At 59.7% G+C, this 224,978-nt stretch carries 228 protein-coding genes, 2 pseudogenes and 1 riboswitch (1 of these 231 running past the window's edge); of the genes and pseudogenes, 73 read left to right on the plus strand and 157 right to left on the minus strand.

The window, feature by feature from the left end:
• The first annotated feature begins 495 nt into the window (after positions 1-495).
• The gene (locus JS46_RS15940) at positions 496-1,047 is read left to right on the plus strand and encodes a gamma carbonic anhydrase family protein (RefSeq protein ID WP_033752909.1); all 552 of its coding nucleotides are present in this window, start codon (positions 496-498) and stop codon (positions 1,045-1,047) included.
• Here JS46_RS15940 and JS46_RS15945 read toward each other — a convergent pair.
• The 6 genes from JS46_RS15945 to dprA are packed head-to-tail and all read right to left on the minus strand — an operon-like array spanning position 1,014 to position 4,810.
• Positions 1,014-1,271 (minus strand): DUF1488 domain-containing protein, encoded by a 258-nt coding sequence (locus JS46_RS15945; RefSeq protein ID WP_033752911.1) that lies wholly within the window; start codon positions 1,269-1,271, stop codon positions 1,014-1,016. The two genes, JS46_RS15940 and JS46_RS15945, sit on opposite strands and share 34 nt — an antisense overlap.
• Positions 1,268-2,086 (minus strand): shikimate dehydrogenase, encoded by an 819-nt coding sequence (aroE, locus tag JS46_RS15950; protein ID WP_033752913.1) that lies wholly within the window; start codon positions 2,084-2,086, stop codon positions 1,268-1,270. Before aroE ends, JS46_RS15945 begins: the two co-directional genes overlap by 4 nt.
• Positions 2,087-2,089: 3 nt before the next feature.
• On the minus strand, positions 2,090-2,662 hold the full coding sequence (gene tsaC, locus JS46_RS15955; protein ID WP_033752915.1) for an L-threonylcarbamoyladenylate synthase type 1 TsaC: 573 nt from the start codon (positions 2,660-2,662) through the stop codon (positions 2,090-2,092).
• Between the two features lie 9 nt (positions 2,663-2,671).
• A complete protein-coding gene (locus JS46_RS15960; RefSeq protein WP_033752917.1) occupies positions 2,672-3,217 on the minus strand; it encodes a type I DNA topoisomerase in 546 nt (181 codons plus the stop codon).
• A 23-nt stretch (positions 3,218-3,240) separates the two neighbouring features.
• Positions 3,241-3,714, minus strand: a complete 474-nt coding sequence (gene smg / locus JS46_RS15965; RefSeq protein ID WP_033752918.1) for a DUF494 family protein Smg — start codon at positions 3,712-3,714, stop codon at positions 3,241-3,243.
• The gene (gene dprA, locus JS46_RS15970; protein ID WP_033752919.1) at positions 3,686-4,810 is read right to left on the minus strand and encodes a DNA-protecting protein DprA; all 1,125 of its coding nucleotides are present in this window, start codon (positions 4,808-4,810) and stop codon (positions 3,686-3,688) included. The genes smg and dprA overlap by 29 nt, the downstream gene beginning before the upstream one ends.
• 116 nt (positions 4,811-4,926) lie before the next feature.
• Here dprA and def point away from each other — a divergent pair, with 116 nt between their 5' ends.
• The 5 genes from def (at position 4,927) to mscL (ending at position 9,650) form a co-directional block, all read left to right on the plus strand.
• Positions 4,927-5,439, plus strand: coding sequence for a peptide deformylase (gene def, locus JS46_RS15975; RefSeq protein WP_033752920.1), 513 nt, complete (start codon positions 4,927-4,929; stop codon positions 5,437-5,439).
• A gap of 20 nt (positions 5,440-5,459) precedes the next feature.
• A complete protein-coding gene (fmt, locus tag JS46_RS15980) occupies positions 5,460-6,404 on the plus strand; it encodes a methionyl-tRNA formyltransferase (RefSeq protein ID WP_033753515.1) in 945 nt (314 codons plus the stop codon).
• 47 nt (positions 6,405-6,451) lie between these two features.
• On the plus strand, positions 6,452-7,744 hold the full coding sequence (rsmB, locus tag JS46_RS15985; RefSeq protein WP_033752922.1) for a 16S rRNA (cytosine(967)-C(5))-methyltransferase RsmB: 1,293 nt from the start codon (positions 6,452-6,454) through the stop codon (positions 7,742-7,744).
• Positions 7,745-7,763: 19 nt separating this feature from the next.
• Positions 7,764-9,140, plus strand: coding sequence for a Trk system potassium transporter TrkA (gene trkA / locus JS46_RS15990; protein WP_033752924.1), 1,377 nt, complete (start codon positions 7,764-7,766; stop codon positions 9,138-9,140).
• 99 nt (positions 9,141-9,239) lie between these two features.
• Entirely contained in the window at positions 9,240-9,650 is a 411-nt protein-coding gene (gene mscL, locus JS46_RS15995; protein WP_033752926.1) for a large-conductance mechanosensitive channel protein MscL, read from the plus strand.
• Between the two features lie 27 nt (positions 9,651-9,677).
• On the opposite strand, the gene JS46_RS16000 is transcribed toward mscL, so the two are convergent.
• The 43 genes from JS46_RS16000 to fkpA form a co-directional block, all read right to left on the minus strand.
• Entirely contained in the window at positions 9,678-9,884 is a 207-nt protein-coding gene (locus JS46_RS16000) for an alternative ribosome-rescue factor A (protein WP_033752928.1), read from the minus strand.
• A gap of 50 nt (positions 9,885-9,934) precedes the next feature.
• Positions 9,935-10,372 (minus strand): Zn(2+)-responsive transcriptional regulator, encoded by a 438-nt coding sequence (zntR, locus tag JS46_RS16005; RefSeq protein WP_033752929.1) that lies wholly within the window; start codon positions 10,370-10,372, stop codon positions 9,935-9,937.
• Entirely contained in the window at positions 10,372-10,743 is a 372-nt protein-coding gene (locus tag JS46_RS16010; protein WP_033752930.1) for a DUF1992 domain-containing protein, read from the minus strand. Before JS46_RS16010 ends, zntR begins: the two co-directional genes overlap by 1 nt.
• 99 nt (positions 10,744-10,842) lie before the next feature.
• On the minus strand, positions 10,843-11,229 hold the full coding sequence (gene rplQ / locus JS46_RS16015; protein WP_003850180.1) for a 50S ribosomal protein L17: 387 nt from the start codon (positions 11,227-11,229) through the stop codon (positions 10,843-10,845).
• Positions 11,230-11,269: 40 nt separating this feature from the next.
• Positions 11,270-12,259: a DNA-directed RNA polymerase subunit alpha gene (gene rpoA, locus JS46_RS16020; protein WP_003850179.1), complete on the minus strand. Its 990-nt coding sequence runs from the start codon at positions 12,257-12,259 to the stop codon at positions 11,270-11,272.
• A gap of 25 nt (positions 12,260-12,284) precedes the next feature.
• A complete protein-coding gene (gene rpsD, locus JS46_RS16025; RefSeq protein WP_033752932.1) occupies positions 12,285-12,905 on the minus strand; it encodes a 30S ribosomal protein S4 in 621 nt (206 codons plus the stop codon).
• Between the two features lie 32 nt (positions 12,906-12,937).
• Entirely contained in the window at positions 12,938-13,327 is a 390-nt protein-coding gene (gene rpsK / locus JS46_RS16030) for a 30S ribosomal protein S11 (protein WP_004160563.1), read from the minus strand.
• Positions 13,328-13,343: 16 nt separating this feature from the next.
• Complete coding sequence (gene rpsM, locus JS46_RS16035) at positions 13,344-13,700, minus strand: 30S ribosomal protein S13 (protein WP_033752934.1); 357 nt, start codon at positions 13,698-13,700, stop codon at positions 13,344-13,346.
• A gap of 146 nt (positions 13,701-13,846) precedes the next feature.
• On the minus strand, positions 13,847-13,963 hold the full coding sequence (gene rpmJ / locus JS46_RS23525) for a 50S ribosomal protein L36 (RefSeq protein WP_004160566.1): 117 nt from the start codon (positions 13,961-13,963) through the stop codon (positions 13,847-13,849).
• Between the two features lie 32 nt (positions 13,964-13,995).
• A complete protein-coding gene (gene secY, locus JS46_RS16040) occupies positions 13,996-15,327 on the minus strand; it encodes a preprotein translocase subunit SecY (RefSeq protein WP_033752936.1) in 1,332 nt (443 codons plus the stop codon).
• A gap of 7 nt (positions 15,328-15,334) precedes the next feature.
• Entirely contained in the window at positions 15,335-15,769 is a 435-nt protein-coding gene (gene rplO, locus JS46_RS16045) for a 50S ribosomal protein L15 (RefSeq protein WP_033752938.1), read from the minus strand.
• Positions 15,770-15,772: 3 nt separating this feature from the next.
• Complete coding sequence (gene rpmD, locus JS46_RS23885) at positions 15,773-15,952, minus strand: 50S ribosomal protein L30 (protein ID WP_021186404.1); 180 nt, start codon at positions 15,950-15,952, stop codon at positions 15,773-15,775.
• A 5-nt stretch (positions 15,953-15,957) separates the two neighbouring features.
• The gene (gene rpsE / locus JS46_RS16055; protein WP_033752940.1) at positions 15,958-16,458 is read right to left on the minus strand and encodes a 30S ribosomal protein S5; all 501 of its coding nucleotides are present in this window, start codon (positions 16,456-16,458) and stop codon (positions 15,958-15,960) included.
• A 14-nt stretch (positions 16,459-16,472) separates the two neighbouring features.
• On the minus strand, positions 16,473-16,826 hold the full coding sequence (gene rplR / locus JS46_RS23890) for a 50S ribosomal protein L18 (protein ID WP_033752941.1): 354 nt from the start codon (positions 16,824-16,826) through the stop codon (positions 16,473-16,475).
• Between the two features lie 9 nt (positions 16,827-16,835).
• On the minus strand, positions 16,836-17,369 hold the full coding sequence (gene rplF / locus JS46_RS23895; RefSeq protein WP_033752942.1) for a 50S ribosomal protein L6: 534 nt from the start codon (positions 17,367-17,369) through the stop codon (positions 16,836-16,838).
• 12 nt (positions 17,370-17,381) lie between these two features.
• Positions 17,382-17,774, minus strand: a complete 393-nt coding sequence (gene rpsH / locus JS46_RS23900) for a 30S ribosomal protein S8 (protein ID WP_033752943.1) — start codon at positions 17,772-17,774, stop codon at positions 17,382-17,384.
• 33 nt (positions 17,775-17,807) lie between these two features.
• Positions 17,808-18,113: a 30S ribosomal protein S14 gene (gene rpsN / locus JS46_RS23905; protein WP_033752945.1), complete on the minus strand. Its 306-nt coding sequence runs from the start codon at positions 18,111-18,113 to the stop codon at positions 17,808-17,810.
• Between the two features lie 14 nt (positions 18,114-18,127).
• Positions 18,128-18,667 (minus strand): 50S ribosomal protein L5, encoded by a 540-nt coding sequence (gene rplE, locus JS46_RS16080; RefSeq protein WP_033752947.1) that lies wholly within the window; start codon positions 18,665-18,667, stop codon positions 18,128-18,130.
• 14 nt (positions 18,668-18,681) lie between these two features.
• Positions 18,682-18,996: a 50S ribosomal protein L24 gene (gene rplX / locus JS46_RS16085; RefSeq protein WP_003850150.1), complete on the minus strand. Its 315-nt coding sequence runs from the start codon at positions 18,994-18,996 to the stop codon at positions 18,682-18,684.
• A 10-nt stretch (positions 18,997-19,006) separates the two neighbouring features.
• Complete coding sequence (gene rplN, locus JS46_RS16090) at positions 19,007-19,378, minus strand: 50S ribosomal protein L14 (RefSeq protein WP_006120590.1); 372 nt, start codon at positions 19,376-19,378, stop codon at positions 19,007-19,009.
• A 251-nt stretch (positions 19,379-19,629) separates the two neighbouring features.
• Entirely contained in the window at positions 19,630-20,982 is a 1,353-nt protein-coding gene (locus JS46_RS16095; RefSeq protein ID WP_033753520.1) for an 8-oxoguanine deaminase, read from the minus strand.
• A 317-nt stretch (positions 20,983-21,299) separates the two neighbouring features.
• On the minus strand, positions 21,300-21,554 hold the full coding sequence (rpsQ, locus tag JS46_RS16100) for a 30S ribosomal protein S17 (protein ID WP_033752951.1): 255 nt from the start codon (positions 21,552-21,554) through the stop codon (positions 21,300-21,302).
• Positions 21,554-21,745 carry a 50S ribosomal protein L29 gene (gene rpmC, locus JS46_RS16105; protein WP_025902044.1) on the minus strand — a complete coding sequence of 64 codons (192 nt, stop codon included), beginning with the start codon at positions 21,743-21,745 and terminating at the stop codon, positions 21,554-21,556. Before rpmC ends, rpsQ begins: the two co-directional genes overlap by 1 nt.
• Positions 21,745-22,155 carry a 50S ribosomal protein L16 gene (gene rplP / locus JS46_RS23910; protein ID WP_002438716.1) on the minus strand — a complete coding sequence of 137 codons (411 nt, stop codon included), beginning with the start codon at positions 22,153-22,155 and terminating at the stop codon, positions 21,745-21,747. The genes rpmC and rplP overlap by 1 nt, the downstream gene beginning before the upstream one ends.
• A 12-nt stretch (positions 22,156-22,167) precedes the next feature.
• A complete protein-coding gene (rpsC, locus tag JS46_RS23915; protein ID WP_009087585.1) occupies positions 22,168-22,866 on the minus strand; it encodes a 30S ribosomal protein S3 in 699 nt (232 codons plus the stop codon).
• A 17-nt stretch (positions 22,867-22,883) separates the two neighbouring features.
• Positions 22,884-23,216: a 50S ribosomal protein L22 gene (rplV, locus tag JS46_RS16120; protein WP_007891659.1), complete on the minus strand. Its 333-nt coding sequence runs from the start codon at positions 23,214-23,216 to the stop codon at positions 22,884-22,886.
• Between the two features lie 13 nt (positions 23,217-23,229).
• The gene (gene rpsS / locus JS46_RS16125) at positions 23,230-23,508 is read right to left on the minus strand and encodes a 30S ribosomal protein S19 (RefSeq protein ID WP_001138115.1); all 279 of its coding nucleotides are present in this window, start codon (positions 23,506-23,508) and stop codon (positions 23,230-23,232) included.
• Between the two features lie 16 nt (positions 23,509-23,524).
• Positions 23,525-24,346, minus strand: coding sequence for a 50S ribosomal protein L2 (rplB, locus tag JS46_RS16130; RefSeq protein ID WP_033752967.1), 822 nt, complete (start codon positions 24,344-24,346; stop codon positions 23,525-23,527).
• Positions 24,347-24,363: 17 nt separating this feature from the next.
• The gene (rplW, locus tag JS46_RS16135; RefSeq protein WP_033752969.1) at positions 24,364-24,666 is read right to left on the minus strand and encodes a 50S ribosomal protein L23; all 303 of its coding nucleotides are present in this window, start codon (positions 24,664-24,666) and stop codon (positions 24,364-24,366) included.
• Positions 24,663-25,268, minus strand: coding sequence for a 50S ribosomal protein L4 (gene rplD / locus JS46_RS16140; protein ID WP_033752971.1), 606 nt, complete (start codon positions 25,266-25,268; stop codon positions 24,663-24,665). The genes rplW and rplD overlap by 4 nt, the downstream gene beginning before the upstream one ends.
• 10 nt (positions 25,269-25,278) lie before the next feature.
• Positions 25,279-25,908, minus strand: a complete 630-nt coding sequence (rplC, locus tag JS46_RS16145; protein WP_033752973.1) for a 50S ribosomal protein L3 — start codon at positions 25,906-25,908, stop codon at positions 25,279-25,281.
• A gap of 32 nt (positions 25,909-25,940) precedes the next feature.
• Positions 25,941-26,252 (minus strand): 30S ribosomal protein S10, encoded by a 312-nt coding sequence (gene rpsJ, locus JS46_RS16150; protein WP_001181005.1) that lies wholly within the window; start codon positions 26,250-26,252, stop codon positions 25,941-25,943.
• Positions 26,253-26,629: 377 nt separating this feature from the next.
• Positions 26,630-27,112, minus strand: a complete 483-nt coding sequence (gene bfr, locus JS46_RS16155) for a bacterioferritin (RefSeq protein WP_033752977.1) — start codon at positions 27,110-27,112, stop codon at positions 26,630-26,632.
• Positions 27,113-27,217: 105 nt separating this feature from the next.
• Entirely contained in the window at positions 27,218-27,412 is a 195-nt protein-coding gene (gene bfd / locus JS46_RS16160) for a bacterioferritin-associated ferredoxin (protein ID WP_033752979.1), read from the minus strand.
• Between the two features lie 170 nt (positions 27,413-27,582).
• Positions 27,583-28,767 (minus strand): elongation factor Tu, encoded by a 1,185-nt coding sequence (gene tuf / locus JS46_RS16165; protein ID WP_033752981.1) that lies wholly within the window; start codon positions 28,765-28,767, stop codon positions 27,583-27,585.
• A gap of 70 nt (positions 28,768-28,837) precedes the next feature.
• Positions 28,838-30,952: an elongation factor G gene (gene fusA, locus JS46_RS16170; protein ID WP_033752983.1), complete on the minus strand. Its 2,115-nt coding sequence runs from the start codon at positions 30,950-30,952 to the stop codon at positions 28,838-28,840.
• 93 nt (positions 30,953-31,045) lie between these two features.
• Positions 31,046-31,516 (minus strand): 30S ribosomal protein S7, encoded by a 471-nt coding sequence (gene rpsG, locus JS46_RS16175; RefSeq protein WP_013510774.1) that lies wholly within the window; start codon positions 31,514-31,516, stop codon positions 31,046-31,048.
• 96 nt (positions 31,517-31,612) lie between these two features.
• Positions 31,613-31,987, minus strand: coding sequence for a 30S ribosomal protein S12 (gene rpsL, locus JS46_RS16180; RefSeq protein ID WP_003852912.1), 375 nt, complete (start codon positions 31,985-31,987; stop codon positions 31,613-31,615).
• A gap of 123 nt (positions 31,988-32,110) precedes the next feature.
• Positions 32,111-32,398: a sulfurtransferase complex subunit TusB gene (tusB, locus tag JS46_RS16185; protein ID WP_033752993.1), complete on the minus strand. Its 288-nt coding sequence runs from the start codon at positions 32,396-32,398 to the stop codon at positions 32,111-32,113.
• Between the two features lie 9 nt (positions 32,399-32,407).
• Positions 32,408-32,767: a sulfurtransferase complex subunit TusC gene (gene tusC, locus JS46_RS16190; RefSeq protein ID WP_033752995.1), complete on the minus strand. Its 360-nt coding sequence runs from the start codon at positions 32,765-32,767 to the stop codon at positions 32,408-32,410.
• Positions 32,767-33,153 (minus strand): sulfurtransferase complex subunit TusD, encoded by a 387-nt coding sequence (tusD, locus tag JS46_RS16195; protein ID WP_033752997.1) that lies wholly within the window; start codon positions 33,151-33,153, stop codon positions 32,767-32,769. Before tusD ends, tusC begins: the two co-directional genes overlap by 1 nt.
• Entirely contained in the window at positions 33,153-33,875 is a 723-nt protein-coding gene (locus JS46_RS16200; RefSeq protein ID WP_033752999.1) for a transcriptional regulator, read from the minus strand. Before JS46_RS16200 ends, tusD begins: the two co-directional genes overlap by 1 nt.
• 165 nt (positions 33,876-34,040) lie before the next feature.
• Positions 34,041-34,868 (minus strand): FKBP-type peptidyl-prolyl cis-trans isomerase, encoded by an 828-nt coding sequence (gene fkpA / locus JS46_RS16205; RefSeq protein ID WP_033753002.1) that lies wholly within the window; start codon positions 34,866-34,868, stop codon positions 34,041-34,043.
• Between the two features lie 280 nt (positions 34,869-35,148).
• On the opposite strand from fkpA, the gene JS46_RS16210 reads away from it, so the two are divergent.
• Positions 35,149-35,367: a SlyX family protein gene (locus tag JS46_RS16210; protein ID WP_033753004.1), complete on the plus strand. Its 219-nt coding sequence runs from the start codon at positions 35,149-35,151 to the stop codon at positions 35,365-35,367.
• A gap of 183 nt (positions 35,368-35,550) precedes the next feature.
• Here the strand turns inward: JS46_RS16210 and slyD are convergent, their stop codons facing one another.
• The 4 genes from slyD to kefG form a co-directional block, all read right to left on the minus strand.
• Positions 35,551-36,114, minus strand: coding sequence for a peptidylprolyl isomerase (gene slyD, locus JS46_RS16215; protein WP_033753006.1), 564 nt, complete (start codon positions 36,112-36,114; stop codon positions 35,551-35,553).
• A 192-nt stretch (positions 36,115-36,306) separates the two neighbouring features.
• Positions 36,307-36,501, minus strand: coding sequence for a YheV family putative zinc ribbon protein (locus tag JS46_RS16220; RefSeq protein WP_033753007.1), 195 nt, complete (start codon positions 36,499-36,501; stop codon positions 36,307-36,309).
• Positions 36,502-36,521: 20 nt separating this feature from the next.
• Positions 36,522-38,327: a glutathione-regulated potassium-efflux system protein KefB gene (gene kefB, locus JS46_RS16225; protein ID WP_033753009.1), complete on the minus strand. Its 1,806-nt coding sequence runs from the start codon at positions 38,325-38,327 to the stop codon at positions 36,522-36,524.
• Entirely contained in the window at positions 38,327-38,878 is a 552-nt protein-coding gene (gene kefG / locus JS46_RS16230) for a glutathione-regulated potassium-efflux system ancillary protein KefG (RefSeq protein WP_033753011.1), read from the minus strand. Before kefG ends, kefB begins: the two co-directional genes overlap by 1 nt.
• Before the next feature lie 113 nt (positions 38,879-38,991).
• Between kefG and JS46_RS16235 the strand changes: the two genes are divergently transcribed.
• On the plus strand, positions 38,992-40,896 hold the full coding sequence (locus tag JS46_RS16235; RefSeq protein WP_033753013.1) for an ABC transporter ATP-binding protein: 1,905 nt from the start codon (positions 38,992-38,994) through the stop codon (positions 40,894-40,896).
• A gap of 222 nt (positions 40,897-41,118) precedes the next feature.
• Here JS46_RS16235 and tauD read toward each other — a convergent pair whose 3' ends face one another.
• From tauD to tauA, 4 genes are read right to left on the minus strand one after another with little or no spacing between them, the layout of a single operon-like run.
• A complete protein-coding gene (gene tauD, locus JS46_RS16240) occupies positions 41,119-41,958 on the minus strand; it encodes a taurine dioxygenase (RefSeq protein WP_033753015.1) in 840 nt (279 codons plus the stop codon).
• A complete protein-coding gene (gene tauC / locus JS46_RS16245) occupies positions 41,955-42,782 on the minus strand; it encodes a taurine ABC transporter permease TauC (RefSeq protein WP_033753018.1) in 828 nt (275 codons plus the stop codon). Before tauC ends, tauD begins: the two co-directional genes overlap by 4 nt.
• Entirely contained in the window at positions 42,779-43,546 is a 768-nt protein-coding gene (tauB, locus tag JS46_RS16250) for a taurine ABC transporter ATP-binding subunit (RefSeq protein ID WP_033753020.1), read from the minus strand. The genes tauC and tauB overlap by 4 nt, the downstream gene beginning before the upstream one ends.
• Positions 43,547-43,559: 13 nt before the next feature.
• Positions 43,560-44,537 (minus strand): taurine ABC transporter substrate-binding protein, encoded by a 978-nt coding sequence (gene tauA, locus JS46_RS16255; protein WP_200879041.1) that lies wholly within the window; start codon positions 44,535-44,537, stop codon positions 43,560-43,562.
• 237 nt (positions 44,538-44,774) lie between these two features.
• Between tauA and JS46_RS16260 the strand changes: the two genes are divergently transcribed.
• Positions 44,775-45,755 carry a LacI family DNA-binding transcriptional regulator gene (locus tag JS46_RS16260; RefSeq protein ID WP_033753026.1) on the plus strand — a complete coding sequence of 327 codons (981 nt, stop codon included), beginning with the start codon at positions 44,775-44,777 and terminating at the stop codon, positions 45,753-45,755.
• A 1-nt stretch (position 45,756) separates the two neighbouring features.
• On the opposite strand, the gene JS46_RS16265 is transcribed toward JS46_RS16260, so the two are convergent.
• Entirely contained in the window at positions 45,757-46,359 is a 603-nt protein-coding gene (locus JS46_RS16265; RefSeq protein WP_033753029.1) for a LysE family translocator, read from the minus strand.
• Between the two features lie 58 nt (positions 46,360-46,417).
• Between JS46_RS16265 and JS46_RS16270 the strand changes: the two genes are divergently transcribed.
• The 3 genes from JS46_RS16270 (at position 46,418) to JS46_RS16280 (ending at position 48,580) form a co-directional block, all read left to right on the plus strand.
• Positions 46,418-47,434: a hydrolase gene (locus JS46_RS16270; protein ID WP_033753032.1), complete on the plus strand. Its 1,017-nt coding sequence runs from the start codon at positions 46,418-46,420 to the stop codon at positions 47,432-47,434.
• Positions 47,431-47,649 carry a YheU family protein gene (locus JS46_RS16275; RefSeq protein ID WP_033753035.1) on the plus strand — a complete coding sequence of 73 codons (219 nt, stop codon included), beginning with the start codon at positions 47,431-47,433 and terminating at the stop codon, positions 47,647-47,649. The genes JS46_RS16270 and JS46_RS16275 overlap by 4 nt, the downstream gene beginning before the upstream one ends.
• A gap of 61 nt (positions 47,650-47,710) precedes the next feature.
• Entirely contained in the window at positions 47,711-48,580 is an 870-nt protein-coding gene (locus tag JS46_RS16280) for a phosphoribulokinase (RefSeq protein ID WP_033753039.1), read from the plus strand.
• A 30-nt stretch (positions 48,581-48,610) separates the two neighbouring features.
• On the opposite strand, the gene JS46_RS16285 is transcribed toward JS46_RS16280, so the two are convergent.
• A complete protein-coding gene (locus JS46_RS16285) occupies positions 48,611-49,015 on the minus strand; it encodes an OsmC family protein (protein WP_033753042.1) in 405 nt (134 codons plus the stop codon).
• Positions 49,016-49,315: 300 nt separating this feature from the next.
• Between JS46_RS16285 and crp the strand changes: the two genes are divergently transcribed.
• On the plus strand, positions 49,316-49,948 hold the full coding sequence (gene crp / locus JS46_RS16290) for a cAMP-activated global transcriptional regulator CRP (RefSeq protein ID WP_000242758.1): 633 nt from the start codon (positions 49,316-49,318) through the stop codon (positions 49,946-49,948).
• Between the two features lie 58 nt (positions 49,949-50,006).
• Positions 50,007-52,082 carry a YccS/YhfK family putative transporter gene (locus JS46_RS16295; protein WP_033753048.1) on the plus strand — a complete coding sequence of 692 codons (2,076 nt, stop codon included), beginning with the start codon at positions 50,007-50,009 and terminating at the stop codon, positions 52,080-52,082.
• On the opposite strand, the gene JS46_RS16300 is transcribed toward JS46_RS16295, so the two are convergent.
• The 5 genes from JS46_RS16300 to ppiA form a co-directional block, all read right to left on the minus strand.
• On the minus strand, positions 52,083-53,303 hold the full coding sequence (locus tag JS46_RS16300; RefSeq protein ID WP_033753050.1) for an aspartate aminotransferase family protein: 1,221 nt from the start codon (positions 53,301-53,303) through the stop codon (positions 52,083-52,085).
• An 88-nt stretch (positions 53,304-53,391) separates the two neighbouring features.
• Positions 53,392-53,967, minus strand: a complete 576-nt coding sequence (locus tag JS46_RS16305; protein ID WP_033753053.1) for an aminodeoxychorismate synthase component II — start codon at positions 53,965-53,967, stop codon at positions 53,392-53,394.
• Between the two features lie 41 nt (positions 53,968-54,008).
• A complete protein-coding gene (locus JS46_RS16310; RefSeq protein ID WP_033753055.1) occupies positions 54,009-54,605 on the minus strand; it encodes a putative adenosine monophosphate-protein transferase Fic in 597 nt (198 codons plus the stop codon).
• Positions 54,592-54,774 (minus strand): YhfG family protein, encoded by a 183-nt coding sequence (locus JS46_RS16315; protein ID WP_033753059.1) that lies wholly within the window; start codon positions 54,772-54,774, stop codon positions 54,592-54,594. Before JS46_RS16315 ends, JS46_RS16310 begins: the two co-directional genes overlap by 14 nt.
• Positions 54,775-54,885: 111 nt before the next feature.
• Positions 54,886-55,458 (minus strand): peptidylprolyl isomerase A, encoded by a 573-nt coding sequence (gene ppiA / locus JS46_RS16320; RefSeq protein WP_033753062.1) that lies wholly within the window; start codon positions 55,456-55,458, stop codon positions 54,886-54,888.
• A 262-nt stretch (positions 55,459-55,720) separates the two neighbouring features.
• On the opposite strand from ppiA, the gene tsgA reads away from it, so the two are divergent.
• From tsgA to cysG, 4 genes are all read left to right on the plus strand, one after another.
• Positions 55,721-56,899 (plus strand): MFS transporter TsgA, encoded by a 1,179-nt coding sequence (tsgA, locus tag JS46_RS16325; protein ID WP_033753065.1) that lies wholly within the window; start codon positions 55,721-55,723, stop codon positions 56,897-56,899.
• 210 nt (positions 56,900-57,109) lie between these two features.
• Positions 57,110-59,650 (plus strand): nitrite reductase large subunit NirB, encoded by a 2,541-nt coding sequence (nirB, locus tag JS46_RS16330; RefSeq protein WP_033753068.1) that lies wholly within the window; start codon positions 57,110-57,112, stop codon positions 59,648-59,650.
• Positions 59,647-59,973 carry a nitrite reductase small subunit NirD gene (gene nirD / locus JS46_RS16335; RefSeq protein WP_033753071.1) on the plus strand — a complete coding sequence of 109 codons (327 nt, stop codon included), beginning with the start codon at positions 59,647-59,649 and terminating at the stop codon, positions 59,971-59,973. Before nirB ends, nirD begins: the two co-directional genes overlap by 4 nt.
• Positions 59,974-60,059: 86 nt before the next feature.
• The gene (gene cysG / locus JS46_RS16340; RefSeq protein WP_033753073.1) at positions 60,060-61,424 is read left to right on the plus strand and encodes a siroheme synthase CysG; all 1,365 of its coding nucleotides are present in this window, start codon (positions 60,060-60,062) and stop codon (positions 61,422-61,424) included.
• A gap of 227 nt (positions 61,425-61,651) precedes the next feature.
• Here cysG and trpS read toward each other — a convergent pair whose 3' ends face one another.
• From trpS to pilM, 12 genes and pseudogenes are all read right to left on the minus strand, one after another.
• On the minus strand, positions 61,652-62,656 hold the full coding sequence (trpS, locus tag JS46_RS16345) for a tryptophan--tRNA ligase (RefSeq protein WP_033753076.1): 1,005 nt from the start codon (positions 62,654-62,656) through the stop codon (positions 61,652-61,654).
• 13 nt (positions 62,657-62,669) lie between these two features.
• Positions 62,670-63,350: a phosphoglycolate phosphatase gene (locus JS46_RS16350; RefSeq protein ID WP_033753079.1), complete on the minus strand. Its 681-nt coding sequence runs from the start codon at positions 63,348-63,350 to the stop codon at positions 62,670-62,672.
• Positions 63,334-64,017: a ribulose-phosphate 3-epimerase gene (gene rpe, locus JS46_RS16355; RefSeq protein ID WP_033753082.1), complete on the minus strand. Its 684-nt coding sequence runs from the start codon at positions 64,015-64,017 to the stop codon at positions 63,334-63,336. Before rpe ends, JS46_RS16350 begins: the two co-directional genes overlap by 17 nt.
• Positions 64,018-64,083: 66 nt before the next feature.
• Entirely contained in the window at positions 64,084-64,896 is an 813-nt protein-coding gene (dam, locus tag JS46_RS16360; protein ID WP_033753524.1) for an adenine-specific DNA-methyltransferase, read from the minus strand.
• A 94-nt stretch (positions 64,897-64,990) separates the two neighbouring features.
• Positions 64,991-66,034 (minus strand): SPOR domain-containing protein, encoded by a 1,044-nt coding sequence (locus JS46_RS16365; RefSeq protein ID WP_033753086.1) that lies wholly within the window; start codon positions 66,032-66,034, stop codon positions 64,991-64,993.
• 72 nt (positions 66,035-66,106) lie between these two features.
• Positions 66,107-67,195 carry a 3-dehydroquinate synthase gene (gene aroB, locus JS46_RS16370; protein ID WP_033753088.1) on the minus strand — a complete coding sequence of 363 codons (1,089 nt, stop codon included), beginning with the start codon at positions 67,193-67,195 and terminating at the stop codon, positions 66,107-66,109.
• Positions 67,196-67,233: 38 nt separating this feature from the next.
• Entirely contained in the window at positions 67,234-67,755 is a 522-nt protein-coding gene (gene aroK, locus JS46_RS16375; protein WP_033753090.1) for a shikimate kinase AroK, read from the minus strand.
• Positions 67,756-68,116: 361 nt separating this feature from the next.
• Positions 68,117-69,310, minus strand: a pseudogene (hofQ, locus tag JS46_RS16380) (DNA uptake porin HofQ); the annotation flags it as partial.
• Positions 69,311-69,338: 28 nt separating this feature from the next.
• Positions 69,339-69,728, minus strand: a complete 390-nt coding sequence (locus tag JS46_RS16385; protein WP_081876071.1) for a HofP DNA utilization family protein — start codon at positions 69,726-69,728, stop codon at positions 69,339-69,341.
• Complete coding sequence (locus JS46_RS16390; RefSeq protein ID WP_033753093.1) at positions 69,715-70,209, minus strand: hypothetical protein; 495 nt, start codon at positions 70,207-70,209, stop codon at positions 69,715-69,717. Before JS46_RS16390 ends, JS46_RS16385 begins: the two co-directional genes overlap by 14 nt.
• On the minus strand, positions 70,202-70,744 hold the full coding sequence (locus JS46_RS16395) for a PilN domain-containing protein (protein ID WP_033753095.1): 543 nt from the start codon (positions 70,742-70,744) through the stop codon (positions 70,202-70,204). The genes JS46_RS16390 and JS46_RS16395 overlap by 8 nt, the downstream gene beginning before the upstream one ends.
• A complete protein-coding gene (pilM, locus tag JS46_RS16400) occupies positions 70,744-71,559 on the minus strand; it encodes a pilus assembly protein PilM (RefSeq protein WP_033753097.1) in 816 nt (271 codons plus the stop codon). The genes JS46_RS16395 and pilM overlap by 1 nt, the downstream gene beginning before the upstream one ends.
• Before the next feature lie 117 nt (positions 71,560-71,676).
• Here pilM and mrcA point away from each other — a divergent pair, with 117 nt between their 5' ends.
• Positions 71,677-74,226 carry a peptidoglycan glycosyltransferase/peptidoglycan DD-transpeptidase MrcA gene (gene mrcA, locus JS46_RS16405; RefSeq protein ID WP_033753100.1) on the plus strand — a complete coding sequence of 850 codons (2,550 nt, stop codon included), beginning with the start codon at positions 71,677-71,679 and terminating at the stop codon, positions 74,224-74,226.
• Between the two features lie 316 nt (positions 74,227-74,542).
• Here the strand turns inward: mrcA and nudE are convergent, their stop codons facing one another.
• Positions 74,543-75,109: an ADP compounds hydrolase NudE gene (nudE, locus tag JS46_RS16410; RefSeq protein WP_033753103.1), complete on the minus strand. Its 567-nt coding sequence runs from the start codon at positions 75,107-75,109 to the stop codon at positions 74,543-74,545.
• 392 nt (positions 75,110-75,501) lie between these two features.
• On the opposite strand from nudE, the gene JS46_RS16415 reads away from it, so the two are divergent.
• The 5 genes from JS46_RS16415 to pckA all read left to right on the plus strand — a co-directional run bounded on the left by JS46_RS16415 (position 75,502) and on the right by pckA (position 81,609).
• Positions 75,502-77,637 (plus strand): intracellular growth attenuator family protein, encoded by a 2,136-nt coding sequence (locus JS46_RS16415; RefSeq protein ID WP_033753105.1) that lies wholly within the window; start codon positions 75,502-75,504, stop codon positions 77,635-77,637.
• A gap of 98 nt (positions 77,638-77,735) precedes the next feature.
• Positions 77,736-78,398, plus strand: a complete 663-nt coding sequence (gene yrfG, locus JS46_RS16420; protein WP_033753108.1) for a GMP/IMP nucleotidase — start codon at positions 77,736-77,738, stop codon at positions 78,396-78,398.
• A gap of 12 nt (positions 78,399-78,410) precedes the next feature.
• Positions 78,411-78,818, plus strand: coding sequence for a ribosome-associated heat shock protein Hsp15 (gene hslR, locus JS46_RS16425; RefSeq protein WP_033753111.1), 408 nt, complete (start codon positions 78,411-78,413; stop codon positions 78,816-78,818).
• Positions 78,819-78,837: 19 nt separating this feature from the next.
• Positions 78,838-79,710, plus strand: coding sequence for an Hsp33 family molecular chaperone HslO (gene hslO, locus JS46_RS16430; protein ID WP_033753113.1), 873 nt, complete (start codon positions 78,838-78,840; stop codon positions 79,708-79,710).
• 279 nt (positions 79,711-79,989) lie between these two features.
• Positions 79,990-81,609 (plus strand): phosphoenolpyruvate carboxykinase (ATP), encoded by a 1,620-nt coding sequence (pckA, locus tag JS46_RS16435; protein WP_033753526.1) that lies wholly within the window; start codon positions 79,990-79,992, stop codon positions 81,607-81,609.
• A gap of 37 nt (positions 81,610-81,646) precedes the next feature.
• Here pckA and envZ read toward each other — a convergent pair whose 3' ends face one another.
• Together envZ and ompR are read right to left on the minus strand one after the other, a co-directional pair.
• On the minus strand, positions 81,647-83,005 hold the full coding sequence (gene envZ / locus JS46_RS16440) for a two-component system sensor histidine kinase EnvZ (RefSeq protein ID WP_033753116.1): 1,359 nt from the start codon (positions 83,003-83,005) through the stop codon (positions 81,647-81,649).
• A complete protein-coding gene (gene ompR / locus JS46_RS16445; protein ID WP_001157751.1) occupies positions 83,002-83,721 on the minus strand; it encodes a two-component system response regulator OmpR in 720 nt (239 codons plus the stop codon). The genes envZ and ompR overlap by 4 nt, the downstream gene beginning before the upstream one ends.
• A gap of 531 nt (positions 83,722-84,252) precedes the next feature.
• On the opposite strand from ompR, the gene yjbE reads away from it, so the two are divergent.
• The 4 genes from yjbE (at position 84,253) to JS46_RS16465 (ending at position 89,377) form a co-directional block, all read left to right on the plus strand.
• A complete protein-coding gene (gene yjbE, locus JS46_RS16450) occupies positions 84,253-84,492 on the plus strand; it encodes an exopolysaccharide production protein YjbE (RefSeq protein WP_033753126.1) in 240 nt (79 codons plus the stop codon).
• A 154-nt stretch (positions 84,493-84,646) separates the two neighbouring features.
• Positions 84,647-85,123 carry a transcription elongation factor GreB gene (gene greB, locus JS46_RS16455; protein WP_033753129.1) on the plus strand — a complete coding sequence of 159 codons (477 nt, stop codon included), beginning with the start codon at positions 84,647-84,649 and terminating at the stop codon, positions 85,121-85,123.
• 100 nt (positions 85,124-85,223) lie between these two features.
• Positions 85,224-87,551, plus strand: coding sequence for a Tex family protein (locus tag JS46_RS16460; protein ID WP_033753132.1), 2,328 nt, complete (start codon positions 85,224-85,226; stop codon positions 87,549-87,551).
• Positions 87,552-87,685: 134 nt separating this feature from the next.
• A complete protein-coding gene (locus JS46_RS16465) occupies positions 87,686-89,377 on the plus strand; it encodes an alpha-amylase family glycosyl hydrolase (RefSeq protein ID WP_033753136.1) in 1,692 nt (563 codons plus the stop codon).
• Here JS46_RS16465 and JS46_RS16470 read toward each other — a convergent pair whose 3' ends face one another.
• Both JS46_RS16470 and bioH read right to left on the minus strand, forming a co-directional pair.
• Positions 89,378-89,647 (minus strand): YdgH/BhsA/McbA-like domain containing protein, encoded by a 270-nt coding sequence (locus JS46_RS16470; protein WP_033753138.1) that lies wholly within the window; start codon positions 89,645-89,647, stop codon positions 89,378-89,380.
• A gap of 169 nt (positions 89,648-89,816) precedes the next feature.
• Positions 89,817-90,593 (minus strand): pimeloyl-ACP methyl ester esterase BioH, encoded by a 777-nt coding sequence (gene bioH, locus JS46_RS16475; protein WP_033753140.1) that lies wholly within the window; start codon positions 90,591-90,593, stop codon positions 89,817-89,819.
• A 36-nt stretch (positions 90,594-90,629) separates the two neighbouring features.
• On the opposite strand from bioH, the gene gntX reads away from it, so the two are divergent.
• Positions 90,630-91,310 carry a DNA utilization protein GntX gene (gntX, locus tag JS46_RS16480; RefSeq protein WP_033753143.1) on the plus strand — a complete coding sequence of 227 codons (681 nt, stop codon included), beginning with the start codon at positions 90,630-90,632 and terminating at the stop codon, positions 91,308-91,310.
• Between the two features lie 58 nt (positions 91,311-91,368).
• On the plus strand, positions 91,369-91,944 hold the full coding sequence (gene nfuA, locus JS46_RS16485) for a Fe-S biogenesis protein NfuA (RefSeq protein ID WP_033753146.1): 576 nt from the start codon (positions 91,369-91,371) through the stop codon (positions 91,942-91,944).
• Positions 91,945-91,988: 44 nt separating this feature from the next.
• Here nfuA and malQ read toward each other — a convergent pair whose 3' ends face one another.
• The 4 genes from malQ to glpE all read right to left on the minus strand — a co-directional run bounded on the left by malQ (position 91,989) and on the right by glpE (position 96,244).
• A complete protein-coding gene (malQ, locus tag JS46_RS16490) occupies positions 91,989-94,061 on the minus strand; it encodes a 4-alpha-glucanotransferase (RefSeq protein ID WP_033753147.1) in 2,073 nt (690 codons plus the stop codon).
• A gap of 207 nt (positions 94,062-94,268) precedes the next feature.
• The gene (locus JS46_RS16495; RefSeq protein WP_033753150.1) at positions 94,269-95,027 is read right to left on the minus strand and encodes a DeoR/GlpR family transcriptional regulator; all 759 of its coding nucleotides are present in this window, start codon (positions 95,025-95,027) and stop codon (positions 94,269-94,271) included.
• 32 nt (positions 95,028-95,059) lie between these two features.
• Entirely contained in the window at positions 95,060-95,884 is an 825-nt protein-coding gene (glpG, locus tag JS46_RS16500; protein WP_033753530.1) for a rhomboid family intramembrane serine protease GlpG, read from the minus strand.
• A gap of 33 nt (positions 95,885-95,917) precedes the next feature.
• Positions 95,918-96,244, minus strand: coding sequence for a thiosulfate sulfurtransferase GlpE (gene glpE / locus JS46_RS16505; RefSeq protein ID WP_033753152.1), 327 nt, complete (start codon positions 96,242-96,244; stop codon positions 95,918-95,920).
• Positions 96,245-96,471: 227 nt separating this feature from the next.
• Here glpE and glpD point away from each other — a divergent pair, with 227 nt between their 5' ends.
• Complete coding sequence (glpD, locus tag JS46_RS16510) at positions 96,472-97,980, plus strand: glycerol-3-phosphate dehydrogenase (RefSeq protein ID WP_033753155.1); 1,509 nt, start codon at positions 96,472-96,474, stop codon at positions 97,978-97,980.
• 827 nt (positions 97,981-98,807) lie between these two features.
• On the opposite strand, the gene glgP is transcribed toward glpD, so the two are convergent.
• The 6 genes and pseudogenes from glgP to asd all read right to left on the minus strand — a co-directional run bounded on the left by glgP (position 98,808) and on the right by asd (position 109,696).
• Positions 98,808-101,255 (minus strand): glycogen phosphorylase, encoded by a 2,448-nt coding sequence (glgP, locus tag JS46_RS16515; RefSeq protein WP_033753156.1) that lies wholly within the window; start codon positions 101,253-101,255, stop codon positions 98,808-98,810.
• A gap of 21 nt (positions 101,256-101,276) precedes the next feature.
• Entirely contained in the window at positions 101,277-102,710 is a 1,434-nt protein-coding gene (gene glgA, locus JS46_RS16520) for a glycogen synthase GlgA (protein WP_033753158.1), read from the minus strand.
• A 70-nt stretch (positions 102,711-102,780) separates the two neighbouring features.
• Positions 102,781-104,063, minus strand: a pseudogene (gene glgC / locus JS46_RS22935) (glucose-1-phosphate adenylyltransferase).
• 10 nt (positions 104,064-104,073) lie between these two features.
• Positions 104,074-106,050 (minus strand): glycogen debranching protein GlgX, encoded by a 1,977-nt coding sequence (gene glgX / locus JS46_RS16530; RefSeq protein WP_033753161.1) that lies wholly within the window; start codon positions 106,048-106,050, stop codon positions 104,074-104,076.
• Positions 106,047-108,230: a 1,4-alpha-glucan branching enzyme gene (gene glgB / locus JS46_RS16535; RefSeq protein WP_033753164.1), complete on the minus strand. Its 2,184-nt coding sequence runs from the start codon at positions 108,228-108,230 to the stop codon at positions 106,047-106,049. The genes glgX and glgB overlap by 4 nt, the downstream gene beginning before the upstream one ends.
• 356 nt (positions 108,231-108,586) lie before the next feature.
• Positions 108,587-109,696 (minus strand): aspartate-semialdehyde dehydrogenase, encoded by a 1,110-nt coding sequence (gene asd / locus JS46_RS16540; RefSeq protein WP_033753167.1) that lies wholly within the window; start codon positions 109,694-109,696, stop codon positions 108,587-108,589.
• 217 nt (positions 109,697-109,913) lie between these two features.
• Between asd and JS46_RS16545 the strand changes: the two genes are divergently transcribed.
• The gene (locus JS46_RS16545) at positions 109,914-110,507 is read left to right on the plus strand and encodes a YhgN family NAAT transporter (protein ID WP_033753533.1); all 594 of its coding nucleotides are present in this window, start codon (positions 109,914-109,916) and stop codon (positions 110,505-110,507) included.
• Positions 110,508-110,613: 106 nt separating this feature from the next.
• Positions 110,614-111,354: a carbonic anhydrase gene (locus JS46_RS16550; RefSeq protein WP_033753170.1), complete on the plus strand. Its 741-nt coding sequence runs from the start codon at positions 110,614-110,616 to the stop codon at positions 111,352-111,354.
• A 35-nt stretch (positions 111,355-111,389) separates the two neighbouring features.
• Here JS46_RS16550 and gntU read toward each other — a convergent pair whose 3' ends face one another.
• The 4 genes from gntU to JS46_RS16570 form a co-directional block, all read right to left on the minus strand.
• On the minus strand, positions 111,390-112,730 hold the full coding sequence (gene gntU, locus JS46_RS16555; RefSeq protein WP_033753173.1) for a gluconate transporter: 1,341 nt from the start codon (positions 112,728-112,730) through the stop codon (positions 111,390-111,392).
• 2 nt (positions 112,731-112,732) lie between these two features.
• Positions 112,733-113,269, minus strand: a complete 537-nt coding sequence (gene gntK / locus JS46_RS16560) for a gluconokinase (protein ID WP_033753176.1) — start codon at positions 113,267-113,269, stop codon at positions 112,733-112,735.
• A gap of 139 nt (positions 113,270-113,408) precedes the next feature.
• Positions 113,409-114,404: a gluconate operon transcriptional repressor GntR gene (gntR, locus tag JS46_RS16565; RefSeq protein WP_033753178.1), complete on the minus strand. Its 996-nt coding sequence runs from the start codon at positions 114,402-114,404 to the stop codon at positions 113,409-113,411.
• A gap of 92 nt (positions 114,405-114,496) precedes the next feature.
• Complete coding sequence (locus tag JS46_RS16570; protein ID WP_033753181.1) at positions 114,497-115,192, minus strand: pirin family protein; 696 nt, start codon at positions 115,190-115,192, stop codon at positions 114,497-114,499.
• 356 nt (positions 115,193-115,548) lie between these two features.
• On the opposite strand from JS46_RS16570, the gene JS46_RS16575 reads away from it, so the two are divergent.
• Positions 115,549-116,040 (plus strand): GNAT family N-acetyltransferase, encoded by a 492-nt coding sequence (locus JS46_RS16575; RefSeq protein WP_033753185.1) that lies wholly within the window; start codon positions 115,549-115,551, stop codon positions 116,038-116,040.
• Between the two features lie 28 nt (positions 116,041-116,068).
• Here JS46_RS16575 and ggt read toward each other — a convergent pair whose 3' ends face one another.
• Positions 116,069-117,823 carry a gamma-glutamyltransferase gene (ggt, locus tag JS46_RS16580; protein WP_033753188.1) on the minus strand — a complete coding sequence of 585 codons (1,755 nt, stop codon included), beginning with the start codon at positions 117,821-117,823 and terminating at the stop codon, positions 116,069-116,071.
• Between the two features lie 187 nt (positions 117,824-118,010).
• Between ggt and JS46_RS16585 the strand changes: the two genes are divergently transcribed.
• Positions 118,011-118,289 (plus strand): DUF2756 domain-containing protein, encoded by a 279-nt coding sequence (locus JS46_RS16585; protein ID WP_033753191.1) that lies wholly within the window; start codon positions 118,011-118,013, stop codon positions 118,287-118,289.
• Here JS46_RS16585 and ugpQ read toward each other — a convergent pair.
• From ugpQ to JS46_RS16635, 10 genes are all read right to left on the minus strand, one after another.
• Positions 118,286-119,029 (minus strand): glycerophosphodiester phosphodiesterase, encoded by a 744-nt coding sequence (ugpQ, locus tag JS46_RS16590; protein ID WP_033753194.1) that lies wholly within the window; start codon positions 119,027-119,029, stop codon positions 118,286-118,288. The genes JS46_RS16585 and ugpQ overlap by 4 nt on opposite strands.
• Positions 119,026-120,099 carry a sn-glycerol-3-phosphate import ATP-binding protein UgpC gene (locus tag JS46_RS16595; RefSeq protein ID WP_033753197.1) on the minus strand — a complete coding sequence of 358 codons (1,074 nt, stop codon included), beginning with the start codon at positions 120,097-120,099 and terminating at the stop codon, positions 119,026-119,028. The genes ugpQ and JS46_RS16595 overlap by 4 nt, the downstream gene beginning before the upstream one ends.
• 2 nt (positions 120,100-120,101) lie before the next feature.
• Entirely contained in the window at positions 120,102-120,947 is an 846-nt protein-coding gene (gene ugpE, locus JS46_RS16600; RefSeq protein WP_033753200.1) for a sn-glycerol-3-phosphate ABC transporter permease UgpE, read from the minus strand.
• The gene (ugpA, locus tag JS46_RS16605; protein WP_033753203.1) at positions 120,944-121,831 is read right to left on the minus strand and encodes a sn-glycerol-3-phosphate ABC transporter permease UgpA; all 888 of its coding nucleotides are present in this window, start codon (positions 121,829-121,831) and stop codon (positions 120,944-120,946) included. Before ugpA ends, ugpE begins: the two co-directional genes overlap by 4 nt.
• Before the next feature lie 62 nt (positions 121,832-121,893).
• On the minus strand, positions 121,894-123,210 hold the full coding sequence (ugpB, locus tag JS46_RS16610; RefSeq protein WP_033753205.1) for a sn-glycerol-3-phosphate ABC transporter substrate-binding protein UgpB: 1,317 nt from the start codon (positions 123,208-123,210) through the stop codon (positions 121,894-121,896).
• A gap of 311 nt (positions 123,211-123,521) precedes the next feature.
• Positions 123,522-124,235, minus strand: coding sequence for a high-affinity branched-chain amino acid ABC transporter ATP-binding protein LivF (gene livF, locus JS46_RS16615; protein ID WP_033753206.1), 714 nt, complete (start codon positions 124,233-124,235; stop codon positions 123,522-123,524).
• A gap of 1 nt (position 124,236) precedes the next feature.
• Positions 124,237-125,004, minus strand: coding sequence for a high-affinity branched-chain amino acid ABC transporter ATP-binding protein LivG (livG, locus tag JS46_RS16620; protein ID WP_033753208.1), 768 nt, complete (start codon positions 125,002-125,004; stop codon positions 124,237-124,239).
• Positions 125,001-126,269: a high-affinity branched-chain amino acid ABC transporter permease LivM gene (locus tag JS46_RS16625; RefSeq protein ID WP_033753210.1), complete on the minus strand. Its 1,269-nt coding sequence runs from the start codon at positions 126,267-126,269 to the stop codon at positions 125,001-125,003. Before JS46_RS16625 ends, livG begins: the two co-directional genes overlap by 4 nt.
• A complete protein-coding gene (gene livH, locus JS46_RS16630) occupies positions 126,266-127,192 on the minus strand; it encodes a high-affinity branched-chain amino acid ABC transporter permease LivH (RefSeq protein ID WP_033753535.1) in 927 nt (308 codons plus the stop codon). The genes JS46_RS16625 and livH overlap by 4 nt, the downstream gene beginning before the upstream one ends.
• Before the next feature lie 71 nt (positions 127,193-127,263).
• A complete protein-coding gene (locus tag JS46_RS16635) occupies positions 127,264-128,391 on the minus strand; it encodes a branched-chain amino acid ABC transporter substrate-binding protein (protein ID WP_033753212.1) in 1,128 nt (375 codons plus the stop codon).
• 400 nt (positions 128,392-128,791) lie between these two features.
• On the opposite strand from JS46_RS16635, the gene panM reads away from it, so the two are divergent.
• Positions 128,792-129,178, plus strand: a complete 387-nt coding sequence (gene panM / locus JS46_RS16640; RefSeq protein ID WP_033753214.1) for an aspartate 1-decarboxylase autocleavage activator PanM — start codon at positions 128,792-128,794, stop codon at positions 129,176-129,178.
• Positions 129,179-129,224: 46 nt separating this feature from the next.
• On the opposite strand, the gene rpoH is transcribed toward panM, so the two are convergent.
• The 4 genes from rpoH to ftsY form a co-directional block, all read right to left on the minus strand.
• Complete coding sequence (rpoH, locus tag JS46_RS16645) at positions 129,225-130,082, minus strand: RNA polymerase sigma factor RpoH (protein ID WP_033753215.1); 858 nt, start codon at positions 130,080-130,082, stop codon at positions 129,225-129,227.
• A gap of 243 nt (positions 130,083-130,325) precedes the next feature.
• On the minus strand, positions 130,326-131,309 hold the full coding sequence (gene ftsX / locus JS46_RS16650; RefSeq protein ID WP_033753217.1) for a permease-like cell division protein FtsX: 984 nt from the start codon (positions 131,307-131,309) through the stop codon (positions 130,326-130,328).
• The gene (ftsE, locus tag JS46_RS16655) at positions 131,299-131,967 is read right to left on the minus strand and encodes a cell division ATP-binding protein FtsE (protein ID WP_033753218.1); all 669 of its coding nucleotides are present in this window, start codon (positions 131,965-131,967) and stop codon (positions 131,299-131,301) included. Before ftsE ends, ftsX begins: the two co-directional genes overlap by 11 nt.
• A 5-nt stretch (positions 131,968-131,972) precedes the next feature.
• Positions 131,973-133,451 (minus strand): signal recognition particle-docking protein FtsY, encoded by a 1,479-nt coding sequence (gene ftsY, locus JS46_RS16660; RefSeq protein ID WP_033753221.1) that lies wholly within the window; start codon positions 133,449-133,451, stop codon positions 131,973-131,975.
• Positions 133,452-133,686: 235 nt separating this feature from the next.
• Between ftsY and rsmD the strand changes: the two genes are divergently transcribed.
• Positions 133,687-134,286: a 16S rRNA (guanine(966)-N(2))-methyltransferase gene (rsmD, locus tag JS46_RS16665; RefSeq protein WP_033753224.1), complete on the plus strand. Its 600-nt coding sequence runs from the start codon at positions 133,687-133,689 to the stop codon at positions 134,284-134,286.
• Positions 134,276-134,548: a DUF1145 family protein gene (locus JS46_RS16670; RefSeq protein ID WP_033753227.1), complete on the plus strand. Its 273-nt coding sequence runs from the start codon at positions 134,276-134,278 to the stop codon at positions 134,546-134,548. The genes rsmD and JS46_RS16670 overlap by 11 nt, the downstream gene beginning before the upstream one ends.
• 24 nt (positions 134,549-134,572) lie before the next feature.
• Here the strand turns inward: JS46_RS16670 and JS46_RS16675 are convergent, their stop codons facing one another.
• Positions 134,573-134,929: a DUF2500 domain-containing protein gene (locus JS46_RS16675; RefSeq protein ID WP_033753230.1), complete on the minus strand. Its 357-nt coding sequence runs from the start codon at positions 134,927-134,929 to the stop codon at positions 134,573-134,575.
• Between the two features lie 158 nt (positions 134,930-135,087).
• Between JS46_RS16675 and JS46_RS16680 the strand changes: the two genes are divergently transcribed.
• On the plus strand, positions 135,088-135,717 hold the full coding sequence (locus tag JS46_RS16680; RefSeq protein ID WP_033753233.1) for a lysoplasmalogenase: 630 nt from the start codon (positions 135,088-135,090) through the stop codon (positions 135,715-135,717).
• Between the two features lie 86 nt (positions 135,718-135,803).
• Complete coding sequence (locus JS46_RS16685; protein WP_033753235.1) at positions 135,804-138,101, plus strand: zinc/cadmium/mercury/lead-transporting ATPase; 2,298 nt, start codon at positions 135,804-135,806, stop codon at positions 138,099-138,101.
• Between the two features lie 12 nt (positions 138,102-138,113).
• Here JS46_RS16685 and tusA read toward each other — a convergent pair whose 3' ends face one another.
• Entirely contained in the window at positions 138,114-138,365 is a 252-nt protein-coding gene (tusA, locus tag JS46_RS16690; RefSeq protein ID WP_033753239.1) for a sulfurtransferase TusA, read from the minus strand.
• Positions 138,366-138,567: 202 nt separating this feature from the next.
• Between tusA and JS46_RS16695 the strand changes: the two genes are divergently transcribed.
• Entirely contained in the window at positions 138,568-139,233 is a 666-nt protein-coding gene (locus JS46_RS16695) for a 7-cyano-7-deazaguanine/7-aminomethyl-7-deazaguanine transporter (protein WP_033753242.1), read from the plus strand.
• 117 nt (positions 139,234-139,350) lie between these two features.
• A complete protein-coding gene (locus JS46_RS16700; RefSeq protein ID WP_033753537.1) occupies positions 139,351-139,905 on the plus strand; it encodes a DcrB family lipoprotein in 555 nt (184 codons plus the stop codon).
• 203 nt (positions 139,906-140,108) lie between these two features.
• On the opposite strand, the gene iolC is transcribed toward JS46_RS16700, so the two are convergent.
• Entirely contained in the window at positions 140,109-142,022 is a 1,914-nt protein-coding gene (iolC, locus tag JS46_RS16705; RefSeq protein WP_033753244.1) for a 5-dehydro-2-deoxygluconokinase, read from the minus strand.
• A gap of 534 nt (positions 142,023-142,556) precedes the next feature.
• Here iolC and iolD point away from each other — a divergent pair.
• The 4 genes from iolD (at position 142,557) to JS46_RS16725 (ending at position 147,596) form a co-directional block, all read left to right on the plus strand.
• Complete coding sequence (gene iolD / locus JS46_RS16710; protein WP_033753246.1) at positions 142,557-144,497, plus strand: 3D-(3,5/4)-trihydroxycyclohexane-1,2-dione acylhydrolase (decyclizing); 1,941 nt, start codon at positions 142,557-142,559, stop codon at positions 144,495-144,497.
• A gap of 58 nt (positions 144,498-144,555) precedes the next feature.
• Positions 144,556-145,572, plus strand: coding sequence for a Gfo/Idh/MocA family oxidoreductase (locus JS46_RS16715; protein ID WP_033753247.1), 1,017 nt, complete (start codon positions 144,556-144,558; stop codon positions 145,570-145,572).
• A 57-nt stretch (positions 145,573-145,629) separates the two neighbouring features.
• A complete protein-coding gene (gene iolE / locus JS46_RS16720) occupies positions 145,630-146,526 on the plus strand; it encodes a myo-inosose-2 dehydratase (protein ID WP_033753249.1) in 897 nt (298 codons plus the stop codon).
• Positions 146,527-146,756: 230 nt separating this feature from the next.
• Positions 146,757-147,596, plus strand: a complete 840-nt coding sequence (locus JS46_RS16725; protein WP_033753250.1) for a MurR/RpiR family transcriptional regulator — start codon at positions 146,757-146,759, stop codon at positions 147,594-147,596.
• 68 nt (positions 147,597-147,664) lie between these two features.
• On the opposite strand, the gene iolB is transcribed toward JS46_RS16725, so the two are convergent.
• Positions 147,665-148,480 (minus strand): 5-deoxy-glucuronate isomerase, encoded by an 816-nt coding sequence (gene iolB / locus JS46_RS16730; protein ID WP_033753253.1) that lies wholly within the window; start codon positions 148,478-148,480, stop codon positions 147,665-147,667.
• 83 nt (positions 148,481-148,563) lie between these two features.
• Positions 148,564-150,069 (minus strand): CoA-acylating methylmalonate-semialdehyde dehydrogenase, encoded by a 1,506-nt coding sequence (locus JS46_RS16735; protein WP_033753257.1) that lies wholly within the window; start codon positions 150,067-150,069, stop codon positions 148,564-148,566.
• 402 nt (positions 150,070-150,471) lie between these two features.
• Here JS46_RS16735 and JS46_RS16740 point away from each other — a divergent pair, with 402 nt between their 5' ends.
• Entirely contained in the window at positions 150,472-151,287 is an 816-nt protein-coding gene (locus JS46_RS16740; RefSeq protein ID WP_033753259.1) for a TIM barrel protein, read from the plus strand.
• Between the two features lie 91 nt (positions 151,288-151,378).
• Here the strand turns inward: JS46_RS16740 and JS46_RS16745 are convergent, their stop codons facing one another.
• A complete protein-coding gene (locus JS46_RS16745) occupies positions 151,379-152,596 on the minus strand; it encodes an MFS transporter (protein WP_033753261.1) in 1,218 nt (405 codons plus the stop codon).
• Between the two features lie 320 nt (positions 152,597-152,916).
• Between JS46_RS16745 and JS46_RS16750 the strand changes: the two genes are divergently transcribed.
• Positions 152,917-153,963, plus strand: a complete 1,047-nt coding sequence (locus JS46_RS16750; protein ID WP_033753264.1) for an AI-2E family transporter — start codon at positions 152,917-152,919, stop codon at positions 153,961-153,963.
• Here JS46_RS16750 and JS46_RS16755 read toward each other — a convergent pair.
• The gene (locus JS46_RS16755) at positions 153,960-154,643 is read right to left on the minus strand and encodes a FadR/GntR family transcriptional regulator (RefSeq protein ID WP_033753267.1); all 684 of its coding nucleotides are present in this window, start codon (positions 154,641-154,643) and stop codon (positions 153,960-153,962) included. The genes JS46_RS16750 and JS46_RS16755 overlap by 4 nt on opposite strands.
• A 167-nt stretch (positions 154,644-154,810) precedes the next feature.
• Between JS46_RS16755 and uxuA the strand changes: the two genes are divergently transcribed.
• Complete coding sequence (gene uxuA, locus JS46_RS16760; RefSeq protein ID WP_033753270.1) at positions 154,811-155,995, plus strand: mannonate dehydratase; 1,185 nt, start codon at positions 154,811-154,813, stop codon at positions 155,993-155,995.
• 48 nt (positions 155,996-156,043) lie between these two features.
• Here uxuA and JS46_RS16765 read toward each other — a convergent pair whose 3' ends face one another.
• Complete coding sequence (locus JS46_RS16765) at positions 156,044-156,991, minus strand: ABC transporter substrate-binding protein (protein ID WP_033753272.1); 948 nt, start codon at positions 156,989-156,991, stop codon at positions 156,044-156,046.
• A gap of 9 nt (positions 156,992-157,000) precedes the next feature.
• Positions 157,001-157,765, minus strand: coding sequence for a class II aldolase/adducin family protein (locus tag JS46_RS16770; protein WP_033753275.1), 765 nt, complete (start codon positions 157,763-157,765; stop codon positions 157,001-157,003).
• A 236-nt stretch (positions 157,766-158,001) separates the two neighbouring features.
• On the opposite strand from JS46_RS16770, the gene JS46_RS16775 reads away from it, so the two are divergent.
• The 4 genes from JS46_RS16775 (at position 158,002) to hemB (ending at position 163,510) form a co-directional block, all read left to right on the plus strand.
• Positions 158,002-159,606, plus strand: coding sequence for an EAL domain-containing protein (locus tag JS46_RS16775; protein WP_033753278.1), 1,605 nt, complete (start codon positions 158,002-158,004; stop codon positions 159,604-159,606).
• Positions 159,584-160,540, plus strand: coding sequence for a D-2-hydroxyacid dehydrogenase family protein (locus JS46_RS16780; protein WP_033753280.1), 957 nt, complete (start codon positions 159,584-159,586; stop codon positions 160,538-160,540). Before JS46_RS16775 ends, JS46_RS16780 begins: the two co-directional genes overlap by 23 nt.
• A gap of 372 nt (positions 160,541-160,912) precedes the next feature.
• Entirely contained in the window at positions 160,913-162,418 is a 1,506-nt protein-coding gene (gene proP, locus JS46_RS16785; protein ID WP_033753283.1) for a glycine betaine/L-proline transporter ProP, read from the plus strand.
• 114 nt (positions 162,419-162,532) lie between these two features.
• Positions 162,533-163,510 (plus strand): porphobilinogen synthase, encoded by a 978-nt coding sequence (gene hemB, locus JS46_RS16790; RefSeq protein ID WP_033753539.1) that lies wholly within the window; start codon positions 162,533-162,535, stop codon positions 163,508-163,510.
• A gap of 56 nt (positions 163,511-163,566) precedes the next feature.
• Here the strand turns inward: hemB and JS46_RS16795 are convergent, their stop codons facing one another.
• Complete coding sequence (locus JS46_RS16795) at positions 163,567-164,589, minus strand: alpha/beta fold hydrolase (protein WP_033753286.1); 1,023 nt, start codon at positions 164,587-164,589, stop codon at positions 163,567-163,569.
• A gap of 414 nt (positions 164,590-165,003) precedes the next feature.
• On the opposite strand from JS46_RS16795, the gene JS46_RS16800 reads away from it, so the two are divergent.
• A complete protein-coding gene (locus tag JS46_RS16800) occupies positions 165,004-165,495 on the plus strand; it encodes a helix-turn-helix domain-containing protein (protein ID WP_081876072.1) in 492 nt (163 codons plus the stop codon).
• A 52-nt stretch (positions 165,496-165,547) separates the two neighbouring features.
• On the opposite strand, the gene JS46_RS16805 is transcribed toward JS46_RS16800, so the two are convergent.
• The 5 genes from JS46_RS16805 to JS46_RS16825 form a co-directional block, all read right to left on the minus strand.
• Entirely contained in the window at positions 165,548-166,207 is a 660-nt protein-coding gene (locus JS46_RS16805; RefSeq protein ID WP_033753289.1) for an epoxyqueuosine reductase QueH, read from the minus strand.
• 80 nt (positions 166,208-166,287) lie between these two features.
• Positions 166,288-166,950, minus strand: coding sequence for an SDR family oxidoreductase (locus JS46_RS16810; RefSeq protein WP_033753291.1), 663 nt, complete (start codon positions 166,948-166,950; stop codon positions 166,288-166,290).
• Between the two features lie 129 nt (positions 166,951-167,079).
• Complete coding sequence (locus JS46_RS16815) at positions 167,080-168,390, minus strand: c-type cytochrome (RefSeq protein WP_033753294.1); 1,311 nt, start codon at positions 168,388-168,390, stop codon at positions 167,080-167,082.
• A 1-nt stretch (position 168,391) separates the two neighbouring features.
• The gene (locus tag JS46_RS16820) at positions 168,392-170,164 is read right to left on the minus strand and encodes a GMC family oxidoreductase (protein WP_033753297.1); all 1,773 of its coding nucleotides are present in this window, start codon (positions 170,162-170,164) and stop codon (positions 168,392-168,394) included.
• Between the two features lie 32 nt (positions 170,165-170,196).
• The gene (locus JS46_RS16825; protein ID WP_033753300.1) at positions 170,197-170,910 is read right to left on the minus strand and encodes a gluconate 2-dehydrogenase subunit 3 family protein; all 714 of its coding nucleotides are present in this window, start codon (positions 170,908-170,910) and stop codon (positions 170,197-170,199) included.
• 592 nt (positions 170,911-171,502) lie between these two features.
• On the opposite strand from JS46_RS16825, the gene JS46_RS16830 reads away from it, so the two are divergent.
• On the plus strand, positions 171,503-172,522 hold the full coding sequence (locus tag JS46_RS16830; RefSeq protein WP_033753303.1) for a LacI family DNA-binding transcriptional regulator: 1,020 nt from the start codon (positions 171,503-171,505) through the stop codon (positions 172,520-172,522).
• On the opposite strand, the gene JS46_RS16835 is transcribed toward JS46_RS16830, so the two are convergent.
• The 3 genes from JS46_RS16835 to JS46_RS16845 form a co-directional block, all read right to left on the minus strand.
• Complete coding sequence (locus JS46_RS16835) at positions 172,500-173,306, minus strand: hypothetical protein (RefSeq protein WP_033753305.1); 807 nt, start codon at positions 173,304-173,306, stop codon at positions 172,500-172,502. The genes JS46_RS16830 and JS46_RS16835 overlap by 23 nt on opposite strands.
• 1 nt (position 173,307) lies before the next feature.
• Complete coding sequence (locus tag JS46_RS16840; protein ID WP_033753308.1) at positions 173,308-173,505, minus strand: hypothetical protein; 198 nt, start codon at positions 173,503-173,505, stop codon at positions 173,308-173,310.
• 214 nt (positions 173,506-173,719) lie between these two features.
• Positions 173,720-174,904 carry an NAD(P)/FAD-dependent oxidoreductase gene (locus tag JS46_RS16845; protein ID WP_033753311.1) on the minus strand — a complete coding sequence of 395 codons (1,185 nt, stop codon included), beginning with the start codon at positions 174,902-174,904 and terminating at the stop codon, positions 173,720-173,722.
• 241 nt (positions 174,905-175,145) lie between these two features.
• Here JS46_RS16845 and pitA point away from each other — a divergent pair, with 241 nt between their 5' ends.
• On the plus strand, positions 175,146-176,648 hold the full coding sequence (pitA, locus tag JS46_RS16850; protein WP_033753313.1) for an inorganic phosphate transporter PitA: 1,503 nt from the start codon (positions 175,146-175,148) through the stop codon (positions 176,646-176,648).
• A 43-nt stretch (positions 176,649-176,691) separates the two neighbouring features.
• On the opposite strand, the gene uspB is transcribed toward pitA, so the two are convergent.
• Positions 176,692-177,027 (minus strand): universal stress protein UspB, encoded by a 336-nt coding sequence (gene uspB / locus JS46_RS16855; protein ID WP_033753315.1) that lies wholly within the window; start codon positions 177,025-177,027, stop codon positions 176,692-176,694.
• A gap of 425 nt (positions 177,028-177,452) precedes the next feature.
• Between uspB and uspA the strand changes: the two genes are divergently transcribed.
• Positions 177,453-177,890, plus strand: coding sequence for a universal stress protein UspA (gene uspA / locus JS46_RS16860; RefSeq protein WP_033753318.1), 438 nt, complete (start codon positions 177,453-177,455; stop codon positions 177,888-177,890).
• A gap of 440 nt (positions 177,891-178,330) precedes the next feature.
• Positions 178,331-178,573: a hypothetical protein gene (locus JS46_RS16865; protein WP_033753320.1), complete on the plus strand. Its 243-nt coding sequence runs from the start codon at positions 178,331-178,333 to the stop codon at positions 178,571-178,573.
• 115 nt (positions 178,574-178,688) lie between these two features.
• Here the strand turns inward: JS46_RS16865 and rsmJ are convergent, their stop codons facing one another.
• Both rsmJ and prlC read right to left on the minus strand, forming a co-directional pair.
• Entirely contained in the window at positions 178,689-179,447 is a 759-nt protein-coding gene (rsmJ, locus tag JS46_RS16870) for a 16S rRNA (guanine(1516)-N(2))-methyltransferase RsmJ (RefSeq protein WP_033753323.1), read from the minus strand.
• 8 nt (positions 179,448-179,455) lie between these two features.
• Positions 179,456-181,498: an oligopeptidase A gene (gene prlC, locus JS46_RS16875; RefSeq protein ID WP_033753325.1), complete on the minus strand. Its 2,043-nt coding sequence runs from the start codon at positions 181,496-181,498 to the stop codon at positions 179,456-179,458.
• Between the two features lie 224 nt (positions 181,499-181,722).
• Between prlC and JS46_RS16880 the strand changes: the two genes are divergently transcribed.
• Positions 181,723-182,565: a 23S rRNA (adenine(2030)-N(6))-methyltransferase RlmJ gene (locus tag JS46_RS16880; protein ID WP_033753328.1), complete on the plus strand. Its 843-nt coding sequence runs from the start codon at positions 181,723-181,725 to the stop codon at positions 182,563-182,565.
• A gap of 1 nt (position 182,566) precedes the next feature.
• Here JS46_RS16880 and rnz read toward each other — a convergent pair whose 3' ends face one another.
• Positions 182,567-183,478 carry a ribonuclease Z gene (gene rnz, locus JS46_RS16885; RefSeq protein ID WP_033753329.1) on the minus strand — a complete coding sequence of 304 codons (912 nt, stop codon included), beginning with the start codon at positions 183,476-183,478 and terminating at the stop codon, positions 182,567-182,569.
• A gap of 124 nt (positions 183,479-183,602) precedes the next feature.
• On the opposite strand from rnz, the gene gorA reads away from it, so the two are divergent.
• Positions 183,603-184,955, plus strand: coding sequence for a glutathione-disulfide reductase (gene gorA / locus JS46_RS16890; protein WP_033753332.1), 1,353 nt, complete (start codon positions 183,603-183,605; stop codon positions 184,953-184,955).
• Between the two features lie 117 nt (positions 184,956-185,072).
• Here the strand turns inward: gorA and JS46_RS16895 are convergent, their stop codons facing one another.
• A complete protein-coding gene (locus JS46_RS16895) occupies positions 185,073-185,714 on the minus strand; it encodes a hydrolase (RefSeq protein ID WP_033753334.1) in 642 nt (213 codons plus the stop codon).
• Between the two features lie 237 nt (positions 185,715-185,951).
• Here JS46_RS16895 and JS46_RS16900 point away from each other — a divergent pair, with 237 nt between their 5' ends.
• Positions 185,952-186,866 (plus strand): bestrophin family protein, encoded by a 915-nt coding sequence (locus tag JS46_RS16900; RefSeq protein ID WP_033753338.1) that lies wholly within the window; start codon positions 185,952-185,954, stop codon positions 186,864-186,866.
• On the opposite strand, the gene JS46_RS16905 is transcribed toward JS46_RS16900, so the two are convergent.
• From JS46_RS16905 to JS46_RS16920, 4 genes are all read right to left on the minus strand, one after another.
• Positions 186,867-187,763 (minus strand): alpha/beta hydrolase, encoded by an 897-nt coding sequence (locus tag JS46_RS16905; RefSeq protein WP_033753342.1) that lies wholly within the window; start codon positions 187,761-187,763, stop codon positions 186,867-186,869.
• Positions 187,764-187,929: 166 nt separating this feature from the next.
• Entirely contained in the window at positions 187,930-188,280 is a 351-nt protein-coding gene (locus tag JS46_RS16910; RefSeq protein WP_033753345.1) for a hypothetical protein, read from the minus strand.
• 29 nt (positions 188,281-188,309) lie between these two features.
• Complete coding sequence (locus JS46_RS16915; protein WP_033753348.1) at positions 188,310-189,659, minus strand: sodium:proton antiporter; 1,350 nt, start codon at positions 189,657-189,659, stop codon at positions 188,310-188,312.
• Between the two features lie 59 nt (positions 189,660-189,718).
• Positions 189,719-190,927, minus strand: a complete 1,209-nt coding sequence (locus JS46_RS16920) for an MFS transporter (protein ID WP_033753351.1) — start codon at positions 190,925-190,927, stop codon at positions 189,719-189,721.
• Between the two features lie 95 nt (positions 190,928-191,022).
• On the opposite strand from JS46_RS16920, the gene JS46_RS16925 reads away from it, so the two are divergent.
• Entirely contained in the window at positions 191,023-191,964 is a 942-nt protein-coding gene (locus tag JS46_RS16925) for a LysR family transcriptional regulator (protein ID WP_033753354.1), read from the plus strand.
• On the opposite strand, the gene JS46_RS16930 is transcribed toward JS46_RS16925, so the two are convergent.
• Genes JS46_RS16930 through kdpF form a run of 6 tightly spaced genes read right to left on the minus strand, consistent with a single transcriptional unit; the run spans position 191,961 to position 199,593 of the window.
• Positions 191,961-192,464 carry a TIGR00645 family protein gene (locus JS46_RS16930; protein ID WP_033753356.1) on the minus strand — a complete coding sequence of 168 codons (504 nt, stop codon included), beginning with the start codon at positions 192,462-192,464 and terminating at the stop codon, positions 191,961-191,963. The two genes, JS46_RS16925 and JS46_RS16930, sit on opposite strands and share 4 nt — an antisense overlap.
• A gap of 54 nt (positions 192,465-192,518) precedes the next feature.
• Entirely contained in the window at positions 192,519-195,191 is a 2,673-nt protein-coding gene (kdpD, locus tag JS46_RS16935) for a two-component system sensor histidine kinase KdpD (protein ID WP_033753359.1), read from the minus strand.
• Positions 195,192-195,199: 8 nt separating this feature from the next.
• The gene (gene kdpC / locus JS46_RS16940) at positions 195,200-195,763 is read right to left on the minus strand and encodes a potassium-transporting ATPase subunit KdpC (protein ID WP_033753362.1); all 564 of its coding nucleotides are present in this window, start codon (positions 195,761-195,763) and stop codon (positions 195,200-195,202) included.
• Between the two features lie 10 nt (positions 195,764-195,773).
• Complete coding sequence (gene kdpB / locus JS46_RS16945; protein WP_033753365.1) at positions 195,774-197,819, minus strand: potassium-transporting ATPase subunit KdpB; 2,046 nt, start codon at positions 197,817-197,819, stop codon at positions 195,774-195,776.
• Positions 197,816-199,504, minus strand: coding sequence for a potassium-transporting ATPase subunit KdpA (kdpA, locus tag JS46_RS16950; protein WP_033753368.1), 1,689 nt, complete (start codon positions 199,502-199,504; stop codon positions 197,816-197,818). The genes kdpB and kdpA overlap by 4 nt, the downstream gene beginning before the upstream one ends.
• Positions 199,504-199,593, minus strand: coding sequence for a K(+)-transporting ATPase subunit F (gene kdpF / locus JS46_RS16955; protein ID WP_033753373.1), 90 nt, complete (start codon positions 199,591-199,593; stop codon positions 199,504-199,506). The genes kdpA and kdpF overlap by 1 nt, the downstream gene beginning before the upstream one ends.
• A gap of 239 nt (positions 199,594-199,832) precedes the next feature.
• Between kdpF and JS46_RS16960 the strand changes: the two genes are divergently transcribed.
• Together JS46_RS16960 and JS46_RS16965 are read left to right on the plus strand one after the other, a co-directional pair.
• Positions 199,833-200,930, plus strand: coding sequence for an ABC transporter substrate-binding protein (locus tag JS46_RS16960; RefSeq protein ID WP_033753374.1), 1,098 nt, complete (start codon positions 199,833-199,835; stop codon positions 200,928-200,930).
• On the plus strand, positions 200,927-203,017 hold the full coding sequence (locus JS46_RS16965; RefSeq protein ID WP_081876074.1) for a TonB-dependent siderophore receptor: 2,091 nt from the start codon (positions 200,927-200,929) through the stop codon (positions 203,015-203,017). The genes JS46_RS16960 and JS46_RS16965 overlap by 4 nt, the downstream gene beginning before the upstream one ends.
• On the opposite strand, the gene JS46_RS16970 is transcribed toward JS46_RS16965, so the two are convergent.
• Both JS46_RS16970 and JS46_RS16975 read right to left on the minus strand, forming a co-directional pair.
• On the minus strand, positions 203,014-204,177 hold the full coding sequence (locus JS46_RS16970; RefSeq protein ID WP_033753378.1) for an HD-GYP domain-containing protein: 1,164 nt from the start codon (positions 204,175-204,177) through the stop codon (positions 203,014-203,016). The genes JS46_RS16965 and JS46_RS16970 overlap by 4 nt on opposite strands.
• A 114-nt stretch (positions 204,178-204,291) precedes the next feature.
• Positions 204,292-205,683, minus strand: a complete 1,392-nt coding sequence (locus tag JS46_RS16975; RefSeq protein ID WP_033753380.1) for an MFS transporter — start codon at positions 205,681-205,683, stop codon at positions 204,292-204,294.
• Positions 205,684-205,967: 284 nt separating this feature from the next.
• Between JS46_RS16975 and JS46_RS16980 the strand changes: the two genes are divergently transcribed.
• A complete protein-coding gene (locus tag JS46_RS16980; protein WP_227741502.1) occupies positions 205,968-206,213 on the plus strand; it encodes a GNAT family N-acetyltransferase in 246 nt (81 codons plus the stop codon).
• On the opposite strand, the gene JS46_RS16985 is transcribed toward JS46_RS16980, so the two are convergent.
• Positions 206,205-206,711, minus strand: a complete 507-nt coding sequence (locus tag JS46_RS16985; protein WP_033753384.1) for a GNAT family N-acetyltransferase — start codon at positions 206,709-206,711, stop codon at positions 206,205-206,207. The two genes, JS46_RS16980 and JS46_RS16985, sit on opposite strands and share 9 nt — an antisense overlap.
• A 63-nt stretch (positions 206,712-206,774) precedes the next feature.
• Between JS46_RS16985 and JS46_RS16990 the strand changes: the two genes are divergently transcribed.
• Positions 206,775-208,607 carry an ABC transporter ATP-binding protein gene (locus JS46_RS16990; RefSeq protein ID WP_033753387.1) on the plus strand — a complete coding sequence of 611 codons (1,833 nt, stop codon included), beginning with the start codon at positions 206,775-206,777 and terminating at the stop codon, positions 208,605-208,607.
• On the opposite strand, the gene JS46_RS16995 is transcribed toward JS46_RS16990, so the two are convergent.
• Both JS46_RS16995 and JS46_RS17000 read right to left on the minus strand, forming a co-directional pair.
• The gene (locus tag JS46_RS16995; protein ID WP_033753389.1) at positions 208,604-209,728 is read right to left on the minus strand and encodes a GNAT family N-acetyltransferase; all 1,125 of its coding nucleotides are present in this window, start codon (positions 209,726-209,728) and stop codon (positions 208,604-208,606) included. The two genes, JS46_RS16990 and JS46_RS16995, sit on opposite strands and share 4 nt — an antisense overlap.
• 73 nt (positions 209,729-209,801) lie before the next feature.
• The gene (locus JS46_RS17000) at positions 209,802-210,722 is read right to left on the minus strand and encodes an AraC family transcriptional regulator (protein WP_051905639.1); all 921 of its coding nucleotides are present in this window, start codon (positions 210,720-210,722) and stop codon (positions 209,802-209,804) included.
• 144 nt (positions 210,723-210,866) lie between these two features.
• On the opposite strand from JS46_RS17000, the gene JS46_RS17005 reads away from it, so the two are divergent.
• The 4 genes from JS46_RS17005 (at position 210,867) to JS46_RS17020 (ending at position 214,288) form a co-directional block, all read left to right on the plus strand.
• Positions 210,867-211,691 carry an oxidoreductase gene (locus tag JS46_RS17005; protein ID WP_033753393.1) on the plus strand — a complete coding sequence of 275 codons (825 nt, stop codon included), beginning with the start codon at positions 210,867-210,869 and terminating at the stop codon, positions 211,689-211,691.
• A gap of 39 nt (positions 211,692-211,730) precedes the next feature.
• A complete protein-coding gene (locus JS46_RS17010; RefSeq protein WP_033753396.1) occupies positions 211,731-212,654 on the plus strand; it encodes a LysR family transcriptional regulator in 924 nt (307 codons plus the stop codon).
• Between the two features lie 76 nt (positions 212,655-212,730).
• Entirely contained in the window at positions 212,731-213,672 is a 942-nt protein-coding gene (locus JS46_RS17015; RefSeq protein ID WP_033753399.1) for a glutathione S-transferase family protein, read from the plus strand.
• A gap of 10 nt (positions 213,673-213,682) precedes the next feature.
• Positions 213,683-214,288 (plus strand): alpha/beta hydrolase, encoded by a 606-nt coding sequence (locus tag JS46_RS17020; protein WP_033753402.1) that lies wholly within the window; start codon positions 213,683-213,685, stop codon positions 214,286-214,288.
• Here the strand turns inward: JS46_RS17020 and JS46_RS17025 are convergent.
• From JS46_RS17025 to JS46_RS17040, 4 genes are all read right to left on the minus strand, one after another.
• Entirely contained in the window at positions 214,285-215,088 is an 804-nt protein-coding gene (locus tag JS46_RS17025; RefSeq protein ID WP_033753405.1) for a sugar phosphate isomerase/epimerase, read from the minus strand. The genes JS46_RS17020 and JS46_RS17025 overlap by 4 nt on opposite strands.
• Positions 215,089-215,161: 73 nt before the next feature.
• Positions 215,162-215,539, minus strand: a complete 378-nt coding sequence (crcB, locus tag JS46_RS17030; protein WP_033753408.1) for a fluoride efflux transporter CrcB — start codon at positions 215,537-215,539, stop codon at positions 215,162-215,164.
• Positions 215,540-215,628: 89 nt separating this feature from the next.
• A riboswitch (Fluoride riboswitch) is annotated at positions 215,629-215,705 on the minus strand.
• A gap of 116 nt (positions 215,706-215,821) precedes the next feature.
• On the minus strand, positions 215,822-216,262 hold the full coding sequence (locus tag JS46_RS17035; protein ID WP_051905640.1) for a type II toxin-antitoxin system VapC family toxin: 441 nt from the start codon (positions 216,260-216,262) through the stop codon (positions 215,822-215,824).
• On the minus strand, positions 216,243-216,512 hold the full coding sequence (locus JS46_RS17040) for a type II toxin-antitoxin system Phd/YefM family antitoxin (protein ID WP_033753410.1): 270 nt from the start codon (positions 216,510-216,512) through the stop codon (positions 216,243-216,245). Before JS46_RS17040 ends, JS46_RS17035 begins: the two co-directional genes overlap by 20 nt.
• A 145-nt stretch (positions 216,513-216,657) precedes the next feature.
• Between JS46_RS17040 and JS46_RS17045 the strand changes: the two genes are divergently transcribed.
• Positions 216,658-217,575 (plus strand): nucleoside hydrolase, encoded by a 918-nt coding sequence (locus tag JS46_RS17045; protein ID WP_033753412.1) that lies wholly within the window; start codon positions 216,658-216,660, stop codon positions 217,573-217,575.
• On the opposite strand, the gene JS46_RS17050 is transcribed toward JS46_RS17045, so the two are convergent.
• Positions 217,565-218,593, minus strand: coding sequence for a zinc-binding alcohol dehydrogenase family protein (locus JS46_RS17050; protein WP_033753414.1), 1,029 nt, complete (start codon positions 218,591-218,593; stop codon positions 217,565-217,567). The genes JS46_RS17045 and JS46_RS17050 overlap by 11 nt on opposite strands.
• A gap of 137 nt (positions 218,594-218,730) precedes the next feature.
• Between JS46_RS17050 and JS46_RS17055 the strand changes: the two genes are divergently transcribed.
• Both JS46_RS17055 and JS46_RS17060 read left to right on the plus strand, forming a co-directional pair.
• Positions 218,731-219,633, plus strand: a complete 903-nt coding sequence (locus JS46_RS17055) for a GntR family transcriptional regulator (protein ID WP_033753416.1) — start codon at positions 218,731-218,733, stop codon at positions 219,631-219,633.
• A gap of 166 nt (positions 219,634-219,799) precedes the next feature.
• Positions 219,800-221,152 carry an MFS transporter gene (locus JS46_RS17060; protein ID WP_033753418.1) on the plus strand — a complete coding sequence of 451 codons (1,353 nt, stop codon included), beginning with the start codon at positions 219,800-219,802 and terminating at the stop codon, positions 221,150-221,152.
• 27 nt (positions 221,153-221,179) lie between these two features.
• Here the strand turns inward: JS46_RS17060 and JS46_RS17065 are convergent, their stop codons facing one another.
• The 4 genes from JS46_RS17065 to JS46_RS17080 all read right to left on the minus strand — a co-directional run.
• Positions 221,180-222,571 carry a hypothetical protein gene (locus JS46_RS17065; RefSeq protein WP_033753420.1) on the minus strand — a complete coding sequence of 464 codons (1,392 nt, stop codon included), beginning with the start codon at positions 222,569-222,571 and terminating at the stop codon, positions 221,180-221,182.
• Positions 222,564-223,484 carry an alpha/beta fold hydrolase gene (locus JS46_RS17070; RefSeq protein ID WP_033753422.1) on the minus strand — a complete coding sequence of 307 codons (921 nt, stop codon included), beginning with the start codon at positions 223,482-223,484 and terminating at the stop codon, positions 222,564-222,566. The genes JS46_RS17065 and JS46_RS17070 overlap by 8 nt, the downstream gene beginning before the upstream one ends.
• A gap of 82 nt (positions 223,485-223,566) precedes the next feature.
• A complete protein-coding gene (locus tag JS46_RS17075) occupies positions 223,567-224,475 on the minus strand; it encodes a LysR family transcriptional regulator (RefSeq protein ID WP_033753424.1) in 909 nt (302 codons plus the stop codon).
• 2 nt (positions 224,476-224,477) lie between these two features.
• Positions 224,478-224,978 carry the final stretch of a dipeptidase gene (locus tag JS46_RS17080; RefSeq protein WP_033753426.1) on the minus strand. The gene runs 588 nt beyond the window's last position, so 501 of the gene's 1,089 nt are visible here — the last part of the coding sequence; its start codon lies off the right edge, out of view — the gene reads right to left on this strand; its stop codon occupies positions 224,478-224,480.

Below are 224,978 nucleotides of genomic sequence, written 5' to 3' on the forward strand. Positions count from 1 at the left end.
CAATTTAAGTTTGATTTGCTTAAACAAGTTAAGCGGTGCTCATCTGTAAAACGTCATAATGAATGTCATTATGTGTCCACTCGTGAGGCTTGATATTTTTTAAGCCCGAAGGCTTTGATATCTGCTCCCGAGTGCCCACACAGATTGTCTGATAAATTGTTAAAGAGCGGTGCAGTCAGCGGCCGAGCCTGCTGCTGCGAGGTGGCGTATATTACGCTACTCTCCTTCGGAGTCAACCCCTTTTTTCAGGGATTTCATCCGGCGACTCAGCGAACCGAATCTCCTGAACACCGCATTCCGTAAGCCGTTGTGCCGTGTCAGTGGAGGCGCATTATAGGGATCCGATTTAATTGCACAACCCTTTTTTCGATCTTTTTTTCCGTATGGCGATAAAACAATCTTATTGCAGAGATCTTCAACGATCGCAGGCCTTTTACGCTTGTCTGGCCCCGCGATCCGCCCCAGTCTGTAGCCGAATCTATAAGGAGAAAGCAGATGTCAGCTCTACGACGTTATAAAGAGAGTTATCCGCAGTGTGGGCAGCGCGTCATGATTGATGCCTCTGCCGTCGTGATTGGCGATGTCGCGCTGGGCGACGATGTCAGCATCTGGCCACTAGTCGCGATACGCGGCGACGTGAATCAGGTACGCATCGGCGCGCGCACGAATATACAGGACGGCAGCGTGCTACACGTGACCCATAAATCCGCCAGCAACCCAGAAGGGTTCCCTCTAACCATCGGCGCTGACGTCACCGTCGGGCATAAAGCGATGCTGCACGCCTGCACTATCGGCGATCGCGTACTGGTAGGAATGGGATCAATCGTGCTGGACGGCGCCATTATTGAAGATGACGTAATGATAGGCGCGGGCAGCCTGGTTCCGCCGGGCAAGCGCCTGGAGAGCGGCTACCTCTATCTCGGCAGCCCGGTCCGACAGGTGCGTCCGCTGAGCGAACAGGAGATTGCGGGCTTGCTTTACTCCGCCAACAATTATGTTCGCTGGAAGGATGACTATCTCGCCGAGGCGAGCCAGACCCACTCCTGATCGTCGAACGCGTCATTAGCGATGGCCGCTTCCGCTTCGTCTTCTATATCCCAGCGATGCGCGGTAAACAGGGCCATCGCCTCTCCCTGGCCGAAACGTTGTTCAAGGGCTTCGGCAGAGATGGCGCAGGTCAGCATCATGCCGTTGACCAGCGCCGGAAAGCAGACGGCTTCTTTATCCGCGTCCCACTCTTCGCGCTCGGGAAACTGAATCGCCTGATTCATGGCTGCATCGCCTGTTTAAGCTGTGCGATAACGGGCGCTATCTCCGGCATGACGCCATGCCATAGCTGAAACGCGTGCGCCGCCTGCCCCACCAGCATCCCCAGACCATCCGCGCGCTGCTGTGCGCCCTGCTGTTCGCACCAGTGTAAAAAAGGCGTTGCGCCAGCCTGATAAAACATGTCGTAGCAGCGTACCTGCTCATCGATCAGGGAAACAGGCAGCGGCGGAACCTCGCCGCTGACGCCGCTGGAGGTGGCGTTGATAACAAGATCGAAAGCACGCCCGGTCAGCTGATCAAAATGGCAGGCATCGATCTCGCCGCTCTGACGGAAAAGCTGCGCCAGCTCCTCCGCGCGCGCCTGGGTTCGGTTGACGATCGTCACCGCGCAGCCGGCGGAAAGCAGCGGCAGGATGACGCCGCGCGCCGCGCCGCCGGCACCCACCAGCAAAATGCGATCGCCCGGGCGGATCAGCGCCAGACGTTCAAGATCGCTCAGCAGACCGATACCGTCGGTATTGTCGCCCAGGATGCGGCCGTCGCTGCACTTTTTCAGGGTATTGACGGCACCGGAAAGCGCCGCTCGCTCGCTCAGCTCGTCGGCAAACTCGCACGCCTGCTGTTTAAAAGGCAGCGTAACGTTCGCGCCGCGTCCGCCCTGCGCGAAAAACGCAGCGATCGCGTCAGGGAACGCCTCGAGTGGCGCGCAAACCCGGCCATAACGATGCGTAATGCCCGTCTGCTCGGCAAACGCCTGGTGAATCAAAGGCGATTTACTGTGGCTGATGGGATTGCCGAATACCGCAAACTGATCCATGAATTAGCCCTGACGAATAAGGTTGCCGCTTAACACATCGCGAATCTCTGACGGATTCTGCCGACCGCCGGTTTCGCCCGCCAGCACGGGAAAGGCCGCGCCGAACTGCGCCCTGACCGCCTCGACCGTGCGGCAAGGCGCTTCGCCCGACAGATTGGCGCTGGTCGATACCAGCGGCTTGCCGAAGGCGCGGCACAACGCCTGGACATCGGGATGATCGCTGACGCGGATGGCCAGCGAATCAAAACGTCCTGTGAGCCAGCGCGGCGTTTGCGGCGTAGCAGGTACGACAAAGGTCACCGGGCCCGGCCAGTGAGCGAACATGCGTTCGCGCTGCTCGACGGTGAGTTCGCGGTCGGAGATATAGGGTTCCAGCTGAGCATAATCGGCGGCGATGAGGATCAATCCTTTCTCAACGGGACGCTGTTTTAATGCCAGCAACGCTGTTACGGCGCTTTCGCTGTCCGGGTCGCAGCCCAGACCAAATACGGCTTCGGTTGGATAAGCAATAACGGCCTGCTGGCGCAGTTGCTCTAGGCAATCTTCCAGCGAACCGGAAAAAGTTTGGTTTTGCATGATGTTATCTTAATTCTCTGATGCGGCGGCCTTGCCGCAACTTTTACTGGCGCAAAAGCGTTTAACGCCCTGCGCGGTTTTCTTCTCTACCAGCAGCGGAAAAGCGCAGTGCGGACATACGCCTGCGACTGGCGTTGCATTGACGACGAACTGGCAGGCCGGATAGCGGTTACAAGAGTGGAAGGTCTTGCCGTAACGCGAACGACGCTGCACCAGTTTGCCCTCCAGGCACTGCGGGCATGCGATAAGGGTTTCATCGGGTTTATCTATCGCTTCGCTATAGTCGCATTCAGGATAGTGGCTACAGCCGATGAACATGCCGTAGCGTCCCTGACGCAACGCTTTATCCGCGCCGCACTGCGGACAGGCGTGCCCTTCGAGCACCTTGACGATGTGGCCGTCAGCCTGACTTTTTAGCGGCCGAATATAGTCGCAAGCTGGATAGTTTGTGCAGCCTAAAAAGGCGCCGTGTTTACCGCTGCGAATAACGAGATCTGCCCCGCATGCGGGGCAGGGATCCTGTTTACGCACGGTGAAGAGTGCTGATTTGCTCATAACGATGGCTGCATAACCAATAATTAATGCAGCATGCCTTCATTGACGTCGAATAACAGTTCTTCCATTTGCTGATAGGCGTTTTCGCATCCCGGAAGATTGAATAACACCATCAACACCACCCATTTGAGATCTTCCAGATCGAACTCGAGCGTATCGAGCGCCATGACTCGTTCGATGACCATTTCACGCGTTTCCATATTGAGCACCTGAATTTGCTCAAGGAACAGCAGGAAACCACGACATTCGGCATCTAAACGCTGGCCTTCTTCTTCCGTGTAGATGCGCATTGAAAGCGGATCGTTGGCTAACAGAATCGGGTCGACCAGGCCTTCCTGATAATCTGCGAGCTTTTCTAACCAGTTCAACGCATTGTAGATATCTTCACGATGAAAACCGGCATCGGTTAAGTCATCAGTCAATGTATCCTGATCAACCTGCATTTCTGCTTCGTTGTGGATATATGTCTCAAACAAGTACATTAGTACGTCGAACATGGCATGCCCTCCTCAATCGGACATAGCCGCCGGGTACAGCTGCGATCCATCCTGCTAACTCCAGCTCCAGCAGTTGGGCTGCAATCACTGGCACAGGTTGGCCGGCACGTTCAGCGACGACGTCAACAGGTGTAACCTCATCACCTACGTTAGCCAACACCTCAGCAAATGGCAATGCTGCATCACCGCTGTCCTCAGAATATATTCCTTCCGGCTGTGTAAAAGGCAGCCAGTTAAGCGCAGCGCGAAGATCTTCGACGATGTCGGTGGGATGAGCGACCAGCAACGCGCCTTGCTGAATCAGCCAGTGCGTCCCTTCGCTGCCGGGATTGCCCAGCGCGCCGGGCAAGGCGTAGACATTGCGATTTTGGTCCAGCGCATAGCGCGCGGTCACCAGCGAACCGCTTTTAAGGGTCGCCTCTACCACCAGCACGCCGCGGCTTAGTCCGCTAATAACGCGGTTGCGTCGCGGAAAATTAAGCGCATGCGGCGGCGTTGAGAGAGAGAACTCGGAAACCAGCGCGCCGCCTTGTTCCACAATCTCTTCCGCCAGCGCGACGTGATTTTTAGGATAGAGATGCTGCAATCCGCTGCCCAACACCGCCACGGTTTTTCCCTGCGCCTCCAGCGCCGCGTGATGCGCGATGCCGTCTATGCCGCGCGCCAGCCCGCTGGTAATAGTCAGGTCGCTCAGCGCCAGCTGCCGGGTAAACCATTCGCCCCACTGTCGGCCGTAGTGCGAACAGTTACGGCTGCCCACCACCGCCAGCTGCATAGAAGAGAGCAAGGCGGGCTCGCCTTTTATATAGAGCAGCGGCGGAAAACGATGGATCTCGCGTAAAGCGGCAGGATAGCGGTCATCTAAGGCCGTTATCAGATGGTGGTCGTCGCTTGCCGCGAGCCACGCCTCGGTCGCTGCAATCTGACGCGATGAAAGATGCGTAAACTGATGAAGTTGCTGCTGATTCAGACCGGCCGATATCAGCACCTGCGGCGTATCGTCTGTTTGGTTAAGCGCGCTGGCAATGTCCAGCCAGCGTTTTCCGGTCAGTCCGGCTACGGCTGAAAGCCGCAAATAGCGCTCGATATTTTCCATATTCGCTCCCTGCTTTACGCGCCGCTTCCTGCGGGTGAATGCTGTCAATCAGGTCTCGAAAAGTCTACAATATGAAGCAATAATCTTTTTTTAATCGCATACAGATCTGGATATTTATGTCAGTTTTGCAGGTATTACATTTCCCTGACGATCGTCTCCGCAAAATCGCGGCGCCAGTGAAAGAAGTTAACGCTGAAGTTCAGCGCATCGTCGACGATATGTTTGAAACCATGTACGCCGAAGAGGGTATTGGCCTGGCGGCAACGCAGGTGGATATCCACCAGCGCATCATCGTTATCGACGTGTCGGAAAATCGCGACGAACGTCTGGTTCTGATCAACCCGGAGCTGCTGGATAAAAGCGGGGAAACCGGTATTGAAGAAGGCTGCCTCTCTATTCCCGAGCAGCGCGCTTTCGTTCCGCGCGCCGAACGCGTAAAAGTACGCGCGCTGGATCGCGAGGGCAAGAGTTTCGAACTGGAAACCGACGGCCTGCTCGCTATCTGCATTCAGCATGAGATCGATCACCTCGACGGCAAACTGTTTATTGATTATCTGTCGCCGCTCAAGCGTCAGCGCATTAAGCAAAAGCTGGAAAAACTGGCGCGCCAGAACGCGCGTCCTTCCTGACATTGAAAGAAGAGATAACCGTGTCTGCTCCGCTGAAAATTATCTTCGCCGGCACACCTGATTTTGCAGCGCGTCATCTCGACGCGCTGCTCGCTTCTGAGCATCAGGTCGTCGGCGTCTTTACCCAACCCGATCGCCCCGCCGGCCGCGGCAATAAGCTGACGCCCAGCCCGGTAAAAACGCTGGCGCAATCTCGCGACATCCCGGTGTTTCAGCCCAAGTCTTTGCGTCCCGTCGAGAACCAGCAGCTGGTCGCCGATTTAGCGGCGGATGTGATGGTGGTGGTCGCCTACGGACTTATTCTGCCGCAGGCGGTGCTGACGATGCCGCGTCTCGGCTGCATCAACGTGCACGGCTCGCTGCTGCCGCGCTGGCGCGGCGCGGCGCCTATTCAGCGCGCGCTCTGGGCTGGTGACAGCGAAACCGGCGTAACGATCATGCAGATGGATGTCGGCCTGGATACGGGCGATATGCTGCATAAGCTGCACTGCCCGATTACCGCGCAGGACACCAGCGCCACGCTGTACGACAAGCTGGCGCAGCTCGGCCCGCAGGGCCTGCTGGAAACGCTGTCGCAGCTGGCGGATGGTCGCGCGCAGCCTGAGAAGCAGGATGACGCGCAGGCGAACTACGCCGAGAAGCTCAGTAAAGAGGAGGCCCGCCTCAACTGGCAGCTCCCCGCCGCTCAGCTTGAGCGCTGTATTCGCGCCTTTAATCCCTGGCCAGTCAGCTATTTCCTGATTGAGGATCAGCCGGTGAAGGTGTGGCAGGCCAGCGTGCTGCCGCACGTCGCGAAACAGCCGGGCGAAATCCTCGCAGCCGACAAGCACGGCATTCAGGTCGCTACCGCTGAAGGCGTATTGAATCTTCAGCTGCTGCAGCCAGCGGGTAAAAAAGCGATGTCGGCGCAGGATCTGCTGAACTCGCGTCGCGAGTGGTTCACGTCAGGCCGCGTTTTAGCCTGACTCCAGCCCGGCACTGTCCGGGCTTTTTGTTTAATGACGTAACGCGAATGACTAAATCAACCAATCTGCGAAGCCTTGCCGCTCAACTTATTGAGCGTGTAATTGATAAGGGCGAATCGCTCAGCGCGGTGCTGCCTGCCGCGCAGAAAAAAGTAGGCGATAAAGATGGCGCGCTGTTGCAGGAGCTCTGCTTCGGCGTGCTGCGCACGCTGCCGCAGCTCGAAGCCCTCATCGGTAAACTGATGGCGCGCCCGCTCAGCGGCAAACAGCGCGTTCTGCACTATCTCATCATGGTCGGCATCTATCAGCTGCTCTATACGCGCGTGCCTGCTCACGCTGCGCTGGCGGAAACCGTCGCCGGCGCTGAGGTACTTAAGCGCGCCAATCTTAAAGGCCTGATTAATGGCGTGCTGCGTCAGTTCCAGCGTCAGCAGGTAGAGCTGATCGCCGAAGTTGACCATGCGCCGCAGCGCTATCTGCATCCCGGCTGGCTGCTGCAGCGGCTGCAAAAGGCCTGGCCGGACAACTGGCAGCGGATAGTGGACGCCAATAACCAGCGTCCGCCGATGTGGCTGCGCGTTAATCGCCAGCACCACAGCCGCGATAGCTGGCTGGCGCTGCTGACCGAGAGCGGAAAAGCGGCCGTGGCCGACGAGACGGCGTTTGACGCGCTGCGGCTTGAAGCTCCCGCGCCGGTGGGCCAGCTGCCGGGCTTCGCAGACGGCTGGGTCACGGTTCAGGATCTTTCCGCCCAGCGCTGCGCCCTGCTGCTGGCGCCTGAAGATGGCGAGCAGATCCTCGATCTTTGCGCCGCGCCGGGCGGCAAAACCACGCATATCCTGGAAATAGCCCCTAAGGCGCAGGTCATGGCGGTCGATGTCGACGCTCAGCGGCTGACGCGCGTTAAAGAGAACCTGCAGCGTCTTAATATGCAGGCAGAGGTGAAACAGGGCGACGGACGTACCCCGGCGGCATGGTGTGGCGAGCGTCAGTTCGATCGTATTTTGCTGGACGCGCCCTGCTCCGCCACCGGCGTTATTCGCCGTCATCCCGACATCAAGTGGCTGCGTCGCGATCGGGATATCGCCGAGCTGGCTTCGCTGCAGCGCGAAATTCTTGACGCCATCTGGCCGCATCTGAAACCAGGCGGCATCCTGCTCTATGCGACCTGCTCTGTGCTGCCGGACGAGAACGAAGCGCAGATCGACGCCTTTCTGTCGCGCCACGCCGACGCGCGCGCCGAAGCCTTGCCGGACGGCAAAATCAGCGGGCTGCAGGTCTTTCCGACCATCGACGGCGGAGACGGATTTTTCTACGCTAAGCTGATAAAAGCGCACTAACTAAAGAGCACGAGACGCAATGAAAATTATCATTCTGGGCGCCGGTCAGGTTGGCGGCACGCTGGCGGAAAACCTGGTCGGCGAGAACAACGACATAACGGTGGTTGATACCGATCCTGACCGCTTACGTCAGCTGCAGGATAAATTCGATTTGCGCGTCGTTCAGGGCCACGGGTCGCATCCGCGTATTTTGCGCGAAGCGGGCGCGGAAGATGCCGATATGTTAGTCGCGGTCACCAGCTCCGATGAAACCAATATGGTGGCGTGTCAGATAGCCTATTCGCTGTTTAATACGCCTAACCGTATCGCCCGTATTCGCGCGGCGGATTATCTGCGCGACGCTGAGAAGCTATTTATTCCCGAAGCGGTGCCGATTGATCATCTTATTTCGCCCGAACAGCTGGTGATCGAAAATATCTATCGGCTGATCCAGTACCCCGGCGCGCTGCAGGTGGTGAATTTCGCAGAGGGCCTCGTCAGCCTTGCGGTAGTAAAAGCCTATTACGGCGGGCCACTGGTGGGCAATCCGCTCTCTATTCTGCGCGAGCATATGCCGCATATCGATACCCGCGTCGCCGCCATTTTCCGTCAGGATCGCCCTATCCGCCCGCAGGGCTCAACGATTGTGGAAGCAGGCGACGAGGTCTTCTTTATCGCCGCCAGCCAGAATATCCGCGCGGTAATGAGTGAGATGCAGCGTCTGGAAAGGCCCTATAAGCGCATCATGCTGGTGGGCGGCGGCAACATCGGTTTCGGCCTCGCGCAGCGGCTGGAAAAAAATTACAGCGTGAAGCTGATCGAGCGTAATCCGCGCCGCGCCGCCGAACTGGCCGAGCAGCTGCAGGACACCATCGTCTTTTACGGAGATGCGTCGGATCAAGAGCTGCTGGCGGAAGAGCATGTCGATCAGGTCGATCTTTTTATTGCGGTCACCAACGACGATGAAGCGAATATCATGTCGGCGATGCTGGCGAAAAAGATGGGCGCCAAAAAAGTGATGGTGCTGATCCAGCGTCGCGCCTATGTCGATCTGGTACAGGGCAGCGTGATCGATATCGCCATCTCGCCGCAGCAGGCGACGATCTCCGCGCTGCTGGGTCACGTGCGCAAAGCGGATATCGTGGGCGTCTCCTCTTTACGACGCGGCATCGCTGAAGCGATCGAAGCGATCGCCCACGGCGACGAAACCACCTCGCGCGTGGTCGGCCGCATGATCAACGACATTAAACTGCCGCCAGGTACGCTTATCGGCGCGGTAGTGCGCGGCGAGGATGTGCTTATCGCAAAAGATAATCTGCGTATCGAGCAGGGCGACCACGTCATTATGTTCCTGACCGATAAAAAGTTCGTGCCGGACGTTGAGCGTTTGTTCCAGCCGAGTCCTTTCTTCCTTTAAGCGCGGCGGCGGAGCAAGCCCAACAAATGCCGCCGCTTAGATGGCAATTGCCGTAAGGTTTGTTAGACTTTAGCCACTGGCAAGGGAAAGGAGATAAGTATGAGTTTTTTCAAAGAGTTTCGTGATTTTGCAATGCGCGGCAACGTGGTCGATCTCGCCGTCGGTGTGATTATCGGCGCTGCCTTTGGCAAAATCGTCTCTTCACTGGTGGCAAACATCATTATGCCGCCGCTGGGACTGCTAATCGGCGGAGTCGACTTTAAACAGTTCAAGTGGGTGCTGAAACCTGCAGAAGGCGCTACGCCACCCGTCATCATGGAATATGGCGTATTTATTCAGTCTGTATTCGACTTTATTATTGTGGCGTTCGCTATCTTCATCGCCATCAAGCTGATGAATAAACTGCACAAGAAAAAAGAAGTCGAGAAACCAGTGGCAAAACCGTCTAACGAAGAGGTGCTGCTGAGCGAGATTCGAGATTTGCTGAAGCAGCAGAACGGCAAAATCTAAAGCAGAGCCGCCCGCGAGGCGGCTTTTTTATGCCCATAAACCAGAAGGCCAGTGATAAGCGCTTTGCTTATCACTGGCCTCCCAGCCGCCACGTTTGCCATGTTTGTCTTTACGCCGATAGCTGCCTTTGCCTTTGTGCTTCTGTTCGATGCGCTGGCGGAACAGCGGGTCGTGTAATAAGGCCTGGATTGCATTGTCGCGAATCTCGCCTTTGGTATGCTGATACTTACTCATCATCGTCTCCTCATTTCGACCGCCTAAATATAGGCTCTTTTGCGCTAAATTCAATCCCGTCGGTGCGCATGTTCTGGTCTGGGATCCGTTCCTTTCTCAAGCGCTTCCAGTATCGAACAGCAGTCGCTGCTGTGCGCAGCGCCGCAGCATGCGTCCGATAAGCGCTGCAGCGAACGCTGCACATTTTGCAACTCGCCGATCAGGGTATTTACCTCTTTCAGACGCGCCTGAACAATCGCCTTCGACTCTTCGCAGGTATGGTGCGAGGGATCGACGCGGATCGAGAGCAGATCGCGAATCGCATCCAGCCCAAAACCCATCTGCCGGCCAACACGAATAAACTTCAGGCGTTGCAGGTCGTTGTCGCTGTAGAGGCGAAAGCCGCCTTCTGTGCGGATCTCATGCCCCATCATCTGCTGTTTCTCATAGAAACGAATGGTATCGACGCTGACGTTGGCCAGCTTTGCCAGTTGCCCGATACGGTACACTACTCCTCCTTTAACAAGCGTCCACGGATCGCTTCGCCGTAGGCACCCTGCAAAAACTCAGTGCTCATACCTGCCTGACGCAGCTGAAGCTCCAGCACAAGCAGGCGTTTGCTCTGCTCGCGATAACGATGATCTTCCGGATCGAGATTGCGCAGCAGATCGCTTATCTCCAGCGCTTCGCGCCGCATCTCCAGCTCCGGCGGCAGAAAGCCGGCATTTTTTAGCAGTCGGTAGCCGCTGCGTAATTCGGCCGGGACATTGCTGTCGTCATCCAGCTCAAGCGGCGCGCCTTCGCCCGGGAGATTGCTGAGTTCGCCCTTTTCCTGCGCCGCTCGAATATGCTGTTCAGCCAGCTGGTCAATTAACCACATGAACGCCTCCTGAGTTAGTCAGAATAGTGAGCTTAACGGACGGGGTAAATTTCAGGCAATAAAAAACCCGCCGAAGCGGGTTTTTTACGATGCTACAGATTACTCTGCGGCAGCTTCTGCTTGAGCTTCTGGACGATCAACCAGCTCGATGTATGCCATCGGAGCGTTGTCACCAGCACGGAAGCCACACTTCAGAATGCGAGTGTAACCACCGGCACGGCTCGCGAAACGCGGGCCCAGCTCGTTAAACAGTTTTGCCACGATCTCGTTATCACGAGTACGGGCGAATGCCAGACGACGATTAGCTACGCTGTCGGTCTTGGCAAGAGTAATCAGCGGCTCAACTACGCGGCGCAGCTCTTTGGCTTTCGGCAGAGTCGTTTTGATGATCTCATGACGAACCAGAGAACCGGCCATGTTGCGGAACATAGCCTGACGATGGCTGCTGTTGCGGTTCAGTTGACGACCACTCTTACGATGGCGCATGACCTTATCCTTCTCAGTGAAACCTTAACCTGTGATCCGGTTATTCATCAGCAATGCTTGCCGGCGGCCAGTTCTCGAGGCGCATGCCCAGAGAAAGACCACGTGAGGCGAGCACATCTTTAATCTCAGTAAGAGATTTTTTACCCAGGTTAGGCGTTTTGAGCAGCTCAACCTCGGTACGCTGTACCAGATCACCGATGTAGTGGATAGCTTCTGCCTTAAGGCAGTTAGCAGAGCGGACAGTCAATTCCAGATCGTCAACAGGGCGCAGCAGGATCGGATCGAATTCTGGTTTCTCTTCTTTCACTTCCGGCTGACGTACATCACGTAAGTCAACGAAAGCTTCCAGTTGTTCTGCCAGGATGGTCGCCGCACGACGAATCGCCTCTTCAGGATCGATTGTGCCGTTGGTTTCCATTTCGATGACCAGCTTGTCCAGGTCGGTGCGCTGTTCTACACGCGCTGCTTCAACATTGTAGGCGATACGGTCTACAGGGCTGTAGCAAGCGTCGACCAACAGGCGGCCGATTGGGCGCTCATCTTCTTCCGAATGAATTCGGGCAGAAGCCGGCACATAACCACGACCACGCTGAACTTTGATACGCATGCTGATAGCGGCGTTCTCATCGGTCAGGTGACAGATCACGTGCTGCGGCTTGACGATTTCGACATCACCGTCATGGGTAATGTCGGCTGCAGTCACAGGGCCAATGCCAGATTTATTCAGGGTCAGAATGACTTCATCTTTACCCTGAACTCTTACCGCCAGCCCTTTCAGGTTGAGCAGGATTTCCAGGATATCTTCCTGTACGCCCTCTTTGGTGCTGTACTCATGCAGTACACCATCAATTTCAACCTCGGTCACCGCGCAACCCGGCATGGAAGAAAGCAGAATACGGCGCAGTGCGTTACCAAGAGTATGGCCAAAGCCACGCTCTAAAGGCTCAAGGGTCACCTTGGCGTGCGTCGAACTCACTTGCTCGATATCTACCAGGCGCGGTTTTAGAAACTCTGTCACAGAACCCTGCATTGTGTCCTCTCTTTGGTACTAAGCTTTACTTGGAGTAAAGCTCGACGATCAGGTGTTCGTTAATGTCCGCAGACAGATCGGTACGCTCAGGAATACGCTTGAACACACCTTCCATCTTAGTCGCATCAACTTCCAGCCAGGTTGGCTTTTCACGCTGCTCAGCCAGCTCCAGAGCGGCCTTCACGCGAGATTGCTTTTTGGCTTTCTCGCGGATGCTTACGACATCATTCGGAGATACCTGATAAGAAGCGATGTTAACAACGCGGCCGTTAACCATTACAGACTTGTGGCTGACCAGCTGGCGTGCTTCTGCACGAGTGGCGCCGAAGCCCATACGGTAAACTACGTTATCCAGACGACCTTCCAGCAGAGCTAACAGGTTTGCACCGGTGTTGCCTTTCAGACGTGCTGCTTCTTTATAGTAGTTGCGGAACTGACGTTCCAGCACGCCGTAGATACGACGAACTTTTTGTTTTTCACGCAACTGGCCGCCGTAATCAGACAGACGCGGTTTACGCGCACCATGCTGACCAGGGGCTTGTTCAATTTTACACTTGGAATCAATCGCGCGAACGCCAGACTTCAGGAAAAGGTCTGTGCCCTCACGACGGCTCAGCTTGAGCTTAGGACCCAAATATCTTGCCATTTTCTTTCTCCAACTATCCTAAAAACGCGGCGTTATACGCGACGTTTTTTCGGCGGACGACAACCGTTGTGAGGGATCGGAGTCACATCAGTAATATTAGTGATGCGGAAACCTGCGGCGTTCAGAGCACGAATCGTTGATTCGCGACCCGGACCCGGACCCTTAACCATAACTTCCAGGTTCTTAATACCGTAATCTTTCACGGCTTCTGCACAGCGCTCTGCAGCGACCTGAGCAGCAAACGGAGTAGATTTACGTGAACCGCGGAAACCGGAACCACCGGCGGTTGCCCAACCCAGCGCGTTACCCTGACGATCAGTAATGGTAACGATGGTGTTGTTAAAAGAAGCATGGACATGAGCCACGCCATCTGAGACTTGCTTTCTTACACGCTTACGTGCACGAACTGGTGCCTTTGCCATTATTTACTCACCCCGATTATTTCTTGATCGGTTTGCGCGGACCCTTACGGGTACGTGCATTGGTCTTAGTACGCTGACCGCGTACTGGCAGACCACGACGATGGCGCAAACCACGGTAGCAACCAAGGTCCATCAGACGCTTGATGCTCAGGGTGATTTCACGGCGCAGATCACCTTCAACAACGAATTTACCAACCGCATCACGCAGCTGATCAATTTGTTCTTCAGACAGCTCACTGATCTTAACATCTTCAGCGATACCCGTTGCAGCGCAAATGGCTTTAGAACGGGTCTTGCCGATACCGAAAATCGAAGTTAATGCGATAACGGTGTGTTTATGATCAGGAATGTTAATGCCTGCTATACGGGCCACTATGCACTCCTATAATTAAATAAATGCGCCCCATGCTGAAAAGCCCGTTTTCAGGATACTCAAATGGAAACGCATTGACATACAAAAGATTGGCTGGCTAATCTAGCCAGCTCAACCCGACTTTGCAAGAAAAATATGTGAAAAAATCAGCCCTGGCGCTGTTTATGCTTAGGCTCGGCGCTGCAAATCACACGTACGACACCGTCGCGACGGATGATTTTGCAGTTACGACATAATTTCTTGACGGAAGCACGAACTTTCATTTTTACTCTCCGTAACTTCTCAAGCGCCTGAATTAACGGCCGTAGCCTTTCAGGTTTGCTTTCTTCAATGCAGACTCGTACTGACTAGACATCATCAGAGTTTGCACTTGAGCCATAAAGTCCATGATGACGACCACTACGATGAGCAGTGATGTACCGCCAAAGTAGAAGGGAACTTTCATCGCATCACGCATGAACTCCGGGATCAGGCAAATAAAAGTAATGTACAGTGCGCCGATTAAGGTCAGACGCGTCATTACTTTATCGATATACTTCGCCGTTTGCTCTCCCGGACGAATTCCCGGTACGAATGCACCAGACTTCTTCAGGTTATCTGCCGTTTCGCGCGGGTTGAAAACCAACGCCGTGTAGAAAAAGCAGAAGAAGATGATTGCAGTCGCATAGAGTAGCACATATAGCGGCTGTCCTGGCTGCAAATACAGCGAAATTGTTGTCAGCCAGTTCCAACCGGTACCGCCCCCGAACCAGGATGCTATCGTCGCGGGGAACAGAATAATGCTGGAAGCAAAAATAGCCGGAATAACGCCCGCCATGTTCACTTTCAACGGTAAATGTGTGCTCTGTGCAGCGTATACACGACGACCTTGCTGACGTTTCGCATAGTTCACCACAATGCGGCGCTGGCCACGCTCAACGAAAACAACGAAGAAGGTCACTGCAAATACGAGAACTGCAACCAACAGCAACAGGAGGAAGTGCAGGTCGCCTTGCCGCGCTTGCTCGATGGTATGGCCAATGGCCGGCGGAAGTCCCGCAACAATACCCGCGAAGATAATGATCGAAATACCGTTGCCGATACCTCGTTCAGTAATCTGTTCGCCCAGCCACATCAGGAACATTGTCCCGGTAACCAGACTAACAACAGCGGTAAAGTAGAAGGCAAAGCCTGGATTCAACACCAGGCCCTGCATTCCAGGCATATTCGGTAAACCGGTAGCAATACCGATTGACTGAAATATCGCCAATACCAACGTACCGTAGCGGGTGTACTGGCTAATCTTACGACGGCCAGCCTCCCCTTCTTTCTTAATCTCCGCTAACGCTGGGTGAACCACCGTCAGCAGCTGGATAATAATAGAGGCCGAAATATACGGCATAATACCCAGCGCGAAGATTGAAGCACGGCTGAGAGCACCACCAGAGAACATGTTGAACATTTCAATGATGGTGCCACGCTGTTGCTCAAGCAGTTTGGCAAGTACAGCGGCATCAATACCAGGGATCGGAATAAAAGAGCCAATTCGGAAGACAATCAGTGCACCGATTACAAACAGCAGTCTGCGTTTCAGTTCACCAAATCCGCCTTTGGCACTTTGAAAATCTAATCCCGGTTGTTTAGCCATCTGCTACTTATTCCTCGATTTTACCGCCAGCAGCTTCGATTGCAGCACGAGCACCTTTGGTGACACGCAGACCGCGAACCGTTACCGGTGCAGAAACTTCACCAGACAGAATCACTTTCGCGAATTCAATCTGAACACCGATAATGTTGGCTGCTTTCAGCGTGCTCAGGTCAACGATACCGCCTTCCACTTTCGCCAGATCAGACAGACGCACTTCTGCAGTCACGAATGATTTACGCGAGGTGAAGCCGAATTTCGGCAGACGACGGTACAGAGGCATCTGACCACCCTCGAAACCGCGACGTACGCCACCGCCAGAACGAGAGTTCTGACCTTTGTGACCACGACCACCGGTTTTGCCGAGGCCAGAACCGATACCACGACCCAGACGCTTAGAAGCGTGCTTGGAGCCTTCGGCCGGAGACAGAGTATTTAAACGCATCTGTTACTCCTCTACTTTCAGCATGTAAGAGATCGCGTTGACCATACCGCGTACTGCCGGCGTGTCTTCACGCTCAACGGTGTGGCCAATACGACGCAGACCCAGACCAACCAGAGTGGCTTTGTGCTTAGGCAGGCGGCCGATTGAGCTACGGGTTTGAGTGATTTTAATAGTCTTAGCCATCGTGATTACCCCAGAATTTCTTCAACGGATTTACCACGCTTGGCAGCGACCATTTCTGGAGAATTCATATTTTCCAGGCCGTCGATAGTTGCACGAACCACGTTGATCGGGTTGGTGGAACCATAGGCTTTAGCCAGAACGTTATGAACTCCAGCGACTTCCAGAACGGCGCGCATTGCACCACCGGCGATGATACCGGTACCTTCTGAAGCCGGCTGCATGAACACGCGAGAACCCGTGTGCGCACCTTTAACCGGGTGCTGCAGGGTGCCGTTGTTCAGCGCGACATTAATCATGTTGCGACGGGCTTTTTCCATCGCTTTCTGGATCGCTGCCGGAACTTCACGCGCTTTACCGTAACCAAAACCAACGCGGCCGTTACCATCACCCACTACAGTCAGTGCGGTGAAGGAAAAGATACGACCACCTTTCACAGTTTTAGAAACACGGTTTACCGCGATCAGTTTTTCCTGCAGTTCGCCAGCTTGTTTCTCGATGTGTGACATCCTAGACCTCTACCTTAGAACTGAAGGCCAGCTTCACGAGCAGCATCTGCCAGTGCCTGGACACGACCATGATATTGGAAACCGGAACGGTCGAAAGAAACATCTTTGATGCCTTTTTCGATAGCGCGCTCTGCAATAGCTTTACCTACTGCGGCAGCTGCATCTTTGTTGCCGGTGTACTTCAGTTGTTCAGAGATAGCTTTTTCTACAGTAGAAGCAGCAACCAGAACTTCGGAACCGTTCGGGGCGATCACCTGTGCGTAAATGTGACGCGGGGTACGATGTACCACCAGGCGAGTAGCACCCAGCTCTTTGAGCTTGCGACGTGCACGGGTCGCACGACGGATACGAGCAGATTTCTTATCCATAGTGTTACCTTACTTCTTCTTAGCCTCTTTGATACGCACGACTTCGTCGGCGTAACGGACACCCTTGCCTTTGTAAGGCTCAGGACGACGGTAGGCGCGCAAGTCAGCTGCAACCTGGCCGATCAGTTGTTTATCAGCGCCTTTCAGCACGATTTCAGTCTGAGTCGGACATTCTGCAGAGATACCCGCGGGCAGCTGATGATCAACCGGGTGAGAAAAACCCAGTGACAGGTTAACCACGTTGCCTTTGACGGCAGCACGATAACCAACACCAACCAGCTGCAGCTTCTTAGTGAAGCCTTCGGTAACACCGATAACCATGCCGTTCAGCAGCGCACGAGCGGTACCCGCCTGCGCCCAGCCGTTTGCAAAACCGTCGCGCGGAGCGAAGGTCAGTGCATTGTCAGCATGCTTAACTTCTACGGCATTATTGATAGTACGAGTCAGCTCGCCGTTTTTACCTTTAATCGAAATTACCTGACCGTCGAGTTTTACCTCTACGCCGGCAGGAACAACGACAGGTGCTTTAGCAACACGAGACATAGTTTCCTCCGATTACGCTACGTAGCAGATAATTTCGCCGCCAAGACCAGCCTGGCGTGCTGCACGATCAGTCATGACACCTTTAGAGGTAGAAATAACAGCAATACCTAATCCCGCCATAACTTTCGGCAGCTCATCTTTTTTCTTATAGATGCGCAGACCTGGGCGGCTGACACGCTGAATGCTTTCTACAACAGCTTTACCCTGGAAATACTTAAGAGTCAGTTCCAGTTCCGGCTTGATGTCGCCTTCGATTTTGAAATCTTCAATATAACCTTCTTCCTTCAGCACGTTGGCAATTGCCACTTTCAGCTTGGAGGAAGGCATGGTGACCGCAGCTTTGTTCGCGGCCTGACCGTTACGGATACGGGTCAGCATATCCGCGATCGGATCTTGCATGCTCATCTGTCTTTACTCCCGTGATTCAATTGGTGACAATTACCAGCTAGCCTTTTTCAGACCCGGGATTTCACCGCGCATAGCGGCTTCACGGACCTTGATACGGCTCAACCCGAACTTCCGCAGGAAACCGTGCGGACGACCTGTTTGACGGCAGCGGTTACGCTGACGAGACGGGCTGGAATCACGCGGCAGAGTCTGCAGCTTGAGAACAGCGTTCCAACGATCTTCGTCGGTTGCGTTCACATCAGAAATGATCGCTTTCAGTTCAGCGCGTTTTGCGAAGAATTTGTCTGCTAATTTCACACGCTTAACTTCGCGTGCTTTCATTGATTGCTTAGCCATTAAGTAACCCTACCTTACTTGCGGAACGGGAAGTCAAAGGCAGTCAGCAGAGCACGGCCTTCATCATCAGATTTCGCAGTAGTGGTAATGGTGATATCCAAACCACGAACGCGATCGACTTTGTCGTAGTCGATTTCTGGGAAGATGATCTGCTCACGAACGCCCATGCTGTAGTTGCCACGACCGTCGAAAGACTTCGCGGACAAACCACGGAAGTCGCGGATACGCGGTACAGCAATGGTGATCAGACGCTCAAAGAACTCCCACATGCGCTCGCCGCGCAGAGTTACTTTACAGCCGATCGGATAGCCCTGACGGATTTTGAAGCCTGCAACTGATTTGCGTGCTTTGGTGACCAGCGGTTTTTGACCGGAGATTGCTGCCAGGTCAGCTGCTGCGTTTTCCAGCAGTTTCTTGTCAGCGATCGCTTCACCAACACCCATGTTCAGGGTGATCTTCTCGACCCGAGGGACTTGCATGACAGAAGTGTAGCCAAACTCTGTCATGAGTTTCTGGACTACTTCGTCTTTGTAGTAATCATGCAGTTTCGCCATCGTACTACTCCAAATTACTTGATAGTTTCGCTGTTAGACTTGAAGAAACGGACTTTTTTGCCGTCTTCGAATCTAAAGCCTACACGGTCAGCCTTGCCGGTTGCCGCATTGAAAAGCGCAACGTTAGAAACCTGAATAGCGGCTTCTTTTTCAACGATGCCACCTGGTTGGTTCAGAGCCGGAACCGGCTTCTGGTGTTTCTTAACCAGGTTGATGCCTTCAACGATGACCTTGCCAGAAGACAGGACATTCTTAACTTTACCGCGCTTACCTTTATCTTTGCCGGTCAGCACGATAACTTCGTCGTTACGACGGATTTTCGCTGCCATTGTTCGCTCCTTAGAGTACTTCTGGTGCCAGAGAGATAATTTTCATGAACTTTTCAGTACGAAGTTCACGAGTTACCGGCCCAAAAATACGTGTTCCGATTGGCTGCTCGCTGTTATTGTTCAAAATAACGCATGCGTTACCATCGAAGCGAATGACAGAACCGTCCGGGCGACGAACACCCTTCCTGGTGCGCACCACTACCGCCTTCAGGACATCACCTTTTTTCACCTTACCACGCGGAATTGCTTCCTTGATGGTAACTTTGATGATATCGCCGACGCCTGCGTAGCGACGGTGCGAGCCACCCAGAACCTTGATACACATTACGCGACGTGCACCGGAGTTGTCGGCGACGTTCAGCATAGTCTGTTCTTGGATCATTTTAGTGCTCCGCTAATGTCAACTACTACTTCGGGACCCAAAATTCAGGTCGTTAGAAAGCCCCATATTTGAGGGCGCGGCATTATAACACCGGTTCTCACAGATGGGTAGAAAAAATGAACGGCTCAGCAATGGAGCCGCTTATTTTCCCTGATAACAGGGAGGGCGTATTCTAGGGAATAGTCTCAGCAGTAGCAAATGTAATCTGCCTTATTTTTCGACACTCGCCATTGTCTCCCTGTTTAGCGTCTTTAGGCCATCAGCTGCGCGGCCAGCTGATTATGACGATGCAGCACGTTCGGCAGGTCGATAACCGTCAATTCCCCGTTGCGCACCACCACTTTTCCATTAATAACGCTATAGGCCACCTGCCCCGGATTGCAGAAGACCAGCGCCGCAACCGGATCGTGCCCTGCCCCGGCCAGCCCCAGCCGGTTAAGATCGAAGACCGCCAGATCCGCCTGCATGCCGGGCGCAATGACGCCGATGTCATCGCGGTTCAGCACCTTTGCGCCGCCTCGCGTCGCCAGTTCCAGCGCCTGCCGCGCGCTCATCGCATCGGGGCCGAAGCCGACCCGCTGCAGCAGCATCGCCTGACGCGCTTCGCCGATCATGTCGGAACTGTCGTTAGAGGCGGAGCCGTCGACCCCGAGTCCGACGTTCACGCCCGCGTCGCACATATGCCGTATCGGCGCGATACCGGAGGCGAGACGCATATTGGAGCAGGGACAGTGCGCCACGCCGGTGCCGGTACGCGCAAACAGCGCGATACCGTGATCGTCAAGCTTCACGCAGTGCGCGTGCCAGACGTCGTGCCCTACCCAGCCGAGATCCTCGACATACTGCGCCGGCGTCATATTGAATTTCTCGCGGCTGTAGTGGATATCGCTGTCGTTCTCCGCAAGATGGGTATGCATAGAGACATTGTAGCGGCGAGCCAGTGACGCGGACTCCTTCATTAGCTCGCGGCTAACCGAGAAAGGCGAACAGGGCGCGACGACGATACGCAGCATGGCGCCGCTACGGCTGTCGTGATAGCGCTCGATAACGCGCTGGGTATCCTCGAGGATAGCGGCCTCTTTCTCTACCAGGCTATCCGGCGGCAGGCCGCCCTGCTTCTGACCGACGCTCATGCTGCCGCGGCTGGCGTGAAAGCGCATGCCCATCTCCGCTGCCGCCGCGATGCTGTCGTCGAGCCGGCAGCCGTTGGGATAGACGTAAAGATGATCGCTGGTTGTGGTGCAGCCGGAGAGCATCAGCTCGGCCATCGCCGTCTGCGTGGAGACATGTATCATTTCCGGCGTCAGCTTCTGCCAGATGGGATAGAGGTGCGTCAGCCAGTTGAACAGCTCGCCGTTTTGCACCGATGGCACGACGCGGGTGAGGCTTTGATACATATGATGATGCGTATTGATCAGGCCCGGCACCACGATGTGCCCGCGCAGGTCGATAATCTCGTCCGCGCTTTGCGGCAGCTCGTCCGCTGAACCGACCGCCTCAATTTTGTCGCCTTTTATGTAGATGCTGCCATTGCGAATCTCGCGGCGCGCATCATCCATACAGACGACCCTCTCAGCATTTCTTAATAACAGAGTCCGTTGCATCCCATTACCCTTCTGCTGCGGTGAGTGAAGGGTCGATAGTATCGCCTCTTTTTTCGCCAGGCCAACAGAAGGGATCGCCGCCAGCAGCGGCACGCTAAGCAGAGACCGACGAAGCCGGTCGGGGGATTCCTTTTTCACGCTACGCTTCCTTGTCCAAATGAGAAACAGAGTGCGGCGCCCTCGCCGCAGCACAAGCGTTAGCCATTATGAACAGGTCGGCAGGCGATAATTTAGCCATTATTGGGAATGGGGTGAATAACAGGCAAAAAAAAACCCTCTGCCGAGGCAGAGGGTTTCTTCAGAAAAAACAGTTCCTGTTACAGAACGGCTTTCTCGATGACGCGAACCAGAGTCCAGGATTTGGTCTTGGACAGCGGACGGGTTTCGCGGATTTCAACCACGTCACCAATACCGCATTCGTTGTTCTCGTCATGGATGTGCAGCTTAGTCGTACGCTTAATGAATTTACCGTAGATCGGGTGTTTCACGAAACGCTCGATAGCGACAACTGCAGATTTCTGCATTTTGTCACTAACAACACGACCTTGCAGAGTACGGATTTTATCGGTCATTACGCACCCGCCTTCTCAGTCAGTAAAGTCTTAACGCGTGCAACATCACGGCGAACCTGTTTCAGCAGATGGGTCTGCTGCAGTTGGCCAGATGCTGCCTGCATGCGCAGGTTAAATTGCTCACGCAGCAGATTAAGCAGCTCAGTGTTCAGCTCTTCAACGCTTTTTTCACGCAGCTCTGTTGCTTTCATTACATCACCGTCTTAGTAACAAAGGTGGTTTTGATAGGCAGTTTTGCTGCTGCCAGCTTGAAGGCTTCACGGGCCAGCTCTTCTGGTACGCCGTCCATTTCATACAGGACTTTACCAGGCTGAATCAGGGCAACCCAATACTCCACGTTACCCTTACCTTTACCCATACGCACTTCCAGCGGCTTCTCGGTGATCGGTTTGTCCGGGAATACACGGATCCAGATCTTACCTTGACGCTTAACTGCACGGGTCATAGCACGACGTGCTGCTTCGATCTGACGAGCAGTCAGACGACCACGGCCAACAGCTTTCAGACCGAAAGTACCGAAGCTAACATCCGTACCCTGCGCCAGACCGCGGTTGCGGCCTTTGTGCACTTTACGGAATTTTGTACGCTTTGGTTGTAACATCAGCGACTCTCCTTACTTACGGCCTTTACGCTGCTGCTTTTTAGGTTGAGCAGCCGGTTCCGGTTGTTCAACAGCAGCCATACCACCCAGGATCTCGCCTTTGAAGATCCATACCTTAACGCCGATTACACCATAAGTGGTGTGCGCTTCAGAGGTGTTGTAGTCAATGTCAGCACGCAGAGTGTGCAGCGGTACGCGACCTTCACGGTACCATTCGGTACGTGCGATCTCAGCGCCACCCAGACGGCCGCTAACTTCAACTTTGATACCTTTAGCGCCCAGACGCATGGCGTTCTGAACAGCACGCTTCATCGCACGACGGAACATCACGCGACGCTCCAGCTGTGAAGTGATGCTGTCAGCAACCAGTTTCGCGTCCAGTTCCGGCTTACGGACTTCGGCGATATTGATCTGTGCAGGTACGCCAGCGATGTTCGCGACGACCGTGCGCAGTTTCTCTACGTCTTCACCCTTTTTACCGATAACGATACCCGGGCGAGCGGTGTGAATGGTCACACGGATGCTCTTAGCCGGACGCTCGATAACGATGCGGGATACAGACGCTTTTGCCAGTTCTTTAGTCAGGAACTGACGAACTTTAAAATCGCTGTCCAGGTTGTCAGCGAATTCTTTGGTGTTCGCAAACCAGGTAGAGTTCCATGGTTTTACAATACCCAGGCGAATACCATTAGGATGTACTTTCTGACCCATTGCTAGTCTCCAGAGTCTCAGCGATCGGACACAACCACAGTAATGTGGCTGGTGCGCTTCAGGATGCGATCTGCACGACCTTTAGCACGCGGCATAATGCGCTTCATGCTCGGGCCTTCGTCTACGAAAATTTTCGCGACTTTCAGATCGTCGATATCAGCGCCATCGTTGTGTTCGGCGTTAGCAATGGCAGATTCCAGGACCTTCTTAACCAGTACAGCCGCTTTCTTGTTGGTGTAGGTCAGAATATCCAGAGCCTGCGACACTTTCTTACCGCGAATCAGGTCAGCAACAAGGCGAACCTTCTGAGCAGAAGAACGAGCATGGCGATGTTGAGCAATAGTTTCCATCTCTTCCTCCTACTTATTTCTTCTTGGCTTTCTTATCAGCAGCGTGGCCGCGATAAGTACGTGTCGGTGCAAATTCACCCAGCTTGTGGCCGACCATTTCGTCGGAAACAAAGACAGGAACGTGCTGACGACCATTATGGACAGCGATGGTCAAACCGATCATGTTAGGGAAGATCGTTGAACGACGGGACCAGGTGCGCAGGGGCTTCTTGTCTCCGCTTTCCACCGCTTTCTCTACCTTCTTCAGCAAGTGCAGGTCAATAAAAGGACCTTTCTTGAGAGAACGTGGCATGGCTTATCCTCTAAAATTATTTGCTACGGCGACGTACGATAAATTTATCAGTACGCTTGTTGCTACGGGTCTTCTTACCTTTGGTCTGAACGCCCCACGGAGTTACCGGGTGCTTACCAAAGTTACGACCTTCACCACCACCGTGCGGGTGATCTACTGGGTTCATCGCGGTACCGCGAACGGTCGGACGAACACCACGCCAACGAGTTGCACCAGCTTTACCCAGCACGCGCAGCATATGCTCAGCGTTGCCGACTTCGCCCAGGGTTGCGCGGCAATCAGCTTCGATTTTACGCATTTCGCCTGAACGCAGACGCAGGGTAACGTAGGAGCCTTCACGCGCAACGATCTGCACGTAAGCGCCAGCAGAGCGAGCGATCTGACCGCCTTTGCCCGGCTTCATTTCTACGTTGTGCACAGTAGAACCCACCGGGATGTTACGCATCGGCAGGGTGTTACCTGCTTTGATCGCAGCATCAACGCCAGACTGAATCTGGTCGCCGGCTTTCAGGCCTTTAGGGGCCAGGATATAACGGCGCTCGCCGTCTTTGTACAGAACCAGTGCGATGTTCGCAGAACGGTTCGGATCGTACTCAAGACGCTCAACAACTGCCGGGATACCGTCTTTGTTGCGTTTAAAGTCAACAATACGGTAAGCCTGCTTGTGACCACCACCGATATGACGGGTAGTGATACGACCATTGTTGTTACGACCACCGGATTTGCTGTTCTTTTCGATCAGCGGGGCAAAAGGTTTGCCCTTGTGCAGCTCAGGGTTTACCACTTTAACGACGTGGCGACGACCCGGAGATGTCGGTTTACATTTAACAACTGCCATTGTCTTTCTCCTCCGACTTACTCAGCGCCGCCGACGAAGTCCAGGTTCTGGCCTTCCTTCAGGGTGACGTAAGCTTTTTTCCAGTCGCTGCGACGACCGATACGCTGTCCGTGACGCTTAGTTTTCCCTTTAACAACCAGGGTATTCACGTCTTTAACTTCTACTTCGAACAGTTTTTCAACAGCAGCAACGATCTCTGCTTTGGTCGCGTCTTTAGCAACTTTGAGAACGATGGTGTTGGTTTTTTCCATCGCAGCAGACGCTTTTTCAGATACGTGCGGCGCGCGCAGTACTTTCAGCAGACGTTCTTCACGGATCATGCCAGCATCTCCTCAACTTGCTTAACTGCATCAGCAGTCATAACGACTTTGTCGAAGGCGATCAGGCTAACTGGGTCGATACCCGCTGCATCGCGCACGTCAACCTTGTACAGGTTGCGGGCAGCCAGGAACAGATTCTCATCCAGTTCACCGGTGATGATCAGCACGTCTTCCAGCGCCATGTCTTTCAGTTTCTGTACCAGCAGCTTGGTTTTCGGTGCTTCTACAGAGAACGTCTCGACAACGATCAGACGATCTTGACGTACCAGCTCGGACAGGATGCTTTTCAGCGCGCCGCGGTACATCTTTTTGTTAACTTTTTGACTGTGGTCCTGCGGACGCGCAGCGAAGGTCACGCCACCTGAACGCCAGATCGGGCTCTTTACAGAACCTGAACGCGCACGGCCGGTGCCTTTCTGGCGCCAGGGCTTTTTGCCCGAACCAGTTACTTCAGCACGCGTTTTCTGCGCGCGGGTACCCTGACGGGCGCCTGCAGCGTAAGCAACAACAACCTGGTGAACCAGCGCTTCGTTGAAATCACGACCGAAGGTAGTTTCGGAAACAGTCAGCGCGCTCTGCGCGTCTTTCAGTACTAATTCCATTGCTATCCCCTTACGCCTTCACAGCTGGTTTAACGATCAGGTCGCTGCCGGTCGCACCCGGGACAGCACCTTTCACCAGCAGCAGGTTGCGCTCAGCGTCAACACGTACCACATCCAGGCTCTGAACGGTTACGCGCTCATTACCCAGCTGACCTGCCATTTTCTTGCCCTTGAACACTTTGCCCGGAGTCTGGTTCTGACCGATAGAACCCGGAACGCGGTGAGAAAGGGAGTTACCGTGGGTAGCGTCCTGGGTACGGAAGTTCCAGCGCTTAACGGTACCTGCGAAACCTTTACCTTTAGAGGTACCGGTAACGTCTACTTTTTTAACGTCAGCGAAAATTTCAACACTGATGCTCTGGCCAACTGAGTACTCTTCACCTTCAACGGTGAGGAATTCCCACAGACCACGGCCGGCTTCAACGCCAGCTTTAGCAAAATGACCAGCTTCAGGTTTGGTCACACGGTTCGCTTTTTTCGCACCGGTGGTAACCTGGATTGCCTGGTAACCATCGTTCTCCAGGCCTTTGACCTGAGTAACGCGGTTTGCTTCAACTTCGATTACGGTTACTGGGATTGAAACGCCGTCTTCAGTGAAGACGCGGGTCATGCCCACTTTTTTACCGACTAAACCAATCATTGTATCAACCTCTCAATCGCTCGATGACCTGATTAACCCAGGCTGATCTGCACGTCTACACCGGCAGCCAGATCCAGACGCATCAGAGCATCAACGGTTTTTTCAGTTGGCTCAACGATGTCTACCAGACGCTTGTGAGTGCGGATTTCGTACTGATCGCGCGCATCTTTGTTAACGTGCGGAGAGATCAGAACGGTGAAGCGCTCTTTGCGAGTCGGCAGCGGGATCGGACCACGAACCTGCGCACCAGTGCGCTTGGCGGTCTCAACGATTTCCGCGGTTGATTGATCGATCAGACGATGATCAAACGCTTTAAGACGGATACGGATTCTTTGGTTCTGCATGAGACCAGAGCTCCAAACTTTTTATAGACGAAAAAAATTACTACTCGCACCCATTACGATTGATGGGAGAGTGTAATCGTTCAGCATATAACTCCACAATTGGGAGTATTGTCAGGCGACCTAACATGCTGCCGCCTGCGATTCTGCTCGAATCGCGCCTGCTAATATTGGCAAGCCCGCGCATTATACGTAAATCTGCTCAGGAAGCAACCCGTGTTCTGTTTTTAACCTTATTTTATAGCGGTATTATTGCGGCAGAACGTGGCGAAGCGGAGTAGAGACGGATGTGTGCATCAGAATTAAGTAAAAAGACACAAGCCCGCTCTCGCTATCTGGCGGCGAAAACGGGCTCTTTTAAGGTGTGCTTCACGGCTGCTCTACTCTTCGTCTCTTTCCCGGATTTGCGCCTGCAGGTAGTTCTGAATGCCCAGCTTGTTGATGAGATCGAGCTCGGTTTCAATCCAGTCGATATGGTGCTCTTCATCCGCGAGGATTTCGATCATCATGTCGCGGCTGACATAGTCATGCACCTTATCGGCGTAGGCAATAGCTTCGCGCAGGTCTTTCGCCCCTTCCAGCTCCAGCTGAAGATCCGAGCGCAGCATCTCCTCCACATCTTCGCCAATCCGCAGCCGGCCTAAATCCTGCAGGTTGGGAATCCCCTCCAGAAACAGAATGCGCTCGATATATTTATCAGCGTGCTTCATCTCGTCGATGGATTCATGGTACTCCGTGTCGTTGAGGCGCATCAGACCCCAGTTTTTAAACATCCGCGCATGAAGAAAGTACTGGTTGATGGCAACCAGTTCATTTCCCAGCAATTTATTGAGATGGCTTATGATTTTAATGTCGCCCTTCATTTTGCTTCCTCCGCTTCCAGTTAAATTAGAGCGTAGATGCGGATAAAAAGAAGTCAAAAAAACGCGACAAAATTTGTGGGTATTAAGGCCAGCGCGTAGGGAGGATTAGGCGATCTCTTTATAGAGCGGCACGTTTTGCAGTTCGTCTTCCATGATTTCTCGCGCTACGCGAATGCACTTGCCGCACTGCTTTCCGACCGGAACAAGCTGGCGCAGCTGCTGGATAGATTTAGGCTGATAGCGGCGAACCGCCTCGCGAAGGGTTTTGTCACTGACGGCGTTACACAAACAGACGTACATTTACTGCTCACCTCGATCGTTTTATGATCAAAGATTAAATGAGAATCGTTTTTATTTCAAACCTAAGATTAGTGTGGATAAGGTGGCCTGAGCAGGTTTCAGACATAAAAAAAGAGCACCGAAGTGCTCTTTTCTGCTCTGGTGGCCCGAAGGCCACCTGGCTAACGCAATTAAGCGATAACTTCAGCAACAACGCCCGCACCAACGGTACGGCCGCCTTCGCGGATTGCGAAGCGCAGACCCTGGTCCATCGCGATCGGATGGATCAGAGTAACGGTCATTTTGATGTTGTCGCCTGGCATTACCATCTCAACGCCTTCCGGCAGTTCGATGTTGCCAGTCACGTCAGTAGTACGGAAGTAGAACTGCGGACGGTAGCCTTTGAAGAACGGAGTGTGACGACCGCCTTCTTCTTTGGACAGAACGTAAACTTCTGACACGAAAGTGGTGTGCGGCTTGATTGAGCCCGGCTTAGCCAGAACCTGGCCACGCTCGATCTCTTCACGCTTGATACCACGCAGCAGAACGCCGACGTTCTCACCAGCCTGACCCTGATCCAGCAGTTTGCGGAACATTTCAACGCCGGTACAGGTTGATTTCGCGGTGTCTTTGATGCCCACGATTTCAACTTCGTCGCCGACTTTCACGATGCCGCGCTCAACACGACCGGTAACAACGGTACCACGGCCAGAGATTGAGAATACGTCTTCGATCGGCAGCAGGAACGGCAGATCGATTGCGCGAACCGGATCCGGGATGTAGGTATCCAGGTGGCCAGCCAGCTCAACGATCTTCGCTTCCCACTCAGCGTCGCCTTCCAGCGCTTTCAGCGCGGAACCGCGAACGATCGGGGTGTCGTCGCCCGGGAAGTCGTACTGTGACAGCAGGTCACGGACTTCCATCTCAACCAGTTCCAGCAGCTCTTCGTCATCAACCATGTCGCACTTGTTCAGGAACACGATGATGTACGGAACGCCAACCTGACGACCCAGCAGGATGTGCTCACGGGTCTGCGGCATCGGGCCGTCAGTCGCAGCAACAACCAGGATAGCGCCGTCCATCTGCGCCGCACCGGTGATCATGTTTTTCACATAGTCGGCGTGGCCCGGGCAGTCAACGTGCGCGTAGTGGCGAGACGGGGTTTCATACTCAACGTGAGAGGTGTTGATGGTGATACCACGTGCTTTCTCTTCCGGCGCGTTATCGATCTGGTCGAATGCGCGAGCCTGGCCGCCGTAGGTTTTAGCCAGAACGGTGGTGATTGCTGCAGTCAGAGTGGTTTTACCGTGGTCAACGTGACCGATGGTGCCCACGTTTACGTGCAGTTTGTTACGTTGAAATTGCTCTTTCGCCATGGCGATAATCCTTACTGTTATGCCTTCATCATTGATGAAGGCATCTGTTCACAATTTTTAAACCGTAGCCTTATTTGCTACGAGCTTCAATAACGGCCTGAGCGACGTTGTTCGGCGCATCATCGTACTTCAGGAACTCCATGGAGTAAGAAGCACGGCCTTTAGTCAGAGAACGCAACTGCGTCGCGTATCCGAACATTTCAGACAGCGGAACTTCAGCGTGAATCTGAACGCCGGTAGCGTTAGATTCCTGCCCTTTCAGCATACCACGACGACGGCTAAGGTCACCGATGACGTCACCGGTGTTCTCTTCCGGAGTCTCTACTTCAACCTTCATGATCGGCTCAAGCAGTACCGGCTGTGCTTTCTTAAAGCCATCTTTGAAGGCGATAGAAGCGGCCAGTTTAAACGCCAGCTCTGAGGAGTCCACGTCATGGTAAGAACCGAAGTGCAGACGCACGCCCAGATCAACAACCGGATAACCTGCCAGCGGGCCAGATTTCAGCTGTTCCTGGATGCCTTTGTCAACCGCAGGGATGTATTCGCCAGGAATCACACCACCTTTGATATCGTTGACAAATTCGTAGCCTTTCGGGTTTGAACCCGGCTCCAGCGGGTACATGTCGATAACAACATGACCATACTGACCGCGACCACCAGACTGCTTGGCGTGTTTACCTTCGATGTCGGTAACTTTAGAGCGAATCGCTTCGCGGTAAGCAACCTGCGGTTTGCCCACGTTCGCTTCAACGTTGAATTCGCGCTTCATGCGGTCAACGATGATGTCGAGGTGCAGCTCACCCATACCGGCGATGATGGTCTGGTTAGACTCTTCGTCAGTCCATACGCGGAATGACGGGTCTTCTTTAGCCAGACGGCCCAGAGCCAGACCCATTTTTTCCTGGTCAGCTTTGGTTTTCGGCTCAACGGCGATAGAGATTACCGGCTCCGGGAACTCCATGCGTTCCAGGATAATCGGGTTGCTCGGGTCACACAGGGTGTCACCGGTGATCACGTCTTTCAGACCGATCGCAGCCGCGATGTCGCCCGCGCGAACTTCGCTGATCTCTTCACGTTTGTTGGCGTGCATCTGTACGATACGGCCGAAACGCTCACGTGCGGATTTCACGGAGTTCAGTACGGTGTCACCTGAGTTAACCACGCCAGAGTAGACGCGGAAGAAGGTCAGGTTGCCCACGAACGGGTCGTTGGCGATTTTGAACGCCAGCGCAGAGAACGGCTCGCTGTCGTCAGCGTGACGCTCAGCAGGCGTGTCTTTACCGTCGTCCAGCATACCGTTGATCGCAGGAACGTCAGTCGGTGCCGGCAGGTATTCAACCACGGCATCCAGCATTGCCTGAACACCTTTGTTCTTGAACGCAGAACCACAGGTAACCAGGATGATTTCGTTGCGCAGTACGCGCTGACGCAGAGCGGTTTTGATCTCTTCTTCGCTCAGCTCTTCGCCGCTGAAGAATTTCTCCATCAGCTCTTCAGAAGCTTCTGCTGCCGCTTCGATCAGCTTGCCGCGCCACTCTTCAGCCAGTTCCTGCATGTCGGCCGGGATATCTTCGTAAACGAAGGTAACGCCCTGGTCGGCATCGTTCCAGTTGATGGCTTTCATTTTGATCAGGTCAACAACGCCGGTGAAGTTCTCTTCAGCGCCGATAGCCAGCTGCAGCGGAACCGGAGTCGCGCCCAGACGGGATTCGATCTGACCAACAACTTTCAGGAAGTTCGCGCCCATACGGTCCATTTTGTTAACGAACGCAATACGCGGAACTTTGTATTTGTTTGCCTGACGCCATACGGTCTCAGACTGCGGCTGCACGCCACCTACAGCACAGTAAACCATTACTGCGCCATCGAGCACACGCATTGAACGTTCTACTTCGATGGTGAAGTCAACGTGTCCAGGGGTGTCGATGATGTTGATACGGTGCGGCTCAAACTGCTTAGCCATACCGGACCAGAATGCGGTGGTCGCTGCAGACGTGATGGTGATACCACGCTCCTGCTCCTGCGCCATCCAGTCCATGGTCGCTGCGCCATCGTGTACTTCACCGATTTTGTGGTTAACACCGGTGTAGAACAGGATGCGCTCGGTCGTCGTGGTTTTACCGGCGTCGATGTGTGCGCTGATACCAATGTTACGGTAGCGCGCAATGGGTGTTGTACGAGCCATTTGATTCCTCTGATTCTCGGACGTTCAAAATTAGTCGAACCCAGCGGGTTAGCATTTTGCACGCCCGCTGGTTTAACAACAACTACGTGGCGATTACCAGCGGTAGTGAGCGAACGCCTTGTTGGCTTCTGCCATGCGGTGAACGTCTTCACGTTTCTTAACTGCAGTACCTTTGTTTTCTGCAGCGTCAGAAAGTTCGTTCGCCAGGCGGAGAGCCATAGATTTATCACCGCGTTTACGAGCAGCTTCTACGATCCAACGCATTGCCAGGGCATTACGACGAACCGGACGGACTTCTACTGGTACCTGATAGGTAGAACCACCAACGCGACGTGACTTAACTTCGACAGTCGGACGTACGTTTTCGAGGGCTACTTCAAAGGCTTCCAGCTCGTTTTTACCAGAACGCTGAGCCAGGGTCTCAAGCGCAGTATAAACGATTGATTCAGCAGTAGATTTTTTACCATCTACCATCAGGATATTTACAAATTTGGCCAGCAGCTCTGATCCGAACTTAGGATCCGGCAGGATTTTACGCTGACCAATGACGCGACGACGTGGCATGGAAATACTCCGTTGTTAATTCAGGATTGTCCAAAACTCTACGAGTTTAGTTTGACATTTAAGTTAAAACGTTTGGCCTTACTTAACGGAGAACCATTAAGCCTTTGGCTTCTTCACGCCGTACTTGGAGCGAGCCTGCTTACGGTCTTTAACACCTGAGCAGTCCAGCGCGCCACGAACGGTGTGGTAACGCACACCTGGCAGGTCTTTAACACGACCGCCACGGATCAGGATCACGGAGTGTTCCTGCAGGTTATGACCTTCACCGCCGATATAGGAGGTAACTTCAAAACCGTTAGTCAGACGAACACGGCAAACTTTACGCAGTGCGGAGTTCGGTTTTTTCGGAGTGGTGGTGTACACACGGGTACAAACACCACGTTTTTGCGGGCAAGCTTCCAGCGCAGGCACGTTGCTCTTTGCAACTTTGCGTACGCGTGGTTTGCGAACCAGCTGGTTAACTGTTGCCATTAAATAGCTCCTGGATTTGCTTTTGCTTCGTAAACACGTAATAAATCGCCCCGTATAACTACGAGGACGCAGAATTTTAGGGCTGAGCCCATAGGGTGTCAAGAAATAACCAGGCTTTAGGCATTACCAGGTCATTTGCTGCCGATGTTTTTCAGTGAGCGCGACGAAACCAGTATAGTCTACCGGCCTTATTTTGGCTGAAATTTGACCAGCAAGGCCGCGCGCGATCACGTCTTCCGTCAGCACCCACAGCGTTGCGGGCGACGTCAGCAAGCGGCTCAACGCGCTGCTGCCTTCCAGCGCGCCCAGCACGCCATCCTGCAGCAGCAGCAAATCGTCCTCTGCCGTCAGCAAGAGCAGCAGCGTGTCGAGGTCGCTGTAATAAGGTGAATGCATTAAGGTGTGCAGCATAGCGCGCTCTTAAAAGGTGATGATGCGATCGTAGGTCGCCAGCTGCTGCCGCAGCGCCGCCGCATCCAGAATGCCGACATCCATTACGCGCGCGCCCTCTTCCGCCAGGCCGCGTTCGCGCAGCGCTTCGCGGCTGATATAGCACTGCTCGATATCATACAGCGCCAGCACGCCAAACGTGGCGGCATGATTGCGCGCGAGGATCTTCTCCGGCTGCTGGTCAGGCATAAGCTGCAGAACGCCGTCGCCGATAAAGAACAGCCCTATCGACTCGCTTAGCGCGCCGGTGGCCAGCGCGGCGTCGAGTCCCTCACGGCCAGCGCTGCTGCCGTGCGGCGCGCGGGTAAACACAAAAGCGACGCGGTTCATTAAAACTGCACCAGGCGATCGCAGCCGAGCGCGGCTTCCGCCAGCGCGCCCAGCCCGCTGAGTTCAAATCCCGGCTGCAGATTGCTGCCCGCCAGCTGCAGCCGCTCCGCCTCCTGCGCGTCGGTGACGCCGCGACGCAGCGCGGCAGCCACGCAGATATTCAGCGCCACGCCCTGTTCCTGATGCAGCTCCAGCCAGGCGCGCACGATATCCGCTTCATCGCTGGCCGGCGCGGTGAGCTCGTTGGCGTTCAGCACGCCCTCGCGATAGAAAAAAACGCTCTGCAGCTGATGACCTGCGGCCAGCAGCGCGCGGGCGAACAGCAAGGCGCTGCTCGCCTGCTGCGTGCCGTAGGCCGGACCGGTCACCAGCAGGGTGTAACGCATTAGCGCTCCTGCCCCTGGAAATCGCCGTTCTTGAACTGGCGAATATAGAGATAGACGGTGTGCTTAGAGATATTGAGGCGATCCGCGACCTGGTTGATAGCGTCTTTGATATCGAAGATGCCTTTCTCATAGAGATTCAGCACGATCTGACGATTCTTGGCGTTATTAGAAACATTGCGATCGGCACTCACCTCTTCGATGGTGAACTCCAGCGTCTGCGTCACCAGATCTTCCACCGAGCTGGCGAAATTCACGTTCGAATCGACCTGGTGCATCTCCGGCGGCATAAAGGTCGACATAATCTGCGAGAACGGCACATCGAGGTTCATGTTGATGCACAACAGCCCAATGACGCGCTGCTGCCGGTTGCGTATCGCGATGGTGACCGACTTCATCAGCACGCCGCTTTTGGCGCGGGTGAAATAGGCGCGAGAAACGTTGCTGTCTGCGCCGTGCATATCATGCAGCATGCGCAGCGCCAGATCGGTAATCGGCGAGCCCACTTTACGGCCGGTATGCTCGCCGTTGGCGATGCGTACCGCCGAACACTTCAGATCTTCCAGCGAATGCAGCACGATTTCGCAGTGCGAACCAATCAGCATCGCCAGGCCATCGACTACCGCCTCATAGGATCGGAGGATATCGTAGTCCGTCTGCTCGAAGGGACGCTGCTCCAGTAAATCGAAGTCGCTCAGTTCGCCGGGATTGAATGGATTTGACATCGAAGACATTACCCTAAATGGCTGGAGCCTGTCTCAGCGCAGCGGGCAGACTCTTTTTATTGGGAAAGTTATGCAGAGGATAGTCTGGCAAATGTCGCACGCTTATGCCAGAGCTTTGTCGCAGGCTGGAAATGAAACCGCCGCCCGAAGGCGGCGGCAGACAGATTATTGAGATTTCTTCGCGTCGGCGGCTGGCGCCTGCGCTTTCTCGTCTGCTTTAGGCGCCGGCTTGATGTCGAGCAGTTCAACATCGAACACCAGCGTCGAGTTGGCCGGAATGCCCGGCACGCCGTTTTTGCCGTAGGCGAGCTGCGGCGGGATTACCAGCTTGATTTTACCGCCTTTCTTCACGTGCTTCAGACCTTCGGTCCAGCCCGGAATCACGCCGTCGAGACGGAAAGAGAGCGGTTCACCACGCGTATAGGAGTTGTCGAACTCGGTGCCGTCGATCAGGGTGCCTTTGTAGTTCACGACAACGGTATCGCTGTCTTTCGGCGCGTCACCGCTGCCTTCTTTCTCTACTTTATACAGCAGGCCGGATTCGGTTTTCTTCACGCCGCTCTCTTTAGCGAACTTGTCGGCGAAAGCGGTGCCTTTATCGGCGTTCTCTTTCGCGTCTTTTTCCATCTTCGCCTGCGCGGCGCCTTTCACGCGGCCTTCAAAGGCCTGCAGGGTCTGCTCGATCTCTTGATCGGAGAGTTTGCTCTTGCCGCCGAACGCATCCTGAACGCCCGCGATCAGCTGATCTTTGTCCAGCTTGATGCCCAGTTTCTCCTGTTCCTTCAGGGAGTTGTCCATGTAGCGACCCAGTGAGGCGCCAAGAGCGTAAGCTGATTGCTGGTCTTCATTTTTGAAGGCCGCATTTTTCGGCGCCTGCGGTGCCGCATCGCTCGCAGCAGGCGCTGCGGTCGTTTCGGCTGCCATTGCCAGCGGCGCGTTCAGCGCGATGGCCATGGTGGTGGCTAACATTGTGACTTTAAACAGTGATTTCATCCTTTCTCCAAAACCGAAGCGTCTCACCTCGGGAATTATTGCGGACTAAAGCTCCACACTATAACTGTACGCGGCAGCGGCGAACACTCCCGCAGCGTAATTACCCGGTTCTCCTCCGACCTTTTTTGCATCAGGAAGTTTCATCAGAGATGATGCTGCAAAAGGCGTTATTCAACCCTTCACAGGCGAGGCGGCAAAGAAATCGGGTGATTCCTACAGGAGAAGCCGTAGAATCAGCGCCTGATGCGAGATTCGCAGCGTCATACTATAAGGAGAGGTCATGCAACAATCAGAGTGGGAACAACGGCTTGAAGCGCTGGAAAGCAAGCTGGCCTTCCAGGAGCTGACCATCGATCAGCTTAATCAGACGGTGGTGCAGCATGAGCTGGAAATGGCGAAAATGCGCGAGCAGCAGCGCCTGCTGCTGGATAAGCTGAAAGCGGCCGCGCCGTCGATGGTGGCGTCGCAGTCGGAAGAGACGCCGCCTCCGCATTATTGATCTGTCCAGAATGGCTGCGCAGCAGCGATGTCGCGTTGCTGCGTCAGCCGGAGATGCTCACATACCTCGGTATGCTCCGCTCTCCCGCTTCCTGGCGCCTTGCCTCGCCGCTTACTCGCGCATTTTTCGATCGCAAAGGCAAAAAAAAGCCACCTCGAAGGTGGCCTTTGAAATCTGGGTGGCTTAGTGGTTGCAGCCGCAACCGCCGTGGCTGCCGCAGCCGCCGTTGCCGTGATCGTGACCATGGTCATGATCGTGGTCATGGTCGTGGTCGTGACCGTGCTCGCCGTGAACGTGGCCGTGCGCCAGCTCTTCCGGGGTCGCTTCGCGGATCGCGACGACTTCCACGTTGAAGTTCAGGTTCTGACCCGCCAGCATGTGGTTGCCGTCAACCACAACGTGCTCGTCTTCCACTTCGGTGATTTCGACCGGAACCGGGCCCTGATCGGTTTCCGCCAGGAAGCGCATGCCAACCTGCAGTTCGTCAACGCCCATAAAGACGTCTTTAGGTACGCGCTGCACCAGGTTGTCGTCGTACTGGCCGTATGCATCGTTAGCCGGAATATGCACGTCAAACTTGTCGCCGACATCGTGATTTTCCAGCGCTTTTTCCAGACCAGAAATCAGGGAACCATGACCGTGCAGATAGTCTAACGGCGCACTTACCGGCGACTCGTCAACCAACACACCATCTTCTGTACGTACCTGATAGGCCAGGCTCACCACCAGGTCTTTTGCTACTTTCATGATATCTCCTAACCGTTGAGAACTAAGATCCCGTCTCATTGGTCTATTCTTACGTGCAATAACACCAACCAGAAAGGTTCGGGGCTGAGATCGCTCTTGCGCGATGCGATTAACCTCAGCGTTAGTGGCGCCGATTGTATCGGAATTCAATCCCGCTGTAAGTTTAAGCGTAAAAAAAGCTGCGCCATTTCGCTACTCGGGATGGAAAATACCGATCACTTGCTCCTGGCTGCGAACCTGATCGCGAACCTGCTTATCCGCCTCGCGCATCTGGTGTCCGCACTTTACGCACTCCACAACGTCAACGTTGTTTTCTCGCCACATCGCCAGCGTGTCTTTTTCCTGACAGTGCGGGCAAACCGCACCGGCAATAAATCTTTTACGCATAGTAGTTAACCTGTTTGCTGTTACTGATCTTCGTCCCAGTCATCTATCTGCCGTCTCTCATGCTGCATCTCGCGCTGGAAAATATCCTCCAGCTCGCGCCGCGCCTCGCGTACGCGGGAGATCTGGGCGTTGTCCGTGTGGTTCGGCATCAGCTCGCGCAGCATGCGCATATCGAGACGGCGGAAGTGCAGCTGCGCGCGCTGCGCCTGGTGTGGATGCATGCCGACCGAAATCAGCGCCTTGCGTCCCAGTTCCAGCGCGCTAGAGAAGGTTTCACGCGAGAACTGCGTGACGCCCGCCAGCAGCAGCTCGTGCGCCTCGACGCGTCCGCGCGCCCGCGCCACGATCTCCAGCTGCGGGAAATGCTGCTGACAGAGATGCACGATCGCCATGGTATCTTCCGGCTCGTTGCAGGTGATGACGATCGACTGCGCGCTGGCCGCGCCGGCGGCGCGCAGCAGCTCCAGCTCAGTGGCATCGCCATAGTAAACCTTGTAGCCGTACTTGCGCATCAGGCTGACCGCGCTGATGTCGCGCTCCAGTACCGTGATCCTTTTATTATTGGCCATCAGCAGACGGCCCACCACCTGCCCCATTCGGCCGAAGCCCACCACGATTACCTGCGGCTGGTCATCCTCCACGAACGGCTTTTCGCCATCTTCGTCCACTTCATTGAAGCGCCGCGCCAGCAGCTTATCGATCGCCTGCATCAGCAGCGGCGTGGTCATCATCGACAGCGTGACCGTCACCAGCAGCAGCGGCAGCTGATCGCCGGCGAACAGGCGCGCCGACGAGGCGGCGGAAAAGAGCACAAAGGCGAATTCGCCGCCCTGGCTCAGCACGCCGGCGAACTGCTGACGCTCGGAGCTGCGCAGACCGTAGACCCGCGCCAGCACATAGAGCACCAGCGTCTTCACCGTGACCAGAATCAGCACGCCGAGCAGGATCTCCAGAATATGGGTATAGAGCACGCCGAGGTTAAGCGCCATGCCGACAGAGATAAAGAACAGCCCGAGCAGCAGTCCCTTAAAGGGATCGATGGCGACTTCCAGTTCGTGGCGATACTCGCTTTCCGCCAGCAGAATGCCGGCGATAAAGGTGCCCAGCGCCATCGACAGCCCGAGGGCGTCCATAAACAGCGCCGAGCCCAGTACCAGCAGCAGCGCGGCGGCGGTAAAGACCTCGCGCACGCCGGAGGCGGCGATAAAGCGGAAAATCGGCCGCAGCAGGTAGCGTCCGCCCACCAGCATGCCGGCGAAGGCCAGCACCTTCATGCCGATCTTCATCCAGTCGATATTGCCGCTGTCGCTGCCCGCCAGCAGCGGCACCAGCGCCAGCGCCGGAATCACCGCCAGGTCCTGGAACAGCAGCACTGAAAAGCCGAGCTGCCCCGCCTCGCTGCGGTTCATGCCTTTGTCGCGCATCAGCTGCAGCGCCATCGCGGTCGAGGACATAGCGAGGCCGATGCCGCCAATCACCGCGGCCTGCCAGCTAAAGTCGCTCAGCCACAGCAGCGCGCCGAGGATGCCAGCGGAGATCAGCACCTGCGCCGCGCCGACGCCGAAAATCGAACGCCGCAGCGCCCAGAGCTTCGACGGATTCAGCTCCAGCCCGATGATAAACATCAGGAACACCACGCCCAGCTCCGAGAAATGCAGGATCTCCTCGACGTCGCTGATAAAGCCCAGCCCCCAGGGGCCAATAGCGATGCCGGCCACCAGGTAGCCCAGCACCGCGCCAATGCCGAGACGCGCGGCGATGGGCACGATCAGCACCGCCGCCACCAGATAGATCACGCCTGCAGTCAGCAGCGTTTGTCCTTCCATCAGAGACCTCCATTGGGCAGCGGCGCGGCCAGCCATTCGCCATAGGCGCGCGCGAAATGGCCCATCACCTCTTTTGGCTGGCGACGCGCCCAGTAAAGGATCATCGGCGTCATCCAGTGCATGCGGCACATCTGCGCGGTGAGTTCGAACGGGCGCATAATGTCCGACATGGAATAGCGGTTGAGGCCGCTCTGCTGATAGGCCGCCTCCGGCTCGCCGGTGGTGATCACGCTGCGCCAGTATTTGCCTTCCAGCGCGTTGCCGTCGACGCCGTTGGCGAAGCCGCGCGACAGCACGCGATCCAGCCACTCTTTCAGCAGCGCGGGGCAGCTATAGGTATAGAGCGGATGCTGGAAAACGATCACCTGATGTTCGCGCAGCAGCTGCTGTTCATAGTGAATATCGATAAAAAAATCAGGATAGTGCGCGTACAGATCGTGTACGGTGACGTTCTCCTGTTGCTGGGCCGACTGCAGCAGGACCCGATTCGCTATCGACTCCTGCGTTTCCGGATGGGCGTAAAGCAGCAAAACTTTTGCTGGCTGCGACATAGTTATCCTCTTCCAAAGCGTCGTCATAGCGGCGCTTTTCCGCTACCATGCACGACGCGACACCCTCTAATTATGTGGTGGGTAAATTAACATATTCTGACGATACGGCGCTTATGATTGTCTTTTCTTCTCTGCAAATCCGCCGCGGCGTCCGCGTGCTGCTCGATAACGCTTCCGCCACCATCAATCCCGGTCAGAAAGTCGGCCTGGTGGGTAAAAACGGCTGCGGCAAATCGACCCTGCTGTCGCTGTTAAAAGGCGAAATCGCCAGCGACGCGGGCGGCGTGACCTTTCCCGGCAACTGGGCGCTGGCCTGGGTTAACCAGGAAACCCCGGCGCTGAGCAAACCGGCGCTGGAATACGTTATCGACGGCGATCGCGAATATCGCGAGCTTGAGGCGCAGCTGGCGGACGCCAACCAGCGCAACGACGGCAACGCCATCGCGCTGCTGCACGGCAAGCTGGACGCGATTCAGGCGTGGAGCATTCACGCTCGCGCCTCAAGCCTGCTGCACGGCCTCGGCTTTAGCCAGGAGCAGCTGAACCGACCGGTGAGCGACTTCTCCGGCGGCTGGCGCATGCGCCTTAACCTTGCGCAGGCGCTGGTCTGCCGTTCAGATCTGCTGCTGCTTGACGAACCCACCAACCACCTCGATCTCGACGCGGTGATCTGGCTGGAGCGCTGGCTGAAAAGCTACGAAGGCACGCTGATCCTGATCTCGCACGACCGAGACTTCCTCGATCCGGTAGTGGATAAGATCATCCATATCGAGCAGGAAAGCCTCTACGAATACACCGGCAACTACAGCTCGTTCGAACGCCAGCGCGTCGCCAAACTGGCGCAGCAGCAGGCGCTGTTTGAAAGCCAGCAGGAGAAAGTGGCGCATCTGCAAAGCTATATCGACCGCTTCCGCGCCAAGGCTTCAAAAGCGAAGCAGGCGCAGAGCCGCATCAAGATGCTGGAGCGCATGGAGATGATCGCGCCGGCGCACGTCGACAACCCCTTCAGCTTCAGCTTCCGCGCGCCGGAAAGTTTGCCGAACCCGCTGCTGAAAATGGAGAAAGTCACCGCAGGCTACGGCGAGCGCATTATTCTCGACGCCATCAAGCTCAATCTGGTGCCGGGCTCGCGCATCGGCCTGCTGGGCCGCAACGGCGCGGGCAAATCGACGCTGATTAAGCTGCTGGCGGGTGAACTGACCCCGCTCGACGGCGAGGTCGGGCTGGCGAAAGGCATTAAGCTGGGCTACTTCGCGCAGCATCAGCTGGAGTATTTGCGCAGCGACGAGTCACCGCTGCAGCATCTGGCGCGCATTGCGCCGAAGGTGCTGGAGCAGCAGCTGCGCGACTATCTCGGCGGCTTCGGCTTCCAGGGCGACAAGGTCAGCGAAGTCACAGCGCGCTTCTCCGGCGGCGAAAAGGCGCGGCTGGTGCTGGCGCTGATCGTCTGGCAGCGCCCTAACCTGCTGCTGCTTGACGAACCGACCAACCACCTCGATCTCGACATGCGCCAGGCGCTGACCGAAGCGCTGATCGATTTCGAAGGCGCGCTGGTGGTGGTCTCGCACGATCGCCATCTGCTGCGCGCCACTACCGACGATCTTTATCTGGTGCATGACGGCAAGGTCGATGTCTTCCCGGGCGATCTGGAAGATTACCAGCAGTGGCTGAGCGATCTGCAGAAGCAGCAGGCGCAGGCGGACGCCGCGCCGAAGCAGGACAACGGCAACAGCGCGCAGGCGCGCAAAGATCAGAAGCGTCGTGAGGCTGAGCTGCGCACGCAGACGCAGCCGCTGCGCAAAGAGATCGAGAAGCTGGAGAAGCAGATGGCGAAATGGCAGAGCCAGCTCACCGACGCGGAAAACCAGCTGGCCGATGGCGACATCTACAATCCATCCCGCAAAGCGGATCTGACCGCGGCGCTGCAGCGGCAGGCAGAGAGCAAAGCGGCGCTGGAAGAGGTCGAGATGGCGTGGCTGGATGCTCAGGAGCAGCTGGAGGCGATGCTCGCCTCCTGACAGTTAGCTGTTAATTTTAGTTTTCAGTTTTCAGTTTTCAGTTTTCAGCGGACTTAAAACGATCGTACCGGAGCGAGACAAGGCGCCAGCCGCGCCATAAGCGGAGCATACTGACGTATGTGAGCATTATGGCGCGGCGCAGCAACGCCGTCGCAGCCCGGTACGGACGTTTTAATGTAAGAGCGCGGCGCAGCAACGCCGTCGCAGCCCGGTACGGATGTTTTAAAAGGGCTGATCCCCCAGCACCGTCGCCCGATGCATAATGCGCCTTGCCGGATAATAATCCGCATTCGCATAGTGCTGCGTCACGCGGTTATCCCAGATCGCCACGTCGTTCGGCTGCCAGCGCCAGCGCACCTGAAACTCCGGCTTAGTCGCATGCGCATAGAGCAGCTCCAGCACGGCATGGCTCTCTTTCTCGCTCAGCTCGACAATCCGCGTGGTAAATCCCTCATTAACGAACAGCGCCTTGCGCCCGCTCACCGGATGAGTGCGAACCACCGGATGCTGCACCGGCGGATGCTTTGCCACCGCCTCTTGCCAGCGCTGGTGCTCCTCTTCGGTTCGACGATATTTATACTCCTGGAACGACTTCTTGAAGTCGTGCTCGGCATGCAGCCCATCCAGCAACGTCTTAATCGGAGCGGAAAGGGTTTCATATGCCGCGATGCCGCTCGCCCACAGGGTATCGCCGCCTGACTCGGGCAGCAGCTTCGACGCCAGAATCGCCACCGCCGGCGGCGTATTGATAAAGGTCACGTCGGTGTGCCAGTTGTCATTGTCCGGCGGATTATCCTGATGGGTATCCAGCACGATAATCTCCTCTACGCCGTCGGCGTGCGGATAAACCGGATGGATATGCAGGTCGCCGAAGCGCGCCGCCAGCGCGCGCTGCTGGTGCGGCGTAACCGGCTGATCGCGCAGAAACAGCACCTGATGGCGCAGCAGCGCGTGATAGAGCTGTTCAAACTGGGCGTCGCTGAGCGGCCGGGTTAAATCGAGATTCGCCACCTGAGCGCCAATGTAAGGCCCGAGCGCGGTAATGTTTAGCTTTTCGTTCATGATTGTTCTCCATTCCAGGGCGTCAGACGACGCTGCAGGGCGCGCAGCCCGAGTTCTAAGGTAAAGGCAATCAGCGCGATAACCGCGATGCCCGCCAGCACGACGTCGGTCGCCAGAAATTCGCCGGCGGACTGCACCATAAAGCCGAGCCCGCGCGTCGCAGCGATCAGCTCCGCCGCCACCAGCGTCGACCAGCCGACGCCGAGGCCGATGCGCAGACCGGTCAGGATCTCCGGCAGCGCGCCAGGCAGGATCACCCAGCGCAGCAGCTGCCAGCGGCTGGCGCCCAGCGACTGCGCGGCGCGGATGCGCACCTGCTGCGTATTGCGCACGCCGGCCAGAGTCGAGAGCGTTACCGGCGCAAAAATAGCCAGATAAATCAACAGAATTTTGGAGGTCTCGCCGATGCCGAACCAGATCACCATCAGCGGCAGATAGGCGAGCGGCGGCACGGGACGGTAGAGCTCAATCAGCGGGTCGAGCAGGCCGCGCACCGCCGGGCTCAGCCCCATCGCGATGCCGACCGGAATACCGATGGCCGCCGCGGCGAACAGGGCGACCAGCATGCGCGTCAGGCTAGCAGCGAGATGCTGCCACAGCGTGGCGTCCATAAAACCCTGCGGACTGGCGATCAGCAGCAGCTTGCTCAACACCTGCTGCGGCGCCGGCAGAAACAGCGGACTGATCAGCTCAAGGGCCGTGACGCTCCACCAGATCAGCAGCAGCAGCGCCAGGCTCAGCAGGCTCAGGCTAAACGAGCGGGAAAAAGGCCAGCGCAGACGGCGACGCGCCGCCGTGGTTTTGTCGTTGATCACCGCGCTCATGCAAAGGCCTCCCGCTGCTCGAACACCCGGCTCAGCACATATTCGCGCTGCGCAATAAAAGCGGGATCGGATTTGATGGCGCGGCAGGGTTCGCCAGCGGCGAAGCGCTGACCGAAGTTAAGCCTCAGGCGTTCCACGATGCGGCCCGGCCCTGGCGAAAGCAGCAGCAGCTCGCTGGCGAGAAACACCGCCTCTTCAATATCGTGCGTGATAAGAAAAATTTGCTTGCCGCTGTCGCGCCACAGCGTCAGCAGCAGGGTCTGCATTTGCTCGCGGGTAAAGGCGTCCAGCGCGCCGAAAGGCTCGTCGAGCAGCAGCAGCTGCGGATCCGCCGCCAGCGCGCGGGCGATGCCGACGCGCTGGCGCTGACCGCCGGAGAGCTGCCAGATGGGACGGTTCTCCGCGCCTTCCAGTCCCACCTTCTTAATCAGCCGCCGTGCGATGGCGTTGCGCTCGCCGCGCGCCATTCCCGCAAGCTGCAAACCGAACGCGACATTGTCCAGCACGTTGCGCCACGGCAGCAGCCCTTCATGCTGAAACACCACGCCGCGCTCCGCGCCCGGCCCGCTGATGGTTTTCCCCTCCAGCGTGATGCTGCCGGACTCGACCGGCAGAAAGCCGGCGATCAGGTTCAGCAGCGTGGTTTTGCCGCAGCCTGACGGGCCGAGCGCCACCAGCAGTTCGCCTTTATCCAGCTGCAGGTTGATATCCTGCAGCGCGGGTCGTCCGTCATAACGCGCGTTAAGATGAGCAATGCGCAGCATGGGGTTCTCCTTACTATTTCGCCAGCGGCTCGACAAAGCGGGTGGTGACGAAGTCGCTGTAGTCGGCATTCGCCTGCGGCACTTTGCCCTGCTCTTTCAGGAAATGCGCCGTATCGACGATCGCTTTGTTTACCGGCTTGCCCAGCTGTTCCACCTGCTGCTGCGCCGTGAGATAGGTATTGCCTTTCACCAAATCAGGCACCTGCGCTTCCGGCACGCCGCTCAGGCGTGACAGCTTGCTGAGGTTATCCGGCTGCTTGAGCCACGCGTCGGGGTTATCGATATAGGGTTTCTGCGCTTCGAGGGCGCTGCGGGCGAAGGCGGTCACTACCTCAGGATGCGCCTTCGCGAAATCTTTGCGCACCACCCAGACGTCGAGCGTCGGCGATCCCCACTGCCCAACCTGGGAAGAGTCGGTCAGCACTTTGCCGTCTTTCTCCAGCTGGTTGACGGCGGGCGCCCAGACGTAGGCGCCGTCGATATCGCCGCGCTGCCAGGCGGCGATAATCGCGGGCGGCTGCAGGTTCACCAGCTGCACCTCGGTCGGCTTGATGCCCCAGTGCTTCAGCGCCGCCAGCAGGCTGTAGTGGGTGGTGGAAATAAAGGGCACGGCGATGCGCTTGCCGATCAGATCTTTCGGGCCGCTGATGCTTTTCTTCACTACCAGCGCCTCGGAGTTGCCGAGCTGGGACGCCAGTAAAAAGGCCTCGATCGGCAGCTGCTGGGTAGCGGCCACCGCCAATGGGCTGGAGCCGATATTGCCGATCTGCACGTCGCCCGACGCCAGCGCGCGCAGCACGCCCGCTCCGCTGTCGAACTTACGCCAGTCGACGGTCGCGCCGCTCTCTTTGGCGAAGGTGTTATCCGCCTGCGCGACTTTTGCCGGTTCGGCGGAGGTCTGGTACGCCACCGTCACGTTGACGGCCTGTGCCTGGAAGACCAGCAGCGAAAGCGCTGCGGCCAGAATCGTTAAGGGTCTTTTTACTGCCATGATGTCGCACTCCGCCAGGATCTGATGATGGGCGCAGTGTCGCCAGCGACGATGATTTCATAAAGGAATTAAAAATTATTCTTAATAAACAGATGTTCTTAGATCATGATCGGCAAAGCTGATGCAAAATCTGACAATAGATGCGCCATTATTCAGACAAAATGGCAGGCGCTCACATTGCCGCTGTGCTATTGATAAGGCTCTACGGTAAACCGACGAAAAAAGGGTTGCGGCAACATGTCCATCGAGAAGGTCGCGCTGCTGGCGGGCGTATCAAAAGCCACGGTATCCCGCGTGCTTAACGATCATCCAGGGGTGAAAGCGGATACGCGCGATCGGGTGCTGGCGGCGATCTCCGCCAGCGACTATCAGCCCAATTTGCTGGCGCGCCAGCTGCGCACCGCCCAGAGCCATATGCTGCTGGTGCTGATCTCCGATATCACGAATCCCTTCTGCTCGCGCGTGGTGCAGGGTATCGAAGCGGAAGCAGAGGCGCAGGGCTACCATATTCTGCTCTGCAACTCCGCCTCACAGCTGCGGCGTGAATCCGCCTATCTCGGCCTGCTGACCGGCAAAGTGGTGGATGGCGTCATCACCATGGACGCGGCGTCGGCGTTGCAGGATATCGCCGCCCTTATCGGCGACGCGCCCTGGGTGCAGTGCGCGGAATACGATCCCGCTATACCGGCCTCTTCCGTCGCTATCGACAACCGCGACGCGGCGCAGGAGACGGTGCGCTATCTGGCGGGCAAAGGCCGCCGCCGTATCGGGCTGGTGAACAGCGATATGCGCTACCTCTATTCACACCAGCGGGAGGCGGGCTATCGCGCAGGGCTGGATCAGCTGGCGCTGCCGTGGCGCGGCGTGGCTTATGCGAAGGAGATTTCATGCGAGGCGGGCAGCCAGGCGCTGCGCCAGCTTTTGCAGCAGCCCGAACCGCCGGACGCGGTGCTGGCGGTATCAGACGTACTGGCGGTAGGCGTGGTGCACGCCGCGCGAGAGGCGGGCCTGCGCGTGCCGGAAGATCTCGCCGTCGTCGGCTTTGACGGCATCCCCTTCACCAGCAGCCTGAACCCGCCGCTCACCACCGTGGAGCAGCCGATGTATCAATTGGGCGCGCGCAGCGTGCAGCTTTTGCTGCAGCGCATTCGCCGTCCGGCGTCGCCCGTCGTGCGCGAAGTGCTGCCGTGGAGGCGCGTCGAGCGCGCCTCTAGCTAGCTCAGCGCCAGATCAGCAGCACGCAGGCGGCGGTCAGCAGCCCCATCGTCAGGTTAAAAAGGGTCCAGGCGCGGCGGCTGCGCAGAATGCGGCCGATCATCGCGCCGAAGCCGATCCAGATAATGCCCGCCACCAGGTTAACCAGGAACATGCCGAAGCTGATGGCCGTCACCGAATGCATATAGGCGGAGCCGGCAAGGCTGAAGCTGGCGATCGCGCCCAGCGCCATCAGCCAGGCCTTCGGATTGATCAGCTGCAGCAGGCCGCCCTGCCAGAACGGCATCGGTTTCGGCGGCGCGTCGCCGGTTTCCAGCTCTTCATAGGCGGCGGTGGCGATTTTCCACGCCAGCCAGAGCAGATAGAGACTACCGGCAATCTTCAGAAAGAGGTGCAGCGCGGGATAGAGCAGGATCAGGCTGCCGACGCCGAACGCCACCATTAGCAGCATCAGCTGCATGCCGATCATAATGCCGATCATGAGCGGCACCGTGCGCCAGAAGCCGAAATTGGCGCCGGACGCGGTGAGTAACATATTATTAGGGCCTGGCGTGATAGCAGCGACCCAGAGAAAACCTAACATTGAGAAAAACAGGCTCAGTTCCATGAACGGGTGCTCCTTACCCCCAGATTCGCAACAAGCCTAACGAAGCTAACAGTGTGATATGGATCCGACAAGTGCTGGCGACATGAATTTTACTCCTGACGCAGCGGCGAGCTTTATGCCGCCGCGCGCCCTGCGCAATCCGCATTTGCAGACGGTGCTGCCACGTCTGGTGCGCCGTCGCCTGCTGCTGCGTCCGCACTGGCAGCGCCTCGACCTGCCGGACGGCGACTTCGTCGATCTCGCCTGGAGCGAAGACCCGCAGCAGGCGAGCCATAAGCCGCGCGTGGTGCTGTTTCACGGTCTGGAGGGCAACTTCCACAGCCCTTACGCTCACGGGCTGATGCATGCCTGCCAGCGTCAGGGCTGGCTTGGCGTGGTGATGCACTTTCGCGGCTGCGGCGGCGAGCCGAATCGCCTGCATCGCATCTATCACTCCGGCGAAACCGAAGACGCCGCCTTTTTTCTGCGCTGGCTGAAAACGCGCTGGGGCGATGTGCCGACCGCTGCGGTCGGCGTCTCGCTCGGCGGCAATATGCTGGGCTGCCTGCTCGGCAGGCTGGGCGACGCCGCGCCGCTCGACGCCGGCGTGATCGTTTCGGCGCCGCTGCTGCTGGAGCCGTGCAGCCTGAAGCTGGAACAGGGCTTTTCGCGCTTCTATCAGCGCTATCTGCTCGACCAGCTGAAAAAGAACGCCGAGCGCAAGCTCCGCGCCTGGCCGGGGACGCTGCCGGTGGATCTGCCGCAGCTCATGGCGCTGCGTCGCCTGCGCGACTTCGACGACGCCATTACCGCCCGCGCCCACGGCTTTCTTGATGCGGGCGACTACTACCGTCGCGCCAGCGCCATGCCGCTGCTGAAAAATGTGCGTAAGCCCTTGCTGATCATTCACGCGAAAGACGATCCTTTTATGACTGATGAGGTGATCCCGCAGCCGGATCGGCTCTCAGCCAGTACCACCTATCAACTCACGCCACATGGCGGACACGTTGGCTTTGTCGGCGGCACGCTGCGTCAACCGCAGATGTGGCTCGAGCAGCGTGTGCCGCAGTGGCTTACACAGTGGCTCTCATCATGATTATTCCCTGGCAACAGCTCGATCCCGATACCCTTACCAACCTGATCGAAGCCTTTGTGCTGCGTGAAGGCACCGACTATGGCGAGCAGGAGCGCAGCCTGGCGCAAAAGGTGGCCGACGTGCGCCGCCAGCTGGAGCGCGGCGACGTGGTGCTGGTCTGGTCGGAACTGCATGAAACCATCAATATCATGCCGCGCAGCGAATTCCGCGGCTGATGCGTCGAGGCGCTTTTCGTGTTAACAATGCTCATCGCCCGACTTCACAGGGAGCTTTTCCATGTCAGCACGACACCCGATTATTGCGGTAACCGGCTCCAGCGGCGCCGGCACCACCACCACCAGCCTGGCGTTTCGTAAAATTTTCCAGCAGCTCAATCTGCACGCCGCCGAGCTGGAGGGCGACAGCTTCCACCGCTATACGCGGCCGGAAATGGATATGGCTATCCGCAAGGCGCGCGATTTAGGGCGCCACGTTAGCTATTTCGGCCCGGAAGCCAACGACTTCGGCCTGCTGGAGCAGACCTTTATCGACTACGGCAATGCGGGCAAAGGCCAGTCGCGCAAATATCTGCACACCTACGACGAAGCGGTGCCCTGGAACCAGGTGCCGGGCACGTTTACGCCGTGGCAGCCGCTGCCGGAGAATACCGACGTGCTGTTTTACGAAGGGCTGCACGGCGGCGTCGTCACGCAGCAGCATAACGTGGCGGAAAAAGTCGATCTGCTGGTGGGCGTGGTGCCGATCGTCAACCTGGAGTGGATCCAGAAGCTGGTGCGCGACACCGGCGAGCGCGGCCACTCGCGCGAGGCGGTGATGGACTCGGTGGTGCGCTCAATGGAGGATTACATCAACTTCATTACGCCACAGTTTTCACGCACCCACATTAACTTCCAGCGCGTCCCGACCGTCGATACCTCGAACCCGTTCGCCGCGCGCGAAATTCCGTCGCTGGACGAGAGCTTCGTGGTCATTCACTTTCGCGGGCTGGAGCATATCGACTTTCCCTATCTGCTGGCGATGCTGCAGGGCTCATTTATTTCGCATATCAATACGCTGGTGGTGCCGGGCGGCAAGATGGGGCTGGCGATGGAGCTGATTATGGCGCCGCTGGTGCAGCGGCTGATGGAAGGCAAACAGATCGCCTGACCAGGACTGGTCAGGCGCGGGTGCGCTTTTTTACAGCGCGACCACTTCATAGCTGTGGGTCATCTCTACGCCTTTGCCCAGCATTAACGCCACCGAACAGTATTTCTCCGCCGAGAGATCCACCGCGCGCGCCACCGCTTTATCGCTCAGCGCCTTGCCGGTCACCACAAAATGCAGATTGATATGGGTAAACAGGCGCGGCGCCTCTTCGCGACGCTCCGAGGTCAGTTTCACCTCGCAGTCCACCACATCGTTGCGGCCTTTTTGCAAAATAGAGACCACATCGATGGCGCTACAGCCGCCCGCAGCCATCAGCACCATCTCCATTGGACTGGGCGCTTTATCGCCGGAGTTGCCGTCCATCAGGATCTGATGTCCCGACGCCGACTCGCCGAGAAAGGTTAATCCTTCGACCCACTTTACTCTTGCCTGCATGTTTCCACCTCGAGAATAGCCTGTTTGCCGCCAGAGTACGCGTTCACCTGGCAAACAGCAATCCAGAGTAATCCCCCCTTTGCTGAAGCGAGACAACAGAAGACAGTCGGCAAAAGCTGTGCTACAAACAGTGCTGAAAATAGTTCGTTCTGTTAGGGACGAAGACGGGACACATCAAGCGCCTGGCGCAAAATAAGGCCCGAATAATCTCCTTTAGGGGAAACGCTTGAAGCTTTCATCGCCTGGCAGGGATTAATCCCCCCGCGTTTTGGGCACGATTACAACAGAGGATAATAGCGAATGGTTCTCGGCAAACCGCAAACAGACCCTACACTCGAATGGTTCCTGTCCCATTGCCATATTCACAAATATCCATCCAAAAGTACGCTGATTCATCAGGGTGAGAAGGCTGAAACCCTCTACTACATCGTGAAAGGTTCCGTGGCGGTGCTGATCAAAGATGAAGAGGGCAAAGAGATGATCCTCTCTTACCTGAATCAGGGTGATTTTATCGGCGAGCTTGGCCTGTTTGAAGAAGGTCAGGAGCGCAGCGCCTGGGTACGTGCGAAAACCGCGTGCGAAGTAGCGGAAATTTCCTACAAGAAATTCCGTCAGCTTATCCAGGTGAATCCGGATATTTTAATGCGTCTCTCTTCGCAGATGGCGCGCCGTCTGCAGGTTACATCGGAAAAAGTGGGCAATTTAGCTTTCCTCGACGTGACCGGACGTATTGCACAAACCCTGCTTAACCTGGCGAAGCAGCCAGACGCCATGACGCATCCCGACGGCATGCAAATCAAAATTACTCGTCAGGAAATTGGCCAAATCGTTGGTTGCTCGCGCGAAACCGTGGGCCGCATTTTGAAAATGTTGGAAGACCAGAATCTGATTTCCGCACACGGCAAAACCATTGTCGTTTACGGCACCCGCTGATTTCCTCTCACTCACGGCGTGATGTCACCGTCACGCCGTTACTGCTTTTAGTGAAGTGATGTGGCGCCGAATCATCTATCACCCCGAAGTTAACTATGCCCTGCGGCAGACGCTGGTGCTCTGCATTCCGGTGGCGCTCGGCTGGCTGTTCGGCGATCTGCAAAAAGGCCTGCTCTTCTCTCTGGTTCCCGCCTGCTGCAACGTCGCGGGTCTGGATACGCCCCATAAGCGCTTCTTCAAACGTCTCATCGTCGGCGGCTCGCTGTTCGCGCTCGGCAGCTTTCTGATCCAGCTATTAACCCTGAAAGGGGTGCCGCTGCCTGCCGTGCTCTTCGCCCTGCCGCTGCTGCTGGGCGTCACCGGCGAAATCAGCCCGCTGCACGGCCGCCTGCTCTCCGGCACGCTGGTGGCGGCCATCTTTACCCTGAGCCTGATCGGCCGCATGCCGATCTATGTGCCGCCGCTGCTCTATATCGGCGGCACGCTCTGGTACGGACTCTTCAACTGGTTCTGGTTCTGGCTGTGGAAAGAGCAGCCGATGCGCGAAACCCTGAGCCTGATCTACCGCGAGCTGGCGGACTACTGCGACGCGAAATATACCCTGCTGACCCAGCTTACCGACCCGGAAAAGGCGCTGCCGCCGCTGCTGGCGCGTCAGCAGAAAGCGGTCGATCTGATCAACACCTGCTATCAGCAGATGCATATGCTCTCCGCCAGCCGCGACAACAGCCACAAGCGGCTGACGCGCGCGTTTCAGGTGGCGCTCGACCTGCAGGAGCATATCTCCGTCAGCCTGCATCAGCCGGAAGAGGTGCAGAAGCTGGTGGAGCGCAGCCATGCGGAAGCGGTGATCCGCTGGAACGCCAAAATCATCTCGGCGCGGCTGCGCGCGCTGGCCGACGCCATTCTTTACCATCAGTTGCCGAGTCGTTTCGATATGGAGAAGCCGCTCGGCGCGCTGGAGAAGATCGCCCGTCAGCATCCCGATAATCCGGTGGGCCACTTCTGCTACTACCACTTCAGCCGCATCGCGCGCGTGCTGCGCACGCAAAAACCGCTCTACCAGCGCGACCTGATGACCGATCGCCAGCGCCGCCTGCCGCTGCTGCCCGCGCTGCGCAGCTATCTGTCGCTAAAGTCCGCCGCGCTGCGCACCGCGGCGCGCTTCGCCGTGATGCTGATGTTCGGCAGCGCGCTGGCGATGCTGTTCGATATTCCCAAGCCCTACTGGATCCTGATGACCATTATGTTCGTCAGCCAGAACGGCTACAGCGCCACGCGGGTGCGCATCCAGCACCGGGCGTTGGGCACCTTCGTCGGCCTGGCGATCGCCGCCGCCTCGCTGCGCTTCGCGGTGCCGGAATCGCTGGTGCTGCTGTTTATGCTGGTGGTGACGCTGGTGAGCTATCTGGTGACGCGTAAATATTACGGCTGGTCGATGATCGGCTTTACCGTGACGGCGGTCTACTCGCTGCAGCTGCTGTCGCTGAACGGCGCGCAGTTTTTACTGCCGCGCCTGATGGACACGTTAATGGGCTGCCTGATCGCCTTCGGCGGCATGCTGTGGCTGTGGCCGCAGTGGCAGAGCGGGCTGCTGCGTCAAAACGCCCACGACGCGCTGGAAACCTATCAGGATGCGCTGCGGCTGCTGCTGGGGCCGGAGCAGGAGGCGAAGAAGCTGGCCTATCAGCGCATGCAGGTCAACCAGGCGCACAACGCGCTCTTCAACTCGCTCAATCAGGCGATGCAGGAGCCGGGCTTCAACGCCCAGTATCTGAAAGATATGCGCCTGTGGGTGACGCACAGCCAGTTTATCGTCGAGCATATCAACGCCATGACCATCCTCGCCCGCGAGCACACCATGCTGACGCCGGATCTGGCGCAGCGCTATCTGCAGTCGTGCGAAGTTGCGCTGCAGCGCTGCCAGCAGCGGCTGGAGTATGACGGGCCGGGCTCGCAAACTAACGTGATGGCGGGCGTAGAGAATCTGGATGAAGGGCCGACGACGATTCTGGAGCAGCATGTGAAGCGTATTCTGGAGCATCTTAACGTGATGCACACCATATCGTCGCTGGCGTGGAGCCAGCGGCCGCACCATGGCCGCTGGCTAATCAGGCATTTGCGGAAAGGATAGTCAGGCAGTCAGTGCGCGTTCTACCGCACGGGCGAAACGCGCCATGCCCTCTTCGATATCGGTGGGCTCAATCACCAGCGACGGCGCAAAACGGATCACGTCGGTGCCCGCCACTAACACCATCAGCCCTTCCGCCGCTGCGGCGTTAAGGATGTCGCGCGCCTTACCGGCATGCTGCGGCTTCAGCGCCGCGCCGATCAGCAGTCCTTTGCCGCGGATTTCCGAGAAGAGATCCCGCTTCGCGTCGAGCGCCTTCAGCGCCGCGACGAACTGCTCGCGACGCGACTGAACGCCTTCCAGCACCTCCGGCGTATTAATCACGTCCAGCGCCGCTTCCGCGACCGCGCAGGCGAGCGGATTGCCGCCATAGGTGGTGCCGTGTACGCCCGGCGACATAGTTGAAGCGATTTCATGAGTGGTCAGCATGGCGCTGACCGGGAAGCCGCCGCCCAGCGCTTTGGCGGTAGTGAGAATATCCGGCGTCACGCCGTAGTGCTCATAGGCGAACAGCTTGCCGCTGCGTCCCATGCCGCTCTGCACCTCGTCCAGCACCAGCAGCGCCTGATGCTTATCGCACAGCGCGCGCAGCCCCTGCATAAACTCTGGCGTCGCGGGCATCACGCCGCCCTCGCCCTGAATCGGCTCGACCACGATGGCGCAGGTATGGTCGTCGATAACCGCTTTTACCGCCTCGAGATCGTTAAAGGGAACGTGCACGATATCCGCCGGTTTCGGCCCGAAGCCGTCGGAGTATTTCGGCTGACCGCCGACGGAAACGGTAAACAGCGTGCGGCCGTGAAACGCGTTGTGGAAGGCGATGATTTTGCTTTTGAACGGGCTGTGGCGCTGGCAGGCGTAGTAGCGCGCCAGCTTGAAAGCGGCCTCGTTCGCTTCCGCGCCGGAGTTAGCGAAGAAGACGCGATCGGCGAAGGTAGCGGCGATGAGCTTGCTGGCAAGGCGCAGCGCTGGCTCGTTGGTAAAGACGTTGCTCAGATGCCACAGGGTTTCGCCCTGAGTTTTCAGCGCCTCGACCAGCGCCGGATGACAGTGGCCCAGCGCCGTGACGGCGATGCCGCCGGAGAAGTCGATATACTCTTTGCCCTGCTGATCCCAGACGCGGCTGCCCTTGCCTTTGACCGGCACGAACTGCGCAGGTGCATAAACAGGCAAAATGACGTTATCGAACGTTTCCCGCGTTACCGCAATTTTCTCCGCTGCCATCGACGACCACCTTTGATTATTTATTGAGCCACAGTGAAATAATAGTCATAAAATATGCATAATAAATCAACCGAAGGCAAACATAACTTCAGGTTTCAAGAAAATTACGCAGCAGCTGATGCCCCTGCTCGCTCAGAATGCTTTCCGGATGAAACTGCACCCCTTCCAGCGCTATTTCCCGGTGGCGAAAGCCCATGATCTCATCCGGCTCGCCCTCTTTCAGGCTCCAGGCGGTGATCTCGAACGCGTCGGGCAGTGAGTCCCACGCCACGATCAGAGAGTGGTAGCGCGTAACGGTCAGGGGATGATTGAGGTTGCGGAACACGCCGCGCTGGTTGTGGGCGATAGCGGAGGTTTTACCGTGCATCGCCTGGCGGGCGCGCACTATCTTCGCGCCGAAAGCCTGGGCGATCGCCTGGTGACCCAGGCAGACGCCGAGCACCGGAATGCGTCCGGCAAAGTGGCGGATCGCCGCCATCGAAATGCCTGACTCGTCGGGCGTACAGGGCCCCGGCGAAATCACCAGATGCGACAGCGGCAGCGCCGCCATCTCTTCCAGCGTGATGGCGTCGTTGCGTACTACGCGTACCTGCGCGCCAAGCTCGCAGAAGTACTGATAAAGATTCCAGGTAAAGGAGTCATAGTTGTCGATTAGCAGCAGCATAGTCCGTCCTGACTGAGAAAACCGCCGCTATTCTACGCGTTTTACAGGCTGGCGCGACTCACGACGCGGGCAAACACCGCCTCCAGCGGCGCCAGATCGCCATCCGCCCCCGCCTGAGTAGCGTCGCGCCACTGCGCGGGCTCGACCTTTTGCCAGTCGAGAAAATAGCCGGCATGCAGCGCCAGCTGCTCGAAGAAGATGCGCTGGGCGCGCCCGTTGCCTGCGCGGAACGGATGCAGCATCGCGATTTCGCAGTAGTAGTGCGCGATGCGCGCCGCGAAATCCGCCTCTTCCAGATTGCGCAGTCCCTCTTCCTCTTCCAGCGCGTCCATCAGCGTATTGCCCTCTTTTTCGATGTACTCGAAGTGGCAAAACGGCGTGTCGTCGCGCCAGATATCAATGGTGCGCAGCTCGCCCGCCCAGGCGTAGACATCCTGGAACAGCGTGCGGTGAATATGGCGCAGGAAAGGCAGACCGATGGTGGCTGGCCCCAGCTCCAGGGTGGCGAGGCGCGCGGCGCTGAACGCCAGTTCCGCCTTGCGCAGCTGGGCGGCGTCGTGGATATCCAGACGGTTTTTCAGCACATCGTCGTTCTGCCACAGATAGGGATCGCGGGCAACGCTGCTATTCGGCACCATACTGCCTCCTCAACGAATCGAGTCGCGCTTCGGCCGCGTCAGCCTGTTCGTAAGCGCTGGCAGGCTCCGCCAGGGTTAAGCCGTCCAGCCGACAGCTGGCCTGATAGCTGGCGACGCGTCGCTGCTGCCAGAGCGTATTTTTCTGTTTCTCGGTGAGTTTGTTTGCCATGCCGCCTCCTGCTCAGGGTTGTCCACACTCTCGAAGCTGAGTATAGGAGCAATTTTTTCCTTTGCCGGAAGCGGACAAGGCGAGGCCGCCAGAGAATGGCGGCGCTATAGGTCAGGGCAGGACTTTGGCGGAAAGGATAACTACCGGTTTTACCGGCACATTTTGATAAGGGCCGACATCTTTAGTCGGGACCTGGGCGATTTTATCGGCCACGTTCATTCCTTTCACAATTTTACCAAAAACCGCATAGCCGAAGTCGCGCTGGCCGTGGTCAAGGAAGGCGTTATCGGCGACATTAAGAAAGAACTGGCTGGTGGCGCTGTCTTTATCGGCGGTGCGCGCCATAGAGATGGTGCCGCGCAGGTTGCGCAGACCGTTGTCCGCCTCGTTCTTGATCGGCGCGTTGGTCTGTTTCTGCTGCATGTCAGCGGTAAAGCCGCCGCCCTGCACCATAAAGCCCGGGATCACGCGATGAAAAATCGTGTTGTTGTAAAAACCGCTGTTAACGTAGTCGACGAAGTTTTTCACCGAAACCGGCGCTTTTTGATTATTCAGTTCGAGTTCGATATTACCGGCGGACGTGGTGAACAGGACGTGCGTATCGCCTTTGGCAGCCAGCGCCGAGGCGGAAACGGAGGAGAGCGCAAACAGGGCGACCGCCGCTGTAAGAGTACGTTTAAGCATGAATGAGTCCTTACCTTGGAGAGCAGCTTTTAACGACACTGATTGTAAAGAGCATAAAATACAAGAGCCAGCGTTTTACCGTTATTTACGCACGGGTTGCTCAAGCCAGCAGAATCGCCTGCGCAAACGTTTTCGTGATATAAATCACATTATGAATGAAATATGAAAACTGATTTTCAGTCTTTATTTATTAAGATCACAGTTCCGTTTACACTTTCTGACAGTTTTACGCCGCCCTCTCTGTTTTCCACAGGTTCAAAACATGACAAATCGTAATCGTATCGGGCTTACCTGGATAAGCTTTTTCTCGTACGCGCTGACCGGCGCGCTGGTGATCGTCACCGGCATGGTCATGGGCGACATCGCGAAGGATTTCCAGCTGCCGATTGAGAGCATGGGAAATACCTTTACCTTCCTGAACGCCGGCATTCTGGTCTCGGTGTTCCTGAACGCCTGGCTGATGGTTATCGTGCCGCTGAAGCGCCAGCTGATTTTCGGCTTTATTCTGATGGGGCTGGCAGTGCTGGGCCTGATGACCAGCCGCGATCTCTCTGTCTTCTCGCTCTGCATGTTTGTGCTGGGCGTCGTCAGCGGCATCACTATGTCGATCGGCACATTCCTGATTACCCATCTGTATGAAGGCCGTCAGCGCGGTTCGCGCCTGCTGTTCACCGACTCCTTCTTCAGCATGGCCGGCACGCTATTTCCCGTGCTGGCCGGTATCCTGCTGGCGCGCGCGCTGCCGTGGTACTGGGTCTACGTCTGTATCGGGATTATCTACGTCGCCATTTTCGTTCTGACGCTGTGCGTCGAGTTTCCGGTGCTGCGCAAGCCGGAAAACAGCCCGACGGTGGAGAAAGAGAAATGGGGCGTCGGCGTGCTGTTTCTCGCCGTGGCCGCACTCTGCTACATCCTCGGCCAGCTCGGCTTTATCTCCTGGGTGCCGGAGTACGCCACCAAAACCATGGGCATGGATATCGCCAGCGCAGGTCAGCTGGTCGGCAACTTCTGGACCGCCTATATGGTCGGCATGTGGGTCTTTAGCTTCCTGCTGCGCTTCTTCGATCTGCAACGCATCCTGATGGTGCTGGCCGGTCTGGCGACGCTGCTGATGTACTGGTTCGTCAGCACCACAGACGCCAGCATGCTGCGCTGGGTGATTATGATTCTGGGCTTCAGCTCGAGCGCCATCTACACCACCATCATTACGCTCGGCTCGCTGCAGACCAAAGTCTCCTCGCCGAAGCTGGTGAACTTTATTCTCACCTGCGGCACGGTCGGCACCATGCTGACCTTCGTCGTGACCAGCCCTATCGTGAAGCAAGGCGGCGTCCATGCCGCGCTGCTGACGGCGAACGGCCTCTACGCCGTGGTGTTCGTGATGTGTGTGCTGCTGGGCTTTGTCACCCGACATCGCCAGCACGGCCACGTGATGCACTGATGAAACAGGGCGGCGCAGGCCGCCCTCTTCTTTCCCCGCCCTGAAATGTGATCCAGCTCTTTTTTCAGTAAATCGAATAACTTACAAAAAGTGCTTCAGAAACAGCTATATACCTCAAAATAGGTATACAGAAAGGCGCTTGATGTATATCAATATGAGCTAAAAACGGCGCGCTATTGTAGCCTCAATTCCCGCAATTTTGAGGCAAGCATGAGCAAGCACAATGTCGTCGTTATCGGTAACGGCATGGTTGGGCATCGCTTTATTGAGGAGCTGATCGACAAAGCCGAACCCGGCCAGTTTGCATTAACCGTCTTCTGTGAAGAGCCCCGCGTCGCCTATGACCGCGTTCACCTTTCCGCCTACTTCTCTCACCATACCGCCGAAGAACTCTCTCTGGTTCGCGAAGGCTACTATGAAAAACATCAGGTCAATCTGCTGCTGGGCGAGCGCGCCATCACCATCAACCGCGAAGAGAAGCTGATCCACTCCAATACCGGCCGCGCGGTGAGCTACGACACGCTGATTTTCGCCACTGGCTCTTACCCCTGGATTCCGCCGATCAAAGGCGCGGAAGGCGCCGACTGCTTCGTCTATCGCACCATCGAAGATCTCAACGCTATTGAAGCCTGTGCGCGCCGCAGCAAACGCGGCGCGGTAATCGGCGGCGGCCTGCTCGGCCTGGAAGCCGCTGGCGCGCTGAAAAACCTGGGGGTGGAAACCCACGTAATCGAGTTCGCGCCGGTGCTGATGGCGGAGCAGCTCGACGTCCAGGGCGGCGAGCAGCTGCGTCGTAAAATCGAAGAGATGGGCGTGCTGGTGCACACCAGCAAAAATACCCGCCAGATCGTGCACCACGCCGCGGGCGGCAAAACGCTTGAGTTCGCCGACGGCAGCGCGCTCGATGTGGACTTTATTGTCTTCTCCACCGGCATTCGTCCGCAGGACAAGCTGGCGAAACAGTGCGGTCTGGCGCTCGGCCAGCGTGGCGGCATCGCCGTGGACGACCGCTGCCGCACCAGCGATCCGGCGATCTACGCCATCGGCGAGTGCGCCGCCTGGCAGGACCGCGTCTTCGGCCTGGTGGCGCCCGGCTATAAAATGGCGCAGGTGGCGAGCGACGCCTTAACCGGCCGCGACAGCGCCTTCCAGGGCGCCGACATGAGCGCCAAACTCAAGCTGCTCGGCGTGGACGTCGGCGGCATCGGCGACGCGCGCGGCCGTACGCCGGGCGCGCGCAGCTACGTCTGGCTGGATGAGAGCCGTTCGGTCTACAAACGCCTGATCGTCAGCGAAGATGGCAAAACCCTGCTCGGCGCGGTGCTGGTCGGTGATACCAGCGACTACGGCAATCTGCTGCAGCTGGTGCTCAACGCCATTCCGCTGCCCGAAAATCCAGAAGGGCTGATCCTGCCTGCGGGCAGCGGCGAAAAGCCGGTAATGGGGGTCGATTCGCTGCCGGATAGCGCGCAGATCTGCTCCTGCTTCGACGTCAGCAAAGGCGACATCATCAAAGCGGTCCAGGGCGGCTGCCATACCGTCGCCGCGCTGAAGAGCGAAACCCGCGCCGGCACCGGCTGCGGCGGCTGCATTCCACTGGTGACGCAGGTGCTGAACGCCGAGCTGAGCCGTCAGGGCATCGAGGTCAACAATCATCTCTGCGCCCACTTCCCCTACTCGCGTCAGGAGCTTTATCACCTGATCCGCGTCGAGGAAATTAAAACCTTCGACGCGCTGCTGGCGAAATACGGCACCGGCTACGGCTGCGAAGTCTGCAAACCCACGGTGGCGTCGCTGCTGGCGTCGTGCTGGAACGACTTCGTGCTGGCGCCGCAGCATACGCCGCTGCAGGACAGCAACGATCTCTTCCTCGGCAATATCCAGAAAGACGGCACTTACTCCGTGATCCCGCGCTCGCCCGGCGGCGAAATCACGCCGCAGGGTCTGAAGGTAATTGGCGAGGTCGCCGAACGCTACAATCTCTACACCAAAATCACCGGCTCGCAGCGCATCGGCCTGTTCGGCGCGCAGAAAGACGATCTGCCCGCTATCTGGTCGCAGCTTATCGCCGCGGGCTTTGAAACCGGCCAGGCCTATGCCAAAGCGCTGCGCATGGCGAAAACCTGCGTCGGCAGCGCCTGGTGCCGCTACGGCGTCGGCGACAGCCTCGGCTTCGGCATCGCGCTGGAGAATCGCTACAAAGGCATCCGCACGCCGCACAAAATGAAGTTCGGCGTCTCGGGCTGCACGCGCGAATGCGCCGAGGCACAGGGCAAAGACGTCGGCATCATCGCCACGGAAAAAGGCTGGAACCTCTACGTCTGCGGCAACGGCGGCATGAAGCCGCGCCACGCCGATCTGCTGGCGGCCGACCTCGATAGCGATACGCTGATCGCCTACCTTGACCGCTTTATGATGTTCTACATCCGCACCGGCGATCGGCTGCAGCGCACCTCGCTGTGGCTGGAGAGTCTGGAAGGCGGCATCGACTACCTGCGCAGCGTGATCGTCGACGACAAGCTGGGCATCAACAGTAAGCTGGAGGCGGAGCTAAGCGAACTGAGCGCCCGCGTGCGCTGCGAGTGGAAAGAGGCGGTGGACGATCCCACGCAGCAGGCGCGCTTCGCCCACTTCATCAACGCGCCGCTGCGCGACCCCAACGTGCAGATGGTGGCTGAACGCAGTCAGCATCGTCCGGCGCGGCCGGAAGAGCGCATCGCCGTCACCCTGATTGAGGAGAGCGAAGTATGAGCCAGTGGACGCCCGTCTGCGATCTGCAGCAAATCCTGCCCGCTACCGGCGTATGCGCGCTGGTGAATAACCAGCAGATCGCCATTTTCCGGCCGCGCGACGATAGCGAGCTGTTCGCCATCAGCAATATCGATCCTTTCGCCCAGGCCAGCGTGCTGTCGCGCGGCATTATCGCCGAGCATGAAGGCTGCCTCTGGGTGGCCAGCCCGCTAAAGAAACAGCGTTTTCGCCTCAGCGACGGCTGCTGTATGGAGGATGCGTCGCGCTCTGTCGCCGCTTATCCCGTTCGCGTCAACGCGGGCAAGGTCGAGGTTTGCGCCTGATCTCCTCCTCGCCCTGATGCTATGCTACGCCGCCGACGCCCCGCGCGTCGGCGGTCTGCCCCCTCTTCTCGCTTTCAGGATGCGCCATGGACTACTTTCCCCTTTTTTGTCGCCTGCAGGGCAAACGCTGTTTGCTGGTGGGCGGCGGCGACGTCGCCGAGCGCAAAGCGCGCCTGCTGCTGGCCGCCGGCGCCGATCTGCATGTCGGCGCGCTGCACTTTTCCCCTGCGTTCCAGCAGTGGGCCGACCGCGGCGAGCTGGCGCTGATTTCGGGCGCGTTCGACGACGCCTGGCTGGATAAGTGCTGGCTGGTGGTCGCCGCCACCGATGACGATGCGGTGAATCAGCAGGTGGCGCAGGCCGCCGAAGCGCGCCGTATCTTCTGTAATCTGGTGGACGCGCCGGAGCAGGCCAGCGCCATTATGCCGTCGATTATCGATCGTTCGCCGCTGATGGTCGCGGTCTCTTCCGGCGGCCGCGCGCCGGTGCTGGCCCGCCTGCTGCGCGAAAAAATCGAGGCGATGCTGCCACAGCATCTCGGCCAGCTGGCGTCGCTGGCAGGCACGCTACGCGCGCGCGTTAAACAGCGTTTCGCCTCGATGGCGCAGCGACGCTTTTTCTGGGAGCGCTTTTTCACCAGCGATCGGCTGGCGCAGACGTTGGCCAACGGCGACGGCGCGCGCGCGGAGCAGCTGGTCGACGAGCTGTTCAGCGACGCGCGGCCCGCTCAGGGCGAGGTGACGCTGGTAGGCGCCGGGCCGGGCGACGCCGGGCTGCTGACGCTGAAAGGGCTGCAGCAGATCCAGCAGGCGGACGTCATTGTCTATGACCGGCTGGTCTCCGAGGAGATCCTTAATCTGGTGCGCCGCGACGCGGAGCGCATTTTCGTCGGCAAGCGCGCCGGACACCACTGCGTGCCGCAGGAGCAGATTAATCAGCTGCTGCTGGAGCAGGCGCAGCGCGGCAGGCGCGTCGTGCGACTAAAAGGCGGCGATCCCTTTATTTTTGGCCGCGGCGGCGAGGAGCTGGAGGCGCTGGCAGAGCATCATATTCCGTTCAGCGTGGTGCCGGGTGTCACGGCAGCGTCGGGCTGCTCGGCCTACAGCGGCATTCCACTGACGCATCGCGATCATGCCCAGAGCGTGCGGCTGGTCACCGGCCATCTGCAGCAGAAGAATGCGCTGGAGTGGGAGAAGCTGGCCGCCGAACAGCAGACGCTGGTGTTCTATATGGGGTTGTCGCAGGCGCCGCATATTCAGCAGCAGCTGATGCGTCACGGCATGCGCGGGGATATGCCGGCGGCGCTGATTGAGAACGGCACCAGCACGCGGCAGCGCGTGGTGACCGGCACGCTGGATCGGCTCAGCGAGCTGGCGCAGCAGGTAGAGAGCCCGTCGCTGATTATTATCGGCAGCGTGGTGTCGCTGCGCGATCGCCTGCGCTGGTTTTAGGCTGGCCTCGGAAACGAATTTAAAAAACGTTTGAGTTGACTGAAATAAGGTGCCAACGCGGATGAGGTGGTCCGATCGCAAAGACGCAAAAACGGCATCCTTGCCAGCTCGGCCTGCGCCATCCCTGGCGCAGGACGCTTTGCTCTTCGGCCCACCTCACCCGCTTGCTAACTTTACTGCTGCCTGAAAAAAGCGGGATGGCTTCCGCCTTTTACTTTTTAATCAAATTATGGCGCGGCGACAAAGCCGATCGCTTCATATACCTTCTTCAGCGTCTCCTGCGCGCGCTCACGCGCTTTCTGCGCGCCGTCGCGCATCACCTGCTCGAGGAAGGCTTCGTCGTTGCGATAGCGGTTATAGCGCTCCTGCAGTTCGGTGAGCATGCCCGATACCGCATCCGCCACCGCCCCTTTCAGGTGGCCATACATCTTGCCTTCGAACTCCGCTTCCAGCTCGGCGATGGTTTTGCCGGTAACGCCAGAGAGGATATCCAGCAGGTTCGAGACGCCCGCTTTCTCTTTGACGTCGTAACGCACTACCGGCGGCTCTTCGGAGTCGGTCACGGCGCGCTTGATCTTCTTCACCACCGATTTCGGATCTTCCAGCAGGCCGATAACGTTATTGCGGTTATCGTCCGATTTGGACATCTTGCGCGTCGGCTCCAGCAGCGACATCACGCGCGCGCCCGATTTCGGAATAAACGGCTCAGGCACGCGGAAAATATCGCCGTAGAGCGCGTTAAAGCGCTGCGCGATATCGCGGCTCAGCTCAAGGTGCTGCTTCTGATCTTCGCCTACCGGCACCTGATTGGTCTGGTAGAGCAGAATATCCGCCGCCATCAGCACCGGATAATCGAACAGGCCCGCGTTAATGTTCTCTTCATAGCGCGCCGACTTATCTTTGAACTGCGTCATGCGGCTCAGCTCGCCGAAATAGGCGTAACAGTTCAGCACCCAGCTCAGCTGAGCGTGTTCCGGCACGTGCGACTGCACAAAGATGGTGCTCTTGCTGGGATCGATGCCGCAGGCGAGATAGAGCGCCAGCGTATCCAGCGTCGCCTTGCGCAGCGCCGCCGGATCCTGACGAACGGTGATAGCGTGCAGATCGACGATGCAGTAAATGCAGTGGAAATCGTCCTGCATCTGCACCCACTGACGCAGCGCACCCATATAGTTGCCAATGGTAAGTTCGCCGGACGGCTGTGCGCCGCTGAAAACAATGGGTTTGCTCATACTTGTGTCCTGATTAGTGCAGCCCGAGAAGGGGCAAAAGTTCATCAAAAGAGTCGAGGGTCAGGTCAGGCTTGCTGTCGGCGATCGGCTCGCCGTAGTTGTAGCCATAGGTCATGGCGACGTTCGGCACGCCAGCGGCCTGCGCCGCCTGAATATCGTTGCGTGAATCGCCGACGAACAGCAGTTGATTCGGCAGCACGCCGAAGCGGCCCAGCACCAGAAAAATCGCGGCCGGATGCGGTTTTTTTACGATGACGTCATCGCCGCCGATGATCAGCGTAAACGCCCCGGCGATGCCGAGCGACTCCAGCAGCGGTGCGACGAACGGCGTCGGCTTATTGGTGACGATCGCCAGCGGCAGCCCTTTGGCATGCAGCGCCAGCAGCGTCTCTTTCACCTGCGGAAACAGCGTGCTGCCCGCGTCTACCGTCGCGGCGTAGTGTTTGTCGAACAGGGCGCGCGCGTCGCGCTGCTCGTCGGGCTGCGGCTCGCGGCCCAGCGCCCAGGTCAGCGCGCGCGACATCATTACGTCCGCGCCGTTGCCGATCCAGGTTGAGGCGCGCTCAACGCCCGCCGGCGGCAGCTGCAAGTCCGCCAGCGCCAGGTCGATCGCCTGCGACAGGCCGGGTGCGCTGTGCACCAGCGTTCCGTCGAGGTCGAACGCCAGCGCGCGAATATCAGTGAAATGAGCCATTAACCTTCTCCAGTTCGTGACGCATTTCATCAATCACTTTCTTGTAGTCGGGATGGCCGAAAATCGCCGAACCGGCGACGAACATATCGGCACCGGCGGCGGCGATCTGCGCGATGTTATCGATTTTGACGCCGCCGTCCACTTCCAGACGAATGTTGTAGCCGCCGTGATCGATGCGTCTGCGCGCTTCGCGCAGTTTATCCAGCGTGCCGGGAATAAAGGACTGGCCGCCGAAGCCTGGATTGACCGACATAATCAGGATCACGTCAAGCTTATCCATCACATAATCGAGATAGCTCAGCGGCGTCGCCGGATTAAACACCAGGCCCGCTTTGCAGCCGTGCTCTTTGATCAGCTGCAGCGTACGGTCGACGTGTTCGCTCGCTTCGGGATGAAAAGTGATATAGCTGGCGCCTGCTTTGGCGAAGTCCGGGATCAGCGCATCGACCGGCTTAACCATCAGATGCACGTCAATCGGCGCGGTAATGCCGTAGTCGCGCAGCGCTTTCAGCACCATCGGCCCCATCGTCAGATTGGGAACGTAGTGATTGTCCATCACGTCGAAATGCACCACGTCGCCGCCGGCGGCTAACGCTTTTGCGGTATCTTCACCCAGGCGGGCAAAGTCCGCCGAGAGGATTGAAGGGGCCAGCAAATATTGTTTCATCCGATTCTCCCAATGTTGTGCGCCAGCCTTGCGGCTGACGTAATGCCTGGTCGCGGACGAAACAGACTAGCAGTAAAGTGCCAGCAGTTCGTCGACCTGTGTGCGACCCGTTATGCTTCGGCTGATAGAACGCCGCGCTTTCACCACATGTAATACTGCATCCTGATACCAGAGACGCGTCAGAGCGGTGTCGTGATTAGAGATCAGAACCGGTATGCGGCTCTCGAGCGCCAGCCGCGACGCCAGCTCCGCCAGATGCTGCTGCTCGCGCATACTAAAGCTGTTGGTGTGGTAGGCCGTAAAATTGGCCGTCGCCGACAGCGGCGCGTAGGGCGGATCGCAATAGACCACTGAACCCGCCTGCGCATTGGTCAGGGTAACATCGTACGATTCACAGACAAAGGTCGCCTTTTGCGCGCGCTCAGCGAACCACAGCAGTTCCGCTTCTGGAAAGTAGGGTTTGCGGTAGCGGCCGAAGGGCACGTTGAACTCGCCGCGCAGATTGTAGCGGCACAAGCCGTTGTAGCCGTGACGGTTAAGATAGAGAAACAGCAGCGCGCGCTCGTAGGCGTCGCGGCTGGCGTTAAAGGCGATGCGGCGCTGGTAGTAGCATTCCGACGTATTGCCTTCCGGCGAGAAAAGTCGACGCGCATCCTCGATAAATGCCGCGCTGCGGTGCTTAACGATGTTGTAGAGATTGATCAGGTCGCTGTTGATATCCGCCAGATGGTAGCGCTCATAGTCGGTGTTGAGAAACACCGACCCCGCGCCGACAAAAGGCTCAATCAGGCAGTCGCCTTGCGGCAGATGGCGACGGATATCCTCCATCAGGGGATATTTGCCTCCTGCCCATTTCAGGAAAGCGCGATTTTTCTTCATGCTGTCGTGGTTATACATCTTATTGTGGAGCTGTGGCGGACCGACAGCAGAACGGCGCTTATCAACGGGGCCGGCTTAACCGGCCCCACATAGTTTACTGGCTGGCTTCTTTCTTAACCTGACTTACGGGCTTCACCCAGGGATTCTGCGCGCGAACTTCCGCGGGCAGCGAGGCCACGGCGCGTCGGGCATCCGCCGAGGTGGCGTAAGAGCCGCTCACCAGCACGTACCACGGCTGGCCGTTGCGGGTGGTTTTATAGACATGATAGCCGCTGAGATTCTGTTTCTTCGCCCAGGCGTTCAGGCTCTCTGCGCGCGAAGCGCCGCTCAGCTGCAGCGTGTAGTTGCCGCCTGGCACCGATTTCGCTGCCGCGCCGTTGCCGGTCGCGCTGCTGGCTGCCGTGCTGCTGCCGCCTGTCGCGCCGTTAAGAGCAGGACGCGCCGGCGTGGTATGGGTGCGGCTTTCGCTGGCTGCCGGACGGCTGGCGGTCGAAGATTTATGTGCCGGTTCGCGTGACGCATGCGTCTGCGCAGCGGGACGCTGCGTGGTCGGACGCGTCGCCGCAGGCGCGCTAATGCTGCCGTTGCCAGCGTTGCCGCTGACGGTTGCAGGCGCGGTCGGCAGCGAACTGCCGCCCTGTGCGGCGCTATCGACCTGCTGCTGCTGATTGCTCAGCGCGCTGTTGAGATCGCCAGGCAGGGTAACGCGCTGCTGGCTGGCGGGCGCTTCAACCGGCGCCGCCTGAGTCGGCGTAGAGGAGACCGGCGGCATAGAGACGTCGCGCGGCGTGGTGCCGTCGGCCGGCGCGCTGTTTGCGGCCGCGCCTTCCGTCGGCGCCGTCTGGCCGCCGCTCATCGGCGTCGAGCCGGAAAGATCGATGCTCTTTTCGCCGCCGCTGCCGCTGGATGCCGGCGCGTTAGCCGCGTCTTTGCCTGCCGCCGGTTTGCTCTCGTCCGGGCCTTTCAGCGCCGATCCAATGCCGAGCACCAACAGCAGCAGCACCAGAATGCCGATGCCCATCATCATATGCTGGCGCGAAACCGGCACTTTAGGGGCGGAAGCCGTCTTACGCGGGCGCGAGGGACGGCGGTCGCTGGCATCAGGTTTTAACTCGTCTTCCGGTTTAAACTCATCCATTTTGCCTCCTCCGTAAAGCGGCATTCGGCCATGCGCACCCCGCGCGCCGCGTCACCACTTAACTGCTTATATTCAGGGTTTTTGACAGTCGTTAATCGCAGCCAGCACCATATCATGCGCCACGCCGCCACGCACTTCGGAGCGGCCTAACGCCAGCGGCAGCACCAGCCGCAGCTCGCCTGCCAGCACCTTTTTGTCGCGCAGCATATGCGGCAGATAGGCTTCCGCCTTCATGCTTTCCGGGCCGTGCACGGGCAGACCCGCGCGCTGCAGCAGCGCGATAATCCGCTGCGTATCGGCCTCGCTGAACTGGCCGAGACGCTGCGCCGTGCGCGCCGCCATGACCATGCCCGCCGCGACGGCTTCGCCGTGCAGCCAGTTGCCGTAGCCCATATGCGCTTCAATAGCGTGGCCGAAGGTATGGCCCAGATTCAGCAGCGCGCGCTGGCCGTGTTCATGTTCGTCGGCCGCCACCACGTCCGCCTTAAGCTCGCAGCAGCGGCGAATGCACCAGGCGGTCGCCTGTTCATCCAGCGCCAGCAGCGCATCGAGATTTTGCTCCAGCCAGCTAAAGAACTCGCCGTCCAGAATAATGCCGTATTTGATCACTTCCGCCAGGCCTGAAGCGAGCTCGCGCGGCGGCAGCGTGCGCAGACAGTCGGTATCGATCACCACCGAGGCAGGCTGGTAAAAGGCGCCGATCATGTTTTTGCCTAACGGATGGTTAACGGCCGTTTTGCCGCCGACCGAAGAATCGACCTGCGACAGCAGCGTGGTGGGCACCTGAATAAAGCGCACGCCGCGCTGATAGCTGGCGGCCGCAAAGCCGGTAAGATCGCCGATCACGCCGCCGCCCAGCGCGATAAGCGTGGTGTCGCGGCCGTGCGGCTTTTGTAACAACGCGGTAAAGACGTCATCCATCACGGCCAGCGTTTTGTACTGCTCGCCGTCGGGTAGAATCACCTGGTCCACTTTGACGCCTGCGGCCGTCAGCAGCGCCGAGAGCTTATCAAGATAGAGCGGCTCCAGCGTCTGGTTGGTGACCAGCATTGCATTATCGCCCGCTTTCAGCGGCCAAAAAGAAGCCGGATCCTTGAACAGTCCGGCGGCAATGGTGATGGGATAGCTACGCTCTCCCAGTGAGACGGTGATCTTCTCCATGATGCTCGATACCTGTTACTGAGCCTTGCGGCGTTAGATCAGTTTTTTTCCAACATGTGGATAATCTGGTTGGCCACCACTTTCGCACTTTGATCGTCAGTACGAATGGTGACATCCGCGATCTCTTCATAGAGCGGGTTGCGCTCGCCCGCCAGCGCTTCAAGCACTTCACGCGGCGGCGAATCAACCTGCAGCAGCGGACGCTTTTTATCGCGTTGCGTGCGTGCCAGCTGTTTCTCGATGGTGGTTTCAAGATACACCACGACACCACGGGCGGAGAGACGATTGCGTGTTTCCCGAGATTTGACGGAACCGCCGCCGGTCGCCAGGACAATGCCCTGCTTTTCGGTCAGCTCGTTAATGATTTTTTCTTCGCGGTCACGAAATCCAGCTTCGCCCTCGACGTCAAATACCCAGCCCACATCCGCTCCGGTACGTCGCTCAATTTCCTGATCGGAATCGAAAAATTCCATATTGAGTTGCTGAGCTAACTGACGACCAATAGTGCTTTTGCCGGCACCCATCGGCCCAACCAGAAAGATATTGCGTTTCTCTGCCATTTTGTCGGTATTACTAAGAATTCGTTGATGATACCCCGCGTTCAGCGATATCGCTGGCGGGACAGGAACTGAGACCTCATGAGCGTTAGCAAGAGTCAGACGAAAAATTATCTCAACACTCAAGGGCGTTTGGCAACCGAATAAATCGCCCTCCGGCATTCCCCTTGCGGGGCCGGTGTGCGATATGCGAAACGATGCGCATTAGCGCTGCGCTTTTTACGCGCCGCCTACAGAAGAGATATCTGACCCTGACGGATACGCGCCGTCGGGACGGTTACAGCGTTCTAAAAATCGCTAAACCTTGTAAGCTAATTCCTGTCCTGCGTCAACGCAGTTGGCACTGGGGAGCGCATTTTCCGGTTTATCCGGCGGTAAGCGCTGCTTCCCTGACCAATCGCGGCGTAATGAAGATGACCAGCTCGCGTTTTTTATTTTCCGCGGTCTGATGGCGAAACAGCGATCCCAGCAGCGGAATATGGCCCAGCACCGGCACGCGACTTTCGCCCTGGCTGCGCTGCTGCTGAAAAATGCCGCCCAGCGCCAGCGTTTCGCCATCTTTCAGCGTGACCTGGGTTTCAATCTCCTGCTTATCAATGGAGAGGACGCTGCCGTCGCCGCTCTGCACCGCGCGGCCCGGCACGTTCTGGCTGATGCGGATTTTCAGCTGGATGCGTCCGTTGCCCAGCACGTTGGGCGTGACCTCCATGCCCAGCACCGCCTCTTTAAATTCGATAGTGGTCGCGCCGCTATTGCCCGCCGACACTTCGTAGGGTATCTCGCTGCCCTGCTTGATCATCGCCTTCTGCTGATGCGAGGTGAAGAGACGCGGGCTGGCGATAATCTCGACCTGGTTTTCCTGCTCCAGCGCGCTGAGCTCCAGATCGAGCAGCCGACCGCCGACCCGCGCCAGCGTCACGCCTGCGGTGATGCCCGGCGAACTCGCCGCCAGCGGAATCGCCAGCCGGGGGTTGCGCAGCGCATCGGTCACCGCCTCCGCGCCGGCCGGCAGGTTCCAGCTCACGCCGAGCTCTCGCAGCCTCTCCTCGCTGATGGTGACGATATGCGCCGCCAGCTCTACCTGTTCGAGCGGCACATCAAGCGCCCGCAGCCAGCGTTCGGCATCGCTGAGCGCCGTCGGCGTATCGCGCAGCAGCAGCGCGTTAGCGCGCGCGTCGAGGGTTACGCTGCCGCGCGGGGTCATCAGCGCCTGCCGCTCGCCCTGAAAGCTGCGGTAGACCTCTGTCGCGCTGGCGTAGCGCAGCGTGACGGCGCGCAGCGCCAGCGGCTCCTGCTGCGCGCTGACCGCCTGCGCCTGCTGCTCTTTTAGCTGGCGCCAGCTGTCGGGATAAACCAGCAGCACGTTCTCTTCTTCCACGACGGTAAGCTCAGCCAGCCGCGTCACCAGCGACAGCGCCTGCCGCCAGGGCACGTCGTCGAGACGCAGCGACAGCCTGCCCTCTACGCCTGGCGCGATTAACAGGTTCACGTGCTGATAATCCGCCAGCGCCTGCAGAATGCGCTCGACCGGCGCGTCGTCGAAGTTGAGGCTGAGCCGCTGGCCGTGTTCACCATCGCTGGGATCGTCAGTGGCCTAGACGGGCGCGAGCCAAAGACTCGTCAGCAGTAAAAGGGTCATCCTGAACATAGGCGCTTCCTTTGAGAGAAAGAGTGACGAATTGCGGCGCACAGCCGCTGCCTGCGGTGAGCGTCAGGCTGCGAGGCGTCATAGCGCCCAGTCGCCAGCCCGGCAGCGGAAGGCGATCCGCCGCTGCGATTTTAACGACGCCCCCCTGAGGCGACGTCAACCAGGCGCGCAGGCGCGGCGCACGTCCCAGCACGCCCTGCAGCCGCCAGCCGGTTAGCGCGGCTGGCGGCTCGCATCGGCTCTCCGGCGGCGGCTGAAACGGATCGCGCGGCGCGGCGTAAAGCGTGGCCGCCGTCAGCCAGACAAGCAGCCATTTAGCGCGCATCATCGCTCTCCAGCCAGAGTTTCGCCTGCACCTTCCCCTGCCGCGCCTCCAGCAGAAAGCGCGTCGGAAAGGGCGCGGTGGTGCGCGCCAGCTCGGCGAACAGCGGCAGAAACTGCTCCCACGCCAGCAGCAGCGTCAGGGCGCGCGGCTCTGTTTCGGGCTGCCACGCCTGCAGCTGACTGCCGCGCGCCGTCAGAACGGCGTCGAGCGGCGCGGCACGGGACGACGCCTCAGACTGGCGCGCGCTATCGGCCAGCTGCGCGTGCAGCAATGTCTCGTCAGGCAGCGCATTGAGCTGCGCCATCTGCTGCTGATACTTCTGCTCAAGCCGGGCGATATCAGCGCGCAGTGCCTTTTGCGCTAACTGCTGCGGCCGCAAAAGCAGCAGCCAGAGCGCCAGCGTCGCCGCAGCGAAACACGCGGCTACTATGCCGATCTGTCGGCGCAGCGGCAGATGCAGCCACCACTCCAGCGCGCTATTCATCCGCGCTCTCCTCAAGATGCGCGCGCAGCGTAAAGCGATAAACGCCGTCCGGCTGCCGCTCGACGTTGCCCTGCCGCACCGCGGCGAAGAGCGCTGCCTCGTCGAGACGGCGCCGCAGTTCGCCTATCGCCCGCATCTCCTGCGCGCGTCCCTCGATACGCAGCTGCGTCGGCATCTTCTCTACGCGCTCCAGCCAGACCCGCTGCGGCAAAAGCGCCGGCAGCGCCTGCCAGAATCGGTGCCAGCGCATTGGATCGTCGGCGTGACGCCGCGCGCGCCGCCACGATGCCTGCTGCGCCGCCAGCTGCTGCTGCAGTTCGCGCCGCTGGCTAATCCGCTGAGCGATCGCCGTCAGCGCGTGGCGCGCCTCGCTCTGGGCGCTGAGCAGATGCTGGCTGACGCGGTCAAGACGCCATAGCGCCAGGGCCGCCGTCAGCACCAGCGCCAGCAGCAGCGTCGCCGTCAGCCCGAGCACGGCGCGCTGCTGCTGGCGCAGACGCGCGTGCCGCCACGGCAGCATATTCACCGCGATCATCAGCTATCCTCAGGGCGCAGCGCCAGTCCGGCGGCGATGCAAAACGCCGCTTCCTGCTGGGGCAGCGGCGGCTGGCGATAAGCGAACAGGCTGAACGGCGAAAAAGAGAAGAAGGCGTCAGGCAGCAGATCGGGCGACGGCGCGCAGCCGAACAGCGCGCTGGCCTGCGGGAAACAGCGCTGCCTCACCTCCTCGGGCGCGGTCTCTATGCTGGCGCTGCCGACCACGCTCTCGCTGGCGCGGCTGTACCAGAGCCACTGCGCGTCGTAACCGATCAGCAGCGCGGCGTCGTCATCCAGCCCTGCGGCGCGCGCCGTGAGCGCCAGCGCATGGGTCGTGAGCTCGAAAACCGCCGGCCGCAGCGCGCTCTGCCGCAGCGGCGTCAGCCACTGGGCGATGACCTCTTGCCGGGCGGCGGTAACGTAAAGCTGGCGGCCCGCTTCGCTGGCGCGGTAGTCCAGCGTCAGCGCTTCCGGCTCGACCGGAAAGAGCCGCTGCGCTGCCGCCGTCACGTAACGCCCCAGCGCAGGCTCCTGCAGACGCTGGCTCGGCAGCGCCAGCGGCCGCTGCAGCACCAGCTGCGCAGGGAGTCCGACGCGCAGGGAATAGCGCTGCGGCAGCTGCTCTCGCAGCATGCGCAGCGCCGCCTGCAATTCAGGCGAAGATTGCAGCACGCCGTTTCTTAACGTATCTTGCGGCAGCCCTTGCTGCCACCAGCGGCACAGCTGCCAGCCGCCGCGCCGGCGCTGTATAGCGAGAGCGCAGAGCTGCGTATTCTGAATATCCAGTCCGACTTGCCATGTCTGAAAAGCCATGCGCGCGATCTCCTTATCTACAGGGGTAAAAGGACATATCAAAGCGTCTGGCTTGCCTTTATACTACCGCGCGGTTGTTTATAAACTGCTCAAACGACAACAGATGGGAAACTCCAGGTGAAGTTCGTAAAGTATTTATTAATCCTTGCAGTGTGTTGCATCTTGCTGGGAGCTGGCTCGATTTATGGTTTGTACAAATATATAGAGCCGCAGCTGCCCGACGTTAACACGCTGAAAGATGTGCGCCTGCAGACGCCCATGCAGGTGTACAGCGCGGATGGCGAACTGATCGCCCAGTACGGCGAGAAGCGCCGTATTCCGCTGACGCTGCAGCAGATGCCGCCAGAGCTGATCAAAGCTTTTATCGCCACGGAAGACAGCCGTTTCTACGAGCATCACGGCGTCGATCCGGTGGGCATTTTCCGCGCCGCCAGCATCGCGCTGATGTCCGGCCATGCTTCGCAGGGCGCGAGCACCATCACGCAGCAGCTGGCGCGTAACTTCTTCCTGAGCCCTGAGCGCACGCTGATGCGCAAAATCAAGGAGGCGTTCCTCGCCATTCGCATTGAGCAGCTGCTGAATAAAGATGAGATCCTTGAGCTCTATCTGAACAAGATCTATCTCGGCTATCGCGCCTACGGCGTCGGCGCCGCCGCGCAGGTTTACTTCGGCAAGCCGGTAGACCAGCTTTCGCTGAGCGAAATGGCGATGATTGCCGGCCTGCCCAAAGCGCCCTCTACCTTTAACCCGCTCTACTCCCACAGCCGCGCGCTGGCGCGTCGCAATGTGGTGCTGTCGCGCATGCTGGATCAGGGCTACATCACCCAGCAGCAGTATGACGAAGCGCGCAGCGCGCCGCTGGAAGCGAGCTACCACGGCCCGGAAATCGCCTTCTCGTCGCCCTATCTGAGCGAAATGGCGCGCCAGGAGATGGTGAAGCGCTACGGCGACGGCGCCTATAACGACGGCTACAAGGTCTATACCACCGTGACGCGTCGTCTCCAGCAGGCGGCGCAGGAGGCGGTGCGCAATAACGTGCTGGCCTACGACATGCGTCACGGCTACCGCGGACCGACCAGCGTGCTGTGGAAAGTGGGCGAGCCCGCCTGGAGCCAGGAGCAGATCCTGAAAGCGCTGAAGCCGCTGCCGGTTTACGGACCCCTGTTGCCTGCCGTTGTAACCCAGGCCAGCAGCGACGAGGCGACCGCGATGCTGAAAGATGGCACCAGCGTCTCGCTGGGCCTCGCCGGCGTGCGCTGGGCGCGCGCGTTCAAGTCGGATACCGTGCAAGGACCCACGCCGAGAAGCGTGACGCAGGTGGTGCAGACGGGCCAGCAGATTTGGGTGCGTAAAGTCGATAACAGCTGGTGGCTGGCGCAGGTGCCGGACGTCAACTCCGCGCTGGTGTCGCTCGATCCGCAAACCGGCGCGGTGCGCGCGCTGGTCGGCGGCTTCGACTTTAATCAGAGCATGTTCAACCGCGCCACCCAGGCGCTGCGTCAGGTCGGCTCCAATATTAAGCCGTTCCTCTATACCGCGGCGATGGATCGCGGCCTGACGCTCGCCTCTATCCTGAACGACGTGCCGATTTCGCGCTGGGATGCGGGCGCGGGCGCCGACTGGCGGCCGAAAAACTCGCCGCCTACCTATGACGGTCCTATTCGTCTGCGTCAGGGATTAGGTCAGTCGAAAAACGTGGTGATGGTGCGCGCCATGCGTGCCATGGGCGTCGATTACGCGGCGGAATATCTGCAGCGCTTCGGCTTCCCGGCGCAGAATATCGTGCATACCGAATCGCTGGCGCTCGGCGCAGCGTCGTTTACGCCGATGCAGGTAGCGCGCGGCTACTCGGTGATGGCGAACGGCGGCTTCCTGGTCGACCCGTACTTCATCAGCAAGATCGAGAACGAGCAAGGCGGCGTTATTTTCGAAGCGAAACCGCGCATCGCCTGCCCGCAGTGCAATCTGCCGGTGATCTATGGCGAAACCCGCAAGGCGCTGGCGCTGAACGAGGAGAGCGTAGAAAACGTCGCGACCTCCGATCAGAACCAGAACCAGCCGGCGCCGCAGCCGGCGCTGGAGCAGGTTCCCGCTCAGCCGCAGCCGGATGGTCAGCAGTATGCGCCGCATGTGATCAACACGCCGCTGTCGTTCCTGATCAAAAGCGCGCTCAACTCCAATATCTTTGGCGAACCGGGCTGGATGGGCACCGGCTGGCGCGCATCACGCGATCTGAAGCGCAACGATATCGGCGGTAAAACCGGCACCACCAACAGTTCGAAGGACGCCTGGTTCTCCGGTTACGGTCCTGGCGTAGTGACCTCGGTGTGGATCGGCTTTGACGACGCGCGCCGCGCGTTAGGCCGCAGCACGCTGTCGGGCGCGATTCCAGACCAGATTTCCGGTTATGAAGGCGGCGCGAAAAGCGCGCAGCCGGCGTGGGATGACTATATGAAGAGCGCGCTGGACGGCGTGCCGGAGCAGCCGCTGACGCCGCCGGACGGCATCGTCACGGTGACTATCGACCGCAGCACCGGCAAGCTGGCCAACGGCGGCGGCAATACGCGCCAGGAGTATTTCATCAACGGCACGCAGCCGACGGAATACTCGGTGCATGACGTCGGCACCACCATTATGGATAACGGCGAGAGCCACGAGCTGTTTTAAGCCCTGCCGTAAGTAGCAAAAAAGGCCGACATCGCTGTCGGCCTTTTTATTTTGGAATGTGCTAACGCGGGTGAGATGGCCCAATCGCAAAGACGCAAGAAGCGGCATCCCTGCCAGCTCGGCCCGCGCATATACGCCCCTCATCCCTGAGGGGCGCCCTTAAACGGGCCAACGCGTTGCGTTGTTCAAAAACGCTCCCGGCGTTTTTGTCCCTGTCGCGGGACGCTTTGCTCTTCGGTCCATCTCACCCGCTTGCGAGCTTTAGAGCTGTCTGTAAAAGTCAAAGCCCTGCCAGTTTCAGGCAATGTCGTACCCGTTAGTAACTCAGTCGCCCCTGCTGCACCAGCCACTCGCGCACCAGGAAGAGCGCGCTGACGTTGCGCGCCTCGCGAAAATCGGGCTCCTGCAGCAGCGCCAGCAGATCTTCCAGCGGCCAGCGATGCTCGATGAGCGGCTCCGGCTCGTCGCCCTCCAGCCGTTCAGGATAAAGCCCTTCCGCCACCACGATATTCATCTTGCTGGAGAAGTAGGAAGGCGCCATGGTCAGCTTGCTGAGAAACTCCAGCTTCTCTGCGCCGAAGCCGACCTCTTCTTTCAGTTCGCGGTTCGCCGCCTCGAAGACGGTCTCGCCGGGATCGATCAATCCCTTCGGGAAGCCCAGCTCATAGCTCTCCAGCCCAACCGCGTACTCCTGAATCAGCACGACCTGATTGTCGATAATCGGGACAATCATCACCGCTTCGCGCTCGGAAGGCTTCATACGCTCGTAAACGCGGCGCGCGCCGTTGCTAAAAGCGAGATCGACTGATTCAACGGTGAACAGCCGCGAGCGCGCCACGGTTTCCACTTTGAGGATGTCAGGTTTCTTTAACGGGTTCTTCATATCAACCTCAGACGTTCAACGCCGCGCGGCGCGGTAAAAAAATTAGCTTACCTGACCACAGGCGTTTGTGCGACAGCGAGTTTAGCGTCGGCTCCAGACGCCGCGCCCGGTCGGGCGTTCCCGGATGCGGCCGCGTTAGTTAACGCTTTTGCAATAAGTCAACGTCGCGCGGTAAAATTCAGAAAAGACCGATGTTTAATTCAGATTCTGCCGGTTAACATTCGGACAAGGCATGCTGCATTAACTTCTAATTTAATGATTTTGCGCGTTATTTCATCTGGCATTTAGCTTGTCAGGGTCGTTTATTCCCGCCAAAATTGTCTTAAATAACAGTTCTATCTGGGAGCATTGGTCCAAAGTGAAGGCAGGATTTTGGCTGCAGTGAACAACGCATGAGCACAATCCTTATTGTATTGGTCATAGTGCTGGTCTGCTCAGGACTGGCAGGTATCGGCTTTTGGTACGCTATGCGGCATCGTCCGCCATTGGCGAAACCGCTGCCCTTTATCAGCCCGCCCTGTCGCAAACTCACCGACGACGAACGTCGCGCGGTGGAAAAATACGTCGCCTCGCTTGCGAAGCAGTCGCGTCCCGCCGTACCCGGTGAAAAACATCCTGTTTTCGACAATCTGACGCTCACCGCGCAGAGCAACAACGTCTACCCCGTCACGCGCGCTATTACGCGCTATGGCCTGTCGACCGACGATGCCCACAAGTGGCGCTACTACCTTGACGAAGTGGAAGTGCATCTGCCGCCGCACTGGGAACAGTATATAACCGATGAGAACTACGTTGAGCTGATCCGTACCCAGACGATTCCGCTGGTGATCTCGCTTAACGGCCACTCGCTGGTCAACTACGGCACCGATCAGCCATCGCTGCCGGCGCTGGTGCGTCCCGGCTCGACTAATGCCTCGATACGCAAAGAAGAGAGCGAAAACGTCGAGCTGCTGCAGGTGCGCAAAGAGACGCTGGAAGAGTATCAGCTGACGCGGCCGGACGGCACGCGCGAGGCGGTGACCATCACCTTCGCCTTTCTGCTCTTTTTTATCAGCCTGCTGGTGCCCGCCGCGCTGATGGGCTGGCTGGCGCTGCTGGGCTGCGCCATGATCGGTGCCAGCGTCTGGTCGCTGTTTCACATTCCCGCGCAAAAGCGCATGCGCGACATACACTGCCTGCGCGGCGCGCCCAAGCGCTGGGGCCTGTTCGGCGAGTCGAATCAGGAGCAGAGCAATATTACGCTGGGCATTATCGATCTCGCCTACCCGCCGCACTGGCTGCCCTATGTGGCGCACGATCTCGGCCAGACCACCGATATCGAGATCTACCTGAACCGTCAGGTGGTGCGTCAGGGCCGCTTTTTATCGCTGCAGGACGAAGTGCGCAACTTTCCTATCCAGCGCTGGCGCAAAAACGTCGTCCTGGCCTGCGGCTCGCTGCTGGTGACGGCGCTGCTGATTAGCTGGATCCCGCTCAGTATGCCGATCAAACTCAGCCTGGCCTGGATCAAGGGCACCGAGAGCCTTGAAGTGAACGAGGTAGACAAGCTGTCGGCGCAGTCGCTGCACGTCGGCGACATTTTAAAAGTTAACGGCACCGGCATGTGCTCCGTTCCCGATAACTATCAGAGCAACCGCAGCTACGCCTATATGCCGTTCGACTGTTCCGCCGTCTACTGGAACAACGCCTCGCCGCTGCCCCAGCCGCAGTCCGATATCATCGATAAAGCCTCGGCGCTGTTGGAGGCGACCACGCGCCAGCTGCATCCGGAAACCAACACCGATCCCAAACTCAACCCGCAGCTCGCCTCGGCGATTCAGAAATCGGGCATGATCCTGCTGGACGATTTCGCCGACCTGGTGCTGAAAACGCAGGATCTCTGTAGCCAGCAGCAGGACTGCGTGCGGCTGAAGAACGCGCTGGTGAATCTCGGCAACGCCAAAGACTGGGATACGCTGGTGCGCCGCGCCGACTCCGGGCAGCTGAACGGTATGAACGTGCTGCTGCGGCCGGTAAGCGCCGAAGCGCTGGAAAACCTGGTCAATACCGCCACCTCCAGCTTCTTCTTCCGCGAGACGCGCCGCGCCGCCGAAAACCTTAACAGCCCGCCGCCGGGCGGATTCCTTATCGTCAGCGACGAAGGCCGCCAGCTGGTGAATCAGCCGCAGCCGACGGTCTCGCTGTTCGATCTCGATGCGCCGTCGCAGTGGCGCGAGCTGCAGCGCCTCTCCGGCATGCTGCTGCATACGCCGTTCAGCGCCAGCGGCATTATCACCAGCCTGTCGGTGGACGCCAACGGCACGCGCCATATCGCGCTGCACAACGAGCCGGACGCGATGGCAATGTGGCGCTACCTCGGCACCACGCTGCTGCTGGCGGTTTTGCTGGCCTGCGCGCTGGTTAACGCCCTGCTGGCGCTGCGCCGTATCCATCGCAACCGTCAGCGCATGGCGAATATCCAGCAGTACTACGACAAGTGCTTCAACCATAATCTCAGCACCATGCAGAGCGTGCGCTCGATGTTCTGACGCCGCGGCGCCGCCTGGCCAGTGCCGCCGGCGCCCTGCCCTCCCCCGCCTCTTTCTGTGCTACCCTGTCGCCCGCTTTTTATCGGAGAACCTGCCTGATGACGCTGAACTGGGCGCAAATCGATACCGTGCTGCTCGATATGGACGGCACGCTGCTGGACCTGGCGTTCGACCGCCATTTTTGGCTGGAGCATGTGCCGCTAACGCTGAGCGAAACGCGCGGCATTACACTGGCGGAAGCCGAGGCGCTGATCGCCGGAAAGTACCAGGCAGTGGCGCATACGCTAAACTGGTATTGTCTGGACTACTGGGCGGCAGAGCTGGCGCTGGATATTCGCGCCATGACCTATGCGAAGCGTAGCCTGGCAGCGATGCGCGAAGATACAGTGCCCTTTTTGCAGGCGCTGCGTCGGGCGGAAAAACGCACCATTCTGCTGACCAACGCCCATCCTTATAACCTGGATATCAAACTGGCGCAGACCGGCCTTGCGCCGCACCTTGATTTATTACTTTCCACCCATACCTTTGGGTATCCGAAAGAGGACCCGCGCTTGTGGCAGGCGGTGGAGCAGCATACCGGATTTGATCGTCCGCGAACGCTGTTTATTGATGACAACGAGACCATTCTCGACGCGGCGAAAAGCTGGGGCATCGGCTGGTGTTTAGGCGTCAGCAACCCCGACTCCGGGCGTCCCGATCAGGTCTTCCAGCGTCACGCGGCGGTCCGCGACTATCGCACCCTGTGCAGCGCGCTGGCGTAAACGGGAGCAGCAATGAAAGAGAAAAGCAGCGAAGGCGTGCGCCTCGACAAATGGCTCTGGGCGGCACGCTTCTACAAAACGCGCTCGCTGGCGCGCGACATGATTGAAGGCGGCAAAGTGCACTACAACGGCCAGCGCAGCAAGCCGAGCAAGCTGGTCGAGCTGGAGGCGGAGCTGACGCTGCGCCAGGGCAACGACGAGCGTACCGTGATCGTCACCGCGCTGAGCGACAAGCGCGGTCCGGCCGACGTAGCGCAGCAGCTCTACAGCGAAACCGCCGCCAGTATTGAAAAACGGGAAAAGGTGGCGCTGGCGCGTAAAATGAACGCGCTCACCATGCCGCATCCCGATCGCCGCCCCGATAAAAAAGAGCGCCGCGATTTGATGAAATTTAAATTAACGGGCGACGACCAGGCCTAGCCCCAACGAGAGAAAATTTATGTCTGTACAAGATCAACTGCATCGTTACCTGTTTGAGAATGTGGCCGTGCGCGGCGAGCTGGTGAATGTCAGCCACACCTGGCAGGAAATCATCAAAAACCATGACTATCCGGCCCCGGTGCAGACGCTGCTCGGCGAGCTGCTGGTCGCGACCAGCCTGCTGACCGCCACGCTGAAATTCGACGGCGACATCACGGTGCAGCTGCAGGGCGACGGCCCGCTCTCGCTGGCGGTCATCAACGGCAATAACCGCCAGGAGCTGCGCGGCGTAGCGCGCGTGAAGGGCGAGATCCCGGCGGACGCCACCCTGAAAAGCATGGTGGGCACCGGCTATCTGGCGATCACCATTTCGCCGGAGAAAGGCGAGCGCTATCAGGGCGTGGTAGGCCTGGAAGGCGAGACGCTGGCCGCCTGCCTGGAAGACTATTTTATGCGTTCCGAGCAGCTGCCAACCCGCCTGTTTATTCGCACCAATGAAAAAGGCGCCGCAGGCATTCTGCTGCAGGTGCTGCCGGCGCAGGATACCCAGACCGAAGACTTCAACCACCTGGCGACGCTGACGGAAACCGTGAAGAGCGAAGAGCTGATCGATCTGCCGGCGACCGACGTCCTGTGGCGCCTCTATCATCAGGAAGAGGCGACGGTATTCGATCCGCAGCCGGTGAGCTTTAAGTGCACCTGCTCGCGCGAACGCTGCGGCGAAGTGCTGAAAACGCTGCCTCAGCACGAGGTCGACGAGATCATCGAAGAGGATGGCCAGGTCGATATGCACTGTGACTACTGCGGCACGCACTACGTCTACGACGCGGTCGACATTGCGGCGATCCGCAAAGGCGGCGCGGAAGGCGAAAACAGCGACAGCATCCACTGATTTATCCCCGGGCGGCCTCGCCGCCCTTTTCCCTCGCCGCGATATCCCCTTAATTTACAAAGTAAAATAACCCACTCACGCTAACTTTAGTTTCAAAAGCGGTTCTTTTTGCTGCTTAACGCGCCCTGGTTCGCATTTCTGACGGACAACGCTTTTCCCACAGGCTCAGAAGAGTACACTGCGCGCGATCGTGCATCCGCCCAGCAGCACGCGGACGGCTTGCGCGGCACCTATAACTATTCGCCTGTGCAGTACCAAAACGATTTAAGGAGCAGTCACATGCGCGTTACCGGCCTGACCTCGCAAGATCTTGCCGCTTTGGGCATCGAGGGCACCACCGAAGTGGTCCACAACCCCGATTTCGATACGCTGTTTACCGAAGAACTCCGTCCCGAGCTGGAAGGTTATGCGCGCGGCACCCTGACGCAAAGCGGCGCAGTCGCGGTCGATACCGGCATTTTTACCGGTCGCTCGCCGAAGGATAAATATATCGTCCGCGACGACACCACCCGCGACACGCTGTGGTGGAACGATCAAGGAACAGGCAAAAACGACAACCAGCCGCTGTCGCAGGAGACCTGGCAGCAGCTGAAAGCCTGCGTGACCGAGCAGCTTTCCGGCAAGCGTCTGTTTGTGGTCGACGCGTTCTGCGGCGCCAATGCCGATTCGCGCCTTAGCGTGCGCTTCGTCACCGAAGTGGCCTGGCAGGCGCATTTCGTCAAAAACATGTTTATTCAGCCGAGCGAAAGCGAGCTGGCCGCCTTTAAACCTGACTTTGTGGTGCTGAACGGGGCGAAATGCACCAACCCCAACTGGCAGGCGCAGGGGCTGCACTCGGAAAACTTCGTGGCGTTCAACCTGACCGAAGGGATGCAGCTGATCGGCGGCACCTGGTACGGCGGCGAAATGAAGAAAGGGCTGTTCGCGGTGATGAACTACCTGCTGCCGCTGCGCGGCATCGCCTCGATGCACTGCTCGGCCAACGTCGGCAAAGCGGGCGACGTCGCGGTTTTCTTCGGTCTGTCCGGCACCGGCAAAACCACCCTCTCCACCGATCCGGAACGCCAGCTGATTGGCGACGACGAGCACGGCTGGGACGACGACGGCGTCTTCAACTTCGAAGGCGGCTGCTACGCCAAGACCATCAAGCTCTCTGAGCAGGCCGAGCCAGAAATCTATCGCGCTATCCGCCGCAACGCGCTGCTGGAAAACGTCGTGGTGCGCGAAGACGGCAGCGTCGATTATGACGACGACAGCAAGACCGAGAACACCCGCGTCTCCTACCCGATCGATCATATCGACAATATCGTGCGTCCGGTATCGAAAGCGGGCCACGCGAAGAAAGTGATTTTCCTCACCGCCGACGCCTTCGGCGTGCTGCCGCCGGTGTCGCGCCTGACGCCTGAGCAGACGCAGTATCACTTCCTTTCCGGCTTTACCGCCAAGCTGGCGGGCACCGAGCGCGGCGTGACCGCGCCGACGCCCACCTTCTCCGCCTGTTTCGGCGCCGCGTTCCTGACGCTGCACCCGACGCAGTACGCCGAGGTGCTGGTGAAGCGCATGCAGGCCGCGGGCGCGCAGGCGTACCTGGTTAATACCGGCTGGAACGGCAGCGGCAAACGCATTTCGCTGAAGGATACGCGCGCCATTATCAACGCGATTCTGGCTGGCGAACTGGACGACGCCGAAACCGAGACGCTGCCGGTGTTCAACCTGCAGGTGCCGAAAGCGCTGGGCCAGCTCGACGCCGCCACGCTCGATCCGCGCAGCAGCTGGGAAAGCGAGGAGAAGTGGCTGGAAGCGGCGCGCGATCTGGCGCAGCGCTTTATCACCAACTTTGAGAAGTATACCGACAACGCGGCGGGCGCCGCGCTGGTTAAAGCAGGTCCGGTACTGTAAGCCTTCGGGCGCGGCGATCGTCGCGCCCGCTTGCTACTCAGCTCTGCGCCGCGCCGTTGCTGCTCGGCGCACTCTGTTCCGTTAGCGGCAGCCAGGCGCGAATGCGCAACCCGCCGCGCTCGCTCTCGCCAATCTCCAGCGATCCCTGATGCGCATCGATAATGCGCTGCACAATCGCCAGCCCAAGGCCGGTGCCGCTGGTGCTGCGCGCGCTGTCACCGCGTACAAAGGGCTGTAGCAGGTGCGTCAGCTGTTCCGGCTTGATGCCAGGGCCGTCATCCTCGACCTGAAACCAGGCGCGATGCAGTTCGCGACCGCTGCTCACCTTGATCCAGCCGTTGCCGTAGCGTGCTGCGTTCACCACCAGGTTCGCCACCGCGCGCTTGATCGACAGCGGGTTGATATCCAGCATCAGCTCTTCCGGCATCACGGCGTTTTCAATCTCGCGCTCGTAGCCGCTTTCCGCCGCCACCACTTCGCCCAGCACGCTGTTGAGATCGGCGCGCTCGGTCTGAATCTCCTGGCCGGTGCGCAGATAGTCGATGAACTGCTCGATAATGGCGTTGCACTCTTCGATATCTTTATTGATCGACTCGGCGAGATAGCCATCCTCCTCGCCCATCATCTCGGTAGCGAGGCGAATGCGCGTCAGCGGCGTGCGCAGATCGTGGCTAACGCCCGCCATCAGCAGCGTGCGGTCGTCCGCCAGCTGCTTAACGCCGGAGGCCATCTGGTTAAAGGCGCGCGTCACCGAACGCACCTCCGAGGCGCCGTACTCGCGCAGCGGCGGCGGAATAATGCCCTTGCCGACCTGCAGCGCCGCGTGCTCCAGATCCACCAGCGGCCGGTTCTGGATGCGGATAAACAGCCAGGCGCCGCCAATCGCCAGCAGCATAATCGCCAGTGTGTAGCGGAACAGCGGCGAGAAGTCGCCCTGATGAATTTCGGTCAGCGGTACGCGCACCCAGATGTCAGGCGACAGCCAGGTTTTCAGCCACACCACCGGCGAGTTTTTATTGACCTCGACGCGCACGTCGGTCGGCCCGCCAAGCTGCTGGCCCATCTGCTCGCTCAAAAATTCATAGTGCTGCGCCCAGCGCAACCCGCTCTCTTCGGCTGCCGCGTTGGTATACAGCGAAATCCCCAGCTCGCGGTAGATCTCGCGGCGAAACGCGGGCGGCACTTCCAGCTGCGTGCCGTCTTCCAGCTGCAGCCGGTCGGTCATCAACATGCGCACTTCATACGCCAGCACCTTGTTGAACTGCTGCAGGCTGGGAAGAATGGCGAAGTTGAGCACCACCAGATAGGTCGTCACCAGGCTGACGAACAGCAGGGTCACGATCAACAGCAGGGTGCGGGCAAACGAGCTGCGAGGCGAGAAGCGCAGTCGCCTCATGCTTTAGAACCGTCCGGCACGAATACGTAGCCCAAGCCCCAGACCGTCTGGATATAGCGCGGATGCGCCGGATCTTCTTCCACCATGCGGCGCAGGCGCGAGATCTGCACGTCGATGGAGCGCTCCATCGCGCTGTATTCGCGTCCGCGCGCCAGGTTCATCAGCTTGTCGCGCGACAGCGGTTCACGCGGATGGCTGACCAGCGCCTTCAGCACCGCGAACTCGCCGCTGGTGAGCGGCATCGGCTCATCTTCGCGGAACATTTCGCGCGTGCCGAGGTTCAGCTTGAACTTGCCGAACGCGATCACCGCCTCTTCCTGCGAAGGGGCGCCCGGCAGCTCGTTGGCCTGACGACGCAGCACGGCGCGAATGCGCGCCAGCAGCTCGCGCGGGTTGAACGGCTTAGGAATATAGTCATCGGCGCCGATCTCCAGCCCAACGATACGATCGACCTCTTCGCCTTTCGCCGTCACCATAATGATCGGCATCGGATTGCTCTGGCTGCGCAGACGACGGCAAATCGACAGGCCGTCTTCGCCCGGCAGCATCAGATCCAGCACCATCAGGTGAAAGGATTCACGGGTCAGCAGACGATCCATCTGCTCGGCGTTGGCGACGCTGCGCACCTGAAAGCCCTGCTCGGTGAGATAGCGTTCCAGCAGCGCACGCAAACGCATATCGTCATCAACGACCAGAATTTTGTAGTTCTCTTGCATTTTCTACTCCCAAAGGCGCCATTGCCTGAGCCGATATTGTTAAAAAAAGTTGTCTGTCTGTGACAGTCATTAATGGTTTATATTCTAGCCGAAATTGTTACAAAGCATATTAAACAGGAGCTTATCTTTAATTTTATCGCTCTCTTCAGGGCAAAATCACATTCTTAAGCGGCGTTTGTCACCGTTACGGCAAATCTGAAAGTCGGGCGTTTTTTCTCGCCATCGGCGGCCGCAAAATCGCGCCCTGGATTAATCAAACTTGCAGATCAACCAGTTAACGCGCAATTTGACTTTAGCGCCATTCGTCGCCTGACCTAGCGGTCGCGATTTCAGCCAACTCAGCTGGCCGGCAGCATAAAATATCAGCCTTTACGCGCCGCGCCGCAGGCTTCTCTCGGATTTGCGCCATTTTTGCCGCGATTCAGACCATTCAAAAATAAAGCCCGCTAAATCAATCAGTAAAGCTATCTTTCCGCCTTATGTGAATTGCACCACACTGCTTCCACTCGCTTCACTACAGGGAAAGCAATAATGAAAAAAACGTTGTTAGTGCTGGGTGCGCTGGCCACCCTCGTTCTGAATCCGGCTTTAGCGGCGACCGCAACCGGCGAGGCCGCCGGCGCGCAGGCTTCGACCACCGCGCAGGGCAATTCTAACGCTATCGGCGTCGGCGCCGTAGCTGCGCTGCTCGGCGTGGCGCTGGCGACCGCTGGCGGCGGCGACAAAGGCACCTCATCTTCAACCACCACCTCAACCGTGGCGGGAAAATAACGATTTAAGCCGTTTTCTCTTTTTGTACCTGCCCCTTTCGCCACCGGGGAACGACACAAAGGGTTTTCACCGTTGAAAACCTGTTCCCCGACTCTTTTTTGCCGCGCCTGCTTTGCTTTACACTGCCTGCTTTTCCGCTTCCGAGTCGCTACGCATGAAAACCCGACTGATCACCCGTGAAGGCTTTGACAAGCTGAAGGCCGAGCTCGACTATCTCTGGCGCGAAGAGCGTCCCGAAGTGACGAAGAAAGTGACCTGGGCCGCCAGCCTCGGCGATCGCAGCGAAAACGCCGACTACCAGTACAACAAAAAACGCCTGCGCGAAATCGATCGCCGCGTACGTTATCTGACAAAAAGCCTCGAGTCGCTGCGCATCGTCGACTATTCGCCGCAGCAGGACGGCAAAGTCTTCTTCGGCGCCTGGGTAGAGGTTGAGAATGACGAGGGCGAGGTCAAACGCTTTCGCATCGTCGGCTACGACGAGATTTTCGGCCGCAAAGACTACATCTCCATCGACTCGCCGATGGCGCGCGCGCTGCTGAAAAAAGAGCCGGGCGACGCCGTGACGGTAGAGACGCCGCTGGGTCCCGCGCTCTGGTACGTCAACGCCATTTCCTATCCGGACGCCTGATTCAGAATATCGCTGAAAGCCGGCCCCATCGCTGGCAATTTCACTTTTCAGTCCGTATAACTGTCCCCTGTTTTTTAACCCTGTAAGCAAGACAGAATCGATGATGAAAGATCTCAGCCACATTATTGCCAGTGAGCTGCAGGCGCGTGCGGAGCAAGTTGAAGCCGCCGTGCGTCTGCTGGACGAAGGGAACACCGTGCCGTTTATCGCACGCTATCGTAAAGAGGTGACCGGCGGTCTGGACGACACCCAACTGCGCCAGCTGGAGACGCGTCTCGGCTACCTGCGCGAACTGGAAGATCGCCGCCAGTCGATTCTGAAGTCCATTAACGATCAGGGCAAACTCACCGACGAACTCGCCAGCGCCATTAACGCCACGCTGAATAAAACCGAACTCGAAGACCTCTACCTGCCCTATAAAGTCAAGCGCCGCACCCGCGGCCAGATCGCCATTGAAGCCGGTCTGGAGCCGCTGGCCGAGAGCCTGTGGCAGGACGCCTCGCAGGATCCCGAACAGCTGGCCGCGCAGTATGTCGATGCCGATAAAGGCGTCGCCGACGTGCGCGCCGCGCTGGACGGCGCGCGCTATATCCTGATGGAGCGCTTCGCCGAAGACGCCGCGCTGCTGGCGAAAGTGCGCGACTACCTGTGGAAAAACGCGCATCTGGTGTCGCGCGTGGTGGAAGGCAAAGAGCAGGAAGGGGCTAAATTCCGCGACTACTTCGATCATCACGAAGCGCTGCACAGCGTGCCGTCGCACCGCGCGCTGGCGATGCTGCGCGGCCGTAACGAAGGCGTGCTGCAGCTCTCCCTGAACGCCGATCCGCAGTTCGACGAGCCGCCGCGCGAAAGCTACGGCGAAACGCTGATCGCCGAGCATCTTAACCTGCGCCTCAACGGCGCGCCCGCTGACGCCTGGCGCAAGGCGGTAGTGAGCTGGACCTGGCGCATCAAGGTAATGCTGCATCTGGAGACGGAGCTGATGGGCACGGTGCGCGAGCGCGCCGAAGACGAAGCGATCAACGTGTTCGCCCGCAACCTGCACGATCTGCTGATGGCGGCGCCGGCGGGCATGCGCGCCACGATGGGCCTCGATCCCGGCCTGCGCACCGGCGTGAAGGTCGCGGTGGTGGACGCCACCGGCAAGCTGGTCGCGACCGATACCATTTATCCGCATACCGGCCAGGCGGCCAAAGCCGCTACCGTGGTCGCCGCGCTCTGCGCGAAACATCAGGTCGAGCTGGTGGCGATCGGCAACGGCACCGCCTCGCGCGAGACAGAGCGCTTCTTCCTCGACGTGCAGAAACAGTATCCGCACGTTACCGCGCAGAAAGTGATCGTCAGCGAAGCGGGTGCCTCGGTCTATTCCGCCTCGGAGCTGGCGGCGCTGGAGTTCCCGAACCTCGACGTCTCGCTGCGCGGCGCGGTCTCTATCGCGCGTCGCCTGCAGGATCCGCTGGCGGAGCTGGTGAAAATCGATCCGAAATCGATCGGCGTCGGCCAGTATCAGCATGACGTCAGTCAGAGCCAGCTGGCGAAGAAGCTGGACGCGGTGGTGGAAGACTGCGTCAACGCCGTCGGCGTCGATCTCAACACCGCCTCCGTGCCGCTGCTGACGCGCGTCGCCGGTCTGACGCGCATGATGGCGCAGAATATCGTGAGCTGGCGTGACGAAAACGGCCGCTTCCAGAATCGCCAGCAGCTGCTCAAGGTGAGCCGTCTCGGCCCCAAAGCCTTTGAACAGTGCGCGGGCTTCCTGCGCATCAACCACGGCGACAACCCGCTCGACGCCTCGACGGTGCACCCGGAAGCCTACCCGGTGGTGGAGCGCATCCTGGCGGCGACCGAGCAGGCGTTACAGGATCTGATGGGCAACCCCACCAGCCTGCGCAACGTTAAGACGGTCGACTTTACCGACGAGCGCTTCGGTCTGCCGACCGTCACCGACATTATCAAAGAGCTGGAAAAACCGGGCCGCGACCCGCGCCCTGAGTTTAAAACCGCGCAGTTCGCCGAAGGGGTCGAAACCCTTAACGATCTGCTGCCGGGCATGGTGCTGGAAGGCGCGGTGACCAACGTCACCAACTTCGGCGCCTTTGTCGATATCGGCGTGCATCAGGATGGCCTGGTGCATATCTCCTCGCTGTCGGACAAATTTGTCGAGGATCCGCATCAGGTGGTGAAAGCGGGCGATATCGTGAAGGTGAAAGTGCTGGAGGTCGATCTGCCGCGCAAACGTATCGCGCTCACCATGCGTCTGGATGAGCAGCCAGGCGACAGCAACGCGCGCAGCAGCGCCCGCAGCGCGCCGCGCGACGGTGCGCGTCCGGCCGGCGGCGCGAAGCCGCGCGCGCGTCAGAACAGCCAGCCCGCAGGCAACAGCGCGATGGGCGATGCGCTGGCGGCGGCGTTCGGCAAAAAACGCTAAACCCTGCACGCGCCCGACTTATTCTGGGTCGGGCGCGCGTAACCTCCTCTGTAAAGTTGAAAATCCCTCTCTTAACGCTACGCTGAAAACACGCCTGCATAAAAAACAACCCGGGACGTGGCACCCAATTCGCGATGGAAACGATCACAGCGCTGCTCGATAAAATCTATGCCGATACCTTTCCTCAGGCGGCGCGTGAGCGCCTGCTGAGCCATATCGCCGCCGCGCGCGACGCGACTAAGCTGCCGCGCAAGGCGCACTGGGACGAACAGGACGTGGTGCTGATCACCTACGCCGATCAGTTCCGCGAAGCGGAGGTGCCGACGCTGCAAAGCTTCTCCCGCTTTTACCAGCAGCATCTGCAGTCCACCTTTCCGCTGGTGCATCTGCTGCCCTTTTTCCCCTACTCCTCAGACGACGGTTTTTCCGTCATCGATTACCATCAGGTCAACCCGCTGTGCGGCGACTGGCCGGATGTCGCCAGGCTGCATCAGGAAACGCGCCTGATGTTCGACTTCGTCTGCAACCACATGTCGGCGCACAGCGCCTGGTTTAAACACTATCTGGCGCTCGATCCCGGCTGGGACGACTTCTTTATCAGCATGCCGCCCGCCACCGATCTCAGCGGCGTAACGCGGCCGCGCACCTCGCCGCTGCTGACGCCGTTCGAGATGGCGAACGGCGAAATGCGCTTTATCTGGACCACCTTCAGCGCCGATCAGATCGATCTTAACTTCGGCAATCCCGAGGTGCTGATCCGCATGGTGGAGGTGCTGCTCGACTACCTGCAAAAAGGGGCGGACTATGTGCGCCTTGACGCCGTCGGCTATATGTGGAAAACGCCCGGCACGCGCTGCATCCATCTGGAAAAAACCCATTTGCTGGTGAAGCTATTCCGCGCCATTGCCGACCTGGTCGCGCCCGGCACGGTGATCATCACGGAAACCAACGTGCCGCATAAAGACAACGTCAGCTACTTCGGCGACGGGCATGACGAAGCGCAGATGGTCTATCAGTTTTCCCTGCCGCCGCTGGTGCTGCACGCCATCCATTCCGGCTCCGGACGTGCGCTGCGCCAGTGGGCGGGCGCGCTGGAGCCTGGCAAAGGCGGCACCACCTTCTTTAACTTTCTCGCGTCGCACGACGGCATCGGGCTTAATCCGGCGCGCGGCATTCTTTCCGAGGTGGAGATTGTGGCGCTGGTGCGCGACCTGGCGCTGGAGGGCGCGCTGGTCTCCTATAAAAACAATCCCGACGGCACCACCAGCCCCTATGAGATCAACGTCACCTATCTCGACGCCCTGAATCATCAGAACGACGACGACGATACGCGCCTGCGCCGTTTCCTGCTGGCGCACGCGATTCTGCTGGCCTTCCCCGGCGTGCCCGCTATCTATATTCAGAGCATCCTCGGCTCGCGCAACGACTACGAGGGCGTAAAAGCCGCAGGTCACAATCGCGCCATCAACCGCCAGAAGTTTGACCTGAAGATGATTGAAGCGGCGCTGGCGGACGGCGACAGCCTGCGCCACGCCATCTATACCCGCCTCAGTCGGCTCATCCAGCTGCGCACGCGCCAGCCCGCTTTTCATCCCGATAATCCGATGAGGCTCTACGACAGCGACAACGCGCTACTGGTGCTGAGGCGTCACGATCCGCAGCAGGAAGATGGCGGCCTGCTGTGCGTGTTTAATCTGAGCGCAAAAACGGTGGAGGCGAAGCTGCCGGAGGCGCGGCTTTTTCAGGATGTGATCACAGAGAGGAAAATTGATGGCACCCAGCCACTTACGCTGGATGCCTGGCAGTTTGTCTGGCTGCGTAGCTGATTACTTGTAGACTTCTGCGGTGGCGCTGAATTTGCCGTGTTCACGGCCCGCGATCACCAGGAAATATTTGCCTCCTTTTTCATCAGCCTGTTTAGAAAGTTCGCGTTTGGCGTCCATTGGCGAGGTGGTTTCCGCCGTGGTGTTCACCGTACCGATCTTCTGAAGATTCATTTTTTTCACTTCTTCTTTGGTCACTTCCTTGGCCGCAACCGCCGAAAACGACACTGCGCCCATTACCATTGAAGCTACAACCCATTTCATCACCTTCATTACAGTACCCCTCATTCATTTCCGTTATGTGAGATGTAAGCAGACGCCGGATGCGTCAGGCGAGATGGAACGGCATCATCCTCTCCCTGGATAATTCACATCATTAAGCGGCCATGCCTACCCGAAAAGTATTGTCGCTGATGAGAAAATTGCCAGCTTAGCGTCCGGTTTAACGGCAAAACTCCTGTCTGAAATCAAGAATATGCTGGCAGAAGGCGTCCGGGTGCGAAATAAAGGGCGCGTGCGCGGCTTTTTCCATCACGATGGAAGGCGAAGCGGGCAGCGCGGCGTCGAGCAATGAGGCGACACGACGCGGCACCAGACCGTCCAGCGCGCCATAGAGACGTAAAAACGGCATTTCAATGCGCGGCAGCTGATCGCGCAGATCGACCTCGCGCAGGATTGCCAGCCCACTATCCAGCACCGCCACCGGCGGTATCGGCTGCGCCAGCACCACCTCTTTTAAGCGGCGCGCATCCTGCCGGGCGCTGTCGGTGCCCAGCGTCTGCAGCGCCAGGAAGCGCTCGACGGTGCGCTGGAAATCGCTGTTAAGCTGCGCGCGAAAGGTCGCCAGGGTCTCCGGCTTGATGCCTGGCCACTCCTCGCCAGCGGTAAAACAGGGCGAAGAGGCGACGCTGATCACTCCCGCTATCTGCTGCGGCGCGCGCAGCGCCAGTTCGGTCGCCACCAGCCCGCCCAGCGACCAGCCCAGCAGCAGCGCGCGCGGCGGTAAATGCGGCAGCAGCCGCTGCGCCATCTCCGCCAGCGAAAGCGCGCCGAACGCCTGACTGCGGCCATAGCCCGGCAGATCGACCAGGTGCAGGCGAAAATGAGGGCTGAGTCGCGGCACGATGCTTTGCCACACCTCGGCGTTCAGGCCCCATCCGTGCAGCAGCACAAGATCCACATTCCCTTCTCCGCAGGTGCGCCAGTAAAGCGAGGTCATCAGTTACTATCCTGTAAAAAGGTTAAGGAGGCCGCTATGCTACCAATGCCCGCCCTCTGTTGGCTATGCCAGCTGCCGCTGCGCGTCGCGGCACATGGATTATGCAGCGTCTGCCTGCGCGCCCTGCCGCCGCTGCCGATCCTCTGTCCACGCTGCGGCCTGCCGGCCGGATCTTCCCGCGTCGCCTGCGGCCGCTGTCTGCGCTCTCCGCCCGCCTGGCAGGCGCTGGTCTGCGTCAGCGGCTATCAGCCGCCGCTGCGCCGCTGGGTGCATCAGCTGAAGTTTTCCCGCATAACCGCACTCAGGGTGATGCTGGCGCGTCTGCTTTTGCTAAGCTGGCTAAACGCTCACCGCACGCGCGGGCTGATGCGCCCGGATTTGCTGCTGTGCGTGCCGCTGCATAAAAGCCGCGCCTGCCGACGCGGCTACAACCAGGAGGCGCTGCTGGCGCAGCCGCTGGCGCGCTGGCTGGGCTGCGAATTCCGCGACGGCGTCCGCCGCAGGCGACGCGGCGCGCTGCAGCACCGACTGCGCGCCTCACAGCGTCGCGGCAACGTGCGCGGCGCCTTCCGCCTTGAAATCGCCGTGCGCGGGCGCCATATCGCGCTAATAGACGATGTGGTGACAACGGGTCATACCGTGGGAGAGATCAGCCGCATTTTGCTGGCGCACGGCGCGGCCAGCGTGCAAATCTGGTGCCTGTGCCGTACCTTGTAGAGCGTCGGTGATGGGCGTATTATAACCAACTAAATTAGTCAACTATTGAGCAATTGCCATGATCCGAATTACAGACTCTGCCCAGGAGCACTTCTCGAAACTGCTGTCAAAACAGGAAGATGGCACCCAGATTCGCGTATTCGTCATTAACCCGGGTACGCCAACCGCCGAGTGCGGCGTCTCTTACTGCCCGCCGGACGCGGTAGAAGCGACCGACACGGAGCTGAAGTTCGAGAAGCTTTCAGCCTACGTTGACGAACTGAGCGCGCCTTACCTCGAAGACGCCGAAATCGACTTCGTCACCGACAATCTCGGTTCGCAGCTGACGCTGAAAGCGCCGAACGCCAAAATGCGCAAAGTCTCCGACGACGCGCCGCTGGCGGAGCGCGTCGAGTATCTGCTGCAAGCGCAGATCAACCCGCAGCTCGCCGGTCACGGCGGTCGCGTGTCGCTGATGGAGATTACCGACGACGGTTTCGCCATTTTGCAGTTCGGCGGCGGCTGTAATGGCTGCTCCATGATCGACGTCACCCTGAAAGACGGCATCGAGAAAGAGCTGCTGGCCGCTTTCCCCGATCTGAAAGGCGTGCGCGATCTCACCGAGCACCAGCGCGGCGAGCACTCCTATTACTAATCGCCTCCACGCGCGACAGTCAGGCGACTGTCGCGCGCCGTCCGCTACTCCCCTTTGCGCGTCTGACTCACCGCCTTCAATAGCTTCGTCACCGCTTTATCCGTAAAGATCGCCTCCAGCGGCTGCGCCAGCTTGCGTCGCCAGTTGGGATATTGATCGACGGTGCCGGGCACGTTTACCGGCGTGGTCATTCCTATCCAGTCTTCTGGCTGCAGGCCCAATAGCGCGCTGCCGGTCGCCGCGAGAAACTTATGCATCGCCAGATTAAGCGCGGGCGTCATCGCCAGCTTGTCTGCCTGACGCGCGCTGCGCGCCGGTATCGCGCCCGCCTGATGCAGCGCATCCAGCAGCGCCTGTTTCTGCTTCGCTCGCTGTTCATGCAGCGACTGCAGCACCTCTTTGCCGGGATAGAGCTTGAGCTTTTCTCCCAGCGCGAAGTCGCCCGCGTTCCAGAAGCCGGTCAGCGTCGGCAGATCGTGCGTGCTGGCGCTGGCGATCGACTGACGCGGATAGTCGCTGGGCAGGCGATAGCTGCCGTCGCGCTGCTGCTCGAACCACATCACTTTCCATGAGAAAACGCCGCTGGCGCGCAGCAGGCCGACGATTTCCGGCGGCACCGTGCCGAGATCTTCGCCGATAACCATGCAGCGATGGCGCTGGCTCTCCAGCGCCAGAATGCCCAGCAGATCCTGCACCGGATAGCTGACGTAGGCGCCTTTATCGGCGGTTTCTCCTTTCGGCACCCACCACAGCCGCAGCAGCGCCATCACGTGATCGATGCGCAGCGCGCCGCAGTCGCGCATATTGGCGCGCAGCATGTCGATAAAAGGCTGATAGCCGCGCGCGCGCATCACGTGCGGATCCATCGGCGGCAGGCCCCAGTTCTGTCCCAGCGGTCCGAGGCGATCCGGCGGCGCGCCGACCGACGCCTCCAGCCGATAGAGCTCAGGATCGTGCCAGGTCTCCGCGCTGCCTTCCGCCACGCCTACCGCCAGATCGCGATAGAGCCCCACCGTCATCTTCAGCGCCTGGCTGCGCGCCCAGCACTCGGCGAACTGGTTTTGCGCCAGCCACTGCAGCCACTGCCAGAAGGCGATCTCCTCTTCGTGGCTTTCGCACCAGCGCTGCACCTCAGGCGACTGGCTGTTGCGCCAGCTTTCCGGCCAGGCTGGCCATCCCCAGGCGTCCGCATCTTCGGCGCGGCGTTCCGCCTGCAGGCCATCGTAGGCCGCCTGATAGCGCAGGCTGTCGCCGCCGTCGCGCACAAACGCGGCGAACGCCTGCCGCTGCGCGTCATCTTCCGCACGCAGGCTGAACTGCGCCCACGCGTGACGTAGCGCAGCGAGCTTCAGCGCCATTACCGATGCATAATCGACAAACTCGCTCTCGCGCGCTTTCGCCAGCGCACGCTGGGTTTTCGCCGCTTTCCACCATTTCTGCGCCGCCGCGCTCTGCTGGAAATCCTCCAGCTGCGCCACGCTGATATAGATAATGTTCAGCCAGCGGCGCGACGAGGGGCTGTAAGGGCTGGCGAAATCGGGCGTCGCGGGATAGAGCGCGTGCAGCGGATTGAGCCCGACGAAGTCGCCGCCCTGCTGCGCCACCTGCTCCAGAAGCTGCTGCAGATCGCCGAAATCGCCGATGCCCCAGTTATCGGCGGAGCGCACGGTATAGAGCTGCACCAGCGCCCCCCAGCGTTTCTCGCCGTTGCGCAGCGGCGCCGGCAGCCAGCAGCGGCGCGGCGTCAGGATAATGCGCGTCTGCCACTCTTTTTTGCCCTTGCTCAGCGTCAGCTGGTGATAGCCGTGCCCGAGCGGCGACGGCAGCATAAAGGGCTGGCCTGCCTCAAGTTCGCCGCTAAACTCGCGGCCCTTTTCGCTGTGCAGCCGCCACTGATAGCGGCCACGCCCTTCCGGGTTGAGCTGGCGCGCCGCGCCGCCGCTAAAAACCTGCACCGGCGGCAGCGGCGCGCCCTTCTCTTTTTGAGCATCGCCCATTACCGCGAGCAGCGCCGTTTTGGTTTCGTCGCCGATCGCTTCCGGTTCGCCTTTGGCGTTGGTATAGGTCAGGGATATTCCGGCGGCGACTGCCGCGCGATCCAGTGCGCTCTCTTTCATGCTCTCCCCTTAGCGTCTTGATCCAAAGCCGTTGAGTTGCGGTGTGATGAACGTCTGCGCACAGGCAAACTGAGCATTAAGTAAAGACGGCAGTGGGGAAAAAATCGACAGGAAACAAAGAAAAAGGCGGGATTTGAAATCAGCGAGCGATATAGCCCGGGTTAAGGCGATACCGCTCGCGACAGCTCAGAGACTAAAGATGCTTAATCAGCAGAGTTCGAGTTGAACCTCATGCTGCTCGATCACCTTCATAATGCTGGCGGGCGGCTGCTTGTCAGTATAAAGCTGGTCGATCAACCCCATATTGCCGAGATTCACCATCGCGTTGCGGCCGAACTTCGAATGGTCGACCACCAGCATCACGCAGCGTGAGTTTTCGATAATGGCGCGCTTGGTGCGCACCTCGTGGTAGTCGAACTCCAGCAGCGACCCGTCCATATCGATGCCGCTGATGCCGAGAATGCCGTAATCGAGGCGGAACTGGGAGATAAAGTCGAGCGTCGCTTCGCCCATAATGCCGCCGTCGCGCGTGCGCACCTCGCCGCCTGCAATAATCAGCCGGAAATCGGGCTTGCACATCAGCAGCGTCGCCACGTTGATATTGTTGGTCACCACGCGCAGATTTTTATGATTCAGCAGCGCATAGGCCACCGCTTCTGGCGTGGTGCCGATATCGATAAATAAGGTCGCGCCGTCTGGAATTTCGCTGGCGACGCGTTCGGCGATGCGCGCTTTCTCCGCCGACCACATCATCTTACGTTCCTGCCAGGCGGTATTTTCAGAGCTGGAAGGCAGCGCCGCGCCGCCGTGATGACGCTGAATTTTATTCTGATCGGCGAGGTCGTTGAGATCGCGGCGGATGGTTTGCGGGCTTACCTCAAAATGTTCTACCAGCTCTTCGGTACTGACATATCCCTGACGCCGGACCAGATCGATAATGGCGTCATGACGTTGCGTCTGCTTCACATTACTCTCCTGTTTTCTTTTCTTATCCGGCGCTAACGGCGCCGCACTGCACGGGTATCGACAAACGCCATCGCCAGCCCGACCAGCAGACCGGCGACGTGAGCGCCGTTGGCGATAGCGAGCCCGAACGCGCCATACCAGCCGATTACCAGCCACACGATAGCAAAACCAATCAGTCCGCGTTCCAGATAGACGCCGCTTTCAGGGTCGCGCTCGCCGCGCAGCCAGCAGTAGCCCATCAGCGCATAAACCACGCCCGACAAACCGCCGAACCAGATGCCGCTAAATTTCGCCTGTACGAAGCCGCTGAGCAGCGCCGAGATCAGCATAATCACAAACAGCTTGCCGCTGCCGAGCCGCTTCTCTACCGCGCCGCCGAGATACCACCACCACATCAGGTTAAACAGGATATGCAGCAGCGAAAAGTGCAGCAGCGCATGGCTGAACCAGCGCCATACCTGGAGATACTGGCCTGGGCCGTCTGGCCAGCTCAGCCACAGCAGCACCCTTTGATCGCCAAAAATCTGCATCAGGATAAACACCGCGATACAGGCAAAAAGCACGGTCATGGTGAGCGGACCGGCGCGATCGCGAATATTGCCCCACAGGTTGCTACGCTCGTAGCGCAGGCCGCTTTTGGTGCCGCCGGTATGCCAGCTGGCGGCCTGATAGCGAGGATGGTCCGGCTGGCGCACGAACTGCTGAAGTTCGTTTTCGACCATTTCAAGCCGGCTTTCGTCATCGAGCAGGATAACGTAATGGCCATCCTGTTCGATGCGCAGCGCGACGCCGCGCGTCGCCATATAGTCGACGAACGCCTGCGCCATGCGCGGGTTATTAAACTGGGTAATGCGCACCATTAATCACTCTCCTTGTTCATCGCGCGCGGCTCACTCGCCGCCGGCGACAACCTGAGTCGGAAACGCGGCGCGCCAGGCGTCGAAGCCGCCGTCGATGCTGTAGGCGGCGCTAAAGCCCTGGCTCAGCAGATATTGCGCGGCGCCTTTGCTGCTGTTGCCGTGGTAGCACATCACCAGCACCGGCAGCTCGCGGCTGGCGCTGGCCAGAAAGGCGTTAAGGTTGCCGTTGCTCAGGTGCAGGGCGTTTTCCGCATGACCAAGCGCGAAGCTCTGCGGATCGCGAATATCGACCAGCTGCGCGCCTTGCGCCAGATGCTCGCTGGCCTGCTGAACGTTAATGCATTCGAAGGTTTCCATGATTCTCTCGTTAAGACGACACAATTACCGCCTAGTGTAACCCGATAAGCAGCCCCAATAACCTGACAAAGCGTCCGGGTTTGTATTTATTTCTCAACAAGAATGTTAGCTATATCACGCAAAAATGTTTTTACCGCGTTAAACACTGGCATCAATGTTGGTTTGCGATTATGATTATGCTCGAAAACGAACATTAATGAACTATTCCGAACATCGGAGGAGATGACGTGGAAACCAAAGACCTGATCGTGATCGGCGGCGGCATCAACGGTGCCGGCATTGCAGCAGACGCTGCAGGACGCGGCCTGTCAGTGCTAATGCTGGAGGCGCGGGACCTGGCTTGCGCGACCTCTTCCGCCAGTTCAAAGCTGATTCACGGCGGCCTGCGCTACCTCGAACACTATGAATTCCGTCTGGTCAGCGAAGCGCTGGCCGAGCGCGAAGTGCTGCTGAAGATGGCGCCGCATATCGCTTTCCCGATGCGCTTCCGTCTGCCGCATCGCCCGCATCTGCGTCCGGCATGGATGATTCGCGCCGGCCTGTTTTTATACGATCACCTGGGCAAGCGCACCAGCCTGCCGGGCAGTAAAAGCCTGCGTTTTGGCGCGGATTCGGCCCTCAAGCCGGAAATCACGCGCGGATTCGAATATTCCGACTGCTGGGTGGACGACGCCCGTCTGGTGGTGCTGAACGCGCAGGAAGTGGTGAAGCGCGGCGGCGAAGTGCGCACCCGTACCCGCGTGACGCGCGCCTGGCGTGAGAACAACCTGTGGATGGTGGAAGCGGAAGATGTCGACAGCGGCAAAACCTATACCTGGCGCGCCAAAGCGCTGGTGAACGCGGCGGGCCCGTGGGTGAAACAGCTGTTTGACGACGGCCTGAAGCTGAAGTCACCGTACGGCATTCGCCTGATTAAAGGCAGCCATATCGTGGTGCCGCGCGTGCACAACGAGAAGCAGTCCTACATCCTGCAGAACGAAGACAACCGTATCGTGTTCGTTATTCCCTGGATGGATGACTTCTCGATTATCGGCACCACCGACGTCGAGTACAAAGGCGATCCGAAGAACGTCAAAATCGACGACAGCGAGATCGACTATCTGCTTAAAATTTACAACAGCCACTTTAAAAAGCAGCTGGTGCATGACGATGTAGTCTGGAGCTACTCCGGCGTGCGTCCGCTGTGCGATGACGAGTCCGATTCGCCGCAGGCGATTACCCGCGACTATACGCTGGATGTGCGCGACGACAACGGCCAGGCGCCGCTGCTGTCGGTGTTCGGCGGCAAGCTGACCACCTACCGTAAGCTGGCGGAACATGCGCTGGAGAAGCTGACGAAATATTTCCCCAATGCCGGTCCGGCATGGACGAAAAACTGCGTGCTGCCGGGCGGCGATATCGCCGGTACGCGTGAAGATTACGCCGCCAGCCTGCGTCGTCGTTATCCGTTTATTACCGAAGGTATGGCGCGTCACTTCGCCCGCACCTACGGCAGCAGCACCGAGACGCTGCTCGACGGCGCGACGCGCCTTGAGGATCTGGGCGAGAACTTCGGTCACGACTTTTATGAAGCCGAACTGCGCTATCTGGTGCAGAACGAGTGGGTGCGCGAGCTGGATGACGCTATCTGGCGCCGCACCAAGCAAGGGATGTGGCTGAACGAGGCGCAGCAGGCGCGCGTAGCGGAGTGGCTGGCGACGCACAGCCAGAAGCCCAGCCTGTCGCTGGCGAGTTAAATAAGATCAACGGGGCTTCGGCCCCATTTTTTTGCCTGCTGCGCAGGCGAGCTTGTGTTCGCTGCGCGAACTCGCTATGAGCGGGTTCCGCCCGCCAAACGTCAGGGAGTTTCAGCCGCTCCGCTGCTGGCGTGCGTGTTAAGGGGCTCGCCAGCCCCTTAACAATCCCGGCTTCCGGCAGCCTCCACGCCGCGCTCCGCGCGGTACCTTCGTTGCTTACGTCGGCCGCACGGACCCGTCGGGACAGGCCGTCCTGGCCTGGCCCTCCCTCTCGCCGACGTCCTGTCGGCTCGTCCTGGCCGCCGTGCGCGCCTCAGCGTATCGGATGCCTCTACCAACCCCTCGCCTGTAATTTCCTTATTTTTTATTAACAACGGCGTCGTCTGAACGCATGGTTTGAGCTTTCAGCAACGAAGTTGCGCCTTCAGAAATTGGGACGTACAGCGGGGGTGTAGGGGCCATCGCAGCCGCTGAGCGGAGGAAGGATTTCAGGATGAGGCGACAGGACGTCGCCGAAAGCGCGGGCCAGGCCAGGACGGCCTGTCCTGCGCGGTCCGTCAGAAATCCTGACGAAGCGAAGGGACCCGCGCAGCGGGCGGGTGAGCTGGCCCGGGGCGCGGGTGCAGGGCTGGCGCCTACCGGCCCTGCTCGGTCGCCCGCAGCGGGCAAAATGAAACTGCCCAGTTATCGGGCGAACGAAACCTGCACTGATGCCAGGCGAGCGAATCCTGCGCCGCCAGCGGGCGAAACGCCGCTCTGAGCCGGTTCGCGCAGCGAACCTAAGCCCGCCTGCGCAGCAGGCAACCCCGCCAGCGGGCGGGAACCCGCTAAAGCCTCACTGGCTTAATATGCCAAATCTCATCCGCATACTCCTGGATGGTCCGGTCCGAAGAGAAATACCCCATATTGGCAATATTCAACGCCGCGCGGCGCTGCCACTCTTCCGGCTTGCGATAAAGCTCATCCACCTTATCCTGGGTATCCACATAGCTGCGGTAATCCGCCAGCAGCTGATAGTGGTCGCCGAAGTTCACCAGCGAATCGAACAGATTGCGGTAGCGGCCTGGCTCCTGCGGACTGAACACGCCGGAGGCGATCTGCGTCAGTACCTGATGCAGCTCGGCATCCTCTTCGTAATATTTACGCGGGTTGTAGCCGCTGCTGCGCAGGGCTTCAACCTGCGGCGTGGTGTTACCGAAAATAAAGATATTCTCCTCGCCGACGTGCTCCAGCATCTCGACGTTGGCGCCGTCCAGCGTGCCGATGGTCAGCGCGCCGTTGAGCGCGAACTTCATATTGCTGGTGCCCGATGCCTCGGTGCCCGCTGTGGAAATCTGTTCGGAAAGATCCGCCGCCGGAATAATGATCTGCGCCAGACTGACGCTGTAGTTCGGGATAAACACCACCTTCAGCTTGTTCTTCACCTGCGGATCGTTGTTGATCACGCTCGCCACGTCGTTGATCAGGTGAATAATGTGCTTGGCGGTATAGTAGGCCGAAGCCGCCTTGCCGGCGAAGATATTGACGCGCGGCACCCAGTCGGCGCCCGGATCGGCTTTGATGCGGTTATAACGGGTAATCACGTGCAGCACGTTCAGCAGCTGACGTTTATATTCATGGATACGCTTGATCTGCACGTCGAACAGGGCATTGGGATCCAGCACCACATCCATATTCTTCGCCACCCAGTCCGCCAGGCGACGCTTGTTATCGAACTTGACGTCAGCCACCTTCTCAATAAACGCCGGATAGTCGATCTGCTGGTTAAGTTCGGCAAGCTGGCTAAGATCGGTGCGCCAGGTACGGCCAATCTCTTCATCCAGCAGCTCCGACAGCGCCGGGTTGGCCAGCGCCAGCCAGCGACGCGGCGTTACGCCGTTGGTCTTGTTGCAGAAACGGCCCGGGAAGAGACGCGCGAAATCCGCGAACAGCGACTGCACCATCAGGTTGGAGTGCAGTTCGGAGACGCCGTTGACTTTGTGGCTCACCACCACCGCCAGCCACGCCATGCGAATGCGACGGCCGTTGTTCTCATCGATAATCGAGATGCGCGACAGCAGATCCCAGTCGTCCGGGTAGTACTCCTGAATGGTCTTCAGGAAGTAGTCGTTGATTTCGAAAATAATGCCAAGATGGCGCGGCAGGATCTTGCCGATCATCTCCACCGGCCAGGTTTCCAGCGCCTCGCTCATCAGCGTATGGTTGGTGTAAGAGAAAACCTGGCAGGTCACTTCGAACGCATCGTCCCAGGTGAATTTGTGCTCGTCGATTAACAGACGCATCAGCTCCGGGATCGCCAGCACCGGATGGGTATCGTTCAGGTGGATGGCGATCTTGTCCGCGAGGTTGGACCAGGTTTTGTGCATCTGCCAGTGGCGGTTGAGGATATCCTGCACCGTAGCGGAAACCAGAAAATACTCCTGGCGCAGACGCAGCTCGCGTCCCGAATAGGTGGAATCGTCGGGATAGAGCACGCGGGAGACGTTTTCCGAGTGGTTTTTATCTTCTACCGCCGCAAAGTAATCGCCCTGGTTGAATTTGCCAAGGTTGATTTCGTTGCTCGCCTGCGCGCCCCACAGGCGCAGCGTATTGGTGGCGTCGGTGTCGAAGCCGGGGATGATTTGATCGTACGCCATTGCGACGATCTCTTCAGTTTCCAGCCAGCGCACCTTCGCCCCTTCATGCTGAATGCGGCCGCCGAAACGTATTTTGTAGCGCGTGTTGTAACGCTGGAACTCCCAGGGATTGCCGTACTCCAGCCAGTAGTCGGGCGACTCTTTCTGCTCGCCGTCGATAATATTCTGCCGAAACATGCCGTAATCGTAACGGATGCCATAGCCGCGTCCCGGCAGACCCAGCGTGGCGAGCGAATCGAGAAAACAGGCGGCCAGGCGCCCGAGGCCGCCGTTGCCGAGGCCGGGATCGTTCTCTTCTTCCATCAGATCGGCCAGGTTTAATCCCATCTCGTCCAGCGCCTGATTGAGATCGTCATAAATGCCCATCGCCATCAACGCGTTGCCTAACGTCCGGCCCAGCAGAAACTCCATCGACAGGTAGTAGACCTGACGGACATCCTGCGACAGCTGCGCGCGGCTGGAGCGCAGCCAGCGCTCCACCATGCGGTCGCGCACCGCCAGCAGCGAGGCGTTGAGCCAGTCATGCTGGTTCGCCACGGAGGGATCCTTGCCGATGGTAAACATCAGCTTATAGGCAATCGAGTGTTTCAGCGCTTCGACCGTGAGTGTCGGCGACGTATAGGTGAAAGGAGCATTCATATCAGTTATCCCAGTCTCTGATTACAGCAAACGTTGGTAAAGATCGCGGTAGGCCTGCGCGGCCACTTGCCAACTGAAATCCATCCCCATCGCCTGTCGCTGAACGTAACGCCAGAGAGAAGGCCGCGACCACAATACAAAAGCACGTCTAATCGCCCGCAGCAGCGACCAGGCGTTGCTGTCTTCAAAGCTGAATCCGCTGGCGATGCCGTCAGCCAGGTTTTCCAGCGAGCTGTCGTTAACCGTATCGGCCAGGCCGCCCGTGCGCCGCACCAGCGGCAGCGTGCCATACTTCAGGCCGTAGAGCTGCGTCAGGCCGCAGGGTTCAAAGCGGCTCGGCACCATGATAACGTCCGCGCCGCCGACGATGCGGTGCGAGAAGGCTTCGTGATAGCCGATCTGCACGCCGACGCTGCCGGGATGCTCCGCCGCCGCCGCGAGAAAGCCCTGCTGCAGCTCCGCATCGCCCTGTCCGAGCAGCACCAGTTGTCCGCCCTGCGCCAGCAGGCCAGGCAGCGCTTCCAGCACCAGATCCAGCCCTTTTTGCCGCGTCAGGCGACTGATCACCGCGAACACCGGCACGCTGTCGTCGACCTTCAGGCCCATGGCGATTTGCAGCTGCCGTTTGTTCTCGGCCTTCGCCTCCAGCGTGTCGCGGTTATAGCGCGCGCTCAGCAGCAGATCGTGCGCCGGATCCCAGATGCCGGGATCGACGCCGTTAAGAATGCCGCTCAGACGCCCTTCGCGCAGCCGCTGCTCCAGCAGCGATTCCATGCCGTAGCCGAACTCCGGGCGCGTGATTTCATGCGCATAGGTCGGGCTGACGGCGGTGATGTGATCGGCGAAGAAGAGACCCGCCTTCAGATAGGAGATCTGCCCGTAGAACTCCAGCCCGTGCATGTCGAAGAAGGATCTCGGCAGCTGGATCTCTTCCAGATGGCGCGCGTCGAACAGCCCCTGATAGGCCAGGTTGTGGACGGTAAATACCGACTTTGCCGGACGTCCGCGCGCCTCCAGATAGGCGCAGGTCAGCCCCGCATGCCAGTCGTGCGCATGAACGATATCGGGCCGCCAGTAAGTGTCCAGCCCGCTGGCGATTTCGCACCCCATCCAGCCAAGCAGCGCGAAGCGCAAATAGTTATCCACATAGGCGAACTGCGACGTATCGTGATACGGGCTGCCGGGTCGATCGTAGAGCGCCGGCACGTCGATCAGATAGATGCCGACGCCGTTGAAATGGCCAAACAGCAGCCGCGTTGGACCGGCGAAAGTCTGCAACTCGGCCACCACCTCCGTTTCGGGGATCCCTTTAAGCAGATCTGGAAAAGCGGGCAGCAGCACCCGCGTATCCGTACCATCCGCAATCTGCGCCTGCGGCAATGCCCCAACAACATCAGCCAACCCGCCGGTTTTTAGCAGCGGAAAAAGTTCTGAACAGACATGTAAAACCTGCATCCTCGGCCTCTTAATAAGTGATCGGGCGCGATCCTCGCGTCGATTATATGGTGCTTTTTATCGTTGCCGTCTACGCGCTGGCCAGCCTGGCAAGCATGGCGCGTGTGACCAGAACGATACCCTCTTCTGAACGGTAAAACCGACGACTATCCTCGTCAGGATTCTCTCCTATCACCATGCCTTCCGGCAGCACGCAGGCGCGATCGATCACGCAGCGACGCAGGCGGCAGGAGCGTCCTACCACCACGTCCGGCAGCAGTACGGCGGAATCGATATTGCAAAACGAGTTAATGCGCACGCGTGGAAACAGTACCGAATTCACCACGACCGAGCCGGAGATGATGGTGCCGCCGGAGATCAGCGAATTCATCGTCATGCCATGGCTACCCGAACGGTCCTGCACGAACTTGGCGGGCGGCAACGGCTCCATATGGGTTCGGATCGGCCAGGTATGGTCATACATATCCAGCTCCGGCGTCACCGATGCCAGATCGAGGTTGGCGCGCCAGTAGGCTTCCAGCGTCCCTACATCACGCCAGTAGGGCGGCGAACTTTCATCCTGCTGCACACAGGAGAGCGTAAACGAATGGGCGTACCCTTCGCCGCTCGCTACCACTTTCGGTAGAATATCTTTGCCGAAGTCGTGGTTAGAATTAGGCTCCTGTAGATCTTCCTCCAGCAGCTGATAGAGATAATCGGCGTTAAACACATAGATCCCCATACTGGCCAGCGCCTGCGTATCGTCGCCGGGCATGGCGGGCGGCTGCGACGGCTTCTCTACAAAGTCGATCACTTTATTATTTTCATCCACCGCCATCACGCCAAAGGCGGTCGCTTCGTGCAGCGGCACGGGCAGGCGATGGTGCACTTCGCGTTGGCGTCGACGTGGTCGAGCAGCATGCGCGAATAGTCCATTTTATAAATATGATCCCCGGCCAGAATCACGATGTACTGCGCCTGATAGCGCCGAATAATGTCGAGGTTCTGGGTCACGGCGTCTGCGGTGCCGCGATACCAGTGTTCGGTTAAGGTGCGCTGCTGCGCCGGCAGCAAATCCACAAACTCGTTCATCTCTTCGTTGAAGATAGACCAGCCACGCTGAACGTGCTGCGTTAGCGTGTGCGACTGGTACTGCGTTATCACGCCGATCCGGCGGATACCGGAGTTAATGCAGTTGGAAAGCGCAAAGTCGATGATGCGAAACTTGCCGCCAAAATGCACCGCTGGCTTGGCGCGTTTGGCGGTCAGGTCTTTCAGGCGCGTACCTCTTCCCCCGGCGAGGATCAGCGCAACCGTCTGTGTAGGGAGCTGGCGGGCCAGCATCAGGTGATCGGTTCTGTCTAACTTAACCATGTCTGACTCCTTATGATTGCTTTTGGAACACGCACACGCCGTGTGCGGGACCATGCCAGACAGTCGACAAAATGGGGTTGTCATCCCCGGCGAAAGGAGGAACGGCACGCCATTCTCCGTCTGGTAAGGCGATGTCACTCACCGAATCCGTGGCGTTTATTGTTATTAACCAGCGGCCGGAGAGCAGGATCTGCATTCTGTGCGCCTTCTGCTCCCACTCCTCTCGCTGCAGTGGTCTGCCGCTGGCATTGAACCACTGCACATTGCCGTCGCCCTCTTGCCACCAGCGATCGGCGGTTAACGCCGGGATCTGTTGACGCAAACGAATCAGGGCGGCGGTAAAATCCACCAGACTGCTCTCTTCTTCCTGCCAGTCGAGCCAGGCCAGGATATTATCCTGACAGTAGGCGTTGTTGTTGCCGTGCTGACTGTGGCCGCGCTCGTCGCCGGCGAGCAGCATCGGCGTGCCCTGCGCCAGCAGCAGCGACGTCAGCAGCGCATGCGTGCTCAGGCGACGGCGTTCGATCACGTCGAAGCTGGCGCGCAGCCCTTCTACGCCGTGGTTGTAGCTGAAATTGCCGTTGCTGCCGTCGCGGTTATCCTCGCCGTTAGCCTGGTTATGCTTATGGTTAAAGCTCACCACGTCGCGCAGCGTAAAGCCGTCGTGCGCGGTGATCAGATTAACCGCGGCGTGCGGCAGTCGGCCATCGCGCTGGAACAGATCGCTAGAGGCGGCGAAGCGGCGCGCGAACGCGCCGTTACTGACGTCGCGATGCAGCCAGAAGCGCCGCATATCGTCGCGGAAATGGTCGTTCCACTCGGCGAACAGCGGCGGAAAGTTGCCGACCTGATAGCCGCCTGGCCCGATATCCCAGGGTTCGGCGATCAGCTTGACCTGCGAGAGCAGCGGGCAGGCTTTGATCGCCTCGAACAGCGGCGCGTGCGCTGAGAAATCGGGCGTGCGCCCCAGCACCGGTGCCAGATCGAAACGAAAGCCGTCGACATGGCAGACGCGCACCCAGTAGCGCAGCGCCTCCAGCGCCCAGTTCATCACCTCGGGATCGCTGAGATTCAGAGTATTGCCGCAGCCGGTCCAGTTTTCATATTCGCCCTGCGGGCTCAGCCAGTAGTAGCTGGCGTTATCGACGCCGCGCTGCGACAGCGTCGGGCCGATCTCCTCCAGCTCGGCGGTGTGGTTGAACACCACGTCCAGCAGCACTTCGATGCCCGCCGCGTGCAGATCCTTCACCGCCTGCTGAAACTCCTGCAGAGGCGACGCGCTCTCCTGCGAGGCGTAGCGCGGATCGACGGCCCAGAGCGCAAAAGGGTTGTAGCCCCAGTAGTTGCTTAATCCGAGGCGCTGCAGGCGCGGCTCGCTGGCGAAATGGGCCACCGGCAGCAGCTCCAGCGCGGTGACGCCGAGATGGCGCAGGTAATTCACCATAACAGGATGGCCGAGGGCGGCGTAAGTCCCGCGCAGCGATTCCGGAATTTCCGGATGTCGCTGCGTTAACCCGCGGACGTGCGCCTCATAAATAACTGTGTTGCCCCAGGGCGTGCGCGGGGCGACGTCGCCTTCCCAGTCGAAGTCCTCCGCCACCACCAGCGATTTAGGCGCCACGGCGGCGCTGTCCTGCTCGTCAGGCTGCTCAATGCCGCCGTAGAGACGCGGGTCGTCTGTGACCTCGCCCTCAACCGCGCGGGCGCAGGGATCGACCAGCAGCTTGGCGGGATTAAAGCGGTGTCCGCGTTCCGGCGCCCAGGAGCCGTGAACGCGGAAGCCGTAGCGCTGACCCGGTTTTAGCGCGGCCGCATAGCCGTGCCAGATATCACCGGTACGCGCCGGAAGATCGAAGCGTCGCTCTTTGCCCTGGTCGAACAGGCAAAGCTCGACGCGCGCGGCATGCCGGGAGAAGAGCGTAAAGTTAACGCCCTTGCCGTCGTAACTGGCGCCTGGCGGCTCAGCACGTCCCGGAAGCAGCGTCATTCCGCCTCCTTCACCAGCCAGATTGTCGCCAGCGGCGGCAGCGTCAGCGACAGCGACTGCGGTCGGTTGTGGCTGGCGATCTCGTCGGTATGCACCACCGGGTTGCGCGTATCGCTGCCGTGATAGCTGTGCTGATCGGTGTTGATCACCTCACGCCAGTTCCCCGCCTGATTAACGCCGAAGCGGTAGTTGTGGCGCGGCACCGGCGTAAAGTTGCTGGCGACGATAATCTCGTTGCCGTCGCGGTCGCGGCGCACAAAGACGAAGACCGAGTTTTCGCGATCGTCGACCACCAGCCACTCAAAGCCGGCCGGGTCAAAATCGAGCTGATGCATCGGCGCGTAATGCTGATAGGTGTGGTTAAGGTCGCGCACCAGCCGCTGCACGCCGTGGTGCCAGTTATCGGCGCCCTCCAGCAGATGCCAGTCAAGGCTGACGTCGTGGTTCCACTCTTTGCCCTGCGCGAACTCGCCGCCCATAAACATCAGTTTTTTGCCGGGGAAGGCCCACATCCAGCCGTAGTAGGCGCGCAGGTTAGCGAACTTCTGCCAGGGATCGCCCGGCATGCGGTCCAGCAGCGACTTTTTGCCGTGCACTACCTCGTCATGAGAGAGCGGCAGCACGAAGTTTTCGGTGTAGTTGTACATCATGCCGAAGCTCATCAGGTCGTGATGATGGCAGCGATAGATCGGGTCGAGCTTCATGTAGTCGAGGGTGTCGTGCATCCAGCCCAGGTTCCACTTGTACCAGAAGCCGAGGCCGCCCGATTCCGGCGGACGCGACACGCCGTCGAAGTCGGTGGACTCTTCGGCGATGGTGACGGTACCTGGCGCGGCGCGTCCCAGCGTGCGGTTGGTGTAACGCAGGAAGGCGATAGCTTCGAGATTTTCCCGACCGCCGTAGTGGTTCGGCACCCATTCGCCTTCGGCACGGCTGTAGTCGCGGTAGATCATCGAGGCCACGGCGTCGACGCGCAAACCATCGATGCCGTAGCGTTCCAGCCAGTAGAGCGCGTTGCCCGCCAGATAGTTGCTCACTTCGCGGCGGCCAAAGTTATAAATCAGGGTGTTCCAGTCCTGATGATAGCCTTCGCGCGGGTCGCTGTGCTCATAAAGCTCGGTGCCGTCGAACTTCGCCAGGCCGAAATCGTCGCTGGGGAAGTGGCCCGGCACCCAGTCGAGCAGCACGTTCAGGCCCGCTTCGTGCGCGGCGTTGATGAAATAGAGGAATTCGTCGCGCGTGCCGAAGCGGCGCGTCGGCGCATACATGCCGAGCGGCTGATAGCCCCAGCTGCCGTCGAAGGGATGTTCGTTGATCGGCAGCAGTTCGATATGGGTGAAGCCCATCTCTTTGACGTAGGGCACCAGCTGCTCCGCCAGCTCTTTGTAGCTGAGCCAGAAGTTATTCTCGGTGTGGCGACGCCACGAGCCGAGGTGCACCTCGTAGATGGAGATCGGCGCGTCGAACTCGTTACGCGCTTTACGCTCTTCGGCCATCTCGACCTTCGGCGGCAGGCCGCAGATCATCGAGGCGGTTTGCGGGCGCATCTGCGCCTCGAAGGCGTAAGGGTCCGCTTTAATACGCAGCTGGCCGCTGTTATCGACGATTTCGAATTTATAGAGCTGGCCATTGTACGCGCCGGGCACAAACAGCTCCCAGATGCCCATTTCGCGGCGGAAGCGCATCGGATGACGGCGGCCGTCCCAGAAGTTGAAATCGCCTACCACCGAGACGCGCTGCGCGTTAGGCGCCCAGACGCTAAAGCGCGTGCCGTGCACGTCGTCAATTACCGCGCCGTGCGCGCCCAGGGTTTCGTAGGGGCGCAAATGGGTGCCTTCCGCCAGCAGCCAGGCGTCCATCTCCTGCAGCAGCGGCCCGAAGCGATAGGCGTCGTCGATCAGATTCTGCTGTCCGTGCCAGTTCACCGCCAGCTGGTAGCGAAACATGTTCTTACGGCGCGGCACCACCGCGCTGAAAAAGCCGCGCGAATCGAGACATTTCAGCTTGGCGACTTTGCGCCCGGTGTTGGTTTCTATTACCCATACTTCCGAAGCGTCGGGCAGCAGCGCCCTGACTTCCAGCCCGTTGGCTGTCTGGTGCATCCCCAGCAAGGCGAAGGGATCGGCGTAATTACCCGCAAACAGGGCATTGATCGCCAGGCGATCGGGAAGCTCTGACATGACTTTCTTCCTGTGATTATGTGGCAGGCGAAATGAGCGCGGCTTATGCCACGCATCAGGTGCGCTGCTCTTCATTGAGCCATGCGTACAACGGCAGAGAAAGGGAACCGCTCCGTGGTAAATAACTTTGCCGTGTACAACAACTATTCAGTGCGAAATGCAAAACAGTCAACAACCGGCACATCATTGTTAAATCATAGCTTGGGCTTGCAGGTTGCCAGCCCGGAAAGCGAAAAATTATTGGCGGGGACGTAAAAAAGGGAAGCCGATCACTTACGGACGCTAAGCGGTTTGACTTATTTCAGAATAATCAGGCAAAAGGCCGGGAACATCCCGGCCTCGCTTAGTGTTTTGTTTTAGTCGACCAACAGACGCAACATGCGGCGCAGCGGCTCGGCCGCGCCCCACAGCAGCTGATCGCCAACGGTAAAGGCGGAGAGATACTCCGGACCCATATTGAGCTTGCGCAGGCGGCCGACCGGCGTGGTCAGCGTGCCGGTTACCGCCGCAGGCGTCAGCTCGCGCATGGTCAGCTCGCGGTCGTTCGGCACCACTTTCACCCACTCGTTGTGGGATGCCAGCAGCTGTTCGATTTCCGCCAGCGGCACATCTTTTTTCAGCTTCAGGGTAAACGCCTGGCTATGGCAGCGCAGCGCGCCGACGCGCACGCAGAGGCCGTCGACAGGAATAGTGTGCGTGGTGCCGAGGATCTTGTTGGTTTCCGCCTGGCCTTTCCACTCTTCGCGGCTCTGCCCGTTGTCGAGCTGCTTGTCGATCCACGGGATCAGGCTGCCGGCCAGCGGCACGCCGAAGTTATCGGTTGGCAGCGTGCCGGAGCGGGTCAGCTCGGTGACGCTGCGCTCGATGTCGAGAATGGCCGACGCCGGATCCTGCAGCGAGGTGGCGACGTGGTTATGCAGCATGCCCATCTGGGTCAGCAGTTCGCGCATATGCCGCGCGCCGCCGCCGGACGCCGCCTGATAGGTGGCGACAGAGGCCCACTCCACCAGATCCTGGGCAAACAGGCCGCCCAGCGACATCAGCATCAGGCTCACGGTGCAGTTACCGCCGACGAAGGTGTTGACGCCTTTGTCGAGGCCCTGACGGATCACCTGATGGTTGACCGGATCGAGAATAATGATGGCGTCGTCTTTCATGCGCAGCGTCGAGGCCGCGTCAATCCAGTAGCCCTGCCAGCCGCTGGCGCGCAGCTTCGGGTAGACTTCACTGGTATAATCGCCGCCCTGGCAGGTGATAATGATATCCAGCGCCCTGAGCGCCTCGATATCAAACGCATCCTGCAGCGCACCGGTGGACTTGCCGCCAAACGTCGGCGCCGCCTGTCCCAGTTGCGAAGTGGAGAAGAAGACCGGATTGATAACGTCAAAATCACGCTCTTCGCTCATGCGCGACATCAGCACGGAGCCGACCATACCGCGCCAACCAATAAAACCTACATTCTTCATTTTCTGTCCGTCTCAGTCAGCGATAAGGGCCGACCTGCTTACCGAAGGGAAGAACGGAATGGGTTTTCACTCCGCTCTGCGTCATAAATGGATTTACCTGTGACCAACAACTCTACAAAATGCAGCTTTTCTGGCAAGTGAATTAATTCGATTGCGCCAACTTTTTCAGCAGCGCAGCTAATAACCCCGCGTCGGGATGAAAGGAAAAACCAAAAAAATGACTGAAATGATTTCTGCGACCATCTTATTGCTGCTGATTATGGATCCGCTGGGCAACCTGCCGATTTTTATGTCGGTGCTCAAGCATCTGGAGCCGAAGCGGCGGCGCGCGGTGCTGATCCGCGAACTGCTGATTGCGCTGGTACTGATGCTGCTGTTTCTGTTCGCGGGCGAACGTATTCTGACTTTCCTTAATCTGCGCACCGAGACCGTCTCTATTTCCGGCGGCGTGATCCTGTTTCTTATCGCCATCCGCATGATTTTCCCGTCGGACGAAAGCAGCAGCAGCGGCCTGCCTGCGGGCGAAGAGCCCTTTCTGGTGCCGCTGGCGATCCCGCTGGTCGCCGGCCCGTCGCTGCTCGCCACGCTGATGCTGCTGTCGCATCAGTATCCTAACCAGATGGGGCATCTCGTCGGCGCGCTGCTGATCGCCTGGGGCGTCACGGTGACGATTCTGCTGCTGTCGGGGCTGTTTTTACGGCTGCTGGGCGACAAGGGCGTCAACGCGCTGGAGCGCCTGATGGGACTGATTTTGATTATGCTGGCGACGCAGATGTTCCTGGACGGTATTCGCGTCTACCTCAAGCTGTAGCGCCTCGCCGCAAATAGCCTTTATCTTAGTGTGGTTTTGGGTTGATTAATGTTTCGCTGCGTATTATCGCGCCGTTTAACCGTTAATTTCATACCAGGACCACACCATGAAAACCGCTCAACCCACCCAGCCTGCCCGCCGATCCATACTGAAGAAAACGCTGGCGCTCTCCGCGCTCTCCGTAACCGGCGTCGGCGCGCTGGGCCTGCCGACCCTCTCTTTCGCCGCCTCGCTGAGCAAAGAGGAGCGCGACGCCATGACGCCGGACGCAGTCATCGCCCACTTCAAGCAGGGCAACCTGCGCTTTCGCGAAAACCGTCCGGTAAAACATGATTACCTGGCGCAGAAGCGCAACAGTAGTGCCGGTCAGTATCCGGCGGCGGTGATCCTGAGCTGCATCGACTCGCGCGCGCCCGCTGAGATTGTGCTGGACGCCGGTATCGGCGAAACCTTCAACGCGCGCGTCGCCGGCAATATCAGCAACCGCGATATGCTGGGCAGCATGGAGTTCGCCTGCGCCGTTGCCGGCGCGAAGGTGGTGCTGGTAATGGGACATACGCGCTGCGGCGCGGTGCGCGGCGCGATCGATAACGCGGAGCTGGGCAACCTGACCGGCCTGCTGGAGGAGATTAAGCCGGCCATCGAGAAAACCGTCTACAGCGGCGAGCGTAGCGGCAGCAACTACGATTTCGTCGACGCGGTGGCGCGGAAAAACGTCGAGCTGACCATCGAAAGCATTCGTAACAACAGCCCGGTGCTGAAGCAGCTGGAAGAGCAGAAAAAAATCAAAATCGTCGGCAGCATGTACCATCTGTCCGGCGGCAAAGTTGAGTTTTTCGAGGTTTAAGCGAGAAGCCGTCACGCAGGCGTGACGGCTTTGATTTACGACAGTAGCTGAAAGGCGATCATACCGACAATGGCGCCCACGGTGCCGAGGATGGTCTCCATCAGCGTCCAGGTCTTCAGGGTTTCTCCTTCGGTGGCGCCGGTAAAGCGGCCGAACAGCCAGAAGCCCGCATCGTTAACGTGGCTGATGATGATGGAGCCGCCGCCGATGCAGATAGAGAGCGCCGCCAGCTGCGCGCCGCTGTAGTGCAGCGGTTCAATCACCGGCATCACCAGTCCGACCGTAGTGAGGCAGGCGACCGTGGCCGACCCCTGAATCACGCGCACCGCGCCGGAAAGAATAAAGCAGGCCAGCGCGACGGGCAGCCCCGCGCCGGTCAGCGCATGGCCCAGCACCGGGCCGACGCCGGAATCGACCAGCACCTGCTTGAACACGCCGCCCGCGCCGATCACCAGCAGAATAATGCCCGCAGGCTGCAGCGCGCTGCCGCACACCTGCATCACCTTCTCTTTATCCATGCCCTGACGGTAGGCCAGCCCGTAAATCGCCACCAGGCAGGCGATGAGGATCGCCGTAAAGGGATGGCCGATAAACTCCAGCCACTCGTACAGCGAGGAGCCCTGCTCGGTAAAGCGCGCGCCGATGGTTTTCAGCCCCACCAGCATCAGCGGAAACAGGATCAGCGCCAGGCTGAAGCCGAACGACGGCAGCTTCGCCGCGTCGACGTCCGGCTGATGATCTTCCGGTGGCGCGCTAAAGGTCACGTGACGCGCAATCAGCGAACCGAACAGTGGACCGGCGATCAGCATACCGGGTATGGCGGCGCACAGGCCGAGCAGGATCATCCAGCCGAAGTCGGCATGCATCTGCGAGGCGAGCAGCATCGGCGCCGGGCCCGGCAGCAGAAAGGCCGCCGAGGCCGCCACGCCGGCGAACAGCGGGATCACCAGCTTCACCAGGTTATCGTGGGTGCGGCGCGCCACGGCGAACGCGATGCTGATCAACAGCACCACCGCCACCTCAAAAAAGAGCGGCAGCGCGCAGATCAGGCCGGCGATGCCCATAGCGTAGTGGGCGCGGCTTTCGCCGAAGGTTTTCAGCATGCGGATGGCGATCTGGTCGACCGCGCCCGTCTCATGCAGGATTTTGCCGAACATCGCGCCCAGCGCGACGACGATAGCCAGGAAGCCCAGCGTGCCGCCCATCCCTTTCTGCATGGTGTCCGCGATCTTGTCTAGCGGCATGCCAGAGCAGACACCTGCGCCAATCGAGACCAGCATCAGCGCGACAAACGCGTGCATCCGCGCTTTCATCACCAAAAAAAGCAGCAGCAGGACAGAGCCTGCTGCAGTTAACACCAGCGTTGCGGTACTCATGACTAACCCTTGTTGATGGCTTTCCCGATAGCCGCAACCGTAGCCGCAACAACTTCGTCAACTGAATGATTGATATCGACCGTCAGCACGTCCGGCTCGTCTGCACCCGGCTCTTCCAGCGTGGCGAACTGCGTCACCAGCATCTGCGGTTTAAAGAAGTGACCTTTGCGCGCCTTCAGGCGAGATTCGATGGTATCGAAATCGCCCTTGAGGTAGATAAAGCGCAGGTTGTCGTTGCCCTGACGCAGAATATCGCGGTAACGCTTTTTCAGCGCGGAACAGACGATAATGGAGATCGCCTGGGTACGCTGCATGGCAAACGCGGCGTCGTTGAGCGCCTGTAGCCACGGCTGACGATCGTTGTCGTCCAGCGGATGGCCATCAGCCATTTTTAAAATATTGGCGCGCGGATGAAGAAAATCGCCGTCAAGAAACGCGGTATTGAGCTGGTGGGAAACCTGGTTAGCGACAACGGACTTTCCGCTGCCTGAAACGCCCATCAGAATAAAGACGTGATGCGACGAAGATTGAGTAGTCATTTTTCTGCTCCGGCAGGTAAATTCGCCAATGTTACCGATAACAATGCTGGTTGCCATTGTGTTAAGCCCACTTCAGGCTGGCAACCCTGTTTAGCCGGAAAAGCACGAAAGTGTGAGCTGACTCATAAAAATGCCAGATTCAGATGCTGCCGCCTTCGCTGATGTCAAAGCCGATATCCAGCGGCGCGGAGACGCTGAAATCGCCGCTGATACGCGCCAGCAGCATGGCGGCCGCTTCGCGTCCCATGCGTTCGCGCGGCGTCAGGACGGTCGCCAGCTGCGGCGTCACAACCTGACTAATATCATGGCCGTGAAAGCCGGCGATCGCCATTTGCGACGGAACTTTTAATCCCTGGCGCTGGCATTCGAACATCGCGCCGACCGCAAGGTCGTCGTTGGTGCAGAACAGACTGTCGGTTTGCGGATAGCGACGCTGCGCCTCGCACAACAGCATGCCGCCCGCGCTGAAGGAAGAGGCCTCTTCCATCATCACGCTGCGCGGCTCCAGCCCCGCTTCGCGCATCGCTTTCTCGTAGCCCTGCTGCTTCTGCAGGGTGCGCTCATCAAGACGCGCGCCCAGATAAACCGTATGGCGATGCCCTTTGCGCAGGATAGCGTGCGTCATCTGGCGCGCCGCCTCGACGTTATCGAAGCCTACCGCCATATCGAGGCACGGCGAGACGCTGTCCATCATCTCAATCACCGGAATGCCCGCCACTTCCAGCATGCGCAGCGTGGCGGGCGTATGGGTGCGCTCGGTGAGAATGACGCCGTCGATGTTCCAGCCCAGCAGCGAACGCAGCTGCAGCTCCTCTTTTTGCGGGCTGTAGCCGAAGTGGGCGACCAGCGTCTGATAGCCCGCCTCGTCGGTTACCGCTTCGATGCCGCGCAGTACGTCGGCGAACACCTGGTTGGTCAGCGAGGGCAGCAGTACGCCGATGGCGCGGCTGGTGGCGTTGGAGAGCATATCCGGCGCGCGGTTGGGGATGTAGCCCAGCTCATCAAGCGCGACGGCAATCTTGTCGCGCAGCGGCGCGGAAACCTGCTCAGGATTGCGCAGGTAGCGGCTGACGGTCATTTTCGTTACGCCGACACGATCGGCAACATCCTGTAATACCGGTCTTTTTTTCTTCATCGTATGCGCCCAGGGTCACAATTACGATGAGTCTATCACTATTCAGCGGGAGAATTGTAAACCGGGCGCGACTGTGCGCGCCCCGTCACCGCTTAAACCGGCGGCAGATCGAACAGCAGTACTTCGGCGTCGCTGCTGGCTTCCAGGGTTACGCTCGCCTCATCCCAGACGGCAAACGCGTCGCTGGTACGGGCAGTATCGCCGTTGACGCGAATCTCGCCTTTAACCACCTGCACCCAGACGCGGCGGCCGGTTTCGATAGCGACCTCATCTTTTTCACCTGCGCTGAAGACCCAGCGCAACAGCGTCATATCCTGATAGACCTTCAGCGATCCCTCACGGGCGTCCGGCGTCAGCACAAACTGACGTCCTTTTACGTCCGGGAAGCGGCGCTGGGCGTAACGCGGTTCGATGCCGGTACGCTCTGGAATAATCCAGATCTGATAAAGATGCAGCGGATCGCTGCTGCTGGCATTGTACTCAGAGTGACGCACGCCGGTGCCCGCACTCATGATCTGAAATTCGCCCGCCGGGATCTGCTCTTTATTGCCCATGCTGTCCTGATGCTCGACGGTGCCGGAGAGCACGTAGGTCAGGATCTCCATATCTTTGTGCGGGTGCGTACCGAAACCCTGCCCGGCCGCAACGATGTCTTCGTTGATGACGCGCAGCGCTGAAAAGCCCATAAAACTGGCGTCGTGATAGCTGGCGAAAGAGAAGGTATGCCAGCTTTCCAGCCAGCCGTGATTCGCGTGGCCGCGTTCTTCTGCTTTGCGTAAGTAAATCATGTTCAGTTCTCCTCAATGTTTTAAAACAGTCTGAACCTGAGGCGAACCTATTGATAGCTGAAAAACTTCACGCCTCTGTTCAAAAAAGGTGAACAAGCGTTTTGCGGATGATGAGCTGGGTTGAATAATGCGGCGGGCAAAAAAAAAGCCAGCACCCGAGCTGGCTAAGTAATACTGGAAGCAATGTGAGCAATGTCGTGCTTTCCGGTTTGTCTGAGGACGCCCCGAGAACGCATCGCAATAATAATCATTATCATTCGCGTCTGTAAAGCCTTTTATGATCTTTTCTGTTGATTATTAATAAGATTTCCTTGATGTTTGAAAGGGTTTTCCCCGTCAACGCAAGGAGAAGGATGATGAGCGAGATTATGGTGCGACACGTGACGCCTGAAGATGCCGCCGCCTTAATGCATATCTACAGCCAGCCGGACACTATGGCGAATACGCTGCAGCTACCGCTGCCTTCGCTGCAAAAATGGCAGCAGCGGCTAAGCAACCTCTCTCCGACGGGACATTCGCTGGTTGCCTGCATTGAAGAAAAAGTGGTCGGGCAGCTGACGCTGGAGATTCTCGCACCTGCGCGCCGTCGCCACTGCGCCACGCTGGGCATGGGCGTCGATGAAGCGTATCGCAAGCGCGGCGTTGGCAAAGCGCTGCTCGGCGCGGCGGTCGATCTTTGCGACAACTGGCTGCAGGTCACGCGCATGGAGCTAACGGTATTCGCCGACAATCCCGCCGCCATTGCACTCTACCGCCATTTTGGCTTTGAAGTTGAAGGCACGGCGAAGGCTTTTGCTATGCGGCATGGCGAGATGATCGATACGCACTATATGGCGCGGCTGAAATAGCAAACGGGGCCAGACTGGCCCCGAAATTTTAATATCCCGCGCTCAGATCCCCTGGCGTACGCGGGTCCGATGCGCCGTAAAGCGTGCCGTCCGGCCCAATCATAATGCTCTGCGTGCTGCCCATCGCTGGCAGCACCTTCACATGCTGCCCTTTATTCTCCAGCAAACGCAGCGTGTCCGGGCTGAACCCCTTCTCGACGCGCAGCTGATCCGGCAGCCACTGATGATGGAAGCGCGGCGCATTGGTCGCCTCTGCAACGTTCATCCCGAAATCGACGCTGTTCACCACCATTTGCAGCACGGTGGTGATAATGCGGCTACCGCCCGGACTGCCGGTCACCAGCCAGGTTTTGCCCCCTTTCGCCACAATGGTCGGCGACATGGACGAGAGCGGGCGCTTGGCGGGCTGTACCGCATTCGCTTCGCCACCGACCAGACCGTAGACGTTCGGCGTGCCCGGCTTGGCGGAGAAGTCGTCCATCTCGTTGTTCAACAGGATGCCGCTGTTGCCCGCGACGATGCCGCTACCGAAATTGGTGTTCAGGGTATAGGTTACCGCGACCGCCGTGCCCTGTTTGTCTACGACCGAAAAGTGCGTGGTCTGGTTGCTCTCATAGGGTTCCAGCTTGCCGGGCTTAATCTCGCTCGACGGACGCGCTTTCGCCACGTCAATCTGCTGCGCGATCGACTTCGCATAGGCTTTGCTGGTGAGCGCCTGCCACGGCACTTTGACAAAATCGGGATCGCCAAGATACTCCGAGCGGTCGGCATAGGCGTATTTCTCCGCTTCGGCGACCACCTGCATCGCGTCGGCGCTGCCGAAGCCCATTTTCGCCAGATCGAAGTTTTCCAGGATATTCAGGATCTGCACGATATGGATCCCGCCGGATGAGGGCGGCGGCATAGAGAAGACCTCATAGCCGCGATAGGTGCCGCTGATCGGCTTACGCTCGACGGCGCGGTAGGCCGCCAGATCCGCTTTGCCGATCAGACCGCCGTGCTGCGCCATCTCGCTGGCGATCTCATCGGCGATTTCGCCCTTATAGAAGGCGTCCGGCCCCTGCTGCGCAATGAGCTGCAGGCTATGGGCGAGATTCTTCTGCACCAGACGATCGCCCTTCTGCCACGGCGTGCCGTCAGGCTTAAAGAAAATCGCCTTGCTGTTGGGATGCGCCAGCAGCACTTCCTTGCCGTAGGTTTTCAGATCGTCCGCCAGCGCGTCGTTGACCACGTAGCCTTCGCGCGCCAGTTTAATCGCCGGCGCCAGCAGCGTGCTGAGCGGCAGCGTGCCATATTTTTGCGCCGCCAGCGCAAAGCCCGCCACGCTGCCGGGCGTGCCCGAGGCGAGATGTGAGGTTAGCGATAGTTTGCTGTCGGCGTTGCCCTGCTTGTCGAGGAACATATCGCGCGAGGCGCGGCCCGGCGCCATTTCGCGGAAGTCGATAGAGGTGGCGCGACCGGACGCGGTGCGCAGCAGCATAAAGCCGCCGCCGCCCAGGTTGCCCGCCTGCGGATGCGTCACCGCCAGCGCGAAGCCGACGGCGACGGCGGCGTCCACCGCGTTGCCGCCCTGCCGCAGAATATCCACGCCAACCTGCGTCGCCAGCGCATCGACCGAAGCGACCATGCCGTTCTGCGCCCTGACGGGATGAAAGGTGTCATCCTCAACGCCATAAGAGACGGGCGGCGCGCTGGCAGGCGCGGCGGCATCAGCCACGCTGACCACCGTTAAACTCATCATCACAGCCCAGCCAAGCTGGCGTATATTTCCTCGCATCATCATCCCTCTACCCTTTTCAGTTGTTTACATTTGTTATCACGCAGGCAATTGTTTACAAATACAGCAAAAAAATAACATCTAAGTCAAATTCGGTGCGTTCCTGGGGGAGAAGTTTGTGAGGTTGCTAAACTTATAGCTGCGGCCACGGCGCATCACACGCCGGTGAGGCCGCGTTGACGGAGGAAGTCACATGAAAAAATGGTTAATCGTTTTTGCCGCACTGCTGCCGCTAAGCGGTATGGCTAATATGCTGAACAACACGAATCAACCTAATCAGCCGGGCTACAATCCAAGCCAGCAGCGTATGCAGACGCAGATGCAAATTCAGCAGCAGCAGCAGCAGAGCAAACTGCAGCAGGATCAGCAGCAGCAGACGCAGCAGATACAGCGCAAAATGCAGGAACAGCGCAGCAGCGCCCAGCAGCGCGTCATCAACACGCAGCCGGGACAGCAGCAGAACCGTAATTAACGGAAGTCGGGGCCGATAATGTCGATGCGATCGGTGCAGATGGCGTCGACGCCCCATTTCAGCAGGGCACGCGCCCGATCCGGGTCGTTCACCGTGTAGACCAGAATATGCAGGCCGGCGGCCTTCAGCGCCGCGACGCGGTCGGCGTCGAGCAGTTTATGGTTAAGGTGAATCGAGACGCACGCCAGCGCGGCGGTTTTGCTTTGCCACGCCTCATCCCATTCATCAAGCAGCAGGCCGCGCGGCAGATCCGGCTCCGCCTGCATCGCCGACTCCAGCGCCACATAAGAGAACGACGACAGCAGCGGCGAGGTCATGCCCTGCCACAGCATTTTCGCCGCGTGGGCGATGGCGCGTCCGGTTTCCGCCTCGCTGCCGGTAGTGGGTTTGATTTCGATATTCGCCATCATGCCGTACCGGCGACAGCGTGCCGCCACGTCGGGAAGCAGCGCCAGCGGTTCGCCGTCGAACGCCTTGCCGAACCAGCCGCCCGCATCCAGCTGCGCCAGTTTATCCCACGGCAGCTCGCCCGCTACGCCCCAGCCGTTGCTGGTGCGATCCAGCGTGTCATCGTGCAGCAGAAAAATCTGCTTATCCTGCGACAGCTTCGCGTCGAACTCGATCATGGTATGGCCCCACTCCGCGCCGACGTCGATCGCCGCCAGGGTATTTTCCGGGGCCAGTTTGCCGCCGCCGCGATGGGCGACGATATGAGGATAGGGCCAGCTGTATGTGCTCATTCCAGACGCTTTCCGGTAGTTGAATCGAAATAGTGTAACGCATCCGACGGCAGATGCAGCCACAGCGTGCTGCCCGCCTGCGGGCGTTCGCTGTGCGGCAGACGCACCACCAGCGGCGTCTCGCCGATGCGCCCATGCGCCAGGTTGTCTGCGCCGAGCAGCTCCAGCGTCTCTACGCGCAGCGGAATGCCCTCGCGATCGCGCGGGCTGATGCGCACATGTTCGGGGCGGATGCCGAGCGTCACGGCGCGATTCGCCCACTTCGCCTTGATGTCGCCGAGCGGCAGAGAGTATGAGTTGTCGATATTGAAGCGCGTGCCGTCGCTGCCGATCTGGCCGTCAATCAGGTTCATCGCCGGCGCGCCGATAAAGGAAGCGACGAACTGGCTGGCTGGACGCTCGTAAATCTCTACCGGCGTGCCGATCTGCTCGACAAAGCCCTTGTTCAATACCATCACGCGCTGCGCCAGCGTCATCGCTTCGACCTGATCGTGCGTGACGTAAAGGCTGGTGGTTTGCAGGCGACGGTGCAGCTGCTGCAGCTCCAGCCGCATCTGCACGCGCAGCCGCGCGTCCAGGTTGGAGAGCGGCTCGTCGAACAGGAATACCGAGGGCTCGCGCACGATAGCGCGGCCCATCGCCACGCGCTGGCGCTGCCCGCCGGAAAGCTCGCGCGGACGGCGGCTCAGCAGCTGATCCAGCTCCAGGCTGCGTGCCGCCTCCAGCACGCGCAGGCGGATATGTTCTTTGCTCATGCCGCGGATCTTCAGCCCGTAGGCCATATTCTCCTCGACCGTCATATGCGGGTAGAGCGCGTAGTTCTGGAACACCATAGCGATGCCGCGATCTTTCGGCTCCATCTGGGTGACGCGACGATCGTCGATATAGATGTCGCCGGAGGTGACGCGCTCCAGCCCCGCCACCATGCGCAGCAGCGTCGATTTTCCGCAGCCGGAGGGACCGACCATCACCATAAATTCGCCGTCGTTGACGGTGACGTTCAGCGGCTGAATGATTTGATTCTTGCCGTCGTAGGACTTGGTTACCGCCTGAAGGGTTACGCCTGCCATGCTTATTTCTCGCTCTCGACCAGGCCACGCACGAACGCGCGCTGCATGACCAGCACCACCACTACCGGTGGGATCAGGGTTAATAACATTGCCGCCATCACTTCGTTCCACTGCGTCGGCGATCCGCTGGTGGAGATCATGCTTTTGATCCCCGCCACTGCGGTGCTGAGCGAGGCGTCGTTGACGATCAGCAGCGGCCAGAGATACTGGTTCCAGCCGTAGATAAAGGTGATCACGAACAGCGCCGCGAGATTGGTTTTCGACAGCGGCAGCACGATGTCCCAGAAGAAGCGCAGCGCGCTGGCGCCATCGATGCGCGCCGCCTCGATCAGCTCGTCCGGCAGCGACATAAAGAACTGGCGGAACAGAAAGGTCGCCGTGGCCGATGCCATCAGCGGCAGCGTCAGGCCGCTGTAGCTGTCGAGCATATTGAGATCGGCGATTACCTGCACGGTAGGGAAAATACGCACTTCGACCGGCAGCATCAGCGTAATGAAGATCAGCCAGAAAAAGAGCGTGCGCAGCGGAAAGCGAAACCAGACCAGCGCAAAGGCGGAGAGCATCGACACCGTGATTTTGCCGACGGTAATGCCGAACGCCATAATCAGGCTGTTCAGCAGCATCAGGCTGAACGCCGGACCGCTGCCGTTAACCCCCTGGGTCCAGATGCGCGAAATGTTCTCCCACAGGTGGGTGCCGGGGATCAGAGTCATCGGCACCTGATAGACTGCCTCGTTATCCAGCGTGGCGGCGACGAAGGCGACATAGAGCGGAAAGAGAATAGTGAGCACGCCCAGCACCAGCAGCGTGTGGCTGAAGATATCCAGCCCGCGACGGTTTTCAATCATTGGTACTGCACCTTACGCTCAACGAAGCGGAACTGAATAACGGTCAGGCCGATCACCAGCAGCATCAGCACTACCGACTGCGCCGCCGAAGAAGAGAGATCCAGCCCGGTAAAGCCTTCGCGATAGATTTTGTAGATCAGCGTGGTGGTAGCCTGCACTGGCCCGCCGCCGGTCGCGGCGTCGATCACCGGGAAGGTGTCGAAGAAGGCGTAGATCAGGTTCACCACCAGCAGAAAGAAGCTCACCGGCGTAATCAGCGGCAGCGACAGATTGAAGAAGCGGCGCACCGGCCCGGCGCCGTCGATCGCCGCGGCTTCCACCAGCGATTTCGGGATCGACTGCAGCGCGGCGAAAAAGAAGAGAAAGTTGTAACTCATCTGCTGCCAGATCGAGGCGACGACAATCAGGAACATCGCCTGGCCGCTGTTCTGGGCATAGTTCCAGCTATAGCCAAGCTGGTTGAGAAAGTGGCTAATCAGGCCGAGGCCGGGATTGAACAGAAACATCCACATCACCGCCGCAACCACCGGCGCCACCGCGTAGGGCAGCAGCAGCAGCGTCTGATAGAGCTTGCGCAGCCGGATAACGTAATCCACCAGCGCCGCCAGCAGCAGCGACAGCACCATGCCGCACACCGTGACCAGCGTGCTGAACACGATGGTGGTCCAGAAAGCCTCGAGATAGTAGCTGTCCTGAAACAGGCGCCTGAAATTGTCCAGGCCGACAAAGGTGCTGGAGATGCCGAACGGATCAAGGTTTTGCAGCGAATACCACAGGGCTTCGCCCGCAGGCCAGAGGAAAAAGATGGCGGTAATCAGCAGCTGCGGCAGCACCAGCAAATAGGGCAGCAGGCTGGTGCGAAACACCGGACGAGATGAAGACATAGCGTACTCTGTCTGAGAAAGAGAACAGGGCCGGCACGCGCCGACCCTTTTAACGTCACAGGTTATTTCACCTGCTGTTCAAAGCGGCGCAGCAGTTCGTTGCCGCGTTTCACCGCGCTATCCAGCGCGGCCTGCGGCGACTGTTTGCCGGTCCAGACGCCTTCCAGCTCTTCGTCGACGATGGTGCGGATCTGCGGCATATTGCCCAGACGCATGCCTTTGGTGAACGGCAGCGGATCTTTATTCAGCATCTGACGCGTCGCGATATCCGCGCCGGGGTTCTTGTCGTAGAAGCCCTGCTTTTTGGTCAGCTCGTAGGCAGCGGTGGTGATCGGCAGGTAGCCGGTTTTCTGATGCCACTCGGCGGCGATTTCCGGCTGCGCCAGGAACTGCATAAACTCCGCGGCGCCCTTGTAGGTGTTGGCGTCTTTGCCTTTCATCACCCACAGGCTGGCGCCGCCGATAATGGCGTTCTGCGGCGCGTTCGGCACGGTCTCGTCATACGGCATCATGCCGACGCCGAAGTTGAATTTGGCGTAGTGTTTGATGTCGGCCAGCGAGCCCGAAGAGGCAGTGGTGATGCCGCAGTCGCCGTTATAGAACTTGGCGGTGGATTCGTCTTTACGGCCGAAGTAGGTGAAGTCGCCTTTCTTGTTCATCTCCTCCAGCATCTGGATATGGCGCACCTGCACCGGCTGGTTGAACTCCAGCACCGCGTCGGTACCGTCGAAGCCGTTGTTTTTGGTAGCGACCGGCAAGGCGTGCCAGGCGCTGAAGTTTTCGATCTGGATCCAGCCCTGCCAGCCGCTGGCGTAGCCGCAGCTCAGGCCCGCTTTACGCAGCGCGTCGGCGTCTTTCGCCAGCTCCTGCCAGGTTTTCGGCGGCTGATCGGGGTTCAGGCCCGCTTTTTTAAAGGCGTCTTTGTTGTAGTAAAGCACCGGCGTGGAGCTGTTGAACGGCTGAGAAATCAGATGGCCGCTGGCGTCGCTGTAGTAGCCCGCCACGGTCGGCACGAACTGTTTTTCATCGAAGGGAATGCCTGCGTCCTGGAAGACCTGATGCACCGGCACGATCGCCTTCGAAGCCATCATGGTGGCAGTGCCGACTTCATACACCTGCAAAATGGCCGGCGCTTTGCCGGTGCGCACCGCTGCGATGCCTGCCGCGAGGCTCTGTTCGTAGTTACCTTTGTAGGTCGGCACGATTTTATAGTCGGGATGCGCCTGGTTGAAACGTTGCGCCAGAGAGTCGACCTCTTTGCCTAACTCGCCCTCCATTGAGTGCCAGAAAGGAATTTCAGTGGCGGCCAGCGCGTTGCCGCTGATGGCCAGGCCCAGAACCACACTCATCAGTCTACTTTGTGTCTTCAACACGGACATAGAATTTTCCTGTGCAGGTAGGTACGCGCGATATCACGCATTTTTTGTTCGCGAAGTAACATGACACGGGAAAATGACGGATTAATAACAGCGAGATGACAGCCGCATGACGGCCAGATGAAGGGCAACCTAAAATATTTTATCGCACAACAGCCAGGGGCCGTCGGTGTCATAGCCAGACATTATCCAATGCCAAAGGCCGTCGGCGGCGCAGCCAGTTCGGCAACGGCCAGCGCGCAGCATCCGGAGCGTACTAAAGTACGTGAGGAATGCGAGCACTGCCCGCTGCCGAAATGGCAAGTAAGCCAGGCCTAGGCGCCTAAGTAAGCGCTGCGGACGGCTTCGTTGGAGAGTAAAGCTTCGCCTGTATCTTCCAGCACCACGTGCCCGTTCTCCAGCACATAGCCGCGATCCGCCAGCTTCAGCGCCTGGTTGGCGTTCTGCTCCACCAGGAAGATGGTCATTCCCTCTTTACGCAGCTGCTCGATGGTGTCGAAGATCTGCTGGATAATGATCGGCGCCAGTCCCAGGGAGGGTTCGTCCAGCAGCAGCAGACGCGGCTGGCTCATCAGCGCGCGGCCGATCGCCAGCATCTGCTGCTCGCCGCCGGACATGGTGCCCGCGCGCTGGATTTTACGCTCCGCCAGACGCGGAAAGAGCTCATAGACGCGCGCGATGCGCGTCTGATACTCCTGACGGCTGGCGAAAAAGCCGCCCATCGCCAGGTTCTCCTCTACCGTCATGCGCGAAAATACCCGGCGCCCTTCCGGCACGATAGCGATCGCCTCGCGCATGATACGCGCGGTTTGCCAGTCGGTAATGGTTTTGCCATCGAAGGTAATGCTGCCCTGGGTGGCGCGCGGCTCGCCGCACAGCGTGCCGAGCAGCGTGGTTTTCCCCGCGCCGTTGGCGCCGATCAGCGTGACGATTTCGCCCTGACTGATATGCAGGCTGACGTTGTGCAGCGCCTGGATCTTGCCGTAGTGCGCGCTGACGTTGTTAACGGATAACATCGGGTTTGCCATGTTACGCCTCTCCTAAATAGGCTCGGATCACATCCGGATTATTACGCACCTCTTCCGGCGTGCCGTTGGCCAGCGGCGTACCCTGGTTCACCACATAGATACGGTCGGAAATGCCCATCACCAGCTTCATATCGTGTTCAATCAGCAGCACGGAGACCTTGTGCTCACCGCGCAGTTCGGCGATAAGCTCATCCAGCTCGTGCGTCTCTTTCGGGTTGAGTCCGGCCGCCGGTTCGTCCAGCATCAGGATCTCCGGCCGCGTCACCATGCAACGCGCGATCTCCAGACGGCGCTGCTGGCCATAGGCCAGATTGCCCGCCTGGCGGTTGGCGAGATCGAGCAGCCCGATGCGCTCCAGCCAGGTGGCGGCGCGATCCAGCGCCTCGCTCTCGCCGCGACGAAAGGCGGGCGTTTTGAACAGGCCCGAAAAGAGGCCGCTTTTCAGATGCTGATGCTGCGCCACCAGCAAGTTCTCGATTACCGTCATCTCACGGAACAGGCGCACGTGCTGAAAGGTGCGCACCACGCCCATGCGGGCGATCTGCTGGCCGGGCAGCCCTTCCAGATGTTGCTCGCGCAGCTTAATGGTGCCGCCGGTCGGCTTGTAGAAGCCGGTCAGGCAGTTAAATACGGTGGTCTTTCCCGCGCCGTTGGGACCGATCAGCGAGACGATCTCCTGCGCGCGCAGCTCCAGCGCCACGTTATTGACCGCCAGCAGGCCGCCGAAGCGCATCATCAGGCCTTCAACGGCTAATAAGGGCTGACTCATGCCTGCTCTCCTTGTTTCTGCTTCAGTTTCAGGTGCGGACGCTTCATCGGCAGCAGCCCCTGCGGACGCCAGATCATCATCAGCACCATCAGGCCGCCCAGCACCAGCATGCTGTATTCGTTCAGGTCACGCATCAGCTCGCGCGACACCACCAGCAGGATAGCGGCGAGAATTACGGCGAACTGCGAGCCCATGCCGCCCAGTACCACGATCGCCAGCACGAAAGCGGATTCGACGAAGGTAAAGGACTCTGGGCTGACGAAGCCCTGGCGCGCGGCGAACAGCGTGCCGGCGAAGCCGGCGAAAGCGGCGCTGATGGTAAAGGCGGTCAGCTTGATGCGCGTCGGGCTGAGGCCGAGCGAGCGACAGGCGATCTCATCTTCGCGCAGCGCTTCCCACGCGCGGCCCAGCGGCATACGCAGCAGGCGGTTAATCACGAACAGCGTCAGCGCCACCAGCAGCAGCGCCACCAGATAGAGGAAAATCACGCGGTCGCTGGGGTCATATTTCAGGCCGAAGAACTCGTGGAAGGTGCTCCAGCCGCCTTCAGAGACTTTGCGGCCGAACTCCAGGCCGAACAGCGACGGCTTAGGGATCTGCGCGATGCCGTTGGGACCGCCGGTCAGCGCGGTGTTATTCAGCAGCAGAATGCGCACGATCTCGCCGAAGCCGAGCGTGACGATCGCCAGATAGTCGCCGCGCAGACGCAGCACCGGAAAGCCGAGCAGCAGCCCGAAGAGCGCCGAGACGATGCCCGCCAGCGGCAGACACTCCCAGAAGCCGAGGCCGAAGTAGTGATTCAGCAGCGCGAAGGTGTAGGCGCCGATAGCGTAGAAGCCGCCGTAGCCGAGCACCAGCAGACCCGAGAGGCCGACCACCACGTTGAGTCCGAGACCGAGCATCACGTAGATCAGCGTCAGCGTCGCGATATCCACCGCGCCGCGCGAGACGAAAAAGGGCCAGGCCACCGCCACGACGATCAGCGCCAGCATAAACAGCTTCTGCTTAGGCGTAGAGCCGTCGATGCCGGGCAGCACCAGCGCCGGACCAGAAATCTTTTTCAGGCCGCGCTGCCAGAACGGACGCAACAGCTGAAAGAGAAAGACCACGCCGCAGCCGACGAAAATCCAGTTCCAGCGCACCTCGCCGGCGCTCTGCACCACCAGACGGGTGCCGTCAAGGCCGAGGCGCATGCCCATAAAGAAGCTGGCCAGCACCAGCAGCATTACAGAGGAGAGCAGCGCATTGATAAAGGAGGATTTCATACTTTCTCGACCTCCGGACGGCCCAGGATGCCAGTCGGCATCACCAGCAGCACCACGATCAGCAGCGCAAAAGAGACCACGTCTTTATATTCGGTGCTGAGATAGGCCGAGGTCAGCGCTTCGGCGATGCCGAGCACCAGGCCGCCAATCATCGCGCCCGGAATGCTGCCGATGCCGCCCAGTACCGCGGCGGTAAAGGCCTTCATGCCGGCCATAAAGCCGATAAAGGGGTTAATCGAGCCGTAGAACTGGCCGAGCAGCACGCCCGCCACCGCCGCCATCGCCGCGCCGATCACGAAGGTCAGCGAAATGACGCGGTCGGTATTGATGCCGAGCAGGCTCGCCATTTTCAGGTCTTCGGCGCAGGCGCGGCAGGCGCGGCCCATGCGCGAATAGCGGATAAACAGCGTCAGCGCCAGCATCGCCAGGAAGGTCACCAGCCAGATCACGATCTGCATGGTAGAGACGGTGGCGGCGAAGCCGTTGCTCTGGCCCAGCGTCCACTGGCCGGTAATCAGGCTCGGCAGCGCGAGGTCGCGCGAGCCCTGCGTCAGGCTAACGTAGTTTTGCAGGAAGATCGACATGCCGATGGCGGAGATCAGCGCGATCAGGCGCTTCGACGATCGCACCGGCTTATAGGCGACGCGTTCGATGCTCCAGCCGTAGGCGCTGGAGATCAGGATCGCCATCACGAAGCCGGCGGCGATCATCAGCCAGCCGGTGTCGATGCCCATCATCATCAGGGCGGCGATCACAATAAAGGAGACATAGCTGCCGATCATATAGACCTCGCCGTGGGCGAAGTTGATCATGCCGATGATGCCGTAAACCATGGTGTAACCGATGGCGATCAGCGCGTAGGTGCTGCCGAGGGTGACCCCGTTAAGCATCTGCTGTGTGAAATAAAGAAACTGCTCGGACATAGTGAAGACCTGCATGAGAACGGGAAAATCCCCTGCCGACGCGGCAAGGGATTGGTCTGCCGATGGAACCATTACTTAACTGCGGTTGAAGAACCGTCTTTGTGCCATTTAAATACGCCGAACTCGAAGCCTTTCAGATCGCCTTTCTGATCCCAGCTCAGGTTGCCCATCACTGTCGGAACCGGCTCGCCGCCCTTCAGGTTTTTCGCAATCTCTTCCGGCTCGTCGCTCTTGCTGCGCTCGATGCCGGCCGCCAGCGACTGGATCGCCGCATAGGTGGTCCAGACGAACGGACCGGTCGGATCTTTGCGGTTCTGCGCGCTGTTGGTCTTGATGGCGTCGACGATCGCCTTGTTCTCCGGCAGCTGGTCGTAGCGCTTCGGCAGCGTCACATAGATGCCTTCCGAGGCGTCGCCCGCGATATTGGAGAGCGAGGCGTTGCCCACCCCTTCCGGCCCCATAAAGCCGGCGTTCAGGCCAGCCGCTTTCGCCTGGCGCAGGATCTGACCCATTTCCGGGTAGTAGCCGCCGTAGTAAACGAAGTCGACGTTCTCTTTCTTCAGGCGCGCAATCAGCGTAGAGAAATCTTTATCGCCTGCGGTGATGCCTTCAAACAGCACCACGTTGCCGCCTTTGGCCTTCAGGGTTTTCTGCACCGACTCCGCCAGGCCCTGGCCGTACTGCTGCTTGTCATGCACCACGGCGATACGTTTAGGCTTGATCTGATCGAGGATATAGCTTGCGGCGGTCGGGCCTTGGTCGGAGTCCAGGCCGGTGGTGCGCATAATGGTTTCGTAACCGCGTGCGGTCAGCTCCGGCGCGGTGGCCGCCGGGGTAATCATCAGCACGCCTTCGTCGTTATAGATGTCGGACGCAGGCTGAGTAGAAGAGGAGCAAAGATGGCCGATAACGTACTTGATGCCGTCGTTGACGACCTTGTTCGCCACCGCCACGGCCTGTTTCGGGTCGCAGGCGTCGTCATACTCTACGCCCACCAGCTTGTTGCCGTTTACGCCGCCTTTGGCGTTGATATCCTTAATCGCCTGCGCGGCGCCGGTGAACTGCATATCGCCATACTGCGCGACCGGGCCGGTTACGGCGCCGACGATGGCGATTTTGATGTCGGCAGCCAGGGCGGCGTGGCTCATCGCCAGCGCAACGCAACCCGCCAGTAATGCGCGGCCTTTACTCATTTTCATGCGGACTTCCCCATCTTGTTGTGTCTGTGATTTGTGGTTTGCTGTTGCTACCGGATAAAGCCGAAAAATGATGTTTATGAACGATTTAGCGTGCTTTTCCGATATTTTTTGGTAATAAGGCTTTATTTTTCAGGTTATTAAACAGGAAGTTTCTTCTGTAAATCAACTGACACATTGGGAAATAGCCGGCTGAAACAGCATAATCATCTGGTTGTTATGCAGGCTTTTACGCCATTTCTCTAGCGCGTTATGCTGGCTTTTACGCCGCTTATTGTTCTTTATCTCCTCTATCCTGGCATCCAGACCATCTTTTGACCTGTTTTCAACTTAAAAAAGTGACGGCGCTCTGACTGTCTAAATTCGCTACACTATGCCCTTTCGACTAGTACAGGTGTTTGTTATGAAACTCACTATTCTGCGCCTGACCACGCTGAGTGCGCAGGACCGCATTGACCTTGCGAAAATCTGGCCGGATGAGGATATCGCTGCGCTGGAAGCCAGCCTGAACGAAAACGTCCGCCTTTACGCCGCGCGTTTCAATGCGCGGCTGCTGGGAGCGTTAAAGCTGACGATTGCGGGGACGCAGGGAGACATTTCGCAGCTGGAAGTGCGCGAGGTGACGCGACGTCGCGGCGTAGGGCGTTATCTGGTGGAAGAGACCATCGCGCAGAACGGTTCGGTCTCAAGCTGGTGGGTGGCGGACGACGGCAGCGCGAATCAGGGCGAGCGCGCGGCGTTTATGCAGGCGTGCGGTTTTCGCGCGCAGGCGGATGGCTGGGTTAAATAGCGGGCAAAAAAAAGGGCGACTCGCGTCGCCCGTTTTTGCGGTTCCGTTATGCTTCGATCGCCATGCGAAGTTTTTTCATGGCGTTCTTTTCCAGCTGCCGCACGCGTTCGGCCGACACGCCGTAGCGATCCGCCAGTTCCTGCAGCGTGGTTTTATTATCTTCGTCCAGCCAGCGGGCGCGGATAATGTGCTGGCTGCGCTCGTCGAGGCCCTGCATCGCATCGCTCAGCTTGTCCGCCGCGTGCGATTCCCAGTTATCCTCTTCGATGCCGTCGGCGAAGTCTGAGGTTTTATCCTGCAGATAGAGCACCGGCGCCATCGCTTTGCCTTCGCCGCTCTCGTCGTCGGCGGACATATCGAAGGTCATATCCTGCGCAGCCATACGCGATTCCATTTCACGCACGTCTTTGCTGCTTACGCCCAGTTCACGCGCCACCATCTCGACTTCGTCCTGATTGAACCAGCCCAGACGCTGCTTGGTTTTACGCAGGTTAAAGAACAGCTTGCGCTGCGCTTTCGTGGTAGCGACCTTCACGATACGCCAGTTGCGCAGCACGTATTCGTGAATCTCGGCTTTAATCCAGTGCACGGCGAAAGAGACCAGACGCACGCCTACTTCAGGATTAAAGCGACGCACCGCCTTCATCAGGCCGATGTTCCCTTCCTGAATCAGGTCCGCCTGAGGCAGGCCGTAACCGGAGTAATTACGAGCGATATGAACTACAAAGCGCAGGTGAGACAGGATCAGCGTCTTAGCCGCATCCAGATCGCCCTGGTAATGCAGCCGTTCAGCCAGCGCTTTTTCCTCTTCTGCCGACAGCATCGGCCAGACGTTGGCGGCCCGAACGTAAGATTCCAGGTTGCCAAGAGGAGCAATAGCTAAAGTTTGCATTTCTTTGGTCATTCAAACCCTCACAATGGTTATTAAGTTGCTGCGTCTTCCCTTTGAGCAGACGTTACATTAAGTCAACGCCGGGGAAAATCCGAAAGCAATCTGTGCTACTTAGAGTAGCCAAGTTATCCACAAGTTCAATTATAGCAGTGAATATTTTACACACAGATGACGAGGCGGGAAGAGAGGGAGGTTCCTCTGCGCCCGGATCGTCGGCAACAGAGGAACATTATACCAAAAAAACGTTGCAGGCGGTTACTGGGGCGTAAAACGACGTAAATGTTGCACCGTCGCCAGCCAGGCGGCGATCCAGCCGATGATCGCGGCGATCAGCAGCAGCAGCAGTCCTTCATCCCACGAGAAACCTTCCAGCGAAAAAGTGGTGCCGAAGACCTGCGCCACCTGCGCCACGACCGACTGCAGACGCAGCACCAGCACCTCGGAAAGGATCAGCGACAGCACCGCGCCGCTTAAGCCGAGCAGCGCCCCGCCGTAGAGGAACGGCCGCAGAATAAAGCCGTCGGTTGCGCCGATCAGCTTCTGCACGTTAATGGTGTCGCGCCGCGCGAAGATGCTGAGCCGCACGCTGTTGCCGATCACCAGGAACACCGCGACAATCATCAGAATACCGATCATCGACGCGACCTGGCCCACCAGTCCGGTCAGCGCCGCCAGACGGGCGAACCAGCTGTCATCCATGCGCACCTCGTCAACGCCCTGCACTTTCGCGACGCTGTCGCGCAGGTTCTGCATGGTGTCGGAATTCTGGAAGTTAAGCTTCGGCGTAATAATCGCCACCGCCGGCAGCGGGTTCTGCTCCAGCATGTCCATCGCGCCGCCAAAGCCCGACCAGTTGCGGAACTCGTTCAGCGCCTCTTCTCGCGTCAGGTAGTTGACGTTATCCACGCCGTCGACCTGCTTGAGCTGCGCCACCACATTTTCCGCGGCGGTATCGTCCAGCGTTTTCGACAGATAAACCGTCAGCTGCGGCGCGGGATACCACTGCGTCGCGGCCTGGCTGACGTTTTTCCACACCATGTAGCAGACGCTGGGCAGCGTCAGCGAAATGGCGATCACCATCACCGTCAGCAGCGTCGCCAGCGGCTGGCGATACATATCCGACAGGGTGCCGCGCCACGCGTAGCGCCACTGTTCCTGCCAGCCGCCCTTCAGCGCTTTGCTTTTAGAGGGCGCTTTCGCTTTTGGCGCAGCGGGGCGCTTGTTGCGTTTATTGACCATCGTGGCCTCCATGCAGGCGTCCCTGATTGAGCGTCATGACGCGATAGCGTCGCCGCGCGATCAGCCCGCTGTCGTGCGTCGCCATCAGTACGGTGACGCCCACGCGGTTGAACTCTTCGAACAGACGCAGGATATCTTCCGACAGCGCGTCGTCCAGGTTGCCGGTCGGTTCGTCCGCCAGCAGCACGGCGGGCTTGTTCACCACGGCGCGCGCAATGCCAACGCGCTGCTGTTCGCCGCCGGAGAGCTGAATCGGAAAGCTTTTCGCTTTATCGAGCAGACCGACTTTATCCAGCGCCGCCGACACGCGGCGACGAATATCTTCGCCGCTGGCGCCGGAGATGATCAGGGGGATCGCCACGTTGTCGTAGACCGAACGATCCATCAGCAGGTGGTGATCCTGAAAGATCATGCCGATCTGGCGACGCAGGAACGGCACCTCGCTGTGGCGCAGTCGTGAAATATCGTGACCGCTGAACCAGATATGGCCCGCGCTCGGACGCTCAATGCCACAAATCAGCTTCAGCAGGGTACTCTTACCGGCGCCGGAATGGCCGGTCAGGAACGCCATTTCGCCCGGCCGCAGATGAAAATCTACGCCCTGCAGCGCCTGACGCCCGCCGAGATATGCCTTACTGACCTCTTCAAAGCGAATCATCCCAATTAGTCCTCTCGGGCAAACAGTGCCTCAATAAAATCCTCGGCCTTGAAGGGCCGTAAATCTTCTATGCCTTCCCCGACGCCGATATAGCGAATCGGGATGCCGAACTGATCGGCCACCGAGAAGATCACGCCGCCTTTCGCCGTACCGTCCAGCTTGGTCAGGGTAATACCGGTCAGGCCGACCGCTTCATGAAAAAGCTTCGCCTGGCTGATGGCGTTCTGGCCGGTGCTGGCGTCGAGGGTGAGCATCACTTCGTGCGGCGCCTCTTCGTCCAGTTTTTTCATCACGCGGGTGATTTTCTTCAGCTCTTCCATCAGGTGCGATTTGTTCTGCAGACGGCCGGCCGTATCGGCAATCAATACGTCGACGCCGCGCGCTTTCGCCGCCTGAATGGCGTCGAAAATCACCGAGGCGGAATCCGCGCCGGTATGCTGCGCCACAACGGGAATATTGTTGCGTTCGCCCCACACCTGCAGCTGCTCCACGGCTGCCGCACGGAAGGTATCGCCCGCCGCCAGCATCACCGATTTGCCCTGCGCCTGATACTGGCGCGCCAGCTTGCCGATGGTGGTGGTTTTGCCGACGCCGTTGACGCCGACCATGAGGATCACGAACGGCCCTTTGCCGCTGACGTCGAGCGGCGCGTCTACTTTCGCCAGAATGCCCGACATCTCCGCTTTCAGCAGACCGTAGAGCGCTTCCGCGTCGCGCAGCTGTTTGCGGTTCGCCTGCTGCGTCAGGTTAGTAATAATGCGGCGCGTGGTCTCAACGCCGACATCGGCGATCAGCAGCTGCTCTTCCAGCTCTTCGAACAGATCGTCGTCGATTTTTTTGCCGCGGAACAGGCTGATAAAGCCGGAGCCGAGGTTCTGGCGCGTTTTGACCAGGCTGCGCTTCAGGCGTGCGAAGAATCCCTCTTTAGTGGGACGTTCCTGCTCCTGGGAGATAATTGGCGCGGCGGCGAGCGGCAGATCGCTGACCGTATCCTGCGCGTCGCTCTCAACAGCGATCGCTTCCGCTTCCGCGGCGATCTCTTCCGCCGCCTCGTCCTGCGGCGCTTCCGCCAGCGCCAGCGCGGCCAGCTCTTCGTCATCCAGCGGCTGCTCTTCTTCCGGCAGCGTTTCCGGCAATATCTCGTCTGCGACAGGCGTCGGCGCCAGCTCCGGCTCTTCTTCCGGAACGATCTCCTCCAGCGGCGCGATAATTTCCGCGTCCTGCGCTTTCTGGACGATCGCTTCCGGCTCTGCTGCGACCTGTTCTTCCGCAACCACATGCTCTTCCGCGGCCTGCGCAGACGCTTCGCGCTGCGCCTCGGCGACCTGCTCGGTCAGCTCGACGGTATGCGCCGCTTCGGTTTCCGCCTGCGCTAGCGCAGCCTCATCTGGCTGCTGTTCAGGCGTTTCAGCAGGCTGTTGTGTCTCTTCTTCTTTGCCAAATCCCAGCCAGGAAAAAAAGCCACGTTTTTTCTCTTTTGCCATTGTGTGACGACACTCCTCGATGGCTTAATCCCGGTCGCTCGCTGTTCCCAGGGGATAAAAATTAGCTCTGGTTTTTACCGCCGAAAGGGCGAAAAACGGCAGAATTATGTATGACTTCAGCAACTCACTAGTCTAACACTTTCCAGCCAGCGCACCACAGCACCCTTTTTTACCGTTTCTTCTCACTCGTTCGCCCGTTAAACTACGCAACAAATTATGACGAGTTGTGAGCAAGATGAGTAAAACCCCTCGTGGCACAGGCGGTGCCGGACAAATCCGCATCATCGGCGGTCAGTGGCGCGGACGCAAACTGCCGGTGCCCGACAGCGCCGGACTGCGCCCCACCACCGATCGCGTTCGTGAAACCCTGTTTAACTGGCTGGCGCCGGTTCTGCAGCAGGCGCGCTGCCTGGACTGTTTTGCCGGCAGCGGCGCGCTCGGCCTGGAGGCGCTGTCGCGCTTCGCCGGTTCGGTGACGCTGCTGGAGCTGGAACGTGCGGTGGCGCAGCAGCTGGAAAAGAATTTACACACCCTGCGCGCCAGCGATGCGCAGGTGATCAACACCAATACCCTTAACTGGCTGGCCGGCTCCGGCAAGCCATACGATGTGGTGTTCGTCGACCCGCCGTTTCGCAAAGGACTGCTGGAGCAGACGCTGCAGCTGCTGGAGCAGAATGGCTGGCTGGCGGACGAGGCGATGATTTATGTAGAGAGCGAAGTCGAGCACGGCGCGCCGCCCGTGCCCGCTAGCTGGGCGCTGCATCGCGAGAAGATCGCCGGACAAGTGGCGTATCGTTTATATCACCGACAACAAGAGACATCCGATGTTGCTTAATTTAGGCCGCCTGTTAATGCTGTGCGTCTGGGCTTTTTTACTTTTTAACCTGGTCGATCCCTACCCTAAACCGCTGCGCTATTTTATCCACGTCGCGCTGTTCTTTATGATCCTGATGCACGGACTGCAGCTGACGCTGCTGCGCGCTACCCAGCCGAAAGACGCGCCGCCGATCGATCGCTGGACGCAGACCAAAATCTTTCTGTTCGGTGTATTTGAACTGCTGGCCTGGCAGAAGGCTAATTTTCCGAAGAAGAAGTAAAATAGCGGGCTGAACAGCCCGCTTTTACTGCGCCGGCGTAAAGCTGACGAAGCGCGATCCCTGCATCTTCAGCTCGCCCTTCGCGCCGGTATCCATCTGGTTGTAGTCACGCTCGCCCACAATCGCTTTGATATCGCTGGCGCCGTTCAGAGGATGGAACCAGGCTTCGTAGCGCATCTCTTCCCCCGCGATGACTTCGCGCTGGCGCGAACGCCGGTTGGGCGACGGATACTCCCGCTTGGTCTTGACCTTCACCATCAGCGTGCGCACCGGCGAGGCGTCGTTCACCGCCGTCTCGCGCCGCTGCTTGATAAACTGACGGGTCGCCAGCACGGCGATAACGGCCAGCACGATAAAAAAGAGTAGCGGTGGTTTGCTCATGGTTTTTTCTCGTCTCGTTAAGCTCTGGAAAGCAATGCGGGTGAAGCATACAACCAGAGTTGCCTGATTGTCACATTGCGAGGCCGTAACCTAAACTGAGATCGACTTATTGGGAATTTTCACCATCTGATGGACAGGTTGTCCTTAAGGGAGCAGCAATGCTTTGGTCATTTCTTGCCGTACTTTTCTCCGGTTGGCTCTATGTTGACGCATCCTATCGCGGCCCGCAGTGGCAGCGCTGGCTCTTTAAACCCGTCACGCTGTTGCTGATGGTGGGCTGGGCCTGGCAGGCGCCGGTGCTGAAACCGACCGATTACCTGATTATCGCCGGACTGATCGCGACGCTGGTCGGCGACGCGCTGCTGCTGCTGCCGCGCCAGCAAATGCTCTACGCGCTGGGCGCCTTCTTCCTCTCTCACCTGCTGTACACCATCTGCTTCGCCGCCAGTATGACGATGACCTTTTACTGGCCGATTCCGCTGACGCTGCTGATTATCGGCGCCATCACCATTGCGACCATCTGGAACCGCCTGGAGACGCTGCGCTGGCCGATTTGCACGCTGATCGGCATGACGCTGGTGATGACCTGGCTGGCCGCCGAGCAGTATCTCTTCCGTCCCACCGACGACAGCTTCACGCTGGTGGTGGGCGCAAGTCTGCTGCTGCTGGCGAATATCGTCTGGTTCGTCAGCCACTATCGCCGCCGCTTTCGTGCCGACAGCGCCATCGTCGCCGCCTGCTACTTTGCCGGACACTTTATGATTGTCCGCTCGCTGTGGCTCTTCTGATGTAAAACCAGCCTTGACTCTGGAGTCGACTCCAGAGTGTAGGATGCAGTAGCGGGCGGGATCGCCCGTCCGTTACTGGAGGTTTTATGCAGCAACATCATCACGAACACGCCTGCGGCTGCGGCCGCTCTCGCCATACCCATTCCGCCGCGAGACCGCTGTGCACCCTGCCTGGCGCCGCGCCCGCACGGCTGAACATCAGTGCCGCCTCGCCCATTCAGCCAGCCTGCGGTGGCGGTTGTTGCGAGGCCGACGACAGCCCAGGCGGCGACGGTCATGCCGGCGGCAACGACGAAGAGAGCGACAGGCAAGGCGGCTGGCGCTTTAGCTGGCGCGTCAGCGGCATGGACTGTCCGAGCTGCGCCCGCACCGTTGAAACCGCCGTTAGCCAGCTGCCTGAGGTGCTAAGCACCCGCGTCGTTTTCGCCAGCGAAAAGCTGCTGGTCGAGGCCAGCGCCGATGTCGCCGCAGCGGTTGAACAGGCGGTCGCGCGCGCCGGCTTCTCGCTGATCGACGACGCCCCAACGCCCCGACCCGCTTCCCGCTGGCGCGAAAACCGCGCCCTGCTGCTGCTTGCCGCTTTGCTGCTCGCCAGCGTGATGCTGAGCCAGTTTATGCCGCGCTGGGGCGACGGGCTGTTTATCCTTACGACGCTGATCGGCCTGTGGCCGGTGGCGCGTGGCGCATGGCAACGCGCGCGCAGCGGCTCGCCCTTTACTATCGAAACGCTGATGAGCGTCGCCGCCGCCGGCGCGCTGCTGATCGGCGCCCACGCCGAAGCGGCGATGGTGCTGTTGCTGTTTTTGCTGGGCGAACGGCTGGAAGCTTTTGCTGCAGCCCGCGCGCGCAGCGGCGTGACGCAGCTGATGGCGCTGCGCCCGGAAAACGCCACGCGGCTTAATGGCGACAGGCGGGAGACCGTGGCGCTGGCGGCGCTGCGCCCCGGCGACGTTATCGAAGTGGCAGCGGGCGGACGCCTGCCGGTAGACGGCCGCCTGCTGAGCAATGAGGCGAGCCTGGACGAAAGCGCGCTGACCGGCGAATCGCTGCCGGTCACGCGTGAAAAAGGGGATGCGCTGCTGGCGGGCGCCACCAGCGTCGATCGGCTGATTCAGCTTGAAGTGACCTCTGAACCCGGCGCCAGCGCCATCGACCGTATTCTCACCCTGATTGAAGAGGCCGAAAGCCACCGCGCGCCGGTCGAGCGCTTTATCGATCGCTTCAGCCGTCTCTATACGCCGCTGATTATGCTGCTGGCCGCGCTGGTGATGGTGGCGCCGCCGCTGCTTGGCTTCGGCGGTTGGCTGCCGTGGATCTATAAAGGGCTAACGCTGCTGCTGATCGGCTGCCCCTGCGCGCTGGTGATCGCGACGCCCGCCGCCATAACCTCCGGCCTCGCCGCCGCTGCGCGCCAGGGCGCGCTGATTAAAGGCGGCGCGGCGCTGGAGCGTCTCAGCCAGATACGCGCCGTCGCCTTCGACAAAACCGGCACCCTGACGCAGGGCAAACCGCAGGTTACCGCCGTGCTCTGCTTCGCCACAGCGTCGCAGGATGAGCTGCTGGCTCTGGCGGCGGCGGTGGAACAGGGATCGACCCATCCGCTGGCCGCCGCGATCGTCGCGGCTGCCAGCGAGCGGCAGTTGATTCTGCCCTCCGCCAGCCAGCAGATGACGCTGGCGGGCAGCGGCATCGCCGCGCAGGTCGAGGGCGCACAGGTCGAGCTGCTGTCGCCCGGCCGCGTCGACGCGTTGAGCGCCGAGCAGCGCGCGCAGATCCTGCAGCAGGAAGAACAGGGACAAACGCTGGTGGCGATCCTGCGCGACGGCGAACCGCTGGGCGCGCTGGCGCTGCGCGACAACCTGCGCGCCGACGCGCGCGACGCCCTGGCGGAGCTGAAGAGAATGGGCATTGAGAGCCTGATGCTCACCGGCGATAACCCGCGTGCGGCGGCGGCGATCGCCGGCGAACTCGGCATCGACTTTCGCGCCGGCCTGCTGCCTGGTGACAAGGTCGACGCCATTCGCGCGCTGGGCCAGCAGCGCCCGCTGGCGATGGTCGGCGACGGCATCAACGACGCGCCCGCGATGAAAGCGGCCACTATCGGCATCGCCATGGGAAGCGGCAGCGATATCGCGCTAGAGACCGCCGACGCCGCGCTGACGCGCGATGCGTTGCCGCTGCTGCCGTCGCTAGTGGCGCTGGCGCGACGCACGCGCGCCACGCTGCGGCAAAATATCGCCATTGCGCTGGGGCTGAAGGCGCTGTTTCTGGTCACCACGCTGCTGGGCCTGACCGGCCTGTGGCTGGCGGTGGTCGCCGACTCCGGCGCGACGGCGCTGGTGACCGCTAACGCGCTGCGGCTGCTGCGCGCGCGTCGCAGGTAGCAGGCGCGACGATCAGGCGCCGAGGCCCTTCTGGATCAGGTAGTGATAAGGCAGGGTGTCGGTCTGCTGCGCCAGCAGGCGATGTTCCATAAAGCGGCAGAAACCGGGAATATCGCGCGTGGTGGCCGGATCGTCGGCGATAATCAGCAGCGTTTCCCCATCCTGCATGGTGCGGACCGTTTTACGCACCATCATTACTGGCTCCGGGCAGCGCAGGCCCAGGGCATCCAGCTGATGGTCGGCATGGGAGAAGTTGTCGCTCATAAATCACTCGGTTCTAAACAGGGGGCGCTCATTTTAACGCGGCGCCCCGCAGACGCAAGACGAGAACGATTGCGTTAAAATTAACCATTGCGTAAATAGCACAACGCGGTAAGATGCCGCGGTTTTTAACATCGACACCGTCGCGCTGGCTCAGCTTTGCGCGGCAATGGGTTCCCTCACCCCAATATGAAAAAGGTCCACTATGATCGCATTTTCTCTGCGTCAGCGTCAGCATGCGCTGATCTGGCTTTCTCTGTTTCATCTGCTGGTGATTATCTCCAGTAACTATCTGGTGCAGCTGCCGGTCTCTATTTTCGGCTTCCATACCACCTGGGGCGCATTCAGCTTTCCGTTTATTTTTCTGGCGACCGACCTGACCGTGCGCATTTTCGGCGCGCCGCTGGCACGCCGCATTATCCTCGCGGTGATGATCCCGGCGCTGTTTGTCTCCTATCTGGTCTCCAGTCTGTTTTATCAGGGCCAGTGGCAGGGCCTGGCGGCGCTGCAAAACGTTAACCTGTTCGTCGCACGCATCGCCTGCGCCAGCTTTATGGCCTACGCGCTGGGGCAGATTCTCGACGTTCACGTCTTTAACCGCCTGCGCCAGCTGCCGCAGTGGTGGATCGCGCCGGGCTGCGCAATGTTCCTCGGCAATATCAGCGATACGCTCGCCTTCTTCTTTATCGCCTTCTATAAGAGCACGGACCCCTTTATGGCCGCGCACTGGGTCGAGATCGCGCTGGTGGACTACAGCTTTAAAGTCCTGATCTGCCTGGTCTTCTTCCTGCCCGCCTATGGCGTGCTGCTCAATGCGATGCTGAAGCGTCTGGCGGAGCGCTCGCAGCGCCCGCAGGTAAATTTCGGCTAACCGGCGATAGAGCCTTTCGCAATGACCCGCTAAGATCTTCTGACAATCGGGCGGTTGCTTTTGCCGCCTGATTCGAGTTGTATGAACGCCTTACTGGAATCAAATAAAGGGATTCAGATGCGAAACTTAGTGAAATATGCGGGTATTGGCTTACTGGTGCTGGGCCTGGCGGCCTGCGATCAGAAGAAAGATGACGCGACCGGCAGCAACGGCACCAGCGCCAGCCAGTCGGCGCAGAACGTAACGCTGATGGACGGCAAGCTGAGCTTCTCGCTGCCGGCAGGCATGTCGGACAAGAGCGGCAAGCTGGGCAACCAGACGACCAATATGCACGTTTACGCCGATGAAACCGGCGCGCGCGCCGTAATCGTTATCGCTGGCGAGGCCACTAACGAAGGGCTGGATGTGCTGGCGCAGCGTCTGGAACAGCAGCAGCGCAACCGCGACCCGCAGCTGCAGGTGGTGTCCGACAAAGCGATTACCCTGAAAGATCAGCCTGCGCAGCGTCTCGACAGCGTGGTCTCCGCCAATAACCAGACCTCATGGTCCTCGGTGATTCTGGCGAAGGTCGACGGCAAACTGCTGACGCTGCAGATTACCCTGCCGGGCGACAACCAGCAGCAGGCGCAGAGCGATGCGGACAGCATCGTTCAGAGCATCACGCTGAAATAAGCTATTGAAATGAAAACGACGGGATTGTTCCCGTCGTTGAGATGGCTGTGTTGTACAGACAGCTCAAAAGCTTAAAAAGCGGGAGGCATAAACCGAAGAGCAAAGCGTCCCGCGCCAGGGAAGGCGCGGGCCGAGCGAGCATGGATGCATAAGCGACTTTGCGATCGGTTTATGCCTCACGCGTCAGCACAACAAGCCCGCGACTAACCGCGCGCAGCGCGCCAGTAGCCGATCAGCCGCAGATAGTTGCCCTTCACCTTCTCCACCAGCGCCGTATCATCCAGCTCGCCCTGCAGCCACTGGCGCGACGGCTGGCCGAAAATAGTGCGTCCGACTGCAAAACCTTTCACCCAGGGCGCCTGCGCCGCCGCGGCGAAACCCGCCTTCAGCTTCTCTTCCGGCGCGTCGAGCCCCAGCAGCAAAATGCCGCGACAGTGGGGATCCTGCTGTTCGATCAGGCCGCCGATCGCCTGCCAGCTCTCCGCCGACAGCGGCGGCAGCTTCCACCAGTCAGGCTGAATGCCCAGCTGATAAAAGTGGCTGAGAATGGTGAGATAGTGGGCCTCATCACGATCGTGATTGCTCTCTGGCAGAATCACCTCAAGCAGCAGCTCATGACCGCTCTTGTTGCAGCCTTTCCAGACGTCGAGCACCAGCTCGTCCTGCTCTTTGCGCATCTCGGCGCTGTCATGCGGATGATAGAACACCAGACATTTCACCACGTGCTCGGCGGGCCAGTCGATCAGCTGCGAACCGATATTGCCGTGCTCCAGCCGCAGCGGTCGCGAGCCGGGCAGCTCGATGGGACGGCCAATCCACCAGCCCTTGCCGGTAATGGCGTTCAGCGCCTTCTGGCCATAAGTGGTATCGGCCAGAATGCCGCTCTTGGTCTCCAGGCCCGCCTCGCGCGCCGCCTCTTCAGCGGCCTTCAGCAACAGCACCTTCAGCGCCGGAATTTTGCTCTCGTCGACGCCCGCTTCGCGCGCCATATCGGCCAGCTGTTTGCGATGGTCGAAGGCGAAGACGTTCAGCTCCGGCCAGCGCTGTTTGCGCGTGGTGACGCGATGCAGATGATTAAGACGCGCGTCGAGATCGGGGCGTTTCACCTCGCGGTCGCGGCTGAGGAAATCATCCAGCTCCGCTTTGGTCGGCATCGCTGGCGCGCAGCCGTGACGCGATACCACCAGCGCGCCGCAGGCATTGGCGTAACGGCACGCCTGCTCCCAGCCCTCGTCGTTGAGCCAGCCGCGCAGCAGGCCGGACATAAAAGCGTCGCCCGCGCCCAGCACGTTGAGGACCTCAACCCGCACGCCGCTGTGCAGGCGCGTCAGCTCCCAGCTGTCGGGGATTTCGCCCTCGAACACCACGCAGCCCAGCGGACCGCGCTTGCACACCAGCGTCGCCTGCGTCGCCTGGCGCACGCTTTTTAGCGCCGCCAGCGTATCGGTGCTGCCGCCCGCGATATGGAACTCCTCTTCCGTGCCAACAATCAGGTCGAAATAGTGCAGCACTTCCTGCAGCTGGCGCGTCACCTGCTGCGACTCGATAAAACGCGTTTCGCCGTCGCCGAGCGACGTCAGCCCCCACAATACCGGGCGGTAATCAATATCGAGCGCGGTGCGCAGGCCGTTGCGCTTCGCGATATCGAGCGCTTTCAGCACCGCGGCGCGCGTCTGCGGATGCGACAGATGGGTGCCGGTCACCGCCACCGCGCGTGACGCATTGATAAAGTCTTCGTCGATATCTTCCGGCACCAGCCCCATGTCGGCGCAGTTATCGCGGTAGAAAATCAGCGGAAAACTCTCTTCATCTTTGATGCCGAGGATCACCAGCCCGGTCAGACGCTGCTTATCGGTAATCAGTCCGTCGGTATTACACCCCACGCGATTCAGCTCTTCGCGCAGAAAGCGGCCGTTGTGCTCATCGCCCACGCGCGCCAGCATCGCCGACTTCAGCCCCTGAATCGCGGTGCCGTAGGCAACGTTGCCGGAGGAGCCGCCGAGATATTTGGCAAAGGTGCTCATATCCTCCAGCCGCGCGCCAATTTGCTGTCCGTAAAGGTCGACGGCGATGCGTCCAATACAAATCACATCAAGCCGCTTCTGTTGTGTACTCATACCTGTGTTTTCCTTCTGTGATAAGCAGACACGCGGGCCAGAAAGCCGACATCCCGGCGTGCGTCTGGTTTTTGCCCTTGCCAGACTGACGATAAGGCGAGTATGAGGAATAAAAATTCCAAACACAATATGAAATGAAACATCCATCGCGATTTTGTGAACCAGGTAAAACTCTGCCTCGCTCGCGCATTATGTGCGCCATGTTTACGCTGTTTCGCCGCGTTTCAGGACTACGTGGCCTTTAGCGTCAGATACGCCGACCTGCATGGAACCAGCTGAAATAGAATGAAATTATCCATATCACCCGCTTTTCTCGCTTCTTGTTTCACCTGGCCTGCTCCAGCAGGCCCTGAATAACGCGTTTCGCGGTTAAATTTGATCTCAATCGCAAAATGAAATGTTTCTTCTGTAATCGTATTTTATGAAAAATATATTTGTTTATAATCGCTTCACGTTTCAGTTACCTGCGGTCGCTTTTGCGATACGCCACGTCGCTGACCTGCTACCAGGTTGCAGCATGTAAAGGAAAAGTATATGGCCACGATCAGAATGACTACCGCGCAGGCGCTGGTTAAGTTTCTTGATAATCAATACATTAATGTCGACGGCGTGGAAACGAAGTTCGTAAAAGGCCTCTTCGCCATCTTCGGTCACGGCAACGTGCTGGGGCTGGGGCAGGCGCTGGAGCAGGATAGCGGCGATCTGATCGTTTATCAGGGCCGCAATGAACAGGGCATGGCGCACGCCGCGATGGGCTTCGCTAAACAGTCTCTGCGCCGTCAGATCATCGCCTGCAGTTCGTCGGTCGGGCCAGGCGCCGCTAATATGATCACCGCAGCGGCCACCGCCACCGCCAACCGCATTCCTTTACTGCTGCTGCCGGGCGACGTCTTCGCGACGCGTCAGCCCGATCCGGTGCTGCAGCAGATTGAGCAGAGCCACGATCTTAGCATCAGCACCAACGACGCCTTCCGCGCCGTCAGCAAATACTGGGATCGCATCAGCCGTCCTGAACAGCTGATGACCGCCTGCATCAACGCGCTGCGCGTGCTGACCGATCCCGCCGAAACCGGCGCGGTGACCCTCGCGCTGCCGCAGGACGTGCAGAGCGAAGCCTGGGATTTCCCGGACTACTTCTTTCAGAAACGCGTACACCGCCTCGATCGTCGCCTGCCGACCGCCGCGCAGCTTAACGACGCGCTGGCGCTGATCGGCCGCAAGTGCAAGCCGATGATCGTGCTGGGCGGCGGCGTGAAATATTCCGAAGCGGGCGAGGCGCTGCGCCAGTTCGCCGAACGCTATCAGATCCCCTTCGCCGAAACCCAGGCGGGCAAAGGCACTATCGTCTCCGATCATCCGCTCAACGTCGGCGGCGTGGGCGAAACCGGCTGCCTGGCCGCCAACCTGCTGGCGAAAGAGGCGGACCTGGTGATTGGCGTCGGCACGCGCTACACCGACTTCACCACCGCATCAAAATGGATCTTCCAGCATCCTGAGGTCAGCTTCCTTAACGTCAACGTCAGCAACTTCGACAGCTACAAGCTCGACGGCGTGCAGCTGCTGGCGGACGCGCGCGAAGCGCTTGTCGCGCTGGAGGCGGGGCTGGCGGATAAAAACTACCGCAACGACTGGGGCGATCAGATCGCGCAGGCGCAGAGCAAACTGCTGAAAGAGACGCAGCGCGTCTATCAGGTGGAATACAGCGGCGACGGCTTTATTCCGGAAATTGCCGACCATCTCGATCGCGACGCGGTGTTCGCCGAATTCAATCGCCTGACCCAGTCGGTGCTCACCCAGAGCCGCGTGCTCGGCACGCTAAACGAGCAGCTCCCAAAGGATGCAGTGATTGTCGCGGCAGCGGGCAGTCTGCCGGGCGATCTGCAGCGCGTCTGGCGCACCCGCGACTACAACTCGTACCACGTTGAGTACGACTATTCCTGCATGGGGTATGAGGTCAACGCCGCGCTGGGCGCGAAGCTGGCGCAGCCGCATCGCGAGGTCTACGCGCTGCTGGGCGACGGCTCTTTTATGATGCTGCACTCCGAACTGGTCACCTCGATTCAGGAGCGCGCCAAGATCAACGTGGTGCTGTTCGACAATATGACCAACGGCTGCATCAACAACCTGCAGATGGAGCATGGCATGGACAGCTTCAGCACCGAGTTCCGCTTCCGCAACCCGGAAGGCGGCAAGCTGGACGGCGGCTTCGTGCCGGTGGACTTCGCCGCCATCGCGGCGGGCTACGGCTGCAAAACTTATTGCGTGACGACGCTGGAGCAGCTTGCTGAGGCGTTGGAAGATGCGCAGAAGCAGAGCGTTTCCACGCTTATCGACATCAAGGTGCTGCCGAAAACCATGGTGCACAAATATTTCAGCTGGTGGCACGTCGGCGTGGCGCAGGCTTCCACCTCCGAACGCACGCAGGCGGTGGCAGAGAAGCTTAATGCCCACCTCGACCAGGCGCGCAAATACTAATATTCCGGCCGGAACATCCGGCCCTTTATTCCTCGCTATGAACCCTACAGGTGTAATTATGACTTTGAAACTTGGCGTTATCGGTGCCGGCGCAATCGGCCAGGAACATATTCGTCGCTGCAATAATGTCCTGCAGGGGGCAAAAGTGGTGGCGGTATCGGATATCAACGTAGACGGCGCGCGCGCCGCGCTGCAGCGCCTGAATATTGAGGCGGAGGTCTACGCCGACGGCCATCAGGTCATCAAATCGCCGGAAGTCGACGCGATTCTGGTGACCTCCTGGGATCCGACCCATGAAGAATTTACGCTGGCAGCCATCGCCGCCGGTAAACCGGTGTTCTGCGAAAAGCCGCTGGCGCTGAGCGCGGAAGGCTGCCGTCGCGTAGTGGACGCAGAGATCCAGCACGGCAAGCGTCTGGTGCAGGTCGGCTTTATGCGTCCGTATGACGCAGGCTATCGCGCGCTGAAAAAAGTCATCGCCGACGGCGGCATCGGCGAGCCGCTGATGCTGCACTGCGCGCACCGCAACCCGTCGGTGCCGGAGAGCTATACCACCGATATGGCGATCACCAATACGCTGATCCACGAGCTGGACGTGCTGCGCTGGCTGACCAACGACGACTATAAAAGCGTGCAGGTGGTCTTCCCGCGCGTGACGTCGAAATCGCATGCGCGCCTGAAAGATCCGCAAATCGTGCTGTTCGAAACGCAAAAAGGGGTGCGCATCGACGTGGAGATCTTCGTTAACTGCGCCTACGGCTACGACATCCAGTGCGAAGTCGTCGGCGAAACCGGCATCGCGAAGCTGCCGGAGCCTGCCTCGGTGCAGCTGCGCAGCGAAGCCAAACTCTCCACCACCATCCTGACCGACTGGAAAGATCGTTTTATCGAGGCGTACGACGTTGAACTGCAGGCCTTTATCAACGACGTGAAGGCGGGCGAACTGACCGGCCCGTCCGCCTGGGACGGCTTCGCCGCCTCGGTGGCCGCCGACGCCTGCCTGAAAGCGCAGCAGAGCGGCGCCATCGAGCCGGTGGAAATGCCGCCGCGCCCCGCCTTCTACGATAAGAAATAAACGTTTCCCTTTCCTTGCGGGCGGCTGCGGCCGCCCTGACCCGTCAGGACTAAACAGATGAACAAAGAGAATGTAAAACTGGCCATTGCGCCGATTGGCTGGACCAACGACGATATGCCGGAGCTGGGCAAAGAGAACACTTTTCAGCAGACGGTGAGCGAGATGGCGCTGGCGGGCTTTACCGGCAGCGAAGTCGGCAGCAAATATCCGCGCGATCCGGCGGTTTTAAAGCCGATGCTCGACATTCGCGGCATCGAAATTTGCAACGCCTGGTTCAGCACCTTTTTCGCCAACGGCGAGAAAGCGAAAACCATCGACGAATTCGTTAACCACATGAATTTTTTGCACGCCATGGGTGCGCGCGTTATCGGCTGTTCCGAGCAGAGCAAAAGCATCCAGGGCACTACGCTGCCAGTGCTGGAGCAAAAGCCGATCTTCACTGACGAAGAGTGGCGCCTGACGGCCGAAGGCTATAACGAACTGGCGGAGATCGCCGCGGCGAAAGGGATGCGCGTGACGCTGCACCATCATATGGGCACCGGCATTCAGACCGTGGAAGAGATCGACCGCTTTATGGCGCTGACCAATGATAATGTCGGGCTGCTCTACGATACCGGGCATATCTACTATTCCGAAGGCTCGCAGCAGGCGATGCTCGACGTGCTGCAGAAATATCTGCCGCGTATTTTTCACGTTCATCTGAAAGATGTGCGCGACGAGATTGTCGCCGAAGTACGCGACAACCATCTCTGCTTCCTCGACGGCGTGAAGAAAGGCACCTTCACCGTGCCGGGCGACGGCGTTATCGACTTTAAGCCGGTGTTTAAGATGCTGGATGATTACGGCTATAAGGGCTGGATGGTGGTGGAAGCCGAGCAGGATCCGGCACTGGCCAATCCGTTTGAATATGCGGTGAAAGCGCGCAAATATATTCGCGAGCACGCCGGGCTGTAACGCCGTTCATCGGACCGCCCTGCGCGCTTCAGTGCTGCGCAGAGTGGTCCGTTCCGCTTTTTCGTCTGCTTTTCACCGCTATTCCCGCCACATTCCCTGCATTATGTGAGGTAATTCATAAACCGATGAAATAAACCCCGCTGTGGGCGCAAACAAATGAAATTTTCCATCCATCTGGTACTATAGCGCTCATTATCCAGCCATATTTCTTTTTTTGACGGGCCGAAGTAATGACCAATAACCCTACTCAACTCTCCCTGTTACAGGATGATATTCGTCGCCGCTACGAAACGCTGAGCAAGCGCCTGAAGCAGGTGGCTCGTTATATTCTCGATAACAGCAACAGTATCGCTTTCGATACCGTGGCCTCTATCGCCGCGCAGGCTGACGTGCCGCCGTCGACGCTGATTCGCTTCGCCAACGCGTTCGGCTTTAGCGGCTTTAACGAAATGAAACAGGTTTTTCGTCAACACCTGATGGAAGAGACGGTCAACTATACCGAGCGCGCGCGCCTGTTCCGTCAGACCGCCACCGACGACGCCGCCACCTCGCCGGAAAGCCCGGCGGAGATCCTGAATGTCTTCACTATGGTCAACAGCCAGGCGTTGCAGCAGCTGGCGATGCAGGTCAATCCTGACCAGCTGAATAAAGCGGTGCAGCTGCTGAACGAAGCGGAGAATATCTATGTCATCGGCCTGCGCCGCTCGTTTAGCGTCGCCTCCTATCTGGTCTATGCGCTGCGCCATCTTGAACGTCGCGCTTTCCTGATCGACGGTCTGGGCGGCATGTTCACCGAGCAGCTCAGCCTGGTAAACCCAAAAGATGTGGTTATCGCCATCAGCTACTCTCCGTACGCGCGCGAAGCGGTAGAGCTGGTGGAGATGGGCGCGAAGCGCGGCGCGCATCAAATCGCCATTACCGATAGCCAGGTCAGCCCGCTGGCGGCCTTCAGCGACGTCTGCTTTGTAGTGCGCGAAGCGCAGGTGGACGGGTTCCGTTCGCAGGTCGCCTCGCTCTGCCTGGCGCAGACGCTGGCGGTGTCGCTGGCGTTGAATAACGCCAGCGCGTAAATCCAGTTTGTAGCATTAAAAAGGGCAACTCCAGAGTTGCCCTTTTTTATTTCTGAATGCAGCCGCTGCTAGCCGCGCGGATAGCTATCGCTGTTTACCCAGGCGTGATCTTTCTCCCAGGTGAATTTCCACAGCCGCACCGGGCCGGCCATCACGTTCAGATAGTAGTTGTTGTAGCCGGCAATGGTCGCCACCGGATGGTAGCCGCGCGGCACGGTCACCACGTCGCGGTTATAGGGCGCCATACACTCATCGAGCGAGCGATCGTCGGTGTAGACGCGCTGCATGGCGAAACCCTGCTCGGGCTCGAAACGGTGATAGTAGGTCTCTTCCAGATAGGTTTCGTTTTCGCTGTTTTCTTCGTCGTGCTTATGGCTCGGATAAGAGCTGGTATCGCCTTCGTTGGTATAGACCTCCACCACCAGCAGGCTATCGGCCGGTTTGTCGTCCGGCAGAATATTGTGCACCAGACGCTGATTGCGTCCCTTGCCGCGCTGCTCGACGCCAACATCCGCTGGCGCGATCAGGCGCGCCGGCAAGTTGCCCCGGCCAGGGGCGTTGCAGACCGCCAGCTCCAGATCGCTGTCGGCGACGATTTCCACCTCGTCGTCGTGCGGCACATACACCGAATAAGGCGGCACGCGCTCGAAGGGCGACATGCGCTTGCCGATGCCGGGAAACTCAGCATGGCGCGTTTTCACCGAGGCAAGCCCCGCTACCAGCACCAGGCAAAGCTCTTTATCACCGCTGCTTAGCCGCAGCGTGTCGCCTTTTTTCAACAGATAGGCGTCAAAACCGACATAGCGCCATCCCGCGCTTTCCGGGGTGACGTGCTGGATGCGGCCGCTGGCGTCCGGCTGCTGCGCTTTTGCAAGAAAAGACATCCCACTCTCCTTTTTCAATCTGCAAACAAGCCGCTACAGGCGCGTCGCCGCAGGCCTGTAGCGGTAATAATGGCGTTATAGGTTTAGCTCAGGGTCGGCATGCTGAATTCCGAGACCGTCTGCTGGCCGCTCGGCCAGCGCGCCGTGGCGGTTTTCATGCGGGTATAGAAGCGCACGCCGTCCGGCCCGTGCACGTTGAGCGCGCCGAACACTGAACGCTTCCAGCCGCCGAAACTGTGGAACGCCATCGGCACCGGCACGGGAACGTTGACGCCGACCATGCCCGCTTCCACATCCTGCACGAACTCGCGCGCGGTATTGCCGTTGCTGGTGAAAATGGCGCTGCCGTTGCCGAATTCATGGCTGTTGACCAGCTGCAGCGCGCTGGCGTAGTCCGGCGCGCGCATAATGCTCAGCACCGGCCCGAAAATCTCTTCGCGCCAGATCGTCATCTCCGGCGTCACGTTGTCGAACAGCGTGCCGCCGACGTAATAACCTTCCGCATGGCCCGGCACCTGGAAGTTGCGGCCGTCGACCACCAGCTTCGCGCCCTCTTGCTCGCCCTTATCGATATAGCCCAGCACCTTTTTCTGATGCGCGGCGGAGACGACCGGCCCCATCTCATTCTCTTCCGCGCCCTGCTTTATGCCAGGCCCGACGCGCAGCGCGTTGATCAGCGGCGTCAGGCGCGCAATCAGTTTGTCGGCGGTGTCGTCGCCGACCGCGACCACGACCGGCAGCGCCATGCAGCGTTCGCCGGCCGAGCCGAACGCGCCGCCCATAATGGCGTTTACCGTCGCATCAAGATCGGCGTCCGGCATGACGATAGCGTGGTTTTTCGCCGCGCCGAACGCCTGCACGCGTTTACCATGGGCGCTCGCGGTTTTGTAGATATGCTCGGCGACGCCGGACGAGCCGACGAAGCTTACCGCCGCGATGCGCGGATCTTTATAAAGCTGCTCAGCGTCTTCGTTAGAGGAGTGCACCACGTTGAACACGCCGTCCGGCAGACCCGCCTCTTTCAGCAGTTCGGCCATACGCACCGCCGCCGAAGGATCGAGCGCGGGTGGCTTAAGCACGAAAGTGTTGCCGCAAGCCAGCGCGATGGGGAACATCCACAACGGCACCATCGCCGGGAAGTTAAACGGCGTAATGCCCGCCACCACGCCGACCGGCTGCATCAGCGAGTAGCTGTCGACGCCGGTGCCGACGTTGGCGGAATATTCGCCTTTGATCAGATGAGGAATGCCGCAGGCGAACTCCACCACTTCCAGCCCGCGCGTTAGCTCGCCCTGCGCGTCCGACCACACCTTGCCGTGTTCGGACACAATCAGTTCGGCCAGTTCGTCGCGATGCTGCTCCATCAGCGCCTTAAAGTTAAACAGGACGCGGGCGCGGCGCAGCGGCGAGGTTTTCGACCAGGCGGGAAAGGCCTCATGCGCGACTTTAATCGCCTCGGCGACTTCCGCGCCGGTGCTCTGGGTAAGCTCGCGCGCCACTTTTCCGGTCGCCGGGTCATAGACAGGGATGGTTTCGTTGCTGGCGCTGTAGGTAATCTGACCGCCAATGAAGTTTCCTGTAATGTTCATTTCATAGCCTCTTAAGATGTGTGAGTTCCCTGCAGAGCCTTAGCGTGACGCCACGCTGTCTGACCAGGCAAAACCGAAAGCATGCTATGAAGCTATTACAGTGAAATAAATTTTTCAAATAAAAGTTTTTGAAAAATTCCCTTTTAGCGGCGTGGATCGCATTTTTCCCGCTGGCGTTAAAAACCGCGCGCTGTAAGGGCGCAGAGTGCATGTTGCTATGCCGATCAAGCACGATTTACCGTTAATCCCCAGGGACGAAAGCGGCACGGCAGAGACGGAAAATGAAATTAATGCGAGGCAGATCTCAACCTTTAAATTTCATAATTCACTATTTATGAAATAAATGTTTTCTTTGCCCTCAGCTTATTCCCTTATCTCTTGCATCGCTACAGGAGCCGCAGCATGGCCATCGATCCGACCCGTTTCTGTATTAACCGTAAAATTGCGCCCAACCTCTCATTAGAAGCCTTTTTCCAGCTGGTTCAGCGCCTGGGCCTGAACAAGGTGGAGCTGCGTAACGACATGCCGAGCGGAAAGGTGTGCGACGACCTGAGCGCGGAGCAGACGCGCGCGCTGATAGCGAAATACAATATCGACGTAGTGACTATTAACGCGCTCTATCCCTTTAACCGCATCGATGAGACGCTGCTGGCCAAAGCCGACGCGCTGCTGCGCGACGCGCAGGCGATCGGCGCCAGAGCGCTGGTGATGTGCCCGCTGAACGAAGGCGTCGAAATTACGCCAGAGGAGACGCTGGCAGCGCTGCGCACGCTGGCGCCGCGCTTTGCGCAGCATGGCGTACAGGGGCTGGTCGAGCCGCTGGGCTTTCCGGTCAGCTCGCTGCGCTCGGCAGTGCAGGCACAGCAGCTGATCCGCGACGCGCAGGCACCGTTTAAACTGGTGATAGACACTTTCCACCACCATCTGTATGAGCATGCCGAGCAGGAGTTTCCGGCGGAGATCGACGTCGAGATGATTGGCCTGGTGCACCTTTCAGGCGTGGAAGACAGGCGCGCCACGGCCGAACTCACCGATGAAGAGCGCATTATGCTGAGCGACCGCGACGTGCTGAACAGCGTGGCGCAGGTGAAGCGGCTGGAGATGCTCGGCTATAAAGGCGTTTACGCCTTCGAGCCCTTCTCGTCCGAGCTTAACGGCTGGACCCCCGCTGAGATTGAGCGCCAGATCCGTCACAGCATCGCGCTGCTGCAGGCCTGACTCTCGCGCGGCGGGCTTCTCGTTCGCCGCGTCGCCCTACCCTTATCTGTGTCTTGCGACACTTTTTTGGCCTCGGTCGGAGGCCGCTTTTTTATCCTTCCTTCGCCTCTTCCGCCGCCATCGGCAGCCGACGCGCCAGCCGCAGCGTGCAGAACAGCCCCAGACAGACCAGCAGCGCCGTCAGCAGATAGACCAGCGGCACGCCCGCAAAGCTCATAATAAAGCCCGCGATCGGACCGGTGATCCCCAGCGCTAAATCCATAAAGGCGGTGTAGGTTGCCAGCGCGCTGCCCTGATTCGCCTGCGGCACCGCTTTCACCGCCACCACGCCAAGCGCCGGAAAGACCAGCGAAAAGCCGGCGCCGGTCAGCAGCGCGCCGGTTTTCGCCATCCAGGGCTCGAACGCGCCCGCCACCAGAAACAAACCAACCGCCTCTACCGCCAGACAGGCAGCCGCGACGCGCAGCCCGCCGAAGCGGTTAATCGCGTTGGGAAAAAGCAGCCGCGCGCCGACAAAGGCGGCGCTAAACAGCGTCAGCGCGAAGGCTGCGCCGTCCCAACCTTTCGCCTGATAGAAGAGCGTAATAAAGGTGGCGATGACGCCGAATCCCGCCGATCCCATCGCCAGAATCAGACCGAAGCCGTAAATCTTGCCGAGCACGTCGCGAAACGGCAGCGGCCGCGCGCGGCTGCCCTTTACCGCCGGACGCGGCAGCGCCAGCGCTATCGCCAGCGCGCAGATGGCGATAATCACCACAGAGAGCAGCAGCAGCCCGCCCTGCCGATAGATAATGACGCCGAGCGGCGCGCCCAGCGCCATCGCGCCATAGGTGCAGATGCCGTTCCACGAGATAACGCGGCCGATATGCAACGAGCCGACCCGCGCCACGCCCCATAGCGAGGTGCCGGTACCGGTAAAACTCTGACCAATCCCGAGAATTACGCGTCCTGTGCAGAGCAGCGCCAGGCTGGCGACAGGCGAAGCGGCAAGCCAGGTCGCCAGCAGATAGCAGAGGCCGCTGAGCAGCACGCCCGCCAGCCCCAGCACCACGATGCGCTTCGGTCCCCAGATATCGGCGTAGCGCCCGGCATGCGGACGGCTCAGCAGCGTCGCCACATATTGCAGGCTGATCACGACGCCCGCCCAGAAGGCGCTGTAGCCGAGCTGGTCATGCACCAGACCCGGCAGCACCGCCAGCTGCAGGCCGATGGTGAGGTAGCTGGCGAAGTTGTAGATCACGATAGAGATAATCAGCAGGGTTAAGCCGATACCCTTATGAGCCGGTTCCGCTGCAGGTTGATCAGGCATGAAAAAGTGCGCTCGTGGTTGACTGAATTTACTCTACAGCTTGCCACCATAAGCGAAATATTTCGAGCCGCCGCCGCATGCGGGAGGCAGTTTTAGTCATCGGCTGTCATTGATGCTCCTGAGTTTTCAGCTGCGCGTCACCGCTCTTGCGCGGAGATCATCAACATCGGCGGGCCTGCCGCCGCCAGCGAAGCGATCGGCAACGACATCCTGACCACGGTGAAAAAGTCTGATTATCGCTGCGCTTTCATAGAAGAATCAGGCGTTTAATTACTGTTCAGCTACACTACTCTCTGCGGTCTGGCTTTTCAGGAGAGGGAATGAGCGAACTACAGCAGGAAAAAATTGGGCAAAATATTCTGACTAAGCTGGCGATGCTGGTGATTATTCTCGCCGGGATCCGCGCCGCCTCCGATATTATGGTGCCCTTCTTACTGGCCGCCTTTTTCGCCATCGTGCTCAATCCTATCGTCACCTTCCTGATGCGGCGCGGCTGGCGGCGCGGGCTGGCGATCACGGTGGTGATTACGGTGATATTTATCGTGATTTTGCTACTGGTGGCGGTGCTGGCCAGTTCGGTGAGCGAATTCTCTGATATCTACCCGCAGCTGCGCGCCACGCTGGAACAGAAGATGAGCGTAGTGCAGCACCTGGCGTCAGGTATCGGCATTCACGTTTCCACTAATACGCTGGTGCAGCGCTTCGATCCCAATATGCTGATGTCGTTCGCCACCGTCGCGCTGACGCAGTTCTCCGGCATGATGAGCAATTTCGTGCTGCTGATCCTGACCGTGGTCTTTATGCTGTTCGAAGTGCACCACCTGCCCTACAAGATGCGTAATGCCCTGACCAACCCGCAGATCCGCATTGCCGGGCTGCACCGGGCGCTGAAAGGCGTGACGCACTATCTGGCGCTGAAGACGCTGATCAGCCTCATTACCGGCGTGTCGGTATGGGGCTGCCTGTTTCTGCTCGATATCAAATTCGCGCTGCTGTGGGGCGTGGTGGCGTTTATTCTTAACTACATTCCCAATATCGGCCCGATTATCGCCGGCGTGCCGCCGGTGCTGCAGGCGCTGCTGCTCAACAGCCCCTACGACGCGATGCTGGTGGCGGCGCTGTTTACCGCGATTCATATGGTGTTCGGCAATATGCTGGAGCCGCGCGTGATGGGGCGCGGCCTGGGGCTCTCAACGCTGGTGGTGTTTCTGTCGCTGATTTTCTGGGGCTGGCTGCTCGGCCCGGTCGGTATGCTGCTCTCGGTGCCGCTGACCAGCATTACTAAAATCCTGATGGAGACCACGCCTGGCGGCAGCCGACTGGCGATTATGCTCGGCGCCGGCCGCCCTAAACGGCATAAAATCTAGCCCAGCAGCCGCCGCTTCACCTGCGCCAGATGGCTCTCCATCGCGGCGCGCGCGGCGGCGGCGTCGCCTGCGTAGATAGCTGCGGCGATCTGCTGATGGTCGCGGTTCATCTCATCGGTAAAAGCGTTGTCGGCAAAATGGCGCTCCAGCCGCCGGAAGCGCGCGCTGTCGCGCTTGTTCCAGAGAAATTCCATCATTTCGCGCAGCACCTCGTTACCGCTCATTTCGCCAATCAGCAGATGAAAGCCTTTGTCCTGCTCGAGAAATTCCGCGTCGTTGGCGCGGTAGCGCAGCAGCGTATCGGCCAGCGCGCGCAGCTGTTCGCGCTGCGTCGGGCTGCCGTTGCGCGCCGCCATCTCCGCCAGCATGCCCTCGAAAGCGAGACGCGCCTGTAACAGATCTTCCAGGCTGTAGTCCGCCTCTGCCGCAGGCGTGCTGGCCGACGGCAGCGGCTGCGTCACGAAGACGCCGTTGCCGGTGCGAATATCCACCCAGCCGGTCATCTCCAGCGCAATCAGCGCCTCACGCACCGAGGAGCGGCTGACCCCCAGCTGCTTCGCCAGCTCGCGTTCCGGCGGCAGCGCCGCGCCTGGGGCAAACTCGCCGCGTTGAATGCTTTCCACGATCGCGTTGGCGATCTGACGATAAAGACGTTCCGTTTTTAGCACTGGCAGCGCCATATTTTTTCTCCTGTCAGCAGCGGTGCAGCGTAGCACAGGCCGCGCCCCCTTTCCGACAGACGCAATTTACTGCGCTGCGATCGCGATCACGGCCTTTCCCGTCAGGCTAGCATACTCTTGGCCCAGCGGCCTGACCACTGGGCCAAATTTGCGGCTAAGGAGTAAAAATGGAACATACATGGCGCTGGTATGGCCCCAACGATCCGGTTTCGTTAGACGATGCGCGCCAGGCGGGCGCGACCGGCATTGTGACCGCGTTGCACCATATCCCCAACGGCGATGTCTGGCCGGTGGAGGAGATTAAAGCGCGTCAGGCGCTGCTGGCGGAAAAAAATCTGGTCTGGTCGGTGGTAGAAAGCATTCCGGTGCACGAGGCGATCAAAACGCAGCGCGGAGACTATCAGCGCTATATCGCCAACTATCAGCAGTCGATACGCAATCTGGCGGCCTGCGGCGTCGAAACGGTGTGCTACAACTTTATGCCGGTGCTCGACTGGACGCGCACCGATCTCGCCTGGACGCTGCCGGACGGCGCTAAAGCGCTGCGCTTCGACGCTGACGCCTTCGCCGCCTTCGAGCTGCATATCCTGCAGCGCCCCGGCGCGCAGCAGGATTATTCAGCGGCAGAGCAAGAGACGGCCGCGCGCTGCTTCGCCGCCATGAGCGACGAGGATAAGGCGCTGTTGACGCGCAATATTATCGCCGGCCTGCCGGGCGCGGAAGAGGGTTATACGCTGGATCAGTTCCGCGCGCAGCTGGCGCAGTACGACGGCATCGACAAAGCGACGCTGCGCGAGCATATGGCGGTCTTTCTGCGCGCCATCGTGCCGGTCGCCGAAGAGGTCGGCATCAAGCTGGCGGTGCATCCGGACGATCCGCCGCGCCCGATCCTCGGCCTGCCGCGCATTATCTCCACGGAAGAGGATATGCAGTGGCTGAAAGAGACGGTAGACAGCCTGCACAACGGCTTCTGCTTCTGCACCGGCTCTTACGGCGTGCGCGCCGATAATAACCTGACGCAGATGGCGGCGCGGTTCGCGGATCGCATCAACTTTATCCACCTGCGCGCCACGCAGCGCGAAGCCAACCCCAACAGCTTCCACGAAGCCGCGCATCTGGCAGGCGATGTCGATATGGTGGGCGTGATCAGGGTCATTCTGGCGGAAGAGCAGCGCCGTCGGCGTGCGGGCGAGAAGCATGCGATCCCGATGCGTCCCGATCACGGTCATCAGATGCTCGACGACCTGCACAAGCGCACCAATCCGGGCTATTCGGCGATAGGTCGCCTGAAAGGACTGGCGGAGCTGCGCGGCGTCGAGCTGGCGCTGCGCCAGACGCTGTTTAACGATTAATACAGGGCAAAACAGGGCATGGGCGACATAGCGCAGCCTTTTGCCCTGTTACTGCGGAAACAGGCTCCGATCGGTGATCGCCGCCACATCCACCTTATTCGGCAGAATGTTCAGCTCGCTGAAGAGATCCGACACCTTCTGCACCTTTTCAATATCTTCAGGCGTGACGGCGCGAATTCCGTGAGAGATGCGTGCGGTGATCTTCTCCGCGTCGGCGGGCGGCAGGCGCGTCAGCTGCGCATATACCTGGTTGTACTCCTCTTTATGGGCCAGCGCCCAGGCGCGCGCTTTCGCCAGCCGCTGGGCGAAATCGGCGATAGCCGCGCGCTTGTCGGGATCGTCCAGCGACTGCTGGGTGGCGGTCACGAACGACAGCGCGGTGGTCAGCCCTTTGCCGTCGCGCAGCAGCCGCGCGCCGTGCTGCTCGGCGATGCCGAGATAGGGATCGAAGGTCGCCCAGGCACCAATCTGGCCGGAATTAAAGGCGGCGCTGGCGTCGGTCGGCAGCACAAAGCGCACCGGCACGCTGTCGCGCGGCACCTGTGCTTCGCCCAGCGCCTCATAGAGCAGATGCTGCGAGATGCTGCCGCGCGCCGAGGAGACCACGACCTCCTTGCCAGCCAGATCCTTTACGCTGCGCACCGGCGAATCAGCGGGCACGATCAGTCCGTTCGACCCGGCGTCGCCGACGTTGGTGGCGATGATTTTCAGCGGCACGCCGCCGGACGCCGCCATCAGCACCGGCAGATCGCCCGCGTAAGAGGTATCGACCGCGCCGGCGCGCTGCGCTTCGAACAGCGGCGCCGCGCCCTGAAAGTTAGCCCAGCGATAGCGCCAGGGCGCATCCTTCAGCACGCCGGAGGCCTCCACCAGCGAACGCAGATTGCGCGCCTGGTCGCCTAGCACCAGCGTGACCGCGCTGAGATCGGGCGCCGCCTGCGCCATGGTGCTGGCGCTCAGCAGCAGCGCCGCCGCAAATGCTTTAAGTCTGTTCATGGCGGCTCCTTACAGGGCGTTGCGGTTGAGCTGGCGAATATAGGCATCCCAGTGCAGCTGATACTTTTTGTTGCGGATGCTGTTATCAAACGCCTGCGCCGCCTTTTCCGACACCGCGTCCGGCAGAATAATCAGCTCCGCGCCGCCCGACTGCGCGGCCAGCTGCGCCTGGCAGGCGCGTTCGAGATAATAGAGGTTATAAAAGGCCTCTTCGATGCTGCCGCCAGCGGTCAGCAGACCGTGATTGCGCAGGATCAGTGCGTTCAGGCTGCCGAGATCCTCGACGATGCGCTGCTGCTCGTCGAGATCCAGCGCGATCCCTTCGTAGTCGTGGTAGGCGACGCGATGGTGAAAACGCGTGCTGTGCTGCGAAATCATTAGCAGCCCGCCCTTTTGCGCCGACACGCCGATGCCCGCCGCCGTATGGGTATGCAGCACCGCATGCGCATCCGGCCGGGCGCGATGAATGGCGCTGTGGATCACGAAGCCGGCCGGGTTGATCCCGAGCCCGGTAGGATCGTCGATGATATTGCCGTCGATATCGATCTTCACCAGGGTTTCCGGCTGGATTTCGTCAAACGTCTGGCCGTATGCGTTAATCAGGAAGTGCGGCCGATCGCCCGGCACGCGCAGCGAGAAATGGGTGTAGATATGGTCGGTCCAGCGCAGCTTCGCCGCCAGATGATAGGCCTGCGCCAGTCTGACGCGCGCCTGCCATTCCGCGTCGGAAATACGCTGTTGAAGAGAAGAAGATGCCAGGGTTGCCGTACTCATAGACGCCTCTTGTTATGCTGTTCAGTGTGGCGTCACTGTTACACAGCGTTTTCGCCGCAGGGAAATGCCAAAAGCGGCAAAACAATGTCAATAAATGCAAAGTGCGGTCGATACTTGATCTGTATCACCTGCCAGCCTGCGCAAAACGCTACCCTGCACGGCCTGAGGGCGTGCTATGCTGCGCTGATTAAATTCGCACCTCCTCACAGACGCTTTAACATTCAGAGGAATTAGCGGTGCCGCCGTTAAAACGAAAACGCGACTACGCAAGAATAATTATTATTTTGTCCGGGGTGCTTCCCTTGCTGCTTGGCATCCTGTTCACAGCTATCGACGCGCGGCACACCGTCCAGCAGCAGCAGATCAACGCTGCCAACACTCTGCTCTCGCAGGCGGAAAAAATGAGCGACAGCGCCTGGGATATGATCACCTGGCTACGTCGTTTTCACTACCAGCCCTGCAGCAAATTCGAAGACGAACTGCAGCGCGCCGGCAACCTCAACGCCTATTTCCGTGCTATCGGCAAGCTGGAAGGCGTGAAAATCACCTGCTCTTCGGCCTACGGCATGAACCCCGGATCGTTAAGCGACATGATGCTGCGTGCGCCGCCGGTGACCGGCAAGGCCTGGTGGAGCCTCTCTCTTGCCGGCACGGCTGGCGTCCCGCAGCGTCCGGCGGTAATTTTCGTGCGGCAGCTGGCGGATGATGAGGGCTTTTGGGCAATTATCGACGGCCAGTATCTGATGGACTTTATGAGCGCTATCGGCGAAACGCGCGGCTATCGGTTCAGCATGCGCTTTAACGACGGCGCGCCGATTTCCATCGGCAAGTCGACGCCGCCCCACGCCAGCCTGTTTAGCGCCCAGATTTATCAGGCGCAATCGCGCCGCTATCCCATCAGCGTAACCATTGAGACGCCCGGCGCGGAGATCATGCACGCCTGGCGCCAGGTGACCTTTATTTTCCTGCCGATGACGGCCATCCTCTCTATTCTGCTGATGGTGCTGACCGCCAACTGGCTGCAGCGTCGTATCTCCTGGCGCGATGAGATCCGCCGCGCCATTAATGCGCGCCGCTTTTCGGTCTGCTACCAGCCGGTTTATAACAATCACACGCAGACTTGTTCCGGTGCCGAAGCCTTGCTGCGCTGGACGCTGCCGAACGGCGACGCGGTTCGGCCCGATATCTTTATCACCGCCGCTGAAGCGGAGGGCATGATTGTGCCGCTGACGCGTCATCTGCTCGATTTGATCGCCGAAGATGTTCAGCAGTGGCAGGTCGAGCCAGGCTTTCATATTGGTATCAACGTCGCCGCAGATCATCTGCAACATCCGGACTTTGTGGAAGATATGCTTAACTTCGCCGATAAAATTAAGCGGACGTCGCTGCAAATTACCCTGGAACTGACCGAACGCAGCCTGATTAAAGACGGCGAAGATGTGGCGAGAAAACTCGATCGTCTGCGCGCCGACGGGATGAAGGTGGCGATCGATGATTTCGGCACCGGGCACTGCTCGCTCAGCTATCTGCAAACCTTCTCGCTGGACTACCTGAAAATCGATCGCGGCTTTATCAACGCCATCGAATCGCTGTCGGGCGAAACGCCGGTGCTGGATGCGATTATCGCCCTCAGCCATAAGCTGAAGCTGGAGGTCCTGGGCGAAGGCGTGGAGACCGAAATGCAGTATCTCTACCTGCGCCAGCGCGGCGTGACCTTTATTCAGGGCTACTATTATGCTTTGCCCCTGAACAACCGCGCGTTCATCGCCTGGCTCGCAGAGCATGCGCATCAGCCGATGCACACAGAGGACGCTGACGATGCTCAACTGCACCCTTCTTGACGACTACCAGAACGTCGCCCTGTCGCTGGCCGACTGGGCGTCGCTGCAGCCCGCCGTGCAAACCCGATCGCTCCATCAGCCTGTCGCCGACGACGACGCGCTGATCGCCGCGCTGGCCGACAGCGATATTATCGTGGCGATGCGCGAGCGTACTCCGCTCACCGCCGCCCGTCTGGCGCGCCTGCCGCGGCTGAAGCTTATTGTGACCTCGGGCATGCGCAATGCCGCCATCGATCTGGACGCCTGCCGCGCGCGCGGTATCGCGGTATGCGGCACCGAGAGCAGCAGCGCGCCGCCGCTGGAGTTGACCTGGGGTTTGCTGCTGGCGCTGGCGCGTCATATCGTGCCGGAGAATCAGGCGCTGCGCAGCGGCGGCCCCTGGCAGCAGCATCTCGGCATCGCACTGGAAGGCAAGACCCTGGGGCTGATCGGCCTGGGCAAAATCGGTGGCGGTATGGCGAAAGTGGCGCAGGCGTTCGGCATGCGGGTTTGTGCCTGGAGTCAGAACCTTACCGGCGAGCGCGCGGCAGCGTGCGGCGCGACGCTGATGCCGTCGCTTCCGGCGCTGCTGGCGGCGAGCGATGTCGTGTCGCTTCATCTGGTGTTAAGCGCGCGCACGCGTCATCTGCTGGACGCCGCCGCGCTGGCGCAGATGAAGCCAGGCGCGCTGCTGGTTAACACCGCGCGCGCGGGGCTGGTGGATCAGCAGGCGATGATCGCCGCGCTGCGCACTGGCCAGCTGGCGGGCGCCGCGCTGGACGTGTTCGACGTCGAACCGCTGCCTGCCGATCATCCGCTGCGGCAGTTGCCGAACGTACTGGCGACGCCCCATCTCGGCTATGTCGCCGACAGCAACTACCGGCGCTATTTCACCCAGGCGGTCGAGGATATCGCCGCCTGGCTGCAGCACCAGCCGCTGCGATCGCTGCTTTAGCCCTGCCTTCTGACGAAACACAGGCGCATTAACCGAAGCGCGGCCGCGACCTTTTCTTTTCTTTGCGCTAAGCGCCGCAAAATTTTGTAAAAATCAGCGGCGTTAAGCCGCTTTTTAACGCCTTTTCAGGCGGCATTTCAATCTGCTATCGTCGGCAATAAAGGCCGCTATCAGACCAAACATGACAAATATCAATGAAAAACGGTATACTCTGCCACTTGTCGCAATAATTTCAACACTAATTATTGCGCTTCGTAGCCAGTGGAAAATTCTGCCGAACGGCTATGCTTAAATTTTCTCAATGCCGCGGACTGCATCGTTCAACCGGTTCGCGACCTTGAGGACTTTCATGTGCTATTACAGGGTAAATCTATGAAATTACGTAGGAAGCGTGTCAAACCTATTGGGCTGGATGACGTCACGATTATCGATGACGCCCGCTTGCGCAAAGCCATTACGGCCGCGTCGCTGGGCAACGCGATGGAGTGGTTCGATTTCGGCGTGTACGGCTTTGTCGCCTATGCGCTGGGTAAAGTCTTTTTCCCCGACGCGTCGCCAGGCGTGCAGATGATCGCCGCGCTCGGTACCTTCTCTGTTCCTTTCCTTATTCGCCCGCTGGGCGGTCTCTTCTTCGGCATGCTGGGCGATAAGTACGGCCGCCAGAAAATTCTCTCTATCACCATTGTGATTATGTCGATCAGTACCTTCTGTATCGGCCTGATCCCTTCCTACGCCTCGATTGGCATCTGGGCGCCGATTCTGCTGCTGCTCGCCAAGATGGCGCAGGGCTTCTCGGTGGGCGGCGAGTATACCGGCGCCTCGATCTTCGTCGCCGAATATTCGCCCGACCGCAAGCGCGGCTTTATGGGCAGCTGGCTCGACTTCGGCTCTATCGCCGGCTTCGTGCTCGGCGCGGGCATCGTGGTGCTGATCTCGGCGATTATCGGCGAAGCGAAATTTATGGAATGGGGCTGGCGCCTGCCGTTCTTCCTCGCGCTGCCGCTCGGCATTATCGGTCTCTACCTGCGCCACGCGCTGGAAGAGACGCCGGCCTTCCAGCAGCACGTTGAAAAGCTGGAGCAAGGCGACCGCGAAGGTCTGCGCGACGGCCCGAAAGTGTCGTTTAAAGAGATCGCCACTAAGCACTGGAAAAGCCTGCTTGCCTGTATCGGTCTGGTGATCGCCACTAACGTCACCTACTACATGCTGCTGACCTATATGCCGAGCTATCTGTCGCATAACCTGCACTACTCGGAAGATCACGGTGTGCTGATCATCATCGCCATTATGCTCGGCATGCTGTTTGTACAGCCGGTAATGGGGATGCTCAGCGACCGCTTCGGCCGTCGTCCGTTCGTTATCATTGGCAGTATCGCCCTGCTGATCTTCGCCATTCCGGCCTTTATGCTGATCAACAGCGGCGTGCTGGGGCTGATTTTCGCCGGCTTGCTGCTGATGGCGGTGATCCTCAACGCCTTTACCGGCGTAATGGCGTCGTCGCTGCCGGCGATGTTCCCGACGCATATCCGCTACAGCGCGCTGGCGAGCGCCTTTAACATTTCGGTGCTGATTGCCGGTCTGACCCCAACCCTCGCCGCCTGGCTGGTGGAAACCACCAATAACCTTTATATGCCAGCCTACTACCTGATGGTGGTGGCGGTGATCGGTTTGATTACCGGCATCTATATGAAAGAGACGGCGAACAAACCGCTGCGCGGCGCGACGCCGGCCGCATCCGATCTCGACGAGGCGCGTGAAATCCTGCAGGAGCATCACGACAACATCGAGCAGAAGATCGAAGATATCGACGAGGAGATCGCTCGTCTTGAGGCGAAGCGTAAGAATCTGGTGCAGCAGCATCCCGACATCAACGAGTAATCCGTTTAAAGCCCGCCGCTCGGCGGGCTTTTTTTTACGCCGCACACAATCTTCATACTCGCGCGTTAAAAGGAGTAGACTAACGCTACTTTTTTCACCTGCGTAAGAATGAATATGTCTGACTTTTCTCTGATCCAGCGTCCAAGAAGGCTGCGTTCCAGCCCGGCGATGCGTGAACTCTTCCAGGAAACCTCCCTCACCCTGAACGATCTGGCGCTGCCGATTTTCGTTGAGGAAGGCGTTGACGACTACAAAGCGATTGAAGCGATGCCGGGCGTGATGCGCATTCCGGAAAAGCGTCTCGCCTATGAAATCGAGCGCATCGCCAAAGCGGGCATCCGCTCGGTGATGACCTTCGGCATCTCGCACCATACCGACGCCACCGGCAGCGATGCCTGGAATGAAAATGGCCTTGTGGCGCGCATGTCGCGCATCTGCAAAGAGACGGTGCCGGAAATGATTGTCATGTCCGATACCTGCTTCTGCGAATACACCAGCCACGGCCACTGCGGCGTGCTGTGCGATCACGGCGTCGACAACGATGCGACCCTGATCAATCTCGGCAAACAGGCGGTAGTGGCGGCGGCAGCGGGCGCGGACTTTATCGCGCCGTCGGCGGCGATGGATGGCCAGGTCAAGGCGATCCGCCAGGCGCTGGACGCGGCGGGCTTTACCCAGACCGCCATCATGTCCTACTCCACCAAGTTCGCCTCATCCTTCTACGGCCCGTTCCGCGAAGCGGCCGGCACCGCCCTGAAAGGCGATCGCAAAACCTATCAAATGAATCCGATGAACCGCCGCGAAGCGATTCGCGAGTCGCTGATCGACGCGGCCGAAGGCGCGGATTCGCTGATGGTGAAACCGGCCGGCGCCTACCTCGACGTGCTGCGCGAAATCCGCGATCGCACCGAGCTGCCGCTGGCGGCGTACCAGGTCAGCGGCGAGTACGCGATGATCAAATTCGCCGCTCAGGCAGGCGCGATCGACGAGCGTAACGTCGTGCTGGAAAGCCTGGGTGCGATTAAACGCGCTGGCGCCGATCTGATTTTCAGCTACTTCGCCCTCGATCTGGCAGAACAGAAAATCCTCTGATCGCCCAACATCCTGCCGCCGCAACGACGGCAGGATAGCTTTTCGCCTTTGCGCCGTTAGCGCTGCGCTAACGCCTCGATCAGCCTCTGATTGAATTTGGCCGGCGACTCCATCTGCGGCGCATGACCCATGCCCGGGAACTCAATCAAGCGCGCGCCGGGAATGCGCTTCGCCGCTTCTTTGCCCAGCACCTCATAGTGACCCAGCTTCGCTTTCACCTCCGGCGAGGCGATATCGCTGCCGATCGCGGTAGTATCGGCGGTGCCGATCATCAGCGTGGTCGGCACCTTCAGATCGCCGAACTCGTAAAACACCGGCTGGGTAAAAATCATGTCGTAGATCAGCGCCGAGTTCCACGCCACCTTCTTATGTCCGGGACCGGCGTTCAGGCCCGCCAGCATATCGACCCATTTGTCATACTCCGGCTTCCACTGGCCGCTGTAGTAGGTGTGCTGCTCATACTTTTTGATGCCTGCCGCGTCGAGCTTCAGCTCGCGCTGATACCACTGGTCCACGCTGCGCCAGGGCGCGCCTTTGGCTTTCCAGTCCTCCAGTCCGATCGGGTTCACCAGCACCAGCTGCTGCGTCTCGGCGGGATACATCAGCGCATAGCGCGTGGCGAGCATGCCGCCGGTAGAGTGGCCGACAATCACCGCTTTCTTTATACCGAGATGCGCCAGCAGCTGATGCGTGTTGTCCGCCAGCTGCTGGAAGCTGTACTGATAATTATCGGGTTTACTGGCGCTGCAAAAGCCGATCTGATCCGGCGCGACGACGCGATAGCCCGCCTGGCTCAGGGCGCGTATGCTCTCTTCCCAGGTCGCGCCGCAGAAATTCTTGCCGTGCAGCAGCACCACGGTCTGACCATTGGCGTTGTTTGTCGGTTTTACGTCCATATAGCCCATGCTGAGCGGCTGCTGCTGAGAGGAAAAGTCAAAGCGCTGAAGCGGGGAAGGATAGTGAAAGCCTTCCAGCTGCTCACCATAAGTGGTAGCGGCTAAAGCGGGCGCAGCGCTAAACAGGGTTATCGAGGCGAATAAGGCAAGGAGCGGTTTTTTCAGGCCAGAGGTCGGACGCATGCGGTGATCTCCATATAAGCAAAAGAGCGGCAGTGTGACACGCGCGCAGGAGGCTCGTATTGTTGCGCTGTGTCATGTAAATGATTTTTGTAAAAGAAGCGTAGCGGGCTCTGTATCATTTTGCCTGCCGACCAGCCGCGCAACAGACGCCTGCGCCGATCAATTCCCGCGATAAATATTGCAAAAACTCTAAATATTCCCGGCACGGCGAGGGAAACAAGTTACGTTTATTTATTGCTTTTATTTATTTTTTACAACTAAAAATCAACACCCAGCTCTTTTTGATAAATATTCCATATTTCGCTCCTCTTGCAAAAAAATAAACATGCATTTTCTGATACTTCTTTACCCAAGCCGGGCATAGCGAAAGATTAAAATCCCTACACTATGCGCAACTGTTTGATGAGGTGGATTATGCGTGAGAAAAAATATAATGAAGAAGTGATTGATAGCGTTACCGAGTGGATTAACAACCATCTCGATCAGCGGCTCAGCATTGATGATATCGCAGAGAAATCAGGCTATTCCAAATGGTATCTGCAGAAATTGTTCGCCCGCTGCCGCAACGAGACGCTGGCGCGCTATATCCGCAAGCGAAAGCTGGCGGCCTGCGTGCATACCCTGAAAAGCAGCAATACGCCGATTATTACGCTGGCGATGAAATACCATTTTGAAAGCCAGCAGTCGTTTACGCGCTCTTTTAAACAGGTGATGGGCTGTACGCCTTACGTCTGTCGTAAACGTCAGTTAGATCCAGAAACTCAGGCGCTGCTGGAAGGCAATATTAATCCCTGCGAGCTTTGCCGACAGGCGCAGCCCGCCGTCAATAACCACAACCGTTTTACGTCTGCGCGTCTGGATATTCGCAATATCGACACCGCCGAGGCCTGTAATGGCCTGCGCTAAACTCTGCCGTTACCGCAGGAAATAAAGGGCGACTGCCGCGCCCTTTATTTCTCTACTCTTCGTCCGGCGTATAATATTGCACGCCGATCTTAATGCGTTCACGCCCGCTGGCCACGCGATGACGATTGCTGTCGCGCAGCGAATAGATACAGCCGCAATACTCCTGCTGATAAAAACGCTCGCGCTTGCTGATTTCGATCATGCGCGCCGATCCGCCGCCTTTACGCCAGTTAAAATCCCAGTAGATCATATCGGGATAGCGATTTGCGGCGCGCGCGCCGCAGTCGTTGATCTGCTGCATATTCTTCCAGCGCGAGATGCCCAGCGAACTGGTGATCACCGGAAAGCCATGTTCATGGGCATAGAGCGCGGTGCGCTCGAAGCGCATGTCGAAACACATGGTGCAGCGCTCGCCGCGCTCCGGCTCCCACTCCATGCCTTTTGCGCGCTCGAACCAGTTATCGCGATCGTAGTCCGCGTCGACGAAAGGCACGCCGAACTGCTCAGCGAAGCGGATATTCTCCTCTTTGCGCAGCTCGTACTCTTTCAGCGGATGGATATTGGGGTTGTAGAAGAAAATGGTGTAATCGATGCCGGATGCCAGCATCGCCTCCATGACCTCGCCCGAACAGGGCGCGCAGCAGGAGTGCAACAGGACTTTATTGTGGCCGCCAGGCAGCGGCAGCGGCTTACGCTGAAGGGACTGAGACATACTAACTCCTTGTCAGACTATGCCGCGAGTGTAGTGTTTCGCCGATGCAGATGCAAAAAAGGCGCTGGCGCGCCCTGTTTTTACCACTGCAAAAGCTGCCCGGCATAGTCCACGTAGTGATGGCCGCCGCGTCCGCGATAAGCCTCCAGCTGCTGCACCAGTCCTTCGCCGCTCTGCTCGACCGTGACCGGCGCCGAGTCGCCGCCCATATCGGTTTTCACCCAGCCCGGATGCAGCGACAGCAGCGTCGCGTTATGCTGGTTAATCTGCGGCAGCAGCGCGCGGCTCAGCATATTCAGCGCCGACTTGCTGGCGGAGTAGATCGGCATCGCCGCCGTATCGTTCTCGTTCAGACTGCCGAGAATCGAAGTGGTGAAGCCGATGACGCCGTTCTGCTTCGCCAGCAGCGGCAGCAAGGCCTCCGCGCTGCGCACCGGCGCGATGGCGTTGGTCAAAAACAGCTGCGCCAGCTCTTCGTCGCTGCTCTGCAGCAGGTTCTGATGCGACGGGCCGGAAATGCCGGCGTTGATCAGGATCGCATCGAAGGTTTCGTCTTTAAGCCGCTCCGCCAGCTGACGCACCTCGTCCTGATGAGTCATATCCAGCGCGTGCCACTGCGCATCCGCCTCCGGCGCGCTGCTGCGGTAGGTCGCGGTGACCTGCCAGCCTTTTGCCGCCAGCGCCCTGACCACCGCCAGACCGATGCCGCGCGAGGCGCCGATAACTAATGCTTTGCCTGTCATATCCGTTCCTCTCTGATGAAGTGACTTAAACAGCTTATAACCTGACGAGCGGATCAGAAGGCGAGAGAAGAAATTAACCACAGTGAGAGCACGGGGCGTAAAAAAGGCGGCCTGCGCCGCCTTATCTGTTTAGTGCGCCGCCATCTGCTCCGGCAGCTTCAGCAGCTTGCGCTTGCCTGCGACCTCGTCGGCTTTCACCGGCGTCGCGGCGTTGCCCCAGCTGTTGCGGATATAGGTCGATACCGCCGCAACCTGCTCGTCAGAAAGCTTCCAGGCGAAACTCGGCATCGCGCCGCTGGTCGGATTACCCTGCGTGACCGCGCCGCGGCCGCCCTGCAGTACCGTGGTGATGATGGAAGAGGCGTCGTCAGCCAGCAGCCCCGGGTTGTTCGCCAGGCTGGCGGCCAGGTTCGGGATCCCTTTGCCGTCGCTGTTGTGGCAGGCGCTGCAGTTGGCGCTATAGACATTCTCGCCCGTTTTCATCTGCGCGCTGTCGCGGGCCTGCGGCGAAGGCAGCTGCGTTGCAGAGGCGGGCTGCGCTTTCAAATAGGTCGCGATGGCGCGCAGATCGGCGTTGCTCAGATGCTGCGTCGAGTTGGTGACCGCTTCCGCCATTGGGCCGGACGCCACCGCGACGTGATTGCTGCCCAGCTTCAGGTAGTCCACAATCTGCTCTTTGCTCCAGCTGCCGATGCCGACATCGCTGTTCGATGTCAGGTCCGGCGCGTGCCACTCGCTGAGGTTGCTGCCCTGCAAATAGTCGCCGGTGTCGCCGCCGAGCAGATTTTTCGGCGTATGGCAGGCGCCGCAGTGCTCCAGCCCCTCGACCAGATAGGCGCCGCGATTGAACTCGGCGGACTTGCCCGGATCGCTCTCAAAGCCGCTGTTGCGGAAGAACAGCAGGTTCCAGCCCATCATCGCCAGACGAATATTATACGGGAACCCCAGATTGGTCTCCGGCACCCTGTAGCGCACCGGTTTTACCGAACGCATGTACATCCACAGGTCGTGCATATCCTGGTCGCTGACTTTCACGTAGGCGTTGTACGGCATCGCCGGATAAAGATGTTCGCCCTCTTTGCCTTTGCCGTGCCGCACCGCGCGGTAGAAGTCGCGCTCGGTCCAGCTGCCGATGCCCGTCTCTTTATCCGGCGTAATGTTGCTGGCGAAAATGCCGCCGAACGGCGTACTAATGGAGTAGCCGCCCGCGAAGGCCTCTTTGCTGCCCGGCGCGGTATGGCACGCCACGCAGTCGCCCGCTATTGCTATGTATCTGCCGCGCGCCACCGCCGCGGCATCCGCCGCCGCTGGCGGCTGGCTGGTCAGCGTCTGGTTATCCGCCACGTCATCGGCAGAGGTATCGCCGTTTTGCCACAGCAAACCTGCGGCGATAATGCCTGCGATCACCGCCGCGCCGCCTGCAAGGGTTGTTTTTTTCATATCACACCTTTACCAGTGGGCCGGGATTTTTCAGGTAGCGATCGATAATCGCCTTCGCCGTCCAGAGGCTGAGCGCGCCAATGGTGCCGGTTGGGTTGTAGCCTGCATTGTTGGGAAAAGAGGAGGCGCCAAGCACAAACAGGTTGTGCATATCCCAGCTCTGCTGATAGCGGTTAAGCACGCTGGTTTTCGGATCGACGCCCATTACCGCGCCGCCGATGGTGTGGTCGCTGGCGAAGTTGTAGGGCGAATATTTGCCCGCCGCCGAGTTGGTGCCGATAACGGTTTTCGCCCCCATCGCCTTACCGATCTCGACGCTCTTCTCTTCAATAAACTTCGCCGAACGGCGGTCGTTTTCGTTGTAGTCGAAAGTGACGCGCAGCAGCGGATTGCCGTTGTCGTCTTTGTATTCCGGGTCGAAATCGAGGTAGTAATCTTCGTGCGAGAAGCTGGTGCCCTGGCCGAAAATAAAGGTGGCGTTCTGGAAAGCGTGGGTATACGCCTTTTTCCACGCTTTACCCCAGCGCGGCGTGCCCGGCGGCAGCGCATCGGCGTTGCCGATAGGACGCGCGCCGCGCGCCACCACCAGAATCCCGGCGCCGCCGATAAAATCTTTGTCGCTATGGTCGAAGTTATCGCCGTTCCAGTCATCTACCTGCTGGGAAAGCGCGCCAGCGCCGATGAACTGGTTGAGATATTCATCTTCGAAAAAGAGGCTGGCGCCGGAGACGGTCTGGAAGCTATAAGCGCGCCCTACCGTGCCGGTTTTGCTTTCCGGATCGTAAGGCTGACCGATTTTCGACAGCAGCAGCAGGCGCACGTTCTGCATCTGAAATGCCGACAGAATCACGATATCGGCAGGCTGTACCCACTCTTTCTTGTTCTTGTCGATATAGGTGACGCCAGTGGCGGTTTTGCCGTCTTCCGCCTTATTTACGCGCACCACGGCGGAATCGGTCAGCACGGTAAAGTTCTCACGCTGCATCAATGCCGGGATCACGCAGGCGTTCGGGCTGGATTTGGAGAAGTTGCCGCAGCCGTAATAGAGACAGTAGCCGCAATAGGTGCAAGGCCCCATGCGCACGCCGAGCGGGTTCACGTAGGCGCGCGAAGTTTGCCCGGCGGGCACCATAAAAGGATGCTGGCCAAGAGATTTCGCCGCGTCGCGAAACAGGTCGGTCAGCCGCGTGCTCTCCAGGGGCGGCAGCGGATAGTCGCTGCTGCGGTTGCCTTCGAAGGGGTTGCCGTCAGGCACGATTTCGCCGTTGAGTCTGCCCGCCTTGCCGGAGACGCCGGCGATCTTCTCGAAGCGATCGTAAAACGGCTCCAGCTCATCGTAGGTCACGCCCCAGTCCTGCAGGATCACGCCCTTAGCGATCTTCTCTTTGCCGTAGCGCGCGACCGTCTGGGTGTAAGGCTGAAAATCCCACGGCGTAAAGCGCCAGGCCATACCGGCCCAGTGCGTACCGGAGCCGCCGACGTTATAGCCCAGCTCGTTCAGGTTCCATTCACGCGTCGGCAGCGCGGTTTCTGAGCGATGGTTACGGAAGGTGGTGGTCTCCACCGCTGGCGGCAGAAGCATGCTGCGGCGGGTATCCCAGCGCAGCTCGTCGGTGTCGATAGAGGGCGGAAAATCGGTGGCGGTTTCAAACCACGGGCCGCGTTCAATGGCGACCACATTCAGGCCGGCGCGCGTCAGCTCTTCGGCAATTAACGAGCCGCACCAACCCAGGCCGACGATTACGGCGTCAGCTTTTGGACGAATATTTTGCATGTGTTAACTCACTGCTCAGTCAGACTGAAGAGTCAAAGGGTGTTGTCGATCAGGCTGGTCGGGATGATGTTGAGCTTCTTCCCTTTTTTACCAATCAGGTCGCGGAAGTCGTAGCGCGCGCCGGGAAAACCGATCATTTTCCAGCTCGCCATCTCTTTGTTGCCGCCGTAAACAGGATCGGACAAAAAGCCCTCGCGCACGTTTTGCAGCAGCAGTTCGAAGAAGACTTTGGTTTCGACGTCCGGTCCCAGATCGAGCTGGTTCGCCTCCATCTGGCGCAGCAGTTCATCCTGCTGGTCGCCGTTCAGCGCGACAAAGGGCTGCTGGAAGGTTTTTTGCGTGTAGACGTCGAGCGCGGCAAGCCCCTGACGATAGCGCTGCGCGGGGGTCAGCGGCGATTGGGGTCCCTGCTCCGGCGTGCCTTTGACGAAGCGCCCCAGCCGATAGATCGCCGCCGCGCTGCCGTAGTCGCCCGCCAGCTGGCGATCGATAAAAATAGCGCAGCCCGCCTCTTTGCCGCTGATGCTCAGTGCGTCAGCGGGAATAAAGCGTTCGGCGATAGCGCCGACGGTGTCAAACTCGTGCTGCGTCAGGTATTGCAGGCCGCCTTTGCGCGGCGCCGGCGGCGTATTGATTTTTCCGGGTTCCCAGGGTTGACCGCCCTGAACGGTTTCAGCTTTTGCGATGGGCAGCGACGACGCCACGCCCAGGGCAGCCACGGAGGTGAGAAACTCTCTGCGTTTCATATTTTCCCTGCCAACAAATTGATCACATTAACTGCATTCATTATTTAACGGAGAGAAAGCCATGCCAGATAGACTATTTCGGGCATAGTTATCTCCTGCGCGCCTTTTATCTGGCGACAGCGTTATTTTTTTATTATGAGTCCTGCTCAGCGGCGGAAAGCTCTGTTCCGCTCAGAGGTTGATTGTTAATAAGAAAAAGCGCTATCCATTAATTAACAACAAAATAATCATAAATTTTTAACCTACTTTCGGAAAGCGCAGCGTTGATGGAAAGCCATCATAAATGCCCCTAAAAACCTATTTTTCATTAGGTTAAAACCGATATTGCCAGCAACCTTATAAACAAGCATGGTGAATAGCTGCTGAAATAACGTTCGCGACGCGGGTCTTCACGCTTTATTCGCTGCATTTTTCGCCAGAAATAACGCACGTTTTACTGCGACATAAAATTTCATTAAATCAGGCTAGCGCAACGCCTGGCGCACTTATTAAAATGGCGGCCATATTTATCAGACGCCTGCCGGTAAAACGGTGCCCGTTTAAAGCACGCAGCGGTAACGGCATGACGAATAACGTTATGCCTGGAGCAATAATGAAAAAACTCACCCTTGAGATGGTGGCAAAAATAGCGGGCGTCGGCATCGCAACCGTCGATCGGGTATTAAACGAACGCGGCGGCGTATCTCCGGAGACGACGCGCAAGGTATTAAAAGCCGCGCGCGACCTCGGACTCAAGCGGCTGCTGCCGGAGGAGTATCGTCATCCATGGCAAATAGAGGTGTTTCTCAGCAATAACGGCTCGTCGTTTTTCCAGCAGCTGGTGCGCTACTTCAGCGAGGCGGCGGGCGAACTGGGTTATCGGCGTATTACGCTGCACAAAACGCTGGTCGCGGAGTCGCAGCCGGACAAGCTGGCGCAAAGCATTATCGCGCGCAGCAGCACGCGCGACGGCATCATCGTTTTCGGCCATGATTACCCGCCCATCTATCGTGCGCTGGCCCTGTGCCGCAGCCGCGGCGTGCCGGTTATCACTATTGTCACCGACCTGCCCGACGCGGATCGCCTCTGCCATGTCGGTATCGATCAGTATCAGGCGGGCCGCACCGCTGGCTTGCTGATGAGCAAGGTGGTGCATCAACCAGGCGATATTGTGATGGTGAGCGGCCGCTTCGATTACTGGGCACATCGTCAGCGTATCGCAGGATTTCGCGAAGTAATGATGCAGCGCGCGCCGCAGCGTCATCTACGCGAGGTGCTCTTCGGCCTCGATCAGCGCGACACCATCCGCACGCTGCTGGACCAGAGTCTGGCGCAGTCGCAGCACGTGGCGGGCCTGTATAACACTGGGATGGGCAACAGCGAAGTGAGCGAAACGCTGCGCGCCCATCAACTTCTTGGCCGGTGCGGCTATATCACTCACGAACTCTATTCGGTTACGCGTCAGCTGCTGCGTCATAATGAGCTGGACTTTGCGCTGGATCAGAACGCGCAGCAGCACGCGCGTCTGGCGATCGAACTGCTGCTGCGTCATCTGGAGAGCGGCTATCAGCCCGATATCTATCAGGATGGCAACGTCGCCCTACGGCTGTTTACGGCGGAGAATGTGGAGTAAAGGTGCCCTCTACCTCCATCGGCACGCCGTCATGGTGCGTCATCGCCAGCGAACTGGCGCTGGCCGGGTCAAATAGCGACAGGCTCTCAATCTGATCCACCATCAGCACTTTACGGAACGCCATGGCGTTTTTCGGCTCGGAAGTCAGCGTGATACCGTGCTCGGCGTACCAGCGGCTGTAGTTATGTTCAATCGACATGCTAAGCGTTTTGCTGTCGCGATAGCCGCTGAGCATAGGAATAATCACGATATTGGCGGTGTTCTCATACTCGAAAGTGGCGGCATGCACCATCCCGATATAGATACGGCGCGACTTAAGGGTAATCCACGCCAGCTCGCCCTCTTGCATGCACTGGTAAAGCAGTTGCTCAACGCCGTTGGATTTAGAGAGCTGCTGATAGAGATCCTGTCGGCCGCTGCTGTTAAGGCGCGCGCTTTCCGACCAGTTAGAGCGATACATGCAGAACAGCACCGCGAAGGCGAGCATTACCACCACCGGCGCCTGAATGCCGAGAAAGCTCCAGTTCATAAACTCCATCTGCCAGCGCAGATGCTCGCCGGGCACCATCTGTAGCGCATTAGCCGTGCTGGAAACGATCAGCAACAGCAGCCAGACGATAGCCGTCGCTAACATCCCTTGCAGCACGAAGATACAGCCGTAAAGCGCCACCAGAAAATAGACATCCCAGCCGATGCTGCGCCGGACCTTGAAACGACTGGAGAGATCGCGGCTGGTGTACCAGTAGCCGCAGACCATCAGCACCATGAATATCGCCGTACCCATCTTAAACTCCTTTTAGCGTTTCGACGTGGCGGGCGAAATCCTCATGCACTTCCTCACTCAGCACGTTTACCGAAGCGTTGCCGTCTTCATCGATAATGATGCGCTCGCCATCGGCGATGGATTCATTCAGATCCTGACGTGACATGCCTCTGATAAAGCTCTCGGGGCTGGAAAACAGGGAACGCATAAAGGTGAGCATTGGGGGCTAATCTCCTCTGTGGTAAATCAGAAGTATGAAATCGGGGCGGCAAACGCGCCAGGCGGATTAGTCTAAAAGTGTTGCGAGTCAGCTAATTAGCGAAGCGGCAGAAGGAGAACAAGCCGGTAAAGCGGCGTTAATGCGGGGCAAAATCGGATTTAAAAAAGGCGTCGACCAGGCCGCGAAACAGTCTGGAATCGACGCCCGACGCGCGTTACAGCGCCTGCGCGCACGCCCAGGCTGAACTCCACGCCCACTGGAAGTTATAGCCGCCCAGCCAGCCGGTCACGTCCACCACCTCGCCGATAAAATAGAGTCCCGGCACGTCGCGGGCTTCCATCGTCTTCGACGAGAGCAGCGTGGTATCGACGCCGCCCAGCGTCACCTCGGCGGTGCGATAGCCTTCCGTGCCGTTGGGCTGCACGCGCCACTGGTGCAGCGTCTGCGCCAGTTCGGCCTGCTGTTTGCCGTTGAGCTGCTTCAGCGTGACGTCCGGCACCTGCCCCATCTCCTGCAACACCTCTACCAGACGTTTCGGCAGCAGCTTCGCCAGGCTATTTTTCAGGCTCAGGTTCGGATGCGCCTCGCGCTGCGCGTTGATGAATTCTTCTATCGAGGTGGCGGGCGACAGGTTAACGGTAACGTGCTCGCCAGGCTGCCAGTAGCTGGAGATTTGCAGCACCGCCGGACCGGAGAGGCCTCGGTGGGTGAAGAGCATCGCCTCTTTGAATAGCGTGCCGTCCTGCGCTTCGATGGTGGTATCGATCGCGACGCCGGAGAGCGTCTGTAGCCGCTCGAGCAGCGGCTTATGCAGGGTAAAAGGCACCAGCGCGGCGCGGGTCGGATAGACCTTCAGGCCGAACTGCTCGGCAATCTTATAACCGAACGGCGTGGCGCCCAGGCCGGGCATAGAGAGTCCGCCGCTGGCGATCACCAGTTTTTCCGCCTGCACCGTCGCGCCGTTGAGTTGCAGCGTATAGCCAGACACTTCGCGCGTCACGCTTAGCACCTCGCTGCGCAGGCGCAGCGTCACCTGGCCTTTTTCGCACTCCGCCGTCAGCATATCGACAATCTGCGCCGCCGAGTCGTCGCAGAAGAGCTGCCCCAGCGTTTTTTCGTGGTAGGCAATCTTATGGCGGTTAACCAGATCGATAAAATCCCACTGGGTGTAGCGTGCCAGCGCGGATTTGCAGAAGTGGGGATTGTGCGACAGATAGGCGGCCGGATCGGTGTACATATTGGTGAAGTTGCAGCGCCCGCCGCCCGACATCAGGATCTTGCGCCCGGGCTTTTTGCCGTTATCCAGCAACAGCACGCGTCGGCCTCGCTGCCCGGCCTGCGCCGCGCAAAACAGTCCCGCCGCGCCGGCGCCGATAATAATAACGTCAAACTTTTCCACTGCCTTCGTCCCGCCTGTTTTAAGAGGCGCTGATTGTAGAGGTCTGCTCTGCATGACGCCAGCGTCAAAAATTTGTCGTAATTATGTCATAATGTAAACGGTTCATTTTACGGCACTTTTAGGAGAAACCAGGCAACTTTAGACATTCTTAAGTCAAAACAAGGCTATATTTTGCTTTCCCATACCCTGCGTTGTCGCAGATAATGCGCCGCGCTCATGTCCTCAAAATGGCGTAATGTGTATGCTACATTTGTTCGCTGGTCTTGACCTCAGTACCGGCCTGTTATTGGTTCTTGCCCTGCTGTTTGTATTGTTTTATGAAGCAATCAACGGCTTTCACGACACGGCCAACGCAGTTGCCACGGTTATCTATACCCGCGCGATGCGCGCACAGCTTGCCGTGGTGATGGCGGGCGTATTTAACTTCCTTGGCGTCCTGCTTGGTGGCTTAAGCGTTGCTTACGCTATCGTGCATATGCTTCCTACCGATCTGTTATTAAATGTTGGCTCCGCGCACGGGCTGGCGATGGTCTTTTCCATGCTGCTGGCGGCGATTATATGGAATCTCGGCACCTGGTATCTCGGTCTGCCGGCCTCCAGTTCGCACACGCTGATTGCCGCCATTATCGGCATCGGCCTGACCAACGCGCTGATGACCGGCACCTCGGTGATCGACGCGCTTAATATCCCCAAAGTCATCAATATCTTCCTGTCGCTGATTCTGTCGCCGATTGTCGGACTGATCATCGCAGGCAGCCTGATTTTCCTGCTGCGTCGCTACTGGAGCAGCACCAAAAAGCGCGCGCGCATCCATATGACGCCCGCTGACCGTGAAAAAATCGACGGCAAGAAAAAGCCGCCGTTTTGGACGCGTATCGCTCTGATCGTCTCGGCAATCGGCGTCAGCTACTCGCACGGCGCCAACGACGGCCAGAAAGGCATCGGCCTGATTATGCTGGTGCTGATTGGCGTCGCGCCGGCGGGTTTCGTGGTCAATATGAACGCCAGCGGCTACGACATCACGCGCACGCGCGACGCGGTCAATCACCTCGAACAGTATTATCAGCAGCACAGCGAGGCGCTGACGCACATCATTCAGATGGCGCCGCCTGCCCTGCCGACGCCGGAAGAGACGCCGTCCGGCCCGAAAGAGTTTCACTGCGATAGCGCTCGTGCGCTGCAGGCGGTGCAGCGCGCGCAGGGCCTGCTGAACACCAATCTGCAAAGCTACGAACAGCTTAGCGTCGAGCAGCGCAGCCAGATGCGTCGCCTGCTGCTGTGCATCGCCGATACCGCCGATAAGGCGGCCAAGCTGCCGGAAACCAGCGCCGATGATAAACGCTTCCTCGGCAAGCTGAAAACCGACCTGCTGGGCACTATCGAGTATGCGCCGGTGTGGATCATCATGGCGGTCGCGCTGGCGCTCGGCATCGGCACCATGATCGGCTGGCGTCGCGTCGCAACCACCATTGGCGAGAAGATTGGTAAAAAAGGCATGACCTACGCGCAGGGCATGTCGGCGCAGGTCACCGCAGCGGTTTCCATCGGCATCGCCAGCTATACGGGCATGCCGGTGTCGACCACGCACATTCTGTCGTCGTCGGTCGCGGGCACCATGCTGGTGGACGGCGGCGGGCTGCAGAGCCGCACCATCAAGAATATCGCCATGGCGTGGGTCTTTACGCTGCCGGTCTGTATTGTGCTGTCGGGCAGCCTTTACTGGCTGGCACTGAAGCTGGTGTAAGCCACGCAAAAATAAAGGGCGACGCAGGTCGCCCTTTTTATTTCTAGTGCCAGATCGCCAGACAAATCAGGCTGAGAATCACCAACCCGCACAAGGCGCTGGTTAAGATGAACTGTCCGCGCACCCGCTCGCAGCGACGAATAAACTCCTCGTCATGATGGTCGAGATAACGTTTTGCCCAGATATAACGCACCAGCCGCACCTGCTTGCTCGGCTGACCGTGCGAGGTAAAAAAGCCGGCCCCGTCGACATACTGATAGAGTAAGGGATCGCAGCCTCGCAGCACCGCCAGCAGCGCGCGCAAAGAAGAAAAGTAGCGCGCCATATTCACAATACACACCACACAAAGAGCCCAGAAAAGCGCGATAGTGCTGATCATATTTCCCTCCCAGCTGGAGCCGCGGAGACGGGATGGAGCGCGGCTGCGCTTCATGCTCCACGGGAAAAGCCGACCACTGAATGACCTGAACAGATCTCTGTTTTTTGACAAGCTTACGCGGCCGGCACCTGAGAAGTACCACCGTTAATTTGTAGTGTAGGAGAAGTTTTTAACTCTTTTCCAGCGATGATTTTCGTTCGCCGCGAGCGAAAAAGGCGCTAAGCCTTGATCTTATTCACAACCGAAGCCTGTACAGCAGCATTTGTTAACCGTCGCCGCTATACTAAAGGCATAACAACTATCTGTCGGGAACGCCGACAGGGCAACTGGTGACAAATATCGCCCGTTCGCGTAAAGGATTGCGCAGGCAATGACGCGAGAGGAAGACAGGTCGCCATCCTGAATCTTGTGAAAGGAGTTATATCATGGCTTATAAACATATCCTGATTGCGGTAGACCTTTCTCCCGAAAGCCAGCTGCTGGTGGATAAAGCCGTCTCGCTGGCGCGCCCCTATGACGCCAAAATTTCGCTGATTCACGTCGACGTGAACTACTCCGATCTCTATACCGGCCTGATTGACGTCAATCTGGGCGATATGCAGAAGCGTATCTCGGAAGAGACGCATACCGCGCTGCGCGGGCTATCGGATGCAGCAGGCTATCCTATCAGTGAGACCCTGAGCGGCAGCGGCGATCTCGGCCAGGTGCTGGTCGATGCGATTAAAAAATATGACGTGGATTTAGTGGTGTGCGGCCACCATCAGGATTTCTGGAGCAAGCTGATGTCGTCGGCGCGCCAGCTGATTAACACCGTGCATATTGATATGCTGATCGTTCCGCTGCGCGACGCAGAAGACGAATAACTGCAAAGAAAAAGCCGGCGCGAGTCGGCTTTTTTGGCCATTCAGGCGGCGCGCGTCATGTGTCGAATCCGCGCCCTCGGTTTTTATTGCTTCCTGGCCAGGTAAAATAAAACTATTTTTTATTATGCGTAATTCATTCAGCACGCCTGTTTTAGCTAATTAAAAAAATCAGACGATAATAGCTGGCTGTCGTACGACAGCCAGCTTGCACTATTTCTTGACAATATCTGCCCGCTCTGCACAAAGAAACCCACCTGTAATATCGGCAACGTATTAACAGCCGGCTATTTAGTTAATTATTTATACCAAAATCGTGATTTTAAATATTTTACTATATGCAAGATGGCTCACGCTCTTTATATTCAACCTGCTTTCGCTGCTGCATACGCAACGGATAAAGCGCTATTTAATGGCTTAAATACCCAATAAGGATATTAATTATGAGAGAAATTAATCAGACTGAAATTGCCGCCGTTAGCGGCGCTGGCCTGAGCACCTTTATCAACAACGTGAATGAGGCGCTGTCCCAGGTCTCTACGCTGCTCGACAGCACCGTTAAAACCCTGACCGAGACGACAGTTCTGGAAGAAGAGATCGGCCTGTCTTATAAAGCTTTCGGTCTGAGCATCGCCAAAGGTTTTCTGACCTCTTTTTCAAGCTTTCTGACTAAACTGGCTTCCTGATTTAATTTCATCTTTTCAGCACAGACGCTGAAATTAAATGAGCAGTTAAGCATGGCAGCTTTAAGCGTGCCTGACGTTACGCCAGGCACGCTTTTTATTTATTGCAGTTAGAGAATTATATTTCCCGCCCGAGCGGCGGATAAATATCAAAGCGATGGCTTTTGGTCACCACCGCCGACTGCGTCGCAACGCCCGCCAGCGGCGGCGCATAATCGGGGCGCTTCACCACGATGCGTTTTTTTGCCAGACGGCGCGCCGGCTCCAGCAGCGCATCGGCATCCTCGTCGGCACCGACCAGCGACTGAAACACCCGCATCTCTTTTTTCACCATCGCGCTCTTCTGCCGGTGGGGATACATCGGATCGAGATAGACCACGTCCGGCGCAGGCGTAATATCGCCGAGCGCCTGCGCGCTGGGCGCATGAATTAGCGTCAGCCGCTCGCGCAGCCAGCCGCCGATCTCCGCATCCTGATAGCCGCGCTGCAGCCCGTCGTCCAGCAGCGCCGCCACGACCGGATGACGCTCCAGCATGCGCACGCGGCAGCCGATCGCCGCCAGTACGAAGGCGTCGCGCCCTAAACCGGCGGTCGCGTCCACCACGTCCGGCAGATAACCACTCTTTACGCCAACCGCTTTCGCCACCGCCTCGCCGCGTCCGCCGCCGAAGCGGCGACGGTGCGCCATGGCGCCGGAGACAAAGTCGACGAAAATGCCGCCCAGCTTCGGCTCGTCGCGCTTACGCAGTTCAAGATGCGTCGGCGTCTGCACCAGCGCCAGCACGCAGTCTTCGTCATGCTCCAGCTGCCAGCGCTGCGCCAGATGCGACAAGGCGCCGTTTCCGGCGCCCGATTCATCAATCAAACAGATCTTCACTGCAGCCGTTATCCCTTGATGCCGTAATGATCCAGCATCGCGTCCAGCTGCGGCTCACGGCCGCGGAAGCGTTTGAACAGCTCCATCGGCTCTTCCGAACCGCCGCGCGTCAGGATGTTGTCGAGGAACGACTGGCCGGTCTGGCGGTTAAAGATGCCCTCTTCCTCGAAGCGCGAATAGGCGTCTGCCGCCAGCACGTCCGCCCACAGATAGCTGTAGTAGCCCGCTGCATAGCCGCCGGCGAAGATATGGCTAAAGGCGTGCGGGAAACGGCCCCATTCCGGGCTCGGCACCACGGCCACCAGCTTTTTCACTTCGCGCAGGGTTTCGAGGATCTGCGCGCCTTTCGCTGGATCAAACTCGGCGTGCAGGCGGAAATCGAACAGGCCGAACTCCAGCTGACGCAGGATAAACAGCGCCGCCTGGTAATTCTTCGCCGCCAGCATCTTGTCGAGCAGCGCTTTCGGCAGCGGTTCGCCGGTCTCAAAGTGGCCGGAAATAAAGGCCAGCGCCTCCGGCTCCCAGCACCAGTTCTCCATAAACTGGCTCGGCAGTTCAACAGCATCCCACGGCACGCCGCTGATGCCGGAAACCCCCGGGGTTTCGATGCGCGTCAGCATATGATGCAGGCCGTGACCGAATTCGTGGAACAGCGTGGTGACTTCGTCGTGAGTAAACAGCGCGGGCTTGCCGTTCACCGGACGGTTGAAGTTGCAGGTGAGATAAGCGACCGGCTTCTGCAGCGTGCCGTCGGCTTTGCGCATCTGGCCGACGCAGTCATCCATCCAGGCGCCGCCGCGCTTGTGCTCGCGCGCGTAGAGATCGAGATAGAAGCTGCCGCGCAGCTCGCCGCTCTCATCGAACAGGTCGAAGAAACGCACGTCGGGATGGTAAACATCGACGTCGGTGCGCTCCTTAGCGGTGATGCCGTAAATGCGTTTAACCACCTCAAACAGGCCGTTGACGGCGCGCGCTTCCGGGAAGTAAGGACGCAGCTGTTCGTCGCTGATGGTGTAGAGATGCTGCTTCTGTTTTTCGCCGTAGTAGGTGAGATCCCACGGATTCAGCTCGCTGACGCCGTACTCTTTTTCAGCGAAGGCGCGCAGCTGGGCCAGCTCTTTTTCCGCCTGCGGACGGGCGCGTTTCGCCAGATCGTTCAGGAAGTCGAGCACCTGCGACGGGTTCTCCGCCATTTTGGTGGCCAGCGATTTATCGGCGTAGGAGTCGAAGCCCAGCAGCTGCGCCAGCTCGTGACGCAGCGCCAGCTCTTCCGCCATGATCGGACCATTGTCCCATTTGCCGGCGTTCGGCCCCTGATCGGAGGCGCGCGTCGAATAGGCGCGATACATCTCTTCGCGCAGCGCGGCGTTGTCGCAATAGGTCATCACCGGCAGATAGCTCGGGATATCCAGCGTCAGCAGCCAGCCGTCCTGCTCTTTGGCTTCGGCCTGCGCTTTCGCCGCCGCCAGCGCGCTTTCCGGCATGCCGGAGAGTTCGCTTTCGTCGGTGATCAGTTTGCTCCAGCCCATGGTCGCGTCCAGCACGTTGTTGCTGTAAGCCGATCCCAGCTCGGAGAGACGCGCGGCGATCTCGCCGTAGCGCTGCTGCTTCTCTTTATCGAGGCCGATGCCGGAGAGCTCGAAATCGCGCAGCGCGTTATCAACCGCTTTCTGCTGCGCCACGTCGAGCGCGGCGAAGCTCTCGCCCTCTTTCAGATCGCGATAGGCCTGGTAAAGCCCTTCATGCTGGCCGACCCAGGTGCTGTATTCGGACAGCAGCGGCAGCGTCTGCTCGTAGGCCTGACGCAGCTCCGGGCTGTTTTTCACCGAGTTAAGATGGCTGACCGGCGAAAAGATGCGGCCGAGACGATCGTCGACTTCAGCCAGCGGCTGCACCAGGTTGTCCCAGGTGTAGGGCGCGCCCTGCGCCACCACCTTTTCCACCGCCGCGCGACATTCGTTCAGCGCCTCGGTCACGGCAGGCACCACATGTTCGGGCTGAATGGCGGAGAAAGGCGGCAGCGTAAAAGGCTGGAGTAATGGATTGGTCATAGCGCAGTCCTTGTTCAATGTATGGGGCGCGCGAGGCGCGCAACGCAATCTTACTAACATGCGGTTAAGTGTAGCGAAAATCAATGCCAGCCAGGCTGAGCGGCGAAGAAACGCGTTGGGCGGGCGAGCGACGGAGAATCGGCCAGCATTTTTCGCCTTCAGCAGGTATAATCCCGCTAACTTGCAGTACGCCTTTTTACGCCAACCGCGGAATCCCCACTGTTATGCTGAGCTATCGCCACAGTTTTCACGCCGGCAACCATGCCGACGTGCTGAAACACACCGTACAGAGCCTGATCATCAGCGCGCTGAAAGAGAAAGAAAAGCCGTTCCTCTACCTCGACAGCCATGCCGGCGCGGGCCGTTATCTGCTGAGCGGCGAGCATGCCGAGCGGACCGGCGAATATCTGGAAGGCATCGCCCGCATCTGGCAGCAGCCGGACGCGCCGGAGCTGCTAAAGCCCTACTTCAACGCGATTCGCGACCTGAACCCCAACGGTACGCTGCGCTACTATCCCGGCTCGCCGCTGATCGCGCGCTATCTGCTGCGCGCAGAGGATAAGCTGCAGCTTACCGAGCTGCACTCCAGCGACTACCCGCTGCTGCGCGGCGAGTTTTTGAAAGACAGCCGCGCCCGCGTAGAGCGCGCCGACGGCTATCAGCAGCTGAAGGCGAAACTGCCGCCGCCGACCCGTCGCGGCCTGATCCTGATCGATCCGCCTTACGAGTTGAAAAGCGATTATCAGGCGGTAGTGAAGGCGATCCATGAGGGCCACAAGCGCTTCGCCACCGGCGTTTTCGCGCTCTGGTATCCGGTCGTGCTGCGCCAGCAGATCAAACATATGCTGCGCGATCTGGAAGCGACCGGCATCCGCAATATTCTGCAAATCGAGCTGGCGGTGCGCCCGGACAGCGATCAGCGCGGCATGACCGCTTCGGGCATGATCGTCGTCAACCCGCCGTGGAAGCTGGCACAGCAAATGAACGAGCTGCTGCCCTGGCTGCACCAGAAGCTGGTGCCTGCCGGAACCGGCCACGCCACCGTGACGCAGCTCGTCGCGGAATAAGCTACAGCGTAAACACTGCCAGATCCTGTGCCAGCTCGGTGTCGGGAAATACCGAGCGGCACTCGTCCAGCAAGCGCTGCATGTCGCGCGGCAGATAGCGCGAGCTGAAGTGCGTGGCGATCAGGCGCTTCGCCCCCGCCTCTTTCGCCACCTGCGCCGCCTGCAGCGTCGTAGAGTGGCCGCGCCCGTTGGCCTTCTCCTGCAGAGCCGCCTCCAGCGTCGCTTCATGCACCATCAGATCGACATTGGCCGCCAGCTGCAGCGCCATCGGCGTCGGCGCGGTATCGCCGAAAATCGCCAGGGTTTTGCCTCTGGTCGCCGGACCGAGATAGTCCGCGCCGTTAATCACCCGTCCATCCTCCAGCGTTACACTCTCTCCCGCTTTTAGCTGCTGATACCAGGGCCCGCGCGGCACGCCCTCTTCTTTCAGACGCGCGGCATCGAGAAAGCCCGGCTTATCGTGCTGCTCGATTCGATAGCCGAAGCAGGTCAGCGGATGCACCAGCGGCCAGGCGCTGACGCGGAACTCGCCGTCGTCGAGCACTGGCCCCGCTTCGATCTCGACGATTTCCAGCGGATAGTCGGTATAGGAGCCGCTGAGCGACAGCGCGGTTTCGACAAAGCGTCGGATGCCTTCAGGCCCGTAAATGGTCAGCGGCTCGGTAATGCCGCCCATGGAGCGGCTGGTGAGCAAACCGGGCAGGCCGAAAATATGGTCGCCGTGCAAATGAGTGATAAAGATTTTGTTCATGCGTCCCGGCCTGAGCGACGAACGCATGTACTGAAGCTGCGTCCCTTCGCCGCAGTCGAAGAGCCAGGTGTCGCCGCGCGGCGAATACGTAAAAGCAATGGAGGTGACGTTGCGTTGCAGGCTGGGCGCGCCGCCGCCGGTGCCGAGAAATGTAAGCTGCATGCTATGCTTCCCTGTCAGTGAGGAGAGAATTCAACCCTATTACAATCATAGGCGCAATCTTTGCGCCGTCTCGCCTCTCAGCGTTACAATCCTGACCAAACTCTTGCAACCGGATGGACACACCATGACACGACACTATGACTATCTCGCCATTGGCGGCGGCAGCGGCGGCATCGCCTCGATTAACCGTGCCGCCATGTATGGCCAGAAATGCGCCCTGATTGAAGCCAAAGAGCTGGGCGGCACCTGCGTGAACGTGGGCTGTGTTCCGAAGAAAGTGATGTGGCACGCGGCACAAATCGCCGAGGCTATCCATCTCTATGGTCCGGATTACGGCTTCGATACCACGGTAAACCACTTCGACTGGAAGACGCTGGTGAAAAACCGCAGCGCCTATATCGATCGTATTCACACCTCGTACGATAACGTGCTGGGTAAAAACAATGTCGACGTGATTAAGGGCTTTGCCCGTTTCGTCGACGCCCATACCGTAGAAGTGAACGGCGAGCGCATTACCGCCGATCATATTCTGATCGCCACCGGCGGCCGGCCGAGCCATCCCAACGTACCGGGCGCGGAGTACGGCATCGACTCTGACGGCTTCTTCGAACTGGAGGCGCTGCCGAAGCGTACCGCGGTCATCGGCGCCGGCTATATCGCCGTTGAGCTGGCGGGCGTGGTTAACGCGCTGGGTTCCGACACGCATCTGTTCGTACGCAAGCATGCGCCGCTGCGCAGCTTCGATCCGCTGATCACCGACACGCTGGTGGAAGTGATGAACGCCGAAGGCCCGACGCTGCACACCCACGCCGTGCCGAAAGCGGTGGTGAAGAACACCGACGGCAGCCTGACGCTGCAGCTGGAAGACGGGCGCGAGCAGACCGTCGACTGTCTGGTATGGGCCATCGGCCGCGAACCGGCGACCGATAACCTGAACCTGGCGGTGACCGGCGTGGCGCTGAATGAAAAAGGCTATATCAACGTCGACAAGTATCAGAACACCAACGTCGACGGCATTTATGCGGTTGGCGACAACACCGGCGCGGTCGAGCTGACGCCGGTCGCGGTCGCGGCGGGTCGTCGTCTCTCAGAGCGCCTGTTCAACAACAAACCGGATGAACATCTGGATTACAGCAACGTGCCGACGGTGGTGTTCAGCCATCCGCCAATCGGCACCGTTGGCCTGACGGAACCGCAGGCGCGCGAGCAATATGGCGACGATCAGGTGAAGGTCTATAAATCTTCGTTTACCGCCATGTACACCGCCGTCACGCAGCACCGCCAGCCGTGCCGCATGAAGCTGGTCTGCGTCGGCGCGGAGGAGAAGATCGTCGGCATTCACGGTATTGGATCGGGTATGGACGAGATGCTGCAAGGCTTTGCGGTGGCGTTGAAGATGGGCGCGACGAAGAAAGATTTCGACAATACCGTGGCGATCCACCCGACGGCGGCGGAAGAGTTTGTGACGATGCGCTGATCTGGCGCGGACAGAGGGGCCAGCGGATGCTGGCCCTAATGTCACAGATAATAAAGGGCGAAGGTCCGAAATCGAACCTTCGCCCTGCTGTCAGGCGCGCTCTTTAGCACGCCATATTCAGGCCTGACGCGCCGGCGCTTTATGCACCATGGTGTAGGCGTAATCGACGCCCATGCCGTATGCGCCGCTGTGTTCGCGCACCAGATCCATCACCGCGTCATAGGTCTCTTTACGTGACCAGTCGCGCTGGTACTCAAGCAGCACCTGCTGCCAGGTCACCGGGATAGCGCCGGCCTGCACCATACGCTGCACCGAGCGCTCATGGGCGTCGACGCTGGTGCCGCCGGAGGTGTCCGTCACCACATAGACTTCGTAGCCCTCTTTCATGGCCATCAGCGCCGGAAACGTCAGACAAACTTCCGTCCAGAGCGCAGAGATAATCAGCTTCTTGCGTCCGGTTTTCTCTACCGCCTCAACGAATTTCGCATCTTCCCAGGAGTTCATCGAGGTACGCTCAATCGGCTTCGACTCCGGATGGACCGCCAGCAGTTCCGGCCAGATATAACCGCTAAAGCTTTCGGTTTCGACCGAGGTATAAATCACCGGCACGTTAAAGATTTTTCCGGCCTTGGCCAGGGCGACGGTATTATTTTTAAGCTGCTGGCGATCGATATTTGCCACGCCGAAAGACATCTGCGGCTGGTGGTCGATGAAAATCAGCGTTGAGTTTTGCGGGTCCAGCAGGTCGAATTTAGACATAATTTTTTTCCTCTCAGGGGGTTTGAATGTTGTGTTTCCGTTGAGATGAACTTTACGCAGTCGGCCTGTTAAGAGATAACGGAAAGAATTTTACAACTTATCAAAATTTATTTTAGATGGTTGATATTGATAATCTTTTTAAGATTAAAGCCGGGGAAAGCACGCGAGAATTCGCATTCGCACTGCGGTCGGCGTAGGCTTTACATACAAAAATAACTTCATCACATCGCATTCACTATGATTGTTCGTCCTTACCAACACTGGTTCCGTCGGCTGCTGGGCTGGCACGGTTCGGTGCTGCCGAAAATCGGTTTTCGCCTGTCGTTAAACCTGCTGATGTCGATTATCGCCATCGTCTGCTTTCAGTGGTACGAATCGCTGGGCGTCCATCTGACAACCGCGCCCTTTAGCCTGCTCGGCGTGGCGCTGGCCATCTTCCTGGGCTTTCGCAACAACGCCAGCTATGCGTGTTTTACCGAAGCGCGCACGCTGTGGGGAAGCATGCTTATCACCCATCGTTCGCTGCTGCGTCAGATCAAGAGCGTGCCGCTGGAAGCGGAAAAGGCGCATGAGTTCGCGGCGCTGCAGATGGCGTTTAGCTACAGCATGAAGCATCAGCTGCGCGGCAGCGACCCGCGCGACGATCTGACGCGCCTGCTGCCGCTACGCTGGCGCGAGGAAGTGTTGAACAGCCCGATGCCCGCCAGCCGCGCGCTGCTTTGCCTGGGCAAATGGCTCGGCGAGCAGCGCCAGCAGGGAAAAGTGTCCGATATTCTCTGGCAGAGCATGGATGAGAATCTGAACCGCCTGTCGCGGGTGCTGGGCGGCTGCGAACGCATCGCCTCAACGCCGATCCCCTTTGCCTACTCGCTGATCCTGCACCGCACCGTGTCGCTGTTTTGCACGCTGTTGCCGTTTGCGCTGGTCAGCGATCTGCACGGCATGACGCCGCTGGTGTCGATGTTTATCTCCTACACCTTTCTGGCGCTGGAATCAGTGTCGGAAGAGCTGGAGGATCCTTTCGGCGTCGAGGCTAATGACCTGCCGCTGAACGCCATTTGCGTCACTATCGAGCGCAGCCTGCGGGAGATGAACGACGATTTCCCGCTGCCGCCGTCGCTGCAGCCCGACAGCCGCCGGATACTGACCTGATCAGCTGAGGCGGTCGAGCCAGCGCGCGTAGGCCTGATCCCACAGAGCGGCAGGCGTGCCCGCTTTGCCAAGGCCGAAGCCGTGGCCGCCGCGGCTGATCTCGATCAGCTCCACCGGCACGCGGTTGCGTCGACAGGTATCGCGCATCAGTTCAGTGTTGTAAGGATTGGAGACAGGATCATCTTCCGCCTGCGCCAGAAAGGTGGGCGGATAGCTGCGCGTTACATAGTTCTGCACCGACCAGTTCGCCTCTTCTGCCGGCGTCGCGCCGTTGCCCACCAGAATGCGGTGCGTGGTGGTATGGGTATAGGGCGCTTCCAGGGTAATCACCGGATAGATCAAACCGACGCTGTCGACTTTCGGCACCACCTGATCCAGCTCGTCCTGCGGTTCATAGGAGCGGAAATCTGGGCGCGCCGCCGCCATGCCGAGCAGATGCCCGCCGGCGGAGAACCCCAGCACGTGCACTTTACGCTCCAGCGAACGCACCAGGCGAATGGCGCGCTGCGCATCCTGCAGCGGTGCAAGATGGCCCGCCTGCCACTTCTCTTCCGGCAGGCGATAGCTCAGCACATAGGCGGTATAGCCGTTGCTGTTGAGCCAGCGCGCCACCGGCCAGGCCTCGCGACCCATGCCGATAAACTTATAGCCGCCGCCCGCCGCGATCAGCACCGCTTCGCCGTTGGGATTTTCCGGTTTAAACCGCTGGATGGTCGGGCTGACAATATTGGACCAGGAGCCATGCTTGTTGACGCGCAGCGGCCCAGACGGTCCGCCGCCGCCCGGCGGCTCGTCGGGCCACAGCGGAATGACCTCATCGCGGGCAAAGAGTTTGCCTGCGGTCATGGAAAGAAGGAGGGCTCCGGAACCCAAAAGAAAGTGTCGACGCGTGATCATGATGCCCGTTGAGTCAATGCCAGTAGCTGATTCAGACGCGCCTGTCTGCGGCGGCGCTGTTATTATGTGACGCATATCAATCGCTGGCGATTATGTACGCAATTCGGCACAAAATGCCACAAAAAAACGCGCCCTGAGGCGCGTTTGTGCAGAGTAAATAAGCGGTTTAATCTTCCTGCTGAAACTGCGTCATCACCGTTTGCTCGCACAGCTGTTCGTCGGCGCGGAGTTTGCCGCGTTCCTCCTCGCCCAGCTGCAGCCAGGCGTTCGCCACTTCGTTAGCAATATCTTCATCAAACTCCGGCTGGTTCATCGCGCTGGAGGATTTGCTCATCGCCGTATAGCTCTTCATTTTCTGCACGTAGGAATCCGCCGTGCCGACCTGTGTCTCCCCGCTGACGATATGGCACAGCTTGCTGGCATAGACGTTCTCCTGCGGGATGTTGCTCTCATCGTCAGCGGCCAGCGCGGCAGATGAAGCCAGCATCCCCAGTAAAATCAATAACGACTTTTTCATATCCACTCCTGTTTTAACCTGATGACGGTCTACTCTTCGTTCTGCCGGGCGGAAAGGCGCGCCGAGCGCCAGTTCAGCAGCGGCGTGACCGTCACGCCATGAATGACGATGCTGCACACCACCAGTGTCAGCGCCATATCAACCATTGTTTCGGCCTGTTGTCCCGCCATGCCGTGTACCCAGGCAAAGGCGATGTAGTTAATACTGCCGATACCGCGAATGCCCAGCCAGCCGATCAGCAGACGGCGCACCGGTGGAATGCCGCAGCGCAGCGTCGTCAGCCAGACCGCCAGCGGTCGCACCACGATAAATAATGCCAGTCCCAGCAGAATGCCGTCGAGGTTCCAGTGGTGGGCAAGCGTCACGCCCAGCACCACCATCATCGCCGCCGCCAGCAACCGCTCAATGGTATCACCAAACGAAAGCGCATCGCTGACCACCAGCCCGACCGATTTCACCATACCGCCGCTTTCACCCGCGTGCTCCAGACGGTTGTTGGGATTAACCAGCGCTTCGGCAGGCAGCACGCGTTCTTCTTCGCTTAATTCTTCAGGCTGATAGGCCTTAAACACGCGCAGCTCGGCGCGACGCAGCCCGACGCCAGCGGCAAAGGTCGCCAGGAAGCCAGACGCACCAATGGTTTCGGCTGCCGCATAGCTCAATGCAATCAGCGCGAGCGCGAGAAAATCATTGGGCGCCACATCGCCGTGCGCGCTGCGCAGTCGTGCCGCCAGCAAACCCACAAGGCGGCCGAAAAGAAAGCCGAGTCCCAGTCCGGCGCCGATTCCCCAGATGACTTCGACTGCCGTCCAGTGCCCAAAGCTGCTCCAGGTAAGGCTTTCGCCGTTAAACAGCAGCAGCGCCAGCACCAGCAATGGCAACGCCGATCCGTCATTCATGCCCGCTTCGCTGGAGAGCGCCACGCGCAGCGCATCGTCGTCGCGCGCGTCGTTAACGGAAATCAGGCTCGCCAGCACCGGATCGGTCGGCGCGACGATGGCGCCGAACGCCAGCGCCAGCGGCCAGTCGAAGCCCACCAGCCAGTGCGCCAGCAGCGTCATGCCGCCGACCGTCAGCAGCATCGCCGGAAAGGCGAGCCGCATGCCGAGGCGCCAGCTGTGCGCGCGCAGCGGCAGGCGCAGCTTCAGCCCGGTGATAAACAGCGAGGCCGCCATGGTGATCTCGGTGATATGCGCGGCGGCTTCCGAATGTTTCAGAATATCGATCTGCACGACGTCGAACACCCAGGGTCCGCAGAGGATCCCGGCCAACAGGTAAAGCCCAAACGACGTCACCGGCCCGCGATGGATCCATCCCGACGCCAGCGACATTAATAACAGAAGGCAGCCGGTGGCCGCCATCCAGGCAAGAAAGTTCATAACGCTCCGTTTTCCCTAAAGATTATGTTTAATCCTGGCACAAGAGCGCGAAAGCGGGATCAGTTCTTCAGGTGCCGGCTCGCCAGGCGAAGCGCGAAACTGGCGGCGCCAGCCAGCGTGGCGAGCGTCACGACGCCGTTCCAGCCCCAGCGCGCCAGCGCCAGACTGCCCAGCGCGGCGCCGGTCGCCATGCCGATAAACACCACGGTAAACAGCAGCGCGTTAAGGCGGCTGCGCGCTTCCGGCGCCAGGCTGTAAACCAGCGTCTGATGCGCCACCAGCGTGGCCTGCACGCCTAAGTCGAAGCCGATTGTGCTGAGCACGATCAGCGCCAGCTGGGCAGAGATCGGCAGCGCAGGCAGCAGGAACATCAGCGCGAAGGAGACGGTGACCAGCCCGGCGCCGACGATGGTGACGCGCGCCGGACCGATACGGTCGGCGATGCTGCCCGCCAGCGGCGCGGCCATTGCGCCCGCCGCGCCCGCCAGGCCGAAGGCGCCTGCAACCGCGCTGTCGAGGTGGAAGCGATCGCTAAGCATCAGCGCCAGCGTCGACCAGAAGGCGCTGAAACCGACCGACAACAGGCCCTGCGCCAGCGCCGCGCGACGCAGCGTCTGATGATGCTGCCAGAGATGCGCCAGCGACAGCAGCAGCCGCGGATAGCTTACCGAGGTGCCGGGCGTAAAGCGCGGCAGCGCGCGCCACAGCGTCAGGCTGATGAAAAGCACCAGCGCCGCCGCCAGCCAGTACATGGCGCGCCAGCCGAAATACTCCGCCACCACGCCGCTCACCACCCGCGACAGCAGAATGCCCACCAGCAGGCCGGTCATCACCGTGCCGACCGTCTTGCCGCGGCTGCGCTCGGGCGCCAGTGCGGCGGAGGCTGGCACGATATCCTGCGCCACCGTCGCCGTCAGGCCGGTTGCGAAGCTGGCGATCAGCAGCGCGTTCAGGCCGCCGGAGAAGCCGCACAGCAACAGCGCCGCCACCAGCAGTAGCCCTTTAATCAGGATGATGGCGCGGCGATCGTGACGGTCGCCCAGCGGCGCCAGCAGCAGAATGCCCAGCGCATAGCCCATTTGCGTCAGCATCGGCACCATACCGACCGCGCCGACGCCGACGTTAAACTGTTTGCCGATGATATCCAGCATCGGCTGGCTGTAGTAAATCGAGGCCACGCTCAACCCTGCGCCTGCGGCAAGGGTAAAGACCAGGGGACCAGGCAATCTTTCGGCCGGGCTGGCCGTAATGCTGTTAATCGCTGACATTATCATCATCTCCACAGGGGTATGGCGCTTAGTAAAGCGGATTGCCGCCATACGCGGTAGACTGGTAAAAGGCAAAACTGTTATGCGTGGTGCGTATGAGCAACTTATCCAGTCCCGATCGTATTGAACTGATGCAGACCTTTATCCGCATCGTGGAAAGCGGCAGTCTGTCGGCCGCGGCCGCACAACTCAACACCACCCAGCCCACCATCAGCCGTCGGCTGCAGGCGCTGGAGCAGCGTCTTGGGCTGAAGCTGATCATGCGCACCACCCACGCGCTCAAGCTGACCGACGACGGCGAACGCTGCTACGCCCATGCGCGCCAGCTGCTGGCGACCTGGCACGCGCTGGAGGATGAGCTGACCCACGCCAACGACGAACCGGTCGGCACGCTGCGGGTGCGCGCGCCGCACGCCTTTGGCCAGGATCAGCTGGTCGCGCCGCTGGTGGAATACCTGATGCGCTATCCGCGTCTTAACGTGGAGTGGATGCTCAACGATCGTACGCCCGACTTTATCGCCGAGAATGTCGACTGCGCGATTCAGGTCGGCGCGCTGAGCGATCCCGCTATCGTGGCGATTTTGCTGGCGGAAGTGCCGCGCATCGTGGTGGCCTCGCCCGATCTGCTGGCGCGGCACGCGCCGGTCGACGCCGTGGAGCAGCTGGCGACGCTGCCCTGGCTGGCGCTGACCAGTTTTTACCGTAACGAGATTGCGTTACAGCGGGTTGACGACGGCCAGCCGGTCAATATGGCGATTGCGCCGCGCCTGAGCAGCGACAGCCTCTACGCGGTGCGCAAAGCGGCATTAATGGGCATGGGTGCGGCGATTATGTCGTCGTGGGTGGTGCAGGAAGATTTAGCGCGTGGCGAGCTGGTTCAGCTGACGCCGCAGTGGCAGGCGCCGCCTCTGCCGGTGTGGCTGACCTATCCCTGGGCAAGCTACTATCCGGCGCGGTTGCAGAAGTTTTTCGAGATGGTGCGAGAGGTGATGCCGCAGCTGACCGGCACGCGGCCAGCCGGGACGTTCAAGCACTAAGCGGACTTCTTCTCGTTTTTCGACATATTGTCCAGCCAGCCCATCACAAAGGCGGACAGCACAAAGGTCAGATGGATGATCACGTACCACATCAGCTTGTCGTTGGGCACGTTGCGCGCTTCCATAAACACGCGCAGCAGGTGGATAGAGGAGATAGCGACGATCGAGGCCGCGACTTTGTTTTTCAGCGAGCCGGAATCCATCTTGCCGAGCCAGCTCAGCTTCTCTTTATGGTCGTCGATATCGAGCTTAGAGACGAAGTTCTCGTAGCCCGAGAGCATCACCATCACCAGCAGGCCGCCCACCAGCGTCATATCGACCAGCGACAGCAGCAGCAGGATCAGATCGTTTTCCGCAATGCTGAGAATATTGGGCAGCAGGTGAAAAATTTCTTCGAAAAACTTAATCGTCAGCGCCAGCAAACCCAGCGAAAGTCCAATGTAAACCGGAGCCAGCAACCAGCGCGACGCATACATCAGGTTTTCGGTAAAACGTTCCATAATTTCCCACAGGTAATCAGACAGGTGAGGCAGTATAACCCATCCTCTGTGAAGTTATTTCAGCGCCTCTTCAGAAATTTCAGGCGCGGGCGGCAGCGGCAAAGAGAGACGGAATGCGACGCCGCCCTCGCTGCGGTTCTCCGCCCAGATGCGCCCGCCGTGGCTCTCGACGATGGTTTTGCAAATCGCCAGCCCCAGCCCGACGCCCGGCACCGACGACTCTTTATCGCCGCGCGCGAACTTATCGAAGATACGCGTCAGGTCTTTGTCGGCTATACCCGGCCCGTTGTCCCACACCGCTATCTCCAGCCGATCGCCGTCGCGCCAGGCGCGAATGCCGCGCTGCGCGCTGTTGCCGGCATATTTCAGGCTGTTCTCGATCAGGTTGGTCAGCACCCGCTCCAGCAGCGCGCTGTCGCCTTTGATCAGCACCAGCTCCGACGGCAGGTCGAGCGTAACGCCGTGCCCTTTCAGCGACGGTGCCATGCTGCTGAGCGCGCCGCCGATCACCTCGTCGAGCGCCAGCCACTCTTCGCGCAGGTTCAGACCGCCCGACTGAATACGCGCCATATCGAGCATATTGCTGACCAGCCGGATAGTGCTCAGCGTCTGCTCGCGGATCTGGTTCGCCTGCGTCACATACTTCGACTCTTCGCTCGCCAGGTCCAGCATCAGCATCTCCGCCTGGCCGAACAGCACGGTGAGCGGCGTGCGCAGATCGTGCGACAGCGCGGAGAGCAGCGCGTTGCGCAGCTGTTCGCGTTCCGCCGCCAGCCGCGACGCCGCCTCGCTCTGCGACAGCGCCATCCGCTCCAGCGCGTTGGCGATCAGCACGGTAAAGGTCTCCACCAGCCGCTGCTGCTCCGGGATCATCAGCTGGCGCAGGTTCTGCGGCTCTACTACCAGCAGCCCGCGGCAGTGCGCGCCGCTCTTTAGCGGCAGGATCTGGTAGGGCACGGCGGGTAGCGTATCGGTGCCCGCGCCTGCGGGCTGGCCCTTGCTGTAGCTCCATTTGGCGATGGCGCGATCCGGCTCGCTGCCCAGCGTCGCCGCGCCCGTCGCCACCAGCTCGCCCTGTTCGTCCGGCAGCAGCAGCAGGCTGCGCGCCTGCAGCGTGACGTCAATAACGCGCTGAGTAGTGGCGGCGATATCTTCAGGCGTCAGCGCGCTACCCAGCGACTTCGCCATCTCGTAGAGATGACGTGCGCGCTGCTCGCGGTAGCGCGCCACGCGCGCCTGATAGCGCACGCCGGCGGTCAGGTTGCCGACGATCACGCCGACGGCCAGCATCACCGCGAAGGTCACCAGATACTGCAGGTCGGAGACCGCCACCGTGCCGGTCGGCGCGACGAAAAAGAGGTCGAAGGCGAGAATATTCATTACCGTGGCGATCACCGACGGCCAGCGCCCGTAGCGCAGCGCGATAATCACCACTGCCAGCAGGTAGATCATCACGCCGTTGGCGGTATCGAAGCCGTCCAGCAGCCAGCGCCCGGCGGCGGTGACCACAATGCAGAGCAGCAGCGCCATCAGCACGCCGCGCAGCGGCAGGCGCCAGCGGTCACCGCCGACGCGCGCGTCCGCTAACGTCGAGGCCTCGGCGACAGGCTCGTCGAGCGCCACCACCAGCAGATCGAGATCTGGCCCCAGCTTGCCGAGGCGCGTGGCGAAACTGTCGCGATGCCAGCGCCGTAGCGGGCGACGGCCGGTAACGATCTTGCCAAGGTTATGTTCGCGGGCGTAGCGCAGCACCGCCTGCGCCTCGTCGGGATCGGAGAGCGTGGCAGTCTCTGCGCCCAGCTCCTGCGCCAGCTGCAGGGTTTTCAGAACGGCGCGCCGCCGCGCTTCCGGCAGCCGGTTAAGGCGCGGCGTCTCCACGTAGACCGCGTGCCACTCGCTGCCGAGCCGCGCCGCCAGCCGCGCGGCGGTGCGCACCAGCTTTTCGCTGCCGGAGTCGTCGCCGATGCAGAGTAGAATGGCGTCGCGCGTATGCCAGACGCGGTCGCGCCCCTGCTGGTCGCGCCAGGCGCGCATCTGATCGTCCACGCGGTCGGCGGTGCGCCGCAGCGCCAGTTCGCGCAGGGCGAACAGGTTGCCCTTGCGAAAGAAGTTTTCAATAGCGCGCTCTGCGCGATCGCCGACGTAGACCTTGCCCTCTTTCAGGCGCTGGCGCAGATCGTCCGGCGGCAGATCCACCAGCACCACTTCATCGGCGCTGTCGAAAAAGGGGTCGGGAACGGTTTCGCGTACGCGAATGCCGGTGACGCCGCCCACCACGTCGTTAAGGCTTTCCAGGTGCTGCACGTTGACGGTGGTAATCACGTCGATGCCCGCATCCAGCAGCTCGTCGATATCCTGCCAGCGCTTGGGATGGCGCGAACCCTGCACGTTGGTGTGCGCCAGCTCGTCCATCAGGATCACCGCCGGGTGGCGCGCCAGCGCCGCGTCAAGGTCGAACTCGGCATGACGCGAGCGGCCGGTGGCGCGCCGCGGCAGCACCGCGAGCCCATGCAGCAGATTAGCGGTCTCTTCCCGCCCGTGCGTCTCTACCACGCCGATCAGCACGTCGAGCCCCTGCGCGCGCAGCCGCTGCGCCTCCTGCAGCATGGCGTAGGTTTTACCTACGCCCGCACAGGCGCCGAAGTAGATTTTCAGCTTGCCGCGATGGCTGTCGGCCTGCCGCAACAGCAGCGTGTCGGGATCGGGGCGTTCGCGTTCGTCGTTCATTGCGTCCTTCAGGGTTGAGTCAGCGCGTCCAGCGCCAGATTAAGCCGCAGCACGTTGACGGTGGGATCGCCGCTAAAGGCGAGCAGCGGCCGCTCCGTATTGGCGTCGATTAAATCCTCTACCGTTTTCAGCGGCAGCTGACGCGCGGCGGCGACGCGCGGCGCCTGCCAGTGCGCGGCGGCGGGCGAAATCGCCGGATCCAGGCCGCTGGCCGAGGCGGTCACCAAATCGACCGGCACCGCCTGCGGCGAGAGCGGATTGGCGGCGCGCAGCGCGGCGACGCGTTCCGCCACCGCCTTGTCCAGCGCCGGATTGCTTGCCGCCAGATTGCTGCCGCTCGACGCCAGCGGATTATAGGGCGCGTCGCCGGTTGCCGACGGCCGCCCCCAGAAATAGCCGGGTCGGGTAAAATTCTGGCCAATCAGCGCCGAACCGTGTTCTTCGATCAGCGAGCCGTTGGCCTGCGCCGGAAACAGCCACTGGGCCAGGCCGGTGGTGAGTAAAGGATACCCCACGCCGGTGATCAGGGTGAGCAGCATTAAAACTAACATTGCCGGACGTAACTGACTCATTTTTTTCTCCTTATGCCAGACCCAGCAGCACCAGCAGCAGGTCGATGGCTTTAATGCCGATAAAGGGCACCAGCAGGCCGCCCAGGCCGTAGATCAGCAGGTTGCGGCGCAGCAGCGCCGCGGCGCTCAGCGGCCGGTAGCTCACGCCTTTCAGCGCCAGCGGGATCAGGAAGACGATCACCAGCGCGTTAAAAATCACTGCCGAAAGAATCGCCGACGACGGCGAATGCAGATGCATGACGTTCAGCAGGTTGAGCTGCGGATAGGTCGCCGCGAAGGCCGCCGGGATAATGGCGAAATATTTAGCGACGTCGTTGGCGATGCTGAAGGTGGTGAGCGAGCCGCGCGTCATCAGCATCTGCTTGCCGATATGCACCACCTCCAGCAGCTTGGTGGGGTTGGAGTCGAGATCCACCATGTTGCCCGCCTCTTTCGCCGCCTGGGTGCCGGAGTTCATCGCCACCGCTACGTCAGCCTGCGCCAGCGCCGGGGCGTCGTTGGTGCCGTCGCCGGTCATCGCCACCAGCCGGCCTTCCGCCTGATACTGGCGGATCAGCGCCAGCTTGGCTTCCGGCGTCGCTTCCGAGAGGAAGTCGTCGACGCCCGCCTCCGCCGCGATCGCCGCCGCGGTCAGCGGGTTGTCGCCGGTGATCATCACGGTTTTGATCCCCATCTTGCGCAGCTCGGCGAAACGCTCTTTGATGCCGCCTTTCACGATATCTTTTAGCGCCACCACACCCAGCACCTTCGCCCCTTCCGATACCACCAGCGGCGTGCCGCCGGCGCGCGCCACCTCTTCCACCAGCGCGTTGACCTCCGCCGGGAAGCGGCCGCTGTTGGCTTCGATATGGCGTTTCACCGCATCCACCGCGCCTTTGCGGATCAGCCGGTCCTGCACGTTGACGCCGCTCATGCGCGTCTGCGCCGAGAAAGGAATAAAGCTCGCGCCCAAACTGTTAAGGTCGCGCTCGCGCAGGTTGAAGCGCTGTTTCGCCAGCACCACGATGCTGCGCCCCTCGGGCGTCTCATCCGCCAGCGAAGCAAGCTGCGCCGCGTCGGCCAGTTGCTCTTCGCTGACGCCCGGCGCGGGCAGAAACTGCGTCGCCTGGCGGTTGCCGAGCGTAATGGTGCCGGTCTTGTCCAGCATCAGCACGTCGACGTCGCCCGCCGCCTCGACCGCGCGCCCGCTGGTGGCGATCACGTTGGCGCCCAGCATGCGGCTCATGCCCGCCACGCCGATGGCGGAGAGCAGGCCGCCGATGGTGGTCGGGATCAAACAGACCAGCAGCGCCACCAGCACCGTGACGCTGACCGGCGCGCCGCCCCACGCCGAGAAGGGCCAGAGCGTGACGGTCGCCAGCAGAAACACGATGGTCAGCGACACCAGCAGAATGGTCAGCGCAATCTCGTTGGGCGTTTTCCGCCGCTTCGCCCCTTCCACCATGGCGATCATGCGATCGAGAAAGGTCTCGCCCGGATTGACGCTGCACTGGATCACCAGCCAGTCGGAAAGAATGCGCGTGCCGCCGGTTACCGAGGCGAAGTCGCCGCCTGATTCGCGGATCACCGGCGCGGATTCGCCGGTGATGGCGCTCTCGTCCACCGAGGCGCCGCCCTCCAGCACTTCGCCGTCGCAGGGAATAATATCGCCCGCCTCCGCCAGCACGATATCCCCTTTGCGCAGGCTGTCGGCAGAGACCTGCTGCCACTGGCCGCCATGGCGCGGCTCAGTCAGTTTTTTCGCAAAGCTGGTTTTCTTGACCCCTTTCAGGCTGCTCGCCTGCGCCTTGCTGCGCCCTTCCGCCAGCGCTTCGGCGAAGTTGGCGAACAGCACGGTGAACCAGAGCCAGAGGGCGATGGCGCCGGTAAAGCTGGCGCGGCCGTCGAGCCAGCCGCCCGCCATGCCCAGCGCCAGCAGCGTAGTGAGCAGGCTGCCGAGCCAGACCACGAACATCACCGGATTGCGAAACTGCACGCGCGGATCCAGCTTTTTCAGCGCGTCGACCAGCGCGACGCGCATCAGTGCGCCGTTCAGCGCCTGTTGTTGACGACTCATGAGTGCGTACCCTGAAGAAGTTGCAGATGCTCGGCGACTGGACCCAGCGCCAGAGCGGGAATAAAGGTCAGCGCGCCCACCAGCAGCACCGCGCCGATCAGCAGCGCGATAAACAGCGGACCGTGCGTCGGCAGCGTGCCGTTGCCCACCGGCTGCGCCTTTTTCACCGCCATGCTGCCCGCCAGCGCCATCACCGGAATGATGATGCCGAAGCGGCCGACCAGCATGCAGAACGCCAGCAGCAGGTTCCAGAACGGCGTGTTGGCGCTCAGCCCCGCGAAGGCGCTGCCGTTGTTATTGGCGGCGGAGGAGACGGCGTAGAGCACTTCGCTGAAGCCGTGAATGCCGGGATTCGCCATGCCAGCGCGGCCCGCGTCGGTCATCATCGCCAGCGCGGTGCCGAGCAGCACCAGCGTCGGCGTCACCAGAATCGCCAGCGCGGTCATCTTCATTTCGCGCACGTCGACCTTTTTGCCCAGATACTCCGGCGTGCGACCAATCATCAGGCCCGCGATAAACACCGCCAGCACCACGAAGAGCAGCATGCCGTACAGGCCCGCGCCGACGCCGCCGAACACCACCTCGCCCAGCTGCATTAGCCACATCGGCACCATGCCGCCCAGCGCGGTGAAGGAGTCGTGCATCGCATTCACCGCGCCGCACGACGCAGCGGTGGTGATCACCGCGAACAGGCTGGAGTTAAGAATGCCGAAGCGCGTCTCTTTGCCTTCCATGTTGAGAGCGCTGTCGGCGCCAAGCGCCAGCAGGTGCGGGTTGCCGCGCGTTTCCGCCCACATCACCGCGACTACCGCTACGACGAACATCAGCGACATCGCCCAGAGCAGCATATGGCCCTGGCGACGGTCGCGCACCGCATAGCCGAAAGCGAAGCAGAGCGCCGCCGGGATGAGAAATATCGCCAGCATCTGCACAAAGTTGGTCAGCGCATTGGGGTTCTCGAACGGATGCGCCGAGTTGACGTTAAAGAAGCCGCCGCCGTTGGTGCCCAGCATCTTGATCGCTTCTTGCGACGCCACCGGCCCCATCGCCAGCGTCTGCTGCGACCCTTCCAGCGTGGTGACGGCGTGGTACGGCAGTAAGTTCTGAATGCTGCCCTGGCTGACGAACAGCAGCGCCATCAGCAGGCTGATCGGCAGCAGTACGTAGAGCGTGATGCGCGTCAGATCGCGCCACGCGTTGCCGAGCGTATCGGTGGCGCGGCTGGCGAAACCGCGGATCAGCGCGAACGCCACCGCGATGCCGGTCGCTGCCGACACGAAGTTCTGCACCGTCAGGCCGACCATCTGGCTGAAGTAGCTCAGGGTGCTCTCCCCGCCGTAGGACTGCCAGTTGGTATTGGTAACGAAGCTGACCGCGGTATTGAGCGCCAGATGCCAGCTCAGCGCGGGCAGCTGCTGCGGATTGAGCGGCAGCCGATCCTGCAGCAGCAGCATCGCCGTCAGCAGCAGCAGGCCGAGCAGGTTAAACAGCAGGATCGCCAGCAGGTAGTGCGGCCAGCGCATGGTCGGCGCCTCCGCGCCGAGCAGACGCCAGAGCGGGCGCTCGACGCCCGGCAGCACCGGCTTATCGGCGATCAGCACGGCCAGCCCGCGCCCCAGCGGCTGCGCCAGCGCCATTAACGCCGCGAGAAAAACGGCAATCAGTAAAAACGCATTGGCGGCCATCAAAACGCCTCCGCATTCAGCAGGGCATAAATCAGGTAGCCCAGTAACAAAAACACCAGCACGATGCCGGTTATTACGCCCACGCTCACAGCGACCTCCAGAGGGATCAGGGTTTCGCGTTAGCCTGCGCGCATCGGTATAAAGAAGCGGTTAAATTGCAGAGGGCGGGCGTAAAAAAATTATAAAAATGGCTGAAAAACAGGCAGATGACGGCGCGCTGCCGCCTTTTTTAGTTATAAAACCCAGCGGCGCAACGCAACGGCCCCGACGCCATTGTGAAGACGATTGATATTCATTATCATTTCGATTTCCTTGCGAAATAATTGTGATGCGTTTTCTTTTTTCTCTGATGCTGCTGCTATGCAGCGCCGGCGCCGTCGCCAAATCGATCGTCGACATCACCGGCCAGCGCGTGACCCTGCCCGATCGTCCCCAGCGCATCATTCTGGGCGAAAGCCGCATGCTTTATACCCTGGCGCTGATCGTGCCCGGCAATCCGGCGGCGCGTATCGCAGGCTGGCCGGCGGATATGGCGAAGTACGATCCGCAAAGCTGGCGCCAGTTCACCACCGCGTTCCCGGCGATCGAGGCAGTGCCGCAGCTCGGCACTGGCGCGCTGCGCGACCTTAACCCTGAACAGGTGATCAGGCTGAAACCCGATCTGATTATCCTGCCGCGCCTGGCGAAAAGCGGCGCGGAAGAGGCGCATTTCCGCCAGCTGATGCAGCAGGTCAATATTCCGGTGATTTATGTCGACCTGCGCGTTGATCTGCTCAACAACACGGTGCCGAGCCTGAAAATTCTGGGCGAGGTGTTCGACCAGCCGCAGCGCGCGCAGGCGTTTATCGATTTCTATCAGCAGCACATGGATAAGGTGCGCGCCCGGCTGGCGAGCTATCACGGCGCGAAAACCCGCGTGATGCTGCATCTGCATCTGGGCCGCCGCGACACCTGCTGCACCACGGCGGTCAACGGCAATCTCGGCCAGCTGCTCGCCTTTGCCGGCGGCGACAATATCGCCGCCGGCGCGGTAAAAGGGGTGTTCGGCGAGATCAATCCCGAACAGGCGCTGGCGCAGCCGCCGCAGGTCTATATCGCGACCGGCATGGCGGACGCGGACGACGACAACACGCTGCAGCTCGGCCCGGAAATCGACGCCGATCGGGCGGCCGCCAGCCTGCAAAGGCTGCTCGCCGCGCAGCCGGTTCTCAGCCAGCTTGAAGCGGTAAAAAACCACCGCGCGTACGGCCTGTGGCACAACTTTTATCTCAGCCCGTGGCACGTGGTGGCGGTAGAGCTCTTCGCAAAAGCGCTCTATCCGCAGCTGTATGCCGACCTCGATCCGCACCGCACGCTTGAACAACTTTATCAGCGCTTTCTGCCGCTGAATTTATCAGGAACCTTCTGGAGCCAGTTACCGCAATGAAACCCCTCTCTTCTCTCCTGCTGGGCGGCGCGCTGCTCTCCGGCAGCCTGCACGCGCAGGAATCCACGCTGCTGGTCACGCAGGACGCAGCGTCGCAGGAAGATGGCTACCAGCCGCACAGCAGCGTGACCGCCACGCGCGCGCCGGCAAAGATTATCGACACGCCGCAGAACGTCACCGTGGTGCAGCAGCAGGTGCTGCAGGACAGCGCCGCGCAGGATCTCGACAACGCGGTAAAATTTGTCAGCGGCATTACCCAGGCCAATACGCTGGGCGGCACGCAGGATGCGCTGATCAAGCGCGGCTTCGGCGATAACCGCGACGGCTCTATTCTGCGCGACGGCGTGCGCTCGATTCAGGCGCGCAACTTTACCCCCACCAGCGAACGCGTCGAGGTGCTGAAAGGCCCCTCTTCCATGCTCTACGGCATGAACGAGCCGGGCGGCCTGGTCAATATCATCAGCAAGAAGCCGCTGCTGACGCCGCAGACGCATCTGGAGGGCCGCTACAGCAGCTTCGGCGGCGGCGGCGGGCAGCTCGACGTCACCGGCCCGCTCGGCACCAGCGGCTTTGCCGGACGGCTAATCGTCGATCACGATGAGACCGATTACTGGCGTAATTTCGGCCGCACGCGCCAGACGGTGGTTGCGCCGTCGCTGATGTGGTTTGGCGAGAGCACCACCCTGCGCGTCGCCTGGGAACATATGGAGTACCTGGTGCCGTTCGATCGCGGCACGGTGATCAATCCCACAACCGGCAAGCCGGTAAACACGCCGCGCGAAGAGCGCTTCGACGAGCGTTTCAACGCCACGCGCGGCGATCAGGATACCCTGACGCTGGCTGCCGATCGCATCCTCAACGACAGCTGGACGGCGCATCTCAACTACAGCTTTACGCGTAATACCTACAGCGACCATCAGGCGCGCGCCACCGCGTTCAACGCCGATACCGGCGTGCTGACGCGTCAGGCCGACGCTACCGGCGACGCGCAGAGCCGCTCGCAGATGGTGCAGCTGACGCTCAACGGCGACGTCGACTGGGGCCGCGTCAATCATCAGCTGCTGGCGGGATTCGATTACGAAGCTGACCGCACCTTCCGCGGCGATATGCTGCGCGGCAAGAAAAATAGCCGCTTCAATATCTGGCATCCGGTGTATGACGAGATGTCGTCCAGCTCGACGGTGAGCGCCGCCGACAGCGATCAGCGCGAGAATATCGACAGCCGCGGCCTCTTTTTGCAGGATGCCATCCGCCTGACGCCGAACTGGCTGCTGCTGGGCGGCCTGCGCTACGATAGCTTCGACGTCATGGCGGGCAAAGGCCGTCCGTTCGTCGCCCGCACCCGCAGTTCTGACAGCCGGCTGGTGCCGCGCGCCGGCGTGGTTTACAGCCTCAACAGCTGGTCGAGCCTCTACGCGAGCTATACCGAATCTTTTAAGCCTAACTCCTCTATCGCCACCGAGATCGGCGCGCTGCCGCCGGAGCTGGGCAAAGCCTGGGAAGTCGGCGGCAAGATCGATCTGCCCAACGGCGTGACCGGCACGCTGGCGCTGTTTGATATTCAGAAGCGCAACGTGATGGTGGATGAGCTGGTGGATGGCGAGAGCGTAACGCGCACCGCCGGGAAGGTGCGTTCGCAGGGCGTCGAGCTGGATCTGGCGGGCAAGCTGACCGACTCGCTCAGCCTGGTGGGCAGCTACGCCTGGACCGATGCGCGCGTCACCGCCGATCCGGCGAATAACGGCAACGCCATGAGCAATACCGCGCGCCATACCGCCGCGCTGTTCCTGACCAATGACTTCGGCGCCACCGGCCTGCTGGCGGCAGACGATTTGCGCGCCGGCGTCGGCGCGCGCTACGTCGGTCGCCGTCCCGGCGATGCGGCCAACAGCTTTTATCTGGATGATTACACGGTGGCGGACGCTTTTGTCGCCTGGCAAACGCCGCTTAACGGCTACCGCGTGAAGTGGCAGGTCAACGTCAACAACCTGTTCGACAAAACCTATTACCCGTCCAGCGGCAACAATCTGCGCGTCGCGGTGGGCGAGCCGCGCGAGATCGCGCTACGCGCCAGCGTCGATTTTTAACTCGCCAGCGCCCAGACGCGATTGAGATCGGCATCTTTCCATAGCGGGCTCTCTTCTGCGCCGATAATGCTGTCGGTGCAGAAGCTGTCGCCGAGATCGACGCGTTCGGGCCTGACTTCGCGCTGCGCATGCAGCGACCAGAAGGCGTGCACCACCGGTTTCAGCAGCGATTGCTCGCCCGCCTTTACCACCAGCGCGACGCGTCCCGATGCCAGCCGTACCAGCGACCCCACCGGGTAGATGCCGATGGCGCGCACGAAGAGGTGCAGGAGCTGCTGGTCGAAGTGGCCGCGCCAGTTCAGCATATTGTGCATCGCTTCGGCGGGCGTCCAGCCCTTGCGGTAGACGCGCGTCGACGTGAGCGCGTCATAAACGTCGCACACCGCCGCCATGCGCGAGTAGAGCGAAATCTCGTCACCTTTCAGCCGGTGCGGATAGCCGCTTCCGTCAACCTTTTCATGATGATGCAGGGCGATATCCAGCAGATCGGCGTCAGCGTCCGCCTCCATCAGCATCTGCGCGCCCACCACCGGATGCTGGCGCATCACCTCGAACTCTTCGTCGCTGAGCTTGCCAGGCTTGTTGAGGATCTCCAGCGGCACCGCCGCCTTGCCGACGTCATGCAGCAGCCCGCCCATGCCGACGCGCCGCACCTGTTTGTCATCCAGCCCGAGCTGCTGCGCCAGCGTAATCATCAGCCCGCAAACCGCCATAGAGTGCAGCCAGGTGTAATCGTCATGGTTTTTGAGGCGCGCCACGCTCAGCAGCGCGGTCGGTTCGCGCCGGATAGAGCCGGCGATCTCGTCCACCAGATCCAGCATGCCCGCCAGGTTCAGACGATGGCCGAGGCGCGCCTCATTGAACATCGCCATTACCTGCGTTTTGCCCTGCTGGAAAATCTGCTGCGCCTGGTCCAGCTCCTGAAAAAAGGGCGTGCGTTCAACAGGTTTTTTATCCGCCGACGGCGCGGCAGGCGCCTGCACCGATCGATTCAGATCGATCCAGAGCCGCTGGATCCCTTCGTTGCGCAGCATCGCGATCTGCCGCGGATCGGTTACCAGCATCTGATTGCGAATGCGTTTATCTTTAATCCACCAGACCTCGAGCTTATGGATAAACATCCCTGGCCGCAGCTCGTCGACGGTGATTTGTTTAATCACGATATCTCTCCTAAGGATCGCTCCTGGTAGAGAGGTATCGGCAAGTGAGCAAATTTTCTTCAGTGAGAATGAAGTGGTCGGTGGTCGGCGCAGCGCGCCGACCTGGCGGAAACCTTATATCGCCTTGATGCCGTGCGCCGCTTTTTGCGCCTCGCGCGCCGCTTCCGGCGTCTGCGTTTCGCCGACGCGCACGATCGGTCCCATCACGAACAGGAACAGCAGCGCGGCGACCACGCAGTGCGCGCCGACAAATCCCAGCCCGATGCTGTAGCTGCCGGTCAGCCCGACAATCACGCCGAACAGCAGCGGCGTGACGAAGCCGGCGATATTGCTGACGCCGTTGAAGATGCCGCCTGCAAGGCCGACCGCCTCTTTCGGCGCGGTGTCGCTAATGACCGTCCAGGTTCCTGCGCCCGCTGCTACGCCCTTGCCGAAGAAGGCGAAAGACATAATGGCGATAATGCCGAGGTTGCTCGGGATCACCGCCGCCATTACCAGCGACGCCGCCATCAGCATGCCGATGATAAACGGCGTTTTGCGCGCCCAGGAGAGGCTCCAGCCGCGTTTAATCAGCATGTCGGAGATATAGCCGCCGCTGATGCCGCCGAGAAAGCCGAACAGCGCGGGCGCGATAGTGGCGAAACCGGCGTCCATAATATTCATGCCGCGCGCCTGCACCAGATAGATAGGAAACCAGGTAATGAAAAAGTAGCTGAGCGCGATGGTGCAGTACTGACCGAGATAGGCGCACCAGAGCATGCGGCTGGAGAGCAGGGTTTTGAACATCTTCTTGTTCAGCGCAGGCCGCGCCTTCAGGGTATGGGGCGCATCGATATCCACCAGCGCCCCGCCCTCGACGATATAGTTCAGTTCGCTTTCGGAGACGCCGGGATGCTTGCGCGGCTCGCGCATATAGGCCGCCCAGACAAATACCGCCAGCACGCCGATACCGCCCAGCACGAAGAAGGGCCACTCCCAGCCGAAGCGCGACACCAGCCAGCCGGAAAGCGGCGAGAAAATAGCCACGGCAAAGTACTGCGCCGTGCTAAACAGCGCGGAGGCGCGGCCGCGTTCCGCGCCGGGAAACCACATAATCACCACGCGCGCGTTCGCCGGGAAGGCGGGCGCTTCTATCAGCCCCAGCGCAAAACGCAGCGTAAACATCAGCACCAGCGCGGCGGTCATACCGCCCGCCATCTCGCCAACGAAGCCCATCGCAATAGTGGAAAGCGACCAGAGCGCCAGCGTGATGCCGTAAACTTTTTTCGCCCCGAAGCGGTCAAGCAGCAGGCCGCCGGGGATCTGGCCGATCACATAGGCCCAGCTAAATGCGGAGAGGATCAGGCCGAGCTGGATCGCCGACAGTCCAAACTCATCTTTTATCGCCGATCCGGAGATCGACAGGATCGAGCGATCGGCGTAGGCCACCACCGAAAGAAACAGGATCAGGCAGAGGATCCAGATACGCACGCGGGTGGGCCGCGCGGCAGAGTGCGCTGTTGTCATCAGGTGAATTCCTTAAAAAGGAGGCGTACCGCCCCGGAAAAAAATGATCAGGAATACCGCGTTGAACGCCCTGTGGAGGAAATATAGGTAGCAGGCGAAGGGTTGGTCATTGGGCGAGTGGTGAAATCATGCGCGCTATCTGGCACTGATTTTGGCAGCCTTCACAACGCAGCTTGCGGCGCCGCACATAAGCGGCAAAAACGTCGGCTGGCGCATGGGGAATGTGCGCCAGCTCCAGGAAATCATGGCGCGCTGCGCTATGAAACGCAGCGGCCTGCATTATTATTGCCCGCCTGGCCGTCGATCAACGCATCGCTGGAAAAGGATTTGGCACCCAGCTGGTGCTGGATGCGCTACGCGTTGCTTACTCTGCGGCGGATGCCGTCGGCATTTACGCCGTTATGGTAGAAGCCAAAGATGATCAGGCCGCCGGTTTTTATCGGGAGGCGATGCGCTTCATTCCGCTCAAAACAGAGGACGGGAAACTGAAATTCTTCTTCCCCGTCGCCAGCATCGCGCCGCTACTGTGAATAACTTTCGCGCAGCATCGCCATCAAAATAATGTCGTGATAGTCGCCGTCGCGCAGGCAGGCCTTGCGGCGCACGCCCTCCTGCTCGAAGCCGAGACGCTCATAGAGTCGCCGCGCGCGCGCGTTGTCGTGAAAAACTTCCAGCTCTACGCGCGTCGCGCCCAGCCAGTTAAAGGCGTAATCCAGGCCAGTGCGAATTAAACGTTCGCCGATGCCGCGTCCGCTGAAAGCGGGATCGACGCCGATGCCGAAGCTCAGACCATGTCGGGTGCGCGGCCGGTTTTCAATGAACAGCGTCAGTTCGCCGACCATCTGTCCGTCCAGCTCCGCGACAAAACCGATGTAGCCTTCACTATCCATTCGTTCGAATTTTTTCTGCCATGTCGCCACGCTGGGAAACGGCAGCTGCGTGGTCCAGCGATAGACCGCAGGCTGGCTGTAAAGACGCTGAAACCCAGCGGCATCGCTGGGTTCACGACCGCGAATGGCTAATTCCATATCGGTAATCCCTTTTAAGTTGCACTAAGCTGTTTACTCTCCCCAGACGTAAAGAGAGACGTTATGTTGTATCGCCGTTTCGAACGTTTTATCAATATTTTCCAGGATGCTCCATCCGATTCGCCGCCAGGCCGCATCGGCGCCTTCTATTTTTACTATCTGCGTCAGGTATGGCCAAGCTTCGCGGCGCTGCTGGTGGTGGGTCTGGGATCGGCGCTGATCGAGGTGGCGCTGTTCAGCTACCTCAGCCGTATTATCGACCTGGTCAACGGCGCGACGCCCGCCACGCTGTTCGCCGAGCACTGGCCTGTTCTGCTGTGGATGGCGTTTGTCGCGCTGATCCTGCGCCCGGTCTTTATCGCGTTACACGACATGCTGGTGCACCAGAGCATTAATCCCGGCATGACCAGCATGATCCAGTGGCAGCAGCATAACTATGTGCTGCGCCAGAGCCTGAACTTCTTTCACAGCGACTTCGCCGGACGCATCGCCCAGCGCATCACCCAGACCGGCAACGCGCTGCGCGACTCCGCGGTGCAGCTGGTCGACGCCATCTGGCACGTGCTGATCTACGCGATCACGTCGCTGGTGCTGTTTGCGGAAGCTGACTGGCGGCTGATGATCCCGCTGGTGATCTGGATCGTCGCCTATATCGCCTCGCTGCGCTTCTTCGTGCCGCGCGTGAAGGCGCGCTCCGTGGTGGCGTCGCAGGCGCGATCGAAGCTGATGGGCACCATCGTCGACGGTTACACCAATATCTCGACGATCAAGCTGTTTGCGCATCACGATCTGGAAAAGCGCTACGCGCGCGAAGCGCTGCAGGAGCAGACCGAAAAGAACCAGCGGTTGAGCCGCATGGTCACCAGCATGGACGTGACGCTCTCCTCGCTTAACGGCCTGCTCATCGTCTCAACCTCCGGCCTGGCGCTCTGGCTGTGGAGCCAGTCGCTGATCAGCGTCGGCGCCATCGCGCTGGCGACCGGTCTGGTGGTGCGCCTGGTCAATATGTCCGGCTGGATCATGTGGGTGGTGAACGGCATTTTCGAGAATATCGGCACGGTGCAGGACGGCATCAACACTATCGCCCAGCCGCTCAGCGTACAGGATGCGCCGCAGGCGAAAGCGCTGAAGGTGACGCGCGGTCAGATCCGCTATGAGGATATCCGCTTTGACTATGGCGGCGGTCATCAGGTAATTAACCGTCTTAACCTCAATATCAAACCCGGTGAGAAAATCGCCCTGATCGGCCCTTCCGGCGCGGGTAAGTCGACGCTGGTGAATCTGCTGCTGCGTCTCTATGACCTGAACGGCGGCCGCATCACCATTGACGATCAAAATATCGCCGAGGTGACGCAGGCGAGCCTGCGTGGCCAGATCGGCATGATTACGCAGGATACCTCGCTGCTGCACCGCTCAATTCGCGAGAACCTGCTCTACGGTCGTCCCGACGCCACCGAAGAGGAGCTGCAGGCGGCGATTCATCGCGCGCGCGCCGACGAGTTTATTCCGCGCCTTTCCGACGCCGAAGGGCGGACCGGGCTGGACGCCCACGTCGGCGAACGCGGCGTGAAGCTCTCCGGCGGTCAGCGCCAGCGCATCGCCATCGCCCGCGTGCTGCTGAAGGATGCGCCGATTCTTATCATGGATGAGGCGACCTCGGCGCTCGACTCCGAGGTGGAAGCGGCGATTCAGGAGAGCCTGAGCACGCTGATGGAGGGCAAAACGGTTATCGCCATCGCGCACCGTTTGTCGACCATCGCCAAAATGGATCGCCTGATCGTGCTGGATAAGGGACATATCGTCGAGATGGGCAACCACAGCGAGCTGCTGGCGCACAACGGCCTCTATGCCCGACTGTGGCGCCATCAGACCAGTGGATTCGTCGGCGACCACTAATCGCCGCGTCGATACGGCAAGGCGTCGCGCGCCTCATCAGCCCAGGCGCGCACGCCTTCTCGCTCTTCCTGCAGAAAATCCGCCACCGCATCGCGCAGGCCGGGATGCGTCAGATAGTGCCAGGAGGTGGTGAGCTGCGGCTCAAAGCCGCGCACCAGCTTGTGTTCGCCCTGCGCGCCAGCGTCGAAACGCTTCAGACCCGTGGCGATGGCGTAGTCCATGCCCTGATAGAAGCAGGTTTCGAAATGCAGGCGATCGAACTCCGCCAGGCAGCCCCAGTAACGCCCGTATAGCGTCTCGCCATCCACCAGACAGAACGCCATCGCCGCCGGCTGCTGCTGCAGATGCGCGATCGCCACGCGAATGCTGTGCGGCATGCGCGCCGCCAGCAGGCTGAAAAAGTCGCGCGTCAGGTAAGGCCGCTGGCCGCGCACCGCATAGGTGTTGGCGTAGCAGGTATAGACGAAATCCCACTGATCCTCGCGCAGCTCGTCGCCGCGATACCAGTTAAATTCAAAGCCGCTCTGCGCCACCAGCTCGCGCTCTTTGCGCAGCTGTTTGCGCTTGCGCGACATCAGCGTGTCGAGAAAGTCCTGAAAATCGCGGTAGCCGCGATTATGCCAGTGATACTGGCAGCCGAGCCGCATCAGCCACTCCGGCTGCTGGCGCAGCAGCGCGTCGCCTTGCGCGTCGGTAAAGTTGATATGGGCGCTGCTCAGCCCCTGTTGATGCAGCGTCTCCGGCAGCGCGGCGAGCAGCTGCGCGGCGGCCTGCGCGTCCCCCAGCAGGCGCGCGCCGGTCACCGGGCTAAAAGGAATGGCGCCCAGCCATTTCGGATAGTAGCGAATGCCCGCGCGCTGGCAGGCGTCCGCCCAGGCGTGATCGAAGACATATTCGCCCCATGAGTTGCGCTTGCGGTAGCCGGGCAGCGCCGCGCGCAGCGCGCCCGCTTCCCGCCACAGCAGATGATCCGGCTGCCAGCCGCTTTCGGCGCGTACGCTGCCGCTCTCTTCCAGTGCCAGCAGAAAGGCGTGGCGTAAAAAAGGCTGATCGTCGGGCAGCAGCGCGTCCCATTCAGCGGCGTCAACATCCGCCAGCGAAGCAAGGTGAAGCAGAGACATGCAGAACTCCAGACCAAAACGGGCGAAAAGCTAGTCAAGCAGGTTTTGCCGCACAGCGAAAGGGCGACGGCACCTAATGTGAAGCGACGAAGCGTGCGTTCGGCTGGGCGGGCGGCAGCGCGAAGCCATCCCGCAGCCGCCTGGCCTCTTCGCCCGGCGACAGGCCGAACAGCCGGCGGAATTCGCGGCTGAACTGCGAAGGACTTTCATACCCCACCGCCAGGCTGGCCGCGGCGGCGGTCATCTGCTGGCGCACCATCAGCAGCCGCGCCTGATGCAGGCGGATCGACTTCACATACTGCATCGGCGACGTCTGGGTGACGGCGCGAAAGTGGGCGTGAAAGGTCGCATGGCTCATGCCGGCGCGGCGGGCGAGCTGGGCGATATCCAGCGTCTGAGCATAGTGCTGATGAATATGGCGCAGCGCATGGGCGATTTTGCCGAAGGCGCCCTGCTGCGTCAGCGCGGCGCGGAGTTCGCCGCCCTGCTCGCCGTTCAGCACGTGGAAGTAAATTTCCCGTACCAGCGCCGGGCCAAGCAGCGCGGCCTGCAGCGGATCGCCCAGCGCATACAGCAGCCGCGTCACCGAACGCTGCATCGCCTCGTCGAGCGGCGTAGAAACCATCCCGGCCGGCTGATGCGTGACCGTCGCGCCCGCCTGCTCCATCTGCAGCAGCAGCTCCGCCGCTACCGGCAGATCGAGATGCATATAGACCGCCAGCAGCGGCGCCTCGGCGCTGGCGTCGGTCTCCATGATAAAAGGCACCGGCACCGAGACCGCCAGATAGTGCTGCGCGTCGTAGCAATAGACGCGATCGCCGAAATAGCCGCGCTTGCGGCCCTGCAGCACGATCACGATGCCGGGATCGTAGAGCACCGGCGTGCGGCTCAGCGGACGGTTGGATCGCAGCAGCCGCACGTCGGGCAGCGGCGTCAGGTTGTAGCCTTCCTGCGGCGCAAGCGCGGCGATCAGGCGGAGGGAGTCGGCGTTCATAAGAGGATTATGCACGCTACGGCGCGGTTTGGCCGCTGTTGAGGATGAAAATCAGCGTTTCAGGCAAGGATGGCAGAGGAACGGGCATCCTCTTTTGCAGGCGACGGGCGCAGGCTTAAGCCTCACCCACAGAGAGGAAAGCAGATGAAACAGATCATAATCACCGGCGTCAGCAGCGGCTTCGGTCAGGCGCTGGCGCAGGCGGCGCTGGCAGCGGGCCACCGCGTTTTCGGCACCGTGCGCAGCCAGCAGGCGCTGGACGCCTTTACGGCGCTGGAGCCGACGCGCGCCCACGGCGCGATACTCGATCTCACCGACGTAGAGCGCATCGCCCCGCTGGTGGCGGCGTTTGAAGAGGCGCACGGCCCGCTCGACGCGCTCATCAACAATGCGGGCTACGGCCATGAGGGTATTTTCGAAGAGGCGACGCTGGCGGAGATGCGGCACCAGTTTGACGTCAACGTCTGGGGAGCGGTCGCGATGATGAAGGCGCTGGTGCCGCGTTTCCGCGCGCGGCGACGCGGGCAGATTATCAATATCACCTCGATGGGCGGCCTGATTACGCTGCCCGGCATTAGCGACTACTGCGCCAGCAAATTTGCGCTGGAAGCCTTTTCGGAAACCCTGAGTCAGGAGCTGGCCGCTTTTAATATCGCCGTGACCGCCGTCGCGCCGGGCTCGTTTCGCACCGACTGGGCAGGCCGCTCCATGGTGCGCAGCCCGCGCGCCATCAGTGATTACGACGCGATCTTCGATCCGGTGCGTGAAGCGCGCCTCGCCAAAAGCGGCCGACAGAACGGCGATCCCTATAAAGCGGCGCAGGCGATCCTCGGGCTGCTGGACCATCCCGCGCCGCCGGCGCACCTGCTGCTGGGCAGCGACGCGCTGCAGCTGGTGCGCGATAAGCTGCGCCGCCTTGAGAGCAGCTTTGCCGAATGGGAGAGCGTCACGCGTTCAACCGACGGCTAAAAGCCTGTACATTGGCGTTTTCATCTGCAGGAACGCCCTATGGATCGGCTTGATTGCGACCGAATGTTCGTCGCCGTACTGGAGCTGGGCAGCTTTGCCGCCGCGGCGGCGCGGCTCGGCGTCAGCAGCGGTCAGGCGTCAAAGCTGGTGTCGAAGCTGGAGCGGCAGCTCGGCGTGCAGCTGGTTAAGCGCAGCACGCGCGCGCTGTCGCCCACCGACGTCGGTCGTACATACTACGAACAGGTTAAAACGCTGCTTGACGCCTTTGACGCGCTCGACGTCAGCGTACGCGAAAGCGCCGGCACCCCGAGCGGCCGGCTGAATATCAGCGCGCCCGTGACCTTCGGCAGCGCGGTGCTCTCCCGCGTGCTGGCCGCCTTCGCCAGACGCTACCCGCTGATCGAACTCGATGTCAGCTTTTCCGATCGCCCGGTCAGTATCGTGGACGAAGGCTTCGATATCGCCGTACGCATCGGCAACCTGAGCGACAGCAGCCTGATTGCGCGCCGTCTGGGGGGAATTGCGGTGCGGCTCGCCGCTTCGCCGCGCTATCTGCAGCAGTACGGCACGCCGCAGCACTGGCGCGCCATCAGCGATCATCAGTGCATTACCGACACCAACTTCCGCGATCCCTGGAACTGGCCGTTCGTCAGCGAGACGGGCGAGACGGTGACCGTACCGGTGCGTGGCCGTCTGCGCCTGGCCAATACCGAAGCCTGCCTGCAGGCGGCGCTCGCCGGGCTGGGTATCGCCCGGCTGCCGGACTTTATCGCCGCGCCCGCGCTGCAGCGCGGCGATATCGTGCCGGTGCTGGCGCGCTACGACGTGCCGCCCCTCGGCCTGTTCGCGCTCTATCCCGCCGCGCGCCATCTGCCGCAGCGCACGCGGCTGCTGGTCGATTTTCTGGCGGATCACTTCGATCGTTTTCCGCCCGGCCGATCCCTTCCAGAATGGAAAGAATGATTGTCGTTTTGACGTGATTATCAGCCGTCAGGAAGCGTAATAAGCTGCTGCTTATATCAGCATGAGGAGCAGCGCAATGTTAGTCAGAGGTAAATGGAGTGCGGAGTGGCATCCGGTTCAGGCCACGGATAAACAGGGCGGATTTGTTCGCCAGACGTCGAGTTTTCGCCACTGGATCAGCAGCGACGGCAGCACCCCCTTTGCCGCCGAGCCGGATCGCTATCACCTCTATGTGGCGCTGATCTGCCCCTGGGCTTCGCGCGCGCTGATCGCCCGCAAGCTAAAAGGGCTGGAATCGGTTATCAGCGTGTCGGTGGTTGAGCCGCAGCTTGGCGAGCAAGGCTGGCGCTTCGGCGACTTTCCCGGCGCGGATCGCGATACCCTCAACGGCGCGCGCTTCCTGCACGAACTCTATACCCGCGCCGATGCCGACTTTACCGGACGCGCCACCGTGCCGGTGCTGTGGGACAAAAAGACGCAAACCATTGTCAACAACGAGTCGGCGGATATTGTGCGCATGCTTAACAGCGGTTTCGGCGACCTCGCCGATAACCGTATCGATCTCTTTCCCGACGCGCTGCGTGATGAAATCGAAACGCTGAACGCGGCGATCTACCCGCGCCTGAACAACGGCGTCTACCGCGCCGGTTTTGCCACCACCCAGCTCAGCTATCAGCACGCCTACAGCGACGTTTTCGAGCAGTTGAACGAGCTGGAAACGCGGCTGGCCGACGGCCGCACCTTTCTGTTCGGCGAGCGCGTTACTGAAACGGATATTCGCCTTTTCGTGACGCTTATCCGCTTCGACGTCGCCTATTACGGCCTCTTCAAGTGCAATCAGCGTCGGGTGCGCGACTATCCGTTGCTCAACCGCTATCTGAAGAGCATGCTGTCGATTTCCGGCGTGCGCGAGACGGTAAATATCGAGCACATCAAACAGGGCTACTATTCCATTAAGGCGCTCAATCCCAACGGGATCGTGCCGGCAGGCCCGGATATGAGCGAGTATGGTTTTTAAGGAGAAGCGGATGGCGAAAGCGTTAGTGATTTTTCTGCATGGCGTCGGCAGCAACGGCGAGGATTTAGCGGCGCTGGGCCGCCACTGGGCGCCGCTGTTGCCGGACGTCATCTTCGCCGCGCCCGATGCGCCCTTCTCTTTTCCCCATGGCGCAGGCTTTGAGTGGTTTAGCCTCGACGGCGTGACGCCGGAGAACCGTCCGGCGCGGGTGCGTGCCGCGCGCGAAACCTTCGACGCCACGCTGGAGCCGATTCTCGCGCGCCACGGGCTGCGCGACCAGTGGGACAAGGTGGTGCTGGTCGGCTTTTCGCAGGGATCGATCATGGCGCTCGACGCGCTGGCGTCAGGACGCTTTCCGCTGGCGGGCGTGGTGGCCTTCTCCGGCCGGCTGGCGTTTGACGAGCCGCTGTCGCCTGCGGTTCAGACCCCCGCGCTGCTGATCCACGGCCACGCCGACGCGGTGATCCCGTGGCGCGAGAGCGAGTCGGCCGCGCAGCGCCTGAAAGCCGCCGGCGTGCCCCTTGAGCTTCAGCTTGAACCCAGGACAGAGCACACCATTTCCGCGCAGGGCGCGATGCGCGCCGCCGCGTTTATCGCGCAGTGCCTGCAGGACTAAGGCCAGAAGCGCCGTAGCGCGGCATACGCCTGCCGCGCCGCCTCATGCGGCGGCAGGCGTTTCAGGTCGTCATTAAACACCTCAATGCCTATCGGTCCCTGATAGTTCGCGCTTTTCAGCTTATCGATAAAGCTGTCGATATCGATCATGCCCGCGCCGGGCAGCTGGCGCCGATGTTTCGCCAGCGCCATGATCGCCTCTTTATCCTGCGGCGAAGGCTGAACCACCATATCGCACAGCTGCACTTCATAAATCCGCTCGGCGGGGATCCCGTCGAGATGCGAGGCGTCGCCGCCCAGCGCGCAGATATGAAACAGATCGACCACCAGACCGATATTGGGCTGATCGAGACGCTGCAGCCGCTCCCAGGCTTTCGGCAGCGTATTATCGACGCTGCACCATGCCATCGGCTCATACATGATGCGCATGTCGAAGCGCGCGGCCTCGGAAGCCAGCCAGCGCAGATCTTCGTCGATTTGCCCGGCAATGCAATCTTCGCGCGTGGTGGCGGGCGCCTGAAGGGTGTCGCAGCCCAACGCCTGCGCCATCTCGATAAACTGGCGCAGCTCGTCCCGCTTTTGCCGACGCAGCTCGCCGGGCGCGCCGGTAAAATCGCGCAGCACCTGCAGGTTGGTGAAGCCGAGCCCCTGCTGCGCCAGATGCGCCGCGCCCTGTTGGGAGGCGTCGACATCTTCACGCCAGATTTCGACCTGATCGAAGCCGGCGTCGCGCGCCGCCTGAAGTTTCTCTTCGGTGTTACCGCTTAACAGCACCAGGTTAAGGAATGCAGGCTGAGTCATGAACGTCCTCCTTAATCGTCCGGAATAATCGGTTGCCGCAGAGGCGAAATGTTTCTGCGGCCGGTATTTGCCCTTAGCCGAGGAAATTCACCAGCGCGAAGCCGGCAAAAGTCATCAGCAGCGATCCGGCAACGTGCGTCAGCACGCTCGTCATCGCCCACAAATACTTACCTGATTGTAGCAACATGAGGATTTCTGCCGAGAAAGTAGAGAAAGTCGTCAGACCGCCGCATAAGCCGGTGACGATCAGCAGCTTCCAGGCTGGGTCGAGCTGGGGATTTTTGACAAACCAGGCCAGCGCGGCGCCGATAATAAAGCCGCCAGCCAGGTTCACCAGCAGCGTGCCGGGCGGCAGGCTGGGAAAAAGCGCGTTAAAGCGCAGCGAGATAAGCCAGCGCAGCGTACAGCCTGCAGCGCCGCCCAGCATCACGGCGAACAGCGACTTCAACATGATTAACTCCTGTAGTCAGCGATCGCGCAGGGAGGTGGCGGAGAGAGCACGAGCCTGACACACCAGCAACGCCTGCGAGAGGATTTGGGTTGATGTCAGGCGTCATCAGCCGCTGGGATCGCCAGCAGGCGGTTGGGGAAGGTGGAACGCCATCACCTTAAGGCGTTGATAATACGATGAGGCACAGGAAGAGACAAGCAGGTCAGACGAGCAGCAGACGGCGAAAAAGCAGATTCTGAAGGCTTTGCCGCGGCGAGTTTGTTAATAAAAAAGATTCTCTTTTCAGCAGCATTTGATAATTTTTATATAGTCTGAGCAGTACTGAATAATCTTTTCATCATTGGTTATTAAGGCCAGTTTTTCTTCTCGAGCCTGAGCGACCAGCAAACGGTCAAAAGGATCTTTATGCATCTTTTCCGGTAAGTTGCGAATGGAGCAGGCATGGCGCGAAGTAATGGGGAGTTCAATATAGCCCGCCTCTTTTAATCCTTCAGTAAGGCTAGCTGGATCAAAGCCAAAATCGGGTTTGCCTAAATCGGCCTTGATAGCGATTTCCTGAATTGAGGCGGGCGAATAATAAAGCCGATTATTGTGGTCGGCGAGAATAGCAATGGTCTCTTTATCGAGTTTTTCTGGCTGCCAGCCTATCCAGATAAGTGCATGAGTATCAATTAAATATCCGCCTGCTGACAGAACAGGCGCTTTATTCTTCCCTGGCGCCATACTCGCTATTCCCATAAAACAGTTCTTCGATTTTGTCGGCGTGCAGTTCATTGAAGTTGTCTGGCACGCTGGTTTCGCCCTTTTCTTTCATAAATCCGATGCGCGGCGTTTTCTCAGCTGGCGTCAAAGGAACGAGTTTCGCCATAGGCTGACCGTTGCGGGCGATAATATATTCCTCACCTGTCGCCGCTACATTCGCTATGAGTTTAGAAAAATTCGTTTTCGCATCGTAAAGGTTCAACTTGTGCATAAAACCTCTGTTAGTTGGTCAAGTTTCTGGCTAATTGGCGTGCTTTGTTAGTCTAAAGGCATCATGTTTCCTGGTCAATTTTTATTCAGAGTGCCCAGAGAATACTGATGTAATCATTCGTAGAGTCCTGATTTAGGGAGAAGTGATGCGCACTTTGATTTTCGATACCGATATCGGCGTAGACGACGCCTTTGCGCTGGCTTATGCGGCGCGCACGCAGCGGCTGCTGGGCATCACCACAGTGTTCGGCAACGTGGCGGTGGGACAGGCGGTAAAGAACGCTCGCCTGTTTTGCGAAAAGATGCAGATCGACGCGCCGGTCTACCGCGGCTGTTCGCGCCCGCTGGCGCTGGCGCCCAGCGAGCCGGCGACGCTGCATGGCGCCGACGGCTTAGGCGACGCGTTTGACAATACTTACAGCGACGCGGCGCCGGGCGCGGTGCAGTTTATTATCGACAGCGTGCGCGCCCGGCCGCATGAAATTACGCTGGTGGCGATTGGCCCGCTGACCAACATCGCCAGCGCCATCAATCAGGCGCCGGACATTATTCCGCTGGTTAAAGAGCTGGCGATCATGGGCGGCGCATTCGGCACCGACGGCCACAGCGGCAACGTGACGCCTTTCGCCGAGTTCAATATCTGGAAAGATCCGTACGCCGCCGATCAGGTGCTCAGCTCGGCGCTTAACATCGTGGTGCTGCCGCTCGACGTGACGCACAAGGTGTTGATCAGCGGGCAGGAAGTCGAGCAGCTAAACCAGCCGGTGCTGAGCGCCATCGTGCGGCCCTATCTTGCCTATAGTCTGCAAAAAGAGGGGTTCGACGGCATGGCGCTGCACGACACGCTGGCGATCGCCTGGCTCTGCCAGCCCGAGGCATTTCAGCTAAGCGAAGGTCCGCTGCGCGTGATCACCGAGGGCATCGCGCGCGGGCAAACGGTGCGTAAGCTGAGCGCGCTGGCGTCGCGGGAGGATCCGTTTCGCCACCTGCCTGCCCAGCGCGTGGCGCTGGGCGTGGACGCCGCGCGGGTGCGCGACCACTTCTTCCGCACGCTTAGCGATTGAAGTGAATAACGCCCTTTATCAGCTCGCGGTTGTTGATCACCTGCGGCTCGAAGCTTTCCGCCAGCGTCGAGAAAGCGAAGTGCGCGTTAAGCATCATCGCGGCGCGCAGCTGGCCGCTCGCCATCAAATCGCGCACGCGATCGAAGTCTGCGCGCGTCGCGTTGCGGCTGCCCATTAGCGTCGTCTCTTTCTTGTGGAACTCGCTGTCCGGGATCACCAGATCGCCCTTATGCAGGCCGACATAGACCACGGTGCCGCCGTGCCGCATCAGGTTGACGGCGTTGTTCATCGCCGCCGGGCTGCCGGTGGCGTCGAGCACTTTTAGCGCCAGCCTGCCGTTAAACTGCGCGCGCAGCGCGTCGTAAAAATCGTCGCGCGCCGGATCGATTGCCGCCAGACCCAGCTCTTTCGCGACGTGCGCGCGGCGAAACTCGCTGGTGTCCGCCACCACGACGTTAGCGCCCGCTGCCGCGGCGATCGCCGCCACGCCCAGGCCGATCGGCCCCGCGCCCACCACCAGCACATCCTCGTCCGCGCCGACGTTTGCCCGGCGCACCGCATGCGCGCTGATGGCGAACGGCTCAATCAGCGCGGCGGCCTCCGGTGCCACCTCTTCTACCTGCAGCAGGTTGCCGGCCGGCACGGCGAGGTATTCGCAAAAGCCGCCATCCTGATGCACACCGATCACGGAAATCTGTTCGCAGCAGTTGGTTTTGCCGCTCTGGCAGGCATCGCAGCGCAGACAGGAGATATAGGGGATCAGCGCCACGCGCTGGCCCGGCTCAACGCCCGTTGCGCCTTCGCCAAGCGCGACCACTTCGCCGCACAGCTCATGTCCCAGCACGCGCGGATAGCTGAAGAACGGCTGATTGCCCGCCCAGGCGTGGATATCGGTGCCGCAGATGCCGGCGGCGATGATTTTAATCAGCGCCTCGCCCGCCGCAGGCACAGGCCGCTCGCGCATGGCCCAGATCATTTTCTTTGGTTCAGCGATGACCAGGCTTTTCATTGTCGTCATGGGAATTCTCCTGTTGTCCTGCCGCAGTTATGACGAATTGATCACCCACCGGCTGTTTTGCCCGCGCGATCTGTGAGGCACGGCGTTTTTTTTGGGATTTGAATGGTTTTTAATAAATAAAAAACCGGAGAATGCCCGTGAGCCGCAACCTGAATCTGCGCCAGAACGTCATCAACCAGATGCTGGAAGGGATCGCCCAGCGCCATATCCGTTCGCCGCTGCCTGCCCAGGCCGCGCTGGCGGAGATGTTCAATATCAGCCGCACCACGGTGCGCCATACGCTGCACTATCTGGCGCAGCGCGGCGTGCTGGAAAAAGTGGCCGGAACTTACGTGATCGTGCGGCAGCCGCAGGAAGAGGATGGTTTCAGCGAGCTGACCTCGCCGATTGAGCAGCAGGCGAGCCAGTTCGAACAGGCCTTTTTCGAGATGATCAATCAGCGCCAGCTCTCGCCCGGCGACGCCTTTAGCGAGCTACAGCTGGCGCAGCGGGTGAAGGTCAGCCCGGTGGTGGTGCGCGAATTTCTGCTGCGCTTTATGCGTTACGATCTGCTGGAGCCGGTCAAGCGCGGCCGCTGGCGCATGAAGAAGTTCACCCTGGACTATGCCGACAAGCTGTTCGAGCTGCGCGAGATGCTGGAAACGCACGCGCTGACGCGCTTTCTTAACCTGCCGCCGCAGGATGAGCGCTGGATTCAGGCGCGTGACCTGCTGGATCGCCACCGCGCCCTGCGCGACACCATCGCCAGCGACTACCGCCAGTTCGCCGCGCTGGATAAAGAGCTGCATTCGCTGATCCTCTCCGCCGCCAACAATCCCTTTTTCAACCACTCGCTGGAGATTATTTCCGTTATTTTTCATTCGCACTACCAGTGGGATGAGCGCGATCTCAAGCAGCGCAATATCGTGGCGCTGGAGGAGCATATGGCGCTGCTCTCCGCGCTTATTGGCCGTCAGGACGTTGATGCGCTGCTGGCGCTGCATAATCATCTGGCCACCTCCCGCTCGTCGATGACGCGCTCGATCCGCCAGTACAATTAAAAACCGATTAAAAACCGCAAAGCATTAGCTCCCGCACGAATCAGAAACATCTTCGCAACATCCTGGCTGCATTGCTTCTAGTCTCGACTGCAACTCATAACGGCCGCCTGGCCGCTATGTCCTTAGCTGTCTGATAACGATAACGACCCCGCTACGGGAGAATGCCATGGAAAATACCTCAACCCGCGACGCTAAAAATCCGGCCGCCGGAACGCCGCCAGAGCAGGAATATGTGCCGGCGCGCAGCGATATCGTGCGCTCGCCGCGCATTCGCAAGATTCAGATCACCGCCATGCTGCTGCTGCTGTTCGCAGCCATCATTAACTATCTCGACCGCAGCTCGCTCTCGGTCGCCAACATGACTATTCGCGAGGAACTGGGGCTGAACGCCACCGAGATCGGTATGCTGCTCTCCGCCTTTTCGCTGGCGTATGGGCTGGCGCAGCTGCCCTGCGGCGCGCTGCTGGACCGTAAAGGGCCGCGCATTATGCTCGGCCTCGGCATGTTCATCTGGTCGCTGTTTCAGGCGGCGGCCGGACTGGTGCATAACTTCACCCAGTTTATTCTGGTGCGCATCGGCCTCGGCATCGGCGAAGCGCCAATGAACCCGTGCGGCGTAAAGGTGATCAACGACTGGTTCAACATTAAAGATCGCGGCATGCCGATGGGCTTCTTCAACGCCGCCTCAATGATCGGCCTGTCGGTGGCGCCGCCGGTGCTGGCCGCGATGATGCTGGCGTTCGGCTGGCGCGGCATGTTCATTATCATCGGCGTGCTCGGCATGTTCCTGGCGATTGGCTGGTACCTGATTTATCGCGATCGCGACAACAATAAGCTCAGCGCGGAAGAGATCCACTATCTGCAGGCGGGCAGCGTGGCGTCGCGTAAAGAGCCGCTGAGCTTCGCCGAATGGCGCGGCCTGTTTAAGCAGCGCACCATGTGGGGCATGATGATCGGCTTTAGCGGCATCAACTATACCGCCTGGCTCTATATCGCCTGGCTGCCGGGCTATCTACAGTCGACCTACCATCTGGATCTGAAGAGTACCGGCCTGCTGGCGGCGATTCCGTTCCTGTTCGGCGCAGCGGGCATGCTGCTGAACGGCTACGCGGTGGATGCGCTGGTGCGCCGCGGCTTCGACGCGGTGAAGACCCGCAAGGTGTGCATTATCTCCGGCATGCTGCTGTCGGCGGCCTTTACCGCCTTCGTGACGCGCGCCACCGATACCACCAGCGCCGTCACGCTGATCGGGATGGCGCTGTTCTGCATCCACTTCGCGGGCACCTCCTGCTGGGGCCTGATCCACGCCAATGTCACGGCGCGCATGACCGCATCGGTCGGCAGCATTCAGAACTTCGCCAGCTTTGTCTTCGCCTCCTTCGCGCCGGTCATCACCGGCTGGGTGCTGGATACCACGAAGTCGTTCAGCCTCGCGCTGATGATCTGCGCCGGTATCGCCGTGGTGGGCGCCCTCGCCTATCTGGTGCTGGTGCGTAAGCCGATCACCGACGGCGTATAGCAATAAAGCAGCCGGGCGCTCGCCCGGCTAGCTCAGTTTATGCAGCGTCACGCCGTGGCGCGCGCCGTAGCGCTCGATGCCGGAAATGACCTTCTCCACGCTTAGCGGCGGCGGCGGCGCGAAGAGCGGCGCCCGCGCCCGCAGCGCGGCGTCAAAGTGCGCGAAAGCGGCCAAATCATGCGGATAGCGCTCGGTATCGACGCCGACGAACGCCCCCTCATTCATCGCGCGATCGAGCAATCCCTGCCAGCGCTCGAGCGGCGCCAGCCCGATGCTCTCCGTTCCGGTTGAATAGAGCAGCATATCGATATCGCGATAGCGCGGCTGCCGGTCGAGGAAGCGCATCAGCGAGGCGGCGGAAGGCTCGGCGCCCGACATCAGCCAGAACGGAATAGCGTGCTGACGCATGGCGCACCAGGGATCCATCAGCAGATAGCTGCCCACCGTCAGGCGCGTCGCGTGGATGCCCGCCGCCAGATACCAGTCGCGGTAGATCTCCGCCACCACGAAGCTCAGCGCCTCGGGATCCTGATAGCGTATCTCCATCAGCTGCCAGCCCTGATCCGCCGCCAGCTTTTTCAGCGGCGATTTCAGGTATTCGTCCAGTCCCCACTCCGCTTCCGGCACCCGATCGGTAGGCACGGGCGCCTGCCACTGCTCGCGCTCGCTGCCGTAACGCGCCAGCAGTTCCGCTACGCGTCCGCCGCCCTGCAGGTATTCGTTCTCCGTTGCGCCGCCCAGCGCGCCGAACTGGAAGAAAGAGCGATCGCTGGTGCGCGTCACCGGCCACTGCTGCGTGCAGTGGCTGATGAACAGCGTGCTTTTGCCCGGCAGGCTGCGCATCAGGAACTCATTAAAGGCGAGCGGCAGCGCGCGCAGCTTCAGATGGAAGTAGCGCAGTTTGTCGAGCATCAGCCGGTCCTGATTGGGATCCTGGATTTGATGCACCGCCAGACGCGGCCACGCGGCCAGCAGCGCCGCCGCCACCGCTTTGCCCTGCTCAAAGCTCGCCTGAGCGTCGTCGGGATCGCTGTGCTGCGAACGTACCGGACAGAGAAAGGTTTGCGGCAGCCAGGGCGCGCCCGCCGCTGCCGCCAGATGGGTCAGCGCACCGTTCGATGAGCCGATAAAGGCGGCGGGATAGTCGCGTTCAGGATATTCGCTCACCATCCATTCGGCGATGCCTTCGATATCGAGATCGCCCGCCTGCGATTCGGTGATGCCTTCCGCCATGCCGCCGACGGCATAGCCCCACTCTCTCAGCCGGGTCGGCAGGCGGTCGAGCGACGGCAGCAGGCGATCGCGCATCGGCGACGCGTCGGCGTCGTCGACCGGCTTATCATGCAGCGTGTGGGCCAGCGCCATCAGCATGGCGGTGGCAGAGTCGAAGCGTGCGATGCCTTTGGGCAGTTTACTCATCCTGATTCTCCTGCTGAATGCGCGTCAGAAAGGGACGGATGGCGTGGCGGAAGCTCCACGGATAGACGTAGTGCAGCGTATGGGTGCCGCCGCGCAGCGTCAGCACCTCGCCGCGCGGCATCAGCGCGCCCAGCTCGTCGACCCAGCGCGCGGGCGACACGCTATCGCGCGAGCCGCGCAGCAGCAGCGTCGGCGCGTTGATATAGGGCAGACGATGTTCAATACGGTCCTGCAGTAGCAGACGATGGGTTTTCAGCGCGCGCCACAGGCCAGCTTTGGCGAGGTCGACGTGCATCAGCGACGTGGAGGAGCGATGGCGTTCGAGACGGCTGTTTCGCCAGCCGCGCCACGCCTGACGCAGCAGGCTGCGCGCGTGGCGATCCACCGTCGGGCCCTGGAAAACCAGCGCGGCCACCGCGTCGGGATGCCTGACGGCCAGCGCGGCGAGCACCTGACAGCCGGAGGCGCTGCCGATCCAGATAGCGCGCGTCAGTTGGTTATGCTGCAGCCATTGCCACAGCGCGTCGGCCTGCTCTTCGACCGACAGCACAGGCGCCGATGCCGGCAAGACGCTGGCGCCGAAACCGGGCAGATCGGGCACCAGCACGCGATAGTTGTTGCTCAGCGCCAGCGCCAGCTCCTCCATTGAGCGTCCCGACATCACCAGCTCATGTACCAGCACCAGCGGGAGGCCGGGCGCGTCGTGGGGCGTGACGCGCGTAAACATGCGCCACTCGCCAACCTGTTGAAAATAACCGGCCAGTCCGGCGTGATGGCTGCGCGGCGAAACGGGCGGCGTCTGTTTTAACCGCCGCCACTGCTGAACGCCCCACCAGGTTGCCGCTGCGCCCAGCCCCAGGCCGGCCAGCAGCGCGCCGCTTTTCCAACGCGTCGGTTGTTCCTTACGCCTCATTACCCGCTCCTGAATATGGTTGTGTCACTTCAGTGTAGGCGGCGAAATCGTGACCAGCAGGCGAGGCGGGAGAAAGTTATTGTCAGGGACGCGCCAGCCGCGCCTCGCACTGCTGCGCGATCTCCCACAGGCGATGGCGGATAACCTGCTTCAGGTGCAGCGTGGACTGCGACTGCGGTCGATCGCGACGGCTGATGAGCATCACCTCGAACGGCAGCGGCTGCGCGACCGGCAGCAACGTCAGCTGATCGGCGTAGCGACAGGCGGTAAAAAGGTCGACCACGCCGACGCCGCCGCCCGCCAGCACCATATCGGCGATAACAGAGTAGGTTTTAATCGAGAGCGAAACGGCCGGATAGAGCCGCTTATCGTAAAGCGCGCGGTGCAGCACGCGGCCAAGCGGATCCTGCGCCTGCATCAGCAGCAGATTATTGGCGCACAACCACTCCAGCGACACCGGCTCTTCGCGGCTGAGATGGGGAGGCAGCAGCGCCACCATTGAGGAGTGGAAAAGCGGCTCCGCCAGCAAATCCGCATCAACCTGCTGACCAAACACCAGCGCAAAATCGAGCTGGTCGTCAAGAATGTTGCGGCACAGCGTGGAAAAATGCTCGGTCACAAGCTCAACGTTGACCGCTGCCGCCTGATGCCGATAGCGCACCAGCGCGGGCGCCATCACCATCTGACCAAAAGCGTGCGCCGCGCCGACGCGCACCGTCTGCCCTTCGCCGCGCCGCAGCTGATCCGCCAGCTGGTTAATCGCCTGAAGGCGATGGTAAAGCGCGTCGATTTCAGGCAGCAGTCGCCGTCCTTCAGCGGTGATCACCAGCCCTTGCGCGCGCCGTTCGAACAGCGCAAAACCCAGCTGCTGCTCGGCATGATTGAGCACGCGGCTAACGTTAGGCTGCGACACGTTTAGCAGCCGCGCCGCGCCGCTGATGCTGCCCGCCTGAACGATCGCCTGAAAAACTTCAATATGACGCAGACGCATGGTTATTCGCCCCAGGTCGCTTCCAGCACGCGCAGCCAGTTGCCATAGCAGATTTTATGCAGCAGCTCAGCGCTATAGCCGCGCGCCGCCAGCGCGGCGACCAGCCGAGGGAAGCCGGCGACGTCGCGAAAATCGTCCGGCATGGTGGCACCGTCGAGATCGGAGCCGAAACCCACGCCATCTTCGCCGACCTTGTCGAGAAGATACTCAACGTGGCGGACAATTTCCTCCAGGCTGGTCGGCGCGTCGCGCCTGCCGTCTTCGCGCAAAAAAGGCACGGCGAAATTCACCCCGACAAAGCCGCGCGTCTCGGCGATCGCCGCCAGCTGGCGATCGGTAAGGTTGCGCGACTGGGCGCTGAGCGCGTGGGCGTTCGAGTGGCTCGCCACCAGCGGCGCGTCGCTGATGGCGGCAGTGTGCCAGAAGCCTTTTTCATCCATATGGGAGAGATCGACCAGAATGCGGCGCCGGTTACAGTCGCGCACCAGCTGTTTGCCCGCGTC

The sequence above is a fragment of the Pantoea sp. NGS-ED-1003 genome, from assembly GCF_000738765.1.
Lineage (GTDB): Bacteria > Pseudomonadota > Gammaproteobacteria > Enterobacterales > Enterobacteriaceae > Pantoea > Pantoea septica.

Excerpts from the sequence above, each read along its gene's own strand:
- JS46_RS16310 (WP_033753055.1), bottom strand. The coding sequence starts at position 54,605 with ATGGTGCCGAATAGCAGCGTTGCCCGCGATCCCTATCTGTGGCAGAAC.
- rplN (WP_006120590.1), bottom strand. The coding sequence starts at position 19,378 with ATGATCCAAGAACAGACTATGCTGAACGTCGCCGACAACTCCGGTGCA.
- smg (WP_033752918.1), bottom strand. The coding sequence starts at position 3,714 with ATGTTCGACGTACTAATGTACTTGTTTGAGACATATATCCACAACGAA.
- JS46_RS17060 (WP_033753418.1), top strand. The coding sequence starts at position 219,800 with ATGGAAAATACCTCAACCCGCGACGCTAAAAATCCGGCCGCCGGAACG.
- uspA (WP_033753318.1), top strand. The coding sequence starts at position 177,453 with ATGGCTTATAAACATATCCTGATTGCGGTAGACCTTTCTCCCGAAAGC.
- secY (WP_033752936.1), bottom strand. The coding sequence starts at position 15,327 with ATGGCTAAACAACCGGGATTAGATTTTCAAAGTGCCAAAGGCGGATTT.
- tusD (WP_033752997.1), bottom strand. The coding sequence starts at position 33,153 with ATGCGTTACACCCTGCTGGTGACCGGTCCGGCCTACGGCACGCAGCAG.
- ggt (WP_033753188.1), bottom strand. The coding sequence starts at position 117,823 with ATGATGATGCGAGGAAATATACGCCAGCTTGGCTGGGCTGTGATGATG.
- JS46_RS16670 (WP_033753227.1), top strand. The coding sequence starts at position 134,276 with ATGTTGCTTAATTTAGGCCGCCTGTTAATGCTGTGCGTCTGGGCTTTT.
- JS46_RS16840 (WP_033753308.1), bottom strand. The coding sequence starts at position 173,505 with ATGCTCACCTTTATGCGTTCCCTGTTTTCCAGCCCCGAGAGCTTTATC.
- gorA (WP_033753332.1), top strand. The coding sequence starts at position 183,603 with ATGACACGACACTATGACTATCTCGCCATTGGCGGCGGCAGCGGCGGC.
- gntX (WP_033753143.1), top strand. The coding sequence starts at position 90,630 with ATGCTACCAATGCCCGCCCTCTGTTGGCTATGCCAGCTGCCGCTGCGC.
- uxuA (WP_033753270.1), top strand. The coding sequence starts at position 154,811 with ATGGAACATACATGGCGCTGGTATGGCCCCAACGATCCGGTTTCGTTA.
- JS46_RS16465 (WP_033753136.1), top strand. The coding sequence starts at position 87,686 with ATGGAAACGATCACAGCGCTGCTCGATAAAATCTATGCCGATACCTTT.
- nudE (WP_033753103.1), bottom strand. The coding sequence starts at position 75,109 with ATGAAGAACCCGTTAAAGAAACCTGACATCCTCAAAGTGGAAACCGTG.
- JS46_RS16575 (WP_033753185.1), top strand. The coding sequence starts at position 115,549 with ATGAGCGAGATTATGGTGCGACACGTGACGCCTGAAGATGCCGCCGCC.
- nfuA (WP_033753146.1), top strand. The coding sequence starts at position 91,369 with ATGATCCGAATTACAGACTCTGCCCAGGAGCACTTCTCGAAACTGCTG.
- tauC (WP_033753018.1), bottom strand. The coding sequence starts at position 42,782 with ATGAGCGCGGTGATCAACGACAAAACCACGGCGGCGCGTCGCCGTCTG.
- rplP (WP_002438716.1), bottom strand. The coding sequence starts at position 22,155 with ATGTTACAACCAAAGCGTACAAAATTCCGTAAAGTGCACAAAGGCCGC.
- ftsY (WP_033753221.1), bottom strand. The coding sequence starts at position 133,451 with ATGGCAAAAGAGAAAAAACGTGGCTTTTTTTCCTGGCTGGGATTTGGC.
- JS46_RS17010 (WP_033753396.1), top strand. The coding sequence starts at position 211,731 with ATGGATCGGCTTGATTGCGACCGAATGTTCGTCGCCGTACTGGAGCTG.
- rpsJ (WP_001181005.1), bottom strand. The coding sequence starts at position 26,252 with ATGCAGAACCAAAGAATCCGTATCCGTCTTAAAGCGTTTGATCATCGT.
- JS46_RS16735 (WP_033753257.1), bottom strand. The coding sequence starts at position 150,069 with ATGAACATTACAGGAAACTTCATTGGCGGTCAGATTACCTACAGCGCC.
- JS46_RS16740 (WP_033753259.1), top strand. The coding sequence starts at position 150,472 with ATGGCCATCGATCCGACCCGTTTCTGTATTAACCGTAAAATTGCGCCC.
- JS46_RS16700 (WP_033753537.1), top strand. The coding sequence starts at position 139,351 with ATGCGAAACTTAGTGAAATATGCGGGTATTGGCTTACTGGTGCTGGGC.
- tauB (WP_033753020.1), bottom strand. The coding sequence starts at position 43,546 with ATGCTGCGCATTGCTCATCTTAACGCGCGTTATGACGGACGACCCGCG.
- JS46_RS16895 (WP_033753334.1), bottom strand. The coding sequence starts at position 185,714 with ATGTCTAAATTCGACCTGCTGGACCCGCAAAACTCAACGCTGATTTTC.
- JS46_RS16975 (WP_033753380.1), bottom strand. The coding sequence starts at position 205,683 with ATGACAACAGCGCACTCTGCCGCGCGGCCCACCCGCGTGCGTATCTGG.
- JS46_RS16745 (WP_033753261.1), bottom strand. The coding sequence starts at position 152,596 with ATGCCTGATCAACCTGCAGCGGAACCGGCTCATAAGGGTATCGGCTTA.
- JS46_RS16990 (WP_033753387.1), top strand. The coding sequence starts at position 206,775 with ATGTTGTATCGCCGTTTCGAACGTTTTATCAATATTTTCCAGGATGCT.
- ugpB (WP_033753205.1), bottom strand. The coding sequence starts at position 123,210 with ATGTCCGTGTTGAAGACACAAAGTAGACTGATGAGTGTGGTTCTGGGC.
- JS46_RS17020 (WP_033753402.1), top strand. The coding sequence starts at position 213,683 with ATGGCGAAAGCGTTAGTGATTTTTCTGCATGGCGTCGGCAGCAACGGC.
- JS46_RS15940 (WP_033752909.1), top strand. The coding sequence starts at position 496 with ATGTCAGCTCTACGACGTTATAAAGAGAGTTATCCGCAGTGTGGGCAG.
- JS46_RS16550 (WP_033753170.1), top strand. The coding sequence starts at position 110,614 with ATGAAAACCGCTCAACCCACCCAGCCTGCCCGCCGATCCATACTGAAG.
- JS46_RS16995 (WP_033753389.1), bottom strand. The coding sequence starts at position 209,728 with ATGTCTCTGCTTCACCTTGCTTCGCTGGCGGATGTTGACGCCGCTGAA.
- ompR (WP_001157751.1), bottom strand. The coding sequence starts at position 83,721 with ATGCAAGAGAACTACAAAATTCTGGTCGTTGATGACGATATGCGTTTG.
- asd (WP_033753167.1), bottom strand. The coding sequence starts at position 109,696 with ATGAAGAATGTAGGTTTTATTGGTTGGCGCGGTATGGTCGGCTCCGTG.
- JS46_RS16685 (WP_033753235.1), top strand. The coding sequence starts at position 135,804 with ATGCAGCAACATCATCACGAACACGCCTGCGGCTGCGGCCGCTCTCGC.
- JS46_RS16770 (WP_033753275.1), bottom strand. The coding sequence starts at position 157,765 with ATGAGTACGGCAACCCTGGCATCTTCTTCTCTTCAACAGCGTATTTCC.
- gntR (WP_033753178.1), bottom strand. The coding sequence starts at position 114,404 with ATGAAGAAAAAAAGACCGGTATTACAGGATGTTGCCGATCGTGTCGGC.
- kdpA (WP_033753368.1), bottom strand. The coding sequence starts at position 199,504 with ATGGCCGCCAATGCGTTTTTACTGATTGCCGTTTTTCTCGCGGCGTTA.
- JS46_RS16965 (WP_081876074.1), top strand. The coding sequence starts at position 200,927 with ATGAAACCCCTCTCTTCTCTCCTGCTGGGCGGCGCGCTGCTCTCCGGC.
- uspB (WP_033753315.1), bottom strand. The coding sequence starts at position 177,027 with ATGATCAGCACTATCGCGCTTTTCTGGGCTCTTTGTGTGGTGTGTATT.
- JS46_RS16365 (WP_033753086.1), bottom strand. The coding sequence starts at position 66,034 with ATGGATGAGTTTAAACCGGAAGACGAGTTAAAACCTGATGCCAGCGAC.
- JS46_RS16765 (WP_033753272.1), bottom strand. The coding sequence starts at position 156,991 with ATGAACAGACTTAAAGCATTTGCGGCGGCGCTGCTGCTGAGCGCCAGC.
- tauA (WP_200879041.1), bottom strand. The coding sequence starts at position 44,537 with ATGGCAGTAAAAAGACCCTTAACGATTCTGGCCGCAGCGCTTTCGCTG.
- yjbE (WP_033753126.1), top strand. The coding sequence starts at position 84,253 with ATGAAAAAAACGTTGTTAGTGCTGGGTGCGCTGGCCACCCTCGTTCTG.
- JS46_RS16270 (WP_033753032.1), top strand. The coding sequence starts at position 46,418 with ATGGATCCGACAAGTGCTGGCGACATGAATTTTACTCCTGACGCAGCG.
- kdpC (WP_033753362.1), bottom strand. The coding sequence starts at position 195,763 with ATGAGTCAGTTACGTCCGGCAATGTTAGTTTTAATGCTGCTCACCCTG.
- prlC (WP_033753325.1), bottom strand. The coding sequence starts at position 181,498 with ATGACCAATCCATTACTCCAGCCTTTTACGCTGCCGCCTTTCTCCGCC.
- JS46_RS16210 (WP_033753004.1), top strand. The coding sequence starts at position 35,149 with ATGCAACAATCAGAGTGGGAACAACGGCTTGAAGCGCTGGAAAGCAAG.
- glgP (WP_033753156.1), bottom strand. The coding sequence starts at position 101,255 with ATGAATGCTCCTTTCACCTATACGTCGCCGACACTCACGGTCGAAGCG.
- rpsS (WP_001138115.1), bottom strand. The coding sequence starts at position 23,508 with ATGCCACGTTCTCTCAAGAAAGGTCCTTTTATTGACCTGCACTTGCTG.
- JS46_RS16880 (WP_033753328.1), top strand. The coding sequence starts at position 181,723 with ATGCTGAGCTATCGCCACAGTTTTCACGCCGGCAACCATGCCGACGTG.
- def (WP_033752920.1), top strand. The coding sequence starts at position 4,927 with ATGTCAGTTTTGCAGGTATTACATTTCCCTGACGATCGTCTCCGCAAA.
- bfd (WP_033752979.1), bottom strand. The coding sequence starts at position 27,412 with ATGTACGTCTGTTTGTGTAACGCCGTCAGTGACAAAACCCTTCGCGAG.
- JS46_RS16905 (WP_033753342.1), bottom strand. The coding sequence starts at position 187,763 with ATGATCACGCGTCGACACTTTCTTTTGGGTTCCGGAGCCCTCCTTCTT.
- dprA (WP_033752919.1), bottom strand. The coding sequence starts at position 4,810 with ATGGAAAATATCGAGCGCTATTTGCGGCTTTCAGCCGTAGCCGGACTG.
- JS46_RS17075 (WP_033753424.1), bottom strand. The coding sequence starts at position 224,475 with ATGCGTCTGCGTCATATTGAAGTTTTTCAGGCGATCGTTCAGGCGGGC.
- JS46_RS16985 (WP_033753384.1), bottom strand. The coding sequence starts at position 206,711 with ATGGAATTAGCCATTCGCGGTCGTGAACCCAGCGATGCCGCTGGGTTT.
- JS46_RS16800 (WP_081876072.1), top strand. The coding sequence starts at position 165,004 with ATGCGTGAGAAAAAATATAATGAAGAAGTGATTGATAGCGTTACCGAG.
- JS46_RS17035 (WP_051905640.1), bottom strand. The coding sequence starts at position 216,262 with ATGGCGCCAGGGAAGAATAAAGCGCCTGTTCTGTCAGCAGGCGGATAT.
- JS46_RS17025 (WP_033753405.1), bottom strand. The coding sequence starts at position 215,088 with ATGACTCAGCCTGCATTCCTTAACCTGGTGCTGTTAAGCGGTAACACC.
- rpsH (WP_033752943.1), bottom strand. The coding sequence starts at position 17,774 with ATGAGCATGCAAGATCCGATCGCGGATATGCTGACCCGTATCCGTAAC.
- rsmD (WP_033753224.1), top strand. The coding sequence starts at position 133,687 with ATGAGTAAAACCCCTCGTGGCACAGGCGGTGCCGGACAAATCCGCATC.
- JS46_RS16545 (WP_033753533.1), top strand. The coding sequence starts at position 109,914 with ATGACTGAAATGATTTCTGCGACCATCTTATTGCTGCTGATTATGGAT.
- gntU (WP_033753173.1), bottom strand. The coding sequence starts at position 112,730 with ATGAGTACCGCAACGCTGGTGTTAACTGCAGCAGGCTCTGTCCTGCTG.
- iolC (WP_033753244.1), bottom strand. The coding sequence starts at position 142,022 with ATGAGTACACAACAGAAGCGGCTTGATGTGATTTGTATTGGACGCATC.
- JS46_RS16285 (WP_033753042.1), bottom strand. The coding sequence starts at position 49,015 with ATGCAGGCAAGAGTAAAGTGGGTCGAAGGATTAACCTTTCTCGGCGAG.
- rpsC (WP_009087585.1), bottom strand. The coding sequence starts at position 22,866 with ATGGGTCAGAAAGTACATCCTAATGGTATTCGCCTGGGTATTGTAAAA.
- rplR (WP_033752941.1), bottom strand. The coding sequence starts at position 16,826 with ATGGATAAGAAATCTGCTCGTATCCGTCGTGCGACCCGTGCACGTCGC.
- JS46_RS16470 (WP_033753138.1), bottom strand. The coding sequence starts at position 89,647 with ATGAAGGTGATGAAATGGGTTGTAGCTTCAATGGTAATGGGCGCAGTG.
- nirB (WP_033753068.1), top strand. The coding sequence starts at position 57,110 with ATGAGCAAGCACAATGTCGTCGTTATCGGTAACGGCATGGTTGGGCAT.
- fkpA (WP_033753002.1), bottom strand. The coding sequence starts at position 34,868 with ATGAAATCACTGTTTAAAGTCACAATGTTAGCCACCACCATGGCCATC.
- glpE (WP_033753152.1), bottom strand. The coding sequence starts at position 96,244 with ATGGAAACCTTCGAATGCATTAACGTTCAGCAGGCCAGCGAGCATCTG.
- trpS (WP_033753076.1), bottom strand. The coding sequence starts at position 62,656 with ATGAGCAAACCCATTGTTTTCAGCGGCGCACAGCCGTCCGGCGAACTT.
- bioH (WP_033753140.1), bottom strand. The coding sequence starts at position 90,593 with ATGACCTCGCTTTACTGGCGCACCTGCGGAGAAGGGAATGTGGATCTT.
- rplF (WP_033752942.1), bottom strand. The coding sequence starts at position 17,369 with ATGTCTCGTGTTGCTAAAGCACCTGTCGTTGTTCCTGCCGGCGTAGAG.
- rplE (WP_033752947.1), bottom strand. The coding sequence starts at position 18,667 with ATGGCGAAACTGCATGATTACTACAAAGACGAAGTAGTCCAGAAACTC.
- JS46_RS16460 (WP_033753132.1), top strand. The coding sequence starts at position 85,224 with ATGATGAAAGATCTCAGCCACATTATTGCCAGTGAGCTGCAGGCGCGT.
- JS46_RS16295 (WP_033753048.1), top strand. The coding sequence starts at position 50,007 with ATGTGGCGCCGAATCATCTATCACCCCGAAGTTAACTATGCCCTGCGG.
- JS46_RS16715 (WP_033753247.1), top strand. The coding sequence starts at position 144,556 with ATGACTTTGAAACTTGGCGTTATCGGTGCCGGCGCAATCGGCCAGGAA.
- greB (WP_033753129.1), top strand. The coding sequence starts at position 84,647 with ATGAAAACCCGACTGATCACCCGTGAAGGCTTTGACAAGCTGAAGGCC.
- JS46_RS16305 (WP_033753053.1), bottom strand. The coding sequence starts at position 53,967 with ATGCTGCTGCTAATCGACAACTATGACTCCTTTACCTGGAATCTTTAT.
- JS46_RS16585 (WP_033753191.1), top strand. The coding sequence starts at position 118,011 with ATGAAAAAATGGTTAATCGTTTTTGCCGCACTGCTGCCGCTAAGCGGT.
- ugpE (WP_033753200.1), bottom strand. The coding sequence starts at position 120,947 with ATGATTGAAAACCGTCGCGGGCTGGATATCTTCAGCCACACGCTGCTG.
- JS46_RS16750 (WP_033753264.1), top strand. The coding sequence starts at position 152,917 with ATGAGCGAACTACAGCAGGAAAAAATTGGGCAAAATATTCTGACTAAG.
- tusB (WP_033752993.1), bottom strand. The coding sequence starts at position 32,398 with ATGCTGCACACCTTAATGCATTCACCTTATTACAGCGACCTCGACACG.
- ugpA (WP_033753203.1), bottom strand. The coding sequence starts at position 121,831 with ATGTCTTCATCTCGTCCGGTGTTTCGCACCAGCCTGCTGCCCTATTTG.
- iolB (WP_033753253.1), bottom strand. The coding sequence starts at position 148,480 with ATGTCTTTTCTTGCAAAAGCGCAGCAGCCGGACGCCAGCGGCCGCATC.
- JS46_RS16960 (WP_033753374.1), top strand. The coding sequence starts at position 199,833 with ATGCGTTTTCTTTTTTCTCTGATGCTGCTGCTATGCAGCGCCGGCGCC.
- rnz (WP_033753329.1), bottom strand. The coding sequence starts at position 183,478 with ATGCAGCTTACATTTCTCGGCACCGGCGGCGGCGCGCCCAGCCTGCAA.
- livH (WP_033753535.1), bottom strand. The coding sequence starts at position 127,192 with ATGTCCGAGCAGTTTCTTTATTTCACACAGCAGATGCTTAACGGGGTC.
- JS46_RS17000 (WP_051905639.1), bottom strand. The coding sequence starts at position 210,722 with ATGAACGCCGACTCCCTCCGCCTGATCGCCGCGCTTGCGCCGCAGGAA.
- JS46_RS16350 (WP_033753079.1), bottom strand. The coding sequence starts at position 63,350 with ATGGCTCATTTCACTGATATTCGCGCGCTGGCGTTCGACCTCGACGGA.
- rpsE (WP_033752940.1), bottom strand. The coding sequence starts at position 16,458 with ATGTCACACATCGAGAAACAAGCTGGCGAACTGCAGGAAAAACTGATC.
- trkA (WP_033752924.1), top strand. The coding sequence starts at position 7,764 with ATGAAAATTATCATTCTGGGCGCCGGTCAGGTTGGCGGCACGCTGGCG.
- fusA (WP_033752983.1), bottom strand. The coding sequence starts at position 30,952 with ATGGCTCGTACAACACCCATTGCGCGCTACCGTAACATTGGTATCAGC.
- JS46_RS16260 (WP_033753026.1), top strand. The coding sequence starts at position 44,775 with ATGTCCATCGAGAAGGTCGCGCTGCTGGCGGGCGTATCAAAAGCCACG.
- rplC (WP_033752973.1), bottom strand. The coding sequence starts at position 25,908 with ATGATTGGTTTAGTCGGTAAAAAAGTGGGCATGACCCGCGTCTTCACT.
- JS46_RS16200 (WP_033752999.1), bottom strand. The coding sequence starts at position 33,875 with ATGTCAAATCCATTCAATCCCGGCGAACTGAGCGACTTCGATTTACTG.
- kdpB (WP_033753365.1), bottom strand. The coding sequence starts at position 197,819 with ATGAGTCGTCAACAACAGGCGCTGAACGGCGCACTGATGCGCGTCGCG.
- JS46_RS16275 (WP_033753035.1), top strand. The coding sequence starts at position 47,431 with ATGATTATTCCCTGGCAACAGCTCGATCCCGATACCCTTACCAACCTG.
- rplX (WP_003850150.1), bottom strand. The coding sequence starts at position 18,996 with ATGGCAGCGAAAATCCGTCGTAACGACGAAGTTATCGTGCTGACCGGC.
- JS46_RS16780 (WP_033753280.1), top strand. The coding sequence starts at position 159,584 with ATGCTCAACTGCACCCTTCTTGACGACTACCAGAACGTCGCCCTGTCG.
- livG (WP_033753208.1), bottom strand. The coding sequence starts at position 125,004 with ATGAGTCAGCCCTTATTAGCCGTTGAAGGCCTGATGATGCGCTTCGGC.
- JS46_RS16220 (WP_033753007.1), bottom strand. The coding sequence starts at position 36,501 with ATGCGTAAAAGATTTATTGCCGGTGCGGTTTGCCCGCACTGTCAGGAA.
- dam (WP_033753524.1), bottom strand. The coding sequence starts at position 64,896 with ATGAAGAAAAATCGCGCTTTCCTGAAATGGGCAGGAGGCAAATATCCC.
- JS46_RS16865 (WP_033753320.1), top strand. The coding sequence starts at position 178,331 with ATGAGAGAAATTAATCAGACTGAAATTGCCGCCGTTAGCGGCGCTGGC.
- proP (WP_033753283.1), top strand. The coding sequence starts at position 160,913 with ATGAAATTACGTAGGAAGCGTGTCAAACCTATTGGGCTGGATGACGTC.
- aroK (WP_033753090.1), bottom strand. The coding sequence starts at position 67,755 with ATGGCAGAGAAACGCAATATCTTTCTGGTTGGGCCGATGGGTGCCGGC.
- JS46_RS16920 (WP_033753351.1), bottom strand. The coding sequence starts at position 190,927 with ATGTCAGCGATTAACAGCATTACGGCCAGCCCGGCCGAAAGATTGCCT.
- hemB (WP_033753539.1), top strand. The coding sequence starts at position 162,533 with ATGTCTGACTTTTCTCTGATCCAGCGTCCAAGAAGGCTGCGTTCCAGC.
- pckA (WP_033753526.1), top strand. The coding sequence starts at position 79,990 with ATGCGCGTTACCGGCCTGACCTCGCAAGATCTTGCCGCTTTGGGCATC.
- pilM (WP_033753097.1), bottom strand. The coding sequence starts at position 71,559 with ATGGCTTTTCAGACATGGCAAGTCGGACTGGATATTCAGAATACGCAG.
- JS46_RS16010 (WP_033752930.1), bottom strand. The coding sequence starts at position 10,743 with ATGTGGTTAATTGACCAGCTGGCTGAACAGCATATTCGAGCGGCGCAG.
- JS46_RS16635 (WP_033753212.1), bottom strand. The coding sequence starts at position 128,391 with ATGAAAATGAGTAAAGGCCGCGCATTACTGGCGGGTTGCGTTGCGCTG.
- rplB (WP_033752967.1), bottom strand. The coding sequence starts at position 24,346 with ATGGCAGTTGTTAAATGTAAACCGACATCTCCGGGTCGTCGCCACGTC.
- iolE (WP_033753249.1), top strand. The coding sequence starts at position 145,630 with ATGAACAAAGAGAATGTAAAACTGGCCATTGCGCCGATTGGCTGGACC.
- JS46_RS16095 (WP_033753520.1), bottom strand. The coding sequence starts at position 20,982 with ATGCAACGGACTCTGTTATTAAGAAATGCTGAGAGGGTCGTCTGTATG.
- crcB (WP_033753408.1), bottom strand. The coding sequence starts at position 215,539 with ATGTTGAAGTCGCTGTTCGCCGTGATGCTGGGCGGCGCTGCAGGCTGT.
- ftsE (WP_033753218.1), bottom strand. The coding sequence starts at position 131,967 with ATGATTCGCTTTGAAGAGGTCAGTAAGGCATATCTCGGCGGGCGTCAG.
- rplO (WP_033752938.1), bottom strand. The coding sequence starts at position 15,769 with ATGCGTTTAAATACTCTGTCTCCGGCCGAAGGCTCCAAGCACGCTTCT.
- aroE (WP_033752913.1), bottom strand. The coding sequence starts at position 2,086 with ATGGATCAGTTTGCGGTATTCGGCAATCCCATCAGCCACAGTAAATCG.
- JS46_RS17040 (WP_033753410.1), bottom strand. The coding sequence starts at position 216,512 with ATGCACAAGTTGAACCTTTACGATGCGAAAACGAATTTTTCTAAACTC.
- livF (WP_033753206.1), bottom strand. The coding sequence starts at position 124,235 with ATGGCAAACCCGATGTTATCCGTTAACAACGTCAGCGCGCACTACGGC.
- JS46_RS16385 (WP_081876071.1), bottom strand. The coding sequence starts at position 69,728 with ATGATGCGCGCTAAATGGCTGCTTGTCTGGCTGACGGCGGCCACGCTT.
- kefB (WP_033753009.1), bottom strand. The coding sequence starts at position 38,327 with ATGGAAGGACAAACGCTGCTGACTGCAGGCGTGATCTATCTGGTGGCG.
- mscL (WP_033752926.1), top strand. The coding sequence starts at position 9,240 with ATGAGTTTTTTCAAAGAGTTTCGTGATTTTGCAATGCGCGGCAACGTG.
- kdpD (WP_033753359.1), bottom strand. The coding sequence starts at position 195,191 with ATGAACGACGAACGCGAACGCCCCGATCCCGACACGCTGCTGTTGCGG.
- tsaC (WP_033752915.1), bottom strand. The coding sequence starts at position 2,662 with ATGCAAAACCAAACTTTTTCCGGTTCGCTGGAAGATTGCCTAGAGCAA.
- rpoH (WP_033753215.1), bottom strand. The coding sequence starts at position 130,082 with ATGACCAAAGAAATGCAAACTTTAGCTATTGCTCCTCTTGGCAACCTG.
- kefG (WP_033753011.1), bottom strand. The coding sequence starts at position 38,878 with ATGTCGCAGCCAGCAAAAGTTTTGCTGCTTTACGCCCATCCGGAAACG.
- JS46_RS16390 (WP_033753093.1), bottom strand. The coding sequence starts at position 70,209 with ATGAATAGCGCGCTGGAGTGGTGGCTGCATCTGCCGCTGCGCCGACAG.
- tuf (WP_033752981.1), bottom strand. The coding sequence starts at position 28,767 with ATGGCGAAAGAGCAATTTCAACGTAACAAACTGCACGTAAACGTGGGC.
- cysG (WP_033753073.1), top strand. The coding sequence starts at position 60,060 with ATGGACTACTTTCCCCTTTTTTGTCGCCTGCAGGGCAAACGCTGTTTG.
- JS46_RS16395 (WP_033753095.1), bottom strand. The coding sequence starts at position 70,744 with ATGATCGCGGTGAATATGCTGCCGTGGCGGCACGCGCGTCTGCGCCAG.
- JS46_RS16415 (WP_033753105.1), top strand. The coding sequence starts at position 75,502 with ATGAGCACAATCCTTATTGTATTGGTCATAGTGCTGGTCTGCTCAGGA.
- JS46_RS16570 (WP_033753181.1), bottom strand. The coding sequence starts at position 115,192 with ATGATTTACTTACGCAAAGCAGAAGAACGCGGCCACGCGAATCACGGC.
- rpsD (WP_033752932.1), bottom strand. The coding sequence starts at position 12,905 with ATGGCAAGATATTTGGGTCCTAAGCTCAAGCTGAGCCGTCGTGAGGGC.
- JS46_RS16695 (WP_033753242.1), top strand. The coding sequence starts at position 138,568 with ATGATCGCATTTTCTCTGCGTCAGCGTCAGCATGCGCTGATCTGGCTT.
- ppiA (WP_033753062.1), bottom strand. The coding sequence starts at position 55,458 with ATGCTTAAACGTACTCTTACAGCGGCGGTCGCCCTGTTTGCGCTCTCC.
- JS46_RS16265 (WP_033753029.1), bottom strand. The coding sequence starts at position 46,359 with ATGGAACTGAGCCTGTTTTTCTCAATGTTAGGTTTTCTCTGGGTCGCT.
- tusA (WP_033753239.1), bottom strand. The coding sequence starts at position 138,365 with ATGAGCGACAACTTCTCCCATGCCGACCATCAGCTGGATGCCCTGGGC.
- JS46_RS16820 (WP_033753297.1), bottom strand. The coding sequence starts at position 170,164 with ATGCAAAATATTCGTCCAAAAGCTGACGCCGTAATCGTCGGCCTGGGT.
- JS46_RS16805 (WP_033753289.1), bottom strand. The coding sequence starts at position 166,207 with ATGTCTCAGTCCCTTCAGCGTAAGCCGCTGCCGCTGCCTGGCGGCCAC.
- JS46_RS16000 (WP_033752928.1), bottom strand. The coding sequence starts at position 9,884 with ATGAGTAAGTATCAGCATACCAAAGGCGAGATTCGCGACAATGCAATC.
- JS46_RS16625 (WP_033753210.1), bottom strand. The coding sequence starts at position 126,269 with ATGAAATCCTCCTTTATCAATGCGCTGCTCTCCTCTGTAATGCTGCTG.
- rpoA (WP_003850179.1), bottom strand. The coding sequence starts at position 12,259 with ATGCAGGGTTCTGTGACAGAGTTTCTAAAACCGCGCCTGGTAGATATC.
- JS46_RS17070 (WP_033753422.1), bottom strand. The coding sequence starts at position 223,484 with ATGAGGCGTAAGGAACAACCGACGCGTTGGAAAAGCGGCGCGCTGCTG.
- pitA (WP_033753313.1), top strand. The coding sequence starts at position 175,146 with ATGCTACATTTGTTCGCTGGTCTTGACCTCAGTACCGGCCTGTTATTG.
- JS46_RS16675 (WP_033753230.1), bottom strand. The coding sequence starts at position 134,929 with ATGAGCAAACCACCGCTACTCTTTTTTATCGTGCTGGCCGTTATCGCC.
- JS46_RS16235 (WP_033753013.1), top strand. The coding sequence starts at position 38,992 with ATGATTGTCTTTTCTTCTCTGCAAATCCGCCGCGGCGTCCGCGTGCTG.
- JS46_RS17050 (WP_033753414.1), bottom strand. The coding sequence starts at position 218,593 with ATGACGACAATGAAAAGCCTGGTCATCGCTGAACCAAAGAAAATGATC.
- JS46_RS16835 (WP_033753305.1), bottom strand. The coding sequence starts at position 173,306 with ATGGGTACGGCGATATTCATGGTGCTGATGGTCTGCGGCTACTGGTAC.
- tauD (WP_033753015.1), bottom strand. The coding sequence starts at position 41,958 with ATGAACGAAAAGCTAAACATTACCGCGCTCGGGCCTTACATTGGCGCT.
- bfr (WP_033752977.1), bottom strand. The coding sequence starts at position 27,112 with ATGAAGGGCGACATTAAAATCATAAGCCATCTCAATAAATTGCTGGGA.
- JS46_RS15960 (WP_033752917.1), bottom strand. The coding sequence starts at position 3,217 with ATGAGCAAATCAGCACTCTTCACCGTGCGTAAACAGGATCCCTGCCCC.
- JS46_RS16925 (WP_033753354.1), top strand. The coding sequence starts at position 191,023 with ATGAGCAACTTATCCAGTCCCGATCGTATTGAACTGATGCAGACCTTT.
- rpsQ (WP_033752951.1), bottom strand. The coding sequence starts at position 21,554 with ATGACCGATAAAATCCGTACTCTGCAAGGTCGTGTTGTTAGTGACAAA.
- JS46_RS16830 (WP_033753303.1), top strand. The coding sequence starts at position 171,503 with ATGAAAAAACTCACCCTTGAGATGGTGGCAAAAATAGCGGGCGTCGGC.
- JS46_RS16930 (WP_033753356.1), bottom strand. The coding sequence starts at position 192,464 with ATGGAACGTTTTACCGAAAACCTGATGTATGCGTCGCGCTGGTTGCTG.
- JS46_RS16825 (WP_033753300.1), bottom strand. The coding sequence starts at position 170,910 with ATGAAACGCAGAGAGTTTCTCACCTCCGTGGCTGCCCTGGGCGTGGCG.
- glgB (WP_033753164.1), bottom strand. The coding sequence starts at position 108,230 with ATGTCAGAGCTTCCCGATCGCCTGGCGATCAATGCCCTGTTTGCGGGT.
- panM (WP_033753214.1), top strand. The coding sequence starts at position 128,792 with ATGAAACTCACTATTCTGCGCCTGACCACGCTGAGTGCGCAGGACCGC.
- ftsX (WP_033753217.1), bottom strand. The coding sequence starts at position 131,309 with ATGGTCAATAAACGCAACAAGCGCCCCGCTGCGCCAAAAGCGAAAGCG.
- rplV (WP_007891659.1), bottom strand. The coding sequence starts at position 23,216 with ATGGAAACTATTGCTCAACATCGCCATGCTCGTTCTTCTGCTCAGAAG.
- malQ (WP_033753147.1), bottom strand. The coding sequence starts at position 94,061 with ATGAAAGAGAGCGCACTGGATCGCGCGGCAGTCGCCGCCGGAATATCC.
- rplQ (WP_003850180.1), bottom strand. The coding sequence starts at position 11,229 with ATGCGCCATCGTAAGAGTGGTCGTCAACTGAACCGCAACAGCAGCCAT.
- yrfG (WP_033753108.1), top strand. The coding sequence starts at position 77,736 with ATGACGCTGAACTGGGCGCAAATCGATACCGTGCTGCTCGATATGGAC.
- slyD (WP_033753006.1), bottom strand. The coding sequence starts at position 36,114 with ATGAAAGTAGCAAAAGACCTGGTGGTGAGCCTGGCCTATCAGGTACGT.
- rpsK (WP_004160563.1), bottom strand. The coding sequence starts at position 13,327 with ATGGCAAAGGCACCAGTTCGTGCACGTAAGCGTGTAAGAAAGCAAGTC.
- JS46_RS16755 (WP_033753267.1), bottom strand. The coding sequence starts at position 154,643 with ATGGCGCTGCCAGTGCTAAAAACGGAACGTCTTTATCGTCAGATCGCC.
- envZ (WP_033753116.1), bottom strand. The coding sequence starts at position 83,005 with ATGAGGCGACTGCGCTTCTCGCCTCGCAGCTCGTTTGCCCGCACCCTG.
- rplW (WP_033752969.1), bottom strand. The coding sequence starts at position 24,666 with ATGATCCGTGAAGAACGTCTGCTGAAAGTACTGCGCGCGCCGCACGTA.
- rplD (WP_033752971.1), bottom strand. The coding sequence starts at position 25,268 with ATGGAATTAGTACTGAAAGACGCGCAGAGCGCGCTGACTGTTTCCGAA.
- JS46_RS16315 (WP_033753059.1), bottom strand. The coding sequence starts at position 54,774 with ATGGCAAACAAACTCACCGAGAAACAGAAAAATACGCTCTGGCAGCAG.
- crp (WP_000242758.1), top strand. The coding sequence starts at position 49,316 with ATGGTTCTCGGCAAACCGCAAACAGACCCTACACTCGAATGGTTCCTG.
- rpsN (WP_033752945.1), bottom strand. The coding sequence starts at position 18,113 with ATGGCTAAGCAATCAATGAAAGCACGCGAAGTTAAGCGTGTGAAATTA.
- JS46_RS16795 (WP_033753286.1), bottom strand. The coding sequence starts at position 164,589 with ATGCGTCCGACCTCTGGCCTGAAAAAACCGCTCCTTGCCTTATTCGCC.
- JS46_RS16910 (WP_033753345.1), bottom strand. The coding sequence starts at position 188,280 with ATGAAAAAGTCGTTATTGATTTTACTGGGGATGCTGGCTTCATCTGCC.
- ugpQ (WP_033753194.1), bottom strand. The coding sequence starts at position 119,029 with ATGAGCACATACAGCTGGCCCTATCCTCATATCGTCGCCCATCGCGGC.
- iolD (WP_033753246.1), top strand. The coding sequence starts at position 142,557 with ATGGCCACGATCAGAATGACTACCGCGCAGGCGCTGGTTAAGTTTCTT.
- JS46_RS16810 (WP_033753291.1), bottom strand. The coding sequence starts at position 166,950 with ATGACAGGCAAAGCATTAGTTATCGGCGCCTCGCGCGGCATCGGTCTG.
- rsmB (WP_033752922.1), top strand. The coding sequence starts at position 6,452 with ATGACTAAATCAACCAATCTGCGAAGCCTTGCCGCTCAACTTATTGAG.
- JS46_RS17015 (WP_033753399.1), top strand. The coding sequence starts at position 212,731 with ATGTTAGTCAGAGGTAAATGGAGTGCGGAGTGGCATCCGGTTCAGGCC.
- rpmC (WP_025902044.1), bottom strand. The coding sequence starts at position 21,745 with ATGAAAGCAACAGAGCTGCGTGAAAAAAGCGTTGAAGAGCTGAACACT.
- rpsG (WP_013510774.1), bottom strand. The coding sequence starts at position 31,516 with ATGCCACGTCGTCGCGTCATTGGTCAGCGTAAAATCCTGCCGGATCCT.
- glgA (WP_033753158.1), bottom strand. The coding sequence starts at position 102,710 with ATGCAGGTTTTACATGTCTGTTCAGAACTTTTTCCGCTGCTAAAAACC.
- JS46_RS16595 (WP_033753197.1), bottom strand. The coding sequence starts at position 120,099 with ATGGCAGGCGTAACCCTTCAGGCGGTAACCAAGTCCTACGACGGCAAG.
- tusC (WP_033752995.1), bottom strand. The coding sequence starts at position 32,767 with ATGAACCGCGTCGCTTTTGTGTTTACCCGCGCGCCGCACGGCAGCAGC.
- tsgA (WP_033753065.1), top strand. The coding sequence starts at position 55,721 with ATGACAAATCGTAATCGTATCGGGCTTACCTGGATAAGCTTTTTCTCG.
- rpmJ (WP_004160566.1), bottom strand. The coding sequence starts at position 13,963 with ATGAAAGTTCGTGCTTCCGTCAAGAAATTATGTCGTAACTGCAAAATC.
- JS46_RS15945 (WP_033752911.1), bottom strand. The coding sequence starts at position 1,271 with ATGAATCAGGCGATTCAGTTTCCCGAGCGCGAAGAGTGGGACGCGGAT.
- JS46_RS16280 (WP_033753039.1), top strand. The coding sequence starts at position 47,711 with ATGTCAGCACGACACCCGATTATTGCGGTAACCGGCTCCAGCGGCGCC.
- rpe (WP_033753082.1), bottom strand. The coding sequence starts at position 64,017 with ATGAAACAATATTTGCTGGCCCCTTCAATCCTCTCGGCGGACTTTGCC.
- JS46_RS17045 (WP_033753412.1), top strand. The coding sequence starts at position 216,658 with ATGCGCACTTTGATTTTCGATACCGATATCGGCGTAGACGACGCCTTT.
- JS46_RS16915 (WP_033753348.1), bottom strand. The coding sequence starts at position 189,659 with ATGAACTTTCTTGCCTGGATGGCGGCCACCGGCTGCCTTCTGTTATTA.
- glgX (WP_033753161.1), bottom strand. The coding sequence starts at position 106,050 with ATGACGCTGCTTCCGGGACGTGCTGAGCCGCCAGGCGCCAGTTACGAC.
- JS46_RS16300 (WP_033753050.1), bottom strand. The coding sequence starts at position 53,303 with ATGGCAGCGGAGAAAATTGCGGTAACGCGGGAAACGTTCGATAACGTC.
- JS46_RS16680 (WP_033753233.1), top strand. The coding sequence starts at position 135,088 with ATGCTTTGGTCATTTCTTGCCGTACTTTTCTCCGGTTGGCTCTATGTT.
- JS46_RS17065 (WP_033753420.1), bottom strand. The coding sequence starts at position 222,571 with ATGAGTAAACTGCCCAAAGGCATCGCACGCTTCGACTCTGCCACCGCC.
- JS46_RS16815 (WP_033753294.1), bottom strand. The coding sequence starts at position 168,390 with ATGAAAAAAACAACCCTTGCAGGCGGCGCGGCGGTGATCGCAGGCATT.
- rpsL (WP_003852912.1), bottom strand. The coding sequence starts at position 31,987 with ATGGCAACAGTTAACCAGCTGGTTCGCAAACCACGCGTACGCAAAGTT.
- aroB (WP_033753088.1), bottom strand. The coding sequence starts at position 67,195 with ATGGAGAAGATCACCGTCTCACTGGGAGAGCGTAGCTATCCCATCACC.
- nirD (WP_033753071.1), top strand. The coding sequence starts at position 59,647 with ATGAGCCAGTGGACGCCCGTCTGCGATCTGCAGCAAATCCTGCCCGCT.
- gntK (WP_033753176.1), bottom strand. The coding sequence starts at position 113,269 with ATGACTACTCAATCTTCGTCGCATCACGTCTTTATTCTGATGGGCGTT.
- hslO (WP_033753113.1), top strand. The coding sequence starts at position 78,838 with ATGTCTGTACAAGATCAACTGCATCGTTACCTGTTTGAGAATGTGGCC.
- hslR (WP_033753111.1), top strand. The coding sequence starts at position 78,411 with ATGAAAGAGAAAAGCAGCGAAGGCGTGCGCCTCGACAAATGGCTCTGG.
- JS46_RS16900 (WP_033753338.1), top strand. The coding sequence starts at position 185,952 with ATGATTGTTCGTCCTTACCAACACTGGTTCCGTCGGCTGCTGGGCTGG.
- JS46_RS17005 (WP_033753393.1), top strand. The coding sequence starts at position 210,867 with ATGAAACAGATCATAATCACCGGCGTCAGCAGCGGCTTCGGTCAGGCG.
- JS46_RS16725 (WP_033753250.1), top strand. The coding sequence starts at position 146,757 with ATGACCAATAACCCTACTCAACTCTCCCTGTTACAGGATGATATTCGT.
- rpmD (WP_021186404.1), bottom strand. The coding sequence starts at position 15,952 with ATGGCTAAGACTATTAAAATCACTCAAACCCGTAGCTCAATCGGCCGC.